The organism is Arthrobacter sp. AOP36-F1-5 (assembly GCF_058137995.1).
In genome coordinates, this window is the sequence record NZ_CM176892.1 from 3,143,238 (window position 1) to 3,366,403 (window position 223,166).

Consider the following 223,166-nt stretch of genomic DNA (forward strand, 5'->3'; position numbering starts at 1 on the left):
TGGAGGAACTGGGCATGGGCTCGATCGCCTTCACCCCCTTGGCCCAGGGCCTGCTGACCGGGAAATACCTGGACGACAAGAACGCGGTCCCCGCCGGAGGCAGGTCCTCGCTGGCCGGACTCACCGAGGAGAACCTGTCCACGGTCCGCGAACTGGCCCGGCTGGCCGAGCAACGAGGCCAGACCCTGCCCCAGATGGCCATCGCCTGGCTGCTGCGCGAGGGCGGGGTGACCTCCGTGCTCATCGGGGCCTCCTCGACCCGGCAGCTTGACGAGAACCTTTCGGCCGTGGAAAACACCTCCTTCACCCCGGAGGAACTGGAACTGATCGATGGAATCACCAGCGGAGCCGACAGCGTGGACATCTGGCGCCGCTTCTCCCAGTCCTAGGCAGGTGCAGCCGGTGGACACCGCGCCCAGGAGCCGCTCCCCCAACGACCCCGCCTCGGCGGGCACCTCGCCGCAGCGGCACCGGCCGTCGCCGCCCTGAGCGGGGACCGGCTCCGGCGGCAGCGGCGGCAGCTTCTCCGGCTCCGGAAGCTCCTCCAGCGTCCAGCCCCGCACCCCCGCGGCCCCGGGCCCTTGCACTGAAGCAGGGCCGCCAAAATGTGCAGATGCAGTGACTCGATTCACAAAGCCGGGGATCCGGGACATGATGGATCCGTGCGGCCTCCGCCCAGGGCGCCGTGAGTTTCAACGAAGAGGAGACCGGCAGTGACCACCACCGCCCAGCAGTCCAACCCGTCCGGCTACCGCGTGCAGAACCCCGCCACCGGTGAGGTCGTCGAGACCTTCGAAACCGCAACCGACGCCCAGGTCCGCGAGGCCGTGGACGCCGCCCAGGCCGCCTACGATTCCTGGGGCGCCCTGCCCATCGCCGACCGGGCCGTCATCGTCAAGCGCGTCGCCGAACTGTTCACCGAACGGGCCGATGAGCTCGCCTCCACGATCACCCTGGAGATGGGCAAGCCGTTCTCGGAGTCCAAGGACGAGGCCGAGTTCTGCACCGACATCTTCAACTACTTCGCCACCGAAGGCCCCACCCTGGCCGCCGATCAGGAGATCAAGGCCATCGGCGGGGGCCGCGCCATGGTCCAGCGGTTGCCGGTCGGCCCGCTCCTGGGGATCATGCCGTGGAACTTCCCGTACTACCAGGTCGCCCGCTTCGTCGCGCCGAACCTGATGCTGGGCAACACGATCGTGCTCAAGCACGCCGAGACCTGCCCCCGCTCGGCCTTGGCCATCAAACAGATCATGGACGACGCCGGGGTCCCGGCGGGCGCCTACGTGAACCTGTTCGCCACGCATGACCAGATTGCCGATGTCATCGCCGACCCGCGCATCCAGGGGGTCTCGCTGACCGGTTCCGAGCGGGCCGGGGCGATCATCGGGCAGCTGGCCGGCAAGAACCTGAAGAAGGCAGTACTTGAACTCGGGGGTTCGGACCCCTACGTGGTGTTGGATTCCGCGGACGTGGCGGCCGCCGCCAAACTGGCCTGGGACACCCGGGTCGAAAACACCGGACAGGCCTGCAACTCCAATAAGCGCATGATCGTCATGGAGGACATCTACGACGATTTCGTGGCGGGTCTCACCGCGCAGGCCCACGGGCTGGTCCCCGGGGACCCGGCCGCCGAGGAGGCGGGCACGTTCGGCCCGCTGTCCTCCCGCGCCGCCGCCGAGGCGGTGCACGAGCAGGTGCAGGACGCCGTCGCCCAGGGCGCCACCCTGCATGCCGGCGGAACCCTCCATGACGGCCCGTCCTGCTACTACTCCCCCGCCGTGCTGACCGGCGTCACCGAGGACATGCGGGCCTACCGCGAGGAACTCTTCGGCCCCGTCGCGGTCGTCTACAAGGTCTCCTCCGACGAGGAGGCCATCCGCCTGGCCAACGACACCCAATACGGTCTGGGCGGCGCGGTCTTCAGCACCGACGAGGAGCGGGCCCGCAAGCTCGCCCAGCGGTTGCAGGTCGGCATGGCCAACGTCAACGGCATCGGCGAGGACGCTGATCTACCGTTCGGCGGGGTCAAGCGTTCGGGCTACGGCCGCGAACTGGGCCCGCTGGGAATGGATGAATTCGTGAACAAACGTCTGTTCTACATCGCCGATTAGCAGGTCAGCGCCCGGTTGCTCGCCTAGAGTGGTGGCATGAATCCAGAGGTCATCCGATGAGTCTTCGTTTATTCCGTCGCCGCTCCAGGCGCAGCAATGCCCCGGCGCTACCCGTCAGTCCCGGCGCACGCCACGCCCAGATCGATTCGCTGGGAGCCGCGGATCCCCGCGTGGCCCCCACGGACCGGGTGGCATTGCTGTGGTCCAACGCCTTGGGCCGCACCGCGACCCGGGCCGCCCAGGTCCTGCTGGTGCTTGTCCTGGCCGGTGTCGCCGTTGTCGGGCTGGCACAGGTCAGCGTCGTCGTGCTACCGCTACTGATCGCCCTGATCCTCACCAGTGCCCTCTGGCCGCTGGTGCTGCTGATGCGGCGCCATGTCTCCGCGATGTTGGCCGCCTGGACGGTCTTTCTGGGCTCCTTCGTGATCCTGGGGGGCGTCGGGACGGCGATCGTCTTCGCTGTCCGCGCCGAATGGTCGGGCCTGGTCGACCAGGCCGTCCAGGGGTTCGGACAACTCCAGGACATGGTCAAGGACCTGCCCATCCAGATCGGCCAGAAGCAGATCGATGAAGGTGTCCACGTCGTCACCGATTTCCTGACCAGCAAGCAGTTCGGCGCCGGCGCCCTGTCGGGCCTGTCTGCGGCCGGGAGCTTCTTCACCGGCCTGTTGCTGCTGCTGGTCATCCTGTTCTTCTTCCTGAAGGACGGCGACAAGATCTGGGCCTTCTTCCTGTCCTGGATCCCGCGCAGCCACGACGCCCAATGGCGTGCCAGCGGCTACCGGACCATCCACACCCTGGGTGGCTACATCCGCGGGACCGCCACCGTAGCCTTCGTCGATGCCGCAGGTATCGGCATCGCCTTGTGGATCCTGCAGGTCCCCCTGGCCCTGCCCCTGGCCGCCATCGTCTTCATCACCGCCTTCATCCCGCTGGTCGGGGCCACCTTCGCCGGGATCCTGGCGACCCTCGTGGCCCTGGTCGCGAACGGTCCCGTCGTGGCCCTGATCGTTTTGGGCGTGGTGATCCTGGTCAACCAGCTCGAGAGCAACTTCCTGCAACCGGTCGTCATGGGCCAGGCCCTGCACCTGCACGCACTGGTCATCCTGCTGGCCCTGACCGTGGGCACCGTGCTCAGCGGTGTCGTCGGCGCCGTGCTCTCCGTCCCGCTGACCGCCGTCGGCTGGGCGATCGTGAAGATCTGGACCGGACGCGACCCCGAGGCCGTCAACGAATACGAGCCCGCGGCCGTGGAGGAGGAGTAGCGCCCCGGCGGCCCCGCACCGATCCCGGGGCAATGCCCACCCGGCGTACAGCCAACTCAAAGCTTCGGCCCCTAGAGTCATAAGTACCTCATCAGGTGCGAGTGATGAAACACAAGGCCCCAGTCCTGCCCGGACTGGGGCCTTCATCATGTCCGCCCCAGCCCCCCCCCTGGGCTGCGGCCATGACCGGAACCGAGGGGTTCGCAGCCAACCCCCACCCCACACACAGCGGGCAGCTAGGTTCGGCCCCTAGTGTTTTAAACACCTCATCAGGTGCGAGTGATGAATCCGGCCCCGGCTTTCTCCCCCCCGAAAGCCGGGGCCTTCCTCATGCCTGGGTGGTCCGCCTCCGGGCCCCGGCCCCGGGCTGGACGGCGAAGATATCCGGGGGCCGGTATCCCTCGGCGGCGAAGCGTTCCCGAACGGCGGTCCCCACGGCCTCCGCCGCGGCGACGTCGACCAGGGCGATCGCCGACCCCCCGAAGCCTCCCCCGGTCATCCGGGCCCCGAACGCCCCGGCCTGCTGTGCCGCCTCCACGGCGGCATCGAGTTCGACGCAGGAGATGCCGAAGTCATCGCGCATCGAGGCATGGCTGGCATCCAGGAACGGGCCGATGGTGCGCGGGCCCCCGGTCTCCAACGCCGCCACCGTGTCCAGGACCCGCTGGTTCTCGGTCACGATATGGCGCACCCGGGCGAAGGTCGCGGCGTCCAGGACCTCCGCGGCCTCGACAAGCCGCTCGAGACCCACATCACGCAGTGCCGGGACCCCCAGCCCGGCGGCACCGCGGGCGCAGGCTGCCACGAGGTCCTTGTACCCGCCGGATTCATGCGCGTGGACGACCTTGGTATCGATCACCAGAAGCACCAGGGATTCGGCGGCCAGATCCAGCGGCACCTGCCGGGAGAGACGGCTACGGCAGTCCAGGAACAACGCATGGCCCGCGGTGCCCAGCAGGGACGCGGACTGGTCCAGGATCCCGGTGGGGGCCCCGACGAAGTCGTTTTCCGCCTGTTGGCAGACCAGCACCAGTTCCTCCCGGTCGATGCCGGCGTCCAGGAGCTCATCCAGGGCCAGGGCCACCGCGCATTCGATGGCCGCCGAGGAGGACAAACCGGCGCCCGAGGGGACGTCGGAGTCCAGCAGGACATCCACCCCCGGCACGTGGTGCCCGCGCTGTTGGAGGGCCCAGATGACCCCTGCCAGGTATCTGGCCCAGGGGACGACGTCGGCGGGCTCGAGCCGGTCCAGGTCCACCTCGGCGATTTCCCCGGCGAGGGCCGTCTGGCCGGTTCCCGCAGGATCCGCCCCCTGCAGCGAGGCCACCCGCAACCGGGCCGGCCCCGAGGGCCGTAGGGCCACCGCGACCCGGGCACTGTTCCGCAAGGCGAAGGGCAGAACGAACCCTTCGTTGTAGTCGGTGTGTTCGCCCATCAGGTTCACCCGGCCCGGTGCCGCCCAGATGCCATCGGGCCGGCCACCGAAGAGGGTGGCGAAGCCGGCCGAGAGCTGCTCCAGGGATGCGGCGTCCTTCTCCCCGGGCTTCATGCGCTGGCTCCGGTCGGCGTTGCGAGGGCGGCCCGTAGGCGTGCGGCGGTGGTTTCGGGGGTGACGTCGGCGATGAAGGCCCCCATCGCGGCTTCCGATCCTGCCAGGTATTTGAGTTTTTCCTCGGCCCGCCGCGGGGAAGTCAATTGCAGGTGCAGGCGCAGTTCCCCGGCCGCGGGGTGCCGGACGGGGGCCTGGAACCAGGCGGCGATATACGGGGTCGGAGTCGCATAGAGGGCGTCGACGCCGCGGAGCAGGCGCAGGTAGACATCGGCCAGGTCGGAGCGTTCCCGGGCCGTGAGCCCCGCCAGATCGGCGACGTGCCGGTTCGGGACCACATGGACCTCCACGGGCATCCGGGCGGCGAAGGGAACGAACACGGTGAAGTATTCGGTCCTCTCCACGATCCGGGTTCCTGCGGCCACCTCGAAGTCCAGGACGTCCTGCATGAGGTTGCGTCCGGTTTCCTCGCGGTGGCGTTGGGCCTGGTCCAGTTGGGTCAGGGTGCGCGGGGTGACGTAGGGGTAGGAGTAGATCTGCCCATGCGGGTGGTGCAGGGTCACCCCGATCTGCGCCCCCCGGTTCTCGAAGGCGAAGACCTGCTCGACGCCGGGCAGGGCGGAGAGCTCCGCGGTGCGCTGGGCCCAGGCGTCCACGACGGTCCGGGCCCGTGGGACATCCAGGTCGGCGAAGGAATCCCCGTGGTCGGCGCCGAAGGCAATGACCTCGCAGCGGCCCTCGGCCGGGTAGGTCTCCCCCATCGCCTCGGAGCGCTGCTGCTCCTGTTGCCCCGGCCCGAAGGAGGGGAAGCGGTTCTCGAACACGACGACGTCGTACTGTGCGGCGGCGACTTCGGTGGACCGCTCGGGCCCCGAGGGACACAGCGGGCATTCGTCGGCCGGTGGCAGATGCGTCCTGCCCTGCCGGTGGGCGGCAAAGGACACCCATTCACCGGTCAATGGGTCACGGCGTAGCCGGGCGGGGCTGGGCCGCTCCGGCAGTTCCCGCAGGTCCGCCGGGGGGACGAAGTCCTCATGCTGGCCGGGGTGGTCGAAGAAATACAGCAGTTCACGGCCATCGGCCATCCGGGCCCGGACGGGCTGGCGGAGGGCATCGGCTCCTGCGGTTTCGGTGGGGCTGTTCATGGTACTCACAAAGCCTCCAGTGCTTCGGCATGGAGCAGGATGGCCCGCTCGGGGTTCAGTGCGGGCAGGGCCAATCCCACGGTGGACAGATAACTGCCCGTGGCGGTGAAGCCGTCTTCCAGCCACGCGGGCGGTTCCCGGTGGATGAAGGTTCCCGGTTCGCGACCGGGCACGATGGCCCTGACCCGGTAGGTCTTCTCCTCCTGCAGGCCCGGCAGGGCGATGACTCCCGGGCCGGCGCCTTCGGAGGAACGCAGCAGCGCGAAGGCATACAGTGCTTCGCCGCCGTCGGCGGCGACGGTTCCGTAGAGGCTGAATGCCGCGTCCCCCAGGTCGGCCCGGACCTGGATACCGGAATGCAGCAGTCCGCGGTGCTTCTTATACAACCCGACCAGCTGGTGCAGGGTCGCCCGGTCGGCCCCGCGGGCTTCGCGGATATCCCATTCGAGCCCGAAGTGGCCGAAGAGGGCGGTGATCCCGCGGAAGGCCAACGCGTGGGTGCGCCCCGAGGTATGGGACGTGGCCGGGCCGATATGCTGTCCGACCAGTTCGGGGGCCAGCACGCGTTGGGTCAGTTCCTGGATGTGTTGGCGTTCCAGGGCGTCGTTGGAGTCCGAGGCCCAGACCCGGTCGGCGTGTTCGAGCACCCCGAGGTCCACCCGGGCCCCGCCGGAGGAACAGGATTCGATTTCCAATCCGGGATGGGCGGCCTTCAGCTGGTCCATCAGGGCGTAGGCGGCCAGCGTCTGCCCGTGCTGCGAAGGCCGGCCGGCCGAGGCCAGATCGGTCAGATCCCGGTTCTGGTCCCATTTCAGGAACGAGATCGGTGCCCCGGCCTGCGCGGCATCCGTCAACACCGCATCCAGGGCGGTGAAGAGGTGGGTGTAGGCCTCGGGCACGGTCAGGTCCACGACGTGCTGGTTCCGCCAGGTCGGGGCCAACCGGTCTCCCCGGGCCCGGCACAGCCAGTCGGGGTGGTCGGTGGCCAGTGCCGAATCGGGGTTGGCCATTTCGGGTTCGACCCAGAGACCGAATTCCATGCCCAACTCGTTGACCCGGCTGATCAACGGGACCAGCCCCTCCGGCCAGACCTGCCCGGAGACCTGCCAGTCCCCCAGTCCCGAGGTGTCGTCACGGCGGGAGCCGAACCATCCGTCGTCGAGCACGAATCGTTCCACCCCGGCCTCGGCTGCCGCATGGGCCAACGAGACGAGCTCGTCGAGGTCATGCCGGAAATAGACGGCTTCCCAGGTGTTGAGCACCACGGGCCGGGCCCGGCGCGGATGGCCCGGGCGGGAGCGCAGGTAGGTATGGAAACGGGAGGCGACCCCGTCCAGTCCTGCCGGCGAATAGGCGAAGTAGACCCACGGACCGGTATGGCTCTGCCCGGTCTCCAGGACGATCTCCCCGGTCCCCGGCAGTTCCCCGGCCCCCAGGGCGCGGGACGGGTCGGCGGTGCGTTCGGCGAAGACCGTGCTGTTTCCGCTCCAGCCCAGGTGGGCCGCCCAGAGTTCGCCGCGGCGGTGGGCGAAGCCGGGGGTTCCGGCGGCCAGGAGCAACGGGGCGTCGTGCCCGGTCCGACCCCGTCGTCCGGTCCGGGCATGGGTTCCGGTGACGAAGGGCAGGCGTTGTTCGGATCGTTCGCGGGACCAGCGTCCTGCGGTATCCAGTAGTTCGGTGGCCTGCTGTCCGACGGGGAGCATCGTGTTCAGCGCCCTGACCTCATAGCCCGCATCGCCCGTATTGGTCAGGGCGTGGCGCAGCCGCAGTAGTCCGCCGGGCAGCAATTCCACGGTGGTTTCCAGTTCCAGTCCGGCCTCGGCATCGGTGGCGGTGAGGACGAGCTGGCTGTCCCCGCGGCGCACCTCGGGATCGGTGAAGCGCACGGAGGTGTCCCGTCCGCCGCGTCCGCCCTCGAGCAACGGGGTGCCCGCCCAGCCGGCACTGGCCTGCGGCCACAACGGCATGCTCAGCGGGTGGTCGTAGTTCGAATGCAGCACCGGGCCGGTCGATTCCCGTCCGGGCAGGGCCCCCGGGTCGGCGCCGAAGTGCACGACGGCGGGATCGCCGGCGGTCTGCAGGAGCAAGGCGACCCCGTCCCCGCTGAGACGGTGCAGGCTCATGGGGTCCCACCGCGTTCCGGGAGCACGGCCAGTTCCAGGAGCAGCTCGGCACGACGGGCCGTGAAGGCCTCCGCGTCGGCGACGTCGATGCCGCAGGAGCGGCTGCCCAGCCCGTGCTGGCCGGCGTCGATCCCCAGATGCCAGTGGGTGGATTCGGGCAGTTCGGTGGGATGGCTGGCCCCGGCCAGTTCCTGCTGGCTCCAGGGGCTGAGCGTGAATCCGGTATCGGCCGGGCCCTCCAGGATGGTCAGCCGAAGGGTCCTGCCGTCCACCAGGTCCAGGTCCAGGGACCGCAGGTCGCCGCGGCGGCCGTTGGCCTGCGGGCGCGGGTAGCCGGTGCGCAGTTGCCCCACCGGCAACCGGTGGGTGCCGAAGCGTTGGGCCGAGCGGGAGTCGGCGTAGCTCTCGCCCGGTCCGGCCCCGGTGAATCGGGCGGTGCAGTCGTCGGTGAGCGCCGCGGCCGGCAGGGTGAATCCGAGGCCGAGCTGGGCCAGCGGGAATCCGTAGTCCTGCAGGGCCTGCATCTTCGCCCGGAGGCGCAGGGTCGTTCCGGTGGCGCTGAAGTGCAGATCGACGTCGAAGCCCTCGGGCCGGGCCGGGGCGCCATAGCGGTAGACGCTGGACAGTTCCCGGGCCGTGGCCCGCATGGACAGGGTCCGGCGTTGCAGCCGGTGCAATCCGGCGGTCCGCCAGTGTTCCGCCACGGCGATGACGGGGCCCGGGGCCAGCCCGGCGTAGGCCTCCCAGTCGAAGTCCTCCGGGGCCTGGGCGTTGTTCCCTGCCGTATCGGGTCCGCCGGGGCGCATGCCGCGGCTGGGTTCGATGGTGCCTTCGTCGTTGTCGGTGGGGGCCCTGTAGGCCAGTAGTTCGGGCCCGGCCAGTTCCAGGTCGGCGAGGGAGGCCAGCATTCCGGCCTCGTCGAAGGAGGCCAGTTCCCAGGGTTGCCCGGCATCCTGCGCGTGCTGCCCGGCCTGCCCGGGGGCTTCGGCAAGGGCCGGCGTTCCGGCGAGGCGTCCCTGCCCCCAGGCGACCTCGTGGCCGGCCGGCGCCCACCAGGTCGGGTCGGCCAGCTGCACGGAGACACCCAGCAGCGCGCCGGGATGCCGGCCCGCCACCACGGGGACGGGCACGGTGGCCGTGGACCGGGGCGCCGTAGGCGCCACGTCCAGGACCCCTTCGGCCAACGGTGTGCCGGACCCGTCGGGGGCCGGGTCGGCGGCGTCGAGCCGCCAACGGAAGAGGTAGTCGGAGGTGTCCGCGAAGTCCTGCCGGTTCTCGATCCGCAGCTCCTCCCCGACGGTGATCCTGACGGGTTCGATGACCTTGGCATATTCGGTCAGTCCGGGGCTCGGGGTGCCATCGGCGAAGACGAGTCCGTCCAGGACGAAGTTGGAATCGTGGATCGGTTCCGCGAAGTCCCCGCCATAGGCGTGGACCGGCTGGCCATCGGGGGTGGAGGCGAGGATGCCGTGGTCCTTGTACTCCCAGACGAAGCCGCCCGCGGCCCGGGGGTAGGCGTCGAAGAGGGCCTCGTAGTCGCTCATCCCCCCGGGTCCGTTGCCCATGGCGTGCACGTACTCGCACAGGATGTAGGGCTGGGTCCCGATGCGCCCGGAGCCTTCGGCACTGACCGAGGGGACGGGGTTCCCGGCCAGCAGCGACTCCGATTCGGTCGGGGTGGCATACATGCGGGAGTAGACGTCGGTGTAGCGGGCCTCGTGGTCGCCCTCGTAGTGGATGGGGCGCGTGGGGTCGTGGCGGCGCAGCCAGTCGGCCATGGCGGCCAGGTTGGCCCCGGTGCCCGATTCGTTGCCCAGCGAGAACATCACCACACAGGCGTGGTTCGCGTCGCGGCGCCAGGTGCGTTCGATCCTATCCAGGTAGGCCGGCAGCCAGATCGGGTCGTCGGAGGGGTTGGATTCCCAGCCGGTGGCGACGAAGCCGTGGGTCTCCAGATCGCATTCGTCGATGAGCCAGAACCCGAGCTCGTCGGCGAGGTCCAGCAGGTGGTGGTTGGGCGGGTAGTGGCTGGTGCGGATGGCGTTGATGTTGTGCCGCTTCATCGTTTCCAGCTCGCTGCGGGTGAATTCGGTGGTGATCGCCCGGCCGGTGACCGGATGGAATTCGTGCCGGTTCACCCCGCGGAAGCGGATGGGTGCGCCATTGACGCGCAGCACCCCTTCGGCGATGTCGACCCGCCGGAATCCCAGCCGCAGCGTGACGGTTTCCCCCGGGGAGGCCAGGGTGGCGGTGTAGAGCCGCGGGGTCTCGGCGGTCCAGCCGTGGACCCGGCCGACGGGGACGTCGAGCATGGCCGTGGACGTCCCATCGGTGGGGGCCTCGATCGTCTGCTCGATCCCCAGTTCCGGCAGTGAGAACCGCAGCGGGAAGGACCCCGCCGGGGCCGTCGCTTCCAGTGCCAGATGCCCGGCACCGGCGTCGTAATCGGCGACGACGTGGACATCACGGATCCCCGCGGCGGGTTCACCGATCAGGGTGACGTCGCGGAAGATGCCCGGCAACCACCACTGGTCCTGGTCCTCGAGATAGCTGGCGGCGGAGAAGGCGTGCACCCGCACGACCAGCCGGTTGGTCCCGGTTCCGTGGTGCACCGAGGAGGTGACATCGAATTCGTGGGTGAGCCGGCTGCCGGAGGCATGGCCGAGTTCGGTGCCGTTGAGCCAGGCCTTGAACGTCGATTCGACCCCTTCGAACCGCAGGATCACCCGGCCCAGGGAATCCAGGACCCCGGAATCGAAGCCCAGTTCCTCGAGCGTGAACTCGCGCAGGTAGTCGCCGGTGCCGTTCTCGTCGGGGACATGGGGCGGGTCCAGCGGGAACGGGTAGTCCACGTTGGTGTACCAGGGGCTGCCGAAGCGGTTGATCTGCCCGGTCACCAGCGGCCCGTTGGCCGCATCCAACACCCAGTGCCCGGGAACGGCCACCGCGTCGGGGAACAAGGCCTCCTGCGCGGCGGGATCCTGGTGGGCGGCGGCCACCGAGGGCGAATACCTGAACCCCCAGTCCCCGTTCAGGCTGGCTTCGGGCCGGTCCGAGCAGAGATGGGCCCGCGCCGGCAACAGGCCGGCTCCGGGTGAGGGGTCGAGGTGGTACGGCAATGCCTGCTGGTCGGTCACGGGGTTCCTCCTACTTGCTGCTGCCGAGGGTCAGCCCGGCGACGAAGTGCTTCTGCAGGATCATGAACAAGATCACTGTCGGCAGGGCGATCATGACCGCACCGGCGGCCACGAGGTTGTTGTCGGTGAAGAACGCTCCCTTGAGGTTGTTCAACGCACTGGTCACCGGCATGGCGTCGCCATCACGGAGCAGGACCAGTGCCCAGAAGAAGTCGTTGTAGATCCAGGCGAACTCGAGGGTGGCCAGGGCCGCCAGTGCCGGGCGGGTCAGCGGCAGGACGATCTGGTAGAACTGCCGCCAGACCCCTGCCCCGTCGACCTGGGCGGCTTCTCCGAGTTCGTCGGGCAGTGCCTTCATGAAGTTGCTGAGCACGAAGACGCAGAAACCCATTTGGAAGGCCACATTGATCAGCACGACCCCGAACTGGGTGTTGTAGATGTCCAGGGACAGGAACATCCGGTACAGCGGGGTGATGATGACCTGCTGGGGCAACAGGTTCGCGGCGGTGAAGAACATCAGCATGAACAGGTTCAACTTGAAGCTGAAGCGGGCCAGGACGAAGGCGGCCATCGAGGACATGAACAACACGATGATGACCGCCGGGACGGCGATGTAGAGCGAGTTCAGGAAATAGTGCGGCAGGTCGGCCTGCGTCCAGGCGGTGACGTAGTTGTTGAAGTTCAGCGTGTCCGGCAGGGACACGTAGCCCTTCTCCGCCGTCTCCGAATAGGGACGCAGGGAGGTGTAGACGGCCCAGGCCAGCGGGGCCAGCCACAGGACCGCCCAGACGATGAGGCCCACATGGAGGATGACCCGTCCGGGGCGCAACGGGGCCTTGTTCTTCCGCCCTGGTGCGGCGGAGGGGGCCGAGGTGCTGCTCCTGCGCCCGGTTCCATGGCGGCCCCGGGGCGGCTCTTCCTGCGTCACCACGGTGGCGGAGGATGTGCCGGTGCGGTCCGGATGGGATTCGTCGGGGGTCGTGGTGGCGGCACTCATCGGGCCCCCTCCTTCTTGAAGGTCTGAACCAGGTACGTGATGATGAACACCAGCGAGATGACCAGCAGGACGACGGCGATCGCCGAACCGAAGCCGATCCGGCTGGCCTCGCCGATGATGTTGTTGGTGATCAGCACCGAGAGCAGTTCCAGCCCGTTGGTTCCCTTGTTGATGATGTAGACGATGTCGAAGGCGCGCAGCCCTTCGATGACCGTCACCACCAGGACGATCACGTTGATGGGCTTCAGGGTCGGGAAGACGACCTGGAAGAAGGCCTGTCGCTGGTTGGCTCCATCGATCGCCGCCGCCTCCTTGATCGAGACGTCGACCCCCTTCAGTCCGGCCAGGTAGAGGATCATGATGTAGCCGACATGGCGCCAGCTGGCCGCCACGAGCACGGCCCAGAGGTTGATGTCCGAGTTGCCCAGCCAGTTCACGTTGGCACCGGTGAGCTGGTTGATCAGCCCCTGGTCCTGCGAGTAGAGCAGGGTCCAGATGAAGCCGACCAGGGCCAGGGAGAGCACCACCGGAAGGTAGAAGATGCTCTGGTAGACGCGGGTTCCCTTGATGTTCTTGTCCAGCAGCACGGCCAGGAACAATCCCAGTGGGGTGGCCACCAGGGCCAGGACCAGCAACCAGATCACGTTATGCCACATGGCCGGCCAGAAAGGCGGGTAGATGGTGGCCAGTTGCTGGTAGTTCTGGAACCCGACGGGTTCCATGGCCGTCACCCCGTTCCACCGGGTGAAGGAGAGGAACACCGAGCCCAGCGCCGGCCCCCAGATGAAGGCCAGCACCACCAGCGCCGGGGCACCGAGCATCAGGGTCAGTACCACCCGGTCGGTGCTGCTGTAGCGGCGGACCTTGCGGGGTGGGGCCGCAGGCGCGCTCTGTGTCGTCGTAGTCATGGTGTTCCTCTCCTGCAGCGGCATCAGGCGGTGAAGATGGCCTTCTTCTGCGCCTCGATGTCCTTCAGGATGTTGTTGATGTCCTTCGGGTCCTTGATGAAGGCCTGCAGCGAGGGGATCATCACCGTGGAGGCGAAGTCAGGGCGGGTGTCGCGGTCCAGGAACTGTGCGGTGTGCTTGGCTTCCCCGACCAGTTCCACCGCCTTCTTCTGCAGGGCCGTGTAGTTGGAGGTGTCCACGTTCGTCGCCGGGCCCACGATCGACTTATCGGCTTCGGTGTTGATCTGCTCCGCTTCGGCACTGCCCAGGAACTCGAGGAGGTCCTTGGCGGTTCCACCGTTTTCGGTCTTCGCGCTCATCATGAACCCGTCGGTGGGGGCGTCGATGGAGTCCGTGCCGTGTTCGTCGTTGATCTTGGGGAACTTGAAGAAATCCAGATCCTCCAGGGCCTCGCCGCCCTCCGCTCCCTGGAACTGCTGTGAGATCGACATGCCGAAGACCGCCATGCCGGTCTTTTTCTGCAGCAGCCCCTGGGCCATTTCCTGCCAGTCACGGCCCAGGCCACCCTTCTGGTGGTAGGGCATCTGCTTGGCCCACGTGTCGAAGACGTCCTTGACCTCATCCGATTCCCACGATTCTTCGCCGGCCAGGAGGCTGGTGTGGAAGTCGTAGCCGTTGATGCGCATGTTCAGGATGTCGAAGGTGCCCATGGCCGGCCACCCGTCCTTGTCGCCGAGGCCGATGGGGGTCAGCCCGTCCTTCTGCATCTCCTTGCTCAGGCTGATGTACTCGTCCAGCGTGGTGGGGATGTCGTAGCCCTTGTCCGCGAACACCGACTTGCGGTAGAACACGGCCCAGGGGTAGTAGGAGACCGGAACGAAATACTGCTTGCCGTCGGTTGCGGTCGCGGAGGCCTTGAAGGCCTCGCTGAAATCGTCACCGATGTTGTCCCAGACGGAGCTGACGTCCCCGGCCAGACCCTGGTCGGCGAAGAAGCGCATGCGGTAGCCGGCGAACCAGCTGAACACGTCATCGGGTTCACCTTGCAGGTAGGAGTTGATCTGCTCCTGATAGGTGTTGTGGTCCACCGTGTTGATGCTGACCTTGGAACCGGAGTCCTTCTTGAAGGTGTCGATCATCTTCTTATAGGCGGCCTTCGGCACGGCATCGGACTGGTTGGAGCCGAAGGAGATGGCCCCGGTGCCCTCCTTGACGTCCGAGCCTCCTCCGCCTCCTCCGCAGGCGGTCAACGCGGCCATGGCCGACAGGCCCACGGCCCCGCCGAGCACCGAGCGGCGGCCCACCGGGACGCTGAGACCAGCTCCGAGCGAAGACGGGCTGGGTGCGAACGAATATCCGCTCTTCCGGGGGTTGGACTGTGCCACGGTGACTCCTTGGGTTGTGCCGCAGACCCGTTTCAGGTGCCAGGCGACGGAGAATTCTTGAAAAACACTCAAAGTCGATCAGAAAGCAACGTAATCAGACTTATCGCTACTATGGCACGCGTCACTTTGGAGCGCAAGGGGTCGATGTCAACCAATTGTCGAGGGTGCTTTTGGCGGGATTTATCGGTATTTTTTGGAAAAAGAACCACTCGCACATTTCCGAACCTCGACTATGCTGATCTGACCGGGCCATCCCGCCCTCCGTCCGTCCGCTCCCCGCAATCCCCGAAAAAGGTGTCCCGAACATGGCAGAAATGCTCCCGCAGCAACGTCGTCGGCACATCCTGGACGAGTTGAACAAATACGGACAGGTGCGCGTCACCGAGCTCTCCCACGAACTGGGCATCTCGGAGATGACCGTCCGGCGGGATCTGAACGCGCTGGCAGCGGCCGGGGAACTGGTCAAGGTCCACGGCGGGGCCACCCGTGAACAATCGGCCACCAGCATCGAGCCCGGCTTCACCCGCAAACTCGGGCTCGCGGCCCCCGAGAAGGAGGCCCTGGCGCTGCGGGCGGCCGAACTGATCGAACCCGGCATGTCCGTGGCACTGAATTCCGGGACCACCACCTATGCCCTGGCCGGTCACTGCACGGGTATTGCCGACCTGACGGTGGTGACGAACTCCCCCCGCATCGCCGAGGTCTTCTACAGTGCCGACAACCCTTCCCAGTCGGTCATCCTCATCGGTGGCATCCGGACCCCCTCCGACGCCCTGGTGGGCCCGTTGGCCACGGCCGCCCTGGCCCAGCTGCATGTGGACATCTGCTTCATGGGGATCCATGGCATGACCGCCGAAGACGGTTTCACCACCCCGAACATGCTCGAAGCCCAAGCCAACCAGGCGTTCATGTCCGCGGCGGCGGAACTCGTCGTCGTCGCGGACCACAGCAAATGGGGCATCACCGGGTTGTGCCAGATCGCCGAACTCGGCACGGCGGATGTCCTGATCACCGGGGACAACCTCTCCCCCGAGGCGGTCGACATCCTCGGGCAATCCATCGAAACGCTCCTGCTGGCACCCACCGCCTAAACTGGCGGCATGCCCCAGCCCCTCAGCCCGGAACTGGCCCAGCGCGTCATCGACCAGGTCGCCCCGACGCTGGAGTTCAACATCAACATCATGGATCCCGCCGGACGGATCATTGCGTCCACCGACCCCGCACGGATCGGCTCGACCCACGCCGTCGCGCGGGCCGTGGCCGCCGGCGAACCGGGGATCGTGCACGACGGCGCGTCGCCCGCCGAACGCCCGGGGGCGAACCTGCCGCTGCGGTTGGACGGGAAGATCGTGGGCGTACTGGGCCTCACCGGACCTCCGGAGCGGGTCTCGCCCGTGGCTCAGGTGCTGGTTCTGACCACGGCCCTGCTGCTCGAACGCGAACGTGAACTCGATGACTCCGCCCGCCGCGAAGCAGCCGACCGCGAACTGCTGTCCGGGATGGTGGCCGGCGATATCGACGGTGCGGCCATCACCGGGGCGCTGGCCTCCGGGCTTCCCGGGCTGGCGGCCCCGTGGAGCCTCTCCGCCGTCCTGGACCGCCAGGAGAGCGGCACTGTGGAACCCGACCCCGGGGCAGTCCCTCCTCCCGGCGCCCAGCGGCGGGCCCGTTTCGGCGGGGCACAGTGGATCCTGACCGGGGCCCGGTCCACCCGCCCGGAAGACCGGGCCACGGCAGTCCCCCCGGCGGGGACCCTGATGATCGACGGCGGCCCCTGCGCCGACGGCGCCGAACTGGCCGGGGTGGCCCAGGCCCTGGGGGCGTTGGTCGCCGCCGCCGATCTGCTGCCGGAACCACCGGCGTCGGGGATCCTCAGGCTCGATGAATTGGCTCCCGAACTCAGCGTCTCCTGCCTGCCGGCGGCGACCCGCGCCTCGATGGCCCGCCGGGTGGACTCCCTGGGCGCGGGGCACCGAGGCACGGTGGTGGCCTTCCTGCGCTGTGGTGCCTCGGTCGCGGCCGCGTCCCGTGAGCTGTACCTGCACCGGAACACGACCGTGCAACGCCTGGAGCGCATCACCGAGCTGACGGGGCTCGACCCGCGGAGCCCGGCCCAGGCGGCTTCGCTGCAGCTGGCGATCATCGCCGCCCGCCGCCGGACCCGGTAGCCACGCAGGCGGCCGCACCTCCCGGGGGCCTTCCCCGACACATCCGGAAAAACAGTGCATATTGCACATGTTCTGGTGGACCAATGCACCAAAGACCGGACAACTCATCCATATTTCTTCGTTCGGCAGTGTCCTAGAGTGGAGCCATGAGCCCCCAATCACCTCCCGTCATCGTCGTCGCCCCCGATTCGTTCAAGGGCAGTGCCTCCGCCGCCCAGGCTGCCGCCGCCCTCGCCCGCGGGGCCCGCGCCGTCGCCGGACCGGCGGCCACCATCCTCGAACTGCCCATGGCCGACGGCGGCGAAGGCACCCTGGATGCGCTGCTGGCGACCTGGGGGACGGAACCGTTGACCATGGAAACCACCGACGCCCTCCGCCGCCCCGCCACGGCACGGTACGGGCTCTCCGCGGATGGGACCACGGGCATCATCGAGGCGGCCGAAGCCAACGGGTTGCCCCAGGTCGCCGATCTCGACCTGCGCCCGCTGGAGGCCGATACCTACGGGGTCGGGCTGATCGCCGCCCGCCTGCTGGACGCAGGGGTCTCGGAGATCCTGCTGTGCATCGGCGGCTCCGCAACCACCGACGGGGGTACCGGGATGCTCAGCTCCCTGGGGGCCCGGTTCCTGGATCCCGGGGGCGAACCCGTCGCCCCGGGGGGCGGCTCGCTCTCGGCCATCTCCCGGGTGGACGTATCGGGGCTGCACCCCCGGGCCGCCTCCATATCCTGGCGGATCGCCGTGGACGTGGACAACCCGTTGTGCGGGCCACGGGGTGCCGCCGCGGTCTTCGGCCCGCAGAAGGGGGCCGGCCCCGAGGACGTCGCGGTGTTGGATGCCGGTCTGGCCCATCTGGCCACGGTGCTCGACGCCGAGGAGGTGTCCCGGCACCCCGGGTTCGGGGCCGCCGGCGGACTGCCCCTGGCCCTGGTGTCCCTGCTGGGGGCCGAAACGGTTCCGGGGGCCGAACTCGTCTCCACCGCCGTCGGACTACGCACTGCCCTGGCCGGCGCCGACGTCGTGCTCACCGGGGAGGGACGGCTGGATAGCCAGTCCCTGGGCGGCAAGGTCGTCGACGCCGTCCGCCGCACCGCGGACCAGCACAGCCGGATCGTGGTCATCGCCGGTGCCGTGCAGCTCGATGCCGCCTCCTGCCGGGAGGCCGGGCTGACCGCGGCGTTCTCCATTGCCTCGGGAGCGGCGACGCTGGCCGAGCTGCAGGCCGATGCCGAGCGCCTCATCGAGGACGCCGCGGCCCAGGCCTGCGCGGCCCTCGGCCTCGGAGCGCCGGGGGCTTCGACCCGGTAGCTCCCGCCGCGGGCGGCTAGGCTCGGGGATCATGAAGATTCTGGACAAGGCAGTGCGCATCGATGCGTGGCTCTGGGGGATCCGCGCCTTCAAAACCCGCTCCGCGGCGACGGCGGCCTGCCGGGCGGGTCACGTCAAACTCAACGACCGCCCGGCCAAGGCCGCGGCGGTCGTGGTTCCCGGAGACATGATCCGGGTCCGGGAATCCGGGTTCGAGAAGATCCTCGAGGTGCGCGCCCTGATCTCCAAACGCGTCGGGGCTCCGGCGGCGGCCAGCTGCTACACCGACCACACCCCGGAACGTCCGAAGGCGCCGTCGTTGATGATTCCGGTCCGCGACCGCGGAACGGGGCGCCCCACCAAGAAGGACCGGCGCGAACTCGAACGGCTGCGCCGCGAACTGGAAGGCTAGGCCGCCTCGTCCGCGCCCGGACGCTCCGCGAGCTCCGCGTCCAGACGCAGCAACCCGTTCCCGTCCTCACCGATCAGGCGGACCCGGCCGATGATCTCCCCGACGGTCGCCTCCTCTTCGAGCTGTTCCTCGACGAACCAGTTCAGCAGCGGCAGGGCGTCGATGTCCCCCTCCTGCTGCGCCAGACGGTAGAGGCTGCGGATGGCTTCCGACACCTTGACCTCATGGGCCAGCGAGGCCTCGAAGGCCTCCAGGACGGTACCGGCCTTCACACCGGGTGCCTTGATGCCACCGATGGAGGGGCTCGCGTCGCGGTCGGTCATATGGGCGATGAACTTCTCCGCGTGGACGACTTCTTCCTGGGCCTGGGCCCGGAACCATCCGGCGATGCCCGGCAGGTCATGGACGTCCATTTCGATGGCCAGCTGGCGGTAGACCACGGAGGCCTCGAGTTCGAGGGTGACTTGGTCGTTGAATGCTTCCTTCAGTGCTCCAGTAAGTTTCATGTGGATTAATCTACGGTGATTCCACCGGGCTGTCATCGCAGTCTGGCCTAACTGACCCGGGCATGGATCCATTAGCGAACACGGGCGTTGTCCCCCACGGGACGGGGTTGGGAAGCCATGCCTGCCCGGCCCTAGACTGGCCGGATGGGTCATATTGATGTTGCCGGAATCGACTATTTCCTCTCCGACGGCACGCAGCTGCTGAACGAGGTCTCCTTCAAGGTCGGCAACGGCAGCAAAACCGCCCTCATCGGACCCAACGGCGCCGGGAAGACGACGCTGTTCAAGATCATTGCCGGTGACCTCACCGCCGACGGCGGGACCGTCGGCCTGTCCGGCTCGATGGGCATCATGCGCCAGTTCGTCGGGCAGGTCCGTGACGAGTCCACGGTGCGCGACCTGCTGGTTTCCGCCGCACCCCCGGCCCTGGCGAAGGCCGCGGCCGAGATGGCAGCCGCCGAGGAGGCCATGCTCGAAGACCATGCAGACCCCGCAGCCGAGGAGAAGACGCAGATGCGTTACGCCCAGGCGATCGTGGACTGGGGTGACGTGGGCGGATACGACATCGAGACCGTCTGGGACGTGGTCTGCATGGAGGCCCTCGGTCTGCCCTTCGAGGCCGCCGCCCACCGTCCGGCGACCACGCTCTCCGGTGGCGAGCAGAAACGGCTGGTACTGGAGGCGCTTTTCGCCGGCAACGACGAGGTCCTGCTGCTCGACGAACCGGATAACTACCTTGACGTCCCGGGTAAGCGTTGGTTGGAAGGCAAGCTGCGCAGCTCCGACAAGGCAGTGCTGTTCATCAGCCACGACCGCGAACTACTCAATCAGGCCGCCGAACGCATCATCACCCTTGAACCCGGTGTCAACGGTGCCTCCGCCTGGATCCATGGCGGGTCCTTCGGGAACTACGGCGAAGCACGTGCGGACCGCAACGCCCGCTTCGAGGAACTGCGCAAACGCTGGGACGAGGAGCACACCAAGCTCAAGGAGCTGGTGAACATGTACAAGAACAAGGCGGCCTTCCGTTCCGATATGGCCACCCGGTACAGCGCGGCACAGACCCGGTTGGCGAAGTTCCTGGAGATCGGCCCTCCCGAGGCGCTGCCGATGGAACAGAACGTCAAGATGCGGCTGAAAGGCGGCCGCACCGCCAAACGGGCCGTGGTGGCCACGAGACTGGAGCTCACCGGGCTGATGAAGCCCTTCTCCACCGAGGTCTGGTTCGGGGACCGGGTGGGGGTGCTCGGTTCCAATGGTTCCGGCAAATCGCACTTCCTGCGGCTGCTCGCCGCCGGCGGCACCGACCCCGAACGCGAACATCTCCCCGTCTCGGATATCGCCCTGACCGAGGTTCCCCACGAGGGCAAGGTCAAGCTCGGCGCCCGCATCCGTCCGGGCTACTTCGCCCAGACGCATATCCGGCCGGATCTGGGTCATCGTTCCCTGCTGGACATCCTGCACCGCGGCGACGAGCACCGCTCCGGCATGGGGCGCGAGGCGGCTTCGGGGGCCCTTGATGGTTACGGATTGGCTGCACAGGCCGAACAGGCCTTTGATTCACTCTCCGGAGGGCAGCAGGCCCGTTTCCAGATCCTGTTGCTGCAACTTTCGGGAGCGACCCTGCTCCTCCTCGACGAACCCACCGACAACCTGGACCTGCACTCCGGCGAAGCCCTGGAACGGGCGGTCAATGCTTTTGAAGGAACCGTTCTGGCGGTCACCCACGACCGCTGGTTCGCCAAGTCCTTCGACAGGTTCCTGGTCTTCGGGTCCGACGGGAGGGTCTACGAGTCCGAGGAACCCGTCTGGGATGAGGCCCGGGTCCAACGGACCCGCTGAGCGGGAATACCCGTCCCGTCCGGGACGCTGTGCCCGGCAGGTGACCGTTGAAGGACAACGGCCACGATTGATCGTCCCCCACCGAAGGAGACCACGTTGAGCATGTACGCCGTCACCAACCCAGCCACCGGAGAAGTCGAGAAGGAATACGAGACCTTCACCGACGCGGCCCTGCAGGAAGCCCTCGCCGGCGCCCATGCCTCCTTCGCCACCTGGCGGAACACCTCGGTGGACGACAGGGCCGCCCTGCTCGGACGCGTCGCCGACCTGTACGAGGAACGCCGGGACGAACTGGCAGCGATCATCACCCGTGAGATGGGCAAGCCCGTCATGCAGGCCAAGGGCGAAATCGGCATCGTCGCCTCCATCTACCGGTACTACGCCGCCAACGGCCCCGGCTTCCTCGCCGACGAGGAACTCGACGTCGCCGCCGGCGGATCCGCCGTGGTGCGCAAGGAGGGTCTGGGCGTGTTGCTGGGCATCATGCCCTGGAACTTCCCGTACTACCAGGTTGCCCGGTTCGCCGCCCCGAACCTGATGAACGGCAACACCATCCTGCTCAAGCACGCCCCGCAGTGCCCCGAATCGGCTGTGGCCATGGAGCAGATCTTCCGCGATGCCGGAGCCCCCGAGGGGGCCTATGTGAACATCTTCGCCACCAACGAACAGATCGCCGAGCTCATCGCCGATCCGCGGATCCAGGGCGTATCGCTCACCGGTTCCGAGCGCGCCGGTTCCGCGGTGGCCGAAGTCGCCGGCCGGAACCTGAAGAAGGTCGTTCTGGAACTGGGCGGTTCCGACCCGTTCATCCTGCTCGATACCGAAAACCTGGAGAAGACGGTCAAACGCGCCGTCAACGCCCGCATGGGCAATGGCGGCCAGGCCTGCAACGCGGCCAAACGCTTCATCGTCATGGCGGACCTCTACGACGACTTCGTCGAGAAGTTCACCGCGGCCGCCGGCGCCATCACGCCGTCGGATCCCACCGAGGACCAGACGGCAGTGGGCCCGCTGTCCTCGCAGTCGGCCGCGGACAATCTGCAGAAGCAGGTCGATTCGGCCATTGCCGAGGGGGCCAAGGTACTGGTCGGTGGTTCCAAGGTGGCCGAGGATTCAGCCTTCTTCCAGCCCACCGTGCTGACCGGGGTCACCGATGAGATGGAGGTGTTCCATCAGGAACTGTTCGGCCCGGTCGCCATGATCTTCAAGGTCTCCAGCGAGGAGGATGCCGTGGCCCTGGCCAACGACACCCCCTTCGGACTCGGTTCGTCCATCTTCACCGAGGATCCCCAGCGGGCCCAGCGGGTGGCGCATCAGATCGACGCCGGAATGGTCTTCATCAACGAGCCCGGCGGGACCGCCGCCGAGTTGCCCTTCGGCGGGGTCAAGCGCTCCGGCGTCGGCCGGGAACTGGGCAAATACGGGATGGAGGAGTTCGTGAACCGCAAACTCATCCGCACCCGCAAGTAGACACCCCGTCAGGCCGTTTCCTTCCCACGGGAAGGAAACGGCCTGTATGCCGTGGTGGCTCAGCCGACCTCGAAGCCTCCGCGGCCGGCACGCACCTCGATCTGCCGGACGTCGAGGCGTTCAACCCGGCCCGGGGCATCGGGCGAACGCAGCCAGTCGGCCAGGGCGGCCACCGCCGCCGCGGGACCCTGCGCAGTAACGCACACGCTGCCGTCGGGGAGGTTCTGCGCGCTTCCTTCCACCCCGAGGGCTTCGGCGCGCTGCCGGGTCCGGTACCGGAATCCAACCCCCTGCACCATGCCGTAGGCCATCGCCTCGACGGCCGTGACCGCGTCGCCGGCGTCCGGGCCGCTGCTGCCGCGGGTCCCCGGCCCGCCGTTCATGCCGCCCCTGTCGATCCGCCGGTCAGTTCGATGGGTGCCACCCCGGCGTCGAAACCGAAGACGTGGGCGTAGAACGCCAAGGAGAGTTCCTGGGCGCGTACGATGTTCGCTGCCTGCCGGAACCCGTGCTGTTCCCCGGCAAAAAGCACGTAGGCATGTTCGATCCCCTTGGCCGCCAGCGCGTCGGCGAACTTCTGCGACTGGTTCGGCGGGACGACCTTGTCCTCGTCGCCCTGGAGCAACAGGACCGGGCAGTCCAGGTCGTCGACGTGGTTGATGGGGGCCCGTTCGACATACAGTGCGCGGGCCTGTGGCCACGGGCCCACCAACGACTCCATGTAGTGGGCTTCGAAATCGTGGGTATCGGCGACGAGCGCCTCGAGATCGGCCACCCCATACCGCGAGATCCCGGCGCTGAAGGCCGTGGTGTTGGTCAGGCAGGCCAGGGTGGTCCACCCGCCGGCCGAACCGCCTTCGATGGCCAGCCGGTCGGGATCGGCCAGCCCGGCATCCACGAGGCCGCGCATCACCGCGACGGTGTCCTGGACGTCGGCGACGCCCCACTGTCCGGCCAACCGTTCCCGGTAGGCCCGACCGAATCCGCTGGATCCCGCATAGTTCACGTCCACCACGCCCAGCCCACGGCTGGTGTAGTAGGCGATCTCCAACGACAGGCCGATGTGCGCCTGTCCGGTCGGGCCGCCATGCACCATGGCGATGAAGGGGGGTTTCTCGTCCGTACCGCCCAGGTATCCGGCAAGCGCCGGTTCGTAGACGTTCGCGTGCACCACCGTCCCGGTTTCATCGGTGAACTCCATCGCCCGTCCGGTCGGCAGCACCCCGGGGTCGGGGAGTTCCGCCAGCGACCGGCGGATGGTCCTCATCTGGCAGGAAGCCAGATCGAGCACCCGGATGCCGTTGCCTTCGGTCGAGTTCTGCGACACGGTGAGGACCTGTGGGCCGGTGCCCTCGTCGTGGATCTCGATGGGCAGGGCATGGGTCAGCACGGCCTCGAGGTCCTCCAGGGTCCCTGTCCGTGGATCGAGCACGCCCAGCCGCATCCCGTGGGTGCCATGGGCGGCCAGGATCCTCCCGTCCTCGAGCACCGAATACCAGGTGCTGCCGATCTGCCACAGGGGTTCGGCGAATTCCTCCTCGCGTGGGCACAGCGCCCGGGCCGTCCCGGCGTCGACGTCTTGCCTGTAGAGGTTCCACCAGCCCGAGCGGTCCGAAATGAAGGCCAGGGCCCCGGCGTCGAGCCATTCGGGTTGCAGTACGGATTCAGCCACCGAACCGGCCAGCTCAGTCACCGAGGACACGATCCCTGCGTCGTCGAGTTCCCCGACATGCAGGACGGTCCCGTCCCAGGGCATCTGCGGGTGTTCCCAGCTGATCCAGGCGATCCGCCGGGCATCGGGGCTGAGCCGGGGATAGGCGACGAACCGGGACGGCGGCGTCACCCGGCGCAGCCGCGACGCATCCTGGGCGGCACTGCCGTCCAGCGGGATGGCGACGATGTAGCGTTCCGGGGCGGGCCCGCTGAGATCCTCGCAGACGGCGAGCATCTCGCCGGCATCCGCGGAGGGGACGAACTCGGCGAAGCGCAGTTGCGGGTCCGTCTGACCGCCGGGCCGGGAATCGGGGGTCAGGGCACTGATGCCCGCGGGTCCTCGCAAATGGACTCGCTGATCAGCGAAGTTCGTGAAGACGAAGCGGCCGGTTTGGGCGGAGTCGGCCAGCGGGGCCCAGGCCGCGCCCCCGTATTCGTGGACCCGGCTGCGGACATTGTAGGGCGCTGGAAGCAACTCCACCTGCGGGTCCCCGTCGGCCATGATGGTGTTGCGTCCGCCTTCTTCCGGGCGACCTTCAACCCACCAGACCACGTCGGCCACGAACCGGGGGAAGCCCACCGGCCTACGGGTGGCGATCAGTGATGCCGCGGTGAGTGGTGAGGGCCAGGAGCCGTATGATGCACGAATACTCATGACATACGAGCCTACCGGTGGGCCTTCCGCCGTCGAACCGGCCGAGGCAGGATGGACTCATGACACGCTTTGCCGTCTTCCTCCGTGGCATCAACGTCGGCGGGGTCCGCATCACCATGAAGGACCTGGCTGCCGCGCTGGCTGCTGCCGGATATCGACGGGTCATCACCGTGCTGGCTTCGGGGAACGTGGTGCTCGATGCCGACGAAGACGACGCCGGCTCCCTGGGGACGGCGCTGGAGGCCCTGTTGGGCGAGCGCTTCGGCTATCCGGCGCGGGTCGTCGCCACGACGACGGCCCGGGTGGCGGCGTTGGTCGGGGCCTACCCCTTTCCCCCGATCGACGACGGGGTTCCCCGGCACGACTACGTGGTCCTGGCCGCCTCCGAGACAGCCGTGGCCTCGGTCATGGCTGCGGCCCCACGGCCCGCCGACGGGGAGAGCTTCGCCACCGGGGACTCGGTGCTGTATTGGCAGGTTCCCCGCGGCGAATCGCTGAGCTCACCGCTTGCCAAGGTCCTGGCCCGCCCGCAGCACAAGGCGTCCTTGACCACGCGGAACCTGAACACCCTGCACAAGGTCCTGTCCCGGGCGGCTGCCGGGGACTAGACGCGTTCGGGTGTCCGGGCGGCTTCGGCGTCGTCCTCGATCTGCCGGGGCCCGTTGATCATGAAGGCACCGGCCACCATGACCACCAGGCAGATTCCCAGCATTCCGAAGGAGGCGCCCCAGCCGCCGGTGGCCTCGTGGACGACCCCGAAAAGCAGCGGGGCGATCGCGGCGCCGACGTAGCCCAGGCCCTGGCTGAATCCTGCCAGCACCCCGGATCCATAGGTCGTGCGCGAACGCAGGTTGATCATCAGCAGCGCCATGGCGAACGTTCCCTGCCCGAGCCCGGCCGAGGTGATCCACCACCAGGTCCCCTGGGTCGGGAGGAAGTACATGCCCAGATGCCCGATGACCCAGAGCAGGACGAAGAAGCCGACGGCGTAGATGGGTTGGCGCATCCGCGGGACCACCAGCGGCACCAGCAGGCTCACCGGTAGTCCAAGGACCGCGAAGTAGGCCAGCGCGCTGCCGGCCACGGCCGGGGAGATCCCCTCGCCGATGAGATAGGGCGGAAGCCAGGTGAAGTAGACGTAGGTCTGTCCGGAGTTCCCGGCCAGGAAGATGGCCAGGCCCCAGGCGACCCGGGAGCGCCAGGGGTTGATCCTGCGGTCCGCTTCCACCGCGACGACGCCGGCGAGTCGGCTTTTGGTTTCGGCCGGGGTCTCTGCCGCCGCCATCCGGGCATGTTCTGCCGCCTCCGCGCCCCGCCGGCGCCGGTCGGCCGCGAACTGGATGAACCAGGGCACCAGGACGACGGCGCTGGCCAGGGTCCAGAAGCCGATGGAGAACCGCCAGTTGGACACCTGCTCGAGCGGGACCGCGAACATGGGGCTCATGGCGGTGCCGATCGCGATCAGGGTCACGTAGCCGGAGGTGACGGTGGAGATCTTATCCGCGAAGTATTTCTTCACCAGTGGCGGCAGAACCACGTTGCCCATGCCGTAGCCGATCATCGTCAGCGCGGAGAGCAGCAGGAAGGAGGTCACGTCCCCCACGAAGGCCCGGCCCGCCTGTCCGACGATGGCCAGTGCCACCGAAAGCAACAGGGTCCGTTCCAGTCCCAGCATGGCTATCATCCGCGGGGTGAACAGCCCCGAGATTCCGAAGATGATCGGGGCCAGCATGGCCAAGAGTCCGGTACTGAAGGCGGTGAAGCCCAGCTCCGGGCCGATGAGGTCCAAAAGCGGCGGAACCGAAACGACGGCGGCACGCACGCTCAGGGCCATGAGCATGATCCCCACCAGAGCGGCGATGCGCCCCTTCCATGGCCGGGACTTGAGCTTCAAGGCCATCAGTGGCCTTCCTTGAGCCGGTCGACCTGCTCGAGCAGGGCGCCGATATCACTGCCGACCAGGGAACGGGACCAGGTGCCGGGCATCGTCGAATGGTAATAGAGGCCTTCACCGATCAGCATGATGGCTTCGGCGGCATGCGGGTCGGCGACGTCTTCGCGCACCAGTCGCTCCCAGTCGCCGTGCACCTGGTCCAGGGCGGCGACCGCCGGGGCATGGGCCCCCGCCGCCAGACGGACGACGGCCTGGTAGAAGGAATCGAATTCGGTTTCCTCGACCGTGGAGGTGCGCACATAGTACCGGGCGGCCCCCTCGGGGGCGGCTTCCATGCGTTCGCTATCCTGCTGCGCGGCGTCCAGCAGACGTTCGATGACGGCTTCGGCGAGGGCGTCCTTGGAAGGAAAGTGGTACAGCAGCCCGCCCTTGGAGACACCGGCCAGTGCCGCGGTCGCGTCCATCGTCGCCGCCCGTTCGCCATCGCTGCGCAGCAGGGCCGCATAGGCGTCGAGGATTTTCTCCCGTGCTGTTGGTGGTCTGGACATGCCTTCGACTCTAGCGTTTTCGACCGCCTCCGCCGTCATCGACATCATATGGACTCCATACCGTCCGGACGGTACAGTTACTCGGGAGATTCCTCCCCACCCCAAGGACACCGGCATGAGCGCGTTGGACGACCGGCAGACCCGAAGCCTGCACCCCGGACGAGCGCGCCGTTGGGCCGCCCTGGCCGTACTGATGTTCCCGGTGTTGCTGGTCGCCGTCGACAACACCGTGCTCAGCTTCGCCGTCCCCTCGCTGTCCCGGGCCCTGGAGCCCTCGTCGACCCAACTGCTATGGATCATCGACATCTATCCCCTGGTGCTGGCCGGCCTGCTGGTTCCCATGGGGAGTCTCGGTGACCGGATCGGCCGACGGAAGCTGCTGCTGATCGGCGGGGCGGGCTTCGGCCTGGTCTCGGCGGCGGCCGCCTTCGTCCCCGACGCCACGCTGCTCATCGCCGCGCGGGCCCTCATGGCAGTCTTCGGCTCCATGCTCATGCCGGCGACCTTGTCGCTCATCCGGAACATCTTCACCGACGACTCCGAACGCCGCACCGCCATCGCCGCCTGGGCTTCGGCCTTTTCCGGAGGCGCGGCACTGGGGCCGGTCCTGGGCGGCTGGCTGCTGGAGCACTTCTGGTGGGGCTCGATCTTCCTGATGGCCATCCCGATGCTCCTGCCCTTGATCGTCCTGGGCCCGTTCCTCATCCCCGAATCCCGCGACCCCCACCCGGGGCGCATGGACCCACCGAGCATCCTGCTGGCCGTGGGGACCCTGCTGCCGATCGTGTACGGCATCAAATCGGTGACGGGCGCCGGATCCCTGGCCGTGGGGATCGTGGCGATCTCCCTGGGGCTGGCCTGCGGCACCACCTTCGTGCGCCGTCAGTTGCGCAGCAGCTCCCCCATGCTCGACGTCCGGTTGTTCTGCAACCCCGTCTTCTCCGCTGCCCTGGTGGTGAATCTCTTCAGCGTCTTCGCGCTGGTGGGATTCATCTACTTCCTTTCACAGCATCTGCAACTCATCGCCGGCCTGTCGCCGATGGAGGCGGGGCTCTTCATGATCCCCGGCCTGGTGTTGACGGTCGTCTTCGGATTCGTCGCCGTGCCGTTGGTCAAGCGGATCGGGCCCGCCGGGGTGGTCATGACCGGTCTGGCCTTCAACGCCATGGCCTATGCCCTGGTCGTGGTGCTGGGACGTTCCGGATCGTTGGGGGGCCTGCTGCTGGCCTTCTGCGTCCTGGGCATCGGGGTCGGCCTGGCCGAGACGATCTCCAACGACCTGGCCCTCTCGGCGGTTCCGCCGGCCCGTGCGGGATCAGCTGCGGCCATCTCGGAGACCGCCTACGAAGTCGGGTCGGTGCTGGGCACCGCGGTCCTGGGGAGCATCCTCAACGCCGCCTACAGCCGGGGCGTAGCCATCCCGTCCTCGCTGGACGCGGACGCGGCAGACCGCGCCCGGCAGACATTGGCCGGGGCCAACGACGTCGCCGATTCGATGCCCCCCGGCTCCGCGGCCAGCGGACTGGCCGAATCCGCGGCACGGGCCTTCGATGGAGGCGTCACGATCACCGCGGCCATCGCCGTGGGCCTCATGGTCGCCGCATTGCTGGTCGTCCGCTTCGCCCTGAGGGACAGGATCCCGGAGGCAGGGAACCCCCTCGAGCCCCCGCAGGAAACCGGCCCGGGAACCTCGGAGGAGCCCGGCGTGGAGGCCCTCTCCGACCCACCCACCGAAGAAATCCCAAAGAATTTGACCATCCAATAGGTTCTTGGCGTGATCTCGCGTATCGTAGAAGGCGTAGTCGTAGTTTTCTCGCAGTAATTTCAGTGTCAAGGCCCCGTTCGCGGGGAGTGTCTCTTTTTGACTCGCGGTAAATACTCGTAGCTGCATGTCACCGTCAAGTCCGATGGTGACAACCCCTACGTCCCCTGCGGACAGTCTCGAAAGGACACATATCATGGCAATTGGTACCGTCAAGTGGTTCAACGCTGAAAAGGGCTTCGGCTTCATCGCCCCCGACGACAACTCGGACGACGTGTTCGCGCACTACTCCGCGATCCAGTCGAACGGCTTCCGCTCCCTCGAAGAGGGCCAGCGCGTTGAGTTCGAGGTGACCCAGGGCCAGAAGGGCCTGCAGGCCACGGACATCCGCACTGTCTAAGTCTTTCATGAGGCCCTAACGGGCCGATGTGAACACCTGGAAATGGTGGCATCCCCGCGGGGATGCCACCATTTCTTTTGGTCCGGACGCACTCTGGACGAACACCCCGGGTCATGGATACGTTGGGGATCCCAGACGAAGGACCGCCCATGACCTCCCCCGCGGAGTCTCCCCCTCCCCCCGGCCTCGAACTGGTGCGCGGATTCTCCTTGGAAATGACCGGCAAGGACCGGCGTTCCCTGGCCGAAGCCGCAGGATCCCTCCCGCCCCGGACCCGCGTCAACGTCACGTTCCTGGGCAACGAGGAGACCGGGCTGCGCGTCGCTGCCGCGGCCGATGTCCGCGCCGCCGGGCTCGAACCGGTCCCCCATATTTCCGCCCGTCGGCTGGTCTCCGGGGCTGAACTCGACGAATTCCTCGACCTGCTGGTCGGGCAGGCCCAGGTCACCGACGTCTTCGTCGTCGGTGGGGATCCGGTGGAGCCACTGGGCCCGTTCCCCGATGCCTTGTCCCTGATCACCTCCGGGCGCCTGCAGGCCCACGGCGTGGGAGCGGTCGCCATCGCCGGCTACCCCGAGGGGCATCCGGACATCGATGACGCGACCTTATGGGCCTCCCTCCAGAACAAGGCGACCGCGCTGCAGGAGGCCTCGTTGTCGGGGTCCATCATCACCCAGTTCGGCTTCGACTCGCGCGCGGTGCTCTCCTGGCTGGCCGAGCTGCGCCGTCGCGGCATCGACCTGCCCGTCAGGATCGGCGTGCCCGGCCCGGCCGGCATCAGGCGCCTACTGAGCTACGCCCGCCGCTTCGGCATCTCGTCCTCGGCGGGAATCGCCCAACAATACGGTTTCTCGCTGGCCAACCTGCTGGGCACCGCGGGGCCGGACCGGTTCGTCCACCATCTGGCCGCCGGCCTGGACCCGCCGACCCACGGTGAGGTGCGACTGCACTTCTATACCTTCGGCGGACTGGCCGCCACGGCCCGGTGGGTGGAGGATTTCATCGCCGGGGCCTGAGGGCGGCGCCCCCGGGGAATGTTCGGGGCCGCGAACGGGTTGACGCCGGTGTGAGTATTCCCCTTTCCCTTCTTGACCTTGCTTCCGTTTCCGCAGGAAGCTCCATCGCCGACACCTTCCGGGGGTCCGTCGAACTGGCGCAGACCGCCGAAGCCGCAGGCTACACGCGCATCTGGTATGCCGAGCACCACAACATGGCCAACATCGCCTCCAGCGCCACCTCGGTCCTGATCGGCCATATCGCCCAGCAGACCTCCACGATCCGGCTCGGTTCCGGCGGGGTGATGCTGCCCAACCACTCCCCACTGGTCATCGCCGAACAGTTCGGGACCCTGGAGACCTTGTTCCCCGGGCGCATCGACCTCGGGCTGGGGCGTGCCCCGGGAACCGACCAGGCCACGTTCCGTGCGCTGCGCCGTGATCCGGCGGCAGCGGACGCCTTCCCCCACGATGTCCTCGAACTGCAGGGCTACCTCACCGGGAACTCCCGGATCCCCACGGTGTCCGCCGTCCCCGGGGCCGGGACCAACGTGCCGCTGTACATCCTGGGTTCGAGCCTGTTCGGAGCCCAGCTGGCCGCCCAGCTCGGACTGCCCTACTCCTTTGCCTCGCATTTCGCCCCCGATGCCCTGCATGCGGCCGTCGCGGCCTACCGGGACAACTTCCAGCCCTCCGAGCAGCTGGCGGAACCGCATGTCATCGCCGGGGTGGGGGTCGTGGCCGCCGAAACCAACCAGCAGGCCCAGGCCCAGATGGAGCAGTCCCGGCGCGACCGGGTCGCCATGTTCCTCGGTCGCGGCCGGGAGGTCCCCTTCACCGAACCCGAGATCGACCTGTTGATGGAGTCCGCCGCGGGCGAGCAGATCCTGAAGATGATGGCGTACACCGCCGTCGGCACCCCGGACGCCGTGAAGGACTACCTCGAGGGTTTCGCCCACAGCGCCCGCGCCGACGAACTGATCACCGTCCACAACGCCTCCACGGCGGCCGACCGGCTCACCTCGATCAAGCTCACCGCCCAGGCCATGGGGCTGACCGGCTGAGGCCCGTTCCCATTGCGGGCCCCACGTCCTACGCTGGAGGAGTCAGACGTGCCCCGGGCATCAGGCCCGGCACGCGGACCAGGAGGGCGACGGCCATGAGCGGAATCTACGACGAGACGGTGTTCGACGAACAGCCCGACGACGATCTCGATGAGCCCGAAGACGGGCGCTACGGCACCCCCGAGGACGGCTCCTCGGACAACCCGGAGACCATGGACCGCATCGACCCGTTGCGCCGACACAGCTATCTGGTCGTGGATGATCTGGAGGACGGCGGGGAGTCCGTGGAGGGCGACTCCGAGGACGAGACGCTGGCCTCGCAATGGGAACTCGACGATGAGCAGGAAGCCGAGCGGGAGGACGACGAAGACTAGCATGGCATAACATTGCTTGCTGTCCCCCACCTCGACACCCAGGAGTGCTGTTGGTCAACCCGGTGCATCTGCACACCCTGCTGGAAGTCATCGCGCACGGCTCCTTTGCCGCGGCCGCGGTCCCCCTCGGCTATACGGCATCCGCCGTCTCCCAACAGATGACGGCGCTGGAACGCGATACCGGCGTCGCGCTCTTCCGGCGTTCGGCCCGGGCCATCGAGCCGACCGAAGCGGCCACGACGATGGCCCGGCACGCCCGCAAGGTCCTGACCGACATCGACGCCCTCCTGGCGGCGAGCACGACGGCGGCCGGCCGGCCCGGGGAGCACCCCGTCGAGGAGCTGCGGCTGGGGATCTTCCCTTCGCTGGCCACCTTCGCCCTGCCCCGGCTGCTGGGCTCCTCCGGCTGGAACGACCTGGGGATCAACCTGCGCATCAGCGTCGGGGAGCCGCACCAGACGATCGCCAGCCTGCAAAGCGGCAACGAACTGGATCTGGCCCTGGTCTTCCAGGTCGGCCAGACAGGGCTGGGATGGCCCGGCACCATGGACCGGCAATGGTTGGGCGACGACGATTTCCGCGTGGTCGTCCCGGCGTCCTGGAAGATCGCCGAGGGGGCCCAGGTCTCCGCCGCCCAATTGGCCGATATGCCGTGGATCATGCACCACGCCGGCACCTCGGATGCCACCGTGATCTCCCGCCTCTTCGCCTCCTGCGACCTGCACCCGCGGGTGGTGGCCTACTGCGACGATTTCAACGCCTCGCTGCATCTGGCCGGAGCCGGTCTCGGGGCCGCCCTGGTCCCGGCGCTGGCGATGCAGCAACGTCCCCCCGGGCTGGTGGTCCTGGATGTTCCAGAGATCCGGTTGGCCCGTAGCATCTTCGCCCTGCAACTGGGCAATTCCAGAAGCCCCAAGGTCGATGTCTTCATGGACAAGCTGGCCGCCGAGCTACGCAAGATCAGCATCGTCCCCTGAGCCGGCCCGGGCCTTCCTCGGTCGGCAGCCACGGGACACAGCCGGGCACGATGGCCCGCCTTCGGGATTCCACCCGCCGGGAGCGGTAGCTTCAATGAATGGGAACAACGCAGGATGCACCAAGGGGACTGGTTTCGATGACACTGACCAACGGAACGAATGCCGCGGACGATGACGACGTCCTGGTCGAGGTCATGGACGGCATCGGCCTGCTGACGTTGAACCGTCCTCGACAGATCAATGCCCTCACCCGGGGGATGGTCAAGATCCTGACCGACCAGCTCGAGCTATGGCGTGAGGACCCCGAGGTCGGCATCGTCGTACTGCGTGGGGCCGGGACCCGTGGATTCTGTGCCGGAGGGGACATCGTGGCCTTCCATACGGCCATCACCACCGGCAAGCAGCATGAGTTCCTGTCGTTCCTGGCCGAGGAGTTCCGCCTCGATGGACTCATCGCCGCCTACCCGAAACCGGTCCTCGCCTACATGGACGGGGTGTGCATGGGTGGCGGGGTCGGGTTGGCCGGACACGCCGGGATCCGCATCGTCACCCCGCGCTCCTCCATCGCCATGCCCGAAGCACGGATCGGCTACTCCCCCGACGTGGGCGGAACCCACCTGCTGGGGCTGGCGCCCGGACGGCTCGGTGAGCATCTGGCCCTGACCGCCTCGACCATGGGGGCCGGGGACGCGATCCATGCCGGCTTCGCCGACTTCTGCATCTCCGAGGACTCCTTCGAGGAGGTCCTGTCGGCGCTGCCCGATCTGGTGGGGCTGCCGGCCGGGGAGGTCTCCATCGCCCTGGAGATCCTCCACGGCACCCCGGCACCGCCCGCGCCACTGGTGGCCGAGGCCGGATGGATCGACCAGGCCTACGCCGCCGACGACGTCTCGGCCATCCTGGAACGCCTCGATTCCAGCCCCTATCCGGGGGCCGCCACGGCCGCCACCGCCCTGCGGGGCAATTCCCCGCTCTCCACACAGACGGCCCTGCGGGCGGTCCGTGCCGCCCGCGACGAGGCCCACCTGCCCTCGGCCCTGGCCCGGGAGTTGCGGGTGGCCGACTACCTGATGAAGCATCCCGACCTACCGGAAGGGATCCGCGCCCAGATCATCGACAAGGACCGCATGCCGCAGTGGTCCCCCACGGATCCGGCAGAGGTGGACCAGCAGGAAATCGCCGCGGCCATCGCCGTCGACTGACCGGGGATCCCCGGCTAGCCTCCGGGACGGGATTCGGGGCGGACGCCGGAGGTTTCGACCCGCTTGGTCTTCCCGGTGTCGGTGTCATCCATCTCGTCACGCGAGGGGCCGACCCGGACCTGGTCGATGGAACTGGTCTCATCCCAACGCGCCATGTCGGGCCGGTCCCGCCGTGGTCCCCCGGAACGGACCGGCTCGCCGGTTCCCGGGCCGCCCGAAGGCTGGAGCCACGGGATGGGGGCATGTTCGCCGAAATGGTCGGCGTCTGCCTCGTCCCAGTCCCCGCTCCACCCCCGGGGCGGATCCTCCAACAACTCGCCGGGGCGCAACCAGTTGTACAGGGCGGCGTAGCTGCTGGTGGTCAGATGGTCGATCCGCCGGCGCAGCATCCGCTGGTTCAGGTTCGCCGGGGTCGAGACCCCCATGGACGCCATGATCTGCTCGGCCTCGGTGACAGTGAGCTTCTGGTAGTTGTAGACGCGGTTGCCCTTGTCCTCGACGTCGACGGCCCGCATGAGCCGCGGGTTCTGGGTGGCGACGCCGACCGGGCAGCGGTTGGTGTGGCAGAGCTGGGCCTGGATGCAGCCGGTGGCCATCATCATCGAGCGGGCGCTCATGGTGAAGTCGGCGCCCTGGATGAGGCGTTTGACGATATCGCTGCCGCTGGCGACCTTGCCGGCGGCACCGAGGCGGATCCTGTCCCGCAGACCGGCACCGACCAGTGCGTTGTGCACCAGCATCAGGCCTTCGGTCAGCGGGGTGCCGATATGGTCCTCGTATTCCAACGGGGCGGCACCGGTGCCACCTTCGGAACCGTCGATGATGATGTAGTCCGGGGTGATCCCGGTATCGAGCATCGCCTTGCACATGGCCAGGACATCGGTCCGTGAACCCACGCAGAACTTATAGCCGATCGGTTTACCCTCGGTGAGTTCGCGCAGCGTTCCGACGAATTCCATCAGCTCGCGTGGGGTGTGGAACGCTGAATGCGAGGCCGGGGACACGCAGTCCCGGTCCATGGGGATCCCGCGGGCCTCGGCGATTTCGGGGGTGATCTTCGACTTCGGCAGCACGCCGCCGATGCCCGGCTTGGCGCCCTGGCTGAGCTTGATGGTGACGGCCTTGACCGCGTCGGTGGCGGCCTTGGTCCGGAAGGTCTCCGGGGCGAACCTGCCGTGTTCGTCACGGCACCCGAAGTAGCCCGACCCGATTTCCCAGAACACGTCGGCACCGTGCTCCAGGTGGTACTTGGTCAGACCGCCCTCACCGGTGGCGTGGACGAATCCGCCCATGGCCGCGCCCTTGTTCATCGCCTGGACAGCATTCTTGGACAACGATCCGAAGCTCATCGACGAGATGTTCATCAGGGCGATGTCATAGGGCTTGCGGCAATCCGGGCCGCCGATCCGCACCCGGTGGTGCTCCTCGGGCGGGGCCAGCGGGGCGCTGGAGTGCAGCAGGAACTCGTAGCCCTGCGAGTTCACATCACGTTCGGTGCCGAAGGCCTTATGGCTATCGGCCCCCTTGGAGCGGGTGTAGATCAGCGAGCGCGTGTCCCGGTCGAAGGGCCGGCCGTCGGTGTTCCGCTCGATGAAGTACTGCTGGATCTCGGGGCGGATGGACTCCAGCAGGTAGCGCATGCGTCCCAGCACCGGGAAGTTGCGCAGGATCGCATGCTTGGTCTGGAAAAGGTCATGCAGGCCCAGCCCGACCAGCAGGAGCACGAGCACGCCCAGGACAACCCAGCCGGTGGTCCCGAACGAGGCGGCCACGACGGCGGCCGCTGCCAGGACGACGAATAAGGTCAGAAGGAAGAAACGCACCATGGGGCCGAGTTTACGCGTCATGGGGCCGTGTCGACACAGCAGCGTCCGGTCGGAGACAATGTTGGGCATGTTGGAGCATCCAGGACGGTCCGCCGCACGCTTGACGGGGCTGGTCGGCATCACGACGATCGCCGTACTATTGACCGGCTGCGCCGCCGGGAACATGATCGATCCCGGCGCACCGGATGAGGCCACCCCGACCGTGACGCGGACCCCTGCCGACACGGTCCCCTCCTCTTCCGGGGCCCCGGAGGCGAGCATCCCCGCCCATGAGTCCCCGGTGCGCCTCATCAGTGAACGCGGTCTGCCCCTCTACGCCCCGGGGGACGAACTGGCGTTGCAGGGTTCCGAAGCCGAACCACGAATCACCTTGACGGTCACCTCGCTCTCGGTCGAGCAGACCTGCCCGATCGACGGTGGGAAACCCGATCACGGCGCCTTCGCCGTGCTGGAGATCGATGCCTCCTTCGCGGCCCCGGACGACGAGACACAGCGCCCGCTGCGCCTCTCCCCGCAGATGTGGTCCTTCTTCTCCACCGATAATGTCCCGTTCGACGACGATCTGGGCACCACCGCTGCCGCCTCCTGCCAGAATGCCGGCACGGCGTTGCCCGCCGAGCTCAAGGCCGGCGCCTCGGTCCATGGGACCCTCGTCCTGGACATCCCCGAGCCGGAAGGATCGCTCACGCTGGCCGATGCCGACACCGACATCGCCGAGTGGCAGCTTCCCTGACGGACCAGGCCTCAGGAGCGGACGTAGGCCGCCAGGTGTTCTCCGGTGATCGTTCCCCTCTCCGCCACCAGTTCGGCGGGGGTCCCTTCGAAGACCAGGGTCCCGCCGTCGTGTCCCGCCCCGGGCCCAAGGTCGATGATCCAATCGGCGTGGGCCATCACGGCCTGGTGGTGTTCGATCACGATGACGGTCTTGCCCGCATCGACCAGTCGGTCCAGCAGGCCCAGCAGCTGTTCGACGTCGGCCAGATGCAGCCCCGAGGTGGGCTCGTCCAGAACATAGATCCCGCCTTCCTCCCCCATCCGGCTGGCTAGTTTGAGCCGTTGCCGTTCGCCGCCGGAGAGGGTGGTGAGCGGTTGGCCCAACGCCAGGTAGCCCAGTCCGACCTCGCGCAGCCGTTCAAGGATCCTGACCGCTGCCGGAACCCTGGCCTCACCGGCGGCGAAGAAGCCCAATGCCTCATCGACCGGCATGGTCAGCACCTCGCTGATGTTGCAGCCACCGAGCCGGTAGTCAAGTACCGACGTCTGGAAGCGCCGGCCCTCGCATTCCTCGCACACGGTGGACACCGTCGCCATGACGCCCAGTTCGGTGAAGATGATCCCGGCTCCGTTGCAGGCCGGGCAGGCACCTTCCGAGTTGGAGCTGAACAGCGCCGGTTTGACCCCGTTGGCTTTCGCGAACGCCTTGCGGACCGGCTCCAGCAATCCCGTGTAGGTCGCCGGGTTGCTGCGTCGCGAACCCTTGATGGCCCCTTGGTCGACGGTGACGACCCCTTCCCGGCCGGCGATGGAACCGTGGATCAACGAGCTCTTCCCCGAACCTGCCACCCCGGTGATCACGCAAAGGACCCCCAGCGGAATATCCACGTCGACGTCGCGGAGGTTGTGGTGGTCCGCTGACCGGATCTCCAGCGTTCCCGACCCCCGCCGTGGCGTCTCCTTCAGTGCCGCCACATAGCCCAGGTGCCGGCCGGTGGGGGTGTCGCTGCGGCGCAGGCCCTCGAGGTCCCCCTCGTAGCAGAGCAGCCCACCCCCGGATCCTGCCCCCGGCCCCAGATCCACCACATGGTCGGCGATGGCGATCATTTCCGGTTTGTGCTCCACCACCAGGACGGTGTTGCCCTTGTCCCGCAAGCGCATCAGCAGCTGGTTCATGCGCGCGATGTCGTGGGGATGCAGGCCCACGGTGGGCTCGTCGAAGACATAGGTGACATCGGTCAACGCCGATCCCAGGTGGCGGATCATCTTCGTTCGTTGGGCCTCGCCTCCCGAGAGGGTTCCGCTGGGCCGATCCAGGCAGAGATAGCCCAACCCGATCTCCACGAACGAGGCCAGCAGCCCAGCCAATGAATCCAGCAGCGGTGCCACCGAGGGTTCGTCCAGGGTGCCGACCCAGTCGGCGAGATCACTGATCTGCATCGCGCAGGCCTCGGCGATGGACAGGCCCCGGATCCGTGAGGAGCGGGCCGCCTGGCTCAACCGGGTTCCCCCGCAGTCGGGGCAGTCGGTCAGTGTGACGGCACGCTCCACGAAGGCACGGATATGCGGTTGCATGGCGTCCAGGCCCTTGGAGAGCATGGATTTGCGGATTTGTGGGATCAAACCCAGATAGGTGAGGTTGATGCCTTCGACCTTGATCCTGGTGGCTTCCCGATGGAGCAGGTCCTCGAGTTCCTGCTCGGTGAATTCACGGATCGGCCGATCCGGGTCGAACCATCCGCAGCCCCGCAGGATGCGCCCGTGCCACCCCTGCATCGAGTAGCCGGGAATCGTCAGCGCCCCCTCGTTGAGGGATCTGTCGGCGTCGTACAACTGGGTGAGATCGAAGTCCGAGACGGTGCCGGATCCTTCGCAGAGCTGGCACATCCCGCCGGTGACGGAGAATTCCCGGCGCTCCTTGACCTTCCTGCCCCCGCGTTCCATGGTCACCGCCCCGGCACCACTGATCGAGGCGACGTTGAAGGAGTAGGCCTGCGGAGAACCGATCCGTGGTTCGGCGAGTCGGCTGAAGATGATGCGCAACAAGGCATTGGCGTCCGTTGCGGTGCCCACGGTCGAGCGCGGGTTCGAGCCCATGCGCTCCTGGTCGACGATGATCGCCGTGGTCAGCCCCTCCAGGACGTCGGCGTCGGGGCGGGCCAGCGTGGGCATGAAGCCCTGGACGAAGGCACTGTAGGTTTCGTTGATCATCCGCTGGGATTCGGCGGCGATGGTCCCGAAGACCAGCGAACTCTTCCCCGATCCCGAGACCCCCGTGAAAACGGTGATCCGCCGTTTCGGCAGGTCGAGGCAGAGGTCCTGCAGGTTGTTTTCCCGGGCTCCGCGGACCCTGATCAGATCGTGGCGATCGGCGGGGACGCCGTCTGCGGGGGCATGGGTATCGGACATGATCACCAGTGTAGGCGCACCCCGGCGAGGCGGAAGGCTACGGCGTCGAGCTCGCGGCAGCACTTTGTTACTGATTCGTAGATTTTTTCCACGAACCCCTTGAAAAGCTACCGGACAGTAGGTTCAATGTAAGGCAGGTCACAACCAACGACGTTTGTCCGCTGCGTAAATCCACCGCTCGGGCCACCGCGATCGCCTTCCACCCGGTGAGGCATCGCGGACCAATCCATCCGGTTACTGGATCCGGCCAGCACGCAGCGGCACCATGCCGAACGGTGCTGGGCCGGCCAGCCCGATCCGACCTCTTCGAGGAGACGCATGCATGCTCATCACGCTGCCAAGCAGCATTCGCTGATGCACACCATCATCACCGTCCTGCTGGGCCTGTTCCTGGTGGCCGTCCTGGCGTTCTACGTCATCTATTCGAGCCAGGTGGCCACCGGGGCCTCCAAACTGGACAACGGAATGGGCCAGGCCCAATCCGGCATCAGCGAACTGAACAACGGGGCCACCCGTGCTGCCAGCGGTGCCATCAAGCTCCACGACGGCACCGGGGAGCTCGACGACGGCGCAGCAAAGCTCTCCAAGGGCATCAGCACCGCCTCCAACGGCGCCGGGGAGCTGGACGACGGGGCCAAGGAACTGCACTCGGGCACCGGCGAACTGGCCACGGGGGCAGGAACGGCCGCCCAGGGGGCCACGAAGCTCTCCGACGGCGGCAAACGCCTGGCCGTCGGATCCCAGAAGGTCGCCGCCGGTGCCGGCCGCGCCGACCGCGCGGCCAAGAAGCTCGACGACGGCGCCGTGAAGCTGGTCGACGGCACCAAGAAGGCCGCCGCCGGCGCGGACGAACTCGACGCCGGGGCCACTAAGCTCGGCGACGGGGGCCAGAAGCTCGGCGACGGGGCCCAGGAGCTGAAGGCCGGCGCCAAGAAGGCCGCCGCCGGTTCCACCGAGCTCTCTGCGGGCACCAAGGAACTGCATACCGGCGCCCAGAAGGCCTCGACCGGCGCCAATGAACTCTCCGCGGGCACCAAGGAACTGAACACCGGCGCCCAGAAGGCCTCGACCGGAGCCAATGAACTCTCGGCAGGGGCCAAGAAGCTCACCGCCGGCACCGGGGAAGCCCTCGCCGGCAGCGCCCAGTTGAAGGAAGGCACGGCCGAGGCCGCCCCCGGCGCCCACGAGTTGGCCGATGGTTCGGCTGAACTGGCTGCCGGGACGCAGAAACTTCTCGATGCCGCCAACGGACCGCAGGGCGCGGTCCCGCTGGGGCTGCTGAAGGCGCAGCTGAAGGAACTCAATGACGGGGCCCAGAAAATCGCTGCCGGCAATGGCGAACTCGCCGCAGGAACCGATGAGCTCAAGGACGGGACGGCCCGCCTGTATGCGGGACTGAGCGAGATCGACAACGGCGCCAACCGGCTGAACGACGGTGCCGCCGAATTGGCCAAGGGCAATGCCGCCTTGGCCACCGGTGCCGGCAAGCTCAACCAGGGGGCCGCCAAGCTGGCCAAGGGCAACGCCGCCCTGGCCACCGGTGCCGGCAAGCTCAACAAGGGCGCCAAAAAACTGGACACCGGCAATGCCGCACTGGCTACCGGCGCCGGGGAACTCGCCAAGGGGGCCGACAAGCTCTCCGCCGGGTCCGTCCGGGTCGCGGCCGGGGCCTCGGAGCTCGCCGAGGGCAACCAGGCACTCGGCGCCGGTTCCATCAAGCTCCATAAGGGGACCAGCGAGTTGGCCCGCAAGACCCCCGATCTGGTGAGCGGTGCCGAGGAGGCCGCCGCAGGGTCGGTGAAGATCCGTGATGGGGCCGGGGAACTGGCCGTGGGCAACGGCAAGCTCGCCGCAGGGGCCGGCAAGCTCGATGCCGGGGCCGAACGCCTGGTGGCCGGCACCGGCCAGCTCGGCGATGGCCTGGGCAAGCTCGATACCGGGTCGAAGACCCTGCAGGCCGGCATCGGCAAGGTCGATGACGGGGCCGGCGAATTGGCCGACGGCAACACGAAGCTCTCCGACGGCACCGCGGAACTGTTCTCCGGCTCGACCGAACTGGCCGGCGGGACTGAGGAGTTGCGTGGATCCACCAACGCGGTTTCCGCCGACTCGATCGTCACCTCACCGAAGGGCCTGTTGCTGTTGCTCCCGCTGTTGCTCTTGGCGATCCCCGCCGTCCTGCTCCTGCGGGCACGCCGGCACCTGGGCCGCTAGGAGGACCCCGTCCGGCCCCCAGGCCGGACGGGCCGTCCGCGTCTAGTCGCTTGCCCGCTGCCCCAGTCGGGCCGCGGCTTCCCGATCCAGTACCACGGTGACCTGGGGATGGCGCTGGATCACCGAGGCCGGGAACTGCTCGCCCACCGGTCCTTCCAGGGCCAGTCGGACGGCGTCGGCCTTATGCGCGCCGTGGGCGATCAGCAGCAGATGCCGGGCCTCGAAGATCGTGCCGATCCCCTGGGTGACGCATTGGTCCGGGACTTCCGCCAACGATCCGAAGAAGCGGGCATTATCCTGCCGGGTCCTCTCGGCCAGCGGCACCACACGGGTCCGCGAGTCGAAGGCGGACCCGGGCTCGTTGAATCCGATATGGCCATTTGATCCAATGCCCAGGATCTGCACGTCGATCCCTCCGGCCGCCGCGATGGCCGCGTCGTAGGCCGCCGCGCGGGCCGCGTGGTCCTCGCCCTGCGGATCCGGAGTGTGCACCAGCGCCGGATCCAGTCCCAATGGTTCGGTGACCTCGGTGCGCACCACTTCCGCATAGGACTGCGGATGCCCCTCGGGCAACCCGAGATACTCGTCGAGGGCGAACCCCGAGACCGCCGAGAAATCGGCGCCGGAGGCCGCCAGGGCGGAATAGAGCGGCAAGGGGGAGGACCCCGTGGCCAGGCCGATCACTGCCGCCGGGTCGGTGGTGACCACATCCAGAAGCACCTGGGCGGCCAGACGGCCGGTTTCCTCGGCGTCCTCCCCGATGAGGATGCGTGCGTTCGGATGCTTGAGGCTGCTGGCCATGTGGTCTCCTTCTGCTGCGGTGGGGCTCATGATCGGGGTCCGTTTGGGGGAAGGGCGGCGTCGAACCAGCCGGTGATGCTGGTCGGATGGGTGATGGCCGTTCCCACCACGACGGCGTGGGCCCCCGTGTCGAGGGCCGCCCGGGCCTGCGCCGGGGTGTGGATGCGCCCCTCGGCCACCAACGGCGCCCCGAGTCCTGCGTCGGCGATCGCGGCCAGCAGCTGCAGGTCGGGTCCGTCGGTCTTCGGGCGTTCGTCCGTATAGCCGGCCAGGGTGGTGCCGATGAGGTCGGCCCCCGCCTCGACGGCGGCTCGGGCATCGTCCAAGGACCCGCAGTCGGCCATGACCAGGGCCGGGGTCTCCGCATGCACCCGGGCGATGGTCTGTGCCAATGTCAGTCCGTCGGGGCGGGGGCGGCGGGTCCCGTCGAGGGCCACGACGTGGGCTCCGGCGGAGGCCACCGCCAGGGCGTGGTGGGCCGTGGGGGTGATGAAGACCCCTGTGGTCCCGTCCTTCCACAAGCCGATGACCGGGACCTCGACGGCGGACCGGGTGAATTGGATGTCGGCCAGGCCCTGGACCCTCACGGCCGCGGCCCCGCCGGCGACCGCCGAGGCCGCCATCTGTGCCATGGCCTGGGGGTTGCGCAGCGGTTCGCCGGGATAGGCCTGGGCGGAGACGATCAGGCGCCCGTGGACGGTGGAGAGGAAATCTTCGGGCGACATGCTGCGGTCCTTCTGTGCGGAGGTGCTTCGGGGCGACGACTGCGGGGCCTGCCGGTCCCGTCCGCATTCTTCCACGCTGGGGATGCGGACGGGAACCCGGCGGGTCCTCCGGCCGGTGCATGAACCGGCGGATATCCGCCGGCTGCGGATCAGAGCAATCCGGCCCGGCGCAGGATTGCGGCGATGGCCTGGCTTTCGTCGTCGTTCAACGAAGCCATGGGCACGCTCATGGTGTTGGATTCGATGATCCCGAGCAGGACCAGCGCGGTCTTGAAGGAGCCCAGTCCGGAGGCCCCGCCCGAGACACGGGTGGAGTCGGGGGTGAAGGCGATCTCAAACAGGTTCGCCAGGCGGTCCTGCTCGGCGCGGACCGCCGACCAGTCCCCGGCCGTGGCGGCATCGAACATCCGCCGGTATCCGGCCGGATCAACGTTGCCCAGTCCGGGCACGACGCCGTGGGCGCCGCCGAGCAAGGCCCCGTCGACCACCACCTCGTGTCCGGTGAAGACACAGAACCCTTCGATATGGGCGGTGGCCAGCAGCAGGCGGCGGCAGGCCACGTCGTCACCGGAGGAATCCTTCACCCCGACGATGACCCCGTCCTCGGCCAGGCGGATCGCCACGTCCAGGGGTAGCTTGGCGTGGGTGCGCACCGGCACGTCGTAGGCGAAGAGATCCACCCCGGTCGCCTTCTTCACCGCACGGAAGTGGTCTTCGATCTCGGCGGCGTTGGACAACGCGTAGAACGGCGTCGTGACGACCAGGGCGTCGGCCCCGAGTTCGATCATGCGCAGGCCTTCGTTGATGACACGGTTGGTGGTCTGTTCGCTGGCACCGGCCAGCAGTGGAACCCGTCCGTTGTTGCGGGCGGAAATGGTGGTCATGACCAGCTCACGCTCGTCATTGGTCAGGTACGGGACCTCCCCGGAGGAGCCCAGGACGAACAGACCGGAGACCCCGCCGTCGATCAGGTGGTCCACGACCCGTTCCAGGGAGGCCGTGTCGATCGCCCCGTCCGAGGTGCGCGGGGTGACGACCGGCGGGATGACCCCGGAGTAGGTGCGGGTGGGTGCTGACGATGTTGCGGTCACGGAATGCGTTTCCTGTTCTGCTTGATACTGGAGGGAAATTTATCGGTGGCGGCCGGAACCGGCCGCCGGTCTCGGCTGGCGGGAACGGGCCCGGCTAGCCTGCGTGGAGCAGCGAGGGGGCCGCGCCGAGCAGTTTGCGGGTGTAGTCGTTCGTCGGGGCGTCGAAGACCCGGGCCGCGGGCCCCTGCTCGACGATCTCCCCGGCATTCATGACACAGATCCGGTCGGAGACGTAGCGGACGGTTTGGATGTCATGGGAGATGAACACCATGCCCAGGTTCAGTTCGGTCTTCAGGTCCGAGAGCAGGTTCAGCACCTGGGCCCGCACCGAGACGTCCAGGGCCGAGGTCGGCTCGTCGGCCACGATGACATCCGGGTCCAGGGCCAGTGCCCGGGCAATGGCCACCCGCTGTCGCTGTCCGCCGGAGAGTTGGTTCGGCACGGCGGCCCCGGCGGAGGCCGGCAGGCCCACCAGTTCGAGCAGCTCGGCGGCCTTCCGGCCGCGGCTGGCCAGGCTCCCGATCCCATGCACGGTCAGCGGGTCCATCAGGATGTCGCGGACCTGCATGCGCGCATTCAGTGCCGTGGAGGGGTCCTGGAAGACGACCGAGACGCTGCGCCCGAATTCCTTGCGCAGGGCGGCGTTGCGTTTCAGTGCCGGCTTCCCACGGAAAAGCACCTCCCCGGAGGTCGGCGGCTGCAACCCCACCAGGACGTTGGCCAGTGTCGACTTCCCGCAGCCGGATTCCCCGACGATGCCCACGGTCTCACCGCGGCCGATGGTGAAGTCCACGCCGTTCACCGCCTTGACGATCAAGGGTTTGAACGCCTTGCCGGAACGGGCCCGGTGATGGACGTGCAGGTCCTTCAGTTCGATGACCGGGGTGGCCTGCTGTTCCGATGCCGTCTGGCTCATGGCCGTACTCCCTTCGTGATGGTTCCTGCGGCCGGGTCCGGCGCCCTGTCCTGCGGGCTGGCCCAGAGGTGGCTCTCGTTGCCGCCGACCGGTGTCAGGACCAGTTGACGGGACGAATCGGCCCCCGGCAGCGTGGAGCGGTCGGCGAACCGGTCCCCCTCGCCGAAGTCGTTCGGGGACGGCACGGTCCCGGGGATCTGGTGGAGTCGTTCGGCCCCCGATTCGATGGACAGCACGGCCCCGAGCAGGCCCCGGGTGTATTCGTGCGTCGGGTTCGTCAACAGCGCGTTGACCGGGCCCGATTCGACCACCTGGCCGGCATACATGACCGTGACCCGGTGGGCCAACGAGGCCACCAAGGCCAGGTCGTGGCTGACGAACACCATGGCGAACCCCAACTGTTCACGGAGTTCGTTGAGCAGATCGACGACCTGTTTCTGCACGGTCACGTCCAGCGCCGTCGTCGGCTCGTCGCAGACCACGAGCTTGGGCGAACGGGACAGTGCCATGGCGATGAGCACCCGTTGGCGCTGGCCTCCGGAGAGCTCGTGCGGATAGGACTTCAGCGTGCGCGAGGGATCCAGCTTGACCAGTTCCAGCAATTCCGCGGGGGTCTTCCGGCCGCCGCGGCGGGTGAGCTGTCCGAGCTGGTCCTTGATGAGCATGGCGGGGTTCAGCGAGGACAACGCGTCCTGGTAGACCATGGCGATCTGTGAACCGCGCAGCCCCTTGTAGACCGTGGCATCCCCGGCCAGGGTTCCACCCCTTCCGTCGTCCGGCAGCAGCTCGCGGTCGCCGAAGCGGATGGATCCGGTGATCCGGGCGTTGTCCGGCAGCAGGCCCATGATCGCCAACGAGGTGATGGACTTGCCGCAACCCGATTCCCCGACCAGGCCCATGGTTTCGCCCTCGTGGACGGTGAAGGAGACGTTGTCCACGATGCGGGTCCGGCCATAGCGTTCCGGGAAGCGGATCGAGAGGTTGCTGACCTCGAGCACCGTGCCGGCATCGGTCCCGCCGCCGGCCAGCTGCAGCCGGTCGGTGCGGGCGGATTCCACCGACGCCAGCCGGTCCAGTTCCCGGGCCAGGCGTCGGCGGTCGGCCTCGGCATCCCCACGGGGGGAGCTTCCGGCGCCGACGGCTGCCGAGAGGTCCCCCGGACGGCTGCTGCCGGCCTCGAGGTCATGCACGTCGGAACCGTCATCCTCGGCGTCGGGGACGGTCAGTTCCTCCGTGACACGGCGGACGGTGGAGTCACCGGCGGCTTCGACCTCGACACTGGCGGTATCGGAGCCCTTGGACTTGCCACGCAGCTTCGGGTTCACCAGGGCGTCGGTCATCCCTTCGGCGAGGATGTTCAACGCCAGGACGGTCAGCAGGATGACCAGGCCGGCGAAGGTGGTGGCCCACCAGGCGCCGTTGAGCACGAGGGTGCGCCCGTAGGAGATCACGTTGCCCCAGGACGGGTCGGGGTCCTGGACGCCGGCACCGAGGAAGGACAGCGAGGCCTCGAGGATGATCGCGTCGGCCACCATGACCGTGGCGAAGACCAGGACCGGGGCCGCGGTATTGCGCATGATGTGCTTGATCAGGATGTGGAAGCGACCGGCACCGATGACGCGTTCCGCGCGGGAGTAGTCCTCGTCCCACTGGGAGAGCACGTTGGCGCGGACCACCCGGGCGATCTGCGGGGTGTAGATGATCGCGATCGCGATGATGATCACCGGAATGGAGTTCCCCAGGGAGGCCAGCAGTGCGGCGGCCAGCGCGATGCCGGGGAAGGCCATGAGCATGTCCATGATGCGCATGATGACTTCGTTGGTGGCCTTGCTGCTCGTGGCCGCCAGCGAACCCAGCAGCCCGCCGGCCAGCAGGGCCAACGCCACCGAGCCCAGGCCGATGACCAGCGAGGAACGGGCGCCGTAAAGCAAGCGGGAGAAGATGTCGCGACCGAGCCGGTCGGTGCCGAAGAGGTTCTCGGCACTGGGCTTCTGCGCAGGCATCCCGGAGAGCAGCGGGTCGTGCGGGGCGAGGACCGGGGCGAAGACCGCGGCCAGGATGATGACCACCAGGAAGCCCAGCGCGATCTTCGAACCGGTGGTCAGTGAGGTGAAGCGGGTGGCGCCGGAACTCAGGCGCGCCACCAGGGCATTGCGTGGTGCCAAGGGAGCCATCGGTTACACCGTCCTAATGCGGGGGTTGATCAAGAGGTATACGAGGTCCACCAGGATGTTGACCAGCACGAACGTCACGGCGATGGCCAGCACCACCCCCTGGACCAGATTGGTGTCGTGGGCGGTGATGCCGTTGAGGATCAGCTGACCCATGCCCGGCAGGGAGAAGATCATTTCGATCACGACGGCGCCGCCGAGCAGATAGCCGATCCGCAGGCCCAGCACGGTGACCGGGGTGACCAGCGCATTGCGCAGGACGTTGCGGCTGATCACCTCGTTGCGCGGTACGCCGTTGCCGATGGCCGTGCGGACGTAGTCCTTGTCCAGTTCCTCCACCATGGAGGTCCGCACCACGCGGATCAGTGAGGCCGACACGGGGATCGCCAGGGCGAAGGCAGGAAGGGTCATATGCGCCAGCCAGCCGCCCAGCCCCTCTCCCGGTCCCGCCATGCCGCCGGAGGGGAAGAGCGGGTTCTTGCCCAGGGCCAGCCACTGGATGAGCAGGATGCCCAGCCAGAACGACGGCGTGGCCACCGCGGCGATGGAGAAGACGCGGATCAGCTGGTCGGGCAGCCGGTCCCGGTAGAGCGCACCGAGCACGCCGAAGACCAGGGAGATCACCACGGCGATCAGCACGCCGAAGGCGGTGAGTTGCAAGGTCAGCGGGAAGGCCTGGGCGATCATGCCGGCCACCGGGCGCGATGGAGGGGTGGTGACCCCGAAGTCCAGCGTCAGCAAGCGGCCCAGGAAGGCGATGTACTGCACGGGCAGTGACAGGTTCAGACCGCGTTCGGCGCGGTAGGCTTCCTTGGCTTCGCTGCTGGCGCCCTCACCGAGGGCCTGGGTGGCCTCGTCCCCGGGGGAGAGTTTGAGGATCACGAACACCAGGAACGTGACGCCCAGGATCATGAGCGGAAGCGCGGCAAGGCGGCGTAGCAAGAGTCGCAGGAGGGTTCCCACGGTTGAACTCCCATGTGTCGGGGAAGGATGTGCTCGAAGAAGTCCGGTACGGGGTGGCGCGGACGGAGGTCCGGCGCCACCCCGTACCGGGTCGGCGCTAGGCCGTGGGGGTGACTCCCATGAAGGACACACCGGTGGTGGGCAGCGGCTTGAACCCCTCCAGCTTGTCCTCGTCCCAGGCGGTGGGCAGCTGGCGGTGGAAGATCGGGTAGAGCGGTGCCTCCTCGGCGAGGATGTTGATGATCTCGCTCCAGGCCTCGTTCGCCGTCGATTCGTCCTGGGCCGTCGCGGCCTCGTCGAGCTTCTTCTGGACCGTCTTGTACTCGGCGGTCTTGTTCCAGCGGAAGCGGTTCTTGGGCCACACATCGCCGCGATAGAACCAGCTCAGCAGCAGGTCCATGTCGTTGCCGAAGACCGAGGGGTCACCGGGGGCCGCCACGACCGAGAACTTGCCGGAGTCGACGTTCTCGTCGTACAGGGCCCCGGACTGCAGGCTCCGTAGGGTGACCTTGACGCCGGGGACCTTGTTCCAGGATTCCAGGATCAGCGGGGCGACGTCCTTGACCCAGGAGGTGTCGGTGGTCAGCAGCTCGAACTCCAGCGAGGTGACGCCGGCTTCCTTGAGCAGCGACTCGGCCTTGGACTGGTCGTAGGTGTAGACCGTATCGGCCTCCACGTACTGCGGGTGGGTGTCCTGGACGTAGGAGGTGGCCGGTTTGGCGTTGCCCAGCAGCGCGGTCTTGATGATCGACTCGGTGTCCATGCCATAGTGCAGCGCCTGGCGGACCTCCTTCTTGTCGAAGGGGGCCTTGGTGCAGTTGAACATCAGGAACAACAGACCGAAGGACTGGACCGATTCGACGTTGATCTTCGAATCCAACCGGTCCATATCCAGGTAGGGGACGTCCTCGATGGCGGCAACGCGACCGGATTCAGCGGCCGTGACCCGGGCGGCGGCGTCGGAGAGCAGGTACCAGGTCATGTCCGCGGCGCCGGCGGGGTAGTCGCCGTTGTAGTCCTCGAACTCCTTGAAGACGATCTTGTCGTCCTTGGTGGCCGAGACTAGCTGGTACGGGCCCGAGCCGATCGGCTTGGCGTCGAAGCCTGCCTGGTCCTTGGAGGCCACCTTCTCCGGAACGATCTTGACCACGGAGATGCGGGTGGCGAACAGCGGGAAGGCGTACTTGAGCTTGAAGACCACCGTGTCCTCGCCCTTGGCCTTGACCGATTTGATGAATGGCACGAATTGGGCGAACAACGAGGCGTTCTTGGGATCGATCACGCGCTCGAAGGAGTAGACGACGTCGTCCACGGTGACGTCATCGCCGTTGTGGAACGTCGAGTCGGAGCGGAGCTTGACCTCCCACGTGGTCTCATCCACTTCCTTCGGCTCCGCGGCGGCCAGCGCCAGGTAGGGCTCACGGGTGGCCGGGTGCAGATCGACCAACCCTTCGAAGATGTGCATGTTCGCGGCGAACGGGGTGGCCCCCGAGGAGGTCATCGGGTCGAATCCCGTCGACAAGGCATAGGAGATGCCGGCCTCGATCGTCCCCGTGCCGGCCGCCCCGGACGCTGCGCCGGCCCCTGCCGAATCGGTGCTGCTGCACGCCGCGATACCGGCCGAGAATGCTGCGGCGGCCCCCATCAGTCCGGAGACCTTGAGGAAGTTGCGTCGGCTGCCTTCTTTGGCCACCAGGTTATTGAGGGGCACGGTTTACCTCTTCTGTACGATGAGAAGTCGGACGTAGGATGTCCGACGTATTCATGTAGACTGTAAGCGTCATCACAGATGATGGTCAAGTGGTGTTGCCCACATTCGAAAGAGTCATCCGTCAAGGGACCGATCACCCCGGCCCCTCCCCCGAGGAAGGAAGCCCGCCTTGAGCGCTCCCGCACGTCATATCCGACTCGGCGCCCAGGAACGCCTGCGCGCCCTGACCACGGACCTCATGGACCTCATCATCGATCGAGGACTCAGGGCCGGGGACGCACTACCCACCGAGGCCGTCCTGACCGCGGAGCTCGGCGTGGGCCGCAACACCCTGCGCGAGGCCATCAAGGTCCTGCAGGCCCTCGGGGTGGTGGAGATCCGCCACGGCTTCGGCACCTTCGTCGCCGCCAACAACCTGGTCGCCCTGGCCGACAGCCTGACGTTCCGCGGACGGATGTCCTTGCGCCATAAGGGTCATGAGGCCCATGAACTCGTCGAAGTCAGGCAGGCCCTGGAGTCCGGCCTGATCGGTTCCGCGATCGACTCCCTCGATGACGCCCATCTGGACGAGCTCGAGGCCCTGGTCGCCCGGATGGAGGTCCTGGCCGCCGACGGGCGGACCTTCGTCGAGGTCGACCAGGAGTTCCACCGGCTCCTGTTCTCCCGCCTGGAGAACGAGTTGCTGACCAACCTGCTGGGAGTCTTCTGGCAGGTCTACCGCACCATCCACGAAGCCATCGACGGCCTCGGGGGCAACACCTCCGGGACCACCCTGCCCGAGACGGCCCAGATCCACCGCGACATCCTCGGGGCGGTCCAGTCCAAGGATAAGGACGCCGCCGCACGATTGATGCATCGCCACTTCGATGGCATCCGCGAACAACTCGCGGACTTCGCCCTCGAGGCCTAGGCGTATCGGGACCTAGGGGCCGGACGCGGCGGCCGGGCGGACGAAGCGAAGTTCGGCCCCCTCGGCGGGCTCGGGCCGGAAACCGTGGGATTCCAGCACCCGGATCGAGGCCTCGTTCCCCGGAAGGACCCGTCCCAGCAGGGCCCGCCCGCCGAAGACCGAACGGATCGGATCCAGGGCGGCACCGAGCATCCAGCCGGCGATCCCCCGCCCCCAGGACCCGGGGTGGACCCAGTACCCGATCTCCACGGCGGGACCACGGCGCGAGGAGACGAACAGACCCACGCGATGGCCGTCTTCGAGGCCGATGAACCATCGCACGGCGCCCGGGTCCCCGCCCGGGAGGCCACCGAGGGCGTCGCGGACGCGCCGGCCGGTGTATCCGGGGCTCCAGGGCTCTCCGTTGCCGACATAGCGGGTCACCCGGGGATCGCCGGCCAGCGTCGCGACGAATGCCGCATCATCGGCGGCAAAGTCGCGCAGCACGCGCGCGGCGGGGCCCGTGGCCGGAGCATCGGTCATGTCCCGATTTTTGCACCGACCCGGCGGGCCTGTCCACGCTGCGGGACCCGTCTAGCTGCGGACCCGCCGCCCCCACGTGTGCGGGGCCGGTTTGCGCGCCCCGGGAAGCGCCGTCGATTCGCGCCACTGCGTCGCCCACTCGGGCAGCTGCAGGTCCTCGGGGACTTCGGCACCGAAAGCCGTGAGGATCTCCTCATTGGTCAGCGGCCCCTGGCGCCCCAACAGGCGGGTGCAGATCAGTGCGCTGACATAGATCTCGCCGCCGGAGACGATCCGCTGCTCGAAGTAGATGCTGCGTTCGTCCATGCCGGCGATCCGTGTTTCCACGCTGAACTTCTGGTTGAAGACCACCGACTTCCTGAACGTGATGGTCTCCGCCTGGACCACCGGGGTCCAACGGCGGCGCTTCATCGTGTCCCACGCCCCGGCGCGGACCATCAGATCGAACCGTCCCAGGTCGAAGATCGAGAAGTACATGCCGTTGTTGATGTGCCCGGCCACGTCGATGTCGGTGAGCAGGGCACGCATCGGCATCGAATCGACGTCGAAAAGGTCGAGTTTCGGCCGGCGTCGGGCCTGCAGGAGCATGAGCAGGAGGCGGAAGATCATGTGCATGCCCTCATGTTACCCATGAGTAACCAGTTCGTCACTCCCCCGGCGGCGGGTCAGCGGTTGCGCAGGGAGTATCCGTTGATCGCATCCGCCGCACGAATGAGGGTCAGATGCGAGAAGGCCTGCGGGAAGTTCCCGGCCATCCGCCCACTGACGGTGTCGTATTCCTCGGCCAGCAGCCCCAGTCCGTTGGAATACCCCACGAGCTGGTCCATCAGGGACCTGGCATCGTCGATGCGCCCCGTGCGGGCATACTGCTCCACCAGCCAGAACGAGCAGGCCATGAAGGGATGCTCGTCACCGGCCAGGCCGTCATGTCCCGCGGAGGTCCTGTACCGCAGGAGCAATCCCGACTCGTCCATCAGATCGCGTTCGAGGCGTTCCACCGTTCCTAGCATCTTCGGATCGTTGTAATCGATGAACCCGACCTGGGGCAGCACCAGCAGCGAGGCGTCGACCTCGGTGTCACCGTAGGTCTGGGTGAAGCAGTTCTCCCCGGTGTTGAAGCCGTGCTCCATGATCTCCGCGTGGAGGCGGTCGCGCAGCTGTGCCCAGGAGGCGTCGTCGCCGTCGAGCCCGTGTTCACGCACCGCCCGCACGCCACGGTCGAACGCGGCCCACATCATCACCCGCGAGTGGGTGAAATACTGCAGGTCCCCGCGCATCTCCCAGATGCCGTGGTCCTTATGGTCGAAGTGCCGTTCCACGTACCCGAGCAGGGTCTTCTGCAGGGGCCAGGAGAAGTGGTCCTCCACGCCCCCGATGTTCCGCAGCTTCTCCAGCGCCACGAGCACCTCGCCGACGACATCACCCTGGTACTGGTCCACGGCTCCGTTCCCCACGCGCACCGGCAGCGAGCCCTCGTACCCGGGCAGGTGGTCCAGGTCGCGTTCGGGCAGCCGCCGCTCCCCGGCCAACCCATACATGATCTGCAGGTCCTCGGGGTCCCCGGCCACGGCGCGCAGGAGCCAGTCGCGCCAGTTGAGCGCCTCCTTCTCGTAGCCGTGGGTCATCATCGCCTCGAGCGTCAGGGCGGCGTCACGCAGCCAGCAGAAGCGGTAGTCCCAGTTCCGTTCCCCGCCGAAGTCCTCCGGAAGCGAGGTCGTCGGCGCGGCGACGATCCCGCCGGTGGTTTCGTGGGTCAGCGCCCGCAGCACCAGCAGCGAGCGCTTGACGACCTCGTGGTAGGACTCCTGGGCAGGAATGTCCCGGGACCAGCGCTGCCAGTAGGAGATGGTCTCCTGGATGCTCGACCCGGGATCGATGCGTGAGGGGACCTTGCGGTGCGAGGGGAACCAGCTCAGCTCGAAATCGACGGCTTCGCCGGCCGAGACGATGAAGTCCCCGAGGTGGCGGTGGCCCTCCCCGTGGGGCAGCCGGTCGCCGTGGAGCACCATGGCGTCGGGCCCGGCCATCGCGACGATCGAGCTCACCCCGGTGGAGGCGTCTTCATGGCGGCGGACCCAGGGGATCACCGACCCGTAGCCGAAACGGAAGCTGATCTCCTGGTGCATGGTCACGCTGCCCACGAGTCCTTCGACCCGGCGTACGATCGATGCCCTCCGAGCGCCGACCGGCATCAGATCGGTGACCAGCACCTGGCCTTCGGAGGTCTTCCAGAGGGTCCTGAGCACGAAGGTGGAGTCGATGTAGGTGCGCTGGACGACGACGGGGCGTCCGTCATCGGCCGGGCCGCCGGCCGACTCGGCGTCCTCGACCCCTGCGGCCCGGGCCGCCTTGATCCGCTCGGAGCGTCGGGCAGGGTGGTCCGACTCGCAGTCGTCGGCCGCGCCGGCGGGGGCCAGCAGCCAGCGACCGTGCTCGGAATCGCCCAGCAGGGCGGTGAATGCCGCATCGGAATCGAAGCGGGGGAAACAGAGCCAGTCGACACTGCCGGATTCGGACACCAGCGCACCGGTGCGCTGGTCGGAAAGAAGTGCGTAGTCTTCGATCAAAGAGGCCATCCCCCTAGCAAACCGCAGCGCGGGCGCCGGGGCAAGCCATCGTTGAAGGACACCATGTGGGCAGACGGGACCCTTCCCCACATAAGCCCGTTTATGTGTGTATTTCTGTTTTTCTGTTGACTTGCACTTCAAGGACCATCTAAAGTCAACGAAACACAGATTCATTGTGATGGAGACCACCGAAGGGACAACGCCATGTTTGCCGAGGAACGGCACCGTTTGATCGGCGACCGCGTCGCCGACCAAGGTCGGGTCACCGTCGCCGAGTTGGCGCGGCAACTGGATATCACCCGCGAAACCGTCCGCCGGGATCTGGCCCAGCTGGAGCAGGAGGGGGTCCTGCGCCGCGTCCACGGCGGAGCAGTCGCCGGGCGGACCACCAGCACCGTGGAGGAAAGCCTCAGCGTCAGGACCTCGTTGAACCACGAACAGAAGTCCCGTATCGCCGCTTCGGCCGTTGACCTGCTGCCGGCCGGAGCCACCTCGGTGGTGCTCGATGCCGGAACGACGACGGAACTGTTCGCCCAGCAGATGGCCTCCAGCCTGGGCGCTTCCCGGGCCGCGGACCTGTTGGTGCTCACGCATTCCGTCCCGGTCGCCTACCGGGTCGCCGCCAGCGGTTCCTTCCAACTCGAGGTCATCGGCGGTCGCGTCCGCGCCCTGACCAGCGCAGCGACCGGGGCCTCGACCATCGACCAGTTCCGTGCCCTGCGCCCGGATATCGCCTTCATCGGCGCCAACGGCGTCGACGCCGATTTCGGGCTGAGCACCCCCGATCCGTTGGAGGCCGCGGTGAAATCGGCGATCGTCGCCTGCGCGCGCCGCGTCGTCGTACTGGCCGACTCCAGCAAGCTCGGGGAACAGACCCTCATCCGCTTCGCCGCCCTGGAGCAGATCGACACCCTGGTCACCGACACGGCGCCGGGCCCCGAACTGGCGGCGGCGCTGGACCGGGCCGACGTGGAGGTGACGCTCGCATGATCACCACCTTCACCGCCAATCCCAGCATGGACCGCACCATCGACCTGGGGGCCACCCTGGTCCGGGGCGCCGTGCAGCGTGCCCTCCGCGCCGACGCCCAGGCCGCAGGAAAAGGGGTCAACGTCACCCGGGGGCTGGTCGCCGCGGGGGTCCCGACACTGGCCGTGCTGCCCGGGGACGCCACGGATCCCGTGGTGATCGGCCTCGGCATCGACCATCTGCCTCATCGGGCCCTGCCGATCGGGCAACCACTGCGCAGCAACGTCACGGTCACCGAACCCGACGGCACCACCACGAAAGTCAACGAGCCGGGCCCCACCATCGACGCCGCCCACCAGGCAGTCATCACCGAGGCACTGGTCCGGGCCGCCAACGGATCGTCCTGGGTCGTCCTGGCCGGCTCGCTGCCCCCGGGCCTGCCGACCGGCTACTACGCGGGAATCATCAACCACCTGCACGACTCCCTCGGAGGGAACTGCCCGCTGATCGCCGTCGACACCTCCGAGGCCCCGCTGACCGAATTGTATGCAGGAGCCGGCCCGCTTCCCGATCTGATCAAACCCAATGCCGAGGAACTGGCTAGCCTGGCCGGGAGCCACAGCGCGGCGGAACTGGAGGCGTGCCCGGAGTCGGCTGCCGCGGCGGCGCAGCGACTGGTCGAGCGGGGCACCGGGGCGGTCCTGGCCACCCTGGGCGCCCGGGGAGCGGTCCTCGTCACCGGCTCAGGCTCCTGGTGGGCCACACATCCGCCGGTGAAGGCCCGCAGTACCGTCGGCGCCGGGGACTCGTCCCTCGCCGGCTACCTCATCGCCCACGACCGCGGCGCAGCAGCCACCGACTGCCTGCGCTGGGCCGTGGCCTACGGGGCGGCAGCCACCTCGCTGCCCGGCTCGCTGATCCCCACCCCGGAACAGACCAGCCCGGATTCCGTCACCATCACGGAACTGCCCCCCTCCCCGATCGGCGGCCCCCGGTCCGCCGCACCCCAGACCGCTAAGGAATAACCATGTCCGAGCTCATCACCGCCGATCTGGTCCTGCTGGACCGGGACCTCGGCACCACCAGCGCCGAGGTCATCCGCGCACTCGCCGCGGTCGTCACCGAGGCAGGTCGTGCCACCAGTGCGGAGGCCCTGGCCGGCGATGGCATCGCCCGCGAATCCAAGACGGCCACCGGTGTCCCCGGAGGGATCGGCATTCCGCACTGCCGCTCGACGGCGGTCACCCGGGCCACCCTGGTGATGGCCCGTCTGGCACCGGCCGTCGACTTCGGGGCCAAGGACGGGCCCGCCGACCTGGTGTTCTTCATTGCCGCCCCCGAGGGTGCCGACCAGGAACACCTGAAGCTGCTCTCCAAACTGGCCCGTTCGCTGGTCAAGAAGGATTTCACCGCAGCACTGCGCTCCGCGGGCGCCGCCGCCGAGATCGTGTCATTGGTGGACGCTGCCATCTCCCCCGCCCCCGCCGCGCAGGCTCCCGTGGAAGCCACCGCCGCCCCGGAACCGGCGACCGGGCCTTCCACCCGCCGCACCTTGGTCGCGGTGACTGCCTGCCCCACGGGGATCGCCCACACCTACATGGCCGCGGATTCGCTCGTCGCCGCGGCGGCCGACGCCGGGGTCGACCTCCAGGTAGAAACCCAGGGCTCCTCCGGGTCGACCCCCTTGGACCCGGCAGTCATCGCGGCCGCGGATGCGGTGATCTTCGCGGTCGACGTCGACGTGAAGAACAAGGAGCGTTTCGCCGGGCTGCCCGTCATCCAGGTCCCCGTGAAGCGGGGCGTGGACGAGCCGGCCAAGCTCGTCGCCGATGCCCTGGCCGCCGCGGACAACCCGCAGGCCCGCCGCGTGCCCACCGGCGCGGGAACCGCGGATACCGATTCCGCCCCGGAAGGCCGGGAACGGGTCGGTGCCGCACTGAAGCGCTCGCTGTTGACCGGGGTCAGCTACATGATCCCCTTCGTCGCCGGCGGGGGGCTGCTCATCGCGTTGGGCTTCCTGCTCGGCGGCTACGAGATCTCCGATGTCGCCGACCAGGTATCGGTGGAGAACAACTTGTTCAACCTGCCCGATGGCGGGCTGCACATCTACCTTGCCGCCGTCGCCTTCAAGATCGGGAACCTCTCCATGGGGTTCCTGGTCCCAGTCCTCGCCGGATACATCGCCTATGCGCTGGCCGACCGCCCCGGCCTGGCTCCCGGCTTCACCGCCGGCGCCGTCGCCGGGTTCATGGGGGCCGGCTTCCTGGGCGGCATCATCGGCGGGCTGCTCGCCGGTGTCCTGGCCCGCTGGATCGGCAACTGGCGCGTCCCCAAGCTGCTGCGCGGGTTGATGCCGGTGGTGATCATCCCGCTGATCGGTTCGATCCTCGCCTCCGGGGCCATGTTCCTCTTCCTCGGCGGCCCGATCGCGGCCCTGAGCAACGGCCTGAACAGCTGGCTTTCGGCGCTCTCCGGCTCGGCCGCGGCCCTGGTCGGCCTCATCCTGGGGCTCATGATGGCCGTGGACCTCGGTGGCCCGATCAACAAGGTGGCCTATTCCTTCGCGGTCGCCGGTCTCGGGGCCGGGTCGATGGCCAATCAGGCCCCCTGGGAGATCATGGCGGCGGTCATGGCCGCCGGCATGGTGCCCCCGCTGGCCCTGGCCCTGGCCACCGCCCTGGACAAGAAGCGCTTCTCCGCCGCGGAACAGGAAAACGGGAAGGCAGCCTGGCTGCTTGGTGCGGCGTTCATCTCCGAAGGCGCCATCCCCTTCGCCGCGGCGGACCCGCTGCGCGTCATCCCCGCCAGCATGCTCGGCGCCGGGGTCACCGGAGCCATGATCATGGGATTCCACGTCACCAGCCAGGCCCCGCACGGAGGCATGTTCGTCTTCTTCGCCATCGGCAACGTGGCCATGTTCATCGTCTCGATCATCGTGGGCATGGTTATCTCCGCCCTCGCCGTCCTGGCCCTGAAGCGCTACGCAGTGAAGAAGCAGCCCGCCTCCGAGGACCAGGCCCTTCCGGTCACCGTCCAGGGATGACCCCGGACACCCTGACCCCCCCCTCGACACAGTAAGGACAGACAGATGAGCACCATCCACGGAATCGGCGTCAGCCCCGGCCGCATCATCGGTCAGGTCCGCCGCATGGCCGATCCCATCGACGCCCCGCAGGACCCCGGAGCCCAGGAACTGGCCTCCCCCGGATACGTCGAGGAGGCCACGGCCCGGTTGACGGAGGCCGGTCGGGCCGTCGCCGCGGGGCTGCGCGCCCGGGCCGGGCAGGCCCATGGTGCCGGCGCCGAGGTCCTCTCGGCGACCGCATTGATGGCCACCGACTCGATGCTCCACAAAACCGCAGGAAAGGCACTGGCCGCCGGACGCGGGCTCGAACCGGCGATCTGGGAGGCGGCGGAAACGGTGGCGGCGATGCTGACGTCGTTGGGCGGCTACATGGCAGAACGGGCCGCCGACGTGCTCGACGTCCGTTCGCGCCTCATTGCCGAGCTGCGTGGCGTCCCCGCCCCGGGGATCCCCGACTCCGGGAGCCCGTTCATCCTGCTCGCCCGGGATCTGGCTCCCGCCGACACGGCCACCCTGGATCCGGCACAAGTCACCGCCCTGGTCACCAGCGAGGGCGGGCCCCAGTCCCATACCGCCATCCTCGCCCGGGCCCTGGGCCTGCCCGCGATCGTCGCCGCGGTCGGCGCGGAGTCCATCGTCGAGGGCACCGACATCTATGTCGATGGTGCCGCCGGGACCGTCTGCACCTGCCCCGGGACGGAGGAGCAGGCCGCGGCCCTGGCCTTCGCGGCCCGGGGCCCTTTGGAGGTCTTCAACGGTCACGGCACGACGGCGGATGGGCATCCGGTGCCCCTGCTCGCCAATGTCGGCGGCGGGTCCGATGCCGTCGCCGCGGCGGCCGCCGGGGCCGAGGGCGTGGGGTTGCTACGCACCGAATTCTGCTTCCTGGGACGTGATGCCGAACCCGGGCACGACGAGCAGGTCGCCGCCTACGGGGCCGTCTTCGTCGAATTCCCCGGGCGGAAGGTCGTGGTCAGGACCCTGGACGCCGGAGCCGATAAGCCACTGCCCTTCCTCACCGATGCCACCGAGCCGAATCCGGCGCTGGGCGTGCGGGGGTTCCGCACCAGTGCCGGCACCCCGGGGGTATTGGCCCGGCAGTTGGCGGCGATCGCCGCCGCGGCCGCGGCCCATCAGGCGCAGGTGAAGGTCATGGCCCCGATGATCTCCACAGCCCAGGAGGCCACCGACTTCGCTGCCCTCTGCGCCGTGGCCGGGCTGCCGGACCCCGGGGTCATGGTCGAGGTTCCCTCCGCGGCGGTACGTGCCGCCTCGGTGCTGCGTCCGGTCGCCTTCGCCTCGATCGGGACCAACGACCTCACCCAGTACACCCTGGCCGCCGACCGCCAGCTCGCTCCCCTGGCCGCCTTGAACGATCCCTGGCAGCCGGCGGTCCTGGAACTCATCCGGCTCACCGTCGCCGGGGCCGAAGCCGCGGGGGATTCCTCCGCCCCGCTCCGGCCGGTGGGCGTCTGCGGGGAGGCCGCCGCCGATCCTGCCCTCGCCGTCGTCCTGGTGGGCCTGGGGGTTGCTTCCCTGTCGATGACCGCCCGGGCGTTGGCCCCGGTGGCCGCCGTCCTGCGGACCGTCACCCACGCACAAGCCGTCTCGCTGGCCGCCCTGGCGGTGGAGGCCGAAGGCCCCGCCCAAGCCCGCGCCGCAGTGCGCGCGGCCTTGCCGGTTCTGGACGAGCTTGGACTCTGACCACCCACCATCCGAACCACCACCACAGGAGAAAACCATGGCAGAACGTACCGCAACCATCGCCAGCCGCGTGGGGCTCCATGCCCGTCCGGCCGCCATCTTCGCCGAAGCCGCCGGGGAACTCGATCTGGAGGTCACCATCGCCCTGCCGGGCGAGCCCGCCGATGAGGCGATGGACGCCTCAAGCATCCTGTCCCTGATGGGCCTGGGCGCCGAACACGGGACCACGGTAGTCCTGCGGGCCGAAGGGCCGGGGGCCGACGCCGCCCTGGACCAGCTCGTCGGCATCCTCGAAACGGACCACGACGCCGAATAGGCTCCCGGAGGGGAGCCAGGGCGACCGTGCGTCGCCACGGCCTGCGGGTCGGCGGTGGAACCGCCGGCGGCTCGTCCCAGCACCGAATGTGCATTTTTGGTCCCAGGGCCTGGCCCGGCATGGACGCGGGTTGCCACCCGGTGCCAAGGTGGGGGGATGAGCGCCACCATCAACTTCTACTTCGACCCGGTCTGCCCCTTCGCCTGGATGACGAGCAAATGGGTGCGGCAGGTGCAGGCACAGCGCGACTACACCGTGGACTGGCGTTTCATCTCGTTGCGCCTGATCAACGCCGAGGTCGACTATGACGCGCATTTTCCGCCGGAGTACGAGGCCGGGCACACGGCAGGCCTCCGCCTCCTGCGGGTGGCCGCTCGAGCGCGTGCGGAGCATGGCCGCGCCTCGGTGGCCGGATTATATGCGGCCCTCGGGGCACACATCTTCGACGCTGCCCCCGACCCGGCCGACCAGCGAGGCGAGGGTGGGGTGCGTGAGCGTCGAGGCACGCGTGGGTTCGTGGAGCCGATCCTCGACGAGGCCGGCCTGCCCCGGGCGTTGGCGCAGGCCCTCGACGACGAGTCCTGGGACCGCGGGATCCGCCAGGAGACCGACGAGGCGCTGGCGCTGACCGGAAAGGACGTGGGCACGCCCATCATCCACTTCGAACCACCCGCCGGTGTGGCGTTCTTCGGGCCGGTGATCAGCCGGCTGCCGGACGAGGATTCGGCCGCCAAGCTGTGGGACCACGTGGTCGGGCTGGCCCGGTTCCCGGGCTTCGCCGAACTCAAGCGCAGCCTGCGTGAGCAGCCACAATTGGCTGCCCTCCGCGGCAACACCACCACGGTCGGCCAGCAGGAGGACTGGCAGGGCGGCAGAAAGGCCGACCCGTCAGGAAGGAACAACCCATGACCCGGACCGCCCTCCGCCACCATGAGCAGTCCATCACGGTCGCAGCCACAACCGGGACGCTCTACGATCTGGTCTCCGACATCCGCCGAACCGGGGAATGGAGCCCGGTATGCACCTCCTGCTGGTGGGACGACGAGGCCGGCGCCGGGCTGCCCGGCGCCTGGTTCACCGGCCGGAATGAACTCCCGCACCGGACCTGGGAGACCCGTTCGCAGGTCGTGGCTGCCGAGTACGGGCGCGAGTTCGCCTGGATCGTCGGTGGCAGCTTCGTCCGATGGGGCTTCACCATGACCCCCGCCGATCCCGGAACGATCCTGCGCGAATCCTGGGATTTTCTGCCGGACGGGATCTCGATGTTCGAGGAGAAATTCGGTGACGGAGCGGACGCCCAGATCACCGACCGTACCCAGCAGGCTCTCGACGGCATCCCGAAAACACTCGCGGCGATCAAACGGATCGCCGAGTCCATCGGCCTGCATGAGGACGCCCGGTAACCTCGCCGCCCTCCGGCGACCCAGCAGCGCGAACCACCCATCAAGTGGTCTCATTCTTCTCTCCTTGCGGTCTCATCTTCGTCTCATCTTCGGTCCCTAGAGTTGTCCACCAGAGCAACGAGAGGGAATCATGTTTACGTTTTGGATGGCCTTGCTGGCCAATATCCTGGGCACCGCCGTCCTGGTGTACGTCGTCTACTTCCGCAGGCACCACCGCCGGGATCTTGCGCTGGCCTATGTCGCCCTGAGCATGGGGATCTTCGCGGTCACCCTGCTGCTGACCACCAGTGACGCAGGAATGGGCCTGGGCCTGGGGCTGTTCGGCATCCTGTCGATCATCCGACTGCGTTCAAATACCCTGACCCAGGAGGAAGTGGCCTACTACTTCGTTTCCCTGGCCATCGGGCTGGTCAATGGCCTGCATCCGGATCCCGCCTGGCTCGCCCCGACGATCACCGCCGCACTGCTGGTGGTCATGTTCGCCGCAGACCACCCGCGCTTCGCCGCCACCACGACCCGCCAGGTCGTGACCATGGACACGGCCTACCCGCGCCGGGCGGAGATGGATGCCACCCTGGAGCAGCTGCTCGGGGCCCGCATCCTGCGCACGGTGGTCCTGGAACTGGACATGGTGCGTGACACCACCGTCGTGGATGTGCGCTTCCGCGAATTGCCGGCCAAGACCAGCCGTCGGGCCCGGGACACCGTGGCCGAGCCGGTCCCCCGGCAGGAAACCACCGGTGCTTCCGCGCCCGCCGCGGCCGAAAGGGAGTACGCCACCCAGGGCCAAGGCTCCAAGTGAAGGCCCGCCAGGCGTTGGAGGACGCCGTCGCCGCCCGGGAACCAATCGGGCTGCAGGAGGTCAACGAAGGGGCCGCCCTGCAGACCCGGGTGGACCATAAGTACCTGCTGACCCCCGGGCAGTTCACGGCCCTGGCCGCGAAGCTGGACGACCGGTTCCGGGTGCTCACCATCGATGGCAGACGCACCTTCCGCTACGAATCGGTCTACTTCGACACCCCGGAATTCGAGCAGTATCGCGCCCACCGGCAGGGTCGCCGCCGCCGCTACAAGGTCCGCACCCGCACCTATGCCGACACCGGGCTGTGCATGTTCGAAATCAAGACCAAGGGCCTGCGCGGGGCGACCGTCAAACACCGGATCCCCCACCAGATGGACGACGCCGGCCGGATGACCTCCGACGCCCGCTCCTTCCTGGACGGGGTGATCGCCGCCGAATATTCCATGTCCCCCGCCGCACTGCAGCCGGTGATGGAAAGCGACTACCGGCGGGCGACCTTCGTCGATCCCGTCGACGGCGAACGCCTGACCTGCGATGTCGATCTGGTCTACTCCGACCAGGCCCGCACCTTGCACGGCCCCGAGCTGTTCGTGATCGAAACCAAGACGGCCTCCGGGCAGGGGGCCGCCTCCACCGCACTGTCCGAACTGGGCATCCGTCCGGTGAGCATGAGCAAGTACTGCGTGGGGATCGCCATGCTCCACCCCGAACTCCCGGCGAATAAGTGGAGCCGGCTGCTCCGGCGCAACTTCCAGTGGGAACCGGACCGCGCCGCCGCCGCCTGATCCCCTCCCCCTGACGGGCAAGGCCCGGGCCCCCACGGGGCCCGGGCCTTCTTCATCGTTTCCGACCGGTGAGCTGCCACCAGCGGCGCCGGCGGGGAGTCCCCGCTGGGACCGGGGCGACCACCAGTGCGGTGACGGACCCGGGGGCGATTTCGGTGTGCCCGGCGTCGTGGATCAGTGGCCCGGCGCCCACGGCGGCCGCACCGGCCAGCAGTTCGACTTCCCCTTGCCACCCGACGCAGACCTGTGGGCCGGCCCGGAACCATTCGACGCTGGGTTCCGGCCCCAGTTCCATCACCCAGGCGAAGAGTGCGTGGGCCGCCTGGGCTGCCGCCTTCCCGGTGCTCATCCCCAGATCCCGGTTCAGCACGATCCTCGGCCGGTCACCGGGTCCTCCGGGCCCGCAGGCAGCCGGGTCCCGGAGACCTGGAGCCGGGCCAGCGTCCTGGGCAACGCATCCATCGGCAGCGGAGGCAGGGCCATGGCCCTGCCCCGGCCGTGGGTCGCTTCGACGGCTTCGGGGTGGGCGGCGGCGGTCTTCGCGTAGTTTTTGGCATCGGCCCGGCGCACCGATTTGCCGACGGGACCTGACAACCACCGCTCCCAGGCGGGATTGGAAGGGTCCCTGGCCCGGGCCATCACCGAGGCCAGCGCCACGGCGGCGAGGCCATCGGGCTCGGGGGCCGGGCTTTCGCGGTCCACGAGCAGGACAATGACCTGGACCAGGGCCGCGGAGGAGCCCGGGGTTTCTTCGCTCATGGGCGGGCGGCTTTCGTGATGGGAGGGTAGTTGACTCCACCGATGATGCCACACAGACGAACGACGCCGGCCCGGGGTCGGAACCCCGGGCCGGCGTCGTTGGACACGCTGCGGATCTAGATGATCGCGTCGCTGAGGTGGTCGGGCGTACCGAAACGGTGGGCCGTGATCGAGATCGCCTGTTCACGCAGGAACGGGAGCATCTCGACCCGCCCCGCGGCCACGACCGGGTGGTCGTAGATCGCGACGTCGGGTTTGCCCTGTGCCGCGGCGTAGGTGGCCCGCGACGAGGCGCCGATGTAGCGGATCCGGGTTCCGGAATCGGGGCCGGTCCGGCGTGCCAGACGCTCGACGTGTCCCTTCCACATCCGGTCGTCCTCGACCGCCACCTCGACGCCCTCGGAACGCAGTGCCGCCAGCACGCGGGCCGGCAGTTCGGTGGTGACGCTGACACTGATCCCCGCCCCCGGGCGTTCGGTGGTGCCGATCCGTCCGCTGGCCCCGGCGCTGGAGGTGGCCTTATGGGCGCGGAGCCCGGCAGCCACCACCCGCAACAGTTCGGCCATCCCGTGGCCGGAGGTGCCCTCCTCGTAGCGCACGGTCACCGGGACCGGACGATAGCGGAAGAGGTTGCGTTCGGCCTGCAGCATGGAGACGTCCTTGACGGCCCCGAACTCCTTGACCACCTGGTGGTAGTCGGTCGCCCGGGCGGTCTGCAGCCAGAGGAAGTCCTCGGCGGCGATGGCGTTGCCCGTCGCGGGACCGGCCTCGGCTGCGACGACCCCGAGGATGTCGCTGCCTCCGGCGACCTCCGCGTTCGAGGTGGCCGAGGTGTCGGTCCCCGTCGCGGTGCGCACGGTGGCGTGGGAGACGGCCGCATGGGATTCGGCCGCGGCTTCGGCCTCGGCGCTGACCGGGGCGTCGGCCCAGGAGCCCATGCCGACCAGGTAGTTCGGCCCACCGGCCTTGGTCCCGGCGCCGACGGCCGACTTCTTCCAGCCCCCGAACGGCTGCCGGCGCACGATCGCCCCGGTGATGCCGCGGTTGACGTAGAGGTTGCCGGCCTTGACGTTGTCCAGCCAGTACTCCAGCTCATCGGGGTCCAGCGAGTGGAGCCCGGTGGTGAGTCCGTACTCGATGTCGTTGACCATTTCGACGGCTTCTTCGAGGGTCTCGGCGGTCATGACCCCCAGGATCGGGCCGAAGTACTCGGTCAGGTGGTATTCGGAGCCACGCTGCACCCCGGTGCGCACCCCCGGGCTCCACAGTTGGCCGGTGTCGTCGAGTTGGCGCGGTTCCAGCACCCAGCGTTCACCGGCCCCCAGGGTGGTCAGCCCGCGCAGCAGCTTGCCCTGCGCCGGTTCGATGACCGGGCCCATCTGGGTTCCGGCGTCGTCCGGGTAGCCGACCTGTAGTGAACGGACGGCGTCGATGAGCTGGCTGTGGAAGCGCGGCGACTTGGCGACCGCGCCGACCATGATCACCAACGAGGCAGCCGAGCACTTCTGTCCGGCGTGGCCGAAGGCGGAGGCCGCGACGTCGCGGGCCGCCAGATCCAGGTCGGCCGAGGCCGTCACGATGAGCGCGTTCTTGCCCGAGGTCTCCGCCAGCAACGGCAGGTCCTCGCGGAAGGAACGGAACAGTTCGGCGGTTTCATACCCACCGGTGAGGATCAGCCGGTCGACGCTGGGATGCGAGACCAGCCGGGTGCCCAGATCGCGTTCGGAGAGCTGGACGAAGGAGAGCAGTTCGCGACCGATCCCGGCCGCGTCCAACGCCTCCCAGATGGCCTGGACCATGATGGCCCCGGAGCGCGCCGCCTGCTTGGCCGGTTTGATGACGACGCCGGAGCCGGCGGCCAGTGCCGAGAGGGTGGAACCGGCGGGGATGGCCACCGGGAAGTTCCACGGAGGGGTCACCACGGTCAGCCGTGAGGGGACGAACGTGGCCCCGTCGACGGTGTCCAACGCGCGGGCGGATTCGGCATAGAAGTGGGCGAAGTCGATGGCTTCGGAGACTTCCGGGTCGCCCTGGTCCAGGGTCTTGCCGCATTCGGAGGCCATGACCTCAAGTAGTTCACCGCGATGGGCGGCGAGCCGTTCGCCGGCGTGGTGCAGGACCGCGGCACGCTCGGCACCGCTGAGCCCGCCCCAGGATTCCGCTGCCGCGTGGGTGGCCGCGATGACGGCGTCGACCTCGTCGGTGGTGTTCAGCAGATGGGATTCGATGGTCTCGCGCCCCAGTGTGCTCTGCGGGACCCTGGCCAGGATGTCGTTGGCCCAGGCCCGGTTCCCGGCCAGATCGGGGTCGGTGTCGGGGGTGTTGGAGAACTTCCGTTCCCCCGAGGCGTATTCGGCGACCTCCGCGGCGGCTGCTTCGGTGTCGTAGCTGCCGCGGTCCTGGATGCGGTTCGGGGTGGGGACGACATCGCTCAGGTCCTCCAGGGAGGCCCGGAACCGGTCCGTCTCGCGTTCGAAGAGGGCTTCGTTCTCGTGCAGTTCGAAGACGGCCGACATGAAGTTCTCCTGGCTGGCCCCTTCTTCGAGCCGGCGGATGAGGTAGGAGATCGCCACGTCGAATTCCCCGGGGTGGACCACCGGGGTGTAGAGCAGCAGGGAGCCGACGTCGGCCTTCACGGCCGCTGCCTGGCCGGTGGCCATGCCCAACAGCATCTCGAAGTCGATGCCTTCGGAGATCCCGCGGGCCTTCGCCAGCAGGTGGGCCAGGGCGACGTCGAAGAGGTTGTGCCCGGCGATGCCCAGGTGCACGTTGGCGGTGCGCTCGGGACGCAGTGCGTAGTCGATCACTGCCTTATAGGAGGTATCCGTGGCCTGTTTGGAATGCCAGGTCGCGGCCGGCCAGCCGTGGATGTCGGCTTCCATGATCTCCATGGGCAGGTTGGCGCCCTTGACCAGGCGGACCTTCACCGGTGCGCCGCCGGAGCCGACGCGTTCGGCAGCGAACTCCTGGAGTTCGATCATCGCCGGCAGGGCGTCCGGCAGGTACGCCTGCAGCACGATGCCGGCTTCGACGTCCTTGAACTCGGGCAGGGCCATGAGCCGTTTGAAGACGGCCATGGTCAGGTCGAGGTCCTTGTATTCCTCCATGTCCAGGTTGATGAACTTGCGCGGGGAGGAATCGCGGGCCTGCCGGTAGAGCGGGGTCAGCTGCTCCACGATGTTCCCGACGGCCGTGTCGAAGTCCCAGTGGTTGTGCGGGGCGACGCTGGAGGAGACCTTCACGGACACGTAGTCCACGTCGGGGCGGCGCAGGAGCCGGGAGATGCCCGCCAGCCGGCGACCGGCCTCCTTCTCGCCGAGGATGGCCTCGCCGAGCAGGTTGATGTTCAGCCGCACGTCCTCCTGCTGGATCTTCTCGATGGCCGGACCGAGTTTGGCATCGGTGGCATCGACGATCAGGTGGCCGACCATCTGGCGCAGGACGCGACGGGCGACGGGGATCACGACCCCGGGCAGGGCGGGGGCCATGGCCCCTCCGAGGGCGACGGCGGAACGCATGTACCAGGGCAGGAAGGAGGGGACCTTCGGGGCCAGTGCCCGCAGGTTCCGGGCGGCGACATGCAGGTCCTCCGGGCGGATCACCCCGTCGACGAAGCCGACGGTGAAGTCCAGACCCTGCGGATCCTTCAGCACTCCGGCCAGTTGGCGGGCCGAGGCATCGACGGGTTGTTTGGAACCTTCGGTCAGCCAGTGGCGGACCAGGGCAATGGCGTCGTCGGCCAGGTCCCGAGGGGAAATGGGGTCCGTCCCGACGGAAGGAGAAGTAGTGGTCACGTCAGTGATGCTCCTAGCAGAAAACGACCGGTGGGGAACCGGCCTGCGCGACATGGGGCAGAGTCCCCCACGAAGTAAGTATCCAACGCCCATGAGTTAAGGAAAAGCGACGAATAGTGAAGGATGATGTTAAGCGGAAGTGAATCGACGATGAATCGTGAAAGGGGTCACCATGCTGGAGGTCAGGAGGCTGCGCCTTTTACGGGAATTGAGCATCCGCGGCACGGTATCCGGGGTCGCCGCGGCGCTGAATTACAGTCCGTCGGCTGTCTCACAACAGTTGTCCCTGCTCGAGAAGGAAGCCGGGGTGGCACTCCTGCGCCGTAGCGGTCGGATGTTGGCCCTCACCCCGCAGGCGCAGGTCCTGGTTGCACACACCACCGAGTTGCTCGCGGCGCTGGAACGCGCCGAAGCCGCCCTGTCCAGCACCCTGCCGGCGATCTCGGGGACCGTGCGGCTGGCCATGTTCCAAAGTGCCGTACTGGCCCTGATGCCAGCCGCACTGGAGGCCTTGCGCACCGACCATCCGGGAATTCGCGTGGAAATGACCCAACACGAACCGGAAACGGCACTGCATGAGACCTGGGCCCGCGATTTCGACCTGGTGGTCGCCGAACAGTATCCGGGCCATGCGGCCACCCACTACCACGGGCTGGACCGGCAACCGCTGGCACTGGACTCCATCCGGTTGGGGGTGGCGGCCGAGGCGACCGGCCCCTCGGCGGTCGATGCCCTGGAGCAGGCCGCCACCCTGCCCTGGGTCATGGAACCGCGCGGCACCGCCTCGCGGCACTGGGCCGAGCAGCTTTGCCGGACCGCGGGCTTCGAACCGGATGTCAGATACGAATCGGCCGATCTGCAGGCACATATCGCCCTCGTGGAGTCCGGGCAGGCGGTGGCCCTGCTACCTGATCTGGTCTGGGCCCACCGTGAACCGCGGCTGCGACGCCTCGAAGTCCCCTCACGCCCCTGGCGGACGACCTTCACCGCCGCCCGGGAATCCAGCACCCAGAACCCGGCCATCGCCGCGGTCCGCAAAGCCCTGGAGGACCAGGCGGACTCCTTGGCCCGGAACACCCCCCATGTGGTCACGGAAAGATAACACCCCCGTGACGCCAATCACACAGATCATTGACAATGCCCTACTCTGAGAAGCACACACTCGCATCGCCCGGTGGTTGACAAAGGTTGACAGCTGGCCGGACGTACCTTTCCGGGGACTCCTCGGACGCACATTCCACCTTCCAGCCAAACGAGGAACACCATGTCTGAACAAGCATTCCAGCTTGTGGCCATCGTCATATATCTCGCCGCAATGCTCGGGATCGGCTACTACGCCTACCGCCAAACCTCCGACCTCGACGACTACATGCTCGCGGGCCGCGGACTCCGCCCCGGGGTCGCCGCACTCTCCGCCGGCGCCTCCGACATGTCCGGCTGGCTGCTGCTGGGCCTTCCCGGTGCCATCTACGCCTCCGGGCTGATCGAAGCCTGGATCGCCATCGGCCTGACCGTCGGCGCCTGGTTGAACTGGAAGTTCGTCGCCCCGCGCCTGCGCTCCTACACGGAGATCTCGCAGAACGCGATCACGATTCCCAGCTTCTTCGAGAAGCGGCTCAAGGATAATTCGCACGTGCTGCGCATCGCCGCCTCGGCGATCATCCTGGTCTTCTTCACCTTCTATGTCTCCTCCGGCATGGTCGCCGCAGGCAAGTTCTTCGAGAGCTCCTTCGGCTGGAACTACACCATCGGCATGGTCACCGTGGCCGTGATCACCCTGGGCTACACGCTCTTCGGCGGCTTCATCGGCGCTACCCTGACCGATGTCGCCCAGGGACTGCTGATGTTCGTTGCCCTGATCACCGTGCCGATCGTGGGCGTGATCGCCACCGGCGGCATCGGTGCCACGGTCGACGGCATCAAGGCGGCCCAGCCCGGCGCACTGAACCTCTTCGATGGATTCGGTGTGGAGCCGACCGGGCTCTGGCTGCTGGGCATCATTTCCGCCGCGGCCTGGGGCCTGGGCTACTTCGGCCAGCCGCACATCATCGTCCGGTTCATGGCACTGCGGAGCCCCGCCGACGCCAAGGCCGGCCGCCGGATCGGCGTCAGCTGGATGGCCATCTCGGCCCTCGGCGCCGTGGCCACCGCCCTGGTCGGCATCGCCTACTTCGCCGACGACCCGGCCAAGGAAATCACCGACCCGGAGACGGTCTTCCTGCTGTTGAGCCAGATCTTCTTCCACCCCTTCCTCGCCGGCCTGGTGCTGGCGGCGGTGCTGGCGGCGGTCATGTCCACGATCTCCTCGCAGCTCATCGTCTCCTCCTCCGCCTTGGTGGAGGACCTCTACAACATCGTCGGCCGGGAATCGACGCCCAAGAAGCAGGTCGCACTGGGCCGGGCCGGCGTGCTGGTGATCGCCGTGATCGCCTTCCTCATCGCCCTGGACCGCGAGGCCAGCGTGCTGGATCTGGTGGCCTTCGCCTGGGCCGGCTTCGGCGCGGCCTTCGGCCCGCTGGTGCTGCTGAGCCTGTACTGGCGCAAGCTGACGAGCACCGGCGCCTTGAGCGGCATGATCGTCGCCGCGGCCACCGTGTTCATCTGGGGCAAGACCCCCGTGTTGACGGAGAACCTGTACGAGATCATCCCGGCGTTCATCCTCAACGTCGTCGTTGCCGTCGTCGTCTCGAAGATGACGGCGAAGCCCAACGAACTCATCGACGAGGAGTTCTCCGCCATGGAGGGCCAGGTGGCAGCAAAGCCCCGCCAGGCCTCCACCAAGTAGAAGCAGGCGACCGCCGACGGCGGCATGCCACCAGCGTCCCGGATTCCGGGATGCCGGTGGCATGCCGCCGTCGTCTTTCCCGAGGGGGTGGACGGCTCGTGGCGGACCTCACGGACGCGATGTGACGACAAATCTGGTCCAGAGCGATTTTTGTCAATTCTTGCTGCTAATATTTCGATACGTACCCCGGAGACAGCATGTCCCCGGGGCAAACCGCCCACGCCACGTGGGAACGTAAAGGAGGAATATCGTGCTGCATTTCCTGGCTTTTCTACTTCTTGGACTGATTGCCGGTGCCATCGCGAAGGCGATCCTGCCCGGTAGGCAGGGAGGCGGCTGGATCGCCACCCTCATCCTCGGCGTCATCGGCGCCATGCTGGGTGGTTGGATCGGCGGCGAGTTGTTCAACGCTAATACAGGCCAATTCTTCAGCATCGTTTCCTGGATCTGGGCCATCATCGGTTCGTTGATCGTTCTGGTCATCTGGGGCTTCATCACAGGGCGCCGCAAGGCCTAGGCCATAGCGGCAACACCGACGAAGGTGGCCATCCCGCACGGGGTGGCCACCTCACGCGTTAACGCCCCTTTTCATGGCCCCTGTTTGTCCGGTGGTTCGCGGCTAAGCTGAAACCATGGCCTGGAACCGCACGCAAGAGCATGTGCTCGCCCTGGCGCCGGACGATGTCTGGCGCATCATCTCCGATCCCGCCCGCCTGCCCGACTGGAACCCCGCGGTCAGGTCCCTGGTCCCCGCCCACGACGGCGCCCTGGTTCCGGGCAGCCGGCTGGCCTTCACCCCGAATCCCCCGTTGCTGGGCGCGGTGCATTCGCGGACGGCACCGGATGCGGTGGTCACACGCAACCAGGCGGGGGTCTCCTTTGCCTGGCGCCAGCCGCAGCCCGGTGGTGGCCTGCTGGTGCATTGGGAGATCGCCGAGCATCCAGCCGGGACCCTGCTGACCCAACGGGTCGCCATCGAAGGCCACGGGTCCTGGCTGTTCACCGAGTCGAACGCCAAGCCGCTGGCCTCGCACTTCGCGGAGAATTGTGCCCGGCTCTACCGATTGGCCGGCGGAACCCCGGATCCGTCCCACCGGATCGTCATTGCCGGCGGCAGCGGCTTCCTCGGCATCCGGTTGGCCGCAGATCTCCTCTGCCACGGCCTGGACCCCGTGATCCTCACGCGGAGTCCCGACCCCGTCTCTCCGTTCCGCCAAGTCCGTTGGGATGGGCACAGCCAGGGCGCCTGGACCACCGAACTGGACCCTGCCGAGGGCAGCGTCAGCCTGGTCAACCTGGCCGGACGGCTGGTGGATGCCCGCCCCACGGCAGAGAACATCGCCGAACTGCGCGACTCGCGGGTCGATGCCACCCGCGCACTCGTCCAGGCCAGCCGGAAACACGAGGTCCCGCTGGACCACTGGGTCCAGGCCAGCACGACCGCCATCTACTCCGATGCCGGTGATGAACGGCTCACCGAGGACTCCCCCTTGCCCGAGGCCACGGCCGCCCTGCCGCAGATGACCGGTGTCGCCCGGCCCTGGGAGGAGGCACTGAACGGCGCCCGGGCCCTCCGGTCCACCATCCTGCGCACCGGCGTCGTCCTGGAACAGGAGAGTCCTGCCTTCGACCGGTTGTCCCTGCTCGCCCGCACCGGACTGGGCGGCCCGGTCGGCTCGGGCGTCCAATGGGTCAGCTGGATCCATCTGACCGATTGGCTGCGCATCGTGCGGGCCGGCCTCGGACTGGAGCCCGGGATCGATCTGGATGAAGGGGTCGTGATCGCCGCTTCCCCGGCTCCGGTCCGCAATGCCGGGTTCATGGCGGCACTGAGATCCGTGCTGGCGCCGGGCCCGTTGAAACGTTTCTCACTGGCCACCCCGGAACCGATGCTCAAACTCGGCGCGGCCGCCCTCCGCACCGACCCCGCCCTGGGTCTGACCGGACGGCATGCGACGTCGAACCGGCTGCCCCGGGCCGGGTTCGCCTTCACCTATCCCGAACTCGATGGCGCACTCGCGGCCATCACCGGTTAGTCCGCCATGCTCCGCTACGCGTACATGGACTCACCGATCGGTCGGATCCGGCTCTCCGCCACCGGGAAGGGGTTGGCCGGCGTCCACATGGAAGACCATGCCCACCAGCCCGCGGGGCCGCCGGAAGGCACCGAGGTCTCCGATTCCGCGCCCTGCCCGATCATCGGGCAGGGCATCGACGAACTCGGCGAATACTTCGCCGGCACCCGAACCCGTTTCGACGTGACCCTGGATCCCTCCGGCACCGACTTCCAGCAGCGGGTCTGGGCCCTGCTGCGCACCATCGACCATGGGACGACGCGCAGCTACGGGGATCTGGCCGCCGCACTCGGTGACCCTCATTTGTCCCGCGCCGTCGGTACCGCCAACGGACGTAACCCGCTGTCGATCATCGTCCCCTGTCATCGCGTCATCGGCGCCGATGGGTCGATGACCGGCTATGGCGGAGGGGTCGACCGCAAACTCTTCCTGCTCCGGCTCGAGGGCGTCCTGCCGTCGGCCGAGGACCAGCCCCCGTTGTTCTGACGCCCGAGGAGGCACCATGCGTACCGTCGCCATTGTCTACTACGGCCGCCACGGCCCCAGCCGCGCCTATGCCCAGGCACTGGAGAATGCCCTGCGCGGTGCGGGGAACCTGGCCGAACAGATCCAGGTGCGTGACGCCGCGGCCAACGACGTCGTCTTCTACGACGGGCTGGTCCTGGTCGGGCCGCCACTCTTCGGCCGCCTGCATGGCCTGGCCCTGGCCCGCGCGCTCGCCCCCGAACGCCGTAGCGCCGTCGTGGTCCTCGGCGGAAACCGGCCGGCGGAACACTACCGGAAGCTGTTCCGTCCGGCCGAGCGCCCCAGCATCTCCTTCTTCCAGGAGCAATCCCACCAGGACACCTCGGTGGTCTTTTCCACGGTGGCCCCGGTGGTGGACTGGGCCAGGAAGCTCTAGGAACGGCCACGGCCTACCGTGGAGTCACCAGTTCCCCCGAAATCAAGGAGACCACCGATGACCAACACCGATCCTCCCGGAACCACGCAGGAACTGGACCTGCGGGAACTGGATGCCCCCGAGCGCCACCGGCACGTCCTGGAACGGTATGCGCAGCTGCCGGTCGAGGCGTCCCTTCTTCTGGTCGACGACCGCGACCCGCACGACCTGCGCCACGAGTTCGAGTCCGAACACCCGGGCAGCCACGAGTGGGAGCAGCTGGCCTCCGGCCCCGGACGGTGGCGTATCCGCCTCACGAAAATGGCCAGCACCCCGCTGCCTCGGTTGCTACTCGACACCCGGGCCGTGGCCGGGCGAACGGGCGAACCCGGGGTCTCGGGAGCGGTGTGGAACATTCCGGCCCGCGAACGCGACCTCGACTCGAACATCATCTCCCTGGAGCCTGGAGGCTCCATCGACGCCTACGCCGGCCCCGAACTCGATGTACTCATCCACGTCCTGGGCGGCGAGGGCACCCTGGGCACCGAACGCGGGGACGTCCCGCTCTCCCCCGGGTCGCTGGTCTGGTTGCCCCGCCGGTCCCGGCGGTCATTCGCGGCCGGGCCGGGCGGGCTGCGCTACCTCACGGTGCATCAGCGCCGGCAGTCACTGGTGCTGCGGACCACGCGTCCCGACGCCCCGGCCTGACCCCTCCTCAGGGTGCCGGTGCGGCCGCGGCCCGCCCGCCGGCCCGGAGCTGCACCAACGTCAGATCCACCAGCGGAGTGTCCACCTCCACGGCGCGGGCCCGCACCTGGAGGTCCCCCAGGATGTGTTCGGCCTCCGTGGCGTGTCCGGAGACCACATCACGGTAGAGCGAGGAAACGAACGCCGAACCGGGATCGGTGAGCAGACCGACGGCCTGGTCGTGGCTGGCCGTCTGCGTGCGATGCCCGGCCGCCGCGGCGACGGCCTCGGTTTCGGCGATCGCGGCATCGATATGGGCCCGCCCCCCGGCGGCGAGGATGTTGCCGACACTGTTGCGGAACAGGCAGGTGACGACCCCGGCGGCGGCAATGAACACCCACTTGTCCCAGAGCGCCTGCAGCACGTCGTTCGTTTCGAAGAGCTCCAGCCCGGGGACCCGCAGCGTGTCGGAGATCCGTGCAGGCACGGCACTGCCGTCGAAGGTGCCGATGGTCATGGTGGCCAGGTCCGTCATTTGCCGCACGGAACCCTCCTCGCCCAATGCGGCAATGATCTTCACCAACCCGCCCAGCGGGATTCCGGCCGGCAGGGACCGGATCAGGTCGATATGGCGCATCCCGTTGAGGAAGGGGACGACGGTGGTCCCGGTGCCGATGAACGGGGCCGCGTCGTCCAGGGCGGCGTCGAGGCCGGTGGCCTTCACGGCCAGCAGGACCAGATCGAATTCCCCGGCGGACTGACCGGCCGTGATGACCTGGACGGGCAGGACCCGGTCACCGTCCGGGGCCATGAACCGCAGCCCCCCGCGGCGGAGTTCTTCGGCCCGGGCGGCCCGGACCAGATAGGTGACGTCACGGCCTGCTTCCAGCAGTCGTGCACCAAAAGCACCACCGGTGGCCCCGGCGCCTACGATCAGTATCCTCATATCGACAGTATCCCCCACCCCCATGCCAGAATGTCCGAATGGACTTGAGTTACTTCTGGACCGGCTGGGAGCCGGTCATACATACCCTGCTCATCGGCATCGTCGGCTATCTCGTGCTGGTGATCCTGCTCCGGGGGACCGGGCCGCGCACCATGGCGAAAATGACGCCGTTGGACTTCGTCATCGCCGTCACCCTGGGGTCCACCTTCGGCCGCACCGTCACGGCGGTCGATGTCAGTCTCGCCCAGGCGGTGGCAGCACTGGTGCTGCTCGTCGGGGTGCAGTGGGCCCTGGCAGGTCTCCGGGCGCGCTGGAACGTCATGCGCCGTGTCCTGGACTCACCCCCGGTGCTGCTCTACTACAACGAGGAACTGCAGCACCGGGCGTTGCGCCGCCACCGGTTGACGGAAGCCGATGTGCACACCGCTGCCCGGCAATCGGGGCAGGGGTCCCTGGCGGACGTCCAGGCAGTGGTCCTGCAACAGGACGGCTCGCTGGGAGTCATCACCCGTTCCGCGATGGGCGACGGCTCCAGCATCCTGCCCTACGCCGAGCGCGAGGGTGAAGGCCACTAACCCGGGAAAGACAAAAAGGGCTTCCCGATTCCAATGAACCGGGAAGCCCTTTTCCTGTGGTGGAGGTAAGGGGATTCGAACCCCTGACCTTCTGCATGCCATGCAGACGCGCTACCAACTGCGCCATACCCCCGCAGGTCGTCCCCACCGTCGGCTTCCGACGTCCGGGACGATTCAATAATCTACAGCACCGGCCCCGTGATGCGCCAATCGGGGCCTCCCACGCGGGAGCGCCACCGGCAGGAGCACCCCTCCCCTTCACAAGCCCGCGCTGCGGCAGCAGGATGGGTGGAGGACACCACCGTGTCCGTTCCCCCGGACGAAGGGCACCACCATGAGCATCGGAATGACCCCCTACTTGAGCTTCGGCGGCAATGCCCGTGAAGCCATGGAATTCTACAAATCAGTTTTCGGCGGCGAGCTGAGCGTGCTGACCTTCGCCGAGGGCATGGGCGAAAAGGATCCGGAACAGAGCCAAAAAGTCATGCACTCCTCGTTGTTCCTCGAACGGGGCATCCACCTGATGGCCAGTGATCCGGGCCCGGGATGCGATCCCACCCCGAACGGGACCATCTCGCTGAGTTCGGACGGGTCCGAGGGCGGCGACGGGGACACCCTGCGCGGCTGGTGGGACCGGCTCGCCGCCGACGCCACCATCACCATGGCACTGGAAGAAGCCCCCTGGGGCGATTCCTTCGGACAACTGACCGATGGGTTCGGCATCAACTGGATGTTCAACATCACGGCCGCCCACGGCTAGGCCCCGGGCCGCCTTCCGGCCCCGGAGGGTGCTGGCTGTTCCGGAGGGGACCAGGACCAGTAGGCTGAAAACGGTGGACCAGGCCACCTCGTCCAGGTGCTTCGCCTGCCGTGGCAGCCCCACGGCCCGCGTCCCGACCATCTCTCAAGAAAGCCGCCATGCGCACAGAATCCCGGGACCGCACGAACCCTGCCCCGAAATCGCCCAAACTGGTCTACGCGGTCAGTGCCATCGCAGCGGTCGGGGGTTTCCTCTTCGGCTACGACACCGGGGTGATCTCCGGGGCCCTGCTGTTCATCAACGACGACTTCTCCCTGACACCGCTCACCGAAGGCGTGGTCGTCAGTTCCATCCTCGTCGGGGCGATCATCGGCGCCGTGGGATGCGGGCCCCTCGCGGACCGTCATGGACGGAAGAACACCATCATCGCCGCGGCAACCGTCTTCACGATTGGTGCACTGTTGGCGGCCTTCGCCCCCACGGCGGAACTACTGGTCGTCGCCCGCCTGGTCCTGGGTCTGGCGGTCGGGGCCGCGTCGGTGCTGGTTCCGCTCTTCATCGCCGAAGCAGCACCCCCGGCGATCCGCGGTCGGCTGGTTTCGGCCAACCAGCTGCTCATCACCATCGGCATCCTGGCTGCCTACCTGACCAACGCACTGTTCGCCTACGACGGCGGATGGCGGTGGATGTTCGGTCTGGGCGTGATTCCGGCGATCGTGTTGGGCGTGGGGATGCTCTTCCTGCCGGAGACCCCCCGGTGGCTCTTCGAGAAGGGGCGGACCGAGGAGGCCCGCACCGTATTGGGCCGGCTCCGGGACCCGCAGACGGCCGATACCGAGTTCCAGGAGATCCACCGGTCCCTGCATGAGGACCTCGAACCCAAGTCCACACTGCGCGACCTCACCACTCCGTGGGTCCGGCCGGCGCTGATCGCCGGCATAGGCGTGTCCATCTTCGGCCAGGCCAGCGGCATCAACAGCGTCATCTACTACGCCCCGACGATCTTCAACTCCACCGGGCTCGGAGCCTCCACCGCCATCCTGGGCACCGTGGGCATCGGGGCCGTGAACGTCGTCATGACCATCGTCGGCATGTCCCTGGTGGACAGGATCGGGCGTCGCATCCTGCTGATGACCGGATTCGCCGTCATGAGCATCACGCTCCTCGTCCTCGGCTTCGTGCTCCACGGCGACAGCCTGGACCCCTCGGCCGGGTGGATCGCCATGGTGTGTCTGGCCGTCTACATCGCCGCCTTCGGCGCCAGCGTCGGCATCGTCGTCTTCGTGCTGCCCTCCGAGGTCTACCCGCAGCGGATCCGCGGCTCGGCCATGAGCGCCACCCTGATGTGCAACTGGGGCATGAACTTCGTGGTGTCGCTGACCTTCCTGTCCCTGTTCGACGCGCTCGGCAAGTCGTGGACCTTCTGGCTCTATGCCCTCATCTGTGCGCTGGGCTGGCTCTTCGCCGTCAAGCTCGTTCCCGAGACCAAGGGACGCAGCCTGGAGGAGATCGAGTCCTGGTCACGGGCGCGGGCGAACTGATGCCCCCTGGGGTCTAGTTGGCCCCGGCGGCCGGGATTTGCGCCGCGGCCGCGTCGGCGGCCGCCCGGACCTTGAAGACCCGGGCGGTCAGCAGTGCCAGGCACAGACCCAGCAGGGCCAGGCCCGCCCCCAGGAAGGCCGGGGCCTGGTAGCCGAAGCCGAGTTTGATCACCACGGCACCCAGGGCCGCACCGAGGGCGTTGGCGACATTCAGCGCCGAGTGGTTCAACGAGGCCGCCAACGATTGGGCCTTCGGCGCCGAATCCATGAGCAGGGCCTGCAGGCTCGGCACCAGGATGGAGCCGGTACCGCCGAGGATGAAGACCAGGATCAGGGCGGGCACCGGGTAGGGCGAGAGGACCCCGAAGGCGCTCATGAACACGACCATGGCCGAGGTGGCGATGTAGATGCTGCCATGGACCGACCAGTCGGCCAGCCTCCCACCCAGCAGGTTCCCCAGGACCATCCCGATCCCGTAGAGGCTCAGGACCAGCGGGACGGCCCCTTTTTCCAGACCGGTGACATCGGTCAGGGTCGGTGAGATGTAGGAGTAGACGGCGAAGAAGCCCCCGAAGCCGACGATGCCGGTGGCCATCGCCAACCAGACCCGTCCGCTGCGCAACGCGGACAGTTCCCGGCGGATGCTCGCCCCCTCATGGATCGGGTTGTAGGGGACCCAGAGGCGGATGCAGATCAACGTCAGGACACCGACCAGGGCCACCGAGGCGAACATCCACCGCCACCCCAGCTGCTGACCCAGCCAGGTCACCGCGGGCACCCCGAGGACGTTGGCCACCGACAGGCCCATCATGACCCAGGCGATCGCCCGGCCACGCATGGTGGCGGGGACCAGGTTCCCGGCGAGGATGGCGGCGAGTCCGAAGTAGGCCCCGTGGGGCAGCCCGGAGAGGAAGCGGGTCACCAGCATCGAATCGTAGGTCGGGGCCAGGAACGAGGAGAAGTTGGCGAGGGTGAAGAACACCATCAGCCAGGACACCATCGTCTTATGCGCCACCCGGGCCCCCAGGGCGGTCAGCAGCGGGGCCCCGACCACGACGCCGAGGGCGTAGGCGGAAATCATCAGCCCCATGTCGGCGTTGCCGACACCGAGGTCCGTTGCCCCCTCCTGGAGCAGGCCCATGATGGCGAACTCGGTGGTGCCGATGCCGAATCCGCCCAACGCCAGCGAGACCATGGCAATGAACAGGGGACGCCCGGTAAGCATGGTGTTATGTGGCGGGTGGGTCATGCGGCGGTTCCTACCTTCGGGGTTCTGCGGTGGAGGGTGACCGGCCAGGTGCCTCTTTGCCGTCCGTGGCGCGTATCGACCACAACAGTCTATGGACCCCGTTCCATTCCCGCACCATCGACGACGCGGAGCCCCGCCCCGGGGCTCAGAGGTCGGCCAGTTCCACCCCGGTGTCGGCCAGCCGCTCCTCAGCCACCGTGCGGCCCACTATGGAACGCAGGGTGTCGTTGACATCCCAGATGTTCACGTTCATGGCCGCCGTAACGACGCCTTCCTCGAGCCAGAAGGCAATGAACTCCCCCGAGTCCAGGCTCCCCCGGACGACGGCCTGGGCACCGGGCCCGGCATGCCCGACGTATTCCATGCCCAGATCGAACTGGTCGGTGAAGAAGTAGGGCAGCCAGTCGTAGCGGTCCGCATGCTTCAGGATGGTCTTGGCCGCGAGTTCACCTTGCCGGATGGCGTTGTCCCAGTGCTCGACCCGCAGCCGGCCCAATTTGGTGTTCACCGCGTTGGCGAGGTCCCCGGCGGCGAGGATATCGGGATCGCTGGTGCGCAACGACGCGTCCACCAGCACCCCGTTGTCGGTTTCGAGCCCGGCGGCCTCCGCCAGGGAGGTGGCCGGGACGGCGCCGATGGCAATGAGCACGACGTCGGCCGGCACCTCGCCGTCCGAGGTGTCCAGGCCGGCGGCCCGTCCGTCCCGTTCGATGATGCCCTTCACCTGGGTGCCCAGGCGCAGCTGGACCCCGTTGCTGCGGTGCACCTCCGCGAAGTGTGCGCCGATCTTTTCGCCCATGACGTTTTCCAGCGGCGTGTTGTTCGGGGCGACCACGGTCACTTCCATCCCGGCCTGCCGGGCGCTGGCGGCGACTTCGAGGCCGATCCAGCCGGCCCCGACGACGGCGAGGCGCCCTCCGGCGGCCAGGGCGTCCTTGAGAATCTGCGCATCGCCCAGCCGGCGCAACATCATCACCCCGGGCAGATCGGTCCCGGGCAGGTCGAGGTGACGCGAATCGGCGCCGGTGGCCAACAGCAACTGGCCATAGGGGAACTCATCCCCCGAATCCAGCCGCACCACATGACGTTGACGGTCGATCTCGGAGGCGTGCCCACCGAGCACCAGGTTCACCTCGTGCGCGGCGTACCATTCGGCGTCGTGCTCGACGCCTGCCTCGGCGTCCTGCTTGCCCTGGAGGAACTCCTTGGACAGCGGGGGACGCTCATAGGGCGGGGTCGCCTCATCGGCGATCAGGGTGATGCTCCCGGAGTACCCCTGCTCGCGCAGGGTCTGGGCGGCATGCGATGCCGCGAGTCCCCCACCGATGATGACCGTACCGTCCGATGTTGCCATGATGACCTCCCGGCTGATGCTGCTTTTCCCCGGTATGGGGACTCCTTCCTTCAACGTAGGCCCGTCCCCGCCGGGGTGCAAGCACCGGTGGGATCAGGCCGGCTCGTGCGGGTACCCCAGCGCCCGGTGCTGGAATTCGAGGATCGCCGGGTTGGCGACCGCACCGTCCCGGATCTCGATGGCCCGGGTGACGGTTTCGCTGTTTCCCCAGGCGTCCGGACCGCCCATGACCAGGGGCAGGAACGGCAGAAGTGCCTCGCTGATCTCCCAGCTGGCCGAGTTCCAGAGATAGGACGGGCTGTGGTCCACCGCGTAGTAGTCGATGTTCTTTCCAACGGTGAACATCGGCTCCGCGAAGGTGGTGGGACGGGCCCAGTCGAAGCCCATTCCCGCGTCGCAGGAGACGTCGATGATCAGGCTGCCCGGTTCGAACGCCCCCAGGTCCTCCGTGCGCAGATACAGCAACGGGTCGTTGGGGTCCTGCAAGGTGCAGTTCACCACGATGTCGCTTTCGGCCAGGAACGGTGCCAGCGGGACCCGCCCCCGGTCATCGGTGATGACCTCGGAGAGGTAGGGGCCGCCGTCGTGGTCGAATTGGATCATCTGTGCGGCGTGGATCGGCGCCGCCACCGAGGCGACCTTGCGGTTGGTGAGCACCCGGATGTCGCTCACCCCGTGGGCCTTCAGCGCGGTGACCGCACCCCGGGCGGTGGCCCCGAAACCGATGACGACGGCGGTGAGCCGGCGCCCGTAGTCCCCGGTGACCCCGGTCAGGGCCATCGAATGGATGACCGAGCTGTAGCCGGCGAGCTCGTTGTTCTTATGGAAGACATGCAGGGAGAACCCGCCGTCACCGGCCCAGTGGTTCATGGCTTCGAAGGCGATCAGCGTCAGCTTCTTGTCGATGGCCAGCTGGGTCATTTCGCGGTCCTGGACGCAATGCGGCCACCCCCAGAGCGTCTGGCCTTCGTGCAGGTCCTCGAGGTCCCGGGCCTGCGGTTTGGCCAGCAGGACCGTATCGGCGGCATCGATGACAGCGGTACGGTTCGATACCCCGCGAACCAGGGTGGTCAGATCGGCGTCGGAATATCCGAACCTCTCCCCGTAGCCCTCCTCCAGAACCATGCGGGCCCGCAATGCCGGATCGATGCGTTCCAGGTGCGCGGGGTGGATGGGGACGCGATGCTCGTCGACTTTTCGCGATATGCCCAGTACGCCCAGAACGGGTTCCTTCTCAGTTGCCATGGTCCACATCCCTTATCGGGGCGCCGCCCTGGCGCCATTGGCCTTAGGCTACACCGCAGCCGGGCCCACGGTCCCCGGTCCTAGACTGGCACCATGGGGAAGCCAACATGACCGTGGTCATCGCGTTCATCGCCAACATCCTGGTGGCGATCGCGAAGTCGGTGGCTGCCGTGGTGACCGGCTCGGCCTCCATGGTCGCGGAGGCCGCCCACTCCTGGGCCGATGCGGGAAACGAGATCTTCCTGCTCATCGCCGACCGGCGTTCGGCCCGCCCGAAGGACTCAAGGCACCCGCTGGGTTTCGGGCGGGAAGCCTACGTCTGGTCGATGTTCGCCGCCGTGGGGATCTTCACCGCCGGCGCCGTCTTCTCGATCATGCACGGGCTCCAGGAACTCAGCAACCCGGCCCCCGTGGAGTCCCCCGGGATCGCCTTCCTCATCCTGGGGCTGGCCTTCCTGATCGAGGGCACCTCCTTCACCCAGGCCGTGGTGCAGGCCCGGCGCAAGGCCCAAGCGCAGGGCACCTCGACGTTCGAGCTGGTGCTGCGGACCTCCAATACGACCCTGCGGGCCGTGGTGGCGGAGGACTTCGCCGCCCTGATCGGTCTCCTCGCCGCCGGCACCGGCATCTACCTCCACCAGGTCACCGGCGATGCCCGATGGGATGCGGCCGGCTCGATCGTCATCGGCGTGCTGCTGGCCGTCGTGGCGTTGGTGCTCATCGACAGGAACCGGTTGTTCCTGATCGGCGCCAGTTCCACCCCGGAAATCCGGGCGCGGGTCGGCCGGGCCCTGCAGCGGCATCGGGAAATCGAGCGGGTCACCTACCTGCATCTGGAATACATCGGACCGGACCGGCTTTTTCTGGTCGCCGAAGTGGATCTGGTGGGAAACGATCCGGAGGAGGACGTGGCCCGGCAGATGCGCCGGCTCGAACGTGAGCTCGAAGCCCATGAAGGCATCGAAACAGCCGTGTTGTCGCTCTCGGTCAGCGACGAGGCGTCACTGGAGTTCTAGGCCTCACGCCAGCGGGTGATTCCACCGGTCCACGCCGGGAATCCGGCACCATCTACCGAGGCGATGTTCAGTGCTGCGGCCATCGCCGGCCCCTGGTCCTCCAGGTGTTTGCGTCCGGCCCGGGCCATCGCCGAGAGCAGGCGTGTCTGGGCCGGATCGGTGGACAGCCCGGGGGCCTCCTGCCCTCCTTCGGGGGCCGGGGCGATGGCGTCCCGGCGGGGCGGCTCCTGCAGGCTTTCGACCACGGCCTGGAACAGCGGGGACGCCAGCCCCGCCTTCTCGGCGGCCCGTTCAACGGAGATGGCTGACATCCCCCCGACCACCAGGTCCCGTGCGGTGTCCCGGGCGGCCGCCAGGAGGTCCGCTCCCATCCGCCGGGCCATTTCCGGGGCGCTCATCCGCGCATCCTCGCCGACTTCGTCGTCCGCCACCGCAGCGGTTCCCGCGGCGGCAGGAGTCTGGGCAGCGGCGGAGGTCACCGCATCGGGAACGGCACCGGTGGTCGCGTCGATGGCCTGGCGTCCGGCCGCCTTGCGGTCGGTGTGCCGCAGGCCGATCATCGCCGTGGAGACCGGCGAAACGACGGTCTGCGTGTAGTAGCGGGCCTCGATGGCGGTGGCTGTCTCCACGTCGACCTGTGCCCCTTCCACGGCGGCGGCGAGGATGGCGCGTGGCGCCGGGTTGTGCAGCGCGTCCGGGCGGCCGCGCAGTCGGGCGGGCAGGAACTGCAGGATCTCGGTCAACGCGTTCCGGCCGGGTCCGGTGGGAACCTGCGGTGCCCCGTCGGGAAAGACGTAGCCCTCGGCGTCCCAGGGCTGGCGCGCCACGGGATGCTCCCGGATCCACCGTCGTGCTGCCGGCAGCAGGTGTTCCTCGGTCTCGAGCGACTCGTCGATGATGCCCAGTTGGAGCCCGTCCCGGGCGCCCACGATGGTTCCGCTGAGCAGCAGTTCGTCCAGGGCGCGTTCGATGCCGAGCAGCCGGGTGGTGCGCAGGACGCCTCCGGCGCCCGGGCAGATCCCGAAATCGACTTCGGGCAGACCGAACCTGTTGCCGGGGGCGTCCACGGCGATGCGGTGGTGGGTGGCCAAGGCCAGCCCCAGGCCGCCGCCGATGGCCGCCCCGTTCAGTGCGGCCACGACGGGGACCCCGGTCGTTTCCAGGCGGCGCAGCAACCGGCCCCACCCCCGGGCCAGCTCATCCACCGTCCGGGCATCCGCGGCGGTCGCCGCGGCCATCGCCTCCAGATCGGCGCTGGCGCAGAAACTGCTCTTCGCCGAGGTGAGGATGATTCCGGCGACGGAGGCGGGGTCCGCGGCCCGGCGTTCGTCGAGGGCATCCAGCCGTCGGGTCATCGAGGCGATGAAGGCAGCATCGAGCAGGTTCACCGTCCGTCCGGGGGCATCGAGGATCCAGGTGAGGATCCCGGCGTCGTCCTCCTGCTCGCGAATGGCCTCTTGCTCTTCCATGTCCATCCTCCGGTTCAGCTGCGTTCGATCAGGGTGGCGACGCCCATGCCGCCGCCGATGCACAACGTGACCACCGCACGGCGGAGCCCGGTGCGTTCGAGTTCATCGACCATGGTGCCCAGGATCATCGCCCCCGTGGCACCGAGGGGGTGGCCCATCGCGATGGCGCCACCGTGGACGTTGAGCCGGTCGTCGGCGATGGCGAAGTCACGCTGGTATTTGAGTGCGACGGCGGCGAAGGCCTCGTTGATCTCCCACAGGTCGATGTCCTCGGGGCCCAACCCCGCGGTGGCCAACAGCTTGCGGGTGGCGGGGGTGGGGCCGGTGAGCATGACCGTCGGATCCGCTCCGGAGACCGCGGCTGCGGTGATACGCGCCCGCGGGCTCAGCCCCAGGTCCTCGCCCACGGTTTCGGAGCCGATCAGGACCAGACCGGCCCCGTCGACGATGCCCGAGGAGTTGCCCCCGGTATGGACGTGGTCGATCTCCGGGACCCAATGGTATTTTTCCAGCGCGACGGCATCGAAGCCGCCATCGGTGCCCATCCGGGCGAAGGCGGGACGGATCGAGGCCAGCGTGTCCACGGTGGTCCCGCGGCGCAGATGCTCGTCGTGGTCCAGGACGGCCACCCCGTTCTGGTCCTTCACCGGCACGATCGACCGCTCGAAGTACCCGTGGTCCCACGCCGCGGCAGCCCGTTGCTGTGATCTGGCGGCGAAGGCGTCCACGGTCCTGCGGTCGAAGCCTTCGATCGTGGCGATGAGGTCGGCGCTGATCCCCTGCGGGACGTAGGAGGTGTCGAAGCTGGTGGCCGGGTCGAAGGCCCAGGCCCCGCCGTCGGAGCCGATGGGGACCCTGGACATGGATTCGACGCCGCCGGCGATGACCAGATGTTCCCAGCCGGAGCGGACCTTCGCGGCGGCAAGATTGGCGGCCTCCAGTCCGGAGGCACAAAACCGGTTGAGTTGGAATCCGCCGACGGTGTCCGGAAGTCCGGCGGCGATGGCCGCGATCCGGGCGATGTCGGCCCCCTGGTCGCCGATCGGGGTGACCACCCCGAGGATGAGATCGTCGATGCGTGATTCATCCAGCCCCGGATTGCGTTCACGCAGGGCATCGATCAGACCGGTGACCAGCGAAATCGGTTTGGTCCCGTGCAGGGCCCCCTGGCGACCGCGACCGCGCGGGGTGCGCACGGCGTCATAGATATAGGCTTCGCTGCTCATGCCAGCTCGGCTCCCTTCAGCGCATCCGTCCTGCGTGCAACATCGCACGGTGGTTCCATCGTAGGCGGTTCGGCTCCACGGGGGCAGGGTCGGGTGCTTCACCGGTCGGCGGCAGGGAAACCATGGCCCGGATCTTCTGCGGTGCTGCCTGCGACTTCGCGGGCGAGGCATTATGCCTGGCCGTCCTTCCCACGGGCCAGCCGTGGGCGGCGGCGAACCAGCTGGCAGGAGCCGCAGGTGAACTCATTGGAAGCCCGGGACCCGGTCGGCCGAAGGGCAGAAAAAGAGTCCAGTCGGGGTGACACCCGGCTGGACTCCGCTGTGGTGGAGCTTGGGGGAATCGAACCCCCGACCTTTTCATTGCGAACGAAACGCTCTACCAACTGAGCTAAAGCCCCGCGCGCATGAAATCACACGCTGATACCACTTCCGTCAGCTTAACGCACTCCAAGGGGTCAACACAAAACATGCCGGCCCCGGCTCAGCTATTGCGGCCGCGCGCAGCCACGATCCAGCGGTCGACTATGTCGTAACCGGCCTCCGGACCGGTCCTGCCGTCCTTCCGCCGGACCACCGTCACCGCATCCACGAGATTCGGCACGAGGCACACGTGGTTCGGGATGACCTGCAGGACCTCCCCATGGCCCGGAAGCCGACTTCCCGCCGGGTACTCCACGGTCCCGTGGTGCTCCGATAGTGCCGAGACATGCGCCCGTGGGGCACCCAGGATCCGCCCGAATCCGGTGGCCCAGGCGGGGCGGTCCCCTCCGAGGACCTTCGACCCGGCATCGAGCACCACCTGCCCACCGCCCTCGGGGCGGTCCCGCCGGGAGACGACCGTTGCCGCGACCGTCAACGCGATGTCCCCGACGTCGCAGTGGCCCATTTCCAGCTGCTGGGCATCGTTGAACACATAGACCCCGGGCCTGACCTCGGTGGCCGCGCCGGGCTCCGAGGCATAGGCCGTCGGGGTTGAACCGCCACTGAGCTCCAACCCTTCGAAGCCGGCGGCCCGCAGCGAACCGGCGGCCTGACGCAGAACCCGGGATTCGTCGTCCACGGCGCCCGCGGAGGCGCCGGGGCCATAGCTGTGCCCGGGGAAGGTGAACAAGCCCACGATGCGCAGCCCGGCCTCGCGGGCCGCCACGGCAACGGACGCGGCCTCCTGCGGATCCGCGCCGCTGCGGTGGTGTCCGCTGTCGAGTTCGATCATGATGCCGGCCGTAGCTGCTTCCTCGCCCAGTCGGGAGGCCAGGTTCCGTGCTCCTTCGAGGGAATCGACGCCGACGCGCAACCGGGTCCGTCGGGCCAGTGCCGCCAATCGGGGTGCCATCGGCTCGCCCACCCAGAGCGGATAGGCGATGAACAGGTCCTCCACGCCGGCGTCGGCGAAGACCTCGGCCTCCCCGAGGGTCGCTACGGTGAGTCCGGTTGCTCCGGCGGCCCGCTGCATGGCCGCGATCTGCAGGATCTTATGGGTTTTGGCATGGGGACGCAGTCGCTGTCCCCGTGCGGAAACGGCCCGCCCCAGCGCGTCGATGTTCCGGCGAAGGATATCGAGGTCGATCAGGACCTCGGGGGTCTGCAGCGTCGAGGGGACGACGGCGGGGAGCTTGCTGCCCCTAGCGGCTTCCATCACTGGTGATGCCACCGTCCTGTTTGAGCCCTTCGCGGGTGGCGACATATTGACGCTCGATATAGGCCTCGAGTTCGCTGCGCTCCACGCGCCAGACGCCCCGCCCGCCGACCTTGATGGCGGGGAGCTCGCCGCTACGGACCAGCGAACGAACCTGGGGCATGTTCACGCTCAACTCCTCGGCGACGTCTTCCAGACGCATGAATCTCATATCTCGAAGTTAGCCCGTGTTTGACGTCGTTTCCAGTCATTAGGAGCACGTGGGGACAATCAGGGGTCACGTCACGTAGGCCCGCAGGATTCCCTCTGGGGGAATCTCGCGGGCCATACTCGTAGTGGACTATTGGTTGCGGGGCTTCTTGGGCCGTACCGTTCCGGAAGCGCTGGTGGTGCCGCCGAACCGTCAACCTGACCTTCGAATGCTTGTGGCATTGCCCAGTTCCTCTCATCAATAGACCATTCGCCGGTCAGACCGCGCAACAGTATTGATTTTGATTGATCAATATGACTACTCTTGGATTCCGTTCGCGGAGAACGTTGGTCATTTTGACCGGCATCCGGCCGAGGCCATCCGCAGCACCCCAGCAAAGGAGCACCGGGTGACACCCGAGCGATATCAACTCGACACCACGGATCGCCGCATCCTGGCCGCCATGGACCAGGACCCGCGCATCCCGATCATGATGCTGGCCCAGCGGCTGGGCCTGGCTCGTGGGACCGTACAATCCCGCCTCGAGAAGCTGGCAGCCTCGGGTGCCTTGCGTCCCAACAGCAGTCGCGTCACCCCTGCCGCCCTGGGCCGCGGGGTCTCCGCCTCCGTCTCCGCGGAATTGGACCAGTCCAAGCTGGACGAGGCGATCGCTGCGTTGCGGGACATTCCCGAGGTGCTCGAATGCTTCGCGCCGGCCGGTGACACCGACCTGCTCATCCGGGTCGTGGCCTCGGACCCGGATGACCTGTACCGGGTCAGTGAGGTCATCCGTTTCTGCCCGGGCATCACGCGCACCTCGACGTCGATGTTCCTGCGTGAGGTCATCCCCTACCGCACCACCGGCCTGCTCCACGAACCCTGATCCGTCGAAAGGCAGTGGGTTTCAGGCCCCGGAGCGTTGATGCGCTGCGCGGACCACGCGGTCCACCATGCTCTTGAAGATGACCCCATGGAAGGGCAGAACCCCCAGCCAATAGAGCCGACCCCATAAGCCGCGGGGGAAGAAGATCGCCCGCTGACGGTACATGCTTCCGCCCCCGGGCGCCGGCTCGACCCTCAACTCCAGCCAGGCGCCACCGGGCACCTTCATCTCGGCGCGCAACAGCAGTGACTTCCCGGGCTCGATGGCCTCGACGCGCCACCAATCAACGACGTCATTGAGCATGAGGTTCGTTTGACTCCTGCGCCCACGACGCAGCCCGACACCACCGGCCAGCTTGTCCATCCAGCCACGGACCGACCAGGCCAGGGGCATGGAGTACCAGCCGTTATCGCCACCGATGCCCTCGATGACCTTCCACACCTGCTCGGGGGAAGCGTCGGAGGCCCGTTCCCGGTCGTCGGTGAAAACGGTCCGCCGGGCCCATTCCGGGTCACTCGGCAAGGGTTCGGCCGGCTCCGCCAGTACTTCGGCATTGGCCCAGGACGTCTCCACGGCCCCCGCCTCGATCTTGATCAGAGCCAACTCCACCGACCGCTCATAGCCGGTCAGGCCGCCCTCGGGAGGAGAAATCAGATCATCGATGCGCCGGTCCTTCACCACGCAGTCATGCTGCAACGACTCCACCAGCGGGATGGCCAGTGCGCGGGGAATGGGCGTGACCAGATTGACCCACTGGCCGGCGAGCCACGGGGTGAGCACGGGCAGCGCAATCACCCAGGGTTGGCGCAGACCCGCGACCTTGGCATAACCGCGCATCATCTCCGAATAGGTCGGGGCGTCGGGCCCGCCGATATCGAAGGTTCCGGCGGCCCCTTTGGGCAACTCGGCGGCATTGACCAGATAGTAGAGCGCGTCCCGGACGGCGATGGGTTGGACCCGGTTCCTCACCCAGCGGGGCGCGGGCATGACCGGCAGGACGTCGGTGAGGTGCCTGACCATTTCGAAGCTGGCGGATCCTGAGCCGATCAGTAGTCCGGCTTGCAAGACCACCGTTGGGGTTCCCGAGGTGGAGAGGATCTCACCCACCTCCTTGCGGGAGGCCAGATGGCGGCTGAGCTCACCTTCGGGGTGGAGCCCGGAGAGGTAGACAATCCGCTTCAGACCAGCTTCGCGCGCGGCCTGGGCCACGTTGAGCGCACAGCTACGCTCGATTCGTTCGAAGGAGGCGTCCCCACCCATGGAGTGCACCAGATACATCATGACGTCGACCCCCTCGACCAGCTGCTGCGCGGCCCGGGCGTCCTCGAGGGCCCCTTCGACGACTTCCACCTGATGGGCCCACGGAATATCGCGGAGCTTGGCGGGATTGCGGGTCAGCACCCGCACGGTGTGCCCCCGTTCCAGCAATAGCGGAACCAACCGGCCCCCGACGTATCCGGTGGCTCCGGCCACGGCAATGCGGCTCATCTGCTTCTCCTTCGTCGGTGGTGCTCTTGAAAACTGGTGGTTCAACGAACAGCTGTCACGACCGCGCGACCTCGGCTGCCGGCCCGTGCGTGACCAGTCGTGCCGCCACGACGGCTACCAGGACGAGGGCTGCGGCACTGGCCGCAGTGACGGCCACGGGGGTGGATTCCAGCCCGCCGTCGCTGCGGCCGACGGTGATCCAGACCAATCCCCACGCCAGCGCCACACCGGGTCCCAGCCGACCGCGCGAGTACACCGCGGTTCCCACGCCGATCGCTGCGACCACCAGTAGGACGGCACCGGCGATGACCGGCACCGGAAGCCCGAAACCCGTGAACCCGGAGGAGGCCAGCAAGGCCGAGACGTTGGCCACTGCGGCCACCGACACCCACCCCAGATAGAGGCCAAACGTGCCACCGAGAACAACCCGGTCCAGCAGATTGGACTCCGGGGTGCGCCGCAGGATCACCAGGATGACGCACAGCGTGGCCAAAAGGGCGAAGATCACCACCACGCTGACCCCCAACCATCCCAGTTGGACCACCCCGAGCCACAGGGCGTTGAGCAGGCCGGACGCCGCCGCCCATCCTCGGAGCTTGCGGTGAAGGGCATCATCCCGCCGGGAGGGCAGGAACTGGACCACGGCGTAGAGCAGGAGGCCGAGATAGATGATGCTCCAGATCGAAAAGGCACCCGACCCCGGTGCCAGGATGGTGCCATCCGCTGACAGCCAGCCGTCCGCCACATCCTGCACCGACGTCCCGACCACGGCGCCGCTTCCGAGGAAGGCCCCGGCGATGGCCAAGGCCATGGCGGCAGCCGTCAGCAATGGGGCCAGGGTGCCCGAGCGTGCTGTCGTGGTCGGCATTCTTCGCTCCTGCTTCATCGTCTCCAGAGGAGTCGCACTCGACAAATGGTGATTCATGCACAAGTATGTAGCTAGATTTTCTTATTATCAAGTAAGGCTGGACCCATGGCAGAGAATGAGCAACCCACCTCCCCGGCGAGCCGAATGCACCCGGCATCAGTGCACCTGCGCAGGATCCTGGTGCTCAATGACGTCATGGAATACCGCATGCGGATGCACCTGAAAACAAACGACACCGATTTCCAGGCCATGCAACAACTCATGCAGCTGGGGCCGCTGACACCCTCGAAATTGGCTGGGGCCCTCCACCTGACCACGGCGGCCATCACCAGCGTCATCGACCGGCTGGAAAAAGCGGGCCATGCCGAACGCGTCCCCCACCCCACCGACCGCCGCGGGGTCCTGGTCAAACCCACCGACTCCTCGGTACGCGAGGCCATGGCGCAACTCATGCCGATGATCCTGAAAACCGACTCCCTGGTGCGGGAGATGGACGACAAGGAACAGCAGGCCGTCACCCGCTATCTGCAGGGAGCAGCGGATGCCGTACAGGAACGGATCGACGCGATGGCCCAGGAACACCAGGAGCAGTCGGAGGAAACCGGCGGACCCACCACCGCCGGCCCCACCGCAAAGGCGAAGAAGACGGAGGATGGGACATGAGTACCGAACTCCATGAGTGGAAACACGCAGGCTCATCCGGAAGCGTGTGCACGAGGCCGCCTCCTGAATCAACCGGCATGGCGCCTTCGCCCCAGGAGGCCTCCCCCTCCTTCGACGAGATGGTGCAACGAATACTCGATGCGGAGCAACGGGCGGACCGTGCGGCACCGGGGTTGAACTCACGGAACTACGACGCCTTGTGCCGGCGACTGGAAGCCACCCTGCACGGCGGCAAGCGGACGCGACCCCACCTGGTCCACGTCGCCTTCCGGGCCTTTGGAGGCCGGGATCTCGAGGCAGCAGCCACACTCGGTGCCGGATTCGAAATGCTTCACGCCGCCTTGCTGATGCACGACGACGTCATCGACCGTGATTTCGTCCGTCGCGGTGTCCCGACCCTGGGAGCCGGGTATCGCGACGATGCACTGGCCCATGGACATGCGTCGGGGACCGCCGAACATGCAGGACATTCAGCCTCCATCATCGCCGGCGACATCCAGCTGGCTGGTTCCATTCGCCTGGCGGCCTTGGCCTCGGCCGGCTCCCCGAACGCCCGCACCATCCTCGACGTGGTGCATTCCGCGCTCCTGGCTTCAGCCGCCGGGGAACTCGATGACCTGGTGTTCTCCCTCTCCCCGGCCAGGACACCTGAATCCGATGTGCTGAACATGGAACGGCTCAAGACCGCCATCTACTCCTTCGAAGCCCCGCTGCAAGCCGGGGCGTTGCTCGCTGGCGCGCCGCCACGTCTGGCGGCACGGTTGGGCGGGTTGGGCCGGAACCTGGGAACCGCCTACCAGATCATCGACGACGTCCTGGGGACCTTCGGGAACCCCCAGGAGACCGGCAAGTCCATCGACTCGGACCTACGCTCGGGCAAACGCACCGTGCTGACGGCCCAGGCGGAAGGCCACCACGGGTTCCGCTACGCCCGGGATGCCTACGCTGCCGGTCGTGCCGGCATCGAGGAGGTGCGTTCGGCGTTGGCCGATAGCGGCGCCGAACCCCGGGCCCGGGCCCTCGCGTCGAAGTTGGTCACCTCCGCCTTGAACGAGGCACGGGGTCTCGAGCTGACTCCGGCGATCCTCGACGAGCTCGCCACGATCGGCGAACATGTCCTGAATCGGAAGAAGTAGTCATGAGCATCGAGGACCTCTCCAAATACTCCGACGCGGCCGGCCGAAGTGCCGGCGTCGTGATTTCCCGCTATTCCTCCTCGTTCGGTCTCGCCTGCCGGATGCTGGGCCCCCGGGCCCGCCGGGACATCGAGAACATCTATGCGTTGGTTCGTGTCGCCGACGAAGTGGTGGACGGCGCAGCGGCTGCCGCCGGTCTGGATGTCGTCGCCGTGGGCGAGCAATTGAACCGCCTCGAACAGGAGACCGAGCTGGCGATGCTGTCGGGGTACAGCACCAACCTGGTGGTCCACGCCTTCGCCGGCACGGCCCGGGACTGCGGGATCCAGGCGAGCCTGACACAACCGTTCTTTGCGTCGATGCGAGCCGACCTGACGGTCACCCGGCATGATGCCGACTCATTGGAGGAATACATCTATGGTTCCGCCGAGGTGGTGGGACTGATGTGCCTGCGCGTCTTCCAGACCATGCCCGGAGCCAGCAAGGGCCACGACCAGGAACTGGAACGGGCGGCACGCAGCCTCGGATCAGCCTTCCAGAAAGTCAACTTCCTGCGCGATCTGGCGGCCGACGGCGAGGAACTGGGACGCAACTACGTTGCCGCCTCCGGCACCGCGCCCCTCGACGAGGCGGCCAAGGACCATTTGATCGCCCAGATCCGCTCGGAACTCATCGAAGCGCAGGCGGGCCTTCCCCTTTTGGCCCCCGGCGCCCGGCGGGCCGTTGGCTTGGCCCACGGGCTGTTCGTGGCCCTGGTCGATCGGCTCGACGCAGCTCCCGCAGAGCACCTGCTCCAACGCAGGATCCGGGTCCCGGGAGCCGAGAAAGCTTCGATCGCGCTGCGTGCCATCGCAGCACGGTCCCCGCGCAAGGCAAAGGCAGTTTGATGAGCTGGACTTCATTCCGACGTCGTGCCGCACGACGCTATTACGACCCCGCCGCCCGCTCCACGCGACGAAGCCGGCACGGTACCGGCGACTCGGTGCCCACCACCGGGCCCCCTTCCACCCCGGGCGAAGCAACCCGCAGGATCGTGGTCATCGGTGGCGGCATCGCGGGGCTGGCCACCGCTGGCCTATTGGCCCGCGACGGTCACGACGTCACGCTTTTGGAACGCGGGGAATATCTCGGAGGACGGGCCGGACGCCATGCGGTCGACGGCTTCACCTTCGATACCGGCCCCTCCTGGTACCTCATGCCCGAGGTCATCGACCACTGGTTCCGGCTCATGGGAACCAGTGCCGACGAGCAACTCGACCTCGTGAAGCTCGCCCCCGCCTACCGCACCTTCTTCGAGGGGTACCAGGAGCCGGTGGACGTGCGCACCGGCCGAGCCGACGTCGAGGCACTTTTCGAGTCCATGGATCCCGGGTCCGGGCAGAAGCTGCGGTCCTATCTCGAGTCAGCGGAACTGACCTACTCGCTGGCCAAGAAGCACTTCCTCTACGACGACTTCCGCACCTTGGCGGGGCTGGCCCACCCCACGGTGCTCCGCCACGGGGTGGACATGGCCCGGCTGCTGGCCACGAACCTCAACGCCTTCATCAGCGCAAGGTTCCGCGACCCGCGCCAACGCCAGTTGCTCGGATACCCCGCGGTCTTCCTGGGGACCACCCCCTTCAAGGCGCCGGCGATGTATCACCTGATGAGCCACCTGGATCTCGCCGACGGCGTCCTCTACCCTAAGGGCGGATTCGCCGCCCTCGTCGATGCCATGGAGGCCAACGCACGCGCCGCAGGCGTCACGATCATCACCGACGCCACCGCGCAACGGATCACCACCCGTGACGGGTCCCGCCGGCGTGGCGTGGTCGATACCGTGGAATACTCCGATGCCGCCGGGGCCCGGCAGGTAATCCAGGCCACCGACGTGGTGGCCGCCACCGATTTGCACCATGTCGAAACCGCTCTGCTCCCGCCCGGAAGGCAGAGCCACCCCGAACGGATGTGGCGGCGGCGCGACCCGGGCCCCAGTGCGGTACTGGTGTGCCTGGGGATCCGCGGAAACCTCGACGAGCTGGTCCACCACAACCTGCTCTTCACCGCCGACTGGCGGGAGAACTTCGGCCGGATCGACGCCGGGGAGGACCTGGCCGCGCAGACATCGATCTACGTCTGCAAACCCAGCGAAACCGATCCCGGCGTTGCCCCGGCCGGGCACGAGAACCTTTTCATCCTCGTCCCTTCCCCGGCCGTTGAGGCCTGGGGTGCCGGTGGCGCCGACGGCACCGGGGCGCCCATGGTGGAACGGGTGGCCGACGCCGCCATCGACCAGCTCGCCGACTGGGCGGAGATCCCCGACCTGCGTGAGCGGATCGTCGTACGGCGCAGCTACGGTCCCGGGGATTTCGTGGAGAACTTCAATGCCTGGAAGGGCAGCGCACTGGGTGCTGCCCATACCTTGCGCCAGAGCGCCTTTCTGCGACCGGGGATCCGCAGCGCCAAGGTAGACGGTCTGTTTTATGCCGGAAGTTCCGTCCGCCCCGGCATCGGCGTCCCCATGTGCATGATCAGCGCCGAACTGGTCCTCAAGGCCATCCGCGGGCAGACGTTCCGGGGCGCGTTGCCGGTGCCCGGGCCTCGAACGATCAGGGCGAATGCCGAATCCCCGGCGAGAACGGCATGACCTATCTGCTGATCCTGTTGTTCCTGCTCGGCTGCATGACGCTGCTCGATGCCCGCTTCGGCCTGTTCTTCTGGTCCCGCCCCTGGAAGGCGGCTCTCGTCCTGGCCCTGGGCATCGTCTATTTCCTGAGTTGGGATCTATGGGCCATCGCCGCGGGCATCTTCCTGCACCGCGACTCCCCCTTGATGACCGGCATCATGCTGGCCGACCAGCTTCCCCTGGAGGAGCCGGTCTTCCTGCTGTTCCTGAGCTACCAGACCATGATCGCGTTCACCGGATGCGTTGCCTGGCTTCGCCACCTGTTCCGGGACAAGACGGGCCACCGGGCCACCGTGCAGGAAGGACCGGTGGGCTCGTGAGCTATCTGGAACTGAACTACTTCTTTCTGGGACTGTCCCTGCTGACACTGCTCTGGGCCATCCTGGCCCGTCGGCTGGATCGCCGTCGGATGACGGCGATGTTGGTCGGTGTCTTCGCCCTGTTGATCCTGACGGCAGTCTTCGACAACGTCATGATCGGCTCAGGGCTTTTCGACTACTCCTCCGAGACGCTGGCCGGGCCGAGGGTCGGTCTGGCTCCGTTGGAGGACTTCGCCTATCCTCTGGGGGCCGCCATCCTGCTGCCTTCGGCTTGGTTGCTGTTGGATCCCCGTCCCCGAAAGGACCCATGAAGGACCTCATTGCCACCTCCCGCCCCGTCTCGTGGGTCAACACCGCCTACCCGTTCGCGGCTGCCTACCTGCTGGCCACCGGTGGCATCGACTGGATCCTGGCGGTGGGGACACTGTTCTTCCTGCTGCCGTACAACCTGGCGATGTATGGGATCAACGACGTCTTCGACTACGAATCGGACCTGCTGAACCCCCGCAAGGGCGGGGCCGAAGGGGCGGTGGTGGATCGAACCCGGCACCGGACGATCCTGTGGGCCTCGGCGTTGTTCGCGCTGCCCTTCGTCCTTGCCCTGGCCACGCAGGGCGGTTGGCCCGCCAACCTGGTCCTGCTGGTGTCCTTGTTCGCCGTCTATGCGTACAGCGCCCCGGTGTTCCGGTTCAAGGAACGCCCCTTCCTGGATTCGGCCACCTCCAGCATCCACTTCGTCTCCCCTGCCCTGTACGGGCTGGTCCTGGCCGGGGCCACCTTCACCCCCGGGCTGTGGTGTCTTTTGGCGGCCTACTTCCTTTGGGGGATGGCCAGTCATGCCTTCGGGTCGGTGCAGGACATCGTCCCGGACCGTGAGGCGGGCCTGGGCTCGGTGGGCACCGTGCTCGGCGCCCGCCCGACCGTCGTCGCCGCTGCCGCTGCCTATGTTGCCGCCGGACTGTTGATGCTAGCCAGTGCTTGGCCCGGGCCCCTGGCCGGGCTGTTGGCCTTGCCGTATGCGGCCAACGTCCTGCAGTTCCTGCGTGTTGACGATGCCGGATCGGGGGTCGCCAACCGTGGATGGCGCCGCTTTTTGTGGTTGAACTACTTCACAGGGTTCTGCGTGACCATGCTGCTGATCTGGTATGTGGGGATCCGATGAGTTCGATCATGTGGTTTCGCGACGACCTACGCCTCGCCGACAACCCCGCCCTCCTAGCGGCCACCCACGACGGCGGGGTCGTGGCCGTCTACATCCTCGACGAGGAATCCGAGGGGCTGCGCCCACTGGGTGGGGCCGCCCGCTGGTGGCTGCATCAGGCCTTGACCGGTCTGCACAGCGATCTCGCGGACCGGGGCATCCAATTGGTGTTGCGCCGTGGCCCGGCGGCCACGGTCATGTCGGCTCTGGTGCAGGAGCTGAACCCGGAGAGCATCTATTGGAACCGCAGGTACTGGGAACCAGAACGGGTAGTGGATACGGCGGTCAAGGAGAACAGTCGGGTCGCCGGAGTCCATGCCGAGAGCTTCCAGGCCTCGCTCCTTCACGAACCGTGGAAGGTCACCACCGGTCAGGGCGGGCAGTACCGGGTCTTCACGCCGTTTTGGAACCAGCTCAAGAAACTGGACTTCCGACACCCGATGGAAGCCCCGTCAGTTGGCGCCAACCCACGTGATCCGCGGCCGGGAAAGGAGATCCCCGCAATCGGTTCGGACGATCTGGCTACCTGGACACTGGTTCCTGCCGGTTCCACCTGGCCGGAAAAACTCGCGACCCATTGGAGCCCCGGAGAGGCCGCCGCCTGGCGCTTGCTGGAGGAGTTCAGCGAGGAGGCCGTGGCCGACTACGAAGAGGGGCATGATTTCCCGGGCATCGCCGGCACCAGTCGACTGTCGCCGTATCTTCGCTGGGGACACATCAGCCCCTTCCAACTCTGGCATGCCCTCTCCGAGGCTCCCGGCCCGAGCACGGCTGGCGCTGCGGCCTTTCTGCGGCAGGTGGGATGGCGCGAGTTCTGCTGGCATCAGCTCTTCCACCACCCGGAATTGGCCCAAGCGAACCTACGGCGGGTCTTCGACGGCTTCGACTGGAGATGGCCGACGGAACCCGGGTCGGCCACACCGGCCCGGCTGCGCGGTATCCGCAGCCCGACGGCGACCACCGAGCAGGCCGTCTCGGAGGAACCCGTGGACGCCTGGAAGGCGGGGTGCACCGGGCTGCCCATGGTCGACGCGGGCATGCGTCAGCTGTGGGAAACCGGGTGGATGCACAACCGCGTGCGGATGCTGGTCGCCAGCTTCCTGACCAAGAACATGGGGGTGCATTGGCAGGTCGGGGAACAATGGTTCTGGGAGACCCTGGTGGATGCCGATCAGGCGTCCAACCCGGCGAACTGGCAATGGGTGGCCGGTTCCGGCGCCGATGCTTCACCGTTCTTCCGGATCTTCAACCCGCAAACCCAAGCCAAGCGCTTCGACGCGAATGGCCGGTATGTCTCCCGCTGGGTCCCGGACGCAGCACTTCCCGACTATCCCGAGCCCCTCGAGGACCTCTCCGAGTCCCGTCGGCGGGCGTTGGCGGATTACGACCGGATCAAGAAGTCTAGCATGCATCGGGCTATTTGGCTCGGCGCAAGGTGGCCCCTGGAAGAAGGCCGGGTAGCGCCACCGCATGTAGAACATGACGACCACACCCAGGGCAAGCACCGCGATACCCAGGATGAACACCATCCCGAGCCCGGCGATGTTGCTTCCCGATCCGTACTCGGGGTCCATCGAGTCGACCGCGGTCTTGAAGAGCGCCTTCGACGTCGGTGACACCCCGCGGCAGGTCGCAGGCTCTTCGGCCGCAGCTGGAGCGCTGTTGAAAGGGCTGCTCTGCGGCCAGCACCAGGGCTAGGAGCCGGTGGCGCCCATCATCGACTGCATCAGATCGGGGTTGGCGGACTGGTAGGTCAGCCAGAGGATCCCGGCGCTCAAGGCCAGCGAAAGGCCGCCCCAGATGACCCCGAGCTTGGCCAGGAAGCGGACCTCGTCGCTCGGCATGGGGAGTTTGTCCGTCTTGAAATCATCGGCCAGACGCCCCATCCGCATCGCCGGGGATTCGGGGACGCGTTCGGTGAGCCCGGCCAGCGTGTTGGCGGCCCAGTCGGTGCGTCCGCCCTGCAGGCGGGCGATGGTCAGATCGTGCTTGCGATCCTGACGGAGCTGGATGATGCGATCACCATGGCGGGCCAGCAGGATGTCCTCGCCGAGATGCATCGTCCTGCCCGTTGCACGCTGCTGACGATCCGGTGCGACGCTCATGACCATGCTCCCTCCGAGTGAATCGACACTCCGTGAAATTCTTCGTACTATCAAAGTACGCCGCAAATCCGCGCCGACACGGTGAAGGGCGTTGGAAGGCGAGCAAACTCACAAGGGGGTGTGGGGCGCGCCGCCCCGCGGGGAGCGCCCACGTTCACCGAGCGGAAAAATGCCAGATGACCCCGATGGTCCAGACCGAACCGGCGAGCGCGGCGCAACCGAATTCGATGAGTATTCCGATCCCCGTGGACTTCAGTGTCCTCACGCTGGCGCGCATCGCGGATCCCAGGTTCCGCCTCCGGGCATATTCGGCCAGGAGCAGCCCGACACCGAACCCCAGGAAGAGCCCGACGATGGGGATCAGGAACATCCCGGCAATGCCTGCGGCCACGGCGAACAGGATCGTTCCCCGGGGGATCTGTTGGCTTTTGAGGCTGCGCCCGGTCAGGACCATCGACGCCGACCAGCCGGCCAGGGCCAGGACCATGCCCACCACCGCGCAGGTCCACGCCGCCGGGCCGCCGATGAACAGGGCCCATCCCAAGAGCGTGAGGATCGTCAGCAGGCTTCCCGGCAACACGGGATAGATCGTTCCTGCGACGGAAAAGACCAGCAAAAGGCCGGCGATGATGGTGACCAGGACCTGTGTATCCACGGTCCTAGTCTGCCAGCATCACCGGCCCGGAAACGTCTCGATCCTAGAGGTTGATCTTGACGTCGGCGTCCTTACGCAGCTTCTTCACCAGTGTCTGGGTGGCTTCGTTCTCCTTCTGCTGGACGAGCTGCTGCTTCAGCTGGGACTTGGCGTCCTTGTACTTGGGCATCTCCGGGGCGTCCTCACCGGATTTGCCCTGCTGCTTCTGGGCGTCCTCGGCCTTCTTATAGGCGGCCTTCAGCTCCTTTTCGCTGGGTTCGAAGGGACCGGCTTCCTTCTCGATGTAGCCTTCGACCTCGACCTGCTGCTTGATCTGCTTATCAACGGTCTTGCGCTCCATGCCCTGCTTCTTCAGGGCGGCCAGGAACTCCTTCTTATCCATCTGCTGGGACTTCGCCGCTTCGGTCAGCGCCTTGTCCATCTGCCTTTCGGTGGCTTTCACGCCGGCTGTCCTGGCCTTCTGGATCAGCAGTTCGGTGCCGACCATGCCGTCGGCGACCTGCTTCTTCATCTCCGTCTGGTCGGAGAGGTCCTGGCCGGACATCTGTGCCTGCATGGCCGCCTGCTGGAACTGGCTCTCGTAGACACGGGTGAACTCCTTCTTGGAGATGTCCTTGTCATTCACCGTGGCCACGACATCGGGAATGCCCTTCAGGTCCGGCGAGGGGGCGGCCGCCTGCTCACTGGACTGCGAGGAGGGTGCCGCGGACGAGCCATCGGCTTCTTCATTGCCGCCGCTACCGCAGGCAGTGACCAGGGAAAGCGACCCCACCAGTGCCAGTGCGGCCAGCATCTTCTTCTTGTTCACGTGCTACCTCCTGAGGATTTTGAATCTTGTCGAGGCTAGCAATGCGACCTGAACGTCCACTGAAGATCGCCCCCTCCACGGCAGATTTATGCTCTGGGCCAACTTCCGGCCCCTCCGGGCGGGGCCGGTTCTCCGCCGTGGCTGCTCCTCGCCGACGGCGGAACCAGCCCGCAACCATCGGATTGTTGAACAATCATTGTCTCTGGTGCAAGCTGGTCGGACCAGCAACCGGACGGAGACCACGGTGCCCACCATCGACCTGAACAGCGACGTCGGCGAATCCTTCGGCGAGTGGAGCAAGGGCGACGATGCCGCCATGTTCCGCTCCGTCACCAGCGCCAATGTCGCCTGCGGCTTCCATGCCGGCGACCCCTCCACCATGGGCCGGACGTGCCGCGATGCCGTGGCTGCCGGAGTAGGCATCGGGGCCCATGTCTCCTATCAGGACCTGGCCGGCTTCGGCCGCCGCTTCGTGGACTGCTCCCCCGTCCAACTGGCCGACGACATCCTGTACCAGCTCGGGGCCCTCGATGCGGTGGCCCGGGCGGCCGGCGGTTCCATCAGCTACGTCAAACCCCATGGCGCCCTCTACAACGCCATCGTCCACCACCGTGAGCACGCCCAGGCCGTCGTCGACGCGGTCAAGGCCTTCGGCAACGATCTGCCCCTGCTCCTTCTGCCCGGATCCGTGGCACTGGAACGCGCCGAATCCGCCGGATTGCGTCCGGTCATCGAGGCCTTCGCGGACCGTGCCTACAATTCCGACGGGTCGCTGGTCCCGCGCCGCGAAGAAGGGGCCGTGCTCCACGATGCGGCAGCCATCAGCACCAACATGGTCCGGCTGGCCACCCGGGGCACCCTGACGGCCCGGGACGGCTCGACGTTGTCGATCCCCGCCGAGAGCATCTGCCTGCACGGCGACACCACCGGAGCCGTCGAACTCGCGGGCGCGGTCCGCCGGGGACTGGAGGAGGCAGGCGTGGACATCCGGCCGTTCGCATGAGGACGACGGCGCTGCGTTGGGCCGGCACGCGCACCCTCCTGGTCGAAGTCGGCACGCTGGAGGACGTCGTGGCCCTCCACCGCCGGTTGACCGATGCTCCGTTGCCCGGACAGATCGAGGTGCTCGCCGCGGCATCCACCGTGATGCTCGCCTTCGACACCCGCGCCCACGCCCTGGCGGCCCCCGCCGCCCTGGACCGGTTGGATGACGGGCCGGCGACCACGGTGGGCGGACGCGAGATCACCGTGGACGTGGTGTACGACGGCGATGACCTCGCCGAGGTCGCCCGGATGACCGGACTGGGCGCCGACGGGGTCATCGCCGCCCACACGGCCCAGCTCTGGACGGCCGCCTTCGGTGGTTTCGCGCCGGGTTTCGCCTACCTCCACGGGGACGACGCGTCCTTGGAGGTACCGCGTCGGCAGTCCCCACGCACGGCCGTGCCGGCCGGATCGGTGGCCCTGGCGGGGAGGTTCTCGGCCATCTACCCGGCCCGGTCCCCGGGTGGTTGGCAGCTGATCGGCCGCACGCAGGCCGTGATGTGGGATCTGGACCGGGACCCTCCGGCGCTGGTCCGGCCCGGGGACCGGGTCCGCTACCGTGCCGTCCGTGAACTCGTTGAGCTCCACCCGACGGCCGGCACCCCCACCCCACGGGCCGAAGACACCGGAGGCGCCGAGGCCTCCGACACCTCCCTTCTTGTTCTTTCCCCGGGACCGCAGTCCCTGCTCCAGGATCTGGGCCGCCCGGGGCTGGGCGATCTCGGGGTTCCGGCGGCAGGTGCCGCCGATACCGCCTCGGCCCGGCAGGCCAACCGGCTGGTGGGAAACCCTGCCCACGCGGCGGTGGTCGAAACCCTGGTGGGAGGACTGCGGATCCAGGCCTGCGGCGAGCTGACGCTGTCCTTGACCGGTGCCGCCGAGACGGCGACGGTCTCCGGACCCCACGGCCGACGGCCCGTGGCGGCCCGCGCACCCTTCGCCCTCCACGATCACGAGGTCCTCACGGTGCAGGCCCCGACCAGCGGATTACGCAGCTACCTCGCGGTCCGCGGCGGACTGGTGGCCGAGGCGGTGCTGGGCAGCCGTTCGGCGGACACGTTATCGGGCCTCGGCCCGGCACCACTGGCGTCCGGCACCTCGGTGCCGGTCGCTTCCGTGGCCCGCGGGCATATCGTCACCCACCCCGAACCCTCCGTCCTGCCCCGGCCCCGGGAGGGCACCGTAAATCTGCGCATCACCTCCGGCCCCCGGGCCGACTGGTTCGCCCCTGACGCCATCGATGCCCTCTGCCGCCACCCATGGTCCGCCGGAAGCCAGTCGAACCGGGTCGGGCTCCGCCTGGAGACCGGCGACCGGCAAACCCCCGTGGAACGCATCCGGACCGACGAGCTGTCCAGCGAAGGCACGGCCACCGGCTCCCTGCAGGTTCCCCCCTCGGGGCTGCCCGTCCTCTTCCTCACCGACCATCCCGTCACCGGCGGGTACCCGGTGATCGCCGTCGTCGTCCCCGAGGACCTGCCGGCCGCAGCCCAGGTTCCCCCGGGCACGTCCATCCGCTTCACCGTGGTGGACCCCGACACCCTGCTGCCCCGACCACCAGCCAGGAGCCGGGAGCCATGACGCCTCCAGTTCATGAGCACGACGGCGCTGGCTCCCGTCACGCCCACACGGGGGCGTGGATCGCCGCGGTCCTTCGCCGGCGGATCGCAGCGGGCCTGCTGACCCCGGGGTCGAAGCTCTCCGAGCAGAAGCTCTCGGTGGAGCTCGGTGTCTCGCGCAACACCCTGCGGGAAGCCTTCGGGACACTCGTCGCCGAATCGGTGGTGGTGCGGATCCCCAACCGCGGGGTCTTCGTGGCCTCCCCCGGAGCCGAGGACGTCCGGGAGATCTACCGGGTGCGCCGGGTGATCGAACCCTCCGCCGTCCTGTGGGGCACCCCTGCGGAACGGGAACTGGAAGCCATGGACGCCATCGTCCGCCGGGCCGCGGAGGCCCGGGACGCCGGGTCGGTGCCCGGGATGGCTGACGCGAACCAGGCCCTGCATCAAGCGGTCATCGCCCTGACCGGAAGCCAGACGCTCCAGGTGCTCATGGACCGGGTGCTGGCCCGGATGAGACTGGTCTTCCACACCATGTCCACGACGCCGGATTTCCATCCGCACTACGTGGAACGCAATATCGGCCTCGTGGCCTGCCTGCGGGCCGGCCGGCCGGAGGAGGCCGCCCGGATGCTGCGCGATGGCCTCGATGCCGCCGAGGGGGAAATCCTGGCCCGCATCGAGGCCCGGGCCCCCGATCCGGAGGTCCGCCATCGCGCAGTGCCGGTCACGCCAATACGAAATAAATAGGTCTATCAAATAATTGATAACTAGAATATCGTACTACTTGAGACGAACGCAGTCCCACACCAGACCTGACTCACCCGGAGCAGGCACCGAAATTTCGTCCGCGACCGAAGAGGAAGTTTTGCGATGTCACAGGAAGCCAGCACGCCACAGGAATCCGGAGCAAACCAGGTCAGCGACTGGTCGGATCTGGGCCAGCAGTTGTGGTCCTATCTCACCGGACGCGGCGCAGCCGTGAACTACACGCTCGTTGACATGACCGTCGAAGTCCCCCGGGACATCGGTCCGGACGCACCTCGTGCGACCTGGAAGTTCGACGGCACGCTGCGGGTCACCACCAGCGATGATCAGGCCGTCGGCTCGGACCCCCACCGGGATCGGTGATGATCCGATGAGACTGGATATGGACCTCGCCTTCTCAGTCACCGTCCCGGCGACCGATACCGAGCCGGAGTCCACGGTGAACGGAACCATGAAGGCCAACGGGACCGAGGTGGTCATCAGCACCGACACCCCCGATCTGTACCGGATCGGTCCGCGTGCCGATCTGCGCTCGGTCAGGGGATTCGCCAAGGAGCTCAGCGAGTGGGGCCTGAGTGTTTCACTGGCTTCACCCGAAGGGACCATCGTGTCGCTGGGAGCCGTCAAGGCCAATGCCGCACAGCGGCTACTCACCAGATCGGCCCACATCCGGCCGGGAAAGGACGGGACTTGGTCCGCGCTGCTCCGCGGTTCCCCGGGCGATCCCGCACAGAGCCTGATTCCCCCGGGAACACCCTTCCCGCTCTCGCCCACGTTCCAGCGCAACTACCGGATGCGACCGACGACGACCCACTACACCTATGGTGGCGGCCGCCCACGGTTGATCTTCGTGAAGGACGGCGAAGCCTGGGACGGGCGCCCGGCGCAGGTCTTCGACCTGAGCGCAGAAACCACGGTGATCGGCGGCAACGCCGAGGCCGAACTCCGGCTACCGCAGACCAGCGATGCCCATGCCACCATCACCCACTCCACGGATGATGAGTACATCCTCACGGCCACCTCACCGGTGACCGGCAGCACCCGGTTGCCGGAGGGTGGCTCCTACACGTTGCGTACCGGCGCCCGCATCGGCATCGGCCCCTGGCGGCTGGTCTTCGTCCGCGAGGAATATGCCGACCATGGTCGCCCCCATGGCGGTCGGCAAGGCGGCGAGTTGGCCTACCAGAAGCCGCAGTACGATCACCGGTATGGAGCGGTCGAACACGACGCAATCTACGGACTGGGAGACCCGCGCGAGGACTAGCCCCGGGTGCCTCGCCACGCATGGCGCGGCGAGGCACCGGACATGCCCCACGACCCCGGCGGTGGTGTCGCGTGGACTCATTTGAACGGTACCCTCGAGCATGTGAAGTTTCTCAATGACGTCAACCCGTCCCATGACCTGACCTATAACGACACCTTCATGGTGCCCTCGCGTTCGGCCATCGCCTCACGCACGAGCGTGGACCTGACCACCCCCGACGGCATCGGAACCTCGATCCCGTTGGTGGTGTCCAACATGACCGCCGTCGCCGGACGGCGCATGGCGGAAACCGTGGCCCGTCGCGGAGGCATCGCGATCCTGCCCCAGGACATCAGCCGGGAGGCGGTCGACGACATGGTCGGCCAGGTCAAGGGCGCCCATACCGTCTTCGAAACCCCGATCACCGTCCAGACCACCGATTCCGTCTCGACCGCCCTGTCCCTGCTGGGGAAGCGGTCCCACGGGGCCGCCGTCGTCCTCAACGGCCACGAGCCGGTGGGCATCGTCACCCTGGGCGACTGCCAGGAGGTCGACCGCTTTGCCCGCATCTCCGAGGTGATGAGCGAGAACATCGTCACCGCTTCGGTCGACGAGGACCCGCGCGCCGTCTTCGATACGATCGCCGAACGCCATCTGTCCATGGTTCCCATGCTCGAGGACGGCCGGCTGGCCGGGGTGCTGACCCGCAAGGGCATCCTGCGCTCGACCATATACTCCCCCGCCGTCGACCCGCAGGGCCGGCTCATGGTCGGTGGCGCCGTGGGCATCAACGGGGACGTGGGGGCCAAGACCACCAGCCTGCTCGAATCCGGCGTCGACGTCCTCGTCGTGGACACCGCCCACGGCCACCAGGAGAAGATGATCGAGGCGCTGCCGCAGGTCACCGCCGCCCGGGATGAATTCGCCGAACGCACCGGCCGTCGGCTGAAGGTCGTGGCCGGGAACGTCGTGGCCGCCGAGGGGGTGACCGATCTGGTCTCCGCCGGGGCGGACATCCTGAAGGTCGGCGTCGGCCCGGGGGCCATGTGCACCACCCGCATGATGACCGGGGTGGGACGCCCCCAGTTCTCGGCCGTGCTCGAATGCGCGCAGGCTGCCCACGAATCGGGGGCCGAAGTCTGGGCCGACGGCGGGGTGAAGTACCCGCGCGACGTCGCCCTGGCCCTGGCCGCGGGCGCCGCCAGCGTCATGATCGGCTCCTGGTTCGCCGGAACCCACGAATCCGCGGGCGACCTGGTGGTGGACCCCCACGGCCGCTCCTATAAGGAAAGCTTCGGGATGGCCTCCGCCCGTGCCGTGCAGAACCGTACCAAGAGGCAGTCGGCCTTCGACCGGGCCCGTTCGGGACTATTCGAGGAAGGCATCTCGCATTCGCGGATGTACCTCGACCCGGCGCGTCCCGGGGTGGAGGACCTGGTTGATTCGATCATTTCCGGCGTCCGTTCCTCCTTCACCTACGCGGGAGCCGAGTCGATCGCCAGGTTCCGCGAACGTGCCGTCGTCGGCGTGCAGTCCAGCGCCGGCTATGAGGAAGGCCGTCCCCGCGAAACCTCCTGGTAGCCACCCGCTCCGGGCCGCCGGCCGGATGCGGGCCCACGGGCTTGACCCGTGGCCCCGGCAGGGATCTCATGGGTTCCATGGGCACTGAGGCACCAGCCATCGAAGTCGACGACCTGGTGGTCCGTCGCGGCCGGACCGTGGTCCTGGACGGACTGGGGTTCTCGGTCGGTTCCGGGGACGTGGTGGGGTTGCTTGGCCCCAGCGGCTGCGGGAAGTCGACCCTGCTGCGCAGCATCGTCAGAACCCAGCTGGTCCACGGCGGGAGTGTCCGGGTCCTCGGCGAGCCGGCCGGTTCCCGGCAGCTCCGCCGCCGGGTCAGCTACATGACCCAATCGCTGAGCATCTATGACGATCTCACGGTGCGGCAGAACCTCGAATACTTCCGCAAGGTCCTCGTCGCCCCCGGCGGGGACACCGACCGGGTGCTGGAGCTGACGGATCTGGCCGGTTCGGCCCATGAGGTCACCGAAAACCTCTCGGGTGGCCAGCGCAGCCGGGTTTCGCTGGCGGTGGCCCTGCTCGGGGGACCCCGAGGTGATGATCCTGGATGAGCCCACCGTCGGACTCGATCCCGTGCTGCGGGCGGACCTCTGGTCCCTCTTCCGGCAATTGGCCGCGGACGGGGCCACCCTGCTGATCTCCAGCCATGTGATGGATGAGGCGACCCGGTGCGACCGGTTGCTGCTGATGCGCGAGGGCAGGTTCATTGCCGACGATTCCCCCGCCGGACTGCTGCGGAGCACGGGAACCGGGACCACCGAGGAGGCCTTCCTGACCCTGATCGCCGCCAACGACCCGCCGGCCACGGCCACCCCGCGGACCCGCGGACGGCATCGCCGGGCCCCGGCCGGTCAGGCCCCGGGAGGCAACCGGTGAGCCCCTCGGGCACCTGGGCGACCGCCGGACGCGTCCTGGCGCAGATCCTTCATGATCCACGCACGATCGCCCTCCTGCTGGTCGTTCCGAGCCTCCTGATCGGCCTGGTGGCCTGGATCTTCTCCGAGACCGACGTCTTCAGCACCATCGGGCCGGCCCTCATCGCGATGTTCCCGTTCATCGTCATGTTCCTGGTGGCGAGCATCAGCACGCTGCGCGAACGTCGTTCCGGGACCCTTGAACGGCTGTTGACCATGCCCCTGGGCAAGGGGTCCTTCGTGCTCGGCTACGCGTTGGCCTTCGGTCTGCTCGCGGTGGCGCAGACGGCGATCGCCGTGGCATTCTCGATCTGGGTCTGCGGTCTGGAGATCAACGGCCGGCTCTGGCTGCTCTTCCTGGTCGCGGTGGCCGATGCCCTGCTGGGCACCGCCCTGGGCCTGCTGGCCAGTGCCTTTGCCCGCACCGAGTTCCAGGTCGTGCAGTTCATGCCTGCCTTCGTCTTCCCGCAGATCCTCCTGGGGGGACTCTTCCTGCCCCGCGCCCAGCTCCCGGACGTGCTGGAAACGATCGGGGACTGGCTGCCGCTCTCCCACGCCATGGACGCCCTGACCGCCGTGGCCACCGGTGACGAGGACTCCGGCTACATCGTGGTGCGGACCCTGTTCATCGGGGCATGGATCGTCGGTTCCATCGTCCTGGGGTCAATCACCCTGCGCCGCCGCACGCCCTAGAGCCAGGGAACTTCGCCGCGGGTATGTTCGAAGACCAGTGAGGTCTGCGTGGAGGCCACCGCCGGATTGGCCGAGAGGTTGTCCAGGACGAACTGGCGCACATCGCTGGAATCCTTGACCGCCACGTGGATCACGAAGTCATCCGTTCCTCCCAGGAAGAACAGCTGCATCACCCCGGCCTTGCTGCGGATCTCCTCGGCGAAACTGGACATCAGGTGCCGTGCCCCGGGGCGGATCCGCACGAAGATCAGCGCCTCGAGCGCATGCCCGAGGACCTCCGGATCCAGATCCAAGGTGAATTTGCGGATGACCCCCGTCTCACGCAGCGCGTTCATGCGGGCCAGGCAGGTCGAGGGGGCGATCCCGAGCTCCTCGGCCAAGGAGTTGTTGGTCCGCCGCGAGTTCTCGGTGAGCATCCGCAACAGACCACGGTCGATATCATCGAGCTCGTAATGCCGACTGGTCCGAACATTCTTCGCTGTGGCCACGTCACACTCTTTCGGGCGGATGGAAATTACGGATATTCTCGATTGTACCGAAATAAAATCTGCGTCACACCCGAAGAACCGCAGGAAAGCCACCACTGTTTCGTACCGCCAGCCGTCGACCCCTGGAGAGGAAATCCGAGGGTCCGTCACGGCGTACAGACCCACCAAGGAGTCCTCATGATCATCGGCGTCCCCCGTGAAATCAAGAACAACGAGTTCCGCGTCGCCATCACCCCGGCAGGGGTCTCCGAATTCGTCGCCCAGGGTCACGAGGTCCTCGTCGAGACCGGCGCGGGCCTCGGCTCGGGCATCCCCGACGAACTCTACGTCGACGCAGGGGCGACGATCGCCTCGGACGCCGACGGGGCCTGGGCCGACGCCGACATGGTGCTCAAGGTCAAGGAACCCGTCGCCGAGGAATACCACCGCATCCGTGCCGGCCAGATCCTCTTCGCCTACCTGCATCTGGCCGCCTCGAGCGAGTGCGCCCGGGCCATCATCGACGCCGGCGCCACGGCGATCGCCTACGAGACGGTCACCGCCGGCCGGACCCTGCCGCTGCTGGCGCCCATGTCCGAAGTCGCCGGTCGGCTCGCCGCACAGATCGGGGCCTTCCAGCTCCAACAGCCCACCGGCGGCTCGGGCATCCTGATGGGCGGCGTGCCCGGCACCCGCCCGGCCAAGGTCGTGGTCATCGGTGGTGGTGTCGCCGGTGAAAATGCGGCGGCGATCACCTCCGGCATGGGCGCCGACGTGACGATCATCGACATCAGCCTGGCCCGGTTGAAGGAAATCGATGTCGCCTACAACGGTCGGATCAAGACGCTGGCCTCCACGAAGTTCACGATCGCCGGCGAGGTCGCCGCGGCGGATCTGGTCATCGGTTCGGTGCTGATCCCCGGGGCCGCGGCCCCGAAGCTGGTCACCACGGAGATGGTCTCGCATATGCGTCCGGGATCGGTGTTGGTGGACATCGCGATCGACCAGGGCGGCTGCTTCGAGGGATCGCATGCCACCACGCATGTCGACCCCACCTATACGGTGCACGACGCCGTCTACTACTGCGTGGGGAACATGCCCGGCGCCGTCCCGCAGACCTCGACGGTGGCGCTGACCAACGCGACCTTGCCCTACGCGCTACGGATCGCCTCCAAGGGCTGGCAGCAGGCACTACAGGACGACGACGGGCTCGCCAACGGCTTGACCGTGCACGACGGCCACGTCACCTTCGCCCCCGTGGCCGAGGCCCTGGGGCTGGCCCACACCCCGACCGCAGAGGTTCTCGCCGCAGCAACGAACCACGCGTAGGCCCCTCCGCCGCTGCTCCCCGTCGGGCCCCAGCCGCCTACCGGTCTAGGCTTGAGGCTGGCGGAAAGGAAAAAGATGTGGGAAGAATATGGACTGACGTGGGTTGATGCCGGTCGGGTGGTGGTATCCGCCATTGCGCTCTACCTCGTGATTCTGGCATTGATCAGGGTCATGGGCCAGCGCACGATGGCGAGCCTGTCCAGCTTCGACCTGGCAGCCGCCGTAGCCCTCGGCGCCGTCGTCGGGCGGGCGATCCTCGGCTACACCCCGACGGTGGTCGCCGGCGCCCTGGGACTGGTCACCCTGCTGGCGCTGCAGGCGGTTACCGGTCAGCTGCGTCGGTTCCGGCGGGTCTCGGGAATGATCAACAACCGCGCGTTCATACTCATGGCCGGGGACGAGGTCATCCAGGCCAACCTGCGGCGGACCCACGTCTCCGAGCGGGAACTGGTGGCCCGGCTGCGCCAGGCAGGCATCCGCCACCGCACCGAGGTCGCCTGCGTGATCCTGGAGTCCACCGGGCAGATCAGCATCCTGCGTTCGGGAATCCTGATCGAACCGCGGATGCTCGAAGGCGTCGCGGGCGCGGATCTGGTCCCGGCCTCGTTCATGGCGGTCCCCTCCGACTAGGAGCAGGCCCCGTGGCCTAGCCGTTCCGGCGCCGGTACCTGATCCACAGGACGGCCCCGGCCACCACCACGACCCCGGCCAACGCGATCCACTGCCAGCCGACCGCGAGGGCCGCGTAGACCACCGCCATCCCCACCGTGGCGTAGATCAACGCCCACATCAAGCAGCCGACGATCACGGCGGGCAGGTAACGCGACAACGGCATCCGGGACATCCCCGCGCTGGCGTTCACCGCGGTCTGGATCCCGATGGTGAGGAAGGACAGCGGAACCGCCAGGATCCCCCAGCGAGCGACGAAGCGCTGGGCCCGGCGGTAGATCGGGCCTTCCAGGACGTATTCGAAGCGGGAATGGCTCACCCCCGCGGCGACCCCGCGACCCACCCAGTAGGTCGTGTTCGCCCGCGCCATGGAGAGCAGGAAGAGGAAGAGGTACGCCCAGCCGAAGGGAGCCTCGCGTAACCAATCCATTCACCCAGAATACCGCCGAATCCAGGGCGTCCCGACCACGGCCGGACCCTTAGGGAACGGATTTGATCCGATACACCAGGGCGGCCGCCGCCAGACCGATGATCGCCGCCAAGACGAACAGGGCCATGTAGCCGCCGAGGAACTTCACCGCCAGCAACGCCAGCGCCGGGGCGACCACCTGGGGCAGCGCGGCCGCGACATTGACCACCCCCATGTCCTTGCCACGGGCCGCTGCCGAGGGCAGCACCTGGGTCAACAGCGCGAAGTCGACCGCGAGATAGGCCCCGAAGCCGATGCCCAGGACCGCCGCGCCGACCATCGCCGCCGGCCAGACCTGGAAGAACGCCATGATCAGCGCGGCGCAGGCGATCACCGCCGAGGCCCCGGCGACGAAGACCTTGCGCTGTCCCACCCGGTCGCTCCACCGCCCGGCCAGCACGCTGGTGATGACCACCATGACCGCGTAGAGCCCGGTCAGCACCAGCACCCCGGCGGCGGGATCCGGATGGTGGATCACATCGGTGAGGAAGAACAGCAGGTAGACGATGACCAGCTGGTTGCCCACGAACATGAGGAAACGGGTCAGCCAGGCCCAGCCGAAGTCCGGATGCTTCACGGGGTTGATCCAGAAGGAGCGCAGGAACCGGCCGAGCCGGAACGGCGGATGGTGCCCCGGAGGAAGGACCGGATCATCACGATGGGTCAGGTAGGGGATCACCCCGACGGCGATGGCCGCCGCGCAGATCCAGTATCCGACGGCAATGTTGCCGGAGATGACGAATCCGACGACGGATCCCCCGAGGATGCCCAGGGTCTGGCCCATGGCCGCCAGCCCGCCCACGGAAGCCCGCTGGGCGACCGGCACCCGGTCCGGGACCGCAGCGGTGATGGTCGAGTACATGGCGTTGCAGCCGGCCTGGACCAACGCCCAGCCGATCACCAGGGCGGCGACCGTGGTGGCCCCGGAAAGGAAGAGCATCGCCGCGGTGCCCAGCACCGCTCCGGCGAGGATCCACGGCGAGCGCCGGCCCCATCTGGAGGTGGTCCGGTCCGACAGGGCCCCGGTGACGGGGTTGGCGACCAGCGCGACGGCGGCACCGCAGGCGGTCACCAGGGTGAGGATGGCTTCCTTGTTCCCGGCGTCGATCGCCGTGGCCTGCAACCCGATCAGGATGTTGATGGGCGCGAAGAACGCGACGTTGATGACCAGGTTGACCATGATCGCCCCGGTCACCCAGCGGGCTCCGACGCGTCGGGTCGGCTCGATCAGTGCTTCCGCGGGGGAGGCGGCGGTCCCGGCCCCGGTGGCGTCCTCGTTCACGACTCCCCCGTTCACAGGACGCCTTGCAGCGCACCGGCTCCTACGGTTCCTACCAGGGCGATGATCAACAGCCACGTCAGGGGCTTGGCGAGGGAACGAGTTTTTTTCATGATGTCGCCATCGTATTCGCAACCGCCCCCTCCGCCCATTCCACGTCGCCCCCGGCGTACCGTGGGGGTCATGACCGACGACGTTTCCCCCAACACCCCCTTGATCGCCATCACCGGCGCCACCGGCAAGGTCGGTTCCCGGGTGGCCCGCCGCCTGGCCGGAACGGTGCGGTTGCGGCTGTTCTCCCGTGACGTCGAACGGGCCGAGGCCGCGGCCCGCGCGCTGCCCCGCACGACGGCGGCCGCCGAGGCTTCCGCGGCGGCCCTGGACTTCGCCGATCAGCCGGGGGCCGTCCGTGCCCTGGAGGGGGTCGACGTCGTCCTCATGGTCTCCGCGGAGGAGGCCTCCGACCGGCTGGCCCAGCATGCCGCGTTCATCCGGGCGGCACGGGCGGCCGGGGTGGGACAAATCGTCTATACCTCGTTCTTCGCCGCCGCCCCCGATGCCGTCTTCACCCTGGCCCGCGACCACTTTGCCACCGAGAAGCTGCTGGCCGATTCCGGGGTGCCGCATACGATCCTGCGCGATAACTTCTACCAGGACGTCTTCCCGCTCTTCGCCGGTGACGACCATCTTCTGCGCGGCCCGGCGGCCGAGGGCAGGGTTTCCGCGGTGGCCCGGGACGACGTCGCCGCGGTGGCGGCAGTGGTGCTCGCCGAAGCCGCCGTGGCCTGGGCCGCCGGGCGGGAACCGGTCCATGCCGGCCACACCTACGACCTGACCGGGCCCGAGGCGTTCGACCTCCATCAGGCGGCAGCGGTGATGACCGAGGTCACCGGGGTGCAGACCCGCTACCTCCACGAGACCGTGGCCGAAGCCCTGGCCTCCCGGGACGGTCTGGGTGCCCCCGACTGGCAGATGGACGCCTGGATCAGCACCTACACCGCGATCGCCTCCGGGGAGCTGGAACCGGTCAGTGCGGATGTCGAACGGCTGCTGGGCCGTCCGGCGCAATCGCTGCGCCGGACGTTGGAACGCCTGCAGGACTGACCGGCACCCGCCCCCGGCGACCGCGCCGGGTCCACGGACCACGAGAACCAGTACGAAAGGCCCTGCCATGTCCCCCACCAACCCTCCGGCCCACCGGCTGGCCATCCTCGACGACCATCAGGACGTCGCCTTGGATTTCGCGCCCTGGACCACGCTGGAGGACGTCGAGATCGTCGTCTTCCACGACACCCTGGCCACCGCCCGGGACACCGTGGAGGCCCTGGCGGGATTCGACATCATCGTCGCCATGCGCGAACGCACGGCCTTCGATGCCGAGATCATCGCCGGCCTGCCCGGGTTGAAGCTGCTGGTCACCACCGGAAAGGTCAACGCCTCCATCGACCTCGACGCCGCCACCGGGGCCGGCATCACGGTCTGCGGGACCGCCGGGTCCACCACCGCCACCCCCGAGCTCACGTGGGCACTGCTCATGGCCTGGATGCGGGATGTCCCGGCCCAACAGGCGTCGTTGCGGGCCGGCACCTGGCAAAACGGTACCGACGTCGGCTTCGGCCTCTGCGGCAGCACCCTGGGCATCCTGGGACTGGGCCGGATCGGTTCACGCATCGCCGCCTACGGGGCGGCCTTCGGGATGGACATCATCGCCTGGAGCCAGAACCTGGAAGCGGACCGGGCCGCCGCGGCAGGGGCCCGGCTCGTGGGTCGCGAGGAACTGTTCGCCTCCGCCGATGTCCTGAGCGTCCACCTGCAGCTCTCGGAACGCACTCGCGGACTGGTCGACGAGACGAATCTTCGCCTGCTGGGGCCCGCCGGGCTGCTGGTGAACACCTCACGGGCCGCGATCGTGGACCAGGAGGCAATGCTTCGGGGTCTGCATGAAGGCTGGCTGGGCGGCGCGGCACTGGATGTCTTCGACGTCGAACCGCTCCCGGCCGACCACCCGGTCATCGCCGCGCCGCGGACCGTGCTCAGCCCGCATCTGGGCTACGTCACCCGGCAGACCTACGAGGTCTTCTACGGGCAGGCCTTCGAGAACGTGAAGGCCTGGCTGGCCGGTGCCCCGTTGCGTCGGCTGAACTAGGACGCGCCCGGCGGCCTCCGAACCCCGCGGTTCCTCGATACGATGGATCCATGTCAGCAGAGGAACGCCGCGAGGGCCAGTGGGCCCCCCGCAACCGGGAATGGAAGTTGGCGCACCACCTGCTTCCCGCCTTCGTCATGGCCGGGTTCCTCATCGGGCTGGGGATCTGGGCGCTGGTCCTGCAATCGCTGCTCTTCGGGGTCCCCCTGGTGGCCTTCGGGATCGGGACCGTCGTGTCACTGTTCCGCGAATTCCGGCTGACCCCCGACGCCCGGCTTCCCGAGCTCAGCGCAGTGGACACCTCCAGCGGTTTGCGGGCCTCCACCCGTTTCGCCTACCGCCATAATTCGGCGGCCTTTGCCGCGGCCACGGTCGGACTCGGGGTCATCGGGCTGGTCGCCGCGCTGGCTGCGGTGGGGAAATTCGCGCTGTGGCACGCAGGATTCGAACGCTTCTGGACCATCGCCGGCGCCATCGTCCTGGGCGTGGCCGGATTCATGATCCTGCGCGAGGGCCTGCGGTTGCTGCGCATCGCCTCCGCCGAGCAGCAACCGGGGGTCTTCCTGACCCGGAGCCGTGTGGTGGTCTTCGGCCCCCTGGGGCTCGCCGAGATGTATTGGCGGGACATGGGCTCGATCAGCGCCGAGAACCCCCGCGGCCGCACCCCCCTGGGCCGGAGAGGCCCGGCGTTGGTGGTCCTGCGTGGCCGCGACCGGACGGCCTCCGACGGTCCGGAAGACCACGGCACCACCGCCCGCAAGGAGGTGGTGGTGCAGGTGGCGTACCTGTTGGCGGACCCGAACGTCCTGCATTCGGCCTTGGTGCACTATCTCGAGCACCCGGCCGACCGGCCCGAACTGGGAACGACGCTGGCGCTGGAGCGCCTAGCCGGCGTTCGGTGACACTCCGGGGTAGAGCAGGATGTCCCCGTCGCGGACCTCGACCTTGTGGATGCGGGCGTTGACGGTTGCCGGCAGGCAGAGTGCCTCACCGGTCTTGAGGCAGAAACGGGCCGAGTGCACGGGGCATTCGACTTCGCCGTCTTCGATCCAGCCTTCGGCCAGCGACGCGGTTTCATGGGTGCATTCGTCGTCGAGCGCGTAGAAACCACCGTCTTCGCTGTGGAAGATGGAAATATCGTTTCCGGTTCCCGTGTCATCGGAGTCGATGACCTTGGCCTCGCCTTCTTCGATGTCTTCGACCGGTCCCACATTGATGGGTTCGCTCACGGTGTCACTCCTTGGTTGGTGCAGCGGGACACCAATCGGGTCCCTGTCTTTCCAGTGTTGTCCAACGCCGTTCGCCGCGCAATGTGGCCCGTCACAACGGGGGCGCCCCCTCCGGGAAGCACCCCCGTTGTGACATCGAGCCCGGACCCCCGGTTCCCGGTCAGTCCCCCTCGACGCCGGCACGGTGCGCGCCCCGTGGACGCTGCCCCGGTCCATCGCCTACCGGCTCCATGGCCTGGGCGGCCGGCACGGGGGCCATGGACGGCACGCGGGACGGTTCGCTGCCGCCACCACCGGCTCCCACGGACACCGGTTCACGGTGGTCCGTCGGCCCGGGCACGTCGCTGGCCGCCAACTGCCCCTCGGCCGCCGAGGTCGCCGGTATCTCACGCTCGATGCGGGTGGCCAGCTTCGATTCCTTCATGAAGAACAGGGCGATGGTCGCGGCGATGGCCAACGGGACCATCCACAGGAACAACGGGACCAGGGCCTCGTTATAGGCCGAGACGATGACCTCGCGGATCGGGGCCGGCAGCGAGGTGACCAGTTCGGGGGTCAGCGAGTTGGTGCTGGCTCCCGACGAGGCGCCATCGGGCAACTTATCGGCCAGGATGTCCTTCAACCGGCTGGCGAAGAGCGAACCGACCACTGCCGAGCCCAGGGTGGCCCCGACCTGGCGGAAGTAGTTCTGCCCGGCGGTCGCCGTGCCGACGAACTTCAGCGGGAAGGAGTTCTGCGCCACCAGGGTGAGCATCTGCATGCTCATGCCCAGCCCCAGACCGATCACGCCCAGGAACACACAGATCATGTAGACCTCCGTGTCGGAGTGGATGGTCGAAAGCAGTCCGAGGCCCAGGCCCAGCGTGCCGGCCATCATGACCTTCTTATAGCGCCCCGAGGCCGAGACCTGGCGCCCCACGACGATCGAGGTCACCAGCAGGGCGCCCATCATCGGGATCATCAGCAAGCCGGCTTGGGTCGGGCCGAAGCCTGTGACCATCTGCAGGTAGGTGGGCATGTAGCCGATGGCCCCGAACATCGCGATGCCGACCATCAGGGCCGCGAATGTCGTCAGGACGAAGTTGCGGTTCTTGAACAGCATCAGCGGGATCACCGGTTCGGAGACCTTGCGCTCGACCAGGACGAAGGCCACCGCGAAGACCAGGGTGGCCGCGAACAGTCCCAGGATCTCGGGGGAATCCCAGGCGTAGGTGTTCCCGCCCCAGGTGCAGGCGAGCACCAGGGTGGTGGTGGCGATCCCCATCATCATCATCCCGACGACGTCGATCTTGGGGCGGGCCTCGTTGACCGTCCGGGGCACATGCAGCAGGAAGATGGTGGCCAGCACCGCCAGGACGCCCAAGGGCAGGTTCAGCCAGAAGGCCCAACGCCAGCCCGGCCCCTCCGTCAGCCACCCACCGAGCAGTGGTCCGGCGACCGAGGACAAGGCGAAGACCCCACCCATGACGCCCATGTATTTGCCGCGCTCACGAGCCGGGATGACGTCGGCGATGGTGGCCTGGGAGAGGATCATCAACCCGCCACCACCGAGCCCCTGGACGACGCGGGCGAGGATGACGCCGTTCATGGTGCCGGAGAGGGCGCCGAGCACAGACCCGCTCATGAAGATCAGGATGGCGATGATCAGCAGCGGTTTGCGCCCGAAGAGATCTCCGAGCTTGCCGTAGACCGGCATCATGATGGTGGAGGCCAGGATGAACGCCGTGATGATCCACGCCATGTGTTCGACGCCGTTGAGCTCGCCCACCATGGTGGGCAGGGCGGCGGAGAGCACGGTCTGATTCAGCGAGGCCATCAGCATCGTGATCATCAGGGCCGCGAAGAGCAGCATGATGTGGTTCTTGCTGCCGAGCACCGGCTTGGCTCTGGTGGTTTTAAGCGTTGTCATGGGTGGCTTGCATTACCTCTCGGAAAATCTTGACGGTTGAGTCGATATGCAGATCGATGTCGGCGACGGTCCCTTGTGGATCGGAACGGTAGGCGAATCGGGTGATGGTTCCCGCGAGCATGAGCAGCGCCCGGGCGGAATCCTGGCCATCGGGCAGCAGGTTGAGTGTCTCCTCGGCAGCGTCGCTGTCCATGCGTTCGTGCAGGATTTCGTCGACCAGCTGTTCGGCGGCGTTGATGTGCTGGACCATCCGACCCTTGAGTTCCGGATACCGGGTGATGATGTCGCGCCTGACCTGGTAGGCGTGGCCCCGGCCGAGACTCGTCGCCATCACCCCGGCAAGGATCCTGACGATCCGGGTCAGCAGGTCCGCATCACTGCTGCGGAACTTCTCCAGCAGTTCATCGGACACCAAGGGTGCCCGCGTGCCCAGAATGGCGTCTTCCTTGGTGGGGAAATAGTTGAAGAACGTTCGTTTGGAGACCCCCGCACGGGAGGCGACCGCCTCGATCGTCACGGAGACCGGCCCGTCTTCGAGCGTCATGGCAGCTGCGGCGTCATGAATCGCGTTCCAGGTCTCGAGGCGGTTGCGCTCACGCTGGGTCAAGGGCACTTCTTGCATAGGTACAGTTTATGCACTCATGCAAAGATTGCACAACTGCAATCTTTGTGGAATAGACCACATTTTTTCCTTGACAGGCCCCTGTCGCTCGGTAGGATCGCCCGTACGCCACGGGTGTGTGGCACCTCACATTTCGCATCTTCGGGAGTCTCGATATGAAGCCACGCGCGCATTCGATCCAGAGAGCCGGCGTCGTCGTCGCGGGCCTCGCATTGGCCGCCACGACCCTGGTGGCGCCGGCCCAGGCCGCCGCCCCCGCGGGGGGCAGCCACGGAAGCCACCACGGTGGCGGGCCGGGAGGCCACCACGGCGGGGGCCACGGCAACGGCCATGGCGGTCATCCTGGCGGGGGTCATCACGGCGGGGGTCATGGATCTGGGCACCACCGGCCGGGAACCAGCACCATCCAGTTGCTGGGCATCAATGACTTCCACGGTCGGATCGAGGCGGGCGGCACTTCGGCCGGCGCCGCGGTGGTGGCGGGAGCCGTCAAGGAGTTGTCCGGCAAGAAGAAGCACAACACACTGTTCGTCTCCGCGGGCGACAACATTGGCGCCTCGACGTTCACTTCCTTCTCCCAGGACGACACCCCCACCATCGACGCACTACGCACTGCCGGGCTGGATGTCTCCTCTGTGGGAAACCACGAATTCGACCGCGGCATCGACGACCTGAAGAACCGGGTCATCCCGCGCTACGGAAAGCACAACAGGAACGCCGGGGCCGACTACGCACTGGGCGCCAACGTCTACCATGAGGGCACCCACCAGCCAGCGTTGAAGGAATATGCGCTGCGCAAGGTCCAGGGCGTCACGGTCGGCTTCATCGGCGTCGTCACCGAACAGACCAAATCGTTGGTCACCCCCTCCGGCGTGGCCGGCCTCGACTTCGGTAACCAGCTCGAGGCCGTCAACCGGGTCTCGACCCAGCTTTCCGACGGCAAGAAGTCCAATGGTGAGGCGGACGTGATCGTTCTGCTGGCCCATGAGGGGTCTGCCAGCACCGACTGCTCGGCGATCGCCGACGAGGACACCGCCTATGGGGAGCTCGTCCGCGGGGCATCGGCCGACGTCGACGCCATCTTCTCCGGCCATACCCACCAGGAATACGCCTGCTCTTTCCCGGTGGAGGGGTGGTCGTCCTCGATGAAGCGCCCGGTGGTCCAGGCCCATGAATACGGCACCACTCTGGACCGGGTGAAGATCACCGTGGACCGTCGTTCCAAGAAGCCGGTCGCCCTCTCGGGTTCACTGGTGGAGCTGACGAAAACGAACCACGCCGGCGAGACGGTTCCTGCCTTCCCAGCGGATCGGCGCGTGGCACGGGTCGTGAAGAAGGCGGCCGAACAAGCAGAGATCGTCGGCGCAGAACAGGTGGGCCGGATCAGCGCCGACATCCTGCGCGGCGGGAACGAGCCGGGGGCCGACCGCGGCGTCGAATCCTCGATGGGTAATCTCGTGGCGGATATGCAACTGTGGGCGACCTCCAACGAGGATTTCGGCGGCGAACCGGCACAGATCGCCCTGATGAACCCGGGAGGCCTGCGGGCCGACCTGCTGTATGGCACGAACGGGACCGTCACATATAAGGACGTGGCCAACGTCCAACCATTCGGCAACACCTTGTGGACCGAGGACCTCACCGGGGCTCAGTTGAAGACCGTGCTGGAAGAACAGTGGCAGCCCGATGGCTCCAGCCGGCCCAAGCTGCATCTGGGGATCTCCGAAGGCCTGGACTACACCTACACGGAGGATGCGGCCCGCGGCTCACACATCACCTCGATGACCTTCGACGGTGCGGCCATTGCCGACGACGACGTGTTCAAGGTGGTTATGAACTCGTTCCTTGCCGCCGGTGGTGACAACTTCACCACGTTGGCCGAGGGGGCAAACGCGACCGACTCGGGCCAAAGCGACCTGGTCGCTGCCCTGGATTACTTCGAGGCCCACGACGTCGTCGACCCGGCCCCGCTGGGCCGGGCCGTCGCGCAGTAGTCGCAGTGTCCGCGCCGGCCATTCGCCGGCGCGGCCGTTGCCGGCCGCCTTCAGCCCATGCGCGAATTCGCCAGGATGATGCCGATGGGGGCCGATACCAGGATGATCACGATCATCGCCCGGTATCCATAAAGCCACCACCGCTGTTCCGAGGCAGCACCGCGGGCCGCCCAGATGAACAGGCCCATGGCGACGACGATCAGCCCCGCACCAATCCACGTCAGCAACGTCAGGGAGAACATCGAGCCACCCAGTACGGCGATATTGGCGAGGTTGTACGTCAAGACTTCGGCCGAAACGAAGCCCTCCGACGGGGTTTTTACGGCCAACCGGGCCTGGCCCAGGCCCAGCACCACTTGCGCGACACCGACCACCAGCACCAGATAGGCGACCGCCCAGGCGGCCAAATAGGACGGGGAGGCGGCACTGATGGCGGAGAAGAGACCACCGAGCAGCATGCCGAGGCCACCGATGACGAGGAAGGGAGTCGCTGTTCTGTTCACGCCTACAGACTACGGATTCACCGTCTCCCGTGGAACAACCCTCAGGCCCGGTTCTTCAGGGTGTCTTGACGCCGAAACTCCCGCACCCATACGGAGAGCGTGAATCCGGAGCCTGCGACGATGAGCGCGCCGATCACGGGCAGCCACCAGGATTCCCCGAAGAGCCCGAAGACCAACAGCAGTAGACCCACGAGGATCATGGCGCAGTAGGCGGCAATCAGGAGGCGTTGCTGGGTGGAGAAGCGCATACGCGCACCGTACCGCGTATTCGCCGACCTTTCGAGAGGCGGGCAACACCTGAGAGACTCTGCCCATGAGCGTTTCCTTCCAGTGCACGACGTGGACCACCATCCCTCAGGAACACTTATTCGATCTGGCCCGGAACATCGACACCCATCAACAATCGCTGGCGAAGTCCCGGGAGGAGGCCATCGCCGGTGTCACTTCCGGCCTCATCTCACTCGGTGAGAACGTGACATGGCGGGCTTGGCACTTTGGCGTCCCCCTGAAGATGACCAGCCGCATCATGCAGATGGAAGCACCGCACTCCTTCATCGACGAACAGGTCAAGGGCCCGTTCCGCTGGTTTCGTCATATCCATGAGTTCAGCCAGGAGTCGGGGGGAACAACCATGGTTGACCGCGTCGATTTCGCCGCACCGTTCGGCCCTCTCGGTCGTTTGGCAGAGAAGCTCTTCCTGGCCCGTTATCTGCAGAAGCTCATCGAGGAGCGGAACCGCCATCTCAGCGCCGGGCCCGTGGACTAATTAGCGGCCCTGATTGCGCGGATGCTTCCGTGCAACGCGTTCATTTCCGCGCTTATGGTTGCCGGTGATTCGCGCCATGAGTGCCTGCGGTTCTTGTGTTTCGATGTCGGCCAGGAAGCACGTGGCCATCATCCCGCGCAGTGTTGACGCCCGCCGGCCCTGATGGAAGATCACGACGGAACCGCCACGGGCACACGGTTTGTCAGCCCCCTGCCGCACCAGCCGCGTCTCGCACCGCTTCCGGCCACGGCCGCCAGTGCCCATCGGAAGGGAGCATGGCTTCTGCCACCTCCATCCTTCCCTCGGGCACATCCTCGGCATGGATGCACCCGGCTTCTTCCCACCGGCCCGGCTCGGCCAGCCGATAATCGACAGATTGGTCGTCGTTGGGATTAATTCGTTCAAAATAGCCGCCTGAGACGACGGCTCGCACCACGGATTCAAGGTTTTCCAACAGCTCCTGGACATCGTCATCGCAGGCATCGCAACCGCATACCGGATAGTGGGCGTCGTAGAGGGCGCCAGCGTGCAGGAAGATCCCCGGGAACCCGGTGAAGACGAAGGTCAGCGGGGCCGCGAGCAGGTTGGACGGGACGACCCGGACCGCGTGGACGACGTCCTCCGAGGGGAACAGCAGATCGGAAGCAACCTCCGGGTCCCGTTCGGCGACGACGTCAAAGGCGTCCAACAGCCAGTCGAGCTGGGCATCAGCGACCTCATGCAAGGGAGCGAACCGGTGTCGATGGCCCACCGTGGAGTAGGCGCGCGAAGGCGGAGACATCCCTTCCCACCGATGGCCGTAGGCGATCGGGGCGCCCTGTCCATCGCGATGGATCTCCGGGGTGAACTCCGGGCGCCGGTATCCGCTCATGGCCCCACGATAACCGCTGGGATACCCCCTGGCGAGGGGAATCCTGCTGCGGGGATGGCGGGCTCTCCACCCGCGGATGACCCGGCGTATGTCTCCGGATGACGCGACGCGTTTGCCCGATCGGCGTTCCCGCCAGCAGAATCGAACCCAAGAATCAAGAGATCCAACCTGAGGCCCTGGCCGGTTGGACGGCAACCCCCTTCGCCATAGTGGGGTGCCCCAGGTGACGATTCGACGCCGTCCCGACCGGGAGGCGTAAGTATGGCGCAGCGCCACGCTCGCCATGACAGCGAAGGAACGCCATGACCCAGACCCTTGCAGAAACCAGCATTTCCAACCGCGCCGAACGCCTCGATTCCGCGGGATCCGCCTGGGCGGAACGGATCGGTCAGAACACTGCCAGCGCATCGCTGCAGTTCCGCGCGACGGCCGACCCGGTGGGCTCGGTCGGTTCGACCATCCGCGCCGGACGCCACGAATTCACCGTCGACGAACCGGCGGCATTGGCCGGGGACGACGTCGCCGCCAGCCCCGTCGAATACGCCCTCGGGGCGTTGATCTCCTGCCAGGTGGTGGTCTACCGCCTCTATGCTCACCAGCTGGGCATCACGATCGACTCGCTGGACATCTCGGCGGACGCCGACCTGGATGTGCGCGGCCTGTTCGGCATCGAGGACAAGGTCCGCCCGGGATTCGGTGATGTGCGGCTGACCGTGGACGTCTCGGGTCCGGCCACCGAGGAACGCTATGCCGAACTCCAGGCGGCCGTCGACGCCCACTGCCCGGTATTGGACGTCTTCACGAACCCGACCCCGGTGACCACGACCCTGCGGGTCAACTCCTAGAAGGCGGCCAGCAGCCGACTCCCAACAGGACCTCCGAACCGGCTGTACCTGCCGAATTGCACGGTGTTGTCCCTGGGGCTGCGGCTCCTGGTGTCCAGTCACGATCCATGAAGCAGCGATCTCTTGATGTTCATGAAGTGAGCTTCTGTCTAGTTCGACGGTCCAGTGACAACTGTCCGGCTCCCGGCACCGTGATGGCCAAGTTGAAACCGCTGAGCTGTCGTGGATCGGGGTCTTCCCCGAGGACCAGTGCGCCCAGGCCTGCCACTGCCGGCGGCGGGAGCCGTCAGCAGGGCAGTGGCGGTGGCCGGCAGCCTCCAGAGGTCCCCCTGAACCACAAGGTGTAGGCGGGCAATCCTCCGATGCCACCGAGCTAGAGGTAGCCGGTTGCCCCGGCGGCCTCGAGCTAGTCGGGGTGGCTCCGGGGGCCTACCCCACACCAAGGGCAGACACGACGCGACATGGGGAGTCCTCCCCATCGCATGTCAAGGCTCCATCTGGAAGACTACTCCCGATCACCCGAAATACTTTCGATGGAGGAAATTTTGAGCAGCAGCACCCCCAACCCCTATGGCAACCCCGGAGGGGTCACCATGCCCACCCATGGTGAGGCTCCCTTGGACCAGCCGCTCTACGGGGCCAGCTTCGGCCAGGCCATCAAGCGCTTCTTCAAGAAGTATGCGACCTTCTCGGGTCGGGCCAGCCGCAGCGAGTTCTGGTTCTTCGCGCTTTTCAACGCCATCGTCTACACCGTGTTCTACGGCTTGGCGATCGGATTCGGACTGGCCGGCTCCGACCCCGTCACCGGTGAAATGGGTGCCGGCGGGGCCATCCCCTCCTTGGTGATCGGGCTCTATGGGTTGGCCATCATCATCCCGTCCATCGCCCTGAGCGTCCGCCGCCTGCACGACGGCAACTTCAGCGGATTCCTGTACCTGCTGATCCTGGTGCCGATTCTCGGTGGGCTCGTGGTCCTCGTCCTCATGATCATGCCCTCCGTCCCCGAAGGTGCTCGTTTCGACGCCGATGGCGGCGCGGCAGCCTACGGGAACGCCTTTGGCACCTCTGCCGGGTACCCGGGAGCACCGGCTGCCGGCGGCGGTTTCGCGGGCCAGAACCCCCCACAGGGCTACCAGCAGCCCACCGACCCGACCCAGGGCTAGCCAAGCCCCGGCGATGTCCCGGCGGTCCGCCGCCGGGGCATCGGCCCCGCACGCCAGCGCACACCGCCTGGCCTCGACTCCCCCGGAGAACCCCTTGAGCGCTGGTTACCCCAACCCCTACGGCGGCCCCGCGGGATCCGTCGCCCCGTAAAGCAACCCCTCGGGGCGCACCGTCACCTTCGGGGAGGTCCCGGTGGAGCAGCCGCTCTACGGCGCGGATTTCTATCAATCCGTGAAGCGCTTCTTCGGCAAATATGCAACCTTCAGTGGTCGAGCGAGCCGGAGTGAGTACTGGTGGTTCTGCCTCTTCAACAGCATCGTCTATCTCGTCCTCTTCGCCGTGTTCATCGTTCTCGGGGTCGGTGGCATGGACCCGGTGACCGGCGAGATGGGGCTCGGCGCCGCCTTCCCGCTCCTGCTGCTCACTGTCTACTGGCTGGGGACCTTCGTCCCGAACATCGCGCTCTGCGTGCGTCGGCTGCATGATGGGAACTTCAGCGGGCTGTTGTACCTGCTCACCCTGATCCCTTTCTTCGGCGGGGCTGCTCCTCTTCATCCTCCTGCTCATGCCCTCGGCCCCCCGCCGGCGCCCGTTTCGACGCGGATGGCGGAGCGGCAGCCGGCGCGGCCATGCTCGGGGCACCCACCGGGCATCCAGGCTCCGCGGTCGGCTACCCCGGCGCCCCGGCCGGCGATCCCGCGGGGCAGTACCCTCCACAGGGCCACCGGCAGCCCACCGATCCGACGCGGGGCTAGTCACGCCCCACGGATGTCCCGGCGGTTCAATGCCAGCACCGAGAGCCCGATGCACACCAGACCCACCCCTGCCAGCAGGAGGGCCGCCGGGACATCCACCCCGCTCACCAGCGGGGATTGTCCGTAGGCCCAGTAGTAGGGCGACAGCCCGTGCAACCATTCCAGTTCCGGATTCTGGTTGCCGATGGCGTTGAAGGCGTATCCCAGCACCGCCACCACGGCTCCGACGCCGATCCCGTGGATCCGCCGCCCCCCGATAGCCCCGCCCAATAAGGCGAAGGAGCCGTTGAAGAACACCAGCAGGGCGAACATCAGCACCCCTGCCACGGCATGGCCGGCGTCGATCCCCAGTTCCGAGGGCCCCTTGAGGATCAGCAGCACGGCCAGGATGAACAGGTGCAGGAGCAGGATCCTCATGACCAGCGCCGCGGCCCGTTCGAGGACCAGCTGGCTGCGGGTCACGCCGTGGGCCAGGGTGAGTTCGAGCAGGCCCGATTCCTCATCCCCACCAATGGCAGCCGCCCCGGCGCCGACGGCCATGATCGTCATCAGCAGGAAGCCGATCAGGCCGAAGACGGTCGCCTGGGTGTAGCCCGGTCCGCTGGTGATCTGGCCGTAGTTCAACGCGTCGACGAGTTCGGGGGGCAGGGACTGGATCATTTGCTTCATCTGCTCGCTGCCCCCGATGGACGGGTAGAGCGGCAGATACAGGCCCATCACCGCCAGCATGGCCAGCGCCCAGATGAGCATCGAGGCCTTCGCATCGATGAGCGCCTTGGAGAAGAGCGGAAGGACTCGCGGACGGCTTTGCCGGCCGCGGTGCAGGGCGGTGGCGCTCATGAGGTGGTCCTTCCGGCGCCGTGGTGCCCGTCGGTGGTTCCCGGGGTCCGGTACAACCCCAAGACCACCTCTTCCAGATCCGGTTCCTCCACGGCCAGGTCCACGGGCCGCAGCCGGGGCAGGAGGTCCACCAGCTCAGCCACCGGACCGGACCACGTCGCCGAGGCCTGGCACACCGGCCGGCCGTCGCCGTCTTGCATCTGCTCCAGCCGTAACCCGTCGAGGCCTTCCAGCGCCCCCAATAGCCCCCGCACCTGGTCGACGGGCAGCGGGGTTTGGATGCGCAGGCGGCTGGTGGCTCCCTCGCGTAGTTCGGCGACCGTGGAGGTCGTGGCAATGGCTCCTTCGCGCAGGATCGCCACGGTGTCTGCCGCCTGTTGGATCTCGCTGATGACGTGCGAGGAGAGGAAGACCGTTTGCCCGGCTTCGCGTGCTTCGGCGACCAAGGACAGGAATTCTTGTTGCATCAGCGGGTCCAGTCCGCTGGTGGGTTCATCGAGGATGAGCAGTTCGGGTTCGTGCATGAAGGCCTGGATGATCCCGAGCTTCTGCTTATTGCCCTTGGACAGCCGACGGGTCTGCCGATCCAGGTCGAGCCCGAGGCGTTCCGCCAGCCCCTCGACCCGGCCGGAGGCGACGGGCCCGCTGATGTCCTCGAAGTGGCGCAATAGCCGCCGTCCGGTGGTCCTGCCCTCGAGGATCAGTTCCCCGGGCAGGTAGCCGATGCGTCGTCGGAGGTCCGGACCGGCCTGGCGCGGTGGGACGCCGAGGACACCGAGGTGTCCGGCGCTGGGCCGGATGATGTCCAGCAGGCAACGCATCAGCGTGGTCTTTCCGGCGCCGTTGGGCCCGATGACCCCGAACACGGATCCGCGCGGGACGGCGAAGTCGATACCGTGCAGGACCTCGTTGTTTCCGTAGCTCTTGTGCAGTCCAGTGACTTCAATGGCGTGGCCCATGACCGTCCTTTTCTTCGAGCGTGGTGGCGGCTTCCCGCGTAGCGTCAAGGAATGCGGAGTCCGTATACAACGGATGCGTATAAAGGTCGACGGCGGGGACCGCGAGTCGGTCGATGGCTTCCACACCGAACCCCTGCTGGCCCAAACCACGGGCGACATGGCGACCCAGGACCAGCAGGCCCAACGACTGGGTGACCATCAGGGCGGCAGTGGCTTCGGGGTCCCCGACCTGGCGCATAGTCCCGGCCCGGGCGCCGTCCTGGAGGATCTGCAGAGTCAGGGAGAAGTAGGCGTCGAAGAGGGAGTCCCCTGCCTCCGAATCCTCCACCACCGCTCGTCGGATATAGGCGAGCTCACGTTCATATGCAGCGGGGTTGGCCAGATATTCGGTCAGTGCGTCACGCAGCTTGGCGGGGTCTTGGGACTTGGCGGTGGCCGATTCATGGGCCGTTTCCAACACGTGGGTATCGCAGGCCCGGCGCAGCCCCTCCTTGGTGCCGAAATAGTGGATGACCAGCCCTGGGGAGACCTCGGCGGCGGAGGCGATGTCGCGCACCGTGGTCCGGGAGAAGCCGTGCCGACCGAAGAGGGTGATCGCGGCATCGCGGATCCTGGCCCGGGTCGTGACATCACCATCAATTGAACGCATGTTTAAGATACTAAACAACGGTTCAGCATAGTCAAGGGTCGGACGCTGCACGCACGCAAAGGAGGCGGCCCCGCAGTGGGGGGCCGCCTCCTTTCGTCAGGGAATGAGCCTAGGCATTCACTGCCTGGCATGCTCCCTTCCATGCCTCCCAGCCGGCATAGCTGCCGTCGAGCTCGATGACGTCGTGACCGGCACGGCGCAGGGCGCTGGCGGCGACCGAGTTACGCACCCCGCTCTGGCAGTAGGTCACGATGGTGCCCGAGGTCGGCAGCTCGTCCTGGTGCCACAGGACGCGCCCGCCACTGAGCTGTTCGGAGCCGGGGATGTGGCCCTCCGCGTGTTCGGTCTTATTGCGCACATCGAGCACGAGTGCCGCGTCGAAGCCCTCGAGTTCCTCTGGCTGGAGCAGCGCCGGGGTATGCATCGGCAGCCCCTCCAGGCCGGTGACGTAACCGGCGACCCGGTCGATCCCGACCCGCACCAGGTGGTCCCACATCTCCTGGGCTTGATCCTGGGTGTCCGCCAGCAGAACCAGTGGACGCTCATCGGTCTCCGGGTCCACCGCCCAGGCGCCATAGCTGGCAATCTTCTGACCAGCGGGGATGTTCAGCGAGTGGTCCACCGTGCCCTGGTGCACCTCGTGGTGTGATCGGGTATCGACGAAGCTCACCGTGTCCAGTTCGAGATCGCGGCGAACGTCGTCGGTGGAGAGCTCCTCCAGGGCGGGGCGTTCGCCCAGCATCGCCGGGCCATCTCGGTTTTCCCGCTTCATCCGACCGAAGTAGGCATGGGCATCGGGCTGGCCGTTGAGCAGCTCGTGAACGAAACCCTGCTCGTCATTAGCGGCAATGTACGGTCCCCACCAGGAGTAGAGGCGCTCATACCCGACGGTGGTCGCCGGGACCGCACCGAGGGCCTTGCCGCAGGCGCTGCCCGAACCATGGGCCGGCAGGACCTGGACGTAATCCGGTAGGGCCAGGAACTTCTCGCGCAGGCTCGTGAAGATGAGGCTGGCCCCTTCGAACCGGGTATCCACTCCTCCGGCTGCCTCGTCGAGCAGATCCGGCCGGCCGAGGTCCCCGACGAAGACGAAGTCCCCGGAGAGCATGAAGCCGGGCTGATCGGAGAAGGCCCCGTCGGTCACCAGGAACGAGAGGTGCTCCGGGGTATGCCCGGGGGTATGGGAGGCGGTGAGCTTGATGTTCCCGACGGTGATGTCATCGCCGTCGTAGAGCCGGTTGGCCTCGAAGTCATATTGCCAGTCGGGGCCACCTTCGCCGGAAACATACATTTCGGCCCCGGTGGCAGCGGCCAGTTCACGGGTACCTGAGAGGTAGTCGGCGTGGATGTGGGTTTCGGTCACCGCGACGATGCGCATGCCGTTTTCCGCCGCAAGGTCCAAATAGGTCTGGATGTCCCGGCGGGCGTCGACCACCACGGCCTCGCCGTTGCGCTGACAGCCGATGAAGTAACTTGCCTGCGCCAGATCTTGGTCGTAAATGCGCTCGAGTAGCATGCGATCTCCTTCGCGTGATTCGATACCCCGGGGGGTATTGGTTTCATGACGACAATAATACACCCGGGGGTATTTCTCAACCAATGGGTCCCCGGCGTCGAAACTGTTTTAGTAGTGCGTAGGGGTGTTTCAGGCGGGGATGGGGTGATGGGTTTCCTTCAGCCGGGCGGCGACGACGATCGCCGTGAGTACGCTCAGGATCGCTGCCATGACGACCGCGGCCTGCAAGCCCAGGGCGTCGGCCACCAGGCCTCCCGCGATTGCACCCACCGCGTAGCCCGCATCACGCCAGACCCGGTAGACCCCCACGGCCCTCCCCCTCCAGGCTGGATGGGCAACGTCCCCGACAACGGCCAGCAGCGTGGGGTAGACCATCGCGGTTCCGACCCCCAGCAGCGCGGCCGCTGCCGCCCAGATGCCGAACCCGTCTCCGGCGGCGATGACGGCGAGCGCAACTCCTTGGACGGCCATCCCCCAGACCACCAGCTGTTTGCGCCCGATCCGGTCGGACAGTGCTCCGGTGACTAGCTGCCCAAGGCCCCAGACGCCCGGGTAGATGGCGAAGAGGAGTCCGATCCGCCCGTCGCTGAGGTGAGCCGTGGCGAACAGTAGGGGGAAGACGCCCCAGGAGAGCCCGAAGTTCAGGTTGTTCACCAACCCCGCCCAGCTGGCCGAGGAGAGTGAGGGGTCCTTGAAGCTGGTCAGCTCGGCGATCCGCCGGTTGTCCAGCTGCGCGTCCGCCCGGGTGGGGCCCGCAGACCGTGCCGTCGCCTGTTGTTCTGCTTCCAACCGGGCGTGGCCCTTGGTTTCACGGACGAACAGGCCGGTGAGCACGAGCCCGAGGGCCGTATAGGCGATCCCGAGGAGGAACGGGGCGGGACGCAAACCGAATTGTTCGGCCAGATGCCCGGTCAGCAGGGAGGTGATGGCCACGGCACCGTATCCCGCCGCTTCGTTGAACCCCATCGCCAGGCCTCGCCGGTTCGGTCCGATCAGGTCGATCTTCATCACCACGGTGGTGGACCAGGTCAGGCCCTGGTTGACGCCCAACAGGATATTCGCGGCCACGACCCATCCCCAGCTGGGAGCCAGGATGAGCATCAAGGGGACCGGGACGGCGAAAAGCCAACCTATCATCAGTACTGGTTTGCGCCCGTGACGGTCCGAGAGCGTTCCGGCGAACCAGTTGCTGACGGCCTTGGCGATGCCGAAGGCCGCGACATAGGAAAAGATGAACGTGTACCCGGAGAGGCCGAACTCGGCGCCGGCGAGCAGGGGCAGCACCGTTTGCTGCTGGCCCACCATTCCACCGACGAGGGCGTTGACCGCCACGAGCAGCACGAACTGCGGGGCATTCGCCCGCAACCCCAACACGGGGATCCTCGCGCCGGACTTTTTCTTCATGCGGGACTTCCCTTCGGTCGGTGTCAGGCGGTTCGGCGAGAGCCGCTTCAGCGGCCCGGGTTTCAGGCTTGCTGACCCTGCTGCTCCAGTTGGGAGCGGACGGTATCCATATCGAGTTCCTTCACGGCTTCGATGACCTTTTCCAGCTCCTTCCCTGGCAGGGCACCCGGCTGACTGAATACGAGGATGCCATCACGGAAGGCCATCAGTGTCGGGATGGAGCTGATGCCCGCGGACGCCGACAGGGCTTGTTCGGCCTCCGTGTCGACCTTTCCAAAGAGTACGTCGGCATGGTTGTTCGAGGACTTCTCGTAGGTGGGGGCGAACGAACGACACGGTCCGCACCAGGCCGCCCAGAAGTCCACCAGGACGATGGGGTTCTCTTGCAGGGTTTTCTCGAAGTTCTTTTCGGTCAGGTCGATGGTGGACATGTTGACTCCTTTTCGTGGTGACGGTGGTTCCGTCGAATAGTTAGCGGGAGGTCGTGATGACGGGCTCTTCGTTGGAGGCGAGGAAGCGGGCCTTGCACGAGGGAATGAGGTACCTGCAGGCCACCGCGGCCACCGCCAGTACGACCCCGAGAATGCCGACCACCAGGTTGGCCGGGGCCGGTAGCTCCTGGACCAGGACGAACACGCCCATGGCCAGGACGAACACCCCAAATCCCTTGCGCAACGCGTTTTCGGGGATCCTGCCGGCCAGCCGCGAACCGACCAGTGAACCCAGGATCGCTGCGGCAGTCACCCCCGACACCAGGGCCCAGTCCAGGGAGATGGTGGTCAGGTACCCGCCCAGTCCGGCGAAGGACTTCAGGGCGATGACCACCAATGAGGTGCCGACGGCCACGGGCATGGACAGCCCGCCCATCAGCGCCAGCGCGGGAACAACAAGGAATCCGCCGCCGGCACCGACGAGCCCGGTGAACAGGCCGACGACCAGGCCTTCGAGGATGACCTTGCCCAGCGGAAGATCGCCGTCGTGCACCTGCGCACCTCCGCCCTTGCGGCCACGGATCATGGCCATCGACGTGGCAACCATCATCAGCGCGAAGGCGATCATGAGCACCGTTCCGGGGATATGTCCGCCCAGCAGTCCGCCGCCGAAGGCCCCCGCCATGCCGGCGGCCCCGAAAACCAGGCCGGTGCGCCACTTCACCCGGCCGTTGCGGGCATGACTCACGGCACTGACCGCCGAGGTGGCCCCCACCACGAACAACGAGGCGGCGATGGCCTCCTTGGGATTCATTCCTGCGACATAGGTCAGGATCGGAACGGTGAGGATGGAGCCACCCCCGCCGAGCAGGCCGAGGGAGAGTCCGATCAGCACCGAAAGGACGAGTGTCAACAGGAGGGTCAGCGTCATGGCAGGGTCCTTATCGGAAGTCGGAGGAAGGCGGGGGCCCTCGGGCTAGGCGGTGGGCAGGCCGGCGCCCTGCCAGGCGGACATGCCGCCGGCCATGGTGTCCGCCGTGTAGCCGGCGGCGTTGAGCGCATCGGCCACCTGGGCACTGCGGTTTCCGCTGCGGCAGACCACGATCACGGGGCGGTTGGCATCAAGCTCCTCCACGCGTTCGTTCAGTTGTCCCATCGGGATGTGCACGGCGCCGGGGATCATTCCTTCGGCGGTTTCGAAGTCCTCGCGGACATCGAGGACCTGTTCGGTCCTGCGGCGTTGGTCGGTTTCGGTGATCGTGGTTTCAGGCATGGTGGCTCCGTTGGGGTCAGGGGTGGAAATCAGTGGTTCGAACGCGGGATCTGGCCGATCACCGCACGAGGCGCCGGGCAGGTCGCCCCCTGGTTCCATGGCATCTTGGACAGCGCCTGGCCCATGGCGCAGGTGTTGGTGGCCGCCGAGACGGTCAGCCCGGTGCCGATCGCTCCGGAAAGCAGCCGGAGCCTGGGTGAGAGGAACTTCCCGGCCAGCAGGCCGGCGACGACCAGGGATCCAGCCACCAGGCGTACCTGACGCTCGAGATCCCAGCGCTGGACGCCACGGACGACGTCGCCCCCGGCGGCGGCAAAAGCGGGCACCCCGCCATCGAGCACCTGGGCATGGTCGACCCCGACGCCGTCGAGGCGGGTGCGCGCCTGGTCGGCACGGACCCCCGACTGGCAGACCAGCACCACGCGGCCGTCGAGTCGTTCGGCCAGTTCGGCGGTGTGCTCGGAAAGCAACGGAAGCGGCACGTTATAGGAGCCACGAATGTGCATGGTCTCGAATTCGGCGGCGGAGCGGACGTCGATGATCTTCACGTCCTGCTGCTCGTCGATCCAGTTGCGGACCGTCTGCGCATCGAGATCGGTGACGGCGGGTGTTGCAAGGGACACGTCTGCTTCTTCCTGTCGGATCAGTGGTTCCCCAGCAGTCTGGCATATACCCCCCAGGGTATGCAAAAACACCCAGGGGGGTATGATGGGACAACGCCAATCATCACAAGGAGCAGACATGCAACTCGACACCGCCGAACTCACTCCGGTCATCAATCGACTCAAGCGCGCCCAGGGCCAGCTCTCGGCCGTCACCCGGATGATCGAGGAGGGACGGGAGTGCAAGGATGTCGTCACCCAGCTCTCGGCGGTCTCCAAGGCACTGGACCGGGCCGGCTTTGCGATCATTGCCACCGGACTGGAGCAGTGCCTGGCCAGCGAGGACAACTCGATGGACAAGAAGGAACTGGAGCGCCTCTTCCTCTCGCTGGCCTAACTCGTTGGACGGCGCCCCATGCCCTGACTTTGATACCCCCGGGGGTATGTGTCACAGTAGGTTGCAGCAGGACGAATCCTGCTCGTGATGTCACCGAAACCAGGAGAAACCCATGTGCCGAGCCGTAAAATGCCGCAAATGCCAGAAGACGACGTGGGCCGGATGCGGTCAGCACGTCCAGCAGGTCATGGCGAACGTCCCCCGGGCGGACCGGTGTTCCTGCGATCCGAACGCCCCCAAGGATTCCTCGGCATCCGGCGGCTGGCTCTCGCGCCTGTTCAAGCGCACACCGACCAACACCGGGGGTTAAACTGGTCTCCTGACGCCCCTGAGAGGAGCCGCCACCATGGAGCACGACGCACGCCCCACCGTTCCCCCGGCCGATAGCACCCCGCTGCTCGGCGGAAACCCGAGCGCACCCGGCCTGCGGGAATCCCATGACCCGCAAGCCGGCCCCAGGAACCCGTGGCCGGCGCTCATCGGCATGATCACGACCCTGTCGGTTCTGGTGATCGCGCTGGTCATGCTGCTCTAGAACCGCCCTCCAACACCGCGGGTTAGGCTGGTGGACCGACGCCGGACACTGCCCGGCACCCCACCCCCTGATGACGTGGAGAAGAACATGGGCGCACACGCCGCCACCGCTGGACCCCGAAAGATCATCCTGGACTGCGACCCCGGACATGACGACGCAGTGGCGATCCTGCTGGCCCACGGAAACCCCCAGATCGAACTACTGGCCGTGACCACCGTCGTCGGTAACCAGACCTTGGCCAAGGTCACCGAAAACGCCCTCGCGGTGGGCACCATCGCGGGGATTACCGGGGTCCCCTTCGCCGCAGGTTGCGACCGCCCGTTGGTCCGACAGCTCAAGACCGCCGGCGATATCCACGGCGAGACCGGCATGGACGGACCCGCCCAGCCGGAGCCCACCATCACGGTGGATCGGCGTCACGCAGTGGATCTGATCATCGAGACGGTCATGGCCCACGAACCCGGCACGGTAACCTTGGTTCCCACCGGAGGATTGACCAACATCGCCATGGCCGCCCGCAAGGAACCGCGCATCGTTGAACGGGTGCGCGAAGTGGTGCTGATGGGCGGTGGCTACCACGTGGGCAACTGGAGTGCCGTCTCCGAATTCAACATCATCATCGACCCCGAGGCGGCCCATATCGTCTTCAACGAGGACTGGCCAGTGGTCATGGTGGGACTGGACCTGACCCATCAGGCATTGGCCACCGATGAGGTCATAGCCCGGATCGAAGCCATCGGCACCAGCCCGGCGACGTTCGTGCGCGAACTGATGGATTTCTTCGCCAGGACCTACCAGGACCATCAGGGCTTCGATGCCCCACCCGTGCACGACCCTTGCGCCGTCGCCTACGTCATCGACCCGACCATCGTCTCCACCGTGAAGGTCCCCCTCGACATCGAACTGCGCGGAACCCTGACCCTGGGCATGACGGTCGCCGACTTCCGGGCCCCGGCACCCCCTGGGTGCAACACCTCGGTCGCGGTGGATCTGGACCACGGACGGTTCTGGGATCTGGTCACCGACGCCCTCGAACGCATCGGTGACGTCGACCTGTCAGCCACCCCCTCGACTCCAGCGGAGGCCACGGCATGAACACCCCCGGCGGTGCCCCGATCCGCGGAGGCCGAGTGGTGGTCGTCGGTTCCCTGAACGCCGATCTGACCATCTACACCGAACGCCTCCCCTCCCCGGGCGAAACCCTGCACGGGGAAGGTTTCACGGTGAATCCCGGGGGCAAGAGCGCCAACCAGGCGGTCGCCGCTGGCCGGCTCGGCGCCGACGTGACTCTGCTCGGTGCCGTCGGCGATGACCCGCACGGCACCATGCTGCTCGAATCCTGTTCCGCGGCAGGCGTGGATACCCAGGCGGTACGGCGCGTGGAATCGGTGGAAACCGGCGTCGCCGTGGTGACCGTGGATGCCGCGGGCGAGAACAGCATCGTCATCTCCGCCGGAGCCAATGGAACCGTCTCGGCGGCGACGATCGCCGACGCGTCGGGGCTCTTCAGGGCTGCGGCGGTGGTGTGCCTGTGCCTGGAAGTCGCCCCTCAGGCCGTGCTGGCCGCGGCCCGGGCCGGGCACGACGCCGGGGCCACCGTGGTCCTGAATCTCTCCCCCTATGCCCCGATCACCCGGGAGTTGGCGGAGCTGACATCCGTGTTGCTGGTCAACGCCCACGAGGCCTCCCAGTTCCTGGACGGCACGGGCATCCCCGCTGCCGATGACGCCGATGACGCCTGGCACCCGGTGCTCGCCCGTTTCCTCGACCGCGGGCTGGACCGCGTGGTCGTCACCCTCGGTGCCCACGGATCGGTGGTGCTCGACCACCATCCGGACGCCGCGGCCCCGATCACCAGGATCGCCCCCACCCGGGTCCACGCGGTGGACACCACCGGGACCGGAGATGCCTTCACCGGCGCGGTGGCGACCCGACTGGCGGCCGGGGACACCCTGGCCGACGCCTCGGCCTTCGCCTCAGTGGCCGCCGCCCTGGCTGCCACGAAGAAGGGCACGCAGGCGGCCTACCCCGACGAAGCAGCGGTCGCCGCGGCACGCTAGGCCCCGCGGGCCCCGCCGTGATGGGATGGTGGCATGAAACTTGCCACCCTCCGCAGGCCCGGAACCGGGGCCACCTTCGCCGCGGTCATCCACGGCGAGAAGGCCCACGAGCTGACGGGCTTTCCCGACGTCGGGGCCTTTTTGACCGCCGACGAGCAGAGCCGCGCCGAAGCCGTCGCGGCGGCCGATCCCGCCGCCTCCCTGCGGACCACGCCCCCGGGGATTCCGGTGACCGAGGCCGACTTCGCGACCTTGGTGGGAGCCCCGGAGAAGGTCTTCTGCATCGGGCTGAACTACCGCAACCACATCCTGGAGACCGGGCAGGAACTGCCCGAGCACCCCACGGTGTTCACGAAGTTCGCCCGCTCGCTCACCGGCCCGATGGACCCGATCGACGTGCCGCCGGAGGACCACCGACTCGACTGGGAGGGCGAGTTGGCCCTCGTCATCGGCGCCCCGGGCCGCCGGATCCCCGAAGCCGATGCCGCCAAGCACATTGCCGGCTACGCGGTCGCCAACGACATTTCGATGCGCGGTTGGCAGGGCCGGACCACCGAATGGCTGGCCGGCAAATGCTGGGAGGCCTCCACCCCCGTGGGCCCCTATCTGGTCAGCGCCGACGAGTTTCCGGACCGGGCCCGCATCCGCACCCGCGTCAACGGCGAAACCATGCAGGAGGACTCGACCGCGGATCTGGTCTTCGGCCCCGCCCGCCTGGTCGCCTACCTCTCCACCCTGGTGACGTTGGTCCCCGGGGACCTGATCCTCACCGGGACCCCGGCAGGGGTGGCCCTGGGGCGTCGCAACGAACAGGGCCGCCACCCCTGGCTCAAGGCCGGGGATGTGCTCGAAACAGGCATCGACGGGCTCGGCACCCAACGCAACCGGGTCCGCTAGGAGGTCGCTGGGTCCTGGCTCAGCCGGCCTCGGTGAAGGAGAGGCAATACAGCAGGTTCGCCACCGTGCTGCGATCCGCGGCATCCGGGTCCGCGGCGGCGATCGCCTCGACCAGTTCCTCATGACCTTCGGCCCGGCACCCGTCGAAACCGCGGTGGAGGCGTTGGGCCAGCTTGGACCCGTGGAAGACGTCGCCGAAACTGGCATACAGTTCGACCAGCAGGGCATTGCCGGAGGCACGCGCCACCGCCAGATGGAACGTCCAGTCGGCGTCGATCCACCCCTCGATGTCCTCGGCCTCCCAGGCCCGACGACGTTCGGTCAGGATCACCCGCAGCTGCTCCACCTCGGCGTCCCCGGCGACGGCCGCGGCCAAGCGGGCGGCCTGGGCATCCAGGGCGAATCTGACCTGCATGACTTCCTGGTCGGAATGACGCTGGTAGACCTGCCCGATGGCGCCTTCGATCTCGCTGCGGGTGCGCACATAGGTCCCGTCCCCGCGCCGGACCTCCAGCATGCCCGCATGCGCCAGTGCCTTGATGGCCTCGCGCAGCGTGCCCCGGGAGACGGCGAAGCGTTCGATCAGCGCCGGCTCCGCAGGGATTCGCGCCCCGACCGGCCACTCACCAGAACTGATGGCCCGGCGCAGGGCATCGGTGACTTGTTGGACCAAGGGCGTCCGCGACGGAATGCTCATGCCGCCACCTCGCGCCGGGGCGACCTGCCGGCCCGGCGCCCCGGACCGCTCGGGCCATCGGAGGTCAACGCGAGCGCCAGCAGCAACTGGACCACGGCGACGGCGAACAACACCCACAACGGTCCGGTCCAGCCGCCCGTCCGGGTATGCAGCAGCGCGAGGCCGAAGGGTCCCGCGCTGGCCACCAGGTAGCCCACCGACTGGGCGACCGTGGAGATCGCCGTGGTTTCCGCGGCATTGCGGCCACTGCGGCTGATGACCACCAGCAGCAAGGGGAAGATCGTCAGTCCAAGGCCCAGCAGGACCACGGAGAGGACGGAGAAGTCGACCGGCAGCAGGATCAGGCAGCACAGACCCAGCAGGATCCCGACACAACAGACCATGAAGGCCGGGCGCAGCAGGTGCGGGCGGGTGGCCATGGCCAACAGCACCACCGTTGCGGGAATCGTGACCAGCTGCATGAGCCCCAACATGATTCCCGCGTTCGCGGGGGCCATGCCCCGGGAGATCAGGATGACCGGCAACCAGCTGATCAGCGAATAGACCAACAGCGCCTGGACCGTGAAGAACCCGGTGATCAGCAGGCCCTTGCGGGTCCGCAGGACGGCCAGCAGCGATCCCCCGGATTCGGCCGGGGCCACCGGGTCGGCGGCATCCTGCCGGGGCCGCGGTCGACCGGCGATCGCCAACGGGAGGAAGACCAGGACCGAGACAGCGGCCAGGATCGACCAGGCCGCCAAACCCAGGCTCGGGGATCCCAGCTGCCGGGCCAGCGGGACGCCGAGCGCCGAGGCGGCCGTGGCCCCGAGGGACATCGTGATCGTGTACGTCCCGGTCAGGGCCGAAGTCCGGTGGGCATAGTGCTCCCGGATGAAGGAGGGCATCGCCACGTTGCACAACGCGATCCCGCACATTCCGGCCACGGTGCCCACCAGCAGCATGCCCACCGAGGGGATCGCACGGATCGCCAGCCCGGCGGCCAGGATGATCAGGGCCAGCAGGATGGTCCGTTCCACACCGATCCTGCGGACCAACCAGGCCGTCGCCGCACCGGCGAAGGCGAAGGTGACCGTGGGGATGGAGGGGAGGATGGCGGCCACCAGCGGCCCGTACCCGAGCACGGCCTGCAGATCGTGGAACAAGGCGGCGGCACTGGTGATGCCGGCCCGCAGGTTCAGCCCCACCAGCACCACGGCGAGCACCCCGAGCACCGTGATCCACCGCCCCCGGGGCAGGACGACGGCCGGTGGATCGGTGGTTCTCGAGGAAGGCATGGGAAAACATTAGACGTCTGATGTTTACTGGACCAACTGTTGTGATCCACATCCTGTCCGTGGTTCGTTTTATGCTGGGTTCATGACTTTCACCACCTGCGACCTGTTCGACGACGACGAATCGCTCCAGACCCTGTCCCTTCAGCTGCAGAACCTGGGCGGTCGGACCCGCTTCAGCGGCCCGGTCCGGACCATCCGCTGCGACCGCGACAACGCCCTGCTCAAACAGACCCTGAACAGCCCCGGCGAGGGCGCCGTGCTCGTCGTCGACGGCGGCGGCTCGCTGGAAACCGCGCTCATGGGGGACATGATCGGTGAAGCCGCCGTGGCCAACGGCTGGTCGGGTGTGGTCATCCACGGCTGCATCCGTGACCGCGTCGCCCTAGCCGAACTGGACCTGGGCGTGAAGGCGATGGGCTCGAATCCGCGCAAATCCTCCAAACACGGCACCGGGGAGGCCGACGTCGTCCTCTCCTTCGGCGGGGTCGACTTCCGGCCGGGGGCCATGCTGCATTCGGACGAGGACGGGATCGTCGTCGAGGCCTGAGCCGCCCGGCGATAGTTCGTTGCGGCCACCGGCATGACGGGAGCAGACCCGATGAGCACCAGGGCACCACTGCGCCTGTGGCGTTCGATCGCGGTCACCTCCACGGTGATGGCCCTCGCTGCCGGGGCGCACGTACTCGGCGGCGGACCGCTGCCGGGACTGCCGGTCCTGGTGCTGCTCGCGGCACTGGTCAACCTGCCCGTGGTGCTGCTGGCGGGTCGACGCCTGTCCCTGCCCACGCTCACCGCCGTCCTGGGGCTCGGCCAATGGTCCCTGCATCATGCCTTCGCCTGGTTCGCCACACCACCGGACTGCACCGGCGGGGCACCGGAGGTCCCCTTCGGCCACCACGGCTCCGTGGTGGCCGGGATCTGCGGCAGCGCGTCCCCGCTGGCCCACGGGGCGGCAGCCCACTGGGGGTCCATGGGTCTGCCGATGATCACGGCCCATCTACTGGCCATCTTCCTCTCCGCGGTGGCGTTGGCCCGCGGCGAGGCGGCCTTGTGGATGCTCATGGCCTGGCTCTCCCCGCTGGCCTCGCTGCCCCGCCCGGCCCCCTTGGCACCGAAGGGCCCCGTCCAGCAGGCCATGTTCGCCCTGCCGCTCCTCCGGCCCCGGTCCAACGCCCGCGCCGAACGTCTGCGCGGACCACCCCGGGCACTCCTCCCGCGTTCGCTGCGCCCCTGACCCGACGGGGCGGCGGATTCGGGGCATCCCCTCCCACCCCGGGAACCGGAGTGGGAGCACCGTGAACCGCCCGAAGGCCGTGCCCCGCACGGCCCATTGCAAAGGAAACCCCATGACTTCTCCCCACGCCGCTCCGACCCGCCACCGGGTCCTGACCTCCACGGCGGCCCTCGCCGCCACCGGCGCCCTGATGGCCCTGGGTGCCGGGGCCGCCTCCGCCCACGTGACCGTCAGTCCGAACCAGACCGCCGAGGGCTCCTACGCCCAGGCGACTTTCAGCGTCCCCAATGAATCGGAGTCGGCCACCACCGACAAGCTGACCGTCTCACTGCCGACCGATACCCCGTTCATGTCGGTGAGGGTCAAGCCGGTCGACGGTTGGAAGGCCACCGTCAAACGCACCAAACTGGACGAGCCCGTGGAATCCCACGGTTCCACGGTGACCGAGGCGGCGAGCTCGATCACCTGGACGGCAGACCGGGCCCACCGGATCGGCCAGGATGAGTTCCAGACGTTCACCGTCTCTCTGGGCACCCTGCCGGAAGCCGGCACCGATGTGGTCCTGCCCGCCTCCCAGCATTACACCGACGGGTCCGTGGTGAAGTGGGACGAATCCGCGAAGGACGGTGCCGAACCCGAGCATCCGGCCCCCACCTTCACCACCACCGCGGCCGCCTCGGCGGCCCCGTCCGGCACGGCCGGGGCCGCGGACGCCCCGGCGGCCGGCTCGGAGGGAACGGCGACGGCCGCCTTGTGGATCGGGGTCGCAGGAATCCTGCTGGGCGCCGTCGCCCTGGTGCGGACCGTCGGTTCGCGCAGGAACCAATAGCACTACCCGGTGGCCCGTCGTTCCGGCGGGCCACCGGGCCCCGACTCTTTGAAAGCGAATCCCATGAACCAGCATCGGTCCACCCTCTCGTTGCGGAAGGCCGGCACCCGTGCGGCGGGCCTGCTCGCCGTTCTGCTCCTGGCCCTTCTGGGGCCCATCGGCGCCGCGAGCGCCCACGACCAGTTGATCTCCAACGACCCCGGCTCCGGCTCCACCGTGGAGGCCATGCCGCAGAAGATCGTCCTGACCTACAACAACACCCCCATCGCCATCGGCTCGGAGATCCGGGTCGAGGACGACGCAGGCACCAACTGGGCCGCCGGCCCCGCGAAGGTCACCGACCGCGATGTCGAACAGGCCATCCAGGACGGGACCCCGGCCGGCGAGTACACCGTGAAGTGGCGGGTGGTCTCCTCCGATGGCCATCCGATCCAGGGGACGTTCACGTTCACCACCACCAGCGGGGCGCCGGAAGGTGCCGCCACGCCATCGGCAGCCGCGGACGAGGACACCGGCGAATCCACCCGGGAGGCCGATGGGCAGGGTCTGGCCCCGTGGATCATCCCGACCGGGCTTGCGGTACTGATCGTCATCGGTGCCGGGACGGCCATCCTCTGGCGTCGACGCCCCGGCAACTAGGCCGGGCCGCCACAGACGGGATCAGGCGTTCCAGAGTCCGTAGGAGTCGGCCAGATCCGCGATCTTCTGGGCGCGGGCCAGACGCGGCAGGTAGGAGCCGTCGCCGACCGAGGCGCCGGCGGCGTGGGCCTCGAGCAGCTCGTGGGCCCAGGAAAGCTCGTCGGTGCTCGGGGAGAGGTCCTCGTTGATGTCATCGACCTGTGAGGCCGAGAGGCTCAGCTTGCCGGTCATCCCCATCGTGGCGGTGGTCCGGCAGCTGGCGTGTACGGCCTCGGAGCCGGCCCCGGCGGCCGCCGGACCGTCGATGGCCCCGGGCAGCTGGCCGACGCGGGAGGCCACCACCAGCTTGCCGCGGGCATAGGCCAGGGCCAGCGGGTCGTCGGAGACGCCGGTGTCCTTGCGGAAGTCGTTGACGCCGAAGGCCAGCCGGAACGTGCCGGGGGCCGAGGCGATCGGGGTGGCGTTTTCGATGCCGACCGCCGATTCGATCAGGGCCAGGACCGGGGTGCCGGCCTGCAGGCGCATCGCCGTCAGGGTCACCTGTTCGGGCTTTTCGGTCATCGCCAACATGACCCCGCGCAGCCCCTTGGCCTTGGACAACGCCGCCAGGTCCTCGGCCCAGAACTCGGTTTCGATCCCGTTGACCCGCACCCAGGCGGTCATCCCGGTGCTCAGCGCCTCGACCACGGCATCGCGGGCCTCGGCCTTCTGGTCATCGGGCACGGAGGCTTCCATGTCGAAGATGACGGAGTCCGCTTCGGAGGACAACGCCGGGGCAAACGATTCGGGGTTCGCGGCATTGACCAGCAACCACGAGCGGGAAAGTTTGGCAGGCAGGGACGCGGCGCGGCGGTTACGAAGGGACATACCTACACACTACCGAGTTGGCGCCCCCGCCTTCCACCGGACGGGGCGGGCATCACACCCGGCCCGGGAGGTTGTGCCTCCCGGTGCCTCATGCTTGACTTTCAGTGCCCACGAAAACCCACGTCAACCACTAGTCAGCGGAGGCTTCCATGCCAGGTCATCGCCACGCCACCCCGGAGAACGGCACTGCTGCCGATACCTCCGCGAAGGGCCGCAACGCCCCCTCGCCCGACGACGATCGCAAGCCCTCGGCCCCGACCGACCTACGCGGCCCCTCCTGGAAATACGTGTTGAAAAGGTCCATGCACGAGTTCACCCGGAACAAGTGCACCGATATGGCGGCGGGCCTGACCTACCACGCGGTGCTTTCGGTCTTCCCGGCCCTGCTGGCGATGGTCTCCCTGCTGGGCGTCGTCGGCCAGGCCGAATCCACCACCAAGGCGCTGATCGGTTTCCTCGAACAGTTCGCCAGCGAGGGGGTCGTCGATACGTTGCGTCAGCCCATCGAACAGCTGGCCAACACCCCGTCGGCCGGGTTGGCCCTCATCGTCGGCATCCTCGGCGCCCTGTGGTCGGCCTCGGGCTACACCGGGGCCTTCGGACGGTCGATGAACAAGATCTACGACGTGGCCGAGGGCCGCTCCTTCTTCAAACTCAAGCCGGTGCTGCTGCTGGTGACCCTGGTGATGCTGTTGGTCGCCGTCGTCGTGGTGGTCCTGCTGATCGTCTCGGGCCCCATCGCCAAGACCCTCGGCGACCTGATCGGTTTCGGCGACACCGCCGTCATGGTCTGGGGCATCGCCAAATGGCCGCTGGCCGTGCTGCTGGTCATCCTCGTGATCGCCATCCTCTACTACGGCACCCCGAACGTGAAGCAGCCCAAGTTCCGGTGGCTCAGCATCGGTTCGGTCATCGCGTTGGTGGTCCTGGCGGTGGCCACCGTCGGATTCTTCTTCTACGTCTCCAACTTCGGCAGCTACAACGCGACCTACGGGGCCATTGGCGGGGTCATCGTCCTGCTGCTGTGGATCTGGATCGCGAACCTGTCGTTGCTGCTGGGAGCCGTCTTCGACGCGGAGATGGAAAGGGCCCGCCAGCTCCAAGGTGGCATCAAGGCCGAACGGTCGGTGCAGTTGCCCCCACGCGACACCAAGGCCAGCGATAAGCAGGCCCTGGTCGAGGAACGTGACGTCCAGGCCGGCAGCTCTTTGCGGCACCAGTCGGTGCGCGAGCCCGAAGACAGCTAGCGGGCGAGCTTCTTGAGGTTGACGGCGGGGTCGGCCAATTGGGCGGGGTCCACGCGGATCCGCCGGTCGATGATCCGGCGGGCCGCCTTCACCGCCAGCCCGCCGTCGACCGCGGCACAGCCGAGCAGATAACCCTCGCCGTCAACCCGGAAGGCCATGACGGGCACGCCGTCGGCCTCGCGGATCACGGTGGTCCCCGGGGCGGTCATCGACCCCACGCCCTCGACGTGGACCCCGTGGCGGTCGGACCAGAACCAGTCGGCCCGTGGGGCCGGGGCGTCGCCCCCGATGATGGCCGAGGCGGCCTGGTGTCCGGAGTTCATGGCGTTCTCCCAGTGCTCCGCCCGGCGTTTGAGCACGCCGCCGGTGGTGCGGGTCCGGGCGCAGTCCCCCACAGCGTAGACGCGTCGGTGGCTGGTGCGTTGCCTCTCATCCACGATGATCCCGCCGTCGACCTCCAGCCCGGCCGACTCGGCGAGCGCCGTGTTGGGGGTGATCCCGACCCCCACCAGGACGGCGTCGGCGGTGATCTGCTCCCCGCTGGCCAGCGCGATCCGGTGGTGTTCCCCGTCGCGGGTGATGGTTTCGGGGATGCCGGTCACCACGGTGATCCCCTTCTCGGTGTGCATGGCGTGCAGACGCCGGGCCAGTTCCGGGCCGACGGCCGGGACCAGGGGCGGATCCATGGGGTCGATGAGGACGACGACGGCCCCGAGTTCACGGGCGGCGGACGCGGTTTCTGCCCCGATGAGTCCCGCCCCGATGATCGCCAACCGGGTGCCGGGCCGCAGCACCGTGCGCAGCCGGTCCGCGTCGGCCCGGTGGCGCAGCTCCAGCACGGTATCCAGGTCGCCGCCGGGGATCGAGAGCTTGCGGGCTGTCCCCCCGGTGGCCAGCACCAGCACGTCCGCGGCCAGGGCCGTACCGTCGGCCAGGACGGCTTCGCCGGCCCCCGGGCGCACGGTGGCCACGGTGCCGGTGAGGATCTCGACCTCGTGCTCCCGGCACCACGCGGCGTCGGCGAGCAGCAGGCCGGCCTGATCGGTGTGCCCGAGCAGATAGGCCTTGCTCAAGGGGGGCCTGTCGTAGGGCAGCCCCTCGGGATCCACGATCCGCACCCCGCCGGTATGGCCCAGGCTGCGCAATTGGCGGGCCACGGAAAATCCTGCCAGCCCGGCACCGATGATCAGGACCGAGGCTTCCGGCCCCGGTGCCGCCTGGTCGTGGCTGGCTACGGGGTTCATGCCCGGTTCCTCTCGTGGATGTCTTCGATGATCTGCAAGGTGGCCACGGCATCCGCCGGGTCCACCGGAAGCGGGCCGTGGCCGTGGACCCCGGCGGCGAAGCTGCGATAGAACTTCGGATAGGCGCCCACGTCGGAGGGCACCGTCTCCATGGCCCCCGGCACGCCGAGGCGGCCCCACTCGTTATCGGGCACCCGCCCATATCCGGCGTCGTCGGGTTCCATTCCGGCGTCGAGCGCCGCCTCCTGCCCGTCGGTTCCCCACGTTTCGAAGCCGGCCTCGGTCCCCAGGACCCGGAAGCGGGGTGCCGGGACCGCGAAGTGCAGCCCGACCGATAGATGCGAGTCCACCCCGCTGTGGTGCCGGATGACGATGGAGGCATCCTCATCGGCATCGGAACCGCCGGTGCTGAGGCGCCGGGTCAGCCCGTACACCGAGTCCGCCGGCCCGAACAGGACCAGTGCCTGGTCGATGACGTGGGTGCCCAGATCGAACAGGACTCCCCCGCCGCCGGCGATCCCCGCGCTGTCCTTCCAATCGCGCAACCCCGCGGGTTTCCACCGTTCGAACCGTGATTCGAAGGTGTGCACCTCGCCGAGCGCCCCGTCCCGGACCAGACGCGAGAGAGTCAGGAAGTCGGCGTCCCACCGACGGTTCTGGAACACCGAGAGTTTCACGGCGGCGGCCCGGGCCGCCTCGATGACTTCACGCCCCTCGGCAGCGGAAGTGGCGAAGGGCTTGTCGAGAACCACATGCAGGCCGTGGCCGATCGCTCTCAGGGCCAGGGCGGCATGGGTCGCTGGCGGGGTCCCGATGACCACCACATCGAAGTCGGCGGCCCGGGCGAAGAGGCTCTCGGCGTCCGGCATGATCAGCGTGTCGGGATGGGCCGCGGCGGCAGCAGCCGCGCGTTCGGGGTTGCCGGTGATGATCGCGTCGAGGGAATAGTCGGGGTCCGCGGCAATCAGGGGGGTGTGGAAGACCCGGCCGGACAGCCCGTATCCCAGTACGGCAGTACGCAATTTCGGGCGCGGGATCACGTTGGCTCCTTCGGGACGGTCATACGCCAAACCCTACCAATCCGGGCGCCGGCGGCGCGGGCACGTAAACTGTCCCCAGGGTCCGGAACGCATCCACGCACCGGCCCACCCCCGGCAGTCCGGGCCCGGAAACAACCGGGGACGGACGGAACCGGCCCGCGTCGACGAAAGGTAGTGCCATGGCCAAGGACCCGCAGGATCGCCCGAAGCCGGCGAAGACCCCCCGGGAGCCGGCACCCGGAACCCCCTCGGGTGGCGCACCCGCCGGAGGGACCCCCGAGCACCGCCCCGGAACCAGCGACGGGGCCGGACGCCCCGAGGACCCGATGCGGGTGACCCGCAGCGGGGTCATGTGGACGGCAACCGTCCTGGCGTTGGTGTTCCTGGTGCTGCTGATCATCTTCATCGCGCAGAACACCAATACGGTGCAGCTGCGCTACTTCGGCTGGGAGGGGACGGTCCAACTCGGACTGGCGCTCTTCGTTGGAGCGGTCGGCGGCGGCATCATCGTAGCCATTGCCGGTGCCGCCCGCATCGTCCAATTGCGCAGCCACGCCCGCAAGGGAAGAGTCAAGCCGGGCAAGCCCGGGAAGAAATCCACGCAGTAGGTCCCCACAGACGAAGGGCCGCCCCGCATTCCGCGGGGCGGCCCTTGACTTTTTCCCTGCCGGCGACCGGTCAGCCCTTGCGGGCCTGCTTGATCAGTTCGGCGCACCGCTCACCGATCATCATGGTGGTGATGTTCGGGTTCACGGTGACCTGCTCGGGCATCACCGAGGCGTCGGCCACGCGCAGCCCCGTGACCCCCTTGACCCGCAGTTCGGGGTCCAGCGGCGACAGATCGTCGTCGATGGGCCCCATGCGCACGGTGCCGACCGGATGGTAGACGGTGTTGTGCGTGCGCCGGATGTAGTCGGCGATCTCCTCGTCCGACTGGGTTTCCGTCCCCGGGTAGAGTTCGCGCCCGGCCCATTCGGCCATGGCCGGCTGGGAGACGATCTCGCGGGCCTTGCGGATGCCGGCGATCATCACGCGCATGTCATGGCCTTCGGGGTCGGTGAAGTAGCGCGGGTCGACCTTGGGCTTATCGCGGAAGTCGCCGCTGCGCAGGCGCACGGTACCGCGTGACTTCGCGTGGGTGACGTTCGGGGTCAGGCAGAAGCCGTTCTCCGTGGTCGGGTAGCCCTGACGCAGGGTGTGCATGTCGAAGGGCACCGAACCGTAGTGCATCATCAGGTCGGGACGATCCAGGCCCTCGGTGGTCTGCGTGAAGATCCCGATCTCCCACCACTGGGTCGATTCGGACACCATCGGCTGCTTCGCTTCCCACTGGATGACCCCCTCGGGGTGGTCCTGCAGGTGTTCGCCCACCCCGGGGGAATCCACGCGGACCTCGACCCGGTTCTCCTTCAGCTGTGCTGCCGGGCCGATCCCCGAGAGCATCAACAGCTTCGGCGAGTCGATGGCCCCGGTGGAAACGATGACCTCCTCGCGGGCGGTGAGGTGATGGGTCTTGCCGAATCCGTTGTCCACGACCGCGACGCCGGTGCACCTGTTGGCCTCGTCGAAGGTCAGGACCTTGGCTCGCAGCCCGGTGAGCAGATGGAAGTTCTTCCGGTCGGCAATCGGGTGGATGTAGGACACCGAGCTGGAGGAGCGGGTGCCGTCGGCCTTGCGGTTGATCTGGAAGAAGTTCGCCCCGTTGGTGACGGTGGCGTTGTCGTTGAACTTCGCCCGCGGGATCCCGGCCTGTTCGGCGGCGTCGAGCACCGCCACGCCGCTGGGATCCGCCGGGGGGACGTTCATCAGGTGCACGGGCCCGGAGTCGCCGTGGTGCGGGGCCCCGGGCCCCGCGTCTTCGTTGGTCTCCAACTGCTTATACAGCCGGAAGGCGGTCTCGGCGTTCCAACCGGTGGCCCCGTATTTCGACTCCCATTCGTCCAGGTCCTCGCGCGGGGCCCAGAAGGCGATGCAGGAGTTGTGGCTGGAGCACCCGCCCATCACCTTGGCGCGGGCGTGGCGCATGAACGAGTTGCCGTTCTCCTGCTCCTCGATCGGGTAGTCCCAGTCGTAGCCGGATTCGAGTAGTTCCATCCAGCGGTCCAGCTGCAGGATCTCATCGATTCCCCGGTCATCGGGACCGGCCTCGACCAGGGCCACCTCGAGTGAGGGATCCTCGCTCAGGCGGGCGGCGACGGCGGCACCGGCGGACCCGCCGCCGACGACGATGTAGTCGAAGGCCGAACCGTCCAACGTCTCGAAATCAGTCATTTTAAGTACTCTCCTTGGCTCAGGCTCGGAAACGGGCTAGGCGCGGTCGGCGAACCAGCCGGTGACTTGCGGGGCCGTGTTCTGGTAGATGTGCTTGGCTTCCTGGTACTCGCCCAGCCCGGTCGGGCCGAGCTCGCGACCGACGCCCGACTGGCCCATGCCGCCCCATTCGGCCTGCGGCAGGTAGGGGTGGAAGTCGTTGATCCAGATGGTGCCGTGACGCAGGCGTCCGGCGACCCGCTGGGCCCGTCCGGCATCCTGGGTCCAGACGGCGCCGGCCAGGCCGTAGACGGTGTCATTGGCGGTGGCAACGGCTTCGTCCTCGGTGGAGAACGTCTCGACGGTGACCGTGGGACCGAAGGCCTCGTCCGTGACGACGGACATGCCCCGGCTGACCTGGTCCAGGATGGTCGGCAGGTAGTAGTGCCCGGCCCCCAGCCCGGTTCCGTCCTCCTCGGTGGCGGCCCGACCGCCGGTGCGCAGACGGGCGCCTTCGGCGACGCCCCTCTTCACGTAGGCGTCCACCTTCTGAAGGTGGGCGGCGGAGATCAGCGGGCCGGTTTCGGCCTCGTCGTCGTAGGGGCCGCCGATGCGGATGTCCTCGGCCCGGCGGACCAGTTCATCCACGAAGGCTTCGGCGATGGACTCGTGGACGAGCAGCCGGGCCCCGGCTGAGCAGACCTGGCCGGAATGCACGAAGGCACCGTTGAGGGCGTTGTCCACGGCGGCGTCGAAGTCGGCGTCGGCGAAGACGACGTTGGGGTTCTTGCCTCCCAGTTCCAGCGCGACCTTCTTCACGGTTCCTGCGGCGCCTGCGGCGATCACCCGACCGGTGACCAGGCCGCCGGTGAAGGAGACCATGTCGATGTCGGGGTGGCTCGACAGCGGGGCCCCCGCGGTGGCCCCGGCACCGGTGACCAGGTTCGCGACGCCGTCGGGCAGACCGAGTTCGGCGAAGAGGTCCATGATCAGGATGGACGTCGACGGCGTCAGCTCGGCGGGCTTGAGCACGAATGAACACCCCGCGGCAATGGCCGGGGCCATCTTCCAGGCGGCCTGCAGCAGCGGGTAGTTCCAGGGGGTGATCATCCCGCACACACCGACCGGTTCGTAGGCGATGCGGGAGACGACCGTGTTGTCCCCGGCATCGACGACGCGTCCGGCATCCTGACCGGACAACCGGCCGAAGTACTCGAAGCAGTTGGTGATGTCGTCCATGTCGATCCGCGATTCGAGGATGCGCTTGCCGGTGTCACCGGTCTCGGCGCGGGCGAACTCCTCCTTGCGTTCACGCAACCGCTCGGCGACCTTGAGCAGGAAGGCCCCGCGTTCGGGAGCCGGAACCGAGGACCAGACCCCGGAGTCGAAGGCCGCCCGGGCCGCGGCGATCGCCCGCTCGGTATCGGCTGCTGCCGCCTCGGAGGCCGTGGCGACATGCGTGCCATCGGCCGGGCAGATGATCTCGCGGGTTTCACCGGAGGCTGCCGCCTCCCATTGCCCGCCGATGAACAGTGTGTGCTGGTTGGGGTACGGGGTCTGCGGCGTAGCGGTCATGCCTGCTCCTTCGGGTTGCGGGGTGCTTCGTCTTCGGGGCCGATGGCGGCGCCGAAGCAGGCGAACTGGTGGGTCAGCGTCCGGTCGGGTCCCGGGGGCCGTCACCGGCGGGTGGCCAGGCATTCGGTGGCCGGGCGGATCCGGCCGTTTTGCTCGAAGTCATATTCAGCACAGTAACAAGAAGGAGGGCCGACGTAGAGTGCCCGTGCATGTTAGCACGGGGTATCGGTGAGCAAACGCACACCGGAACCGGCCGGTCGCCGCCGGCTCCCCTTGGCCCTTCCCCCGGCATGACGCAGGATGGGGGCATGTGGTTCGGTTGGGTTGAGTTCGATGTGCTGCTCGGCGATGTGCACTCGCTGAAGGCCAAACGCGCCGTCGTCCGCCCCCTCGTGGCCGAACTGCGGCGACGCTTCGAGGTGTCCGTCGCCGAAACCAGCCACCAGGACCTCCACCGGCGGGCCGGCATCGCCGCCGGTGTCGTGGCCGCGGATGCCGGCCACGCCATCGAGGTGCTCGACGGCGTCGAACGCCTGGTCGCGGGCCGGCCCGAGATCGACCTTCTCAGCGCCCGGCGCCGGCTCCACTCCTCCGAGGACGAGTAGGGTCCTCCCCGGTCCGGCCTACTCCCCGGAGGCGACCTCCTGCACGGCCGCGGCCACCGCGGCGGCCACCCGCGGGTCCAGGGGCGAAGGGACGATGAAGTCGGCAGCCAGGTCCCCACCGACCAGATCGGCGATGGCCCGGGCCGCAGCGATCTTCATCCGTGGGGTGATCCGCCGTGCCGACGCGTCCAGGGCCCCGCGGAAGATCCCCGGGAAGGCCAACACGTTGTTGATCTGGTTCGGGAAGTCGCTGCGCCCGGTGGCGACGACCTGCCCGAAACGGGCCGCGACCTCGGGCATGACCTCGGGGTCCGGATTCGACAGCGCGAAGATGATCGCGCCGTCGTTCATGGCCTCCAGATCCTCCGCGGGGACCTGCGAGGAGGAGACCCCGATGAAGGCGTCGGCCCCGTCGAGGGCCTCGCGGATCCCGCCCATGACCGAATCGCGGTTGGTGATGGCCGCATATCTGGCCTTGATCGGGTTCAGGTCGTTCCGGTCACGGTGGATGACCCCCTGTGAATCGACCAGCACGACGTCGCCGATGCCGACATTGACCAGGATGTCGGTGATCGCGATGCCTGCGGCCCCGGCGCCGGAGACGACCACGCGCAGCCCGGCCAGCTCCTTGCCGACCACCCGGGCCGCGTTGGTCAGTGCCGCCAGGACCACCACCGCGGTTCCATGCTGGTCGTCGTGCATCACCGGGCAGTCCAGGGCCTCGATGAGGCGTTCCTCCAGTTCGAAGCAACGCGGTGCCGAGACGTCCTCGAGGTTGATCGCCCCGAAACTGGGACGCAACCGGACCAGGGTCTCGATGATCTCCTCGACATCGGTGGTCTCGAGCACCAGCGGAATGGAGTTCAACCCACCGAATTCCTTGAACAGGGCACATTTCCCTTCCATGACGGGCAACGACGCCGCGGCGCCGATGTCGCCCAGCCCCAGCACGGAGGTCCCGTCGGAGACCACGGCCACCAGCCGGGAAGCCCAGGTGTGGGTGGCGTGGCGGGCCGGGTCCTCGGCGATCGCGCGGGAGACCTGGGCGACCCCCGGGGTGTAGGCGATGGACAGGGCCCGCTTCGAATCCAGGGCCATCGTGGACTGGACGGAGAGCTTTCCGCCTTCATGGGCGGCAAAGACCTCCCCGCTGCTCACGGGCGTCGTGGGGCCGGGGGTGGTTTCAGGGGTGGTCGAGATGGACATGTGGATGCTCCTGGAGAAAGACTGCCGTTCGGGAAGCGGGCCCGGCGCGGATGAACGCGGACTGCCTGTTCTCCGGCGACCGGGTCGTCACGCGAAGGGCAGCCTGCCCTGCTCTGCGGCGGCCGGCCCGGGGTGGTGGCTCGCGGCGCTGGCGCAGTGGTCAGTACTTTCTTTAGACCGTTGTCCACCAGAGTAGGGCATCGATGGAGCCGACCCAACCATGACGGTGGCCCTAGCCGGCCTCGGCCTCGGTGGCCCCGGGGGCGACCACCCGGCCGTCGGGGCCGATCCGTCGGGCGTTGGCCAGCACCGGCAGTTTCCGGCGGGCCTGCTCGACCTCTGCGAGGTCGAGGTCCACGACGGTGAGCTCGGGGCCCTGCGGCAGGCAGGCCAGCGTGCGGCCCAGCGGTGAGATGACGGCGCTGCGGCCGACCCCCAACGGGGTGCTGTCGGTGGCGGGGCGTCCGCTGGCCGCGGGGTCGGCCTGGTCGCAGGCGACGATGAACGTCGTCGTATCCAGTGCCCGGGCCCGGATGAGGGCCTCCCACTGCTCGGCCTTGTCCGGGCCGTCGCCCCAGGAGGCACACACCAGGTTCACCGTGGCGCCGGCCGCCGCGTTCGCCCGGAACAGATCGGGGAAACGCACGTCGTAGCAGATCGACAGCCCGAAGACGACGCCGTCGAGTTCGAAGGTGGCGATCGATCCACCCGCGGTCACGGCATCGGATTCGGCGAACCCGTAGGCGTCGTAGAGGTGGATCTTGTCGTAGCTGGCCTCCACCCCGGGGCCGGTGGCCAGCAGCGTATTGCGCACGCGCCCGTCCTCGCCGGGGGTGAACATCCCGTGGACCGTGACGATGCCCAGTTCGGCCGAGAGGGCGCGGATCCGTCGGGCCCAGTCCCCGTCCAGGGGCTGGGCCACCTCGGCCAGCGGGTTGCCGAAGGCGCACATGGTGGCTTCGGGAAAGACCACGACGGCGGCACCGGCGTCCCGGGCCCGGGCCGCCCGGTCACGGACCAGACCGAGGTTGGCCTCCAGATCGGCGGTGGAGTTGATCTGGGCCAGAGCGATTTTCAACGTCATGTCTTCGAGGTTGCCATACCCCGCCGATCCGCCCAAGGGCCCCGCCGGCAGGGCATGATGGTCTCATGCCACAGGAGATGACTGCCTTGACCAGAACCACCCAGCATGAGGCGCTGGCGGGACCCGACGCCGCCCGGCTGGCCCGGGCGTTGGGGGAGTCCGCCGATGCGACGGTGTTCGTCAACGGCACGGCACTGCGCCTGCCGTCGGCGGCGGCCGGAGCCGTCTTGGATCTGCTCGGCCGCCTGGCCGACGGGGAAGCGGTCGTGCTCAGCACCGCCGAGCGATGGCTGAACACTTCCCAGGCGGCCCGGCTGGCCGGGGTGTCCAACACCTACATGCGCAACCTCACCGATGCGGGGACCATCCCGGTCGAGTACCGCGGCAGCCACCGCAGGATCAAGCCCGCGGACATCACGGCCTGGGTGGCCTCCCGGCGGGTGGAGGCCCCGCCCGCGGATCAAGGGGGCGGCGAGACCCCCGAATAAACATCTCCTCGGTAACAACTGTTGCCTCATGGTGAACCCATGTTGTTACGATGTGAGGGTGAACACAGCAGAGAACCCCACCGCCCAGGACCGCGAATCGTTGCCCACCGAATCGGAGCTTGCCCTTGAGCGGGCCGAGGCCTCGACCCGACACGAGAGCCTGTTCTCCGAACGCGCCGCCAACATCAAGCAATCCGCCGTCCGGGACGTCTTCGACATCTCGCTGCGCCCGGGGCTGGTCTCGCTGGCCGGGGGAAACCCCTACCTCTCGTCGCTTCCCTTGGAGAAGATCGGGACGATGGCCCACCAGCTCATCGCCCAGGAGGGGCTGACTGCCCTACAATACGGTGGTGGCAAGGGCACCATCGAGCTGCGCCAACACATCTGCGAGGTCATGGCCGAGGAGGGCATCACCGACGTCGACCCCGAGAACATCGTGGTCACCGCCGGCTCACAATCGGCCCAGGACGTAGCCTGCAAGGTCTTCTGCGACCCCGGCGACGTCGTGCTGTGCGAGGACCCCACCTACGTCGGGGCCCTGAACACCTTCGAGGCCCACCAGATCCAGGTCGAATCGGTCGCCATGGACGAGGACGGGCTGGTTCCCGAGGCCCTGCGTGAACGCATCGCCGAGGTCACGGCCACCGGTAAGCGGATCAAGTTCCTCTACACGATCCCCAACTTCAACAACCCCTCGGGCATCTCGCTGGCCGCCGCACGCCGTCAGGAAGTCGTCGACATCTGCCGCGAGGCCAACATCCTCGTCCTCGAGGACAACCCCTACGGGCTGCTGAAGTTCGACGGCGAGCCCTACCCGACGCTGCGGGCGGACAACCCGGACGACGTGATCTACATGGGCTCGTTCTCCAAGATCCTGGCCCCCGGCCTGCGCATCGGCTGGGCGTTGCTGCCCGAGCACCTGACCCGCAGGTTCTACCTGGCCAGCGAGGCGGTGGTGCTCTGCCCACCGACCCTGAACCAGATGCTGATCACCAGCTACCTCGACGGGCATGACTGGCGCGGCCAGATCTCCGCCTACCGCGGACTGTATGCCGAGCGTTGCACGGCCATGCTCTCCGCCCTCGAGGAACTCATGCCGGAAGGGGTCCACTGGACCACGCCGACCGGGGGCTTCTTCATCTGGGTCACCCTCCCGGAGGGGATCGACACCTACCCGCTGCTCGCCGAGGCCATCGACGACGGCGTCGTCTTCATCCCCGGGGCGGCCTTCACCCCCGGGGACGAGCCGAACAACCGGTTGCGACTGGCCTTCAGCGCCATCGACCCGGAGAAGATCCACGAGGGCGTCAAGCGTCTGGCGGTCGTGTTGAACCGGGCCATCGACGCCGCCTGATCCCTCCGTGGGCCTCCAGGCCCCCGGTTCGTTACCGCTGCCCTGCGGACTGTTCGTGGAACCACGGCCGGACATCGAGGGTGATCCGGTTCCGGGCCCCCGGGGGTCCGGGGTGCCCGTCCAGGTCGTAGGCCTCGTCGCCGGCCCAGGCCACGATCGGGTGGCCCTCGTCGTTGCGGGCCCCGACGCTTTTGAAGTCCGCCGGTTCACTGGCCCGTGCGGCGGCCACCGCCGCTGCCGCGCTCCGGTGGCCGCTCAACCAGTTCAGCGTCATCCAGGTGGGCGGGACCAGTTCCATGGACCCGCCGGCGTGGCGTTCCAGGGCCTCGGCCGGGGTCAGCCACGCGTGATCGACATGCTCCTCGGGACTGAGCCGGAGCGGCCCGGTGGCCTCTGTGTCCACCGCCGCCAGGAAGAACCAGGTGAGCAGCCGTTTCGGCACGCTGGGCGGCGGGGTCCAGATGGACAGGGCGGCCAGATCCTCCTGGGCGATCACCATCCCGGTCTCCTCCCGGGTTTCGCGTACGCCGGCACACCGGGCGGCCCCGGCGGGCGGATCGGGGCAATCCCGCGGGACCTCGTCCCGGTCCTCCGGATCGACGTGGCCTCCGGGAAAGACCCAGGCCCCGGCGAAGGAACCGCGGTGGGAGGGCCGTTCCAGCAACAGCACCTCCAGTCCGCGGGGCGCATCGCGCAACAGCACCACGGTGGCCGCATCACCGTGCAGGGCGGGCTCGTGCGTGGCCTCGGGCATCGACGGTCCTTCGTCCCTCATCGGGTGGGTTCCGGACCGGGACCCCGGTAGGGGATCTCCCGGGAGTCCAGCTGCTCCAGCTGCAACACCAGCCACGGACTGAAGGCCCAGGGGGTGGCGCGGACCGCGGCGACCAGGTCCTGCGGAGCCACCCAGTGGTGTTCGGCGACTTCGCTGGGCCGGGGGTCGACCCCGGAGGCGGCCCGGGCGAAATACACCGGGCAGAACTCGTTCTCCACCACCCCCGAGGCATCCTCGGCCCGGTAGGCGAACTCCGGCAGGACCATCTCGACGGCACCCAGCTCCATCCCGAGCTCGAACCCGGCCCGACGGTGCACGGCATCCTCGCGGGGTTCACCCGGTGCGGGATGCCCGCAGACGGAATTCGTCCACACCCCAGGCCAGGCCTTCTTGGCCAGGGACCTGCGGGTGACCAGGACGCGCCCTTCGGCGTCGAAGACATGGCAGGAGAAGGCCAGGTGCAGCGGCGTCGTCCCGGTATGTACTTCCGCCTTGTCAGCGCTGCCGTTCTCCTGGTGGTCGGCGTCGAGCAGCACCACGTTTTCGGCGGGCCCTGGTGGTGGCGTCCGGGTTCTCACGATGGGTTCCTCTCCCCTGGTCCTTCGGTGAAATCCGACATCCCCGGCGGATGCGGCTAATCGAGCAGCAGTGCCGGCTCTTCCATGATCGCGGCGATGTCGGCCAGGAAGCGGGCCGATAGATCGCCGTCGACCACCCGATGGTCGAAGCTACCACCCAAGGTGGTGATCCAGCGGGGGACGACGTCCCCGTCGACCACCCACGGCTTCTGCCGGATGGTGCCGAAGGCGATGATCGAGACTTCGCCGGGATTGATGATGGGGGTCCCGGTGTCGACGCCCAGGACCCCGATGTTGGTCACCGTCAGCGTGCCCTCGCGCATGTCCTCGGGCCGGGTCCGCCCTTCCCTGGCGGTGGTGGTCAGCTCGTTCAGGGCCATCGCCAGTTCCTTCAGGCTCAGATCCTGGGCGTCCTTGAGGTTCGGGACCACCAGGCCCCGCGGGGTCGCGGCTGCGATCCCGAGGTTCACGAAGTGCTTGACGTGGATTTCGGCGCCCTGCCCGGTATCCACCCAGCTGGCGTTGACGCCCGGGTTCCGCGCCGCGGCCCAGATGACCGCCTTGGTGAGGATCAGCAGCGGGGAGACCTTGATGCCTTCGAAGTCGCGGGACTTCTTCAGACGCTGGATGAACTCCATCGTCCGGGTGGCGTCGACATCGACGAAGATGCTCACATGCGGAGCGGCGGACACGGAGTCGACCATGGCCTTGGCGGTGGCCTTGCGCACCCCGCGCACCGGTTCACGGGTGATCCGCTGCGCCGTGGCCCCACCGGTGGGCCGGTGGTTGGTCAGGTCCTCGCGGGTGATCTGCCCGTGCGTACCGGTTCCGCGGACATCGGAGAGTTCGATGCCCAGGTCCTTGGCGATCTTGCGGACCGGCGGCTTGGCCAGCACCCGCTCGGGCGCCGGGGGCCCCGGGGTCGGAGCAGGCTTCGTGGCGGCTTCGGCCACCGGTGTTCCCGCGGGGGCAGGTGCGGGGCGGGCCGCGGCGCCCGGCGGGGTCGCGGAGGCACCGGGACGGGTGCGGGGGCGCCGGCGGACGGGATCCGACTTCGGGCCCGAGCCGACCAGCGGGCCTGGGGCCTGCTCCTCGACGGACGCCTCGGCCACCTCCCCGGGGGTCGGGGCCGGCGGCGGGGCAGCGCCGTCAGTGGGCGCCGGGGCGGCCGTGGCTTCCGGCTCGGCCGGGGCGCCGGGCTGTTGCCCGATTTCGTCGACGGAGAACAGCGGCTGGCCGACTTCCACGACCTGTCCTTCGGCGGCGTGCAGTTCGGTGACCACCCCGGCATACGGGCTGGGCAGTTCGACCAGGGACTTGGCGGTCTCGATCTCCACGAAGACCTGGTTGATCTCCACATGGTCGCCGGTCTTGACCTTCCAAGAGGCGATATCGGCCTCGGTCAGGCCTTCGCCGACATCGGGCAGGTTGAAGGTACTCATGGGTGGCTCCTTGGGCGCATGCTGTTCGGGGTCCCGGGCATCTAGTACTCGAACGAACGATCCACGGCATCGAGCAGCTTGTCGATATCCGGCAGGTACTGGTCCTCGACCTTGGCCACGGGGTAGGGCATGTGGAATCCGCCCACGCGGATCACGGGGGCCTCCAGCGAAAGGAAGGCCCGCTCCGAGACCCGGGCGGCGATCTCGCCGCCGATGCCTCCGAACGTGGGGGCTTCATGGGTGACGATGAGCCGGCCGGTCTTGCGGACCGAATCGGTGATGGTGTCGAAATCGATCGGACTGATCGAGCGCAGGTCCACCACCTCGATGCTGCGCCCGTCCTCCGTGGCTGCCTCGGCGGCAGCCAGGGCCACCGGGACCAACGGACCATAGGTGACGATCGTGGCGTCGGTCCCCTCACGGATGACCTGGGCGCTGAAGGCATCCTGCGCCGGATTCTCGGTATCGACCTCGCCCTTGAGCCAATAGCGGCGTTTGGGTTCGAAGAAGATGACCGGGTCCTGGCATGCTGCCGCTTGCTGGATCATCCAGTAGGCGTCGTGGGGGTTCGACGGGGTGATGATGCGCAGGCCCGCGGTATGGGCGAAGAGTGCCTCGGGTGATTCCGAATGGTGTTCGATGGATCCGATGCCACCGCCGTAGGGGATCCGGATGACCACGGGGGCGCCGAAACGGCCCTCGGAGCGGGCGCGCATCTTGGCCAGCTGGGTCGTGATCTGGTTGAACCCGGGGAAGACGAAGCCGTCGAATTGGATTTCGGCGATCGGCTTGTAGCCGCGCAGGCTCATGCCGATCGAGGTGCCGATGATCCCGGATTCGGCCAACGGGGAATCGATGACGCGTGAGGTCCCGAAATCGGCCATGAGCCCCTCGGTGACCCGATACACCCCGCCGAGCCGGCCGATGTCCTCACCGATCAGCAAGGATTTGGGGTTCTCCTCCAGCACGCGGCGCAGGCCGGTGGACAGGGCCTTGGCCATGGTCATCCTGGTCATCGGGGACCTCCGGATCCGGGGGTTGCTGCCGGGTCGGCATCGGTGAAGCCCGCCTCGTAGCGGCGATGGAATTCCAGTTCCTCGCGGACCAGCGGGTGCGCTTCGGCGTAGACGTTGGCGAAGGACTGGGCCAGGGTCGGGTCCGGGAAGTCCATGGCCTCCCGGCGGACCCGGGCAGCCATCTCATCCCCGTCCGCCGAAAGCCGGGCGAAGAAGTCCTCGTCGACCAGTTCCGCGGCGCGCAGGTACTTCTCCAGCCGGGCCAGCGGGTCCTTGAGATCCCAGGATTCCTCTTCGTCCGTCGTGCGGTATTTCGTGGGGTCGTCGGCCGTGGTGTGGGCGCTGCGTCGGTAGGTCTGCGCTTCGATCAGCACCGGTCCCCCGCCGCCACGGGCGTGCTCGAGGGCCCACCGGGTGACCGCATGCACGGCCAGGACGTCGTTGCCGTCCACGTGGATGCCCGGGAAGCCGTACCCGGCGGCCCGCGCGGCCAGCGGCACCCGGGACTGGACCTCGAAGGGGACCGAGATGGCCCACTGGTTGTTCTGGCAGAAGAAGACCACCGGGGACTGGTTGCTCGCGGCGAAGACCATCGATTCGTGGGTATCGCCCTCGGAGGAGGCACCATCACCGAAGTACGCGACGACGGCGGTACCCTCCTGCGCCAGACGCTCCTCGTCCCAGTCGGCCTGGTCGCGTTGGATGCCCATCGCATAGCCGACGGCATGGGGCATCTGGGCGGCCAGCACCATCGTGTACATGTGGAAGTTGTTCTCCCGCGGATCCCATCCACCGTTGGAGATGCCGCGGAAGACGCGGAGCATCTGCGGGAAATCGACGTCGCGGGTCAGCGCGACGCCATGCTCGCGATAGGTCGGGAAGAGGTAGTCGCGGGCTTCGGTGGCCCGGCCGGAACCGATCTGCGCGGCTTCCTGGCCACGCAACGGCACCCAGAGCGCCAGTTGCCCCTGCCTCTGCAAGGCGGTGGCTTCCTCGTCGAACCGGCGGGTCAGCGCCATATCGCGGTAGAAGCCGCGGAGCGCATCGGCATCCACATCCGCCAGATAGGGCGAATACTCGCTGTCGGTGACGAGTTCTCCATCCGGCGTCAGCAACTGGATCAGCTCCGGTGCCGCGGCCGCCTGGGCGGTTGAGGTCATGCGCGTGGGTACCCTTCACTTAGAAATATGCCTCCCGCGGCATAGGTTCCGCAGGAGGCATATAACGGAAATACCACTCCAGCCTACTGGCCCGTGGGCCCGTGGCCGGAACCGGCTACCGGCTAGGAAACGGCGGGTCGTTTTGGATACTTGCTACAAACCTCGAGGAAACGCGTATTGGCCTCCTCCTCGCCGATGCTCACCCGCAGGCCCTCGACACCGAAGGCCCGCACGGACAGTGCCTGCTCGTCGGCAACCCGGGCGAAATCGGGGGTATCGGCCCCGAAGTCGAGCCAGATGAAGTTGCCCTGGGGGTCGGGGACCTCCCAGCCGATGGCCCGCAGACCCTCCACGACACGGGTCCGTTCGTCGACCAGGTGTTGTACCCTTTCGACAACCTGGTCGATGTTCTCGATCGAGGCGACCGCCGCCTTCTCGGCCAGACTGGATACCGCGAACGGGGTGGCGATGACGCGCAGGTACTGCGTGATGGACGGATGCGAGATGGAGTAGCCGACGCGCAGGTTGGCCAGCGAGTGGGCCTTGGAGAAGGTTCGCAGGACCACGACGTTCGGGTACTTCCGGTACATCTCGATGCCGTCGACGGCGTCCTCGAGGCGGACGAACTCGTTATAGGCCTCATCGATGACGATGAGCACGTTTGCCGGGACCGAGTTGATGAACTTCTCCACCTCGGCGGTCGTCAGCGCCGGGCCGGTGGGGTTGTTGGGGGTGCAGAGCATCACGACGGAGGTCTGGGCATTCACGGCTGCCGCCATGGCGTCGAGGTCATGACGCCCGTCGGGCAGGTTCGGGATCTCCACGGCATCCGCGCCGGTGGTCTGGACCACGATCGGGTAGGCCTCGAAGGAGCGCCAGGCGTAGATGACCTCATCGGCGACGTCATCGTCGTTCTGGCCGGCAAAGGTCTGCAGGATCTGGGTCAGCGCGCCGAGGCTGCCGGCGCCGGTGACGATGTCTTCGGCGGGAACGTCGAGGTATCCGGCCAGTGATTCGCGTAGCTTCGTTGCCAGCGGGTCCGGGTACCTGTTGTAGTCCACACCCTCGCGGATGGCCTCCATGACTGCCGGGACGGGACCCAGCGGGTTCTCGTTGGAGGACATCTTATAAGAGGTGAGGCCGGAGACGGCGGTCGGAGGTTTGCCCGCGGCATACTTCGGAAGCAGATCCAGCACCGGACGTGGTTGCACCTTGACGGGGGTGGCGGGGTTCTTATTGCTCATGTCTCTACCCTAGCGTCGCCACGGCCTCCCCCGCCGCCCGGACCCCGGCATGGCTCGCCGATCCACCGGCCCCGAAACACCGGTCCTCCGGGTGGCGGTATGGAAAGATGGCAGGATGCTGCGCTTCATCGTCAGAGTCATCGTCAACGCCGTGGCCCTCGCTGCCGCCGCCTGGATCATCCCGGGGATCTCCGTCGGCTCCTCGGCCGCGAGCCAAGCCACGGGGAACGACAGTGCGGGCACCGTGGTGGCCTACCTGTTCATCGGCCTGATCTTCGGGATCGTCAACGCCGTGGTCCGCCCGATCATCAGCTTCCTCTCGGTACCCATCACCTGCCTGACCCTGGGGCTGTTCGCGATCGTCATCAACGCGGCCATGCTGCTGCTGACCTCCTGGTTGAGCAGCTACACCCCCATCGGCCTGCATGTGGACACGTTCTTCTGGGATGCGGTCCTGGGCTCGCTCATCATCAGCATCGTCTCGGCACTGATTGGTTGGGTCGTCCCGGACCGCCACGACCGCTAGGAACCCACGCCGCCTCTAATGCGGCGGGGTGCTGTCCAAGGCCCGATGCCTGGGGCGCCCCGGCGGGCGGGGGACCGGTTTGATCCGGGCCTTGCGTGGCCCGGTCGACGGCACGCGACGGAGCTTGACCGTGGTCACGGTGGCCGTGGTGGCGCCGGCGAACAGGGTCCCCAGGGCAGTACGGGCCTCCACGACGCCGGGGTCGTCGCTGGTGGCCAGTTCCCCTGAAAGCTGCGTGTAGTTGCCCAGCTGGTGCGCGGCCCCGAACCCACCGGCTTGCAGATCGGTATCCGGGGCATACCCCTCGAAGTGCACGGTGACCTGGTTGCTGCTCTCGGGGTTGGGCCGGCCATCCAGGCCCGGCACCATGTCATCGACATGCTCCAGGTGCAGCCCGCGGGTGCCCTCGGGCAGCACCGTGCTGCCGACGGGCGATCCGGTGGTGACGACGTATTCGACGTCGTACCGGGCCGCCAGGTCCTCATCCACGGCCAGGTTCGCCGCATGGATCCCCCCTTGGCTGTATCCGGTGATGACCAGCCGGTCCCCCGGGCGGGCCCCGGACGCGTCCAGCGCCTCGGCCGCGGCCTGGGCCACCTGCCTGCTGCCCATCCCGGTCCCCTCCACGATGCCTGATTCGTCGAAGGGATTCCTCGAGGCCCAGTACCGCCCCTGCCGGGCCGGTTGGGTCCCCGGGATCGTCAGGACATGAACGGGCCCGCGCGCTGTCCGGGTGGTGGTGACCAGCACCGCCCCCTCCCCCGAGACCTGCGCCTCCGCCCGGCGTTGGAGATCCATCAGGTCCGGCACCGTGCCCTCGAAGGCCTCCGGTGCCGCCGTCGACACGGCCCCGAGGCGAATGGTCCGCACATTGAAGATCCATCGCACGGCGGCCAGCCCGGAGAGCCCGGTGGCCATCCGTTCGGCCACCCCGCTGCGGAAGGGGCCCCCATGATCCCGATCCCCCAGCAGGCGGGCGACCACCGAGGACGCGGCCGCCATCGAGGGATCCGAGGCGGGCCGGCCACCGAGCAGCAACCAGGGAAGTCCGTAACCGGGAGCCGCATTGATCAGGTCCTCGGTGGTCTGCGTATCCGGATGGCCATGATTGGAGGAGAACCGGTCCTGCACGGCGGCAGGTAGCACGGCGGAGCGTTGCTCATAGGCCTTCAAGGCCGCCCTGCGTTCAGCCTGCTCATAGATTGCCCGGCTGGCATCGAGCCCGGCCCGGCACTCTTCCACGGTGTCGCCGACCCCGATCGCCAGTTGGTTCCCCGAGCGTAGATACGCCTCGGCCGCGGAGGGGAGGAACCGCCCCTCGACGGCGACCGGGGGCCCGGCATCGGCCAGAGCGGTGGTGATCAGCATCCGGGCCGCGATCAGACACTCGCCGGCCCGGGCCAGCCGTGCCGCGGCGCGTTCGAATTCGTCGAGTTGGAAGTCGGCGCTGGGAGAACCCCCCGAGCTGGAATGGCTCACGGGGCACCGGCCAGCGCGGAGGCCCGTTCACTGGCGAAGGCCACCAAGGCGTCCTCCAATTCGCGCGGCAGGGCCTCGAGCTGGCCCAGGCATGACTCGAGCCGGCGGCGGTAGGCCATCCCGGCCGGGGACCGCCAGTCCACGTTCAAGGCGGCCAACAACTGCCCCCTGGCTTCGGAGACCTCCCCCAGCGCCAGACGCGTCCTGGTTTCCATCACCTCACGATCCACCAGCACCCCTCCCGCCTCCGGACCCCGTCCGAGGTCTCCATGTCGCCGCGGATACCCCCACGGTAGGAGAAGCACCGGACCGGCACAGGCCCCGCCGTCGTTCTTGTGGATATCCGCGCGCCCGGCCCGCCGCGGGAGAGGTCATCCGGTCCCGCCCCGGGCGCGGCTCATGAAACAATGGGCCCCATGGCTGAATCCGCGCGCACCTCCCTTGCATCCGAACCGCTGGCCCTTGGCGCCCTCGACGGACGGTACCGTCCGGCCGTGGCCCCGCTGGTCGATCACCTTTCCGAGGCGGCCCTGAACCGAAACCGGGTCCACGTCGAGGTCGAATGGCTGATCCACCTGACCTCGCGGTCAGCGCTTCCGGGCGTCTCCCCACTGACCTCCGAGCAGATCACGGCCTTGCGGCGGATCGTCACCGACTTCGATATCGACTCGGTCTCCGAACTCGCCGAGATCGAGGCCATCACCGTCCACGACGTCAAGGCCGTGGAGTACTACATCAACCGCCGCCTGCCGGGGATCGGCATCGAGGATCTGACCCCGCTGGTGCACTTCGGGTGCACCAGCGAGGACATCAACAACCTCTCCTACGCGGTCGGGGTGAAGGACGCGGTCACGCAGGTGTGGCTCCCCGCAGCCCGGGCCCTGGTGGGGCAGATCGGCGCCATGGCCGAGACCACCCGCACCGTGCCGATGCTCTCGCGCACGCATGGCCAGCCGGCCACGCCGACGACACTGGGCAAGGAGCTCGCCGTCACCGCCTGGCGGCTGACCCGCCAGCTGGACCGGATCGAACGCACCGAGTACCTGGGCAAGATCAACGGCGCCACCGGCACCTACGCCGCCCATTACGCTTCGGTCCCCGACACCGACTGGCAGGAGGTCTCCCGCACGTTCGTCGAAGGCCTCGGCCTGGACTGGAACCCGCTGACCACCCAGATCGAATCCCACGACTGGCAGGCCGAGCTCTACGCCGACGTCGCCCGCTACAACCGGATCCTGCACAACTTCTGCACCGATGTGTGGAGCTACATCTCCATCGGCTACTTCGCCCAGGTCCCCGTGGCCGGGGCCACCGGGTCCTCCACGATGCCGCATAAGGTCAACCCGATCCGCTTCGAGAACGCCGAGGCCAACCTGGAGATCTCCAACGGCCTGCTGGACACCCTCGGCGCGACCTTGGTGACCAGCCGCTGGCAGCGCGACCTCACCGACTCCTCCTCGCAGCGCAACATCGGCACCGCCTTCGGCCACTCCCTGCTGTCCATCTCCAATGTGGCCAAGGGGCTGGAACGCCTCGACGTGGCCGAGGAGGTCCTGGCCGACGACCTGGAACACAACTGGGAAGTGTTGGGCGAGGCGATCCAGATGGTCATGCGGGCCGAGGCCATCGCCGGGGTCCCCGGCATGGAGAACCCGTACGAACGGCTCAAGGAGCTCACCCGCGGACACCGGGTGGACGCGACCCGGATGAAGGAATTCGTGTCGAGCCTGGGGTTGAGCGAACAGGCGTCGGCCCGTTTGAAGGAGCTGACCCCGGGGACCTACAACGGGATTGCCGCTGAGCTGGTGGACCACCTGGGGCGGTAGTTCCTAGTCATCCCCCACGCCGGCACGGAGGTGGGGGACGACCATGGGGGTGCCCGCTTGCGGGTCGTCCATGATCTCGGCCCCCAGGCCGAAGATCCCATGCACCAGTTCCGAGGTCAGGATCGACCGTGGTGTTCCGTGCGCCCGGATCGCCCCCTCCTTCATCACCACCAGATCCGAGGCGAAGCGTGCCGCCTGGTTCAGATCGTGCAACACGGCCACGATCGTCCGGCCTTCCCGGTTGAGCTCGGCGAACAGCTCCAGGAGGTCGTATTGGTGGGCGATGTCCAAAAACGTCGTCGGCTCGTCGAGCAGGATGATGTCGGTGTCCTGGGCCAGCACCATCGCCAACCAGGCCCGCTGGCGTTGGCCCCCGGAAAGGGAGGCCACGGGCGTCTGCTCCGATCCGAGGAGCCTGGTGCGTTCCAGGGCCGCGGAGATGGCCACGTCGTCGGCCGGGGACCATTGACGCAGCAGCGTGTGATGGGGGTGGCGTCCGCGGGCCACGAGCTCCCCGACGGTGATCCCCTCCGGGGCCACGGCGCCCTGGGGCAGCAACGACACCCGGCGGGCCATGGTCCGCCCGCGCAGGCGGGCCACCGGTTCCCCGTCCAGGGTGATCCTTCCGGCGGCGGGCCGGTTGACGCGGGCGAAGGCCTTGAGCAGGGTGGACTTGCCGCAACCGTTCGGGCCCACGATGACCTTGAAGTCCCCGGCGTGGATGTCCAGGTCCAGGTTCTCCACGATGGTGCGGTTCCCGTAGCCCAGACGGATGGCTTCGGCGCAGAGGAGCGGACCGCGGTGGCCGGTTTCGGCGGGTGGGCGGCTCATGTCTGCCCCTTTCTGAATTCGTGGACGAGCAGGAGTCCCAGATAGACCCCGCCGATGGCCAGGGTCAGGATCCCGACGGGCAACGCCTTCGCCCAGGGGGCTTGTTGGGCGACGAGGTCGGCGGCCACCAGGAGCACGGCGCCGGTCAGCCCGGAGAGCAGCAATTGGGGTCGCCCGCTGGCGGCGAGGCGTCGTGCTATATGCGGGGCGGTCAGGGCGATGAAGGCGATTGGACCGGCGACGGCGACCGCCCCGCCGGCGAGGATGACACTGAGCAGGACGGCACGACGGCGGGTACTCACCGCCGGGGAACCGAGCCCCTGGGCGACGTCGTCCCCCATTTCGCTCAAGGCCAGCGGGACACTCAACAACGCCAAGGGAATCGCACAGACGGCCAGCACGATTCCGACGATGGCTGCGTGCTCCCAGGATCGCGCTTCGAGGCTTCCGTTCAGGTAGGCCGAGAGCATGGTCGCCTGGTCACGGGCGACCAGATAGACGACATAGTGGGTGAAGGCGGCGGCCATCGCCGAGACCCCGATGCCGGCCAGGATCATGCGCAGTGGATTCCCGAATCCGGTTCCGGTGCCCAGGGCGACGAGTCCTACAGCGGCAGCAGCACCAAGCACCGAGCCCACCGGAATCGAGGCAGCACCGGGCAGCAGCAGGCCGAATAGGGCCGCGCCCGCACCGGCCCCGGCGCTGACACCGATGACGTCGGGGCTGCCCAACGGGTTGCGGGTCACCGATTGGAACAGGGCCCCCGAGAGGCCCAACGCCACCCCGGCCCCGATGGCCACGACCAGACGCGGGCCGCGTAATGTTCCCAAGACGAAGGCCTGCTTGGCGTCCTCGGCCCCGCCGAAAAGGGCCCCGAGGAGTCTGGACGGCTCGATCCCGAGTCCGCCCATCGTCAAGGTTGCAAATCCTGCAGCCAGCACTGCGGCCACCAGCAGGAACCCGACGGCCAGCGGGCGTCGGGACACCGGCAGTGCGACGTGGTGGCCCAGCCGCAGGACGGGTCCGACCGCCGCAGGCCTTGGCTCTGGTTCCCGGTGCCGTGGTGGCCGGGCTGCCGGTTCCTGCGCGGATCCGGGAGTGGTCTCTTCGTCGTCCCCCCGGGATACCGGGCGCGTAGTCAGATCACTCATGAGCGGTCCCCGAGTTTCCTGACCACCAGCAGCAGGACCGGGGCCCCGACGAAAGCGGTGACGACGCCGACCATGAGTTCCTGCGGGCGCAGCAACACCCTGCCGATGACGTCGGCGGCGAGCAGCACGGCGGGCCCGACCAGGAGGGATCCGATGAGTTGGCGGCGCATGTCCAGTCCGACCAGGGCCCTGACGATATGCGGTACGGCCAACCCGATGAAGGCGATCGGCCCGACGGCGGCGGTGGCGGCGGCACTCATCAGGGTCGCGGCCCCGAGCCCTCCGGCCCGGATGAGCCCCGTATGGACGCCGAGTCCGGTGGCGGCGTCGTTGCCCAGGGCCAGTGCGTTCATTCCTCCGGCGACGGCGAACGCCATGACGAGACCCAGCAGCAGGAACGGCAGGACGGAAAAGAGCTGGGCGTAGGCGCCATGGTGCAGGGAGCCGACGACCCAGAAACGGTAGTTGTCGAAGGTCTGGGGCAGACTGAGCGCGATCCCCTGGACGTAGGCGGTGAGTACCGCGGTCACGACGGCACCGGCCAGGATCAGTCGCACCAGATTGGCGTTGCTGGATCCCGCGGTGCCCACGACGTAGACGACTATCGCTGCCATCCCGGCCCCGACTAGGGCCACCCAGACCGCTGCGGGGGATCCCAACGTCAGGCCGAAGAGTGCCGTGCAGGTGACCATGGCCGCTGCGGCGCCGGCGTTGATGCCCAGCAGGCCGGGGTCGGCCAGCGGGTTGCGGGTGGCGCTTTGCATCAGGGTCCCGGCCACGGCCAGGGCGGCACCGACGGCGACGCCGAGCAGGGTGCGTTGGTAGCGGGCGTCGAACACGGCGGCCAGATAGGGATCTGCATGACCGCCGAGGGCATCGAAGACCTGGGTCAGGGTGGTGGGCTTGGAGCCGAGGGTCAGGCTCGCCAGGACGACGACGGCCAACACCAGCAGGCAGCCCACGAACACGGGCACCCCGCGCGGCAGGCGCGGACGGGGTGTCCGGGCCTGCCGCGTGCCGTCGGTGGTGGTGCCGAGGGTGCTGATGGCGGGGTTACTTTCCGGCCTGCTCGATGGCCTCGTCGATCATCGGGAGGTAGCGGTCCACGGCATACGGGACCGTCAGCGGGTTGATCATCGAGGAGGCGGTGACGAAGGCGTTGTCCTCGCTGGCGACCACCGCGCCCTGCTTGATGGCGGGGATCTGGGCGTAGAGCTTATTCGATAGGGCCTGCTTGCGGGCTGCGGCGTCGGAGTAGAACGTGAAGATCAGGTCGCTGTCGTTGAGCTGGTCGGCATTTTCGTAGCCGATGACCGCAGAATCGGTGCCTTCGGTCTCCTCCATCTCCTCCACGGCAGGGTCGACCTTCAGGCCCAGGGCCTTGACCATGGCGGCGCGCTGCTCGGTGGGTTTGAAGACCCCCAGGGTGTCGGGGGTGGTGTAGATGTAGGAGAAGGTGTGCTCGGCATAGTCGGGGTGCTCCTCGGCGACATCGGAGAGCTGCTGCTTCAGGTCGGAGACCAGGTCCTGGGCCTCGGCTTCCTCTCCCAGCGCCTGCCCGACGATGTCCATCTGCTCATCCCAGTCGATGCTCCAGGCCTGATCCGGGTAGGCGACGGTCGGGGCAATCGCGTCCAGGGTGTCGAACTGCTCCTGGGTCAGACCGGACCAGGGGGCCAGGATGACGTCCGGTTCCAGATCGACGATCTTTTCCATGTCGAGCTTCTCCCCGGCCCCGACGAGTTCGGGCAGCTCCCCGCCGTCGTCCTCCACTGCGTCGTGGATCCACGGCAGGTAGCCGGTGTCGTCGGCGGCCCACGCATATTCCTCCATCCCGACGGGGATGGTGCCCAGGGCGATCGAGGTTTCGGTGGAACCCTGGCCCAGGGTGATGACCCGCTCCGGTTTCTCGGGGATCTTTGCTTCGCCCAGGGCACTGTCGATCGTCACGGGGAAGCCGGCGGTCTCACCGGAGGAGGCTTCCTGGCCGTTGCCGGCGGCAGCGTCGCCGCCGGCACAGCCGGTCAACACGAGGGCCGACGCGGCGGTCAGGGCCACGGTCGCCCCGAAGGAGCGGAGAGAGGGAAGGGGCATGAGGATCCTTAGGTGATGCGGTCCCGCAGGGGTCCGGCGCGACTCCGGAAATGTACGAAAGTTAGGTTACCCCAACCTAATAAGCGATGTACAACGCCACGGGTTCATCATCTAATTATCGGTGCGGTGATCCTACAGCCACCCGCGCTCGGCGGCGATGCCCGCGGCCTCGATCCGGTTGACCGCCCCGGTCTTGCCGATGGCTGCGGACAGGTGGTTCCGCACGGTCCCCGCGGAGAGATGCATGGCCGCCGAGATCGCCGCGACGGTCCGACCGTTCCGGGCCTGTGCGAGAACCTCGCGCTCCCGCTCGGTCAGCGGGTTCCGCCCCTCGGATAGCGAGGTGGCCGCCAACTGGGGGTCCACCACCCGCAACCCGGCGTGGACCTTGCGGATGGCCTCGGCCAACTCGGCCGCCGGGGTGTCCTTGACGACGAATCCGCTGGCCCCTGCCTGGAGCGCTTCACGGAGATAGCCGGTGCGCCCAAACGTGGTCACCATCAGCGTCCGGCAGCCGGGTACCTCCTGGTGGATCCGGCGGGCGGCCTCGATCCCGTCCAGGCCCGGCATCTGGATGTCCAGGACGCAGACGTCGATCTCGCAGGAGGCCGCCCGTTCGACGGCGTCCACCCCGTTATCGGCTTCGGCCACGACGTCCAGGTCGGTTTCGAGTCCCAGCAGTGCCACGAGGGCACCGCGCACCAGCGCCTGGTCGTCGGCGACGAGGATTCTGATGCTCACCAGCTGGCCTCCACCCGAGCTCCGCCGAGCTCTGCTGCTCCGATGCGGAAACCCGCCCCGGCTTCGGCCATGCGCTCGCTCATTCCACAGACCCCGTTCCCGGCCGTGCTGGTCCCCCACCCGACCCCGTCGTCTTCAATGACCAGTGAATTGGGGCCGAAACGGATCACGCAGCGGGTGGCCTGGGCATGGCGCAGCACGTTCGTGCCCGCCTCGCGCAGGAACCAGCCCAGCGGCCCATGGAACTTCTGCGGGACCTCCCCGGCGGGCTCGCCTTCGATATCCACGTCGATCCCTGCCCCGGTGAGCGTGATGCGCAGCGCCTCGAGCTGATTGGGAAGGTCATTGCCCAGCAGTCCACCCACGGTGGTCCTGACGTCGGAGAGGGCTCCACGCACCAACGAACGGATTTCGGCGATCTCCGCGCGACTACGCTCGGGGTCATCAGTGATGAGCCGCTCGGCGAGTTCGGCCTTCACGGCCACCACGGTGAGCGTATGGCCCAGGACATCGTGCACATCCCGGGCGACGCGTTCGCGTTCGGAGACCACGGCGAGGTCGGCCTGAATCTCGTCACTGCGCGTCCCGGCCTCGATGAAGGCGAAGGTGACCATGTTCAGCACGAAGATCCCCGCCTGGATGGCCACGATGTACAAATAATCGGTGATGTCTCCGGCGAGCGCCGACAGCAGGAGGGTCAACCCGATGCTGGCGATGCCCACCGCCCAAGCCCCGGCCCGCGACAGCAGGAAGCAGGCGTAGGCGATCAGGAACGGGCTCATGTAGATCGCGTCGAGGCCGATGATGGCACCCATCCCGAGCAGGATGGCGACCAGTGCGGCCAGGCCCAACGGGGTCCAGCGGACCCACTTCGCTTCCGGGTCCAGCCGGTTGCCCAGGATGAAACCGGTCAGGTAGACGCCGATGAACAGGCCGATCAGCAGGAACGCCAGGACCAGTAATCCGGGGCCGAGGTCGGCCTGGACGACGGCGGCGACGGTATAGCCCAGGAAGATGAGCCAGATGGCCGAAAGGAGCCAGCCGTGGCGTTCCCAACCGCTCCTGGCAGACGACGGCTCGGCCGACGCGACGGACGGACGGGCGGCGGCCCGGGTCTCGGGGATGGTCATCCCGTCGTCTCCTAACGGCGTGCCTGGCCGCGGCGTACGGCCAGGACCGCGACGATTCCGAAGATGAGAAGCCATGCCACCAGATTAGCGATCAACCCCCACAATGGGTCGACTTCCGGCGATTGGGCCTGCGCCCCCTCGAGGATCGGCCACCGCACCAGCCCCACGTAGCCGTACATGGGGGTGAAGCGTGCGACTTGCAGCAGGGTTCCGCTCAGGGGGATGAAGACGTTCCCGAGGAAGGCCAATATCACCAGGGCTCCGGAGGCGACCCCCATGGCTGAATCGCTTTTGAAAAGCATGGCGATGGCGTAGCCGAAGAGGGAGAACAGGACCGAGCCGACCAGGGCGATGAGGAAGGTGACCGGCCACATCCACGCACTGTCGACGCGGGCACCGGTGAAGGCGCCGACCACGAAGACCACGGCGATGGCCAGCGCGGTGATGGCCAGGGCGACCACCGCCTTCCCGGCCACGAATCCTGCGGGCCGCAGCGGGGTCAGGGCGATCTGTCGCCCCCACCCCTGCATCAGCTCGACGGCGGCGACCCCGGTGACGGCGGTGGCGGCCACCGAGGCGCCATAGGCGGCCATCGAGGCCATGATGTAGAATTTCACGTTCCCGTGGCCGGCGGACTCCCCGCCGTAGCCGAAGGACAGCCCGAAGATCACATACATCAGGGCCGGGAGGATCAGGACGAACATCAGGTTCATGACGTCGCGCAGCTGGCGGGTCAGATCGATGCGGACGAAGGTGGCATTCATGACGGTTCCTTTGGCGTGGGGGCGAAGCGGGGCGGGGTTCAGGCGCCGGCGGTCTCGGTGGCCGGCTCGTTGGTCATCTGGACGAAGGCGGTCTCCAGGCTGGGGGCGGAGATTTCCAGGTTGGTTCCGCCCGTCCGGGTCAACAGGTGCAGGGCGACGGCGTCGGAATCGCTGGCCGTGACGGTGATGCGTGGACCGTTCACCACCACCGCGGTCACCCCGTCCAGGGCCTTCAGCTCGGCCAACCGCGGGTCGTCCGCAGCGATGGCCCCGTGCTCCTGCAGGGTCGCCGCGACGGTCCTGCCGGAGGCCAGGGCCCTGACACTTGCGGTGGTTCCGTCGGCGATGATCTTCCCGGCGTTCATCAGCACGATGCGCTGGGCGAAGCTCTCGGCCTCCTCCAGGTAGTGGGTGGCGAAGATGACGGTCCTGCCTGCCGTGGCATCCCGGCGCATGGTGGCCCAGAAGGCGCGGCGGGCGTTGACATCCATGCCCGCGGTCGGCTCATCGAGGATCAGTACATCAGGGTCCGGCAGCAGGGCCAACGCGAATTTGAGCCGCTGCTGCTCGCCACCGGAACATTTGACCACCTTGCGGTGGGCCAGCCGGGTGATGTCGGTGGCCTCCATGACCTGTTGGACCCGGTCCTGGGCCCCGTGGAGGGAGGCGATGGCCAGTACGGTCTCCTGGACCGAAAGGTCCCGGAGCAGGCCGCCGGTCTGCAGGAGGGCGGAGACCCGGCCGGCACGGACGGCTTCCTGGGGTTTGCCACCGAAGATGGAGACCGTCCCGGAGGTGGGGTCGGTCAGCCCCAGGGCCATGTCGATGGCGGTGGTCTTGCCGGCCCCGTTGGGTCCGAGCAGGGCGACGATCTCCCCCGGGGCGACACTCAGGCTGATGCCGTCGACGGCGTTGAGCCGGCCCCCGTCCACGGAGAAGGTCTTGTGTAGGTCCTGGAGTTCGAGGGCTGCTGTCGTGGTGTCCATGGGACCAGTCTTGTGGTTGAGCCGTTCCGACGCCTCTGGCAGCGATCACCTTCCGACCATGACCGTTGTCATGGTCCGGTCTCCGCCGGTCAGGCCCGCTTCGTGCCGCTGGACGGGAGGAGCGTGGCGGTGAGATCCGGGTCGGTCATGTCGGGATCAAAGGGGAACATGGGTCGCTCGATGTTCCGGTGGCCCAGTCTCAGGAGGTCCTGGTCCACCCCTCCGGGGGTCAGTGCCAGCATCCAGTCGGCGGCCACGTCGAAGAACTCGGGTTCCAGATAGCCGATCTTCACGATCACCAGGTCCGCCTCCGAGACATCCAGCCCGGCCGCTTCGAAGTCCGAGATCCGGTGGTAGGGCTTGCGGCGTTCGGTGATGATCGCTTCGATCGAGCCGATCTGGACCACTGCCACGCGGCCCGAGGTCTCATCCCCCGCGCTGATCTGAACCACGGTCCCGTCCAGGAGAACCGGTCCGGCGTGCAGATGGTCCACCGCGGCCCCGGCCGAAACCCTGAGGCGCGCTCCGACCCCCGCCTGATGGCACGCCTCCACCGCCGCCTCATCGAAGAGGGAGGCGACCACGGTCCGCGGGCCCCCCGCAATGAACCTGGGATCCTCGATCAATCGGGTCAGCGTCCAGGTCACATCCCCCGTGCCTCCGGCCGTCGGGTTGTCCCCGGAATCGGAGAGCACGTAGGGACGCGGCGCACCGTCGGCGAGCGCTACGTCGAGACAGTCGGCCAGGGACGCCGCCGGGGCGACGAAGGCGAAGTCGGCCCGCGCATCCCAATATGTGCGGGCCAGTTCGGTGGCCTGGGCTGCCGCGAGGTCGGCGTCGTCCCCGGTGACGACCACGCAGGCTGAGCACCGCGGTTCGTCCGCCCAGGCGTAGCCGACCCAGAGGGAGGCATCCACGATGCCATCCAGGGCTTCGATGCCGGGGATCGCCGCGTAGATGCCCCGCGCCGGTTCCAGTCGGGTGGAGGTCTTCTCTCCGGGCAGCAGCACGGGGATCCGGACGTAGGCCTTGGCCGGGGCTCCGGTGCCTTCGAGCAACCGGGTCTGCAGGTTTGCCATGGCCCGGGTCTTGGTTTGTTGCTCGTCCTCGTGAGGAGCCATGCGGTAACAGGTGATCAGATCGCAGGCGTTCACCAGTTCCGCCGAAACATTGCCGTGCAGGTCCATCGGGGCGGAGATCAGTGTCCGCGGCGTTCCCGCGGCCGCACTGGAGTCGTCGAGGGCGGTGCGGACGGCCCGGGCCAGATCGGCTTCGGCATCCTGCCGTCCCAGGACCGTCATGGCGCCATGGATGTCCAGCAGGAATCCGTCGAAGGGGCCGCAGGCACGGATCATGGACACCAGTTCGGTCTTCAACGCCTCATAGACCTCGGGAAGGACCATGCCCCCGGGCAGGGACCGGGCGTGGACCAGCGGCACCCACTCCACCTCGTCGGCGACCGCCGGATCATGTTCGGGGCCATCCGGCTGCAGGACCGCATAGCGGGAGAGCAGTTCGTCGTCGTGCGTGAACCGGAAGGCCTCGAACCCCGAACGGTGCGGGGAGAAGTTCGAGGCTTCGATGGACATCCCGCCCACACCGATGCGTGGACGTCCACCCCGACGGCGCATCAGCGCCCCGCCTGGAAGCGGATGATCCGTTCGATGGCTTCGGTGACGGCGTCTGGGCCGGCGGCGAAACTCAACCGGACCGCCCGGCGCCCGCCGACGACGTCGAAATCGGCTCCCGGTACCAGGGCGACCCCCTCCTGCTCCAGCAGCGCGGCGCAATAGGCCGTCGAATCCTCGAAGCCTTCAAGGGCCTCCCCCAGGTCCGCGTACACGTAGAACGCCCCGTCGGCCGGGGCGGCCTGGCCCCATCCGAGCCGGGGCAGGTTGTCCAGCAGGACGGCACGGGTGGCCGCGAACTGGTCTACGAAGGCTTCCGCCTGCCGGTAGGACTCCTCGGTAAAGGCCTCCACCGCGGCCATTTGTGCCGGCGCCGGCGGGCAGAGGGCCACGTTCCCGGCGAGTGCCTCGACCGCTGGCAGCAGGTCATCGGGCACCAACGCCCAGCCCAGGCGCCAGCCGGTCATGCCCCAGTATTTGGAGAAGCTGGAGATGACCACGCCGGTGCGCTCCAGTTCCCAGGCGCTCACACCCCGGACGTCGGGGTCGCCGGCGGCGGGGTAGGTGATCCCGTGGTAGATCTCGTCACTGACCAGCCGGGCCCCGTGGGCGGCACACCATTGCGTCAGTGCCGACAGTTCCTCCCGGGAGACCATGGTTCCGGTCGGGTTGGCCGGGGAGGCCAGCATCAGCCCCGAGAGCGGCCCGTGCTCGGCGACGGCCGCATCGAGCTGTTCGGGGGTGGGCTGGTACCGGGTCGCCGGACCGCAATCGAGTTCGACGACCTCGATGCCCAGGGTGCGCAGGATGTTCCGGTACGCCGGATACCCCGGCCGGGCCAGGGCGACCCGGTCCCCGGGGTTGAAGGCGGCCAGGAAGGTGAGCATGAACGCCCCGGAGGATCCGGTGGTCACCGCGACGTTGGCCGCCGGGACCTCGAGGCCGTACCAGCGCAGGTAGTGCCCGGCGATGGCCTGACGGAGTTCGGTGATGCCCAGGGCCGGGGTGTAGGTCAGCGGCATGGCCGAGGCGTGGATGGCCGCGGCCCGTGCCGAGACGTCCGATGGCGCCCCACCGCTGGGTTCACCGGCGCAGAGGGAGATGACGTCGCGCCCGGCGGCCCGCAGGTCGGCCACCCGGGAGAGGATGTCCATCACCTGGAAGGAGGGCACCTGGGCCCGGGAGGCAACGGTCAAGGGCTGGTTCATGGTGCTCCTTCGAGGTCGGGGGTGCCCGCGGCTGCTCCGTCGAGCCGGGTCAGGTAGTAGTGCATCGGGGCGTGGCGGATCCTGGCCGGAAGGCGGGGAAAGACCAGGGCGAGCCCTCGCATCAGGGCCCGGAAGACGGCGTCGTGCCCCGGCCCGTAGCGCAACCCGTAGGCGTGGCGCAGTTCGGGTGTCAGCAGGCCCGCGGTGAGGATCCTGGCCACGGGCATCGCCAGCCGGATCCAGGGCGGGGCGTTGTGGGCCTCCAGCAGGGCACGGCCCACCCGCATGGTGGTCCGATCCACCGTCAGCTCACCGGTCATGGCCTCCCAATAGGCGGCGAAATCGGCGCGGGTGGCCGGCCAGGCCCCTTCCGGGACGCGCAAGGCGGTGCCCAGCACCGAGTACCCGCGGTAGATCTTCTCGGCGGTATCGCCCGGTAACGGCCCGAAGACCGCCTCGTACACAATCATGGCCGAGTCGTAGAGGGTGGCGGCGACCCAGAGCTGGGAGTCCGGGTCATGGGCGTCGTAGGCTGGGTGGCTGCCGTCCGCGGCGGCCTCGGAATGCACGGGGGCGTGGACCCGCTCGACCCAGGTACGGGCGGCCTCGGCCTGGGCGTCGGTGCCGTTGGTGAGGGCGTAGATGTAGGTCAGGGTGCCGTGCAGCCGGGACAGGGGGTCCTGGACGAATCCCGAATGACGGGACACCCCGTGCCCGACCGGCGGGTAGGCCAGTTGCAGCAGGATGGCCCGGCCGGCCCCGGCCAGCATGACCGATTCGGGGGCCAGGTCCGCGATTGACTGTGGCCCGGTGGTGCCACGACTGAAGATCCCCATGACACCGATGCTAGTGCCATTTCACGGGCACGCGATGGCGGGGCCGCATTAGGCCACCGGTTCCTTCGTTCCGGCGCGGCCCTACTCCGAGGCGGCGAGCTGGCCGCAGGCGCCGTCGATCTCCTTGCCGCGGGTATCGCGCAACGTGGTGGGAATCCCGGCGTCGATCAGACGGTTGATGAACTCGTCGGTGATCTCCGGCTCCGAGGACGTCCAGACCGAACCCGGGGTGGGGTTCAGCGGGATCGGGTTCACGTGCACCCAACCGCGGCCGCGCTTATTGAGCTTCTTGGCCAGCAGATCCGCCCGCCAGGCGTGGTCGTTCATGTCCTTGATCAGCGCGTACTCGATCGACACCCGTCGCCCGGTGGCCTTGTAGTAGTTGTAGGCGGCGTCGATGGCCTCATCGGCCTTCCACCGCGAGTTCACCGGGATGAGCTCGTCACGCAGCTCGTCGTCGGGGGCGTGCAGGCTCAACGCGAAGGTGATCGGGATGTCCTCGGCGGCCAGCTTATTGATCGCCGGGACCAGCCCCACGGTGGAGATGGTGATGTTGCGTGCACTCATGCCCAGCCCCTCGGGGGCGTCGTTGATCATCCGGTGCACGGCGTTCATGACCCGCTTGTAGTTGGCCAGCGGCTCGCCCATGCCCATGAACACGATGTTGGTGACGCGTTCGGCGTCGTATCCTCCATCGCGGCGGCCGCCTCCGAGTCCGCCCTCGGCGATGACCCGGTTGGCCTGGACGATCTGGTCCAGGATCTCCGCGGCGGACATGTTCCGGGTCAGTCCGGCCTGGCCGGTGGCGCAGAAGGGGCAGTTCATGCCGCAACCGCATTGGCTGGAGACGCACAGGGTCACCCGGCCCGGATAGCGCATCAGCACGGATTCGACCAGGGAACCGTCGAAGAGCCGCCACAGGAACTTGACCGTGTCCCCGTTGTCGGTGGTCAAGCGCTTCACCTGGGTGAGCAGCGTCGGGAACATGGCGTCCACCAGTTCCTGGCGGCGTTCCTTGGGCAGATCGCTCATCTGCTCGGGGTCGGTGGTGTAGTGCTGGAAGTAGTGCACGGAGAGCTGCTTGGCCCGGAACTTCGGCAGACCGAGTTCGACGAGCTTGGCCTGGCGTTCGGCCAGCGTCAGATCGGCCAGGTGCACCGGCGGCTGGGAAACGCGCGCCTTGGACTTGAACTCCAGCTTCGGCCGGCCGTCGGGGGCCATGGCCTGGGTCCAGCCTTCTGCGGTGGGACGGACCTGGGCGCGGCCTTCCTGCCGGGCGCGGTTCTCCGACTGGCGGGAACGCTCGGTGGAATCGGGGGCTGCGGTCTCTTCAGGGGTACTCATTACACCCATTCTCCCATGCCCGTCCACCCGGCGCCCATTCAGGCCTCGGAGACCGGGTTTTCCGCGGGTGCTTCCTGCGCGGATGCGGCCCGTTTGACGGCACGACGACGGAGTTTCGATTTGCCCGCGACGGTGGGTGCGGGCAGGTTCCGGGTTTCCCACCAACTGATCACGTTGTTGATGGCCCGACCCAGGACCAGCGAGACGACGATGGCCAACAGCACGGCGACCTCGGTGGACAAACCGTCCCAGGCCCCGGACAGCAGGCCCACCCCGACGGAATACACCGACCAGAGGACCCCGGCAATGAGCGAATGCTGGAGGAAGACCCGCCAGGTGTGGGGAACCAAGGCGGAGCCGATGTTCATCGTCAACCGGCCCATGGGGATGAACCGCGAGGTCATCACCAGGGGAAGATCGTGGTCCTTGAGCCTATTGCGCGTCGCGGCCAGGGCCGCCTGCCAACGCCGTCCGGCCAGGATCCGCCAGTTCACGACGTCGAAGCGCACGGCCAACGCGTAGATCGCCGCGTCCCCGGCGATCGCGCCGACGAGCATGGAGGCGGCGAGCAGGAGGGGGTTCAGGGTGTCCGTTTGCGCGGCCAGGGCGCCCAACGCGACATACAGCGTCGTACTGGGCACCGGGGGGATCAGCGCGGACAGGGCCACCATCACCGCCCCGAAGAGATACACCCACGTCCCGTCGAGGGAACGCAGTCCCTCGCCTACTTCATTCACCGGTACTCCCTTGATTGCACGCCGTGGCTTCGCGGCCGAACAACGATCCTAGTGCAGTAGCCGTGGCGACCCGACCCCGCGGCGTCGCTCCGGGGCCCGGCTCAGGAAGCTTCCCACGGCAGCCGGGCGTCCGTGGCCACCGGGTGCAGTGGAACCACCAGGACCGGTCGATCCTGCCGGTGGGCCAGATGCACCGCCACGGATCCGCCCAGGAACTCACGAAAGCCCGAGCTGACGCCCGGCTCCCGCGTGCCGACGACGATCATCGCGGCCTCTTGTTCCGCGGCGAAGGCCGCCAGGGCCGTCGCCGTGTCCCCGACCAGGCAGCGCGTGGACCATTCCACGTCCAGCCCGCCCATGAGGCCTTCGATCCTGCGACGCACCTCGGGGTCGAAAGTGGGTTCGGCTGGTTCGTCGCTGTCCGGGTCGATCGGTGCGGACCACGTCGAGCCGTCGGCGCCGTTAACGGCATATCGGCTGGGATCCACGGTGGCAAACAGTGCCAACGCCCCATACTGCTGGGCGACCTCCGCCGCGGTCCGGATCAGTTCGTCCCGCGGCCGTGGAGGGACCCCGACGACGAGGCAGGCCCGGCGCGGGGACCCGGTGGATGGTGGCGTGCTCACGACGGTCCTCCAGTTCAGCGGATATGCTGCCCACTATCCCAGACCCGGGACAGCGCGTGAAGCGTTCCGGCCGCGTTGTGCGCCGGGAGGGCGGCCCCGGGGGGAATGTGGAACGATACTCTCATGCGACTCTGGTCCCTGCACCCCCGGTATCTGGATTCCAAGGGTCTGGTTGCCTGTTGGCGTGAAACCCTGCTGGCGCAAAAGGTCCTTGGCGGCGACACCGTTGGCTATCGGAACCACCCCCAATTGACGCGGTTCCGTGCCGGTGGCGACCCGATCTCCTTGATCGGCGCCTACCTCGAGGGCCTGGCGGCCGAGGCCGATTCCCGCGGCTACCGGTTCAACCGTGCCCTTGTCCTGGTCCCGCACGTCCCGGCCGGGCCGCTGCTGACGGTGACCGCCGGCCAGCTGGAGCACGAGCGCGACCACCTGCTGGCCAAACTGGCCGTCCGCGCGGTCGAGCTCAGGGGTTCGGTCCCCACGCCACCCGAGACGCATCGCCTTTTCTCAACGATTCCCGGCCCGATCGAACCGTGGGAGGTTCCGTAGCCGGCCGACCGGGTATCGCAGCGAGCTGCCGTGGGGCCGGTCCCGGACACGCAAAAGCGCGGCACACACCGAAGTGTGTACCGCGCTTCGCGGAAATCCGTCGGGACCTAGCCCTCGGCTGGATCCTCGACGACCAGCGGGTAGACGCCGTTCTCGTCGTGGACTTCGCGGCCGGTCACCGGCGGGTTGAAGACGCAGGCCATGCGCAGCTCGGTGGTGGCACGCACGGTGTGCTTCTCGTGGCCATCCAGCAGGTACATGGTGCCGTCGGCCAGGTCGTGGACCTCGCCGGTCACTTCGTTGGTCAGCGTTCCCTCGCCCTGCACGCAGTACACGGCTTCGATGTGGTTGGCGTAGTGGAACGTCGAGGTGGTTCCGGCGTAGATCACGGTGTCGTGGAAGGAGAAGCCGACTCCTTCGCGGGCCAGCACCATGCGGCGGCTGCGCCAGGTCTCCGACTTGATGTCGCGCTCGGTTTCGTTCAGGTCATCGCGGTTGATTACCTTCATCTGGTGTCCTCCTGGGGAAGTTGGGGAAAAGTCGGGGTGGTTATCGGGGTGCTGCGGAGCCTAGGCCGAGGCCAGGGCCGGCTGTCCGGTCACGGTGCGCACGGCGTTGCCGAGCACGGTCAGCCCGCGCTGCAGCTCTTCGGCGGTGATGGTCAGCGGCGGCATGATCTTCAGGACCTCGTCCTCCGAGCCGGAGGTCTCCACGAGGAGGCCGTTGGCGAAGGATTCGGCGGCGACCTTCGTGGCGATGGAGTGGTCCGGGAAGACGACGCCGGAGAGCAGGCCACGGCCGCGCAGTTCCGCGCCGTCGACCAGGGCGACGATCTCGGCCAGGCCATCACGCAGTGCGGTGACGGTGCCGGCGAGCTCGTTCTGGAAGTCGCCGGTGGCCCAGTACTTCTTCAGTGCGGCGGTCGCGGTGACGAAGGCCGGGTTGTTGCCACGGAAGGTGCCGTTGTGCTCGCCCGGGCCCCAGATGTCGAGTTCGCGCTTGAACAAGGTCAGCGCCATGGGCATGCCGTAGCCGGAGATCGACTTGGAGATGCACACGATGTCCGGCTCGATGCCGGCTTCCTCGAAGCTGAAGAACGTGCCCGTACGGCCGCAACCGGCCTGGACGTCGTCGACGATCAGCAGGACGTCGTGGCGCTTGAGCAGCGCGGCGAGGCTGCGCAGCCATTCGGCGCGGGCGGCGCGCAGGCCACCTTCGCCCTGGACGGTCTCCACGATGACGGCGGCGGGCTTGTCGACGCCCGAGCTGCTGTCTTCGAGCAGGTGCTCGAGCCAGACGAAGTCGGCCTGTTCGCCTTCGAGGTAGCCGTCGAAGGGGATCCGCGAGCTGTTGGCCAGCGGGACGCCGGCCCCGGCGCGCTTCATCGAGTTGCCGGTCACCGACAGGGCGCCCAGCGTCATGCCGTGGAACGCGTTGGTGAAGGACAGGACGTTCTGCCGTCCGGTCACCTTGCGGGCCAGCTTCAGCGCGGCTTCGACGGTGTTGGTACCCGTCGGGCCGGGGAACATCACCTTGTAGTCGAGCTTGCGCGGCTCGAGGATGAGGTCCTGGAAGGTCTGCAGGAAGTCCCGTTTGGCCGGGGTCATCATGTCCAGCGAGTGCACGACGCCGCCGCTGGTCAGGTACTCCACGAGCGGCTGGGTCAGGGCGGGGTTGTTGTGCCCGTAGTTCAGGGCACCGGCCCCGGCGAAGAAGTCCAGGTATTCCGTGCCGTCTTCGGCGGTCTGCGTGGCGCCGGAAGCGGTCGCGAACACTGCCGGCCAGCTGCGGCTGTAGGTGCGAACCTCTGATTCGCGGATTTCAAAGATGTCAGTCATGGTCATTCCCTTTCATAGGTCGATGACAGGCTTCAGGAGGGCGCAGGGCATCACGGTGGAGCCCGGGGCGCCGGAAGTCGTGGTGGGGGATCAGCCCTTGGAGTTGCTGGACGCCAGGTTCAGCGTGCGCAGATCGGCATCGAGTCCCAGCGGGGCGATGCGGTACAGGTACTCGGTGTCATGGCCATCCGGGTACATGCCTGGGGTGAACAGCGGCTCACGCTCGCATTCGGCCTCATGGCGTTCGGCGAAGCGCTGGAACAGGTGGTTCGACGCGCCGTTATCGGCCGTGATCGTCGTTTCCAGACGATCGGCATGGGTGCGCTCGGCCAGCTCGTCGAGCATCTTGGCGGCCAGGCCGCGCTTCTGGAAGCCGGCGCCGACGGCGACCTGCCAGATCAGCAGGGTTCCGGGCTCGTCGGGGCGCATGTAGCCGATGACGAAGCCGGCTGGCTGGTCGTCGATGACGGCCATCAGCGAGCTCTGCGCGAAGTCACGGCACCAGAGCAGGTAGTAGTAGGAAGAGTTCAAGTCCAGCACTTCGGAATCCTTGGCCATGTTCCACATGGCTGCTCCGTCCTCGGTGGCTGGGTGGCGAAATGTAGCCTCGGACTGTGTGTTTGCGAGTTCATTTTCCATCCCTACAAACCTAACGCGCTCAGGATTTCGATCAAGCCGGGGTGTGGCGATTTGACACGGATTCTGCCCGAGAGGACACTTTCGCCGCACCGACCCCATTCGGAGGCATCCCAAAGCTGCCAAGGGATGCCGCCGAGCGCCCCGTGTTGTTTTGACCCGCTAGCTATCGTTACCTCTTCGTTATATGACCGGAGCCGTCGTTGCGGGGTTTTTCGTCCTCCAGGGGGCCTGCGGGCAGACCGGGGACCGCGGGCTCGACGCCGGCAGAGGCCACCACGGCGGTGGTATTGCGGATGAAAACCACGAGCCAGGCGAACACGATTCCGGCCGCTGCGAGCTCGAGAGCCGTGAGGTTGTAGTACTGCAGCGGACGCCACAGGGCCGCTGCCGCCACGAGCGCGCCGACCGCCAGATAGGTGAGCAGAAAGAAGGCCTTGGGGAACCCCGGTAGCCACAGCGGAACCCCGGCCAGCAACACCAGCAGGAACACCGCGAGGACCCGCACAAAGAATGTATGCACCGGCTCGAATGTATTGACGGGGAACAGTCCGATGCCGACCATGCACACCCCGCCGGCAACCAGGCAGGTACGCACCACCCCGGGGCGGGGGCGCATGAGCCGTTGAACGCCCAGGGTCCGGTGCCAGCGCCGGGCACCCGATTCGTCGTGGCGTTTGGCGGCGGCGACGACGTCGGCCCATTGCTTCAGGTCACGCGTGATGAACGCGGAGAGAGTGGTCAGGATGATCCCTGAGGTCGTGATGGTGGTGTTGAACGTCCAGAAGGACGTCAATCCGGCTTGCCCGGTGCCCAGCTCGCTGAACATGGAGTGCCACCACAGCGGGTTCTCCGCATACAGCATGCTCACCAGCATCCCGGAGGACATGAAGACCGCCAGCATCACCGACAGGGCGATGGCGGTGATACGCGCCCCGGAGATATATCCGAAGTAGCCAGCGACACCAGCTGAAACAGCCAACATCACCGTTCCGGCCACCGGATCCACGGTCAGGCCCGAGAATGCCTGCTGGAAGAGTCGGAAAAGCACCAAGGCGGACATCGTCGCGATCGAGGCGTGCACCACCAGCAGGGCTGCGACGTCGAGGATCTGCCGGATGACCGGACGCGCACCGAGCCACAGATGGACGGTACGGATGTTCTGGACGTATCCGGCCACGAATCCGGCACCGGCCATCACCCCGGAGACCACCGAGGCATAGATCGCCACCGACCCGTCCCCGGCCAAGGGTGGCCGGTATCCACGAAACTCGATGGCACCGACGATGACAGCCAGGATCCCCGCGACGACACCGGCCCAGATCGACCGGGATTCGATGTCCAGTTGGCGCCGGGCAGCGCCGGGCGTTCCCTGGTCCTTCATCGGTCGGGGGCCTCCTGACGGCTACCACGGGGCGGGGGGGTGTTCACCTCGATTCTGTCATGGTTGCCCCCGCGGGGAGGACGCGCCGGGTCGCCTCAGTGGCCGATGAGTTCGCTGCGGATCAGGAAGCGGGTGCGAAGAACTCGAGCGCGTTTCCGTCGGGATCCGCAAACGAAAGCCCCGAACCATAGTGGGCTTCGACGATTTCGCCGTGCTCGATTCCCCAGGTGTCCAGCTGATCCCGCCAGCGCACGAGTTCTTGATAGTCGGCGCATCCGAAACCGACATGGTCCATCCCCGCTCGTCGGGCGTCGAACCGGTCGTTGGAGTCCGTCACCGGGTGGAAGTGCAGCCCCAGCAGCATTCCGCCGTCCAACGGATAGACCTTGTGCCAGAAACCGCCAGCGTCCTCATCCAACACGGGCGAAACACCCAGGAGCCGTTCGTACCAGGCCGAGCTGCGGTCCAGGTCTGTCACGGTCAACGCGACGTGGGCGATGGGAGGGAAAGTCATGGGAACTCCTTAGTTTGTTGATGGCGGCAGCTTCGTATACCAGCCGTCGGATCCGGTCTGACGGTAAGTGAGGCAAGGAAATTGGTTCCAGCCCAGGCGACTGGAAGAGGTGAGAATACTGGCCGGGTTGTCTCAGCAGGAACACCAGCCTGACGAAACATCTCGCGATTGTGGCCTGCCGGCCACCCGCCGGGGACTTCCCTGTCCCGAGTGATCTGTCCTCGCCAAGGAGCGCGGGTACCGGGTGGCCGATGGTCCCAGGCTCCCTGCGCCACGGGTCGGCCACCGGCTTGCAAGGTCGGGCCTCAGCCGTCGATGAGTTCGCTGCGGATCAGGAAACGCTTGCCTTCCGGAGCCTCGAGAGAGAAGCCCCCGCCCCTTCCATCAACGACATCGACGGTGAGCAGGGTGTGTTTCCAGTATGCGAACTGTTCCTTCGACATCCAGAAATCAATATCACCCAGCGGGGTGCCGTCGTCGTCCTTCAGTCCGAAGACACCCAAGCGGATATCGGCGTCGCCGGTGATGAAGTCCCCTTCCGGGAAGCACATCGGCGATGAACCATCACAGCATCCACCCGACTGGTGGAACATCAGCGGCCCATGGCGGGCCCAGAGGCTGCGCAGCAGCACCTGGGCGTCGGCGGTGAGCCGGACGCGGGTGAAGTCCTCACCTTCTATGTCGGGGCGGGCGTCGAGCACGGTATCCACGGCGTTCTCCTTCTCCTCAGGGGCCGTGACCCCGGTCCGGAACCGCTGGATTGCGGCTCCGGACCGGGGGCATGACGGCAGTGTTCCTTCCCGGAAACCGTTTAGACGGTGGTCCCCGTGTAGTCGATGACCACTCGGCCATCGATCTTGGCGTGGCGCATTTCGTCGAAGACCGCGTTCACGTCCTCGAGCGGGCGAGTGTGGAAGGTGGGCTTGATCTTGCCCGCCGCATAGAACTCCAAGGCTTCTATCATGTCCTGACGGGTGCCAACGATGGACCCCCGGATGGTCAGGCCCTTGAGCACAATGTCGAAGATGGGGGCGGGGAAATCTCCCGGTGGCAGTCCGTTGAAGACGATCGTGCCGCCGCGCCGGGTCATGCCGATGGCTTGACCGAACGCGTCCGGATGCACGGCCGTGACCAGCACTCCGTGGGCACCACCGGTGGCTTCCTGGATGGCTTCGACCGGATCGGCGGCGAAGGCGTTGACCGTCACTTCGGCGCCATGGCTGCGCGCCAGGGCCAGCTTCTCCTCGGCGACGTCGACCGCGGCGACCCGCATGCCCATGGCAACCGCATACTGCACGGCGATATGCCCGAGACCGCCGATCCCTGAGATGACCACCCACTGACCGGGCTTGACCTCGGAGCGCTTGAGCCCCTTGTAGACCGTGACCCCCGCGCAGAGGACCGGGGCGATCTCGTGCGGATCGGAGCCTTCCGGGATATGGGTGGCGAACTTGGCCTCAACCAACATGTACTCGCCGAACGATCCGTCGACGGAGTATCCACCGTTGGTCTGGGATTCGCAGAGCGTCTCCCAGCCAGTGCGGCAGAACTCGCAGTTCCCGCAAGCGTTGGCGAGCCAGGCGTTGCCGACCATGTCGCCGACCTTCACCTCGGTGACGCCTTCGCCGATCTTCTCGACATAGCCGACACCCTCGTGTCCCGGGATGAGCGGAAGCTTGGGTTGGACCGGCCAGTCGCCACCGAGCGCGTGAAGGTCGGTGTGACAGACGCCGGAGGCGATCAGCTTCACCAATGCCTGGCCGGGGCCCGGCTCCGGGACCTCGGCGGTGGTGATGTCGATGTCGTTGCCGAACTCGTGGACGATGGCTGCATTCATGGTACTCATGGTGTTTCCTGCTCTTTCGGGGTTCGGGGTTCGCGGGTTCCGGCGTCGGTGCCGGAACCCGTGGACTGCGGTTGGGGCAATAAATGGTTTAGAAGAACCCCTGCTTTTCCTGCGCGTAGGAGACCAGCAGGTTCTTGGTCTGCTGGTAGTGGTCCAGCATCATCAGGTGGTTCTCGCGCCCGATGCCCGAGGACTTATAGCCACCGAACGCCGCGTGGGCCGGGTAGGCGTGGTAGTTGTTCACCCAGACCCGGCCGGCCTGGATCTCGCGCCCCGCACGGTAGCCGGTGGCTCCGTCGCGGGTCCACACCCCGGCACCGAGACCATAGAGGGTGTCGTTGGCGGTCTTCAGCGCATCGTCATAGCCACTAAAACGGGCCACGGAGACGACTGGCCCGAAGATCTCCTCCTGGAAGATCCGCATCGAGTTGTCCCCGGCGAAGATCGTCGGTTGGACGTAGTAGCCTCCGGAGAGTTCGCCTCCGAGGTCGGCACGGCCTCCACCGGTGAGGATCTGGGCGCCTTCCTGCTTGCCGATGTCGATGTAGGACAAGATCTTCTCCATCTGGTCGTTAGAGACCTGGGCGCCCATCATCGTGTCCGTATCCAGCGGGTGTCCCTGCTTGATGGCTTCTGTCCGTGCGGTGACGTCGCCCATGAACCGGTCGTAGATCGAGTCCTGCACCAGGGCGCGGGAGGGGCAGGTGCAGACCTCGCCCTGGTTCAGCGCGAACATGGTGAACCCTTCCTGTGCCTTGTCGTAGAACGCGTCGTTCTGCGCGGCAATGTCCTCGAAGAAGATATTCGGGCTCTTTCCCCCCAGCTCAAGGGTGACGGGAATGAGGTTCTGCGAGGCGTACTGCATGATCAGCCGGCCGGTGGTGGTCTCACCGGTGAACGCGATCTTGCGGATGCGCTTATTCGACGCCAGTGGCTTGCCGGCCTCGGTGCCGAATCCGTTGACCACATTGAGCACTCCCGGTGGAAGCAGGTCCCCGATCAGCTCCATCAACACCAGAATCGACACCGGGGTCTGCTCGGCGGGCTTGAGGACGACTGCGTTGCCCGCGGCCAACGCGGGTGCCAGTTTCCAGGTAGCCATCAGGATCGGGAAGTTCCAGGGAATGATCTGTCCGACCACGCCGAGCGGCTCGTTGAAGTGGTAGGCGACGGTGTTCTCGTCGATTTGCGAGAGCCGCCCCTCCTGCGCGCGGATGGCCCCAGCGTAGTAGCGGTAGTGGTCGGCTGCCAACGGCAGATCAGCATTAAGGCACTCGCGGATGGCCTTGCCGTTGTCCCAGGTCTCGGCGACGGCAAGCATCTCGAGGTTCTCCTCGATGCGGTCGGCGATCCGGTTCAGTACGCCCGCCCGCTCGGCGGCACTGGTCCTGCCCCAGGCCGGTGCCGCGCCTTCGGCGGCATCGATGGCCGCCTCGATGTCCTCGGACGTGCCGCGGCCGACCTCGCAGAAGACCTTGCCGGTGATGGGGGTGATGTTCTCGAAGTATTCGCCCTTCACGGGGGCCTTCCATTCACCGCCGATGTAGTGCTCGTAGCGCGGCTTGAAATCCAGTAGTGCCCCATCGGTTCCGGGGGTGGCGTAAACGGTCATGACAACTCCTTTGTTGGCCACCGCTGGCATTGCCGGGCCGAGCGGCCCGGAGCCGCGATGGCGGATTCCGCGTGATGTGGATCACGGTACGTGGTCAGGGGTTGCATCGACGTTGCATCGCCGACCGGCCACGGCCGAAGGTCAGGCCAGTTCCGCGTCCAGCCGCTGCAGCCGGGCCACCACGACCGATCGGTGCGGTGAGCGCGCGGGAAGGACCTGCAGGGCGGTGCGCAGGCCCTCGACGTCGGTGCCGGCCTCCGGCAATTCGAGGTAGTCGAGCAACGTGTCGGGATCGGCATCATTGAGCATCGACTCGCGCAGGGCGCCGGCCACCTCGCCGCGGATGTCGATGATCCCGGGCGCCTCGGAGCGGGGCAGGACCGGACCGGTGTAGGCCGCCAGGGCCTGCCGATGGCGCCCCGCCCCGAGATGGCGCAGGACGTCCCGGGCATCGACCGTGACGGCGGGGCCGATGCGGTAGGGACGCGACTCCAACCCGATCCGTCCCGCCTCGGGTCCCAACGCCTTGCGCAGTCGGGCCATTTCGGCCCGGACACTGACTAGTTGTCCGACGTCCCCGAACAGCAGGTCGGCGAGTTCGGAGGCACCCAGCCCACCGCGGTTCCAGCCCAGCAGGGTCAGGATTTCGGCGTGGCGACCGCCCAGCACCCTGGCTGGTGCCGCACCATCGAGGGTTCCGGCCGCGGAGCCCAGGACCTGCAGCCGGGTCGCGGGCGAGGAGGCCCGCGGGGACGGCAGCACGAGTTGATGACCGCGGGCGGCGGCCTGGAGGGCGTCGACGTGCAACTGCGCTTCGGCGGCGGCGACCGCCGCCCGCAGCAGCGTCAACGAGTGGCTGGCCACCGCGTCGTCGTGGCCCGTCAGATCGACCACGCCGAGCAGTCGGCCGGTCACCGGGCAATGGATGGGGACCGCGGAGCAGCTCCAGCGGTGCGCCTCCGGGCTGAAGTGCTCCGCCCCGCTGACCTGCACGCCGGTCCCGGTGACCAGGGCCGTGCCGGGGGCCGAGGTCCCGACGGAGCGTTCGGACCAATCGGCTCCGGGGACGAAGTCCATCCGTTCGGCGGCGTTGCGCACCGAGGTGTCGCCTTCGACCCAGAGGAGGTGCCCGGCGTCGTCCCCCACGGCGACGAGCAGTCCCGTGTCCTTCGCCGGCTGGACCAGCAGGCGGTCGAAGACGGGCATGAGCGAGACCAGCGGGTGGCTGCGTCGGACATCGGCGAGCTGAGGATCGCTCAACCCGTGGCGGGCGGCGGCCCCGGAGGGGTCGTCGTGGAAACCCAACGAACGGATCCATGAGTCATGGACGACCGGACGCAGCCGGGGGAACCCGGGGTCCTGCACCCCCGCGGGCAGGGGTTGCCCCGAGGACAACCGGGCGTGGGCGCGCTCCGCGGAGCGTTGCCATCCCGGCGATGCCGGTGACGTCCAGGCCATGAGGCAATACCACCCTGACTGTGAAGGTGCGCGGCGGTCCGCACTCGCCACGGGCACCGGGGACCAGAACCACGGATGTGGCCCATGACACACAGTCTAGGTTCACGTCCCCGACCTTGTCTAGCGGCGCGGATGCCGAGGGGACTCTACGGCGTGGAACCCCCGTCGGGGTCCTCGGGCGCCTCGGGGTACACGTCGAGAAACCGACGCAAGGTCTGCAGGAAGGTGGCGGCATCGTCGGGTCCCAGCTGCTGCAGTGCTGTTTCGTAGGCGCCCAGGCTCGTGACCAGGTCCTCCTCGAAGGCCGCCACTCCCGCGGGGGCCGAGAAGAAGACGTAGGCGTTCCCTCCTTCCGGGCGTGAACGTCCCAGCAGTCCAGCGGCATGCGCCGCGTTGACCTGACGGTTCACGGTGGATTGCTCCAGCCGGAGGCTGTCGGCAATCTCACGCAGGGTCCGATGCCGGCCGTCGGAAAACAGCCACAGGATGCGCAATTCGGAGGTGCTCAAATGCAGCTGGGCCTCCAGGGCCCGGCGTTGCAGATCAAGGCTCGCGAGATAACTGGCCAGCAGTCGGGCCCGCGATACGCCGCCCGCCTCGGGCAGTGGCCACCGGTCACCCATTCTCATCTCCGCATCGTGTCGATTAGGTACACCTCTTCCAACATGTGTATTCTACATATCTTAGCTTATGTAACTTACACACCCAGGTGGGGTCGGGCCCACGCAACGAAAGAAGTACATGGAAGAATCAACGTCCACCGTCAACACCCCCCAGGAAGAATCCTCGGGCATGGCCCGGCATCCCCTGCTGGCGGTCGTCGTGCTCGGCTTCTCAAGCCTCTGTGCGGCCCTCACACAGTCGCTGGTCATCCCGATCCAGCCGGACCTGCCCGCCTTGCTGGACACCTCCGGGAGCAACGCCGCCTGGGTCGTCACCGCCACGCTCCTGGGCGGGGCCGTCGCCATGCCGGTGGCCGGCCGCCTGGCCGACATCAAGGGCAGGAAACCCGTTCTGGTGGTCTCCGCGCTCACCTTGCTGCTCGGCTCGCTCGTGGCCGCCGTTTCCAACGCCTTCATCCTCGTGGTCATCGGCCGGGTCCTGCAGGGACTGGCCATGGGATACATCCCGGTGGCCATCAGCTTCGCCCGCGAACTCTCGGCTCCCCGGATGAGGAATGCCGCGGTGGCCGGGATCAGCGCGACCCTGGGCGTCGGGGGCGCCCTCGGCCTGCCCCTGGCCGCGTGGATCTCGCAGGAATACAACTGGCACGCCCTCTTCTGGCTGACGGCCGGACTGGGCCTCGTGGTCACCGTGCTCTCCGCCACGGCGTTGCCCCACCGGGCCATCCAGCACCCCGCCACCTTCGACGCCATCGGCGCCCTGGGTCTGGCGGCAGGCATCGTCGGCATCCTGGTCGGCGTCTCGAAGGGCAACGACTGGGGCTGGCTCTCCATCGGAACCCTCGGCGCGATCGTCGGCGGCCTGCTGGTGCTGGCGTTGTGGGGGGGTCTACGAACTCCGGCATGACGAACCGCTGGTGGATCTACGCTCCACGGCCCGCCGCCCGGTCCTGCTCACGAACATCGCCGCGGTCCTGATGGGCTTCGGCATGATGGCCCAGTCCATCGTGATCCCGCAGCTGCTCGAGATGCCCTCCTCCACCGGCTTCGGCCTGGGCCAGAGCGTCCTGGAAGCGGGCCTCTGGATGGCACCGGGCGGACTGATGATGCTGCTGTTCTCACCGATCTCGGCCGGGTTGATGACGCGGTTCGGCGGGCGCACGACGCTGGCCCTGGGGGCCTTCGTCATGGCCGCCGGCTACGGCTTCGCGTTCCTGCTCACCGACGCCCCCTGGCAGCTCATGCTCGCCTCCTGCATCGCCTGCGCCGGCATCGGCATCGGTTACGCGGCGATGCCGATGCTCGTCATGGACAACCTGCCGGCCGCCGAGGCCGGATCCGGGGTGGGCGTCAATGCCCTGATGCGCTCCATCGGCACCACCAGCGCCGCCGCGGTGATGGCCATCGTCCTGACCAGCAATTCGGTCACGCTGTCCCCGGGGACCACCCCGGTCCCCACGCAGGACGCCTTCAGCCTGTGCTTCCTGATCGGCGCGCTGGCCGCCGTGGCCGCCGGTGCCGTCACCCTGACCATTCGTCGTCGCCCCCTGTTCGAGGCGACGCCCGAGGAGTCCGAAAAGGTCCCGGAACCGGCAGGCGTCTGATCCTGCCGCCGGCAGCCTGCACCGCAGGCCGCCGGCGGCAGGACCCGGGGGGACCACCCACGTCCCCGCCGAGACCCCTGCCCATGAAACCCGGCTTGTGTCGGCCACTTCCCGTCGCCTACCATGTCGCTTTCGATCCGTTGAATGCTCAGGAGAAACACATGGCTGTTGAATACGATGAGGTCCGTCCCGACGTTGCCGAACGTGACGAGGAAACCCTCAAGCAGGTCAAGCAGATTGACGCGCCCAACAAGAAGACCGCGGTCGAGGAGCTGGACGAGGAAGAGCCCCTTGATGGCGACGAACTGCCCGGAGCCATCATCGACGAGGAGCTCGTCGTCCAGGTGCGTCCACAGGCCCAGGACGAGTTCACCTGTGGTGAGTGCTTCCTAGTTCGCTACCGGTCTCAGCTGTCCCGCGAGAAGGACGGCATGATGATCTGCAAGGAATGCGACGGCTGATCACCGCCGGAAGGAATTCCACCGTCCGCGAACGGTGGAGCCGCTGCCCGGAGCGGGTAGCTCAGGCGGTGCAGGCCTCGTTGGAGCACCCCGCATCCCTGCGGATCCAGTGCGCCTCGGCCGATCCGGTGTCCTCCCAGACGACATGTCGATGCTGGCCGCAGGAATCACAGGCCGGAGCCACGTAGGCGGCCTTCTCCGCATCGGTGTATGCACGGTAATCGCCCATTGCTGCCTCCAGGTCTCGGTCGCTATGGCGCCACCATATGCCCGAACTCCGGCGGGCGGTACCCCCTCGGCAGCGGCGGAGGCTCAGCCCCGGTCGCGCAGGCGCATATAAAGATTGAACGCCGCGGCCACTGCCTTGTTCAGCGGGTAGTCCCACTCCCCCAGCGTCTGCACCACATCACAGCCCAGGGTGGTCTTGAACTGCGTCAGGCCGGCCAGGTGGTGTTCGTTGTCCAGCGTCGCAGAGACCCCGCCGAGGTCCAGGAACGTGCATCCTTCCGCCAGCGAATCGGTGATCATGCGGTGGATCAGCGCCTTGGGGGCATAGAGTTTGCGCTCCGCGCTCGAGGAGGCCCCATAGGTGTACCAGGCACCCTGTCCGGTGCGGACTCGGATGGCCGCAGCCAGGTCCCGCCCCTCGTGGACGGCGAAGTAGACCGTGAAGGTGCCTGGCGCGTGGGCGTTCAGGGCCTTCATCATGGTGGTGAAGTAGCTCGCCGGACGCCCGGTGAAACCATCACGTTCGGCCGTTTCCTGGGACAACGCGTGGAACCGTTCGATGTCGGCGATCCCCCCGACCTGGATCTCCAGCGGACCGGCGGCCGCCTTGCGGGCCTGCCGCCGGGAGTTCTGGTTCATCTGGGCCAGCACCCCGTCGAGGTCCAGCGCCTGGCCGTCGGCTGAGATCAACGGGATCCGTCCCGAGAACTCGGGCTGTCCGGCGGTGAAGTCCTCGCTGACCTCCTGCTTGGTCCAGCCCAGTCCGCGCAACTGCTCGGCGAGCGCGGCGGCCCGGTCATCGACCTGCAGAGGTTCGAGCTCGGTCACCAATGAATATCCGCCGGCTGCGAGGGCCTTCCGGACGGCGGCCGTCCCCCAGCTCCGGGTGATCACCGGCGGGCCCATGCGGACCAGGAACACCCGGCTGGCCTTGAAATGGGCCAGCATCGGCGTGGTGATATCCGTCGGATCCAGTACGGACCAATCGGCAACGGGCCCCTCGGGCAGGTAGGCCAAGGTGTACTTCAGGACCGGGACCGGGCGGTGCAGCACCTGCACCGACGCCCGCAGGGCGCCCTGTGGATCAAACCAGCCGAGGTACTCGGCGCGCCATTCGCTCTTGACCCCGGCCCAGGCCGGGAGCTGCATGAAGCTGGTCTCTGGAAATGAAGCAAGGTGCGCGAGGTGGTCGGCTGCGGGAATCTGGCGGACCGAAAGCTGGGTGGATGTCACGCAGGTCAGCATAGCAATGCCTGGCGGCTCGTTTGCGGTCCCACTCCGCACGACGCGGCACCGCGATCCTGGACACCCCGGCGTCCATGCACCGCCGTCACCCCGGGTCCCCATACCCCTATGGGGTACTTGACCAGATACCCTAGGGGGGTATAAATTGGCGTCATGGACACCACCTTGCCGACCGCTGGCCAGCCAGCAGACGAACATCGCGAGCACGGCTACACCGCCGATAAACAGGCCCTGCTCAAGCGGCTGGGCCGCGTCGAAGGGCAGGTCCGCGGGATCGCACGGATGGTGGACGAAGAAAAGTACTGCATCGATATCCTCACCCAGATCTCGGCGATCAACGCGGCACTGCACAAGGTCAGCCTCGGCCTGGTCGAGGAGCACATCGGCCATTGCGTCGTCGGGGCCGCCCAGGATTCGCTGGAGACCGGTGACCCGGAAATCGTCAACGACAAGGTCCGCGAGGCCTCGGCCGCTATCGGCCGCCTCCTCCGCTGACCCCCGAACAGGAGCATAAGTGAGCACCACCATCAGCATCACGGGCATGACCTGCACCCACTGCGTCGCCTCCGTCACCGAGGAACTCTCGGAGATCGAGGGCATCACCGGCGTCGAGGTCGATCTCGTCGCCGGAGGAGTCTCCACCGCACGCATCGAGTCCACCGGGCCGCTCGGTGAAGCGAGCCTCCAGGAGGCCGTCACCGAGGCCGGCTACGCCCTCGTCCCCACGAACACCTAAGTCGTCCCCGCCAGGAGCATCACCATGGAACAGCACGTCGACCGCACCACCGCTGAAGCCCGGGTCCTGGACCTGGACATCCAGGGGATGAGTTGCGCCTCATGCGTCTCACGGATCGAGCGCAAGCTGGGCAAGATCGAGGGCGTGGAAGCCAGCGTGAACCTGCCGCTGGAATCAGCGCGGGTCACCGCCCCGGCCTCGGTCAGCGACGCGGACCTGCTCACAGCGGTCGAGGCCGCCGGCTACGGCGCCTCGGTCAGGCAGGATCCACACCACCACCCCGAGTCCGATGCGCAGGACCACCCGGGCGACCCCGGCGAAGGCCCCGATCACCTGAACCACGGCGGAAGCGCCGAGGACCTGCGTCCGCGGCTGATCGGCGGGGCGATCTTCACCATTCCGCTGTTCCTGATCTCCATGGTCCCCGCCCTGCAGTTCCCCCATTGGGGCTGGGTGGCCCTGGTCTTGGCGACCCCGGTGACCTGGTGGTCGGCCTGGCCGTTCCACCGGGCCGCGGCGGTCAGCGCCCGGCACTTCTCCTCCACCATGGACACCCTGGTCTCCATCGGCGTGCTGGCCGCCTATCTCTTCTCCCTGTGGCAGCTGCTCCTGGACCCGGCCATGACCGCCGAGACCGGGATGGGCATGTCCGACCACCAGCTCTACTTCGAAACGGCCGGCGTCGTGGCCACCTTCCTACTGCTGGGCCGGTGGCTCGAGGCCCGCGCCAAGACCACCGCGGGCGATGCCCTGCAGTCGTTGCTGAGCCTGGGCGCCAAGGACGCCACCGTGCTGCGCGACGGTGCCGAAGTGCGCATCCCCGCCTCGGATCTGGTTCCCGGCGATGAGATCGTCGTGCGCCCCGGGGAGAAGATCGCCACCGACGGCTACATCCTCGAGGGGGAATCGGCCATCGACACCTCGCTGATCACCGGTGAATCCGCCCCCACCGACGTCGGCCCCGAGGACACCGTCACCGGCGCCACCATCAACACCTCGGGCCGGCTGCTGGTCCGGGCCACCCGGGTCGGCGCGGAGACGACGCTGGCCCAGATGGGCCGGATGGTCTCCGATGCCCAGACCGGCAAGGCGCCGATCGCCCGGCTGGCCGACCGGATCTCGGCGGTATTCGTCCCGATCGTGCTGGCCATCGCCGTGGTCACGTTCATCCTGTGGTTCGCCCTGTCCGGGGACCTCCAGTCGGCCTTCACCGCGGCGGTATCCGTCCTGGTCATCGCCTGCCCCTGCGCCCTGGGTCTGGCCACCCCCATCGGCCTGCTCGTGGGTACCGGACGGGGTGCACAGCTGGGCATCCTCATCCGCGGGCCCCAGGTCCTGGAGGACACCCGCCGGGTCGATACCGTCCTGCTGGACAAGACGGGAACCGTCACCGAAGGCCGGCTGGCCTTGGCCGACGTGATCGCCACCGCCGACGTCGACCGGGAAACCATCCTCGCCTTCGCCGGGGCCGCCGAATCCGGGTCCGAGCATCCGATCGCCCAGGCCATCACCGCGGCCGGCCGCGCCACCGGTACCATTTCCGCCTTCACCTCCTCCCCCGGAGGCGGAGTCCGCGCCACCGTGGGTTCCTCCGTCGTGATCGTGGGTTCACCCGCGTGGTTGGAGGACAACGGGACCGCGCCCGACGCCGCCTCGCTCACCGCCCTGTCCTCGGCCCGGAAACAAGGCACGACGGCGGTGCTGGTGGCCGTGGACAGCTCCGCCATCGGAGTGATCGGGCTGCGCGACACCGTCCGCGAATCCTCCCCGGCAGCGATCAAACGCCTGCGCTCCCTCGGCTTGCGTCCGATGCTGCTGACCGGGGACAACCAGGAGGTGGCCGCCCAGGTGGCCGCCTCGGTCGGCATCGACCCGGCCGACGTCTTCGCCGGGGTCCTGCCGGCGGGCAAGGTCGACAAGGTGGCCGAAATGCAGGCCACCGGCGCCGTGGTGGCGATGGTCGGCGACGGCGTCAACGACGCCCCGGCCCTGGCCCGGGCGGACCTGGGACTGGCCATGGGCTCGGGAACCGACGTGGCCATCGAAGCGGCGGACATCACCGTGATGGGCAACGACCTGGCCCAGATCCCGCAGGCGATCGAGCTCTCCCGCAGAACGCTGGGCATCATCAGGACGAACCTGTTCTGGGCGTTCCTCTACAACACGATCGGCATCCCGGTCGCCGCCCTGGGGCTGCTCAACCCCATGATCGCCGGCGGTGCCATGGCGGCCAGCTCGGTGCTGGTGGTCCTGAACAGCCTGCGTCTGCGCGGCTTCGGGAAGTAGCCGGGGCCCTCCCTTCCAGGGCTTTGTGCCAGCATTTTCCGACGCGGCAACTTGTTTGCTTACCCTAAACAAGTAAGTTATCGTGGTCCGGTAGCAACGCAAGGAGCCAATAGTGATCAATGACCAAGAAGCCGGCAAGATCCTCTCGGAAATGGTGCAGACCAGTCGGACTTTCCGCCTGGCCGGCCAACGCAATAAGGACCAGAGCTTCACGGGGACCAGGTTCGGATTCCTGCAGCATCTGCGCCACCGTGACGCCCGTTTGGGTGAGCTGGCGTCCCAGCTTTTCGTCTCGGCACCCGTGGCCTCGCGGGCCGTGGACTGTCTGGAAGCCGACGGACTGGTCGGGCGCCGCCCCGATCCCGAGGACGCCCGGGCCCAGCTCATCTCCATCACCGACCACGGGCGAACGAAGCTCACCGACAGTGAAACGCACGCCGTACGCCGGTTCGCCGCCTCCCTGACCGACTGGTCCACGGAGGACGCCGAACAGGCCATCAACCTCCTGCAACGCCTGAACCTGCACCTGGAAGAAATCACCAGGGACCCCGAACTTCATGGACCCCACGGGGCCGACAAGCTAACCACCTCCGACACCGGAAGCGAGTTGATGGGATGACGTCCTCCACCTCCACCACCGCAGCAATCAACACCGAAGAACCACGGGAGTATTCGCATCGCGAAATCCTCCAGGTGATGACCGGTCTGCTCGCCGCACTTTTCACCGCGATGATCTCCACCACCATCGTGTCCACAGCACTGCCCACCATCATGGCCGATTTGGACGGCACCCAGCGTCAGTACACCTGGGTCATCACCGCCAGCCTGCTGGCGATGACAATCGCCACCCCGATCTGGGGCAAACTCTCGGACCTCTTCAACAAAAAGACCCTGGCGCAGATCGCGATCATCATGTTCGTGGCAGGCTCCATCGCCGCCGGACTCTCCACGACCATCACCTTGATGATGACCGCTCGCGCGGTCCAGGGCGTGGCCATGGGCGGGCTCATGGCGCTGGTGCAGTCGATCATGGCCTCCATCATTGCCCCTCGTGAACGTGGACGCTACGCCGGCTACATGGGTGCCGTCATGGCCGTGGCCACGGTGTCCGGGCCGCTGATCGGTGGGGTCATCACCGATTCCCTGAACTGGCGCTGGACCTTCTTCGTCAGCGTCCCCTTGGCCGTCGTCGCGTTGATCCTGCTTCAACTCAAGCTCCATCTGCCGACCATCAAGCGTGCCAACCTCAGCATCGACTACCTCGGCGCCATCCTGGTCTCCGTATCGGCCGCCATTCCGATGCTCTGGGTGACCTTCGCCGGGAGCGAGTATGACTGGATCTCCTGGGAGTCCGGCGTCTTCTTGGCCGCCTTCCTCATCGCCGCCGTCTTGGCGGTGATCGTCGAGTTGCGGGCCCCCGAGCCGATAATCCCCATCCGGGTGCTGCGCAACCCCACTGCTGCGTGGATGATCGTCGCCAGCGTCGGTGCCGGTGTCGGCATGTTCGGTTCCGGCGTGTTCCTGACCCAGTACTTCCAGCTCGGTGACGGGCGCACGCCCACAGCTGCTGGCCTGATGACCATTCCGATGATCCTCGGCCAGACGCTCTCAGCCATGATCGGCGGACTCATCGTCACGCGGATCGGACGGTGGAAGCCGGTGATGATGATCGGCAGCGTCATCATGCTCATCGGCCTCGTCGGTTTGGGCACCATCAACCACGACACCTCCTACCTCTACGTCGCGATCTTCATGGCCCTCATGGGTCTGGGCATCGGCACTCTGGTCCAGAACGTCGTGCTGGCCGTGCAGAACACGGTCGACGTCACCGAGGTCGGTGCGGCCTCAGCGGCCATCGCCTTCTTCCGCTCCTTGGGCGGGGCCATCGGCGTCTCCATCCTTGGCGCCGTGTTGACGAGCCGCGTCAGCACCAACATCTCCGAAGGCCTCGAAAAGCTAGGCATTCCCGCCGGCGCCATGTCAGCAGGAGGCGGGGACACCGAACTGGATATCAGCGGGTTGCCCGCACCGGTTCAGGAAGTGTTCCACAATGCCTACGCCGATGCGTTCGGCCCGATCTTCATGATCGCCGCCATGATCGCCGCCGTCTCTGTCATCGCCATCGCCATCGTGCGCGGCGCCCCGTTGCGCACCACGGTGGCCATGAACCCCTCGCCCAAGACCCCGGTGCCCGACAGGAGTCAGGACGAGGACGGAACCCTGGAGGGCGACGGCGCGACCCAGCCGGGGACATCGCCCACAACACCACCATCCTCGGGTCACCAAGACTGAGAACGAGGAGAAACAGGAGTCGAACATGCAGGACATCAACACGATGAAGGCCTTCGTCCTTCCACATCGTGATGCCCAGACCGTGGAACCGGCCCGCGTGCCGGTTCCACGGATCGGCTCCGACGAACTGCTGGTGCGTGTGCACGCCATTGGCGTCGGGATCCACGATTCCTATTTCCTGCCCGGGGACGCCCAGTACCCCTACCCCATCGGGATCGAGGCGGCCGGCGTCGTCGAGGAAGTCGGCAACGACGTCACAAGCCATGCCGTCGGCGACCGCGTGTCCTTCGTCAGCGCCATGCAGCCGGGCGGAGGCACGTGGGCCCAGTGGACCGCAGTGAAGGCGGAATCAATGATCCTGCCGATACCCCAGGGCATGAGTTTCGTTGCGGCAGCGGCTGTTCCGGTGGCCGGGAACACTGCGTTGAAGGCGCTGCACACCGTGGCCGATGTCCCGTCAGGTGGGTCACTCTTTATCGCCGGCGGATCCGGGGCCATCGGCACGTTCGCCATCCAACTGGCCCGTCAGCGGGGCTTGCGGGTCGCCGCCTCGGCATCGGCTGCCAACCACGGCTACCTTCAGTCGATCGGGGTTGAAAAGGCCGTCGACTACCACGACTCCCGATGGCGCGAAGAGGTGCTGGCCTGGATGCCCGGAGGGGTTTCGGCCGTGATGGCAGTCCAACCCGGCACGACGGCGGACAGTCTGCCAGTGCTCAGGGACGGCGGGACCCTGGTCTCGATTTCCGGTGACCCGCTGGTATCCGAGCGCGGGGCCCACCTGACCGGGCTCCCCTACCAGCTCGACGTCCGGACGGAGCTCGGTGAACTCATGACCCGGATCGCCTCCGGACGGGTCCACCTCGAACTCGAGCGGGTGTACCCGTTCGACGAGGCCCTGGAGGCCCTGGCAAAGGTGCAGACCCGTCGGGCTCGAGGAAAGGTCGTCCTGGAGCTGGTCTAGCCTCCGGCGGCCCCGGCAGGCATGGGCGTGTTTTGGACCGCTCGTATGCCGTTTTGTGGATATGTGACAAAGCCCCGTGTTAACGTGTCCTAAGCGTCGGCCCGGGCTATCTCCGGGCCATGGGGCGCGTGATCCATCGAATAACCCGACTTGAGGAGCGCCAAAAACGCGATGAGCGATCTACATCCGGCACCTGCAGACCAGGCCGACAGCGAATCCGGTGGTGAGCCGCCCAAGGGTTCGGCGCCGGTCAGGTGGCCGGTTTTCATCGCCTCGCTCGTCGGGGTCCTTGCCGTCGCGATCTGGACCCTGTCCGCGCCGGATCAAGCCGAGGCAGTCATCGGTGAACTGGTCGCCTTCGTCTCCACCAGTTTCGGCTGGTTCTACATCCTGCTGGCCACCGTCATCCTGGTCTTCGTGATCTACCTGGGGATGTCCCGGTTCGGGCACATCAGACTGGGACCCGACGATTCCCGCCCCGAGTATTCGACGTTCGCCTGGGCCGCGATGCTCTTCGCCGCAGGCATCGGCACCGACGTGATGTTCTTCTCCGTCTCCGAGCCGGTCTCGCAGTACCTGAACCCGCCGGTCGGCCAGGGCGAAACCATTGATGCCGCGCGGGAAGGAACCTTCTGGACCCTGTTCCACTACGGAATCACCGGTTGGGGCATGTACGCGTTGATGGGCATGGCCCTGGGGTACTTCGCCTACCGGTTGAATCTGCCGCTCGCCGTCCGTTCGGCCCTCTTCCCGCTCTTCGGGCGACGCATCAACGGCGTGCTCGGTCACGCCGTGGACACCGCCACCGTCCTCGGGACGATCTTCGGCGTCGCGACCAGCCTGGGCATCGGCGTGGTGCTGCTCAATGCCGGACTCAACATCATCTTCGGCATCGCCATCGGAACGGCGGCGCAAGTCGGACTGGTGGTCCTGGCCGTGATCATGGCAGCCATCTCGGCGACCACAGGTGTCGACAAGGGCATTCGCTTCCTTTCCCAACTCAACGTGATCCTGGCCATCGCGCTGGCCGGCTGGGTCCTGGTCACCGGAAACACCCGTTTCCTGCTTGATGCGATCGTGATGAACGTCGGAGACTTCATCAGCATGTTCCCGGGCATGACGTTGCAGACCTTCGCCTTCAACGACGTCGACGAATGGATGTCGCTGTGGACGTTGTTCTTCTGGGCCTGGTGGGTCGCCTGGGCTTCCTTCGTCGGCATGTTCCTGGCCCGCATTTCGCGCGGTCGGACGATCCGCCAGTTCGTCCTCGGCACCATGGTCATTCCCTTCAGCTACATCGTGATGTGGGTATCGATCTTCGGAAACGCCGCCCTGTCCCGCGTTCGTGGCGGGGATACGGAGTTCGCCGACACGGCAGCATCGGGCAGCGGCCTGGGCTTCTTCAACCTCCTGCAGCAGTACCCGCTCTCCGGGGTGGTCATTGCCGTCGCAGTCCTGGTCGGCCTGCTGTTCTATGTCACCTCCGCCGACTCCGGCGCCCTGGTCATGGGCAACCTGTCGTCGCGCCTGCGGAGCGTCCAGGAGGATTGTGCCCCCTGGTTGCGCATCACCTGGGCCGGGACCACCGGCCTGTTGACGATGGGCATGCTTCTGGTCGGCGGGATCACCGCGCTGCAATACGCCACGATCATCATGGGCCTGCCGTTCTCGATCGTCTTGATCCTGGTGATGATCAGTCTGTGGAAGGCGTTGCGGGTGGAGGGCCGCAGGGCCGATACGACCACCGGCACCCGGGCCCATATCCTGGCGGCACGGTTCGAAGGCCGCGAAACCTGGAAGACGCGACTGTCCAGGGTCACCAACTTCGTGAGCCCCGATGATGCTCGACGAGATCTCCGGGACCTGGTGCTCCCTGCCTTGCAGGAGGTCTCCAAAGAGCTCAACGAGCGCGGCGTGCCCGCCCGGGTATCGGTGGAAGAGGGCGAGAGGCCGGCAGTACAGCTGACCACCAACGCCTCGTCGGACCCGTTTGTCTACCGGGTGCAATTCGAGCTCGTTCCGGTGCCGGCCTACGGCGGCCGGATGGTCGGGAGCAGGGACCAATACGCCCGGCTGGAGGTCCACCTGTCCGCCGGCGGGCAGGACTACGACGTGATGGGCTTCTCCAACACCCAGCTGATCCACGACTGCCTCGACCACTACGAGGAACATGTGGAATTCCTGAGGACCGCGGACTAGACACCACGGGGCAGGCGCCCTCGCAGCCGCTGCTCAGCGGAGTCCGTTCCCTGCCGAACGGGCTCCGCTGCCCTTTTTAATTGCTGCCCCGCGGAGCATGAACACCCCGGCCAGGGCAATCGTCACGCAGTAGGAGACCGCCGGCGGCTCCTGCGGCCGCAGGGAAGGAGGGGAGTCAACGCGGTGGCGACCGCCCGGGTCGATGCCGACTCATCCGCATGGGTGCGGGTCCTCTACGACGGCCTGTCCCTCGAGGACGCAGGGGTGCAGCTCGACGGTCGGCTCGAGGACGCCCGGACACTGATCGACCAATTCACCACCGCTGGCACAGCGAAGGCCGGGTCGCGAACTCCTCGCGGCCCGGCCTGAGACATCACGGCTCTAGCGCCAGGCGTTGCCCGACTTCTCCTCGTAGCCCGCGAAGGCCTTCTCCAAACCGGCCAGGACTTCGGCGGATGTTTCGAAGAGGGCCTTGAAGCGCGGTTCGTCGACCTTGTCGACGTCCTCGCGTAGATGCTCGGCCAGCTCCGTCAGCCGGGAACGAACCTGCATGGTGTGCCGGCGCGGATCGCTTTCGGGCAGGGACTTCGGGTCGGTCATGGCGTACCTCCATTTCATGGCTCCGGTCGGGAGGCCGGGGCCGAACGAACCATCGTCATCGATGGCCTACCCCCATGATCCCACCGCTCCGGCTCCCCGGACAGGGAACGTCTCGGAGATCACCCGGGGCAAAAAAGCACCGCCGGCGCATGGCCTGGCCATGCGCCGACGGTGTTGATTTCCTTCCGGGGCCTAGGGGGCCGGGTTGATGACACGCCCCCAGGTGGACTTGTTGCCCCAGATGTTCTGCCGCAGGCCCTCCAGCTGGAGGATCTGCGAGTGGTCCACGAACAGGTTCACTTCGTTCCCGTAGTTCTTGATGTACCACTCGAAGACCGGTCCGTCGGCAGCCTCGAACATCACGTTTTCCAGCCCCACCGAGTTGATGATGGATGCGGCGGCACCGGTGTTCCATTCATCGACGTTCTCGGTGATGCCCTCGGATTCGATCATGATGATCTCGGCCCCGGCCTCCAGGCACCGGGTGGCACGGTCCGTCAGGTCGCCGATGTCCTTCATCGACTCCGCCGCCAGTTCCGCCTCCCCGGAGTCCCCTCCGGAACCGACCTGGATGCCCAGCTCCGGTTTGGCCTTCAAACCCGCCTGGGTGACCTTTTCGACCAGACGTAGCAGCCCGGTGGTGTTGAGCATGATGAAGCCGGTGGAGATTTCGATGGTGTCGAACCCCACGTCCTTGGCCTCCTTCAGATACTGGTCCACGGCGTCGTTCCCGTAGCGCAGCACGGTCTCGATCCACCCCCCGGAGGAGACGTAGGATCCGTGGTCGTGGGCGATGTCGCTGAATTTCCTGACCTGTTCGGGTGGCACCAGGGCGAAGGAGCCGCCCGCCCATTTGATGCCGTCCACCCAGGGGCCCGCCACGTCGAAGACGTCCTGCAGATGGCGGGTGCCGAAGGTGGAGTAGTAGGGGGCGCGGATCTCGGTCAGTCCCGTGGTGCGCGGCTTCGCCGGACGGTACGCCCGGGGAACGAAGTTGAATGAAACGTCTTGGGCAATCTGGTTGGTCATGCTGTCTCCTGAGAAAACTCGCGCCGATTCGGGCTCGAGGGTGTACTGGACCGCCGGGTGCCGACCTGGGCCAGCAAGACGGTCAGATCCGTGACCTGGTGTTCGTCGATGGTGTGCACCGTCTCGGCGATGCTGTCGCGCAGCTCGTGGCTGGCGAAGGGTGCGGCGAGGGCATCGAACTTCTCTCGTGCCCCCTCCCAATCCAATGGGTCGTCGTGGAAGCCCTGGTAGGAATCCCGGGCCGAATGCAAGCGGGTTCCATCGGCCAGGATGACTTCCAGGTCCGCCGGCATGTGCTGCGGGAAACGCCGGGAGAATTCCGGGTCCTCGCTGATCTCCACCCGGCCCATCAGATCCTGGACGTCCCGGGCGACGATGCGCTCGGGGGTGTACTGCCCGGGGGTAACCTCACCATCCAACAGGGCGACGGCGAGCATCCACGGCAGGGAATGGTCGGCTTCCTCCTTGGTGGTGATGTTGCGCTTATCGCCTTCCTCCCCACCCCCGATGATGTTCCAGGCGACATCGAAGGTCCGGAGACGGACCGAACCCACCTTGGCGGCGTCGAAGCCTTCCTGGCTGCGGATGTCCAGGGCGGCCTCCAGCGCGGACTGCGAATGGATTTCGGCATTGTGCTTCTTGATGATCGTGCGCAGCACGCTTTCCAGGTCCTCGACCGACCAGTCGATGCTGAAATCGCCGGCGATGGTTTCCTTGAAGCCCTTATTGCCTTCGAAGACCTGGGCCGGGCCGGTGATCCCGCGTGAAGCCAGCAGTGCCGACCAGGTCCCTTCCTTCGCGACGTGCGGGTAGGCCAGACCCTTCCAATGGCTGAGGTCCCCGGTCCGGGTCACCCGCAGGGCGTTGTTGGCGGTGCCGGCCATTGCGATGGCGTTGGCCGTCTGCTCCGCCGTAAGGCCCATCGCCTTGGCGGCGGATGCGGCGGCCGCGTAGGCCCCTTGGGTCGTGTGGTCGAAGCCCTTGTCCCGGACCGGGGCGACATCCGAGAGGCGGGTGTGGACCTGGTAGGCGACCGCCAGGGCGTCCAGGAAGGTCTTGCCGCTGGCCCCGGCCATTTCCGCCGCGGCGAGCGCCGCGCCCAGGTTGTCGGAAGGGTGGTTGGTCTCCTTGGGGGCCAGATACGAATCCATGAAGTCCAAATAGCGTGAAAGTGCCGAGTTGAAGAAGGCCACCCGTTCGGCAGTGGACTTCCCGCCTCCGATCATGGTGGCCTGCTCGGTGCCTCCCAGATCCTCCAACAGGCCCCGGATCGAGGAGATGGGTTCGGCGTCGAGGGCCCCGATCGCGACCCCGAGCGTATCCAGGACATGGATCTTCAGCTGCTCGCGCGCCGCGGCCGACATCCTGGCCGAGTCTGCTTGATGGACGAAGGCTGCTAGTTCCTGTACCTCAGTCATGTGCACTCCCCACTGTTGAAACGGAACCCTAATTATTTATTAGGTTTACCTTACTTAGTTTAGTCACGTCTTTATGCCCTATCAAGGGTGGGGGTGTGTGATGTTGAACGACCCACCGGGGACGCCGGCTGGCCGTCGGCGGGCCGGGGCTCTCGCGCACCCCAAATATTTGATTTATGGTGAAGGGGATTACTCCCGAACGAGGTGGGTGGATCCACGTCGGCCAGGGCGCGGGTGCCGAAGATCCGAGCATCCGACCTCCTGGTCCCCCGCTCCTGCGGACGAGTCGACCCCTGGCCTTCGGGAGTTCCGTTCTTCGAGGTGGAGGAGTTTCATCATGTGCGCATCGGGTCCGGTCAACGACGGCGTCTCGCCGATCGCCCTGTCCGACATCAAACAGGCCAGGGAACTGCTCAGCGGGGTGACAGCCTGCACGCCGATCGAAACCAGCTCCTCGGTCAGCGACCTCGCCGGGGTGCCGGTGTTCCTCAAATGCGAGAATCTGCAGCGGACCGGCTCCTTCAAACTGCGCGGGGCCTTCACCCGGCTCTCGGCGCTCGGCCAGGACGAACGCCGACGCGGGGTCATTGCCGCCAGCGCGGGCAACCATGCCCAGGGGGTGGCCCTGGCCGCCCGCGAGTTGGGGATTGATTGCCTGGTCTACATGCCCGTGGGGGCGGCCCTGCCCAAGGTGACGGCCACCCGCGCCTACGGTGCCGAGGTGCGCCTGGCCGGTGGCGACCTCGCCGAATCCATCGAGTTCGCCCAGGCGGAGGCCGCCACCAGTGGACGCGTCTTCATCCCCCCGTTCGACCACGTCGATATCGTGACCGGCCAGGCCACCCTGGGCCTCGAGGTGTTGGAGCAGGTCCCCGACGTCGGGACGATCATCGTCCCCACCGGGGGCGGGGGCCTGTTGGCCGGGGTCGCCACTGCCGTGCACCTCTCGGGATCCCGGGCCCGGGTCATCGGGGTGCAGGCCGAAGGGGCCGCCGCCTTCCCTGCGTCACTGCTTGAAGGAGCCCCGGTCCGCCTGGACAAGATGTCCACCATTGCCGACGGGATCGCGGTGCCTTCGCCCAGCGAACTCACCCTGGGCATCGTGCGCGATCATGTCGCCGAGATCCGTACGGTGACGGAGGAGCAGATCGGCGAGGCGATGCTGCTGCTGAGCGAGCGGGCCAAACTGGTCGTCGAGCCCTCGGGGGCGGCGGGCGTCGCCGCCGTGCTCGAAGGGGGCGGGGATCTGGAGGGGCCCGTCGTCGTCGTGCTCTCCGGCGGGAACGTCGACACGCTGGTGCTGAACCGGGTGCTGCAGCATGGCCTCGTGGCGGCGGGACGCTTCATGCAGATGATCGTCCGCGTCCCGGACCGGCCGGGGTCGCTGGTCGAACTGCTGACCGTGCTGGCGCGTACCGAATGCAATGTGGTGAACGTCGAACACGACCGCACCACCAGCGGGCTCGCGGCCACCGAGGTGCAGATCGGGGTGAAGGTCGAGACCAAGGGCCAGGACCATAAGGTGGAGATCGTTGCCGAACTCAAACGGCTCGGCTACGAGGTCTCCTACCCGGCCTTCGAAACCGCCTGAGGCCCCTAGACGGAGGCCCGGCGGCCGGCTTCCTGGACGAGGGCGATCGTCATCTCCAGCGCGTCCCCTCCCAACCGGTAGGAGGGGCCGGCGACACCGATCTGGGCTACCATGAGCCCGTCCGCCCCGAAGACCGGTGCCGCCACGGAGGTCAATCCCGCCTCGAACTCCTCCAGCGAGAGTGCATAGCCGCGCTGCGCCGTCGTTCTGATTTCCTCGGCCAGCACCGCACGGTCGGTGATCGTGGAGTCGGTAAAGCGTTTCAACGACCGGCGCAGCAGCCGCTCACGATCCGAGGCGGACTGGAAGCCCAGCGAGACCTTCCCCGGTGACGTGCAGTGCAGCGGGGTGCGGCGCCCCAGCCAGCTGCGCCCCACCACCGAGGACGCGGGAAGGATCTGGTCGATGGTCACCGATTCCCCCGCCTCCGTGACGTTCAACGTGACCGTTTCCAGGCATTCCGCGGCCAGCCAGATGCACGCCTGGTGCACCTGCGGGCTGAAGCTGGCGGTCGTCGGGACGGTTTGGGCCAGTCGGACCAGGCCGTGGCCCAGCTGGTACTCGGTGCTGTCGGAGCGCTGCTCGACCAGACCGTGCCCGGCCAGCGTGTTCAGGATCCTGAAGGCCGTGGACTTGTGCACCTCGAGTTCCTGGCCGACGGCGCTGACGGTGCTGGCCCCTTCGGTGGCAAGGAACTCCAGGATCAGGGCGGCCCGATCGACGGACTGGATGCTTCCCCTGGCGATGCGTTCACTCGGTGCCGTCATGGCGCTCACGCTACCAGCAGGGCTTGCCGCGATGGTGCCGGCGGCTTCTGCTGGTCCACGGCTCCTCCTGACGGTTCCGGGTCGGTGGCCCATCAGGCCTTCGGCGTCTCCTTGGTCGGGTCGATGAAGGGTTTGCGCACCACGGTCCCTTGCCGGGCGCCTTCGGGGGTGTGCACCACCATGGTGGTCCCCTCGGCGCTCAGGCCGATCGGGACCATGGCCAGTCCGATGTTCGCCTCCAGCCGCGGGGAGAAGCAGGCGCTGGTGACCCGGCCGAGTTCGTCGCCCCCGGCCTCGGACACCGGGAAGTGTTCGATCATGGAACCGTCGTTGTAGCTGCCCATGGGTGGACCGTCGATCCGCAGGCCGACCATCAGCCGCTTGGCGCCCGCCGCACGAATCCCGCGCAGGGCCTCCTTGCCCACGAAATCCGCCTGCTGGTCCAGGTTGATCATCCAGTTGTAGTCGTAGCCGACCTCCAACGGGTTGGTGTCCAGGGTGATGTCGCATCCATAGGCGAGCATGCCGGCCTCGATGCGGCGGATGTGGCAGGGGCCGATGACGCGTAGGTCGTGGGCCTGTCCGGCATCCCAGACCAGATCCCAGAGCTTGCCGCCGTCGCGGCTGGCGTTCTCCAGATAGATCTCATATCCGGTTTCCCCGGTGTAGCCGGTGCGGGAGACCACGACCGAGAGGTCTCCGAGCATCCTACGGGTCAGATAGTAGTATCCGAGGTCCAGGATGTCCTCGCCGAAGAGGTCGGCCATCAGGGCCTTGGCCTTGGGGCCCTGGATCTGGATCGGGGCCACGTCGACTTCCTTCACCGACACGTTCCATCCGCCGGCATGGGCCAGACCCATCGCCCAGAGGTGGACGTCGCTATCGGCCAGCGAGAGCCAGAACCTGTCCTCCTCGACCCGGAGCAGTATCGGATCGTTGATGATCCCGCCGTCGGCCGCGGTGATGAAGACGTATTTGCACTGCCCGACGGCGCATTGATGCAGATCGCGCGGGATCAGGTAGTTCGTGAAGGCGAACGCGTCGGGACCACTGATTTCCAGCTGTCGTTCGACCCCGACGTCCCAGAGCGTGACATCGGTCAGCAGCGACCAGTATTCGGAGACCGGATCCCCGTAGTGGCGGGGGTGGTACGTGTGGTTGTAGACGCTGTAGGCGGCCACCCCGTGTTCACGGGATTTCCAGAAGTACGGCGACTTGCGCAGCCGGGTATACAGGGTCACCGCGGGATGCGGATTGACGAGGGACCCCGTGGTGGATGAATGGAAGGCACCGGTATCAATGGTCTCGGACATGATCACTCCCTGATCTGGCCCCCCGGCGCCGACCTGCTGTCGATTGTTGCGCATGGTGCGCGACACTGCGCCATGTGCAACCAGTGTGAACCCGGATCGGGGCTGGGTCAAGGGTCCTTGGCCGCACCGGGCCGCGGCTCCGCCCGGCCGCGGGGAACAGTTTCCGGCGTGGGCCACAAAGGGCCCAGTCAGGGGGTTTTGAGCTCGTCGGCGCGTACCAGCAGGACCCCGGCCACAATGGCGGCGCCTCCCAGCAGTTGGACCGGTGCCGGCAGCTGCCCCAACAGCAGCCAGGCCCACAGCACGGCGAAGAGGACCTCGGTCAGCGAGATGAACGAGGCGACCTTCGAGCCCAGCGCCCGGGCGGCCATGATCCCCGAGACATAGGCCAGTACCGTGGACAGCAGGACCAGCCCGGCCAGTGCGACCCACCAGCTGGTTTCGAAACCGGCGAACCCGACCCGGCCGAAGGTCGCCGTGAACGGCAGCAGACCGCTCACCCCGAAGACCAGCATCAGCAGGGCCCCCACCAGCAGCCCCCCGGTGGCCAGCACCAGCGGCGGCAGCGACTCATTGGCCTTGGCCGTAACGAAGAAGTACACCGCCAGCCCGACCGCGGCGCCGAGCCCCCAGAGCACCCCGATGAAGTCGATCGTCTGCGCTCCGGCCAGATCCAGCACCAGCATCAGCCCACCCAGGGACAGCAGCGTCCCGATGATGGTCAGCGGTTTGGGCATGCGCCGGCTGTTGGCCCAGAGGACCAGGACGATGAGCACCGGCGCCATGAACTCCAGCAGCAGGGCCACCCCCACGCTCAGGCGGCCGACGGCCTGGAAGAAGGCGAATTGGCAGACGCCGACCCCGAAGACCCCGAAGAGCAGGATGGGCTTCCAGTTCGCGGGCACCGAACGCCACCGCCCGCGCAGGGTCAGCACGGCCGGGACCAGCAGGACCAGGAAGGCACCGAACATCCGGGCGGCCACGGCCGCCCCGCTGCTCCACCCCGCCTCGAGCAGCGAGCTGGCAAAGGAGCCGGAGATCCCGAAGACCGCCGAGGAGAACAGCGCGATCCACACCCCCGGGACCCCCGGGCGGGACACGGCGCCGGACCGGGTCCTGACCTGCTCGGTCATGCTGCTCCTCGGGGGTCGTTGCGGATGGGTTCGAAGCCCGGCCTCCGGGCTTCAGCGGCATCAGGAGTAAAACTCCGTATACTAGTGACATACTATACGCCGCCGGGTTCATGCGAGGTAAAAGGAGTCATATGAAGTTTGCCCCTGACACGGAAACGTCGTTGCAGACGGTCGTGAACCTCCTCAATACGGCGCTGCCCGAGATCGATGGGCTGCGCACCGGCGCCGACCTGGACGAGTTCGTGGCCCGGGAGGAATACACTGGTGCCAGGGCCCACGACGAGGCCGAGCTACGCAGCGTCAGGCATTTGCGCGGGACCCTGCGCGCCCTGTGGATCGCCGAGGAGGACGAGGCGGTGGTCATCGTGAACAACATCCTGCGCAATGCCCGCGCCTTGCCGCAGCTGGTCAAGCACGACCACTGGGACTACCATCTGCATGCCACCAGTCCGGCGGCGCCCCTGGCCGAACGGATGGCCGTCGAGGCGGCCATGGCCATCGTGGATGTGTTGCGCTCGGGGGAGAAGCAGCGTCTGCGCATCTGTGCCGGGACGGGCTGCGAGGCAGCGGTCCTGGACCTCTCGCGGAACCGGTCGAAGCGGTACTGCCAGACGGGGAACTGCGCCAATCGCGAGCATGTGCGCGCCTACCGGCAGCGCCGGGCGGCCCTGCGGCCCTAGACTGGTGGCAAGCGGCCTCGTCGCAGGCACCGGCGTCGGAAAGGAAGAGATTGTGAACACCTCTGAACAACCCCAGGAACACCATGCCTCGGAGAACTACGAGGTGGATCTCGAGCATGCCTCGGACGGCACGTTCAAGGCGGCCGGACGGTGGTTCGTCGGGCTGGCGGATGCGGTCCTGGGCGGCGACGGCTCCGATGTCATGGGGGCCACCGCCGTAGTGCGCCGCCTCGACAACGATGCCGAGATCCTGCGGGTGACCGGGAACAACATCGACGAGGCCGAAGGTCTGGCGGCGTTGCTGCGCAAGGACCTGGCGGAGATGACGCGCGAACAGTTCCTGGAGGAATGGAACGGCAAGGACGGCGTGGAGACCACCGACTGAGCCCGGGAGGCTACTCCTGGCCGGGCTGCTTCTGCGTCGGTCGATCCGAGGCCCGGTTCACTCCCGAGCCTTCGCTGAGTTCACTCGGGTTCTCCTTGCTGGCCATGGCCAGCACGGAGATGACCACCAGGCTGGCGACGAATGCCACACCGAAGGCGATCAGTCCGATGTCCACGCGCAGGGGGTTGTCCCCACCGCCGGTGGCCGAGATGGACGCGACCGCTGCGGCGATGATGCCTGCAACCAGCGCGAAGATCAACGGCGATTTGATGCTCTGCTGCCATGTGGTCTTCGGCCGAGACGGGTTGGAACCCACGGGGATGCCTCCTGAAAGAATTTGGAACGACTCCAGTCTACCGCTCCGTGGCTCCCTCGCGTGCATCGTGCCGGTAGCCGAATGCAGCGATGAGCAGGAAGACCGCGACGATGATGGAACCGCCCCCGGCGATCCCGAGGACCCCATGCTGGTCCAGGCCCGGCCAGGCCAGCAGCAGCACGCCGGTGACCAGCGAAACGGCACCGGTGAGCAGGAATTCCCGCACGGGGACCAGGTCCCCCCGATGGCGGAAGTAGGTGGTCAGTTCCAGCAGGCCGGCCACCGCCAGGCCGAGTCCCCCGGCGATCACGGCGGCGGTGGTGCTGGCGAACACGAGCAGGAAGACCGCGCTGAACGCCCCGGCGATCGCGGCGCCTCCGAGCAGCCCGCGGACCGCGAAGGGCACGATGCGGGCCACCGCGAAGTCCCATACGGATTTCGCGCTGAGCACCAGGAAGGCGGCAAAGAGGTAGGCCACCACCGCTTCGCTGGGATCCTGCCAGAAGACCGACAGAGCTCCGAAGGCCGTGGCCACCACGGCGCGGAACATGACTGGTTTCCAGACGGCGGAGGCTTCTTCAGGGGGGGTGGGGATGGCAGGCACCCTACGATCCTAATGGGAATCGGCGCTGGCCTGCTCCACCTCCCCGGGGGCTTCCCGGCTTCTGGTCGGGACGGCGCGGGATCAGGCCGGTGCGCCCAGGGCCATCCAGCGGTCATTGCGGATCCGCCACAGCAGGGTCGCGCCCCGCAGGGCCATGTACCCGAGGCCGAAGGCACACCACAACCACAGGATCGGCAGATCCGGCAGCAGGGGCAGCCAGGCGGCACCGGCCAGCAGGGGAAGGTAGAGCACCAGGGCGATGACCCCGGCCAGGGCCAGATAGCGGGCGTCGCCGGCACCGATGAGGACCCCGTCGAGCACGAAGACCAGTCCCGCCAACGGCTGCGAGGCCGCCAAAACCCACAACCCGATGGCCGCCGCCCGCTGCACGTCGGGATCGGAGGTGAAGACGGCACCCAACACCGGGGCCACCAACGCCAGGACCACCCCGGTGCCCACCCCGAAGATCAGGCCCCACCGGGTCATCAGCCGGGTCAGTGCCGAGGCGGTGGCCCGGTCCCCCGCCCCGAGTTCCTTGCCGATGAGCGCCTGGGCGGCGATGGCCAGGGCGTCCAACGCGAAGGCCATCAACGTGAAGATGGTGAACACCAGTTGATGGGCCGCCAACGTCAACGCCCCGTCGGAGGTGGCGACCCAGACCGTGGCCAGGATGCCGGCCCGCAGGCTCAGCGTGCGCAGCATCAGCCAGCTGCCGACCTTGCCGGTACCCACGACCCCGCCGGGATGCGGGCGCAACGGAACCCCTTCGGCCCGCAGCCGCGGGACCAGCATCGCCAGATACACCACTGCCATCCCCCATTGGGCGATGGAGGTGCCGATGGCCGAACCGGCCACCGATAGCCCGGCCCCGTAGACCAGGGAGAAGTTCAGCACGATGTTCACCCCGAACCCGGCCCCGGCGACGATCAGCGGGGTCCTGGTGTCCTGCAGCCCGCGCAGGACCCCGGTGGCGGCCAGCACCAGCAGCATGGCCGGCAACCCGGGCATGGACCAGCGCAGGTAGTCCAGCGCGAAGCCCAACACCTGGCCCTCGGCGCCCAGGGCGCCCAGCAGTGCGGGCCCGGCGAACCAGCCCGCCACGGCCAGCACGAGCCCCAGGACCACGGCCAGCCAGATCCCGTCCCGGCCCGCGGCCAGGGCGAGGTCCAGACGCCTGGCCCCGAGCCAGCGGGCGACGGCGGGGGTGGTGGAGTAGGCCAGAAAGACCATGAGTCCGACGGCGGTCTGCAACACCGTGGTTCCCAGTCCGGCGCCCGCGAGTTCATTGATCCCCAGATGCCCGACGATGGCGGTGTCGGCCATCAGGAACAGGGGCTCGGCGATCAGGGCGCCCAGGGCAGGAACGGCCAGGGCCAGGATCGTGCGACCGAGCCGGGCCGGGATGCGGGCCGGGCCCTCGGCGGTGGTGCCGGTATCCGGCGTCGTGTCTCGGTCTTCAGTCATGGACCGTCGCTCCCGTCATGGGTCGGCGGGCCCCGGAGGCCCGAAGGAAGATGGCTGCCACCCCGACGGCGACCCCCTGCAGCAGGAGCACGAACAGGACCGCGCCGGCCCAGCCATGGGGGGCGAAAGCCAGTCCCACGGCCCAGCCGAACAGGGAGGAGCCGGTGTAGTAGGCGAGGTTGTAGAGGCTGGCGGATTGGGCCCGGCCCGTGCGTCCGATCAGCGGGACCCAGCCACTGGCGATGGCATGGGCCGAGAAGAAGCCTGCCGTGAAGATCACCAGGCCCACCAGCACGACGGCGATATGCGGCACCAGGGTCACCAGCAGGCCGACCGCCATCACGGCGATGGACCCCAGCAGGGAGGGCAGCCGGCCGAATTTCCCGACCAGGCGCCCGGCCTGCCGGGAGGACCAGGTCCCCGAGAGGTAGGCGAGGAACACCAGTGAGGTCAGCGAGGCGGGGATCAGGAAGGGCGCGGCCTCGAGCCGGAAGCCCAGGAAGTTGTAGACGGCCACGAAGCCGCCCATCAGCAGCAGCCCCTGCGCGTAGAGGGCGAGCAGCCGGACGTTGGCCAGGTTCGTCCATAGTTTCCGCCCCAGTCCGGGGGTGCCCGGGGAGCGGCGCGGGACGGGGGCGAATCCCTGGGGTTTCGGGGCCAACGCGATGAAGACCGCCGCGGCCACGGCAGCCAGCAGGGACACGGCCAGGGTCCCGACCCGCCAGGAGACCAGTTCACTCAGCGGCCCGGCGACCAGCCGTCCCGAGAGCCCGCCCAGCGTGGTGCCCGAGATGTAGGTGCCGGCGGCGATGGCCGAATGCAGCGGATGGATTTCCTCGCTGAGGTAGGCCAGGGCGACGGCGGGGATCCCTCCCAGCGCCACGCCTTCCAGGAAGCGCAGTCCCAGCAGGGCCTGGAAGCCCGGGGAGGCCGGGACCAGCAGGCCCAGGATGACCGCGGCCACCACGGCGCCTTGCATCGCCTTGAGCCGTCCGACCCGGTCCGCGACGGCGGACCAGCCGATGACCGAGACCGCCAGGCCCAGGGTGGCGGCCGAGACCCCCAGTGCCGCCCGGGCTTCGGAGATCCCTTCGGAGCGGGCCAGGGCCGGGAGCACCCCCTGGACCGAATACAGCTGGGAGAACGTGGCGACCCCCGCGGCGAAGAGCGCCAGGATCATGCGTCGATAGCCGGCCGAGCCGCGCTGGTGCCCCGGGAACTGGCCGGTTTCGCTCATGCCCCGGGCACCAGGGGAAGCAGGTAGTAGGCCACCGTCAGGGCGATCAGGTTGTTCAGCAGGTGGATGAGGTAGGAGTAGGCCAGCGAACGGCCGGTCAGCACGTAGGCGACGCTGATCACCGCCCCCAGGCTCAGATAGGGCACCGCTGCCATCGGCTCGAAGGAGCCCGTGCCCAGGAAATGCATGCCGGCGAACAGGATGATCGAGATGGCCACGCATACCCAGACGTTGAGTTTGCGGCTCAGCTTGCCGATCAGCAGGTGCCGGAAGATGTATTCCTCCACGAACGGCCCCATGACCACCGCCATCACCAGCATGGTCGGGAAGGGGACCGTGGTGGTCATCCCCTCGATGGCCAGCTGGTTCTCGCTCTTCACTCCCCCGCCCAGGGACATGATGATGATGGTGGTGACCACCAGGTTCGCCACCCAGGCCCCGGGGATCATGAACACCTTGGCCCAGGGGTTGGATCCGAAGGTGCCGAAGGAGTGTTTCAGCGTGGGGAAGGCCATGATCATGGCCCCGCTGAACAGCACGGCGTAGACGATGAAGTTCATGGCCGCGGAGGCCGTCTCCGCGGTGCTGAAGGTGTCCGTGAAGCCCGGGATGAGCCTCAGCAGCGAGGCGGCCCCGGCGACGAAGAGCACCACGTAGGCCAGGACCATGACCGCATCCCCCACCCGGAAGGCCCCCGGGAGGAACCGTGCGTTCCTGCCGGGCCGCGGCACACGGGGGGAGGGTCCCGGCGCGGCCGGCTGCGTGGTGGGATGCATGGTTCCACCCTAGCGACTGTTGCCGACAGCGACCGTCTCGACCGGCTCAGGTTTCGGGGGCGATGAGGACCTTGTATCCGCTCTCTTCCAACTGCTGCCGCTGCTGCGCGGTGATCCCCGGGTCGGTGATGACGTGGCGCAGATCATCCCCGTCCACCGAGGCGAAGGAGCGCACCCCGATCTTGGAGGAGTCGACCACCAGATAGCTGCGCAGGGCCCGGACGCCCATGAGTTCGTTCACGGCGGCCTCCCCTTCGTCGGCCACGGTGGCCCCGGCCTGCGCATGCAGGCCGCCGACCCCGATGAAGGCCAGATCCAGGGTGACCCGGCCCAGCGTCTGTTCGGCGAAGGGTCCCACGAGTTCGTAGGAGCGCGGGTTGAGCACCCCGCCGGTGACCATGACCTTCACATGGTTGCGCACCGCCAGCGTCGAGGCGATGTTCACCGCATTCGTCACCACGGTCAGGGTCGGCCGGGCCGGCTCCTGCTGCAGGTCGGCCCTCAGCCCCAGGGCGGTGGCGATCGCCGAACTGGTCGTGCCCCCGGAGAGCCCGATGCTCATATCTGCTTCGACCAGCGAGGCCGCGTAGGCCCCGATCCAGCGTTTGCGGGTGGCCGCCGGGTCCCTGTTGTATTTTCCGGGCAGATCGTAGGCCAGGGCATTGGTCGTGGCCCCGCCATGGGTGCGGGTCAGCAACCGCTGGGAATCCAGCGAATCCAGGTCCCGGCGGGCCGTGGCCGGGGAGACCCCGAGCTTGTCCACGATCTCGTCGACCTCCACCTGTCCGTCCTGGGACAGCAGGGCGAGGATGGAGCTGAGCCGCTCGTTGCGTGTCATCCCGGCGCTACTTCGTCGCCCCGGCGGCCAGGCCGCCGATGAGACGCTTCTCGATGAGCATGAACAAGATGATCACCGGCAGGATCGCGACGATCGAGACCCCGAACACGTACTGCCATGCGGTGGAGTACTGTCCCACGAAGCGGGTCAACGCGACCGACAGCGGCTGGTTCTCCGCCGTGGACAGGATGACCAGCGAGGCGGCGAATTCGTTCCAGCAGGCGACGAAGGTGAAGATCAGCGCGGTGACGATCCCCGGCCACACCAGCGGCAGGTTGACCGTGAACAGCACCCGGAGCTTTCCGGCGCCGTCGAGCTGGGCCGCTTCGTCGACCTCCTTGGGGACCCCCGCGAAGAAGGTGTGCATGATCCACACGGCGAAGGCCAGGTTGAAGGCGGCGTTGATCAGGATCATCGCCAACCAGGTGTCGTAGAGGTTGAAGACCAGCATTTCCTTGAACAGCCCGACCGTGAGGATCGCCGGCTGCAGCATCTGGGTCACGATGACCAGGAACATGAAGGCCATTTTTCCGCGGTACTTGAACCGGGCGCTGTAGTAGGCGGCAGGCATGGCCACCAGCAACACCAGCAGGGTCGCCGCGACGGCGATCACCACGGTGGAGATCAGGTTGTAGGCCACCGGGGTCTCGGGGGTGTCCCACATGGTCAGGTAGTTCGACCACTGGGCTCCATCGCGCGGCAGGTAGTCCGGGGGCACGGAGAGGATCTCCGAGCGGGTCTTCAGGGACCCGATGAACATGACGGCATAGGGGATCAGGAAGATGGCGGCCACGATCAGCCCGACCGTCATCCGGCCCACGACGACCCGTCGGCTCGCGTGGTCTTCGGTGGTGAGAAGTGCCACGGTCTAGACCTCCTTCATGGGTTTCACGGCCCAGACGTAGATGGCCACGATGACGACGACGATGCCGAAGTTGACCACCGACAAGGCACTGGCGATGTCGATCTGGCGATCGAACTGCAGGACCTTGAAGATGTAGGTCATCAGGGTGTCGGCGTCGTAGCCGGGGATCGACCCGGTCATGACCTTCAGGATCGGCAGGTTGTTGAAGACGTTGATGATGTTGATCAGTACCGAGACCGCCAGCGCGCCGCGCAACTGCGGCAGCACGACCAGGAAGTACGTCCGCCAGCGTCCGGCGCCGTCGACCTTGGCCGCCTCCAGCGTGTCACCGGGAATGGCCTGGATGCCGGCCAGGATCGTGTAGGTGGTGAAGGGGATGGACACGAAGACGGCCACCGCCATGGCCACCATCAACGCCGATGAGGCGTGCTGGGTGAAGCCGTAGGAACTGTCCAGCAGCCCGGTATCGGTGAGGAACTTGTTGAAGATCCCGTAGTTGGGGTCCATCGAGTAGTAGAACAGCGTGGTGGTCATCACGACGCTGGCCGCCCAGGGGACGATCACTGCCATGCGCACCAGGGTGCGGCCGGGGAACGGCTTGGACAGGAACTGGGCCAGGCCCAGGGAGATCAGCACGGTGAAGAACACCACGACCACGACCCACAGGACCGAGTTCAGCATGATCCTGGGGATGTTCGGGTCGCTGAAGACCTGGCTGAAGTTCGCCAGCCCCACCGAGCCCAGATCGGTGCCGATCTGGCTGATCTTGCGCGTGGAGTTGTAGATCATGTACCCGGCGGGGAACACCACGATCACCAGGATCAGGACCAGCGCCGGGGAGATCCAGGGCAGGGCGGATCTGAAGGAGGAGCCCTCGGCCGACGTGCGCCGTTTGGAGCGCCGGGGTTTCGGGGGCCCGGGGGGATCGGCCACCCCGGTCCTGGCCGGTGCGGTGGTGCTCATACTGGTCTCCTGACCTGGTCTTCGTCTGTTCCGGGCCCCACGAGGCTCCGCGGCCCGCCGGCTATGCCAGCGGGCCGCGGAGTCGGTGGGCCCTTCCGCCGTGGTCGGCGGGTCCGGCCGCGGGCTACTTGGCCGCGTCGGCCTTCTTCTGGATCTCGGCGAGCACGTCGGATGCGGACTTGCCGGTGGCGATCTGGCCCATGAGCGACTTGAAGGCGCCATCGGTGGCGTTCCAGGCCGGGTTCGTCGTCGGGTAGAAGACGGCGTTGGGCAGCAGTTCCAGGAACGGCTTCAGCGTCTCGTCGGAGGACATCTCCTCGGAGACCGAGGTGGTGGTGGGCAGGAAGCCCTCGGTCTGCACCCAGTTGCTGTACACGTCGTCGCTAAAGAAGTAGTCCATGAACTTCTTCACGGATTCGGACTTGCTGCCGTCGTTCTTGAAGGAGAGCATGCGGTCCGCGACGCCCAGCGTTGCCGGGTCACCGGTGTTGGTGGCGACGGGGGCGATCCCGTACTTCAGGTCCGGGTTCTCCTCCTCGATCTGCCCGACGGTCTGCGGCAGCACGTAGGCGAAGCCTAGCTTGCCCTGGATGAAGGTGTTCAGCATCGGGGTGCGCTGCGTGGAGCCGGGGTTCTTCTGCGTGGCGCCTTCCTTGACCATCTTCTGCATGAACTCGGCGGCCTCGACGTTCTTCGGGGTGTCGACCTCGATGGACTTCTCGTCACCGAAGTCCCCACCGTTGCCGGCGAACCAGATCAGCGATTCACCCTGGGCCTCCTCGGACCCCAGCGGCATGCCGTAGCCGTCGGCCTTGGTGTCCTTGCTGATGGCCTTGGAGGCGGTCAACAACTCGTCCCAGGTCGTGGGGACCTCGTCGACGCCGGCTTCCTTCATGAGGTCTTCGTTATAGGCCAGTGCGCGGGCCGAGGCGATCAGCGGCAGACCGTACTGGGTGCCGTCGAACTTCTCGTTGTCGGCGAAGGAGGTCTGGAAGTTCTCCAGCGTATCGGCGGAGGCGATGTCCTCGGCCGGGGCCAACAGGTCCTCTTCGGCGAAGCCGGCGAAGGCGCCGCCGCCGTAGATGTCCGGGGCCTTGTCGCCCTGCAACTTGGTCTTCAGGACGCTTTCGATGTTCTCCCAGGACTGGATCTCCAGATCCACCTTGACCTCGGGGTTCTCCTTCTCGAAGCCGTCGATGACGTCTTGCCACAGCGCCTTGGTGCCATCGGAGTAGCTGGGCACCAGCATGCTCAGCGTGGTGGTGTCCCCGGAGGCGTCCCCGCCCTCGTCGCCGCCGCCGAAGCCGCAGCCGGTCAGGACCAGCGAACCGGCAGCCACGCCGGCCAGCAGGGTTGCGCGTAGTGAACGTTTCTGCATGATTCCCCATCTCGAAGGTGTGCGTCGGCGAGTGATCCGAAGCCAATTCATAATTGAAAATGCTCTAATCGACCTTAAGTCGATCAATAAAGAACATGATTATGACAGTAATGTGACTGGGGTCTCGTCGTCAAGTCCCCTTGTCAACTGCTTTGGCACGACGTTCCGACCCCCTCGAAGCGGCGGGAACGGGCTAGGCCGGTGCGCTTCCGTCGTCCTGCAGGGCAAACAGCCCGAGCATGCGGCCGGCTTCCTTCGCCATGCGGGCCCGACCGGCTCCGACGTATTTGCGGGAGTCGACCACGGTCTCGTCGGCTGCCAGGTACTCGCGGATCCCGGCGGTGAAGAATCCGTTGAGATGGGTGGAGACGTTGATCTTGCGCATGCCTGCACGGATGGCGGCCACGATGTTCTCGTCGGAGACCCCCGAGGAGCCGTGCAGCACCAGGGGAACGTCCACGGCATCCGCCAGCCGGGAGATCAGCTCCACATCCAGTTCGGCGGATCTGCTGGTCATGGCATGGGAGGATCCGACGGCGACCGCCAGGGCGTCGACCCCGGTGGCCGCGACGAAGGCGGCGGCCTCGGCCGGATCGGTGCGCACGCCCGGCGCGTGGGCCCCGCCCTTGCCCCCGACCTTGCCCAGCTCGGCCTCGATGTAGACCCCCCGGTCATGCGCGTAACGGGCCACCCGGGCCGTGGCGGCAACATTGTCGTCATAATCCAGATGGGCGCCGTCGTACATGACCGAGCCGAAGCCCAGCTCCACGGCCTGGAGGGCCAGCTCCTCGCTTTCGGCATGATCCAGGTGCACGGAGACCGGCACGGACGCGCCGCGGGCGATCGCCAGGCAGGCCAGGCCGATCGGCTCCAGGGCACCGTGGTAGGCCACGCAGTTCTCGGAGATCTGCAGGATCACCGGCAGACCCGCTTCCTCGGCCCCGGCGACGAGGGCCTCGGCCGTTTCCAGGTGGATCACGTTGAAGGCGCCCTGCCCCCGCCCGGCGTCGGCGGCGGCGGTCATCAGTTCACGGGTGGTGCTCAAGGCCATGGAGGGTCCGGCTTTCGGTTGAAGGGGTGGTTCTGGGTGGCTGCGGTTTCTAGTGCCGGGTGACCACGAGCCGGCGGGCCAGCTCCGGATGGCTGGGGTGCAGTTCCCCGGCGGCCGGCATGAGTACCGCCGAGGCGGACCAGGCGGCCGCGCGGCGGACCAGGGCCTCGGCATCGAGCCCCTCGGCCACCCCGGAAGCCAGGGCGGCCACGCAGGCGTCGCCGGCCCCCGTGGGGTTGCCGTGAAGGGGTTCGGGTAGCCGGGCCGATATCGACCGTCCGGGGGTTGCGGCCTCGAAGAGGCTCAGCCCGTCTTCACCGGCGCTGACGACCACGCGCCGTGCCCCCAGTTCCAGCAGGAGCCCGGCGCCCCGGGCGATCTCCGATTCCCCGGTGGCCTCGAGGAGTTCGTGATGGTTGGGTTTGAGCACATCGGCCCCGGCCCTGGCCGCGGCCAGCAGTCCGGCCCCCGAGGTGTCGATGAGGCAGGGGACCCCTCCGGCGCGGGCGGCCCGGACCAGCCAGGGGTAGAAACCGGAGCCGTATCCGGCCTCCTGATCGGCTTCGGCCTCCCCGGGCCCGGCGGCCCCACCGGGGAGCGAGCCCGATCCCACGACGACGTCGGCCCCGGGGATCGAGTCCAGGACGGCACGCTGGACGGCGTCCCATTCGGCGGCCTCGAGGCCTCCGCCGTGTTCGTTGAAGATCGTGGTCATCCCGGTCCCGCGGTCGACCAAGGCGAAGCTGCGTCGGGTGCCGGGGGCCACGGGGACCAGCGTGTTCCCGATGCCGGAGGCGTCCAGTTCGGTGGCGAAGGTCTCCCCGGCCCCGCCACCTCGGGTGGCGATGGCGTGGACGGAACTGCCCTGGCGGTGCAGGATGCGGGCGACATTCAGCCCCTTGCCTCCGGCGCGGACGCCCGGGGCGGGGACCCGGTTGGTCCCACCCACGGCGAGATGATCGACATCGTAGGTTTCGTCCAGGGCCGGATTGGGGGTGATGGTCAGGATCACGGGGTCTCCTTGGTTGCGGCCGACCGGGCGGCCTCGGCCCGCAGATACGCCCCACGCAATCCGGCGTCCTGGCCCAGTTCGGCGGTGATGATCCGTGGTGTGCGGTGGAAGGACAGCCGGGCGTCCACGGCGGCGCGCAACGGAACCAGCAGGTCGTCCCCGGCCTGGGCGAGCCCGCCGCCGACGATGACGGCCTCGGGGCCCACGGAGGCACAGAGCTGGGCGATGGAGAAGGACAGGGCCTCGACGGCCGCGTCCCAGCAGTGCGCCGCGTCGGTGTCCCCGGTACGCCGGCGTTCGAGGACTTCGCGGGCACCATCGACTTCCGTTCCGGTGGCCCGCGTGTAGTTCCGGGCAATGGCGGCGGCGGATCCCACGGTTTCGAGGCAGCCGTGGGCGCCGCAGGGGCAGTCCAGGCCCCCCGGGACGGCGGCGTGGCCGATCTCCCCGGCAAAACCTCCGGCTTCGAGCCGGCGGCCGTCGACGAAGAGCGCCCCGGCGATGCCGGTGCCGATGACCAGGACGGCCGTGTTGGCCGCCTGCCGACCCAACACCCGGCCGGCGCCCAGGGCTAGTTCGGCCTCCCCGGCGGTTCCGACGTCGTGGCCGAATCCGGTGGGGATCCCGAAGCGTTCGGTGCACAGCCGACGGAAGGGCACGTTGCGCCATCCCAGGTTCGAGGAGAAGACCCCGGTGCCGGCCTGCTCATCGACGGTTCCGCACACCACGACCCCGGCGGCCACCGGGGTCAGCGACGGGGATCCGGCCAGCAACCGGCCGCGCAGCACGTCGAGCTCGGCCAGGACCGCGGCGGCCTCCGGGTCCCCGGCCTGCGGGGTCGGGGACCTCAGGACCGTATGCAGGGTGCCGTCGGGGGTCGCCAGGGCGGCCTTGATGTCGGTGCCGCCGATGTCGAAGAGCAGGTAAGCCGGTTCCATGGGTGTGGTGCGCCAGACCGGGGCGGACCCTAGGCCTGCTCCTCGAGGATCACCGAACGCGAGAGGTTGCGCGGGGCGTCCGGGTCCAGGCCGCGGTGGCGGGCCCGGTCCAGGGTGACGCGGTGCAGGCGGGCCAGCTCGGCCAACGGGTGGCGCGAGGATTCGACATAGAGGGCCCCGGTGCGTTCCACGTCCGCGGCCAGTCCCTCGGGAGCCGGCCCGAAGGACCAGGTGACCCGGCCGGGGGCGGCGATGGCGATGGGTCCGTGGCGGTAGTCCATGGCCGGGTAGGCCTCGGTCCAGCCCTGGACTGCTTCACGCATCTTCAGGGCGGCCTCATGGGCGAGCCCGACGCTCCATCCCTGTCCGAGGAAGGTGAACTGCTCGGCCTCGAGCAGATCGGTGCCGGTTTCCTGGTCGACGGCGGTGCGGGCCTGTTCGATGGCCTCGCCCAGGTCCATGCCGACACTGCTCAACAGATAGGCCAGCGCGGTGGTGGCGAAGCGCGTCTGCACCACCGACTGCTCGTCGGCGTAGGGCAGTTCCACGACCCGGTCGACCATTTCCACGATCGGCGAGGAGGTGTCCCCGACCAGGGCGATCGTGGTGATGCCCGGTTCGAGTTCCTTGAGCAGCGTCAGGACCTCGGAGGTGGTGCCCGAACGGGTGATGGCCACGACCGCGTCGTAGCCGCGGCCGGCGATGCGGGCCTCGGAGGCGGCGAAGGCGTCGGTCACGCCGTGGCCGGCGGTCTCCCGGGCCGCGGCGTAGGACTCCGCCATGAACCAGGAGGTGCCGCAGCCGACGACGGCGACGCGGGCCCCGGAGGCGGGCAGCAGGTTCTCGGAACCGGCCTGGGTGACGGCGCGCTGCCAGACGTCGGGCTGGCTGCGCAGCTCCTCGTCCATGTGCTGGCCAAGTGATGCGTTCGTGGTCATCGATACTCTCCTGGGGTGGTTCCGCCTGGCGGGATTCGGCATTGATCTCCCCCTATGATCGCTTATGAGCGTTCGCTATGTCTAGTAATCATAGTTGCTCACATTCTGGACGGCCGGTCAGCACGTTTACAGCACCCGCAAACCCGCCTCGGCGGCGAGGAGCGGGGCCAGGTCCTGCAGCTGCAGTTCGCCGACGGTCGCACCCCGCAAACCGCCGACCCCGGACAGTCCCGCCAGCGCGGCCCCGCGCAGGTCCACATCCTTGAGCTTCGCCCCATGCAGGGACAACATGCCGATCCGGCAATCCTGGAACGCCACCCTCTCGGCCTGGACCGCCCCGAGATCGAGCTCGTCGATGATCATCGAGCGGACGAGCACGTCCTTGAGCTTCGCCCCGCGCAGGTTCACCAGATCGAGTTTGCCGCCGTCGAAGAGCACCGAACGCAGGCCGGCCCCATGCAGTTCGGCGGAACCGATGCGGGTGCGGGCCAGGCTGGTGTTCCACCAGCCGCTGTCCGGGGCCCGCAACGAGGCGGCCCCCAGATCGGTGAACTCGCAGTTCCCGAAACTCGCCCGGTTCAGTTCCGCCCCCATGAGCGAGACCCGCCGGAAGGTGCACTCGGTGAAGACGGTGTCTTCGAGGTCCTGCCCGTCGGCGTCGTCGGAGTCGAACAGCAGGCCGTCGCTGCGTCCGTCCAGGTCCAAGCCCGTCAGGTCCCCCGGCGGACGGTTCCCCGGGGCGTTGAAGGAGGGAATCCTGGGCGGTCGGGGTTCAGCGGGCATCCGGTTCATGGGCCGAGACTACCGGGGCCCGCTCAGAGGTCCGAAACCGGCACGGCTCCGGCCCCGTCCCCGGCGTCGGGGTCGATATCTGGGTCCTCGGCAGGTCCGGCGAACTGGGACATGTACAGCCGGTAGTAGGCCCCGCGGGCCGCCAACAGCACCTCGTGGCTGCCTTGTTCGACGATCCTGCCCGCTTCCATCACCAGGATGGTGTCGGCGTCGCGGATGGTCGACAGCCGGTGGGCGATCACGAAGCTGGTCCGGTCGGTGCGCAGCGCGGCCATGGCATGTTGGACCAGCACTTCGGTGCGGGTATCCACCGAGGACGTCGCCTCGTCCAGGATGAGCAGCGACGGGTTGGCCAGGAAGGCCCGGGCGATGGTGATCAGCTGCTTCTCACCGGCGGAGACGTTGGTGCCCTCGTCGTCGATGATGGTGTCGTAGCCCTCGGGCAGCGCCTTCACGAAGCGGTCGACGTAGGTGGCGGTGGCGGCCTCGTGGACTTCCTCGTCGGTGGCATCGAGCCGACCGTACCTGATGTTCTCGATGATCGTCCCGTTGAACAACCAGGCGTCCTGGAGCACCATGCCGACCTTGGAGCGCAGTTCGGCCCGGGACAGTGCCGTGATGTCGATCCCGTCCAGGGTGATGGCCCCGCCGTCGAGCTCGTAGAAACGCATCACCAGGTTCACCAGCGTGGTCTTCCCGGCCCCCGTGGGGCCGACGATCGCCACCGTATGGCCCGGATGCGCCTCGAAGGACAGGTCCTCGATCAGCGGCCTGGCCGGATCGTAGGAGAAGGTGACGTCGGTGAACTGGACGTGGCCTTCGGTGCGGGCCGCCAGCCGGGCGGTGGGGGTTTCCGCCTCCTGCTCCTGGGCGTCCAGCAGCTCGAAGGTCCGTTCGGCGGAGGCGACCCCCGACTGGACCTGGTTGGCCATTCCGGCGATCTGTCCCAGCGGCTGGGTGAATTCGCG

General features: G+C 67.7%; 221 protein-coding genes, 2 tRNA genes, 2 pseudogenes and 1 riboswitch (2 of these 226 cut by a window edge). Of the genes and pseudogenes, 100 read left to right on the forward strand and 125 right to left on the reverse strand.

What is annotated here, in order from left to right:
- The 3 genes from AC3ZI9_RS14410 to AC3ZI9_RS14420 form a co-directional block, all read left to right on the forward strand.
- A protein-coding gene (locus tag AC3ZI9_RS14410) for an aldo/keto reductase (protein ID WP_444566801.1) crosses the window boundary here: on the forward strand, positions 1–389 show its 3' end. It extends 673 nt beyond the left edge of the window; only the last 389 of its 1,062 coding nucleotides appear in the window; its start codon lies off the left edge, out of view; it ends in the stop codon at positions 387–389.
- 324 nt (positions 390–713) lie between these two features.
- Entirely contained in the window at positions 714–2,114 is a 1,401-nt protein-coding gene (locus AC3ZI9_RS14415; RefSeq protein WP_444553772.1) for an NAD-dependent succinate-semialdehyde dehydrogenase, read from the forward strand.
- A gap of 56 nt (positions 2,115–2,170) precedes the next feature.
- On the forward strand, positions 2,171–3,379 hold the full coding sequence (locus tag AC3ZI9_RS14420) for an AI-2E family transporter (protein WP_444553773.1): 1,209 nt from the start codon (positions 2,171–2,173) through the stop codon (positions 3,377–3,379).
- A 328-nt stretch (positions 3,380–3,707) separates the two neighbouring features.
- On the opposite strand, the gene galK is transcribed toward AC3ZI9_RS14420, so the two are convergent.
- From galK to AC3ZI9_RS14455, 7 genes are read right to left on the reverse strand one after another with little or no spacing between them, the layout of a single operon-like run.
- Positions 3,708–4,928, reverse strand: a complete 1,221-nt coding sequence (galK, locus tag AC3ZI9_RS14425; protein WP_444553774.1) for a galactokinase — start codon at positions 4,926–4,928, stop codon at positions 3,708–3,710.
- The gene (gene galT, locus AC3ZI9_RS14430) at positions 4,925–6,073 is read right to left on the reverse strand and encodes a galactose-1-phosphate uridylyltransferase (RefSeq protein WP_444553916.1); all 1,149 of its coding nucleotides are present in this window, start codon (positions 6,071–6,073) and stop codon (positions 4,925–4,927) included. Before galT ends, galK begins: the two co-directional genes overlap by 4 nt.
- Before the next feature lie 5 nt (positions 6,074–6,078).
- Complete coding sequence (locus tag AC3ZI9_RS14435; RefSeq protein WP_444553775.1) at positions 6,079–8,196, reverse strand: alpha-galactosidase; 2,118 nt, start codon at positions 8,194–8,196, stop codon at positions 6,079–6,081.
- Positions 8,193–11,333, reverse strand: a complete 3,141-nt coding sequence (locus AC3ZI9_RS14440) for a glycoside hydrolase family 2 TIM barrel-domain containing protein (RefSeq protein WP_444553776.1) — start codon at positions 11,331–11,333, stop codon at positions 8,193–8,195. Before AC3ZI9_RS14440 ends, AC3ZI9_RS14435 begins: the two co-directional genes overlap by 4 nt.
- A 10-nt stretch (positions 11,334–11,343) precedes the next feature.
- On the reverse strand, positions 11,344–12,330 hold the full coding sequence (locus AC3ZI9_RS14445) for a carbohydrate ABC transporter permease (RefSeq protein ID WP_444566799.1): 987 nt from the start codon (positions 12,328–12,330) through the stop codon (positions 11,344–11,346).
- Positions 12,327–13,238 carry a carbohydrate ABC transporter permease gene (locus tag AC3ZI9_RS14450; RefSeq protein WP_444566798.1) on the reverse strand — a complete coding sequence of 304 codons (912 nt, stop codon included), beginning with the start codon at positions 13,236–13,238 and terminating at the stop codon, positions 12,327–12,329. The genes AC3ZI9_RS14445 and AC3ZI9_RS14450 overlap by 4 nt, the downstream gene beginning before the upstream one ends.
- A gap of 23 nt (positions 13,239–13,261) precedes the next feature.
- A complete protein-coding gene (locus AC3ZI9_RS14455) occupies positions 13,262–14,623 on the reverse strand; it encodes an ABC transporter substrate-binding protein (RefSeq protein WP_444553779.1) in 1,362 nt (453 codons plus the stop codon).
- A gap of 305 nt (positions 14,624–14,928) precedes the next feature.
- Between AC3ZI9_RS14455 and AC3ZI9_RS14460 the strand changes: the two genes are divergently transcribed.
- From AC3ZI9_RS14460 to AC3ZI9_RS14475, 4 genes are all read left to right on the forward strand, one after another.
- Positions 14,929–15,714, forward strand: coding sequence for a DeoR/GlpR family DNA-binding transcription regulator (locus AC3ZI9_RS14460; RefSeq protein ID WP_444553780.1), 786 nt, complete (start codon positions 14,929–14,931; stop codon positions 15,712–15,714).
- Between the two features lie 9 nt (positions 15,715–15,723).
- On the forward strand, positions 15,724–16,791 hold the full coding sequence (locus AC3ZI9_RS14465; RefSeq protein ID WP_444553781.1) for a CdaR family transcriptional regulator: 1,068 nt from the start codon (positions 15,724–15,726) through the stop codon (positions 16,789–16,791).
- A gap of 146 nt (positions 16,792–16,937) precedes the next feature.
- Complete coding sequence (locus tag AC3ZI9_RS14470) at positions 16,938–18,098, forward strand: glycerate kinase (protein WP_444561156.1); 1,161 nt, start codon at positions 16,938–16,940, stop codon at positions 18,096–18,098.
- A 31-nt stretch (positions 18,099–18,129) separates the two neighbouring features.
- Positions 18,130–18,510 carry an RNA-binding S4 domain-containing protein gene (locus AC3ZI9_RS14475; RefSeq protein WP_444553783.1) on the forward strand — a complete coding sequence of 127 codons (381 nt, stop codon included), beginning with the start codon at positions 18,130–18,132 and terminating at the stop codon, positions 18,508–18,510.
- Here AC3ZI9_RS14475 and AC3ZI9_RS14480 read toward each other — a convergent pair.
- The gene (locus AC3ZI9_RS14480) at positions 18,507–19,016 is read right to left on the reverse strand and encodes a ferritin (protein WP_444566797.1); all 510 of its coding nucleotides are present in this window, start codon (positions 19,014–19,016) and stop codon (positions 18,507–18,509) included. The genes AC3ZI9_RS14475 and AC3ZI9_RS14480 overlap by 4 nt on opposite strands.
- Positions 19,017–19,160: 144 nt before the next feature.
- Between AC3ZI9_RS14480 and AC3ZI9_RS14485 the strand changes: the two genes are divergently transcribed.
- Both AC3ZI9_RS14485 and AC3ZI9_RS14490 read left to right on the forward strand, forming a co-directional pair.
- Complete coding sequence (locus AC3ZI9_RS14485) at positions 19,161–20,858, forward strand: ABC-F family ATP-binding cassette domain-containing protein (protein WP_444566796.1); 1,698 nt, start codon at positions 19,161–19,163, stop codon at positions 20,856–20,858.
- Positions 20,859–20,954: 96 nt separating this feature from the next.
- Positions 20,955–22,328, forward strand: a complete 1,374-nt coding sequence (locus AC3ZI9_RS14490; protein WP_444553786.1) for an NAD-dependent succinate-semialdehyde dehydrogenase — start codon at positions 20,955–20,957, stop codon at positions 22,326–22,328.
- A gap of 59 nt (positions 22,329–22,387) precedes the next feature.
- Here the strand turns inward: AC3ZI9_RS14490 and AC3ZI9_RS14495 are convergent, their stop codons facing one another.
- A complete protein-coding gene (locus AC3ZI9_RS14495; protein ID WP_489923710.1) occupies positions 22,388–22,627 on the reverse strand; it encodes an acylphosphatase in 240 nt (79 codons plus the stop codon).
- Positions 22,628–22,707: 80 nt separating this feature from the next.
- Entirely contained in the window at positions 22,708–24,696 is a 1,989-nt protein-coding gene (locus AC3ZI9_RS14500; protein WP_444566795.1) for a S9 family peptidase, read from the reverse strand.
- Positions 24,697–24,755: 59 nt separating this feature from the next.
- Between AC3ZI9_RS14500 and AC3ZI9_RS14505 the strand changes: the two genes are divergently transcribed.
- Complete coding sequence (locus tag AC3ZI9_RS14505) at positions 24,756–25,304, forward strand: DUF1697 domain-containing protein (protein ID WP_444566794.1); 549 nt, start codon at positions 24,756–24,758, stop codon at positions 25,302–25,304.
- Here AC3ZI9_RS14505 and AC3ZI9_RS14510 read toward each other — a convergent pair.
- Both AC3ZI9_RS14510 and AC3ZI9_RS14515 read right to left on the reverse strand, forming a co-directional pair.
- Positions 25,301–26,596, reverse strand: a complete 1,296-nt coding sequence (locus AC3ZI9_RS14510; protein ID WP_444553790.1) for an MFS transporter — start codon at positions 26,594–26,596, stop codon at positions 25,301–25,303. The two genes, AC3ZI9_RS14505 and AC3ZI9_RS14510, sit on opposite strands and share 4 nt — an antisense overlap.
- Positions 26,596–27,138: a TetR/AcrR family transcriptional regulator gene (locus AC3ZI9_RS14515; protein WP_444553791.1), complete on the reverse strand. Its 543-nt coding sequence runs from the start codon at positions 27,136–27,138 to the stop codon at positions 26,596–26,598. The genes AC3ZI9_RS14510 and AC3ZI9_RS14515 overlap by 1 nt, the downstream gene beginning before the upstream one ends.
- Before the next feature lie 115 nt (positions 27,139–27,253).
- Between AC3ZI9_RS14515 and AC3ZI9_RS14520 the strand changes: the two genes are divergently transcribed.
- The 7 genes from AC3ZI9_RS14520 to AC3ZI9_RS14550 all read left to right on the forward strand — a co-directional run bounded on the left by AC3ZI9_RS14520 (position 27,254) and on the right by AC3ZI9_RS14550 (position 33,912).
- Entirely contained in the window at positions 27,254–28,903 is a 1,650-nt protein-coding gene (locus AC3ZI9_RS14520; protein WP_444553792.1) for an MFS transporter, read from the forward strand.
- Positions 28,904–29,096: 193 nt separating this feature from the next.
- The gene (locus AC3ZI9_RS14525; RefSeq protein WP_086995297.1) at positions 29,097–29,300 is read left to right on the forward strand and encodes a cold-shock protein; all 204 of its coding nucleotides are present in this window, start codon (positions 29,097–29,099) and stop codon (positions 29,298–29,300) included.
- A 149-nt stretch (positions 29,301–29,449) separates the two neighbouring features.
- Positions 29,450–30,316: a methylenetetrahydrofolate reductase gene (locus AC3ZI9_RS14530; RefSeq protein ID WP_489923711.1), complete on the forward strand. Its 867-nt coding sequence runs from the start codon at positions 29,450–29,452 to the stop codon at positions 30,314–30,316.
- Positions 30,317–30,366: 50 nt separating this feature from the next.
- The gene (locus AC3ZI9_RS14535) at positions 30,367–31,359 is read left to right on the forward strand and encodes an LLM class flavin-dependent oxidoreductase (protein WP_444553794.1); all 993 of its coding nucleotides are present in this window, start codon (positions 30,367–30,369) and stop codon (positions 31,357–31,359) included.
- A 95-nt stretch (positions 31,360–31,454) separates the two neighbouring features.
- Positions 31,455–31,733 (forward strand): hypothetical protein, encoded by a 279-nt coding sequence (locus AC3ZI9_RS14540; RefSeq protein ID WP_444553795.1) that lies wholly within the window; start codon positions 31,455–31,457, stop codon positions 31,731–31,733.
- A gap of 50 nt (positions 31,734–31,783) precedes the next feature.
- Complete coding sequence (locus AC3ZI9_RS14545; RefSeq protein WP_444553917.1) at positions 31,784–32,710, forward strand: LysR family transcriptional regulator; 927 nt, start codon at positions 31,784–31,786, stop codon at positions 32,708–32,710.
- Between the two features lie 98 nt (positions 32,711–32,808).
- A complete protein-coding gene (locus tag AC3ZI9_RS14550) occupies positions 32,809–33,912 on the forward strand; it encodes an enoyl-CoA hydratase/isomerase family protein (protein WP_444566791.1) in 1,104 nt (367 codons plus the stop codon).
- A gap of 14 nt (positions 33,913–33,926) precedes the next feature.
- Here the strand turns inward: AC3ZI9_RS14550 and AC3ZI9_RS14555 are convergent, their stop codons facing one another.
- The gene (locus AC3ZI9_RS14555; protein WP_444553797.1) at positions 33,927–35,759 is read right to left on the reverse strand and encodes an FMN-binding glutamate synthase family protein; all 1,833 of its coding nucleotides are present in this window, start codon (positions 35,757–35,759) and stop codon (positions 33,927–33,929) included.
- 46 nt (positions 35,760–35,805) lie between these two features.
- Between AC3ZI9_RS14555 and AC3ZI9_RS14560 the strand changes: the two genes are divergently transcribed.
- Positions 35,806–36,471: a hypothetical protein gene (locus tag AC3ZI9_RS14560; protein WP_444553798.1), complete on the forward strand. Its 666-nt coding sequence runs from the start codon at positions 35,806–35,808 to the stop codon at positions 36,469–36,471.
- A gap of 11 nt (positions 36,472–36,482) precedes the next feature.
- Here the strand turns inward: AC3ZI9_RS14560 and AC3ZI9_RS14565 are convergent, their stop codons facing one another.
- A complete protein-coding gene (locus AC3ZI9_RS14565) occupies positions 36,483–38,861 on the reverse strand; it encodes an ATP-binding cassette domain-containing protein (protein WP_444553799.1) in 2,379 nt (792 codons plus the stop codon).
- 318 nt (positions 38,862–39,179) lie between these two features.
- Here AC3ZI9_RS14565 and AC3ZI9_RS14570 point away from each other — a divergent pair, with 318 nt between their 5' ends.
- Positions 39,180–41,075, forward strand: a complete 1,896-nt coding sequence (locus tag AC3ZI9_RS14570; RefSeq protein WP_444553800.1) for a hypothetical protein — start codon at positions 39,180–39,182, stop codon at positions 41,073–41,075.
- 42 nt (positions 41,076–41,117) lie between these two features.
- On the opposite strand, the gene AC3ZI9_RS14575 is transcribed toward AC3ZI9_RS14570, so the two are convergent.
- From AC3ZI9_RS14575 to AC3ZI9_RS14605, 7 genes are all read right to left on the reverse strand, one after another.
- Positions 41,118–41,876, reverse strand: coding sequence for a glucosamine-6-phosphate deaminase (locus tag AC3ZI9_RS14575; RefSeq protein WP_444553801.1), 759 nt, complete (start codon positions 41,874–41,876; stop codon positions 41,118–41,120).
- A gap of 26 nt (positions 41,877–41,902) precedes the next feature.
- A complete protein-coding gene (locus AC3ZI9_RS14580) occupies positions 41,903–42,601 on the reverse strand; it encodes an N-acetylmannosamine-6-phosphate 2-epimerase (protein WP_444553802.1) in 699 nt (232 codons plus the stop codon).
- 149 nt (positions 42,602–42,750) lie between these two features.
- A complete protein-coding gene (locus AC3ZI9_RS14585; RefSeq protein WP_444566788.1) occupies positions 42,751–43,692 on the reverse strand; it encodes a dihydrodipicolinate synthase family protein in 942 nt (313 codons plus the stop codon).
- 94 nt (positions 43,693–43,786) lie between these two features.
- A complete protein-coding gene (locus AC3ZI9_RS14590; RefSeq protein ID WP_444553804.1) occupies positions 43,787–44,608 on the reverse strand; it encodes an ABC transporter ATP-binding protein in 822 nt (273 codons plus the stop codon).
- A complete protein-coding gene (locus tag AC3ZI9_RS14595) occupies positions 44,605–46,782 on the reverse strand; it encodes a dipeptide/oligopeptide/nickel ABC transporter permease/ATP-binding protein (RefSeq protein WP_444553805.1) in 2,178 nt (725 codons plus the stop codon). The genes AC3ZI9_RS14590 and AC3ZI9_RS14595 overlap by 4 nt, the downstream gene beginning before the upstream one ends.
- A gap of 3 nt (positions 46,783–46,785) precedes the next feature.
- On the reverse strand, positions 46,786–47,691 hold the full coding sequence (locus tag AC3ZI9_RS14600) for an ABC transporter permease (protein ID WP_489924044.1): 906 nt from the start codon (positions 47,689–47,691) through the stop codon (positions 46,786–46,788).
- Positions 47,692–47,839: 148 nt separating this feature from the next.
- Positions 47,840–49,387 carry an ABC transporter substrate-binding protein gene (locus AC3ZI9_RS14605; RefSeq protein WP_444566802.1) on the reverse strand — a complete coding sequence of 516 codons (1,548 nt, stop codon included), beginning with the start codon at positions 49,385–49,387 and terminating at the stop codon, positions 47,840–47,842.
- Between the two features lie 235 nt (positions 49,388–49,622).
- Between AC3ZI9_RS14605 and AC3ZI9_RS14610 the strand changes: the two genes are divergently transcribed.
- Positions 49,623–50,363: a FadR/GntR family transcriptional regulator gene (locus AC3ZI9_RS14610; protein ID WP_444553807.1), complete on the forward strand. Its 741-nt coding sequence runs from the start codon at positions 49,623–49,625 to the stop codon at positions 50,361–50,363.
- Positions 50,364–50,375: 12 nt separating this feature from the next.
- On the opposite strand, the gene AC3ZI9_RS14615 is transcribed toward AC3ZI9_RS14610, so the two are convergent.
- From AC3ZI9_RS14615 to AC3ZI9_RS14625, 3 genes are read right to left on the reverse strand one after another with little or no spacing between them, the layout of a single operon-like run.
- Complete coding sequence (locus AC3ZI9_RS14615; protein WP_444566786.1) at positions 50,376–50,885, reverse strand: GNAT family N-acetyltransferase; 510 nt, start codon at positions 50,883–50,885, stop codon at positions 50,376–50,378.
- Between the two features lie 51 nt (positions 50,886–50,936).
- Positions 50,937–51,500, reverse strand: coding sequence for an acyl-CoA thioesterase (locus tag AC3ZI9_RS14620; protein ID WP_444553809.1), 564 nt, complete (start codon positions 51,498–51,500; stop codon positions 50,937–50,939).
- A gap of 50 nt (positions 51,501–51,550) precedes the next feature.
- On the reverse strand, positions 51,551–53,461 hold the full coding sequence (locus tag AC3ZI9_RS14625) for a glycoside hydrolase family 15 protein (protein ID WP_444566785.1): 1,911 nt from the start codon (positions 53,459–53,461) through the stop codon (positions 51,551–51,553).
- A gap of 195 nt (positions 53,462–53,656) precedes the next feature.
- On the opposite strand from AC3ZI9_RS14625, the gene AC3ZI9_RS14630 reads away from it, so the two are divergent.
- From AC3ZI9_RS14630 to AC3ZI9_RS14670, 9 genes are all read left to right on the forward strand, one after another.
- Positions 53,657–54,442, forward strand: coding sequence for a DeoR/GlpR family DNA-binding transcription regulator (locus tag AC3ZI9_RS14630; protein ID WP_444553811.1), 786 nt, complete (start codon positions 53,657–53,659; stop codon positions 54,440–54,442).
- Positions 54,439–55,446, forward strand: a complete 1,008-nt coding sequence (locus tag AC3ZI9_RS14635; RefSeq protein WP_444553812.1) for a 1-phosphofructokinase family hexose kinase — start codon at positions 54,439–54,441, stop codon at positions 55,444–55,446. Before AC3ZI9_RS14630 ends, AC3ZI9_RS14635 begins: the two co-directional genes overlap by 4 nt.
- A 2-nt stretch (positions 55,447–55,448) precedes the next feature.
- Positions 55,449–57,464 (forward strand): PTS fructose transporter subunit IIABC, encoded by a 2,016-nt coding sequence (locus AC3ZI9_RS14640; RefSeq protein ID WP_444553813.1) that lies wholly within the window; start codon positions 55,449–55,451, stop codon positions 57,462–57,464.
- Positions 57,465–57,509: 45 nt separating this feature from the next.
- Entirely contained in the window at positions 57,510–59,210 is a 1,701-nt protein-coding gene (locus AC3ZI9_RS14645; RefSeq protein WP_444553814.1) for a putative PEP-binding protein, read from the forward strand.
- Between the two features lie 37 nt (positions 59,211–59,247).
- On the forward strand, positions 59,248–59,526 hold the full coding sequence (locus AC3ZI9_RS14650; RefSeq protein WP_444553815.1) for an HPr family phosphocarrier protein: 279 nt from the start codon (positions 59,248–59,250) through the stop codon (positions 59,524–59,526).
- A 156-nt stretch (positions 59,527–59,682) separates the two neighbouring features.
- On the forward strand, positions 59,683–60,435 hold the full coding sequence (locus tag AC3ZI9_RS14655; protein WP_444553816.1) for a mycothiol-dependent nitroreductase Rv2466c family protein: 753 nt from the start codon (positions 59,683–59,685) through the stop codon (positions 60,433–60,435).
- The gene (locus tag AC3ZI9_RS14660) at positions 60,432–60,929 is read left to right on the forward strand and encodes an SRPBCC family protein (protein WP_444553817.1); all 498 of its coding nucleotides are present in this window, start codon (positions 60,432–60,434) and stop codon (positions 60,927–60,929) included. The genes AC3ZI9_RS14655 and AC3ZI9_RS14660 overlap by 4 nt, the downstream gene beginning before the upstream one ends.
- 130 nt (positions 60,930–61,059) lie before the next feature.
- Positions 61,060–61,731: a DUF4956 domain-containing protein gene (locus tag AC3ZI9_RS14665; protein WP_444553818.1), complete on the forward strand. Its 672-nt coding sequence runs from the start codon at positions 61,060–61,062 to the stop codon at positions 61,729–61,731.
- Positions 61,728–62,516 carry a polyphosphate polymerase domain-containing protein gene (locus tag AC3ZI9_RS14670; RefSeq protein ID WP_444553819.1) on the forward strand — a complete coding sequence of 263 codons (789 nt, stop codon included), beginning with the start codon at positions 61,728–61,730 and terminating at the stop codon, positions 62,514–62,516. Before AC3ZI9_RS14665 ends, AC3ZI9_RS14670 begins: the two co-directional genes overlap by 4 nt.
- Positions 62,517–62,568: 52 nt before the next feature.
- Here AC3ZI9_RS14670 and AC3ZI9_RS14675 read toward each other — a convergent pair whose 3' ends face one another.
- From AC3ZI9_RS14675 to AC3ZI9_RS14685, 3 genes are all read right to left on the reverse strand, one after another.
- Positions 62,569–62,865: a peptidyl-tRNA hydrolase gene (locus AC3ZI9_RS14675; protein ID WP_444553820.1), complete on the reverse strand. Its 297-nt coding sequence runs from the start codon at positions 62,863–62,865 to the stop codon at positions 62,569–62,571.
- Positions 62,866–62,879: 14 nt separating this feature from the next.
- On the reverse strand, positions 62,880–63,275 hold the full coding sequence (locus AC3ZI9_RS14680) for a hypothetical protein (RefSeq protein ID WP_444553821.1): 396 nt from the start codon (positions 63,273–63,275) through the stop codon (positions 62,880–62,882).
- 116 nt (positions 63,276–63,391) lie between these two features.
- Complete coding sequence (locus tag AC3ZI9_RS14685; protein ID WP_444553822.1) at positions 63,392–67,123, reverse strand: proline dehydrogenase family protein; 3,732 nt, start codon at positions 67,121–67,123, stop codon at positions 63,392–63,394.
- Between the two features lie 118 nt (positions 67,124–67,241).
- Between AC3ZI9_RS14685 and AC3ZI9_RS14690 the strand changes: the two genes are divergently transcribed.
- From AC3ZI9_RS14690 to AC3ZI9_RS14720, 7 genes are all read left to right on the forward strand, one after another.
- Positions 67,242–68,171, forward strand: coding sequence for a LysR family transcriptional regulator (locus AC3ZI9_RS14690; protein WP_444553823.1), 930 nt, complete (start codon positions 67,242–67,244; stop codon positions 68,169–68,171).
- 162 nt (positions 68,172–68,333) lie between these two features.
- Positions 68,334–69,854: a sodium/proline symporter PutP gene (gene putP, locus AC3ZI9_RS14695; RefSeq protein WP_444553824.1), complete on the forward strand. Its 1,521-nt coding sequence runs from the start codon at positions 68,334–68,336 to the stop codon at positions 69,852–69,854.
- A gap of 253 nt (positions 69,855–70,107) precedes the next feature.
- Positions 70,108–70,371, forward strand: a complete 264-nt coding sequence (locus AC3ZI9_RS14700; RefSeq protein ID WP_444553919.1) for a GlsB/YeaQ/YmgE family stress response membrane protein — start codon at positions 70,108–70,110, stop codon at positions 70,369–70,371.
- Positions 70,372–70,486: 115 nt separating this feature from the next.
- Positions 70,487–71,890 carry a DUF1731 domain-containing protein gene (locus AC3ZI9_RS14705; RefSeq protein WP_444553825.1) on the forward strand — a complete coding sequence of 468 codons (1,404 nt, stop codon included), beginning with the start codon at positions 70,487–70,489 and terminating at the stop codon, positions 71,888–71,890.
- 6 nt (positions 71,891–71,896) lie between these two features.
- Positions 71,897–72,415 carry a methylated-DNA--[protein]-cysteine S-methyltransferase gene (locus AC3ZI9_RS14710; RefSeq protein WP_444553826.1) on the forward strand — a complete coding sequence of 173 codons (519 nt, stop codon included), beginning with the start codon at positions 71,897–71,899 and terminating at the stop codon, positions 72,413–72,415.
- A 16-nt stretch (positions 72,416–72,431) separates the two neighbouring features.
- Positions 72,432–72,830 (forward strand): hypothetical protein, encoded by a 399-nt coding sequence (locus AC3ZI9_RS14715; protein ID WP_444553827.1) that lies wholly within the window; start codon positions 72,432–72,434, stop codon positions 72,828–72,830.
- Positions 72,831–72,887: 57 nt separating this feature from the next.
- On the forward strand, positions 72,888–73,517 hold the full coding sequence (locus AC3ZI9_RS14720) for a DUF2249 domain-containing protein (RefSeq protein WP_444553828.1): 630 nt from the start codon (positions 72,888–72,890) through the stop codon (positions 73,515–73,517).
- A gap of 7 nt (positions 73,518–73,524) precedes the next feature.
- On the opposite strand, the gene AC3ZI9_RS14725 is transcribed toward AC3ZI9_RS14720, so the two are convergent.
- Positions 73,525–74,442: a 2-dehydropantoate 2-reductase gene (locus tag AC3ZI9_RS14725; RefSeq protein ID WP_444553829.1), complete on the reverse strand. Its 918-nt coding sequence runs from the start codon at positions 74,440–74,442 to the stop codon at positions 73,525–73,527.
- Positions 74,443–74,480: 38 nt separating this feature from the next.
- Here AC3ZI9_RS14725 and AC3ZI9_RS14730 point away from each other — a divergent pair, with 38 nt between their 5' ends.
- Entirely contained in the window at positions 74,481–75,017 is a 537-nt protein-coding gene (locus tag AC3ZI9_RS14730) for a DUF421 domain-containing protein (RefSeq protein WP_444553830.1), read from the forward strand.
- Between the two features lie 57 nt (positions 75,018–75,074).
- Here AC3ZI9_RS14730 and AC3ZI9_RS14735 read toward each other — a convergent pair.
- A tRNA-Ala gene (locus tag AC3ZI9_RS14735) sits at positions 75,075–75,150 on the reverse strand.
- 201 nt (positions 75,151–75,351) lie between these two features.
- Between AC3ZI9_RS14735 and AC3ZI9_RS14740 the strand changes: the two genes are divergently transcribed.
- Positions 75,352–75,777, forward strand: a complete 426-nt coding sequence (locus AC3ZI9_RS14740; protein ID WP_444553831.1) for a VOC family protein — start codon at positions 75,352–75,354, stop codon at positions 75,775–75,777.
- Positions 75,778–75,935: 158 nt separating this feature from the next.
- Positions 75,936–77,318 carry a sugar porter family MFS transporter gene (locus tag AC3ZI9_RS14745; RefSeq protein ID WP_444561153.1) on the forward strand — a complete coding sequence of 461 codons (1,383 nt, stop codon included), beginning with the start codon at positions 75,936–75,938 and terminating at the stop codon, positions 77,316–77,318.
- Between the two features lie 13 nt (positions 77,319–77,331).
- Here AC3ZI9_RS14745 and AC3ZI9_RS14750 read toward each other — a convergent pair whose 3' ends face one another.
- The 3 genes from AC3ZI9_RS14750 to AC3ZI9_RS14760 form a co-directional block, all read right to left on the reverse strand.
- Positions 77,332–78,567 (reverse strand): MFS transporter, encoded by a 1,236-nt coding sequence (locus AC3ZI9_RS14750; RefSeq protein WP_444561152.1) that lies wholly within the window; start codon positions 78,565–78,567, stop codon positions 77,332–77,334.
- Between the two features lie 145 nt (positions 78,568–78,712).
- Complete coding sequence (locus tag AC3ZI9_RS14755) at positions 78,713–79,921, reverse strand: NAD(P)/FAD-dependent oxidoreductase (protein WP_444561151.1); 1,209 nt, start codon at positions 79,919–79,921, stop codon at positions 78,713–78,715.
- A 93-nt stretch (positions 79,922–80,014) separates the two neighbouring features.
- A complete protein-coding gene (locus AC3ZI9_RS14760) occupies positions 80,015–81,166 on the reverse strand; it encodes a N(5)-(carboxyethyl)ornithine synthase (RefSeq protein ID WP_444561150.1) in 1,152 nt (383 codons plus the stop codon).
- A 107-nt stretch (positions 81,167–81,273) separates the two neighbouring features.
- Between AC3ZI9_RS14760 and AC3ZI9_RS14765 the strand changes: the two genes are divergently transcribed.
- On the forward strand, positions 81,274–82,182 hold the full coding sequence (locus AC3ZI9_RS14765) for a cation diffusion facilitator family transporter (RefSeq protein WP_444553836.1): 909 nt from the start codon (positions 81,274–81,276) through the stop codon (positions 82,180–82,182).
- Here the strand turns inward: AC3ZI9_RS14765 and AC3ZI9_RS14770 are convergent.
- The 6 genes from AC3ZI9_RS14770 to AC3ZI9_RS14795 all read right to left on the reverse strand — a co-directional run bounded on the left by AC3ZI9_RS14770 (position 82,179) and on the right by AC3ZI9_RS14795 (position 86,715).
- Positions 82,179–83,651, reverse strand: a complete 1,473-nt coding sequence (locus AC3ZI9_RS14770; protein WP_444566064.1) for an enoyl-CoA hydratase/isomerase family protein — start codon at positions 83,649–83,651, stop codon at positions 82,179–82,181. The two genes, AC3ZI9_RS14765 and AC3ZI9_RS14770, sit on opposite strands and share 4 nt — an antisense overlap.
- Before the next feature lie 14 nt (positions 83,652–83,665).
- The gene (locus tag AC3ZI9_RS14775; RefSeq protein WP_489923712.1) at positions 83,666–84,877 is read right to left on the reverse strand and encodes an acetyl-CoA C-acetyltransferase; all 1,212 of its coding nucleotides are present in this window, start codon (positions 84,875–84,877) and stop codon (positions 83,666–83,668) included.
- A gap of 16 nt (positions 84,878–84,893) precedes the next feature.
- A complete protein-coding gene (locus tag AC3ZI9_RS14780) occupies positions 84,894–85,124 on the reverse strand; it encodes a hypothetical protein (protein WP_444553839.1) in 231 nt (76 codons plus the stop codon).
- Positions 85,125–85,199: 75 nt separating this feature from the next.
- Positions 85,200–85,275: transfer RNA gene (locus tag AC3ZI9_RS14785), tRNA-Ala, on the reverse strand.
- A gap of 83 nt (positions 85,276–85,358) precedes the next feature.
- Positions 85,359–86,513, reverse strand: a complete 1,155-nt coding sequence (locus AC3ZI9_RS14790; RefSeq protein WP_444553840.1) for an alanine racemase — start codon at positions 86,511–86,513, stop codon at positions 85,359–85,361.
- Positions 86,500–86,715 carry a helix-turn-helix domain-containing protein gene (locus AC3ZI9_RS14795; RefSeq protein WP_086994207.1) on the reverse strand — a complete coding sequence of 72 codons (216 nt, stop codon included), beginning with the start codon at positions 86,713–86,715 and terminating at the stop codon, positions 86,500–86,502. The genes AC3ZI9_RS14790 and AC3ZI9_RS14795 overlap by 14 nt, the downstream gene beginning before the upstream one ends.
- A gap of 397 nt (positions 86,716–87,112) precedes the next feature.
- Here AC3ZI9_RS14795 and AC3ZI9_RS14800 point away from each other — a divergent pair, with 397 nt between their 5' ends.
- Positions 87,113–87,586, forward strand: a complete 474-nt coding sequence (locus tag AC3ZI9_RS14800) for an Lrp/AsnC family transcriptional regulator (protein WP_444553841.1) — start codon at positions 87,113–87,115, stop codon at positions 87,584–87,586.
- Positions 87,587–87,607: 21 nt separating this feature from the next.
- Here the strand turns inward: AC3ZI9_RS14800 and AC3ZI9_RS14805 are convergent, their stop codons facing one another.
- Positions 87,608–89,074 (reverse strand): SDR family oxidoreductase, encoded by a 1,467-nt coding sequence (locus AC3ZI9_RS14805; protein WP_444553842.1) that lies wholly within the window; start codon positions 89,072–89,074, stop codon positions 87,608–87,610.
- A 55-nt stretch (positions 89,075–89,129) separates the two neighbouring features.
- Entirely contained in the window at positions 89,130–89,942 is an 813-nt protein-coding gene (locus tag AC3ZI9_RS14810) for a TspO-related membrane protein (protein WP_444553843.1), read from the reverse strand.
- A 105-nt stretch (positions 89,943–90,047) separates the two neighbouring features.
- Between AC3ZI9_RS14810 and AC3ZI9_RS14815 the strand changes: the two genes are divergently transcribed.
- From AC3ZI9_RS14815 to AC3ZI9_RS14850, 8 genes are all read left to right on the forward strand, one after another.
- The gene (locus AC3ZI9_RS14815; protein WP_444553844.1) at positions 90,048–90,605 is read left to right on the forward strand and encodes a MarR family winged helix-turn-helix transcriptional regulator; all 558 of its coding nucleotides are present in this window, start codon (positions 90,048–90,050) and stop codon (positions 90,603–90,605) included.
- Positions 90,606–90,682: 77 nt separating this feature from the next.
- The gene (locus AC3ZI9_RS14820) at positions 90,683–91,741 is read left to right on the forward strand and encodes a polyprenyl synthetase family protein (RefSeq protein ID WP_489923713.1); all 1,059 of its coding nucleotides are present in this window, start codon (positions 90,683–90,685) and stop codon (positions 91,739–91,741) included.
- 2 nt (positions 91,742–91,743) lie between these two features.
- Positions 91,744–92,628, forward strand: a complete 885-nt coding sequence (locus AC3ZI9_RS14825; protein ID WP_444553846.1) for a phytoene/squalene synthase family protein — start codon at positions 91,744–91,746, stop codon at positions 92,626–92,628.
- Positions 92,628–94,367 carry a phytoene desaturase family protein gene (crtI, locus tag AC3ZI9_RS14830; protein WP_489923714.1) on the forward strand — a complete coding sequence of 580 codons (1,740 nt, stop codon included), beginning with the start codon at positions 92,628–92,630 and terminating at the stop codon, positions 94,365–94,367. Before AC3ZI9_RS14825 ends, crtI begins: the two co-directional genes overlap by 1 nt.
- Complete coding sequence (locus tag AC3ZI9_RS14835; RefSeq protein ID WP_444561146.1) at positions 94,364–94,726, forward strand: lycopene cyclase domain-containing protein; 363 nt, start codon at positions 94,364–94,366, stop codon at positions 94,724–94,726. The genes crtI and AC3ZI9_RS14835 overlap by 4 nt, the downstream gene beginning before the upstream one ends.
- Positions 94,723–95,037, forward strand: coding sequence for a lycopene cyclase domain-containing protein (locus AC3ZI9_RS14840; RefSeq protein ID WP_444561145.1), 315 nt, complete (start codon positions 94,723–94,725; stop codon positions 95,035–95,037). Before AC3ZI9_RS14835 ends, AC3ZI9_RS14840 begins: the two co-directional genes overlap by 4 nt.
- Positions 95,034–95,888 carry a prenyltransferase gene (locus AC3ZI9_RS14845; RefSeq protein WP_444561144.1) on the forward strand — a complete coding sequence of 285 codons (855 nt, stop codon included), beginning with the start codon at positions 95,034–95,036 and terminating at the stop codon, positions 95,886–95,888. The genes AC3ZI9_RS14840 and AC3ZI9_RS14845 overlap by 4 nt, the downstream gene beginning before the upstream one ends.
- Entirely contained in the window at positions 95,885–97,543 is a 1,659-nt protein-coding gene (locus tag AC3ZI9_RS14850) for a cryptochrome/photolyase family protein (RefSeq protein ID WP_489923715.1), read from the forward strand. The genes AC3ZI9_RS14845 and AC3ZI9_RS14850 overlap by 4 nt, the downstream gene beginning before the upstream one ends.
- Before the next feature lie 78 nt (positions 97,544–97,621).
- Here the strand turns inward: AC3ZI9_RS14850 and AC3ZI9_RS14855 are convergent, their stop codons facing one another.
- The 3 genes from AC3ZI9_RS14855 to AC3ZI9_RS14865 form a co-directional block, all read right to left on the reverse strand.
- Positions 97,622–98,032, reverse strand: a complete 411-nt coding sequence (locus AC3ZI9_RS14855) for a hypothetical protein (RefSeq protein ID WP_444553852.1) — start codon at positions 98,030–98,032, stop codon at positions 97,622–97,624.
- A 154-nt stretch (positions 98,033–98,186) separates the two neighbouring features.
- On the reverse strand, positions 98,187–98,687 hold the full coding sequence (locus tag AC3ZI9_RS14860) for a DUF456 domain-containing protein (RefSeq protein ID WP_444553853.1): 501 nt from the start codon (positions 98,685–98,687) through the stop codon (positions 98,187–98,189).
- A gap of 43 nt (positions 98,688–98,730) precedes the next feature.
- Positions 98,731–99,495 carry a SurA N-terminal domain-containing protein gene (locus AC3ZI9_RS14865; protein WP_444553854.1) on the reverse strand — a complete coding sequence of 255 codons (765 nt, stop codon included), beginning with the start codon at positions 99,493–99,495 and terminating at the stop codon, positions 98,731–98,733.
- Positions 99,496–99,739: 244 nt separating this feature from the next.
- On the opposite strand from AC3ZI9_RS14865, the gene AC3ZI9_RS14870 reads away from it, so the two are divergent.
- The 9 genes from AC3ZI9_RS14870 to AC3ZI9_RS14910 all read left to right on the forward strand — a co-directional run bounded on the left by AC3ZI9_RS14870 (position 99,740) and on the right by AC3ZI9_RS14910 (position 107,297).
- On the forward strand, positions 99,740–100,498 hold the full coding sequence (locus AC3ZI9_RS14870; protein WP_444561142.1) for a LamB/YcsF family protein: 759 nt from the start codon (positions 99,740–99,742) through the stop codon (positions 100,496–100,498).
- Complete coding sequence (locus tag AC3ZI9_RS14875) at positions 100,495–102,120, forward strand: 5-oxoprolinase subunit B/C family protein (protein WP_444561141.1); 1,626 nt, start codon at positions 100,495–100,497, stop codon at positions 102,118–102,120. The genes AC3ZI9_RS14870 and AC3ZI9_RS14875 overlap by 4 nt, the downstream gene beginning before the upstream one ends.
- On the forward strand, positions 102,117–102,848 hold the full coding sequence (locus AC3ZI9_RS14880) for a GntR family transcriptional regulator (protein ID WP_444553857.1): 732 nt from the start codon (positions 102,117–102,119) through the stop codon (positions 102,846–102,848). The genes AC3ZI9_RS14875 and AC3ZI9_RS14880 overlap by 4 nt, the downstream gene beginning before the upstream one ends.
- A gap of 123 nt (positions 102,849–102,971) precedes the next feature.
- Positions 102,972–103,229: a hypothetical protein gene (locus tag AC3ZI9_RS14885; RefSeq protein WP_444553858.1), complete on the forward strand. Its 258-nt coding sequence runs from the start codon at positions 102,972–102,974 to the stop codon at positions 103,227–103,229.
- A gap of 7 nt (positions 103,230–103,236) precedes the next feature.
- Complete coding sequence (locus AC3ZI9_RS14890; RefSeq protein WP_444553859.1) at positions 103,237–104,130, forward strand: FHA domain-containing protein; 894 nt, start codon at positions 103,237–103,239, stop codon at positions 104,128–104,130.
- A 102-nt stretch (positions 104,131–104,232) separates the two neighbouring features.
- Complete coding sequence (locus AC3ZI9_RS14895) at positions 104,233–105,690, forward strand: GuaB1 family IMP dehydrogenase-related protein (protein ID WP_444553860.1); 1,458 nt, start codon at positions 104,233–104,235, stop codon at positions 105,688–105,690.
- A 77-nt stretch (positions 105,691–105,767) separates the two neighbouring features.
- Positions 105,768–106,241 carry an ATP-binding cassette domain-containing protein gene (locus tag AC3ZI9_RS14900; protein WP_444553861.1) on the forward strand — a complete coding sequence of 158 codons (474 nt, stop codon included), beginning with the start codon at positions 105,768–105,770 and terminating at the stop codon, positions 106,239–106,241.
- Positions 106,228–106,566: an ATP-binding cassette domain-containing protein gene (locus AC3ZI9_RS14905; protein WP_444553862.1), complete on the forward strand. Its 339-nt coding sequence runs from the start codon at positions 106,228–106,230 to the stop codon at positions 106,564–106,566. The genes AC3ZI9_RS14900 and AC3ZI9_RS14905 overlap by 14 nt, the downstream gene beginning before the upstream one ends.
- A complete protein-coding gene (locus tag AC3ZI9_RS14910; protein WP_444553863.1) occupies positions 106,563–107,297 on the forward strand; it encodes an ABC transporter permease in 735 nt (244 codons plus the stop codon). Before AC3ZI9_RS14905 ends, AC3ZI9_RS14910 begins: the two co-directional genes overlap by 4 nt.
- Here AC3ZI9_RS14910 and AC3ZI9_RS14915 read toward each other — a convergent pair.
- Positions 107,294–107,713, reverse strand: coding sequence for an Lrp/AsnC family transcriptional regulator (locus AC3ZI9_RS14915; protein WP_489924045.1), 420 nt, complete (start codon positions 107,711–107,713; stop codon positions 107,294–107,296). The two genes, AC3ZI9_RS14910 and AC3ZI9_RS14915, sit on opposite strands and share 4 nt — an antisense overlap.
- A 249-nt stretch (positions 107,714–107,962) precedes the next feature.
- Here AC3ZI9_RS14915 and ald point away from each other — a divergent pair, with 249 nt between their 5' ends.
- Both ald and AC3ZI9_RS14925 read left to right on the forward strand, forming a co-directional pair.
- A complete protein-coding gene (ald, locus tag AC3ZI9_RS14920) occupies positions 107,963–109,093 on the forward strand; it encodes an alanine dehydrogenase (protein ID WP_444553865.1) in 1,131 nt (376 codons plus the stop codon).
- Positions 109,094–109,168: 75 nt separating this feature from the next.
- Entirely contained in the window at positions 109,169–109,723 is a 555-nt protein-coding gene (locus AC3ZI9_RS14925) for a DUF421 domain-containing protein (protein WP_444561138.1), read from the forward strand.
- A gap of 16 nt (positions 109,724–109,739) precedes the next feature.
- Here AC3ZI9_RS14925 and AC3ZI9_RS14930 read toward each other — a convergent pair whose 3' ends face one another.
- Together AC3ZI9_RS14930 and AC3ZI9_RS14935 are read right to left on the reverse strand one after the other, a co-directional pair.
- Complete coding sequence (locus AC3ZI9_RS14930) at positions 109,740–110,192, reverse strand: DedA family protein (RefSeq protein WP_444561137.1); 453 nt, start codon at positions 110,190–110,192, stop codon at positions 109,740–109,742.
- Positions 110,193–110,241: 49 nt separating this feature from the next.
- Positions 110,242–111,513 carry an MFS transporter gene (locus tag AC3ZI9_RS14935; protein ID WP_444553868.1) on the reverse strand — a complete coding sequence of 424 codons (1,272 nt, stop codon included), beginning with the start codon at positions 111,511–111,513 and terminating at the stop codon, positions 110,242–110,244.
- A gap of 180 nt (positions 111,514–111,693) precedes the next feature.
- On the opposite strand from AC3ZI9_RS14935, the gene AC3ZI9_RS14940 reads away from it, so the two are divergent.
- The 3 genes from AC3ZI9_RS14940 to AC3ZI9_RS14950 all read left to right on the forward strand — a co-directional run bounded on the left by AC3ZI9_RS14940 (position 111,694) and on the right by AC3ZI9_RS14950 (position 114,558).
- Complete coding sequence (locus AC3ZI9_RS14940) at positions 111,694–112,614, forward strand: NAD(P)H-binding protein (protein ID WP_444561136.1); 921 nt, start codon at positions 111,694–111,696, stop codon at positions 112,612–112,614.
- A gap of 67 nt (positions 112,615–112,681) precedes the next feature.
- Entirely contained in the window at positions 112,682–113,656 is a 975-nt protein-coding gene (locus tag AC3ZI9_RS14945; RefSeq protein ID WP_444553870.1) for a D-2-hydroxyacid dehydrogenase family protein, read from the forward strand.
- Positions 113,657–113,706: 50 nt separating this feature from the next.
- A complete protein-coding gene (locus AC3ZI9_RS14950) occupies positions 113,707–114,558 on the forward strand; it encodes a cation diffusion facilitator family transporter (protein WP_444553871.1) in 852 nt (283 codons plus the stop codon).
- Here AC3ZI9_RS14950 and AC3ZI9_RS14955 read toward each other — a convergent pair.
- The 3 genes from AC3ZI9_RS14955 to AC3ZI9_RS14965 form a co-directional block, all read right to left on the reverse strand.
- On the reverse strand, positions 114,541–114,885 hold the full coding sequence (locus AC3ZI9_RS14955; RefSeq protein ID WP_444553872.1) for a bifunctional 3-phenylpropionate/cinnamic acid dioxygenase ferredoxin subunit: 345 nt from the start codon (positions 114,883–114,885) through the stop codon (positions 114,541–114,543). The genes AC3ZI9_RS14950 and AC3ZI9_RS14955 overlap by 18 nt on opposite strands.
- Before the next feature lie 160 nt (positions 114,886–115,045).
- Positions 115,046–116,794, reverse strand: a complete 1,749-nt coding sequence (locus AC3ZI9_RS14960; RefSeq protein ID WP_444553873.1) for an MDR family MFS transporter — start codon at positions 116,792–116,794, stop codon at positions 115,046–115,048.
- Entirely contained in the window at positions 116,781–117,416 is a 636-nt protein-coding gene (locus tag AC3ZI9_RS14965; protein ID WP_444553874.1) for a TetR/AcrR family transcriptional regulator, read from the reverse strand. The genes AC3ZI9_RS14960 and AC3ZI9_RS14965 overlap by 14 nt, the downstream gene beginning before the upstream one ends.
- A 155-nt stretch (positions 117,417–117,571) precedes the next feature.
- On the opposite strand from AC3ZI9_RS14965, the gene AC3ZI9_RS14970 reads away from it, so the two are divergent.
- Positions 117,572–119,410: a bifunctional metallophosphatase/5'-nucleotidase gene (locus AC3ZI9_RS14970; RefSeq protein ID WP_444561135.1), complete on the forward strand. Its 1,839-nt coding sequence runs from the start codon at positions 117,572–117,574 to the stop codon at positions 119,408–119,410.
- Positions 119,411–119,460: 50 nt separating this feature from the next.
- Here AC3ZI9_RS14970 and AC3ZI9_RS14975 read toward each other — a convergent pair whose 3' ends face one another.
- Both AC3ZI9_RS14975 and AC3ZI9_RS14980 read right to left on the reverse strand, forming a co-directional pair.
- A complete protein-coding gene (locus tag AC3ZI9_RS14975; RefSeq protein ID WP_444553876.1) occupies positions 119,461–119,913 on the reverse strand; it encodes a hypothetical protein in 453 nt (150 codons plus the stop codon).
- Positions 119,914–119,954: 41 nt separating this feature from the next.
- A complete protein-coding gene (locus AC3ZI9_RS14980) occupies positions 119,955–120,161 on the reverse strand; it encodes a hypothetical protein (protein ID WP_444553877.1) in 207 nt (68 codons plus the stop codon).
- A gap of 65 nt (positions 120,162–120,226) precedes the next feature.
- Here AC3ZI9_RS14980 and AC3ZI9_RS14985 point away from each other — a divergent pair, with 65 nt between their 5' ends.
- Positions 120,227–120,679 carry an SRPBCC family protein gene (locus tag AC3ZI9_RS14985; protein WP_444553878.1) on the forward strand — a complete coding sequence of 151 codons (453 nt, stop codon included), beginning with the start codon at positions 120,227–120,229 and terminating at the stop codon, positions 120,677–120,679.
- A 202-nt stretch (positions 120,680–120,881) separates the two neighbouring features.
- Here the strand turns inward: AC3ZI9_RS14985 and AC3ZI9_RS14990 are convergent, their stop codons facing one another.
- The gene (locus tag AC3ZI9_RS14990; RefSeq protein ID WP_444553879.1) at positions 120,882–121,550 is read right to left on the reverse strand and encodes a DUF6226 family protein; all 669 of its coding nucleotides are present in this window, start codon (positions 121,548–121,550) and stop codon (positions 120,882–120,884) included.
- A gap of 152 nt (positions 121,551–121,702) precedes the next feature.
- Positions 121,703–121,818: riboswitch (SAM riboswitch) on the forward strand.
- A 34-nt stretch (positions 121,819–121,852) separates the two neighbouring features.
- On the opposite strand from AC3ZI9_RS14990, the gene AC3ZI9_RS14995 reads away from it, so the two are divergent.
- The 3 genes and pseudogenes from AC3ZI9_RS14995 to AC3ZI9_RS15005 all read left to right on the forward strand — a co-directional run.
- Positions 121,853–122,395, forward strand: a complete 543-nt coding sequence (locus tag AC3ZI9_RS14995; protein ID WP_444553880.1) for an OsmC family protein — start codon at positions 121,853–121,855, stop codon at positions 122,393–122,395.
- Positions 122,396–122,940: 545 nt separating this feature from the next.
- Complete coding sequence (locus tag AC3ZI9_RS15000; RefSeq protein WP_444553881.1) at positions 122,941–123,558, forward strand: DUF805 domain-containing protein; 618 nt, start codon at positions 122,941–122,943, stop codon at positions 123,556–123,558.
- Between the two features lie 232 nt (positions 123,559–123,790).
- Positions 123,791–124,042 (forward strand): annotated as a pseudogene (locus tag AC3ZI9_RS15005) (DUF805 domain-containing protein); the annotation flags it as partial.
- A gap of 272 nt (positions 124,043–124,314) precedes the next feature.
- Here AC3ZI9_RS15005 and AC3ZI9_RS15010 read toward each other — a convergent pair.
- The 9 genes from AC3ZI9_RS15010 to AC3ZI9_RS15050 all read right to left on the reverse strand — a co-directional run bounded on the left by AC3ZI9_RS15010 (position 124,315) and on the right by AC3ZI9_RS15050 (position 132,009).
- Positions 124,315–125,154: an ABC transporter permease subunit gene (locus tag AC3ZI9_RS15010; protein WP_444553882.1), complete on the reverse strand. Its 840-nt coding sequence runs from the start codon at positions 125,152–125,154 to the stop codon at positions 124,315–124,317.
- Complete coding sequence (locus AC3ZI9_RS15015) at positions 125,151–126,113, reverse strand: ABC transporter ATP-binding protein (RefSeq protein ID WP_444553883.1); 963 nt, start codon at positions 126,111–126,113, stop codon at positions 125,151–125,153. Before AC3ZI9_RS15015 ends, AC3ZI9_RS15010 begins: the two co-directional genes overlap by 4 nt.
- Positions 126,097–126,762 (reverse strand): TetR/AcrR family transcriptional regulator, encoded by a 666-nt coding sequence (locus AC3ZI9_RS15020; RefSeq protein ID WP_444553884.1) that lies wholly within the window; start codon positions 126,760–126,762, stop codon positions 126,097–126,099. Before AC3ZI9_RS15020 ends, AC3ZI9_RS15015 begins: the two co-directional genes overlap by 17 nt.
- A gap of 109 nt (positions 126,763–126,871) precedes the next feature.
- Positions 126,872–128,278, reverse strand: a complete 1,407-nt coding sequence (locus AC3ZI9_RS15025; protein ID WP_444553885.1) for an MBL fold metallo-hydrolase — start codon at positions 128,276–128,278, stop codon at positions 126,872–126,874.
- Positions 128,279–128,407: 129 nt separating this feature from the next.
- Positions 128,408–129,682, reverse strand: coding sequence for an MFS transporter (locus AC3ZI9_RS15030; RefSeq protein WP_444561134.1), 1,275 nt, complete (start codon positions 129,680–129,682; stop codon positions 128,408–128,410).
- 62 nt (positions 129,683–129,744) lie between these two features.
- Complete coding sequence (gene trxA / locus AC3ZI9_RS15035; protein WP_444553887.1) at positions 129,745–130,113, reverse strand: thioredoxin; 369 nt, start codon at positions 130,111–130,113, stop codon at positions 129,745–129,747.
- 40 nt (positions 130,114–130,153) lie between these two features.
- Positions 130,154–131,044: a sulfite exporter TauE/SafE family protein gene (locus tag AC3ZI9_RS15040; protein ID WP_444553888.1), complete on the reverse strand. Its 891-nt coding sequence runs from the start codon at positions 131,042–131,044 to the stop codon at positions 130,154–130,156.
- 45 nt (positions 131,045–131,089) lie between these two features.
- On the reverse strand, positions 131,090–131,386 hold the full coding sequence (locus AC3ZI9_RS15045; protein WP_444553889.1) for a rhodanese-like domain-containing protein: 297 nt from the start codon (positions 131,384–131,386) through the stop codon (positions 131,090–131,092).
- 29 nt (positions 131,387–131,415) lie between these two features.
- Positions 131,416–132,009, reverse strand: coding sequence for a rhodanese-like domain-containing protein (locus tag AC3ZI9_RS15050; protein ID WP_444553890.1), 594 nt, complete (start codon positions 132,007–132,009; stop codon positions 131,416–131,418).
- Between the two features lie 118 nt (positions 132,010–132,127).
- Between AC3ZI9_RS15050 and AC3ZI9_RS15055 the strand changes: the two genes are divergently transcribed.
- The 6 genes from AC3ZI9_RS15055 (at position 132,128) to AC3ZI9_RS15080 (ending at position 135,877) form a co-directional block, all read left to right on the forward strand.
- Positions 132,128–132,385: a metal-sensitive transcriptional regulator gene (locus tag AC3ZI9_RS15055; RefSeq protein WP_444553891.1), complete on the forward strand. Its 258-nt coding sequence runs from the start codon at positions 132,128–132,130 to the stop codon at positions 132,383–132,385.
- A 112-nt stretch (positions 132,386–132,497) separates the two neighbouring features.
- On the forward strand, positions 132,498–132,695 hold the full coding sequence (locus AC3ZI9_RS15060; RefSeq protein WP_444553892.1) for a DUF8730 family Cys-rich protein: 198 nt from the start codon (positions 132,498–132,500) through the stop codon (positions 132,693–132,695).
- Between the two features lie 36 nt (positions 132,696–132,731).
- Positions 132,732–132,920, forward strand: coding sequence for a hypothetical protein (locus tag AC3ZI9_RS15065; protein WP_444553893.1), 189 nt, complete (start codon positions 132,732–132,734; stop codon positions 132,918–132,920).
- An 87-nt stretch (positions 132,921–133,007) separates the two neighbouring features.
- A complete protein-coding gene (gene uriH, locus AC3ZI9_RS15070; protein WP_444561133.1) occupies positions 133,008–134,015 on the forward strand; it encodes a uridine-preferring nucleoside hydrolase UriH in 1,008 nt (335 codons plus the stop codon).
- Positions 134,012–134,980, forward strand: coding sequence for a ribokinase (locus tag AC3ZI9_RS15075; protein WP_444561132.1), 969 nt, complete (start codon positions 134,012–134,014; stop codon positions 134,978–134,980). The genes uriH and AC3ZI9_RS15075 overlap by 4 nt, the downstream gene beginning before the upstream one ends.
- A 33-nt stretch (positions 134,981–135,013) precedes the next feature.
- Positions 135,014–135,877: a fumarylacetoacetate hydrolase family protein gene (locus AC3ZI9_RS15080; RefSeq protein WP_444561131.1), complete on the forward strand. Its 864-nt coding sequence runs from the start codon at positions 135,014–135,016 to the stop codon at positions 135,875–135,877.
- Positions 135,878–135,896: 19 nt separating this feature from the next.
- On the opposite strand, the gene AC3ZI9_RS15085 is transcribed toward AC3ZI9_RS15080, so the two are convergent.
- Positions 135,897–136,574 carry a FadR/GntR family transcriptional regulator gene (locus AC3ZI9_RS15085; RefSeq protein ID WP_444561130.1) on the reverse strand — a complete coding sequence of 226 codons (678 nt, stop codon included), beginning with the start codon at positions 136,572–136,574 and terminating at the stop codon, positions 135,897–135,899.
- Positions 136,571–137,848, reverse strand: a complete 1,278-nt coding sequence (locus AC3ZI9_RS15090) for an MFS transporter (RefSeq protein WP_444553898.1) — start codon at positions 137,846–137,848, stop codon at positions 136,571–136,573. The genes AC3ZI9_RS15085 and AC3ZI9_RS15090 overlap by 4 nt, the downstream gene beginning before the upstream one ends.
- Before the next feature lie 82 nt (positions 137,849–137,930).
- On the opposite strand from AC3ZI9_RS15090, the gene rraA reads away from it, so the two are divergent.
- The 4 genes from rraA to AC3ZI9_RS15110 all read left to right on the forward strand — a co-directional run bounded on the left by rraA (position 137,931) and on the right by AC3ZI9_RS15110 (position 140,550).
- Entirely contained in the window at positions 137,931–138,395 is a 465-nt protein-coding gene (rraA, locus tag AC3ZI9_RS15095) for a ribonuclease E activity regulator RraA (protein WP_444553899.1), read from the forward strand.
- Positions 138,396–138,446: 51 nt separating this feature from the next.
- Positions 138,447–139,082 (forward strand): hypothetical protein, encoded by a 636-nt coding sequence (locus tag AC3ZI9_RS15100; protein ID WP_444561129.1) that lies wholly within the window; start codon positions 138,447–138,449, stop codon positions 139,080–139,082.
- 112 nt (positions 139,083–139,194) lie between these two features.
- Positions 139,195–139,911: a YcnI family copper-binding membrane protein gene (locus AC3ZI9_RS15105; RefSeq protein WP_444561128.1), complete on the forward strand. Its 717-nt coding sequence runs from the start codon at positions 139,195–139,197 to the stop codon at positions 139,909–139,911.
- A 63-nt stretch (positions 139,912–139,974) separates the two neighbouring features.
- Positions 139,975–140,550 carry a copper resistance CopC family protein gene (locus AC3ZI9_RS15110; RefSeq protein WP_444553902.1) on the forward strand — a complete coding sequence of 192 codons (576 nt, stop codon included), beginning with the start codon at positions 139,975–139,977 and terminating at the stop codon, positions 140,548–140,550.
- 21 nt (positions 140,551–140,571) lie between these two features.
- On the opposite strand, the gene AC3ZI9_RS15115 is transcribed toward AC3ZI9_RS15110, so the two are convergent.
- Positions 140,572–141,417: an HpcH/HpaI aldolase/citrate lyase family protein gene (locus AC3ZI9_RS15115; protein ID WP_444553903.1), complete on the reverse strand. Its 846-nt coding sequence runs from the start codon at positions 141,415–141,417 to the stop codon at positions 140,572–140,574.
- Between the two features lie 149 nt (positions 141,418–141,566).
- On the opposite strand from AC3ZI9_RS15115, the gene AC3ZI9_RS15120 reads away from it, so the two are divergent.
- Positions 141,567–142,664 carry a YihY/virulence factor BrkB family protein gene (locus AC3ZI9_RS15120; RefSeq protein ID WP_444553904.1) on the forward strand — a complete coding sequence of 366 codons (1,098 nt, stop codon included), beginning with the start codon at positions 141,567–141,569 and terminating at the stop codon, positions 142,662–142,664.
- On the opposite strand, the gene AC3ZI9_RS15125 is transcribed toward AC3ZI9_RS15120, so the two are convergent.
- Entirely contained in the window at positions 142,661–143,908 is a 1,248-nt protein-coding gene (locus AC3ZI9_RS15125; protein ID WP_444561127.1) for an NAD(P)/FAD-dependent oxidoreductase, read from the reverse strand. The two genes, AC3ZI9_RS15120 and AC3ZI9_RS15125, sit on opposite strands and share 4 nt — an antisense overlap.
- Positions 143,905–144,948 carry a Gfo/Idh/MocA family protein gene (locus tag AC3ZI9_RS15130; protein WP_444553906.1) on the reverse strand — a complete coding sequence of 348 codons (1,044 nt, stop codon included), beginning with the start codon at positions 144,946–144,948 and terminating at the stop codon, positions 143,905–143,907. Before AC3ZI9_RS15130 ends, AC3ZI9_RS15125 begins: the two co-directional genes overlap by 4 nt.
- Before the next feature lie 179 nt (positions 144,949–145,127).
- Between AC3ZI9_RS15130 and AC3ZI9_RS15135 the strand changes: the two genes are divergently transcribed.
- Positions 145,128–145,556, forward strand: coding sequence for a LapA family protein (locus AC3ZI9_RS15135; protein WP_444553907.1), 429 nt, complete (start codon positions 145,128–145,130; stop codon positions 145,554–145,556).
- Positions 145,557–145,626: 70 nt separating this feature from the next.
- Here the strand turns inward: AC3ZI9_RS15135 and AC3ZI9_RS15140 are convergent, their stop codons facing one another.
- Positions 145,627–147,219, reverse strand: a complete 1,593-nt coding sequence (locus AC3ZI9_RS15140; protein WP_444553908.1) for a GMC family oxidoreductase — start codon at positions 147,217–147,219, stop codon at positions 145,627–145,629.
- Between the two features lie 36 nt (positions 147,220–147,255).
- Entirely contained in the window at positions 147,256–148,773 is a 1,518-nt protein-coding gene (locus AC3ZI9_RS15145) for an aldehyde dehydrogenase family protein (RefSeq protein ID WP_444553910.1), read from the reverse strand.
- A 308-nt stretch (positions 148,774–149,081) separates the two neighbouring features.
- On the opposite strand from AC3ZI9_RS15145, the gene AC3ZI9_RS15150 reads away from it, so the two are divergent.
- A complete protein-coding gene (locus AC3ZI9_RS15150; RefSeq protein WP_444553911.1) occupies positions 149,082–149,378 on the forward strand; it encodes a DUF503 domain-containing protein in 297 nt (98 codons plus the stop codon).
- 18 nt (positions 149,379–149,396) lie between these two features.
- Here AC3ZI9_RS15150 and AC3ZI9_RS15155 read toward each other — a convergent pair whose 3' ends face one another.
- Together AC3ZI9_RS15155 and AC3ZI9_RS15160 are read right to left on the reverse strand one after the other, a co-directional pair.
- Complete coding sequence (locus tag AC3ZI9_RS15155; protein ID WP_444553912.1) at positions 149,397–150,584, reverse strand: NAD(P)-dependent malic enzyme; 1,188 nt, start codon at positions 150,582–150,584, stop codon at positions 149,397–149,399.
- Positions 150,585–150,816: 232 nt separating this feature from the next.
- Entirely contained in the window at positions 150,817–151,662 is an 846-nt protein-coding gene (locus AC3ZI9_RS15160) for a carbon-nitrogen hydrolase family protein (protein ID WP_444553921.1), read from the reverse strand.
- An 83-nt stretch (positions 151,663–151,745) separates the two neighbouring features.
- On the opposite strand from AC3ZI9_RS15160, the gene AC3ZI9_RS15165 reads away from it, so the two are divergent.
- Positions 151,746–152,156, forward strand: coding sequence for a helix-turn-helix domain-containing protein (locus tag AC3ZI9_RS15165; RefSeq protein WP_444553922.1), 411 nt, complete (start codon positions 151,746–151,748; stop codon positions 152,154–152,156).
- A 58-nt stretch (positions 152,157–152,214) separates the two neighbouring features.
- Positions 152,215–153,510, forward strand: a complete 1,296-nt coding sequence (locus tag AC3ZI9_RS15170) for an aminotransferase-like domain-containing protein (RefSeq protein WP_444553913.1) — start codon at positions 152,215–152,217, stop codon at positions 153,508–153,510.
- A gap of 31 nt (positions 153,511–153,541) precedes the next feature.
- Here AC3ZI9_RS15170 and AC3ZI9_RS15175 read toward each other — a convergent pair whose 3' ends face one another.
- The 6 genes from AC3ZI9_RS15175 to AC3ZI9_RS15200 all read right to left on the reverse strand — a co-directional run bounded on the left by AC3ZI9_RS15175 (position 153,542) and on the right by AC3ZI9_RS15200 (position 159,725).
- Positions 153,542–154,264, reverse strand: a complete 723-nt coding sequence (locus tag AC3ZI9_RS15175) for an NUDIX hydrolase (RefSeq protein WP_444553914.1) — start codon at positions 154,262–154,264, stop codon at positions 153,542–153,544.
- A 17-nt stretch (positions 154,265–154,281) separates the two neighbouring features.
- Entirely contained in the window at positions 154,282–154,863 is a 582-nt protein-coding gene (idi, locus tag AC3ZI9_RS15180; RefSeq protein ID WP_489923716.1) for an isopentenyl-diphosphate Delta-isomerase, read from the reverse strand.
- A gap of 56 nt (positions 154,864–154,919) precedes the next feature.
- Positions 154,920–156,305 carry a dihydrolipoamide acetyltransferase family protein gene (locus tag AC3ZI9_RS15185; protein WP_444561125.1) on the reverse strand — a complete coding sequence of 462 codons (1,386 nt, stop codon included), beginning with the start codon at positions 156,303–156,305 and terminating at the stop codon, positions 154,920–154,922.
- A 41-nt stretch (positions 156,306–156,346) separates the two neighbouring features.
- Complete coding sequence (locus AC3ZI9_RS15190; RefSeq protein WP_444561124.1) at positions 156,347–157,321, reverse strand: alpha-ketoacid dehydrogenase subunit beta; 975 nt, start codon at positions 157,319–157,321, stop codon at positions 156,347–156,349.
- On the reverse strand, positions 157,318–158,481 hold the full coding sequence (gene pdhA, locus AC3ZI9_RS15195; protein ID WP_444555643.1) for a pyruvate dehydrogenase (acetyl-transferring) E1 component subunit alpha: 1,164 nt from the start codon (positions 158,479–158,481) through the stop codon (positions 157,318–157,320). Before pdhA ends, AC3ZI9_RS15190 begins: the two co-directional genes overlap by 4 nt.
- Before the next feature lie 122 nt (positions 158,482–158,603).
- Positions 158,604–159,725, reverse strand: a complete 1,122-nt coding sequence (locus tag AC3ZI9_RS15200) for a histidinol-phosphate transaminase (RefSeq protein WP_444555644.1) — start codon at positions 159,723–159,725, stop codon at positions 158,604–158,606.
- Positions 159,726–159,840: 115 nt separating this feature from the next.
- Here AC3ZI9_RS15200 and AC3ZI9_RS15205 point away from each other — a divergent pair, with 115 nt between their 5' ends.
- Entirely contained in the window at positions 159,841–160,251 is a 411-nt protein-coding gene (locus tag AC3ZI9_RS15205) for a phage holin family protein (RefSeq protein WP_444561157.1), read from the forward strand.
- 15 nt (positions 160,252–160,266) lie between these two features.
- Here the strand turns inward: AC3ZI9_RS15205 and AC3ZI9_RS15210 are convergent, their stop codons facing one another.
- Entirely contained in the window at positions 160,267–161,730 is a 1,464-nt protein-coding gene (locus AC3ZI9_RS15210) for a hypothetical protein (protein ID WP_444561123.1), read from the reverse strand.
- A complete protein-coding gene (locus AC3ZI9_RS15215; protein WP_444555647.1) occupies positions 161,727–161,945 on the reverse strand; it encodes a hypothetical protein in 219 nt (72 codons plus the stop codon). Before AC3ZI9_RS15215 ends, AC3ZI9_RS15210 begins: the two co-directional genes overlap by 4 nt.
- Before the next feature lie 201 nt (positions 161,946–162,146).
- Between AC3ZI9_RS15215 and purB the strand changes: the two genes are divergently transcribed.
- Complete coding sequence (purB, locus tag AC3ZI9_RS15220; RefSeq protein WP_444555648.1) at positions 162,147–163,556, forward strand: adenylosuccinate lyase; 1,410 nt, start codon at positions 162,147–162,149, stop codon at positions 163,554–163,556.
- 3 nt (positions 163,557–163,559) lie between these two features.
- Here the strand turns inward: purB and AC3ZI9_RS15225 are convergent, their stop codons facing one another.
- From AC3ZI9_RS15225 to AC3ZI9_RS15290, 14 genes are all read right to left on the reverse strand, one after another.
- Positions 163,560–164,387, reverse strand: a complete 828-nt coding sequence (locus AC3ZI9_RS15225) for an ABC transporter ATP-binding protein (protein ID WP_444555649.1) — start codon at positions 164,385–164,387, stop codon at positions 163,560–163,562.
- Complete coding sequence (locus AC3ZI9_RS15230; protein ID WP_444555650.1) at positions 164,384–165,538, reverse strand: FecCD family ABC transporter permease; 1,155 nt, start codon at positions 165,536–165,538, stop codon at positions 164,384–164,386. Before AC3ZI9_RS15230 ends, AC3ZI9_RS15225 begins: the two co-directional genes overlap by 4 nt.
- A complete protein-coding gene (locus AC3ZI9_RS15235; protein WP_444555651.1) occupies positions 165,535–166,506 on the reverse strand; it encodes a FecCD family ABC transporter permease in 972 nt (323 codons plus the stop codon). The genes AC3ZI9_RS15230 and AC3ZI9_RS15235 overlap by 4 nt, the downstream gene beginning before the upstream one ends.
- 85 nt (positions 166,507–166,591) lie before the next feature.
- Entirely contained in the window at positions 166,592–167,632 is a 1,041-nt protein-coding gene (locus AC3ZI9_RS15240) for an iron-siderophore ABC transporter substrate-binding protein (RefSeq protein ID WP_489923717.1), read from the reverse strand.
- A 132-nt stretch (positions 167,633–167,764) separates the two neighbouring features.
- Complete coding sequence (locus AC3ZI9_RS15245; RefSeq protein WP_444555658.1) at positions 167,765–168,376, reverse strand: response regulator transcription factor; 612 nt, start codon at positions 168,374–168,376, stop codon at positions 167,765–167,767.
- Positions 168,370–169,503 carry a sensor histidine kinase gene (locus AC3ZI9_RS15250; RefSeq protein ID WP_444555653.1) on the reverse strand — a complete coding sequence of 378 codons (1,134 nt, stop codon included), beginning with the start codon at positions 169,501–169,503 and terminating at the stop codon, positions 168,370–168,372. The genes AC3ZI9_RS15245 and AC3ZI9_RS15250 overlap by 7 nt, the downstream gene beginning before the upstream one ends.
- 11 nt (positions 169,504–169,514) lie before the next feature.
- Positions 169,515–170,267, reverse strand: a complete 753-nt coding sequence (locus AC3ZI9_RS15255) for an ABC transporter permease (RefSeq protein WP_444555654.1) — start codon at positions 170,265–170,267, stop codon at positions 169,515–169,517.
- Positions 170,268–170,305: 38 nt separating this feature from the next.
- A complete protein-coding gene (locus AC3ZI9_RS15260) occupies positions 170,306–171,253 on the reverse strand; it encodes an ABC transporter ATP-binding protein (RefSeq protein ID WP_489923718.1) in 948 nt (315 codons plus the stop codon).
- A gap of 89 nt (positions 171,254–171,342) precedes the next feature.
- The gene (locus AC3ZI9_RS15265; RefSeq protein WP_489923719.1) at positions 171,343–172,884 is read right to left on the reverse strand and encodes a M81 family metallopeptidase; all 1,542 of its coding nucleotides are present in this window, start codon (positions 172,882–172,884) and stop codon (positions 171,343–171,345) included.
- The gene (locus tag AC3ZI9_RS15270) at positions 172,884–174,089 is read right to left on the reverse strand and encodes an aminotransferase class I/II-fold pyridoxal phosphate-dependent enzyme (RefSeq protein WP_489923720.1); all 1,206 of its coding nucleotides are present in this window, start codon (positions 174,087–174,089) and stop codon (positions 172,884–172,886) included. The genes AC3ZI9_RS15265 and AC3ZI9_RS15270 overlap by 1 nt, the downstream gene beginning before the upstream one ends.
- Entirely contained in the window at positions 174,086–174,925 is an 840-nt protein-coding gene (locus AC3ZI9_RS15275; protein WP_444554762.1) for an oxygenase MpaB family protein, read from the reverse strand. Before AC3ZI9_RS15275 ends, AC3ZI9_RS15270 begins: the two co-directional genes overlap by 4 nt.
- An 81-nt stretch (positions 174,926–175,006) precedes the next feature.
- Positions 175,007–176,269 carry a dual-specificity RNA methyltransferase RlmN gene (gene rlmN, locus AC3ZI9_RS15280; RefSeq protein WP_444554763.1) on the reverse strand — a complete coding sequence of 421 codons (1,263 nt, stop codon included), beginning with the start codon at positions 176,267–176,269 and terminating at the stop codon, positions 175,007–175,009.
- A 38-nt stretch (positions 176,270–176,307) separates the two neighbouring features.
- On the reverse strand, positions 176,308–177,006 hold the full coding sequence (locus tag AC3ZI9_RS15285; protein WP_444554764.1) for a DedA family protein: 699 nt from the start codon (positions 177,004–177,006) through the stop codon (positions 176,308–176,310).
- Between the two features lie 101 nt (positions 177,007–177,107).
- A complete protein-coding gene (locus AC3ZI9_RS15290; RefSeq protein WP_444566087.1) occupies positions 177,108–177,632 on the reverse strand; it encodes a universal stress protein in 525 nt (174 codons plus the stop codon).
- A gap of 123 nt (positions 177,633–177,755) precedes the next feature.
- Here AC3ZI9_RS15290 and AC3ZI9_RS15295 point away from each other — a divergent pair, with 123 nt between their 5' ends.
- On the forward strand, positions 177,756–178,184 hold the full coding sequence (locus tag AC3ZI9_RS15295; protein ID WP_444554766.1) for a pyrimidine dimer DNA glycosylase/endonuclease V: 429 nt from the start codon (positions 177,756–177,758) through the stop codon (positions 178,182–178,184).
- A gap of 107 nt (positions 178,185–178,291) precedes the next feature.
- Here the strand turns inward: AC3ZI9_RS15295 and AC3ZI9_RS15300 are convergent, their stop codons facing one another.
- From AC3ZI9_RS15300 to AC3ZI9_RS15345, 10 genes are all read right to left on the reverse strand, one after another.
- Positions 178,292–178,693 (reverse strand): ectoine synthase, encoded by a 402-nt coding sequence (locus tag AC3ZI9_RS15300; protein WP_444554767.1) that lies wholly within the window; start codon positions 178,691–178,693, stop codon positions 178,292–178,294.
- A gap of 60 nt (positions 178,694–178,753) precedes the next feature.
- Positions 178,754–180,022, reverse strand: coding sequence for a diaminobutyrate--2-oxoglutarate transaminase (ectB, locus tag AC3ZI9_RS15305; protein WP_444554768.1), 1,269 nt, complete (start codon positions 180,020–180,022; stop codon positions 178,754–178,756).
- A 90-nt stretch (positions 180,023–180,112) separates the two neighbouring features.
- Positions 180,113–180,562, reverse strand: coding sequence for a diaminobutyrate acetyltransferase (ectA, locus tag AC3ZI9_RS15310; RefSeq protein WP_489923721.1), 450 nt, complete (start codon positions 180,560–180,562; stop codon positions 180,113–180,115).
- Between the two features lie 268 nt (positions 180,563–180,830).
- Positions 180,831–182,042, reverse strand: a complete 1,212-nt coding sequence (locus AC3ZI9_RS15315; RefSeq protein ID WP_489923722.1) for a hypothetical protein — start codon at positions 182,040–182,042, stop codon at positions 180,831–180,833.
- 121 nt (positions 182,043–182,163) lie between these two features.
- Positions 182,164–182,556, reverse strand: coding sequence for a VOC family protein (locus tag AC3ZI9_RS15320; RefSeq protein WP_086996672.1), 393 nt, complete (start codon positions 182,554–182,556; stop codon positions 182,164–182,166).
- 305 nt (positions 182,557–182,861) lie between these two features.
- Positions 182,862–183,266, reverse strand: a complete 405-nt coding sequence (locus tag AC3ZI9_RS15325; RefSeq protein ID WP_086996675.1) for a DUF779 domain-containing protein — start codon at positions 183,264–183,266, stop codon at positions 182,862–182,864.
- A gap of 101 nt (positions 183,267–183,367) precedes the next feature.
- Complete coding sequence (gene adhP, locus AC3ZI9_RS15330; protein WP_086996678.1) at positions 183,368–184,402, reverse strand: alcohol dehydrogenase AdhP; 1,035 nt, start codon at positions 184,400–184,402, stop codon at positions 183,368–183,370.
- Positions 184,403–184,490: 88 nt separating this feature from the next.
- Positions 184,491–186,014: an acetaldehyde dehydrogenase ExaC gene (gene exaC / locus AC3ZI9_RS15335; protein WP_444554770.1), complete on the reverse strand. Its 1,524-nt coding sequence runs from the start codon at positions 186,012–186,014 to the stop codon at positions 184,491–184,493.
- 141 nt (positions 186,015–186,155) lie between these two features.
- Positions 186,156–187,472, reverse strand: coding sequence for a GAF domain-containing protein (locus AC3ZI9_RS15340; protein WP_444554771.1), 1,317 nt, complete (start codon positions 187,470–187,472; stop codon positions 186,156–186,158).
- 146 nt (positions 187,473–187,618) lie between these two features.
- Complete coding sequence (locus AC3ZI9_RS15345) at positions 187,619–188,101, reverse strand: MarR family winged helix-turn-helix transcriptional regulator (protein ID WP_444554772.1); 483 nt, start codon at positions 188,099–188,101, stop codon at positions 187,619–187,621.
- 112 nt (positions 188,102–188,213) lie between these two features.
- Here AC3ZI9_RS15345 and AC3ZI9_RS15350 point away from each other — a divergent pair, with 112 nt between their 5' ends.
- From AC3ZI9_RS15350 to AC3ZI9_RS15360, 3 genes and pseudogenes are all read left to right on the forward strand, one after another.
- A complete protein-coding gene (locus tag AC3ZI9_RS15350; RefSeq protein ID WP_444554773.1) occupies positions 188,214–189,002 on the forward strand; it encodes an MFS transporter in 789 nt (262 codons plus the stop codon).
- Positions 189,003–189,006: 4 nt separating this feature from the next.
- A pseudogene (locus AC3ZI9_RS15355) lies at positions 189,007–189,699 on the forward strand (MFS transporter); the annotation flags it as partial.
- Between the two features lie 161 nt (positions 189,700–189,860).
- Positions 189,861–190,160 (forward strand): DUF4193 family protein, encoded by a 300-nt coding sequence (locus AC3ZI9_RS15360; RefSeq protein WP_444554774.1) that lies wholly within the window; start codon positions 189,861–189,863, stop codon positions 190,158–190,160.
- Positions 190,161–190,221: 61 nt separating this feature from the next.
- On the opposite strand, the gene AC3ZI9_RS15365 is transcribed toward AC3ZI9_RS15360, so the two are convergent.
- Both AC3ZI9_RS15365 and AC3ZI9_RS15370 read right to left on the reverse strand, forming a co-directional pair.
- Positions 190,222–190,389, reverse strand: a complete 168-nt coding sequence (locus AC3ZI9_RS15365) for a hypothetical protein (RefSeq protein WP_444554775.1) — start codon at positions 190,387–190,389, stop codon at positions 190,222–190,224.
- An 83-nt stretch (positions 190,390–190,472) separates the two neighbouring features.
- A complete protein-coding gene (locus AC3ZI9_RS15370; protein ID WP_444554776.1) occupies positions 190,473–191,621 on the reverse strand; it encodes a lipid II:glycine glycyltransferase FemX in 1,149 nt (382 codons plus the stop codon).
- A gap of 165 nt (positions 191,622–191,786) precedes the next feature.
- Here AC3ZI9_RS15370 and AC3ZI9_RS15375 point away from each other — a divergent pair, with 165 nt between their 5' ends.
- From AC3ZI9_RS15375 to AC3ZI9_RS15410, 8 genes are all read left to right on the forward strand, one after another.
- Positions 191,787–192,128, forward strand: a complete 342-nt coding sequence (locus AC3ZI9_RS15375) for a metal-sensitive transcriptional regulator (protein ID WP_444554777.1) — start codon at positions 191,787–191,789, stop codon at positions 192,126–192,128.
- Between the two features lie 19 nt (positions 192,129–192,147).
- On the forward strand, positions 192,148–192,369 hold the full coding sequence (locus AC3ZI9_RS15380; RefSeq protein WP_444554778.1) for a heavy-metal-associated domain-containing protein: 222 nt from the start codon (positions 192,148–192,150) through the stop codon (positions 192,367–192,369).
- Positions 192,370–192,393: 24 nt separating this feature from the next.
- Positions 192,394–194,655, forward strand: a complete 2,262-nt coding sequence (locus tag AC3ZI9_RS15385; RefSeq protein WP_489923723.1) for a heavy metal translocating P-type ATPase — start codon at positions 192,394–192,396, stop codon at positions 194,653–194,655.
- A gap of 112 nt (positions 194,656–194,767) precedes the next feature.
- Entirely contained in the window at positions 194,768–195,274 is a 507-nt protein-coding gene (locus AC3ZI9_RS15390; protein ID WP_444554780.1) for a MarR family winged helix-turn-helix transcriptional regulator, read from the forward strand.
- Positions 195,271–196,947 (forward strand): MDR family MFS transporter, encoded by a 1,677-nt coding sequence (locus AC3ZI9_RS15395; RefSeq protein ID WP_444554781.1) that lies wholly within the window; start codon positions 195,271–195,273, stop codon positions 196,945–196,947. The genes AC3ZI9_RS15390 and AC3ZI9_RS15395 overlap by 4 nt, the downstream gene beginning before the upstream one ends.
- Positions 196,948–196,972: 25 nt before the next feature.
- Positions 196,973–197,911 (forward strand): NADP-dependent oxidoreductase, encoded by a 939-nt coding sequence (locus tag AC3ZI9_RS15400; protein WP_444554782.1) that lies wholly within the window; start codon positions 196,973–196,975, stop codon positions 197,909–197,911.
- Positions 197,912–198,082: 171 nt separating this feature from the next.
- Positions 198,083–200,110 carry a choline BCCT transporter BetT gene (betT, locus tag AC3ZI9_RS15405; RefSeq protein ID WP_444554783.1) on the forward strand — a complete coding sequence of 676 codons (2,028 nt, stop codon included), beginning with the start codon at positions 198,083–198,085 and terminating at the stop codon, positions 200,108–200,110.
- A gap of 183 nt (positions 200,111–200,293) precedes the next feature.
- Complete coding sequence (locus tag AC3ZI9_RS15410; RefSeq protein ID WP_444554784.1) at positions 200,294–200,479, forward strand: hypothetical protein; 186 nt, start codon at positions 200,294–200,296, stop codon at positions 200,477–200,479.
- Between the two features lie 12 nt (positions 200,480–200,491).
- Here the strand turns inward: AC3ZI9_RS15410 and AC3ZI9_RS15415 are convergent, their stop codons facing one another.
- The 3 genes from AC3ZI9_RS15415 to AC3ZI9_RS15425 form a co-directional block, all read right to left on the reverse strand.
- Positions 200,492–200,710 (reverse strand): hypothetical protein, encoded by a 219-nt coding sequence (locus AC3ZI9_RS15415; RefSeq protein ID WP_444554785.1) that lies wholly within the window; start codon positions 200,708–200,710, stop codon positions 200,492–200,494.
- Between the two features lie 192 nt (positions 200,711–200,902).
- Entirely contained in the window at positions 200,903–201,739 is an 837-nt protein-coding gene (locus AC3ZI9_RS15420) for a phosphosulfolactate synthase (RefSeq protein WP_444554786.1), read from the reverse strand.
- Positions 201,736–203,157, reverse strand: a complete 1,422-nt coding sequence (locus AC3ZI9_RS15425) for an MmgE/PrpD family protein (RefSeq protein WP_444566091.1) — start codon at positions 203,155–203,157, stop codon at positions 201,736–201,738. Before AC3ZI9_RS15425 ends, AC3ZI9_RS15420 begins: the two co-directional genes overlap by 4 nt.
- 337 nt (positions 203,158–203,494) lie before the next feature.
- Between AC3ZI9_RS15425 and ilvA the strand changes: the two genes are divergently transcribed.
- Positions 203,495–204,748, forward strand: a complete 1,254-nt coding sequence (gene ilvA / locus AC3ZI9_RS15430) for a threonine ammonia-lyase (RefSeq protein WP_444554788.1) — start codon at positions 203,495–203,497, stop codon at positions 204,746–204,748.
- A gap of 5 nt (positions 204,749–204,753) precedes the next feature.
- Here the strand turns inward: ilvA and AC3ZI9_RS15435 are convergent, their stop codons facing one another.
- From AC3ZI9_RS15435 to AC3ZI9_RS15445, 3 genes are all read right to left on the reverse strand, one after another.
- A complete protein-coding gene (locus tag AC3ZI9_RS15435; RefSeq protein WP_444554789.1) occupies positions 204,754–205,515 on the reverse strand; it encodes an IclR family transcriptional regulator in 762 nt (253 codons plus the stop codon).
- A gap of 92 nt (positions 205,516–205,607) precedes the next feature.
- The gene (locus AC3ZI9_RS15440) at positions 205,608–206,828 is read right to left on the reverse strand and encodes a glycine cleavage T C-terminal barrel domain-containing protein (RefSeq protein WP_444566092.1); all 1,221 of its coding nucleotides are present in this window, start codon (positions 206,826–206,828) and stop codon (positions 205,608–205,610) included.
- A gap of 188 nt (positions 206,829–207,016) precedes the next feature.
- Positions 207,017–207,961 (reverse strand): EamA family transporter, encoded by a 945-nt coding sequence (locus tag AC3ZI9_RS15445; protein WP_444554791.1) that lies wholly within the window; start codon positions 207,959–207,961, stop codon positions 207,017–207,019.
- A gap of 131 nt (positions 207,962–208,092) precedes the next feature.
- Between AC3ZI9_RS15445 and AC3ZI9_RS15450 the strand changes: the two genes are divergently transcribed.
- Both AC3ZI9_RS15450 and AC3ZI9_RS15455 read left to right on the forward strand, forming a co-directional pair.
- Positions 208,093–208,641, forward strand: a complete 549-nt coding sequence (locus AC3ZI9_RS15450) for a CGNR zinc finger domain-containing protein (protein ID WP_444554792.1) — start codon at positions 208,093–208,095, stop codon at positions 208,639–208,641.
- Positions 208,642–208,693: 52 nt separating this feature from the next.
- A complete protein-coding gene (locus tag AC3ZI9_RS15455; protein ID WP_444554793.1) occupies positions 208,694–209,026 on the forward strand; it encodes a hypothetical protein in 333 nt (110 codons plus the stop codon).
- A 10-nt stretch (positions 209,027–209,036) separates the two neighbouring features.
- On the opposite strand, the gene AC3ZI9_RS15460 is transcribed toward AC3ZI9_RS15455, so the two are convergent.
- The 15 genes from AC3ZI9_RS15460 to AC3ZI9_RS15530 form a co-directional block, all read right to left on the reverse strand.
- A complete protein-coding gene (locus AC3ZI9_RS15460; protein ID WP_444554794.1) occupies positions 209,037–209,342 on the reverse strand; it encodes a hypothetical protein in 306 nt (101 codons plus the stop codon).
- Positions 209,343–209,379: 37 nt separating this feature from the next.
- Positions 209,380–209,946, reverse strand: coding sequence for a DUF308 domain-containing protein (locus AC3ZI9_RS15465; RefSeq protein ID WP_444554795.1), 567 nt, complete (start codon positions 209,944–209,946; stop codon positions 209,380–209,382).
- An 81-nt stretch (positions 209,947–210,027) separates the two neighbouring features.
- A complete protein-coding gene (locus AC3ZI9_RS15470) occupies positions 210,028–211,410 on the reverse strand; it encodes an MATE family efflux transporter (protein WP_444554796.1) in 1,383 nt (460 codons plus the stop codon).
- Entirely contained in the window at positions 211,403–212,647 is a 1,245-nt protein-coding gene (locus AC3ZI9_RS15475; RefSeq protein ID WP_444554797.1) for an MFS transporter, read from the reverse strand. The genes AC3ZI9_RS15470 and AC3ZI9_RS15475 overlap by 8 nt, the downstream gene beginning before the upstream one ends.
- Positions 212,644–213,423 (reverse strand): CPBP family intramembrane glutamic endopeptidase, encoded by a 780-nt coding sequence (locus AC3ZI9_RS15480; protein ID WP_444554798.1) that lies wholly within the window; start codon positions 213,421–213,423, stop codon positions 212,644–212,646. Before AC3ZI9_RS15480 ends, AC3ZI9_RS15475 begins: the two co-directional genes overlap by 4 nt.
- Before the next feature lie 46 nt (positions 213,424–213,469).
- Entirely contained in the window at positions 213,470–214,261 is a 792-nt protein-coding gene (locus AC3ZI9_RS15485) for a DeoR/GlpR family DNA-binding transcription regulator (protein WP_444554799.1), read from the reverse strand.
- Between the two features lie 7 nt (positions 214,262–214,268).
- Positions 214,269–215,126 carry a carbohydrate ABC transporter permease gene (locus AC3ZI9_RS15490; protein WP_444554800.1) on the reverse strand — a complete coding sequence of 286 codons (858 nt, stop codon included), beginning with the start codon at positions 215,124–215,126 and terminating at the stop codon, positions 214,269–214,271.
- Positions 215,127–215,129: 3 nt separating this feature from the next.
- Positions 215,130–216,089, reverse strand: coding sequence for a carbohydrate ABC transporter permease (locus tag AC3ZI9_RS15495; protein WP_444554801.1), 960 nt, complete (start codon positions 216,087–216,089; stop codon positions 215,130–215,132).
- 124 nt (positions 216,090–216,213) lie between these two features.
- Positions 216,214–217,467: an extracellular solute-binding protein gene (locus AC3ZI9_RS15500; protein ID WP_444554802.1), complete on the reverse strand. Its 1,254-nt coding sequence runs from the start codon at positions 217,465–217,467 to the stop codon at positions 216,214–216,216.
- A gap of 193 nt (positions 217,468–217,660) precedes the next feature.
- Positions 217,661–218,518, reverse strand: coding sequence for a class II fructose-bisphosphate aldolase (locus AC3ZI9_RS15505; RefSeq protein WP_444554803.1), 858 nt, complete (start codon positions 218,516–218,518; stop codon positions 217,661–217,663).
- A gap of 49 nt (positions 218,519–218,567) precedes the next feature.
- Positions 218,568–219,530, reverse strand: coding sequence for a 1-phosphofructokinase family hexose kinase (locus AC3ZI9_RS15510; protein WP_444554804.1), 963 nt, complete (start codon positions 219,528–219,530; stop codon positions 218,568–218,570).
- Entirely contained in the window at positions 219,527–220,468 is a 942-nt protein-coding gene (locus AC3ZI9_RS15515; protein ID WP_444554805.1) for an ROK family protein, read from the reverse strand. The genes AC3ZI9_RS15510 and AC3ZI9_RS15515 overlap by 4 nt, the downstream gene beginning before the upstream one ends.
- A 29-nt stretch (positions 220,469–220,497) precedes the next feature.
- Complete coding sequence (locus AC3ZI9_RS15520) at positions 220,498–221,406, reverse strand: SIS domain-containing protein (RefSeq protein ID WP_444554806.1); 909 nt, start codon at positions 221,404–221,406, stop codon at positions 220,498–220,500.
- A gap of 126 nt (positions 221,407–221,532) precedes the next feature.
- Positions 221,533–222,198 carry a pentapeptide repeat-containing protein gene (locus AC3ZI9_RS15525; protein WP_444554807.1) on the reverse strand — a complete coding sequence of 222 codons (666 nt, stop codon included), beginning with the start codon at positions 222,196–222,198 and terminating at the stop codon, positions 221,533–221,535.
- A 23-nt stretch (positions 222,199–222,221) separates the two neighbouring features.
- A protein-coding gene (locus tag AC3ZI9_RS15530) for an ABC transporter ATP-binding protein (RefSeq protein ID WP_444561118.1) crosses the window boundary here: on the reverse strand, positions 222,222–223,166 show its end. The gene runs 1,077 nt beyond the window's last position; the window shows 945 of its 2,022 coding nt (coding positions 1,078–2,022); its start codon lies beyond the right edge, outside the window; it ends in the stop codon at positions 222,222–222,224.

Excerpts from the sequence above, each read along its gene's own strand:
- AC3ZI9_RS14420 (WP_444553773.1), top strand. The coding sequence starts at position 2,171 with ATGAGTCTTCGTTTATTCCGTCGCCGCTCCAGGCGCAGCAATGCCCCG.
- galK (WP_444553774.1), bottom strand. The coding sequence starts at position 4,928 with ATGAAGCCCGGGGAGAAGGACGCCGCATCCCTGGAGCAGCTCTCGGCC.
- galT (WP_444553916.1), bottom strand. The coding sequence starts at position 6,073 with ATGAACAGCCCCACCGAAACCGCAGGAGCCGATGCCCTCCGCCAGCCC.
- AC3ZI9_RS14435 (WP_444553775.1), bottom strand. The coding sequence starts at position 8,196 with ATGAGCCTGCACCGTCTCAGCGGGGACGGGGTCGCCTTGCTCCTGCAG.
- AC3ZI9_RS14445 (WP_444566799.1), bottom strand. The coding sequence starts at position 12,330 with ATGAGTGCCGCCACCACGACCCCCGACGAATCCCATCCGGACCGCACC.
- AC3ZI9_RS14450 (WP_444566798.1), bottom strand. The coding sequence starts at position 13,238 with ATGACTACGACGACACAGAGCGCGCCTGCGGCCCCACCCCGCAAGGTC.
- AC3ZI9_RS14460 (WP_444553780.1), top strand. The coding sequence starts at position 14,929 with ATGGCAGAAATGCTCCCGCAGCAACGTCGTCGGCACATCCTGGACGAG.
- AC3ZI9_RS14465 (WP_444553781.1), top strand. The coding sequence starts at position 15,724 with ATGCCCCAGCCCCTCAGCCCGGAACTGGCCCAGCGCGTCATCGACCAG.
- AC3ZI9_RS14470 (WP_444561156.1), top strand. The coding sequence starts at position 16,938 with ATGAGCCCCCAATCACCTCCCGTCATCGTCGTCGCCCCCGATTCGTTC.
- AC3ZI9_RS14475 (WP_444553783.1), top strand. The coding sequence starts at position 18,130 with ATGAAGATTCTGGACAAGGCAGTGCGCATCGATGCGTGGCTCTGGGGG.
- AC3ZI9_RS14480 (WP_444566797.1), bottom strand. The coding sequence starts at position 19,016 with ATGAAACTTACTGGAGCACTGAAGGAAGCATTCAACGACCAAGTCACC.
- AC3ZI9_RS14485 (WP_444566796.1), top strand. The coding sequence starts at position 19,161 with ATGGGTCATATTGATGTTGCCGGAATCGACTATTTCCTCTCCGACGGC.
- AC3ZI9_RS14495 (WP_489923710.1), bottom strand. The coding sequence starts at position 22,627 with ATGGTGCAGGGGGTTGGATTCCGGTACCGGACCCGGCAGCGCGCCGAA.
- AC3ZI9_RS14500 (WP_444566795.1), bottom strand. The coding sequence starts at position 24,696 with ATGAGTATTCGTGCATCATACGGCTCCTGGCCCTCACCACTCACCGCG.
- AC3ZI9_RS14505 (WP_444566794.1), top strand. The coding sequence starts at position 24,756 with ATGACACGCTTTGCCGTCTTCCTCCGTGGCATCAACGTCGGCGGGGTC.
- AC3ZI9_RS14510 (WP_444553790.1), bottom strand. The coding sequence starts at position 26,596 with ATGGCCTTGAAGCTCAAGTCCCGGCCATGGAAGGGGCGCATCGCCGCT.
- AC3ZI9_RS14515 (WP_444553791.1), bottom strand. The coding sequence starts at position 27,138 with ATGTCCAGACCACCAACAGCACGGGAGAAAATCCTCGACGCCTATGCG.
- AC3ZI9_RS14520 (WP_444553792.1), top strand. The coding sequence starts at position 27,254 with ATGAGCGCGTTGGACGACCGGCAGACCCGAAGCCTGCACCCCGGACGA.
- AC3ZI9_RS14525 (WP_086995297.1), top strand. The coding sequence starts at position 29,097 with ATGGCAATTGGTACCGTCAAGTGGTTCAACGCTGAAAAGGGCTTCGGC.
- AC3ZI9_RS14530 (WP_489923711.1), top strand. The coding sequence starts at position 29,450 with ATGACCTCCCCCGCGGAGTCTCCCCCTCCCCCCGGCCTCGAACTGGTG.
- AC3ZI9_RS14540 (WP_444553795.1), top strand. The coding sequence starts at position 31,455 with ATGAGCGGAATCTACGACGAGACGGTGTTCGACGAACAGCCCGACGAC.
- AC3ZI9_RS14550 (WP_444566791.1), top strand. The coding sequence starts at position 32,809 with ATGGGAACAACGCAGGATGCACCAAGGGGACTGGTTTCGATGACACTG.
- AC3ZI9_RS14555 (WP_444553797.1), bottom strand. The coding sequence starts at position 35,759 with ATGACGCGTAAACTCGGCCCCATGGTGCGTTTCTTCCTTCTGACCTTA.
- AC3ZI9_RS14560 (WP_444553798.1), top strand. The coding sequence starts at position 35,806 with ATGTTGGAGCATCCAGGACGGTCCGCCGCACGCTTGACGGGGCTGGTC.
- AC3ZI9_RS14565 (WP_444553799.1), bottom strand. The coding sequence starts at position 38,861 with ATGTCCGATACCCATGCCCCCGCAGACGGCGTCCCCGCCGATCGCCAC.
- AC3ZI9_RS14570 (WP_444553800.1), top strand. The coding sequence starts at position 39,180 with ATGCATGCTCATCACGCTGCCAAGCAGCATTCGCTGATGCACACCATC.
- AC3ZI9_RS14575 (WP_444553801.1), bottom strand. The coding sequence starts at position 41,876 with ATGGCCAGCAGCCTCAAGCATCCGAACGCACGCATCCTCATCGGGGAG.
- AC3ZI9_RS14580 (WP_444553802.1), bottom strand. The coding sequence starts at position 42,601 with ATGTCGCCCGAAGATTTCCTCTCCACCGTCCACGGGCGCCTGATCGTC.
- AC3ZI9_RS14590 (WP_444553804.1), bottom strand. The coding sequence starts at position 44,608 with ATGAGCCAGACGGCATCGGAACAGCAGGCCACCCCGGTCATCGAACTG.
- AC3ZI9_RS14595 (WP_444553805.1), bottom strand. The coding sequence starts at position 46,782 with ATGGCTCCCTTGGCACCACGCAATGCCCTGGTGGCGCGCCTGAGTTCC.
- AC3ZI9_RS14600 (WP_489924044.1), bottom strand. The coding sequence starts at position 47,691 with ATGATCCTGGGCGTCACGTTCCTGGTGTTCGTGATCCTCAAACTCTCC.
- AC3ZI9_RS14605 (WP_444566802.1), bottom strand. The coding sequence starts at position 49,387 with ATGGGGGCCGCCGCAGCATTCTCGGCCGGTATCGCGGCGTGCAGCAGC.
- AC3ZI9_RS14615 (WP_444566786.1), bottom strand. The coding sequence starts at position 50,885 with ATGACCGATGCTCCGGCCACGGGCCCCGCCGCGCGCGTGCTGCGCGAC.
- AC3ZI9_RS14620 (WP_444553809.1), bottom strand. The coding sequence starts at position 51,500 with ATGCACATGATCTTCCGCCTCCTGCTCATGCTCCTGCAGGCCCGACGC.
- AC3ZI9_RS14625 (WP_444566785.1), bottom strand. The coding sequence starts at position 53,461 with ATGGCCTCTTTGATCGAAGACTACGCACTTCTTTCCGACCAGCGCACC.
- AC3ZI9_RS14630 (WP_444553811.1), top strand. The coding sequence starts at position 53,657 with ATGTTTGCCGAGGAACGGCACCGTTTGATCGGCGACCGCGTCGCCGAC.
- AC3ZI9_RS14635 (WP_444553812.1), top strand. The coding sequence starts at position 54,439 with ATGATCACCACCTTCACCGCCAATCCCAGCATGGACCGCACCATCGAC.
- AC3ZI9_RS14640 (WP_444553813.1), top strand. The coding sequence starts at position 55,449 with ATGTCCGAGCTCATCACCGCCGATCTGGTCCTGCTGGACCGGGACCTC.
- AC3ZI9_RS14645 (WP_444553814.1), top strand. The coding sequence starts at position 57,510 with ATGAGCACCATCCACGGAATCGGCGTCAGCCCCGGCCGCATCATCGGT.
- AC3ZI9_RS14650 (WP_444553815.1), top strand. The coding sequence starts at position 59,248 with ATGGCAGAACGTACCGCAACCATCGCCAGCCGCGTGGGGCTCCATGCC.
- AC3ZI9_RS14655 (WP_444553816.1), top strand. The coding sequence starts at position 59,683 with ATGAGCGCCACCATCAACTTCTACTTCGACCCGGTCTGCCCCTTCGCC.
- AC3ZI9_RS14660 (WP_444553817.1), top strand. The coding sequence starts at position 60,432 with ATGACCCGGACCGCCCTCCGCCACCATGAGCAGTCCATCACGGTCGCA.
- AC3ZI9_RS14665 (WP_444553818.1), top strand. The coding sequence starts at position 61,060 with ATGTTTACGTTTTGGATGGCCTTGCTGGCCAATATCCTGGGCACCGCC.
- AC3ZI9_RS14675 (WP_444553820.1), bottom strand. The coding sequence starts at position 62,865 with ATGAGCACCGGGAAGGCGGCAGCCCAGGCGGCCCACGCACTCTTCGCC.
- AC3ZI9_RS14680 (WP_444553821.1), bottom strand. The coding sequence starts at position 63,275 with ATGAGCGAAGAAACCCCGGGCTCCTCCGCGGCCCTGGTCCAGGTCATT.
- AC3ZI9_RS14685 (WP_444553822.1), bottom strand. The coding sequence starts at position 67,123 with ATGTCGCGCAGGCCGGTTCCCCACCGGTCGTTTTCTGCTAGGAGCATC.
- AC3ZI9_RS14690 (WP_444553823.1), top strand. The coding sequence starts at position 67,242 with ATGCTGGAGGTCAGGAGGCTGCGCCTTTTACGGGAATTGAGCATCCGC.
- putP (WP_444553824.1), top strand. The coding sequence starts at position 68,334 with ATGTCTGAACAAGCATTCCAGCTTGTGGCCATCGTCATATATCTCGCC.
- AC3ZI9_RS14705 (WP_444553825.1), top strand. The coding sequence starts at position 70,487 with ATGGCCTGGAACCGCACGCAAGAGCATGTGCTCGCCCTGGCGCCGGAC.
- AC3ZI9_RS14710 (WP_444553826.1), top strand. The coding sequence starts at position 71,897 with ATGCTCCGCTACGCGTACATGGACTCACCGATCGGTCGGATCCGGCTC.
- AC3ZI9_RS14715 (WP_444553827.1), top strand. The coding sequence starts at position 72,432 with ATGCGTACCGTCGCCATTGTCTACTACGGCCGCCACGGCCCCAGCCGC.
- AC3ZI9_RS14720 (WP_444553828.1), top strand. The coding sequence starts at position 72,888 with ATGACCAACACCGATCCTCCCGGAACCACGCAGGAACTGGACCTGCGG.
- AC3ZI9_RS14725 (WP_444553829.1), bottom strand. The coding sequence starts at position 74,442 with ATGAGGATACTGATCGTAGGCGCCGGGGCCACCGGTGGTGCTTTTGGT.
- AC3ZI9_RS14730 (WP_444553830.1), top strand. The coding sequence starts at position 74,481 with ATGGACTTGAGTTACTTCTGGACCGGCTGGGAGCCGGTCATACATACC.
- AC3ZI9_RS14740 (WP_444553831.1), top strand. The coding sequence starts at position 75,352 with ATGAGCATCGGAATGACCCCCTACTTGAGCTTCGGCGGCAATGCCCGT.
- AC3ZI9_RS14745 (WP_444561153.1), top strand. The coding sequence starts at position 75,936 with ATGCGCACAGAATCCCGGGACCGCACGAACCCTGCCCCGAAATCGCCC.
- AC3ZI9_RS14750 (WP_444561152.1), bottom strand. The coding sequence starts at position 78,567 with ATGACCCACCCGCCACATAACACCATGCTTACCGGGCGTCCCCTGTTC.
- AC3ZI9_RS14755 (WP_444561151.1), bottom strand. The coding sequence starts at position 79,921 with ATGGCAACATCGGACGGTACGGTCATCATCGGTGGGGGACTCGCGGCA.
- AC3ZI9_RS14760 (WP_444561150.1), bottom strand. The coding sequence starts at position 81,166 with ATGGCAACTGAGAAGGAACCCGTTCTGGGCGTACTGGGCATATCGCGA.
- AC3ZI9_RS14765 (WP_444553836.1), top strand. The coding sequence starts at position 81,274 with ATGACCGTGGTCATCGCGTTCATCGCCAACATCCTGGTGGCGATCGCG.
- AC3ZI9_RS14770 (WP_444566064.1), bottom strand. The coding sequence starts at position 83,651 with ATGGAAGAGCAAGAGGCCATTCGCGAGCAGGAGGACGACGCCGGGATC.
- AC3ZI9_RS14775 (WP_489923712.1), bottom strand. The coding sequence starts at position 84,877 with ATGAGCAGCGAAGCCTATATCTATGACGCCGTGCGCACCCCGCGCGGT.
- AC3ZI9_RS14780 (WP_444553839.1), bottom strand. The coding sequence starts at position 85,124 with ATGAGTTCACCTGCGGCTCCTGCCAGCTGGTTCGCCGCCGCCCACGGC.
- AC3ZI9_RS14790 (WP_444553840.1), bottom strand. The coding sequence starts at position 86,513 with ATGGAAGCCGCTAGGGGCAGCAAGCTCCCCGCCGTCGTCCCCTCGACG.
- AC3ZI9_RS14795 (WP_086994207.1), bottom strand. The coding sequence starts at position 86,715 with ATGCGTCTGGAAGACGTCGCCGAGGAGTTGAGCGTGAACATGCCCCAG.
- AC3ZI9_RS14805 (WP_444553842.1), bottom strand. The coding sequence starts at position 89,074 with ATGAGCCGCATTGCCGTGGCCGGAGCCACCGGATACGTCGGGGGCCGG.
- AC3ZI9_RS14810 (WP_444553843.1), bottom strand. The coding sequence starts at position 89,942 with ATGCCGACCACGACAGCACGCTCGGGCACCCTGGCCCCATTGCTGACG.
- AC3ZI9_RS14815 (WP_444553844.1), top strand. The coding sequence starts at position 90,048 with ATGGCAGAGAATGAGCAACCCACCTCCCCGGCGAGCCGAATGCACCCG.
- AC3ZI9_RS14820 (WP_489923713.1), top strand. The coding sequence starts at position 90,683 with ATGGCGCCTTCGCCCCAGGAGGCCTCCCCCTCCTTCGACGAGATGGTG.
- AC3ZI9_RS14825 (WP_444553846.1), top strand. The coding sequence starts at position 91,744 with ATGAGCATCGAGGACCTCTCCAAATACTCCGACGCGGCCGGCCGAAGT.
- crtI (WP_489923714.1), top strand. The coding sequence starts at position 92,628 with ATGAGCTGGACTTCATTCCGACGTCGTGCCGCACGACGCTATTACGAC.
- AC3ZI9_RS14835 (WP_444561146.1), top strand. The coding sequence starts at position 94,364 with ATGACCTATCTGCTGATCCTGTTGTTCCTGCTCGGCTGCATGACGCTG.
- AC3ZI9_RS14845 (WP_444561144.1), top strand. The coding sequence starts at position 95,034 with ATGAAGGACCTCATTGCCACCTCCCGCCCCGTCTCGTGGGTCAACACC.
- AC3ZI9_RS14850 (WP_489923715.1), top strand. The coding sequence starts at position 95,885 with ATGAGTTCGATCATGTGGTTTCGCGACGACCTACGCCTCGCCGACAAC.
- AC3ZI9_RS14855 (WP_444553852.1), bottom strand. The coding sequence starts at position 98,032 with ATGAGCGTCGCACCGGATCGTCAGCAGCGTGCAACGGGCAGGACGATG.
- AC3ZI9_RS14875 (WP_444561141.1), top strand. The coding sequence starts at position 100,495 with ATGAGGACGACGGCGCTGCGTTGGGCCGGCACGCGCACCCTCCTGGTC.
- AC3ZI9_RS14880 (WP_444553857.1), top strand. The coding sequence starts at position 102,117 with ATGACGCCTCCAGTTCATGAGCACGACGGCGCTGGCTCCCGTCACGCC.
- AC3ZI9_RS14885 (WP_444553858.1), top strand. The coding sequence starts at position 102,972 with ATGTCACAGGAAGCCAGCACGCCACAGGAATCCGGAGCAAACCAGGTC.
- AC3ZI9_RS14890 (WP_444553859.1), top strand. The coding sequence starts at position 103,237 with ATGAGACTGGATATGGACCTCGCCTTCTCAGTCACCGTCCCGGCGACC.
- AC3ZI9_RS14900 (WP_444553861.1), top strand. The coding sequence starts at position 105,768 with ATGGGCACTGAGGCACCAGCCATCGAAGTCGACGACCTGGTGGTCCGT.
- AC3ZI9_RS14905 (WP_444553862.1), top strand. The coding sequence starts at position 106,228 with ATGATCCTGGATGAGCCCACCGTCGGACTCGATCCCGTGCTGCGGGCG.
- AC3ZI9_RS14915 (WP_489924045.1), bottom strand. The coding sequence starts at position 107,713 with ATGCTCACCGAGAACTCGCGGCGGACCAACAACTCCTTGGCCGAGGAG.
- ald (WP_444553865.1), top strand. The coding sequence starts at position 107,963 with ATGATCATCGGCGTCCCCCGTGAAATCAAGAACAACGAGTTCCGCGTC.
- AC3ZI9_RS14925 (WP_444561138.1), top strand. The coding sequence starts at position 109,169 with ATGTGGGAAGAATATGGACTGACGTGGGTTGATGCCGGTCGGGTGGTG.
- AC3ZI9_RS14930 (WP_444561137.1), bottom strand. The coding sequence starts at position 110,192 with ATGGATTGGTTACGCGAGGCTCCCTTCGGCTGGGCGTACCTCTTCCTC.
- AC3ZI9_RS14940 (WP_444561136.1), top strand. The coding sequence starts at position 111,694 with ATGACCGACGACGTTTCCCCCAACACCCCCTTGATCGCCATCACCGGC.
- AC3ZI9_RS14945 (WP_444553870.1), top strand. The coding sequence starts at position 112,682 with ATGTCCCCCACCAACCCTCCGGCCCACCGGCTGGCCATCCTCGACGAC.
- AC3ZI9_RS14950 (WP_444553871.1), top strand. The coding sequence starts at position 113,707 with ATGTCAGCAGAGGAACGCCGCGAGGGCCAGTGGGCCCCCCGCAACCGG.
- AC3ZI9_RS14960 (WP_444553873.1), bottom strand. The coding sequence starts at position 116,794 with ATGACAACGCTTAAAACCACCAGAGCCAAGCCGGTGCTCGGCAGCAAG.
- AC3ZI9_RS14965 (WP_444553874.1), bottom strand. The coding sequence starts at position 117,416 with ATGCAAGAAGTGCCCTTGACCCAGCGTGAGCGCAACCGCCTCGAGACC.
- AC3ZI9_RS14970 (WP_444561135.1), top strand. The coding sequence starts at position 117,572 with ATGAAGCCACGCGCGCATTCGATCCAGAGAGCCGGCGTCGTCGTCGCG.
- AC3ZI9_RS14980 (WP_444553877.1), bottom strand. The coding sequence starts at position 120,161 with ATGCGCTTCTCCACCCAGCAACGCCTCCTGATTGCCGCCTACTGCGCC.
- AC3ZI9_RS14985 (WP_444553878.1), top strand. The coding sequence starts at position 120,227 with ATGAGCGTTTCCTTCCAGTGCACGACGTGGACCACCATCCCTCAGGAA.
- AC3ZI9_RS14990 (WP_444553879.1), bottom strand. The coding sequence starts at position 121,550 with ATGAGCGGATACCGGCGCCCGGAGTTCACCCCGGAGATCCATCGCGAT.
- AC3ZI9_RS14995 (WP_444553880.1), top strand. The coding sequence starts at position 121,853 with ATGACCCAGACCCTTGCAGAAACCAGCATTTCCAACCGCGCCGAACGC.
- AC3ZI9_RS15010 (WP_444553882.1), bottom strand. The coding sequence starts at position 125,154 with ATGAGCGCCACCGCCCTGCACCGCGGCCGGCAAAGCCGTCCGCGAGTC.
- AC3ZI9_RS15015 (WP_444553883.1), bottom strand. The coding sequence starts at position 126,113 with ATGGGCCACGCCATTGAAGTCACTGGACTGCACAAGAGCTACGGAAAC.
- AC3ZI9_RS15020 (WP_444553884.1), bottom strand. The coding sequence starts at position 126,762 with ATGCGTTCAATTGATGGTGATGTCACGACCCGGGCCAGGATCCGCGAT.
- AC3ZI9_RS15025 (WP_444553885.1), bottom strand. The coding sequence starts at position 128,278 with ATGCTACTCGAGCGCATTTACGACCAAGATCTGGCGCAGGCAAGTTAC.
- AC3ZI9_RS15030 (WP_444561134.1), bottom strand. The coding sequence starts at position 129,682 with ATGAAGAAAAAGTCCGGCGCGAGGATCCCCGTGTTGGGGTTGCGGGCG.
- trxA (WP_444553887.1), bottom strand. The coding sequence starts at position 130,113 with ATGTCCACCATCGACCTGACCGAAAAGAACTTCGAGAAAACCCTGCAA.
- AC3ZI9_RS15040 (WP_444553888.1), bottom strand. The coding sequence starts at position 131,044 with ATGACGCTGACCCTCCTGTTGACACTCGTCCTTTCGGTGCTGATCGGA.
- AC3ZI9_RS15045 (WP_444553889.1), bottom strand. The coding sequence starts at position 131,386 with ATGCCTGAAACCACGATCACCGAAACCGACCAACGCCGCAGGACCGAA.
- AC3ZI9_RS15055 (WP_444553891.1), top strand. The coding sequence starts at position 132,128 with ATGCAACTCGACACCGCCGAACTCACTCCGGTCATCAATCGACTCAAG.
- AC3ZI9_RS15060 (WP_444553892.1), top strand. The coding sequence starts at position 132,498 with ATGTGCCGAGCCGTAAAATGCCGCAAATGCCAGAAGACGACGTGGGCC.
- AC3ZI9_RS15065 (WP_444553893.1), top strand. The coding sequence starts at position 132,732 with ATGGAGCACGACGCACGCCCCACCGTTCCCCCGGCCGATAGCACCCCG.
- uriH (WP_444561133.1), top strand. The coding sequence starts at position 133,008 with ATGGGCGCACACGCCGCCACCGCTGGACCCCGAAAGATCATCCTGGAC.
- AC3ZI9_RS15075 (WP_444561132.1), top strand. The coding sequence starts at position 134,012 with ATGAACACCCCCGGCGGTGCCCCGATCCGCGGAGGCCGAGTGGTGGTC.
- AC3ZI9_RS15080 (WP_444561131.1), top strand. The coding sequence starts at position 135,014 with ATGAAACTTGCCACCCTCCGCAGGCCCGGAACCGGGGCCACCTTCGCC.
- AC3ZI9_RS15085 (WP_444561130.1), bottom strand. The coding sequence starts at position 136,574 with ATGAGCATTCCGTCGCGGACGCCCTTGGTCCAACAAGTCACCGATGCC.
- AC3ZI9_RS15090 (WP_444553898.1), bottom strand. The coding sequence starts at position 137,848 with ATGCCTTCCTCGAGAACCACCGATCCACCGGCCGTCGTCCTGCCCCGG.
- rraA (WP_444553899.1), top strand. The coding sequence starts at position 137,931 with ATGACTTTCACCACCTGCGACCTGTTCGACGACGACGAATCGCTCCAG.
- AC3ZI9_RS15100 (WP_444561129.1), top strand. The coding sequence starts at position 138,447 with ATGAGCACCAGGGCACCACTGCGCCTGTGGCGTTCGATCGCGGTCACC.
- AC3ZI9_RS15105 (WP_444561128.1), top strand. The coding sequence starts at position 139,195 with ATGACTTCTCCCCACGCCGCTCCGACCCGCCACCGGGTCCTGACCTCC.
- AC3ZI9_RS15110 (WP_444553902.1), top strand. The coding sequence starts at position 139,975 with ATGAACCAGCATCGGTCCACCCTCTCGTTGCGGAAGGCCGGCACCCGT.
- AC3ZI9_RS15115 (WP_444553903.1), bottom strand. The coding sequence starts at position 141,417 with ATGTCCCTTCGTAACCGCCGCGCCGCGTCCCTGCCTGCCAAACTTTCC.
- AC3ZI9_RS15120 (WP_444553904.1), top strand. The coding sequence starts at position 141,567 with ATGCCAGGTCATCGCCACGCCACCCCGGAGAACGGCACTGCTGCCGAT.
- AC3ZI9_RS15125 (WP_444561127.1), bottom strand. The coding sequence starts at position 143,908 with ATGAACCCCGTAGCCAGCCACGACCAGGCGGCACCGGGGCCGGAAGCC.
- AC3ZI9_RS15135 (WP_444553907.1), top strand. The coding sequence starts at position 145,128 with ATGGCCAAGGACCCGCAGGATCGCCCGAAGCCGGCGAAGACCCCCCGG.
- AC3ZI9_RS15140 (WP_444553908.1), bottom strand. The coding sequence starts at position 147,219 with ATGACTGATTTCGAGACGTTGGACGGTTCGGCCTTCGACTACATCGTC.
- AC3ZI9_RS15145 (WP_444553910.1), bottom strand. The coding sequence starts at position 148,773 with ATGACCGCTACGCCGCAGACCCCGTACCCCAACCAGCACACACTGTTC.
- AC3ZI9_RS15150 (WP_444553911.1), top strand. The coding sequence starts at position 149,082 with ATGTGGTTCGGTTGGGTTGAGTTCGATGTGCTGCTCGGCGATGTGCAC.
- AC3ZI9_RS15155 (WP_444553912.1), bottom strand. The coding sequence starts at position 150,584 with ATGTCCATCTCGACCACCCCTGAAACCACCCCCGGCCCCACGACGCCC.
- AC3ZI9_RS15165 (WP_444553922.1), top strand. The coding sequence starts at position 151,746 with ATGACTGCCTTGACCAGAACCACCCAGCATGAGGCGCTGGCGGGACCC.
- AC3ZI9_RS15175 (WP_444553914.1), bottom strand. The coding sequence starts at position 154,264 with ATGCCCGAGGCCACGCACGAGCCCGCCCTGCACGGTGATGCGGCCACC.
- AC3ZI9_RS15185 (WP_444561125.1), bottom strand. The coding sequence starts at position 156,305 with ATGAGTACCTTCAACCTGCCCGATGTCGGCGAAGGCCTGACCGAGGCC.
- AC3ZI9_RS15190 (WP_444561124.1), bottom strand. The coding sequence starts at position 157,321 with ATGACCAGGATGACCATGGCCAAGGCCCTGTCCACCGGCCTGCGCCGC.
- pdhA (WP_444555643.1), bottom strand. The coding sequence starts at position 158,481 with ATGACCTCAACCGCCCAGGCGGCCGCGGCACCGGAGCTGATCCAGTTG.
- AC3ZI9_RS15200 (WP_444555644.1), bottom strand. The coding sequence starts at position 159,725 with ATGAGCAATAAGAACCCCGCCACCCCCGTCAAGGTGCAACCACGTCCG.
- AC3ZI9_RS15205 (WP_444561157.1), top strand. The coding sequence starts at position 159,841 with ATGCTGCGCTTCATCGTCAGAGTCATCGTCAACGCCGTGGCCCTCGCT.
- AC3ZI9_RS15215 (WP_444555647.1), bottom strand. The coding sequence starts at position 161,945 with ATGGAAACCAGGACGCGTCTGGCGCTGGGGGAGGTCTCCGAAGCCAGG.
- purB (WP_444555648.1), top strand. The coding sequence starts at position 162,147 with ATGGCTGAATCCGCGCGCACCTCCCTTGCATCCGAACCGCTGGCCCTT.
- AC3ZI9_RS15225 (WP_444555649.1), bottom strand. The coding sequence starts at position 164,387 with ATGAGCCGCCCACCCGCCGAAACCGGCCACCGCGGTCCGCTCCTCTGC.
- AC3ZI9_RS15230 (WP_444555650.1), bottom strand. The coding sequence starts at position 165,538 with ATGAGTGATCTGACTACGCGCCCGGTATCCCGGGGGGACGACGAAGAG.
- AC3ZI9_RS15240 (WP_489923717.1), bottom strand. The coding sequence starts at position 167,632 with ATGCCCCTTCCCTCTCTCCGCTCCTTCGGGGCGACCGTGGCCCTGACC.
- AC3ZI9_RS15250 (WP_444555653.1), bottom strand. The coding sequence starts at position 169,503 with ATGACCATCCCCGAGACCCGGGCCGCCGCCCGTCCGTCCGTCGCGTCG.
- AC3ZI9_RS15255 (WP_444555654.1), bottom strand. The coding sequence starts at position 170,267 with ATGAATGCCACCTTCGTCCGCATCGATCTGACCCGCCAGCTGCGCGAC.
- AC3ZI9_RS15260 (WP_489923718.1), bottom strand. The coding sequence starts at position 171,253 with ATGGACACCACGACAGCAGCCCTCGAACTCCAGGACCTACACAAGACC.
- AC3ZI9_RS15265 (WP_489923719.1), bottom strand. The coding sequence starts at position 172,884 with ATGCGCCGTCGGGGTGGACGTCCACGCATCGGTGTGGGCGGGATGTCC.
- AC3ZI9_RS15270 (WP_489923720.1), bottom strand. The coding sequence starts at position 174,089 with ATGAACCAGCCCTTGACCGTTGCCTCCCGGGCCCAGGTGCCCTCCTTC.
- AC3ZI9_RS15275 (WP_444554762.1), bottom strand. The coding sequence starts at position 174,925 with ATGGGGATCTTCAGTCGTGGCACCACCGGGCCACAGTCAATCGCGGAC.
- rlmN (WP_444554763.1), bottom strand. The coding sequence starts at position 176,269 with ATGAGTACCCCTGAAGAGACCGCAGCCCCCGATTCCACCGAGCGTTCC.
- AC3ZI9_RS15295 (WP_444554766.1), top strand. The coding sequence starts at position 177,756 with ATGCGACTCTGGTCCCTGCACCCCCGGTATCTGGATTCCAAGGGTCTG.
- AC3ZI9_RS15300 (WP_444554767.1), bottom strand. The coding sequence starts at position 178,693 with ATGAAGGTAATCAACCGCGATGACCTGAACGAAACCGAGCGCGACATC.
- ectB (WP_444554768.1), bottom strand. The coding sequence starts at position 180,022 with ATGACTGACATCTTTGAAATCCGCGAATCAGAGGTTCGCACCTACAGC.
- AC3ZI9_RS15315 (WP_489923722.1), bottom strand. The coding sequence starts at position 182,042 with ATGAAGGACCAGGGAACGCCCGGCGCTGCCCGGCGCCAACTGGACATC.
- AC3ZI9_RS15320 (WP_086996672.1), bottom strand. The coding sequence starts at position 182,556 with ATGACTTTCCCTCCCATCGCCCACGTCGCGTTGACCGTGACAGACCTG.
- adhP (WP_086996678.1), bottom strand. The coding sequence starts at position 184,402 with ATGAGTACCATGAATGCAGCCATCGTCCACGAGTTCGGCAACGACATC.
- exaC (WP_444554770.1), bottom strand. The coding sequence starts at position 186,014 with ATGACCGTTTACGCCACCCCCGGAACCGATGGGGCACTACTGGATTTC.
- AC3ZI9_RS15340 (WP_444554771.1), bottom strand. The coding sequence starts at position 187,472 with ATGGCCTGGACGTCACCGGCATCGCCGGGATGGCAACGCTCCGCGGAG.
- AC3ZI9_RS15345 (WP_444554772.1), bottom strand. The coding sequence starts at position 188,101 with ATGAGAATGGGTGACCGGTGGCCACTGCCCGAGGCGGGCGGCGTATCG.
- AC3ZI9_RS15350 (WP_444554773.1), top strand. The coding sequence starts at position 188,214 with ATGGAAGAATCAACGTCCACCGTCAACACCCCCCAGGAAGAATCCTCG.
- AC3ZI9_RS15360 (WP_444554774.1), top strand. The coding sequence starts at position 189,861 with ATGGCTGTTGAATACGATGAGGTCCGTCCCGACGTTGCCGAACGTGAC.
- AC3ZI9_RS15365 (WP_444554775.1), bottom strand. The coding sequence starts at position 190,389 with ATGGGCGATTACCGTGCATACACCGATGCGGAGAAGGCCGCCTACGTG.
- AC3ZI9_RS15375 (WP_444554777.1), top strand. The coding sequence starts at position 191,787 with ATGGACACCACCTTGCCGACCGCTGGCCAGCCAGCAGACGAACATCGC.
- AC3ZI9_RS15385 (WP_489923723.1), top strand. The coding sequence starts at position 192,394 with ATGGAACAGCACGTCGACCGCACCACCGCTGAAGCCCGGGTCCTGGAC.
- AC3ZI9_RS15395 (WP_444554781.1), top strand. The coding sequence starts at position 195,271 with ATGACGTCCTCCACCTCCACCACCGCAGCAATCAACACCGAAGAACCA.
- AC3ZI9_RS15400 (WP_444554782.1), top strand. The coding sequence starts at position 196,973 with ATGCAGGACATCAACACGATGAAGGCCTTCGTCCTTCCACATCGTGAT.
- betT (WP_444554783.1), top strand. The coding sequence starts at position 198,083 with ATGAGCGATCTACATCCGGCACCTGCAGACCAGGCCGACAGCGAATCC.
- AC3ZI9_RS15415 (WP_444554785.1), bottom strand. The coding sequence starts at position 200,710 with ATGACCGACCCGAAGTCCCTGCCCGAAAGCGATCCGCGCCGGCACACC.
- AC3ZI9_RS15420 (WP_444554786.1), bottom strand. The coding sequence starts at position 201,739 with ATGACCAACCAGATTGCCCAAGACGTTTCATTCAACTTCGTTCCCCGG.
- AC3ZI9_RS15425 (WP_444566091.1), bottom strand. The coding sequence starts at position 203,157 with ATGACTGAGGTACAGGAACTAGCAGCCTTCGTCCATCAAGCAGACTCG.
- ilvA (WP_444554788.1), top strand. The coding sequence starts at position 203,495 with ATGTGCGCATCGGGTCCGGTCAACGACGGCGTCTCGCCGATCGCCCTG.
- AC3ZI9_RS15435 (WP_444554789.1), bottom strand. The coding sequence starts at position 205,515 with ATGACGGCACCGAGTGAACGCATCGCCAGGGGAAGCATCCAGTCCGTC.
- AC3ZI9_RS15440 (WP_444566092.1), bottom strand. The coding sequence starts at position 206,828 with ATGTCCGAGACCATTGATACCGGTGCCTTCCATTCATCCACCACGGGG.
- AC3ZI9_RS15445 (WP_444554791.1), bottom strand. The coding sequence starts at position 207,961 with ATGACCGAGCAGGTCAGGACCCGGTCCGGCGCCGTGTCCCGCCCGGGG.
- AC3ZI9_RS15450 (WP_444554792.1), top strand. The coding sequence starts at position 208,093 with ATGAAGTTTGCCCCTGACACGGAAACGTCGTTGCAGACGGTCGTGAAC.
- AC3ZI9_RS15470 (WP_444554796.1), bottom strand. The coding sequence starts at position 211,410 with ATGACTGAAGACCGAGACACGACGCCGGATACCGGCACCACCGCCGAG.
- AC3ZI9_RS15475 (WP_444554797.1), bottom strand. The coding sequence starts at position 212,647 with ATGAGCGAAACCGGCCAGTTCCCGGGGCACCAGCGCGGCTCGGCCGGC.
- AC3ZI9_RS15480 (WP_444554798.1), bottom strand. The coding sequence starts at position 213,423 with ATGCATCCCACCACGCAGCCGGCCGCGCCGGGACCCTCCCCCCGTGTG.
- AC3ZI9_RS15485 (WP_444554799.1), bottom strand. The coding sequence starts at position 214,261 with ATGACACGCAACGAGCGGCTCAGCTCCATCCTCGCCCTGCTGTCCCAG.
- AC3ZI9_RS15495 (WP_444554801.1), bottom strand. The coding sequence starts at position 216,089 with ATGAGCACCACCGCACCGGCCAGGACCGGGGTGGCCGATCCCCCCGGG.
- AC3ZI9_RS15500 (WP_444554802.1), bottom strand. The coding sequence starts at position 217,467 with ATGCAGAAACGTTCACTACGCGCAACCCTGCTGGCCGGCGTGGCTGCC.
- AC3ZI9_RS15505 (WP_444554803.1), bottom strand. The coding sequence starts at position 218,518 with ATGGCCTTGAGCACCACCCGTGAACTGATGACCGCCGCCGCCGACGCC.
- AC3ZI9_RS15515 (WP_444554805.1), bottom strand. The coding sequence starts at position 220,468 with ATGGAACCGGCTTACCTGCTCTTCGACATCGGCGGCACCGACATCAAG.
- AC3ZI9_RS15520 (WP_444554806.1), bottom strand. The coding sequence starts at position 221,406 with ATGACCACGAACGCATCACTTGGCCAGCACATGGACGAGGAGCTGCGC.
- AC3ZI9_RS15525 (WP_444554807.1), bottom strand. The coding sequence starts at position 222,198 with ATGAACCGGATGCCCGCTGAACCCCGACCGCCCAGGATTCCCTCCTTC.